The sequence below is a fragment of the Bacillus sp. B19-2 genome (assembly GCF_022832475.1).
Lineage (GTDB): Bacteria > Bacillota > Bacilli > Bacillales > Bacillaceae > Bacillus > Bacillus paralicheniformis.
In genome coordinates this window covers 1-230,686 of sequence record NZ_JALHKQ010000005.1, presented here as the reverse complement: position 1 = coordinate 230,686, position 230,686 = coordinate 1, and the positions used below count along the sequence as shown (strand labels likewise).

212 protein-coding genes, 1 rRNA gene, 3 pseudogenes and 2 riboswitches (1 of these 218 cut by a window edge) are annotated in these 230,686 nt (G+C 47.6%); of the genes and pseudogenes, 151 read left to right on the top strand and 65 right to left on the bottom strand.

Features of this window, described 5'->3' with window-relative positions; all coding sequences use genetic code 11:
• The 4 genes from MST20_RS18840 to guaA form a co-directional block, all read left to right on the top strand.
• Positions 1-956 carry the 3' portion of an AAA family ATPase gene (locus MST20_RS18840; protein ID WP_243944160.1) on the top strand. It extends 7 nt beyond the left edge of the window, so the window shows 956 of its 963 coding nt (coding positions 8-963); its start codon lies off the left edge, out of view; it ends in the stop codon at positions 954-956.
• A complete protein-coding gene (locus tag MST20_RS18835; protein ID WP_243944158.1) occupies positions 956-2,167 on the top strand; it encodes a DUF58 domain-containing protein in 1,212 nt (403 codons plus the stop codon). Before MST20_RS18840 ends, MST20_RS18835 begins: the two co-directional genes overlap by 1 nt.
• A gap of 4 nt (positions 2,168-2,171) precedes the next feature.
• Positions 2,172-4,397 carry a DUF4129 domain-containing transglutaminase family protein gene (locus MST20_RS18830; RefSeq protein ID WP_243944156.1) on the top strand — a complete coding sequence of 742 codons (2,226 nt, stop codon included), beginning with the start codon at positions 2,172-2,174 and terminating at the stop codon, positions 4,395-4,397.
• Between the two features lie 188 nt (positions 4,398-4,585).
• Positions 4,586-6,127, top strand: a complete 1,542-nt coding sequence (gene guaA, locus MST20_RS18825; RefSeq protein ID WP_243944155.1) for a glutamine-hydrolyzing GMP synthase — start codon at positions 4,586-4,588, stop codon at positions 6,125-6,127.
• A gap of 67 nt (positions 6,128-6,194) precedes the next feature.
• Here the strand turns inward: guaA and MST20_RS21450 are convergent, their stop codons facing one another.
• From MST20_RS21450 to MST20_RS18810, 4 genes and pseudogenes are all read right to left on the bottom strand, one after another.
• Positions 6,195-6,323 carry a response regulator gene (locus MST20_RS21450; RefSeq protein WP_411801785.1) on the bottom strand — a complete coding sequence of 43 codons (129 nt, stop codon included), beginning with the start codon at positions 6,321-6,323 and terminating at the stop codon, positions 6,195-6,197.
• Positions 6,324-6,743: 420 nt separating this feature from the next.
• Positions 6,744-7,562, bottom strand: a complete 819-nt coding sequence (locus MST20_RS18820; protein WP_243944153.1) for an SDR family oxidoreductase — start codon at positions 7,560-7,562, stop codon at positions 6,744-6,746.
• Between the two features lie 23 nt (positions 7,563-7,585).
• Positions 7,586-7,939 carry a MerR family transcriptional regulator gene (locus MST20_RS18815; protein WP_243944151.1) on the bottom strand — a complete coding sequence of 118 codons (354 nt, stop codon included), beginning with the start codon at positions 7,937-7,939 and terminating at the stop codon, positions 7,586-7,588.
• 322 nt (positions 7,940-8,261) lie between these two features.
• A pseudogene (locus MST20_RS18810) lies at positions 8,262-8,498 on the bottom strand (ATP-binding protein); the annotation flags it as partial.
• 141 nt (positions 8,499-8,639) lie between these two features.
• Positions 8,640-8,741: riboswitch (purine riboswitch) on the top strand.
• 133 nt (positions 8,742-8,874) lie between these two features.
• On the opposite strand from MST20_RS18810, the gene MST20_RS18805 reads away from it, so the two are divergent.
• The 17 genes from MST20_RS18805 to purD all read left to right on the top strand — a co-directional run bounded on the left by MST20_RS18805 (position 8,875) and on the right by purD (position 25,549).
• Complete coding sequence (locus MST20_RS18805) at positions 8,875-10,197, top strand: NCS2 family permease (RefSeq protein ID WP_243944149.1); 1,323 nt, start codon at positions 8,875-8,877, stop codon at positions 10,195-10,197.
• 217 nt (positions 10,198-10,414) lie between these two features.
• Positions 10,415-11,170 (top strand): BAR domain-containing protein, encoded by a 756-nt coding sequence (locus tag MST20_RS18800; protein WP_243944147.1) that lies wholly within the window; start codon positions 10,415-10,417, stop codon positions 11,168-11,170.
• 108 nt (positions 11,171-11,278) lie between these two features.
• Positions 11,279-11,467, top strand: a complete 189-nt coding sequence (locus MST20_RS18795) for a hypothetical protein (RefSeq protein WP_243944145.1) — start codon at positions 11,279-11,281, stop codon at positions 11,465-11,467.
• Positions 11,468-11,686: 219 nt separating this feature from the next.
• Complete coding sequence (locus MST20_RS18790) at positions 11,687-12,208, top strand: DUF2179 domain-containing protein (protein WP_369878949.1); 522 nt, start codon at positions 11,687-11,689, stop codon at positions 12,206-12,208.
• Entirely contained in the window at positions 12,208-12,405 is a 198-nt protein-coding gene (locus MST20_RS18785) for an NETI motif-containing protein (RefSeq protein ID WP_243944143.1), read from the top strand. Before MST20_RS18790 ends, MST20_RS18785 begins: the two co-directional genes overlap by 1 nt.
• Positions 12,406-12,483: 78 nt before the next feature.
• A riboswitch (purine riboswitch) is annotated at positions 12,484-12,586 on the top strand.
• A gap of 136 nt (positions 12,587-12,722) precedes the next feature.
• Positions 12,723-13,211, top strand: coding sequence for a 5-(carboxyamino)imidazole ribonucleotide mutase (gene purE, locus MST20_RS18780; RefSeq protein ID WP_243944141.1), 489 nt, complete (start codon positions 12,723-12,725; stop codon positions 13,209-13,211).
• Positions 13,204-14,346 (top strand): 5-(carboxyamino)imidazole ribonucleotide synthase, encoded by a 1,143-nt coding sequence (purK, locus tag MST20_RS18775; RefSeq protein WP_243944140.1) that lies wholly within the window; start codon positions 13,204-13,206, stop codon positions 14,344-14,346. The genes purE and purK overlap by 8 nt, the downstream gene beginning before the upstream one ends.
• The gene (gene purB / locus MST20_RS18770) at positions 14,343-15,638 is read left to right on the top strand and encodes an adenylosuccinate lyase (RefSeq protein ID WP_243944138.1); all 1,296 of its coding nucleotides are present in this window, start codon (positions 14,343-14,345) and stop codon (positions 15,636-15,638) included. The genes purK and purB overlap by 4 nt, the downstream gene beginning before the upstream one ends.
• A 74-nt stretch (positions 15,639-15,712) precedes the next feature.
• A complete protein-coding gene (gene purC, locus MST20_RS18765; RefSeq protein ID WP_243944136.1) occupies positions 15,713-16,429 on the top strand; it encodes a phosphoribosylaminoimidazolesuccinocarboxamide synthase in 717 nt (238 codons plus the stop codon).
• A 1-nt stretch (position 16,430) separates the two neighbouring features.
• Positions 16,431-16,685, top strand: a complete 255-nt coding sequence (purS, locus tag MST20_RS18760) for a phosphoribosylformylglycinamidine synthase subunit PurS (RefSeq protein ID WP_003179532.1) — start codon at positions 16,431-16,433, stop codon at positions 16,683-16,685.
• The gene (purQ, locus tag MST20_RS18755; RefSeq protein WP_243944134.1) at positions 16,682-17,365 is read left to right on the top strand and encodes a phosphoribosylformylglycinamidine synthase subunit PurQ; all 684 of its coding nucleotides are present in this window, start codon (positions 16,682-16,684) and stop codon (positions 17,363-17,365) included. The genes purS and purQ overlap by 4 nt, the downstream gene beginning before the upstream one ends.
• Positions 17,349-19,577 (top strand): phosphoribosylformylglycinamidine synthase subunit PurL, encoded by a 2,229-nt coding sequence (purL, locus tag MST20_RS18750; RefSeq protein WP_243944132.1) that lies wholly within the window; start codon positions 17,349-17,351, stop codon positions 19,575-19,577. Before purQ ends, purL begins: the two co-directional genes overlap by 17 nt.
• Positions 19,553-20,983: an amidophosphoribosyltransferase gene (gene purF / locus MST20_RS18745; protein WP_243944130.1), complete on the top strand. Its 1,431-nt coding sequence runs from the start codon at positions 19,553-19,555 to the stop codon at positions 20,981-20,983. The genes purL and purF overlap by 25 nt, the downstream gene beginning before the upstream one ends.
• 124 nt (positions 20,984-21,107) lie before the next feature.
• A complete protein-coding gene (purM, locus tag MST20_RS18740; RefSeq protein WP_165426244.1) occupies positions 21,108-22,148 on the top strand; it encodes a phosphoribosylformylglycinamidine cyclo-ligase in 1,041 nt (346 codons plus the stop codon).
• A complete protein-coding gene (gene purN / locus MST20_RS18735) occupies positions 22,145-22,732 on the top strand; it encodes a phosphoribosylglycinamide formyltransferase (protein WP_243944128.1) in 588 nt (195 codons plus the stop codon). Before purM ends, purN begins: the two co-directional genes overlap by 4 nt.
• The gene (purH, locus tag MST20_RS18730) at positions 22,729-24,267 is read left to right on the top strand and encodes a bifunctional phosphoribosylaminoimidazolecarboxamide formyltransferase/IMP cyclohydrolase (protein ID WP_243944126.1); all 1,539 of its coding nucleotides are present in this window, start codon (positions 22,729-22,731) and stop codon (positions 24,265-24,267) included. Before purN ends, purH begins: the two co-directional genes overlap by 4 nt.
• A gap of 13 nt (positions 24,268-24,280) precedes the next feature.
• Positions 24,281-25,549, top strand: coding sequence for a phosphoribosylamine--glycine ligase (purD, locus tag MST20_RS18725; RefSeq protein WP_243944124.1), 1,269 nt, complete (start codon positions 24,281-24,283; stop codon positions 25,547-25,549).
• Between the two features lie 49 nt (positions 25,550-25,598).
• On the opposite strand, the gene MST20_RS18720 is transcribed toward purD, so the two are convergent.
• Positions 25,599-26,207, bottom strand: coding sequence for a TetR/AcrR family transcriptional regulator (locus MST20_RS18720; RefSeq protein ID WP_243944123.1), 609 nt, complete (start codon positions 26,205-26,207; stop codon positions 25,599-25,601).
• Positions 26,208-26,311: 104 nt separating this feature from the next.
• Between MST20_RS18720 and MST20_RS18715 the strand changes: the two genes are divergently transcribed.
• Positions 26,312-27,535, top strand: coding sequence for a cytochrome P450 (locus MST20_RS18715; protein WP_243944121.1), 1,224 nt, complete (start codon positions 26,312-26,314; stop codon positions 27,533-27,535).
• A 27-nt stretch (positions 27,536-27,562) separates the two neighbouring features.
• On the opposite strand, the gene MST20_RS18710 is transcribed toward MST20_RS18715, so the two are convergent.
• Positions 27,563-27,793 carry a YgaP family membrane protein gene (locus MST20_RS18710; RefSeq protein WP_020450448.1) on the bottom strand — a complete coding sequence of 77 codons (231 nt, stop codon included), beginning with the start codon at positions 27,791-27,793 and terminating at the stop codon, positions 27,563-27,565.
• Between the two features lie 125 nt (positions 27,794-27,918).
• Between MST20_RS18710 and MST20_RS18705 the strand changes: the two genes are divergently transcribed.
• The 7 genes from MST20_RS18705 (at position 27,919) to MST20_RS18675 (ending at position 37,346) form a co-directional block, all read left to right on the top strand.
• A complete protein-coding gene (locus MST20_RS18705) occupies positions 27,919-29,658 on the top strand; it encodes an adenine deaminase C-terminal domain-containing protein (RefSeq protein WP_243944119.1) in 1,740 nt (579 codons plus the stop codon).
• Positions 29,659-29,686: 28 nt separating this feature from the next.
• Entirely contained in the window at positions 29,687-30,673 is a 987-nt protein-coding gene (locus tag MST20_RS18700; protein ID WP_243944117.1) for a DUF3048 domain-containing protein, read from the top strand.
• Between the two features lie 2 nt (positions 30,674-30,675).
• Positions 30,676-30,987, top strand: coding sequence for a YerC/YecD family TrpR-related protein (locus MST20_RS18695; RefSeq protein WP_075755310.1), 312 nt, complete (start codon positions 30,676-30,678; stop codon positions 30,985-30,987).
• A 149-nt stretch (positions 30,988-31,136) separates the two neighbouring features.
• Positions 31,137-31,823 carry a heptaprenylglyceryl phosphate synthase gene (gene pcrB, locus MST20_RS18690; protein ID WP_243944115.1) on the top strand — a complete coding sequence of 229 codons (687 nt, stop codon included), beginning with the start codon at positions 31,137-31,139 and terminating at the stop codon, positions 31,821-31,823.
• A gap of 59 nt (positions 31,824-31,882) precedes the next feature.
• Positions 31,883-34,102, top strand: coding sequence for a DNA helicase PcrA (gene pcrA / locus MST20_RS18685; protein ID WP_243944113.1), 2,220 nt, complete (start codon positions 31,883-31,885; stop codon positions 34,100-34,102).
• Between the two features lie 34 nt (positions 34,103-34,136).
• Complete coding sequence (gene ligA, locus MST20_RS18680; protein ID WP_243944111.1) at positions 34,137-36,140, top strand: NAD-dependent DNA ligase LigA; 2,004 nt, start codon at positions 34,137-34,139, stop codon at positions 36,138-36,140.
• A 15-nt stretch (positions 36,141-36,155) separates the two neighbouring features.
• Positions 36,156-37,346, top strand: a complete 1,191-nt coding sequence (locus tag MST20_RS18675) for a CamS family sex pheromone protein (RefSeq protein ID WP_243944109.1) — start codon at positions 36,156-36,158, stop codon at positions 37,344-37,346.
• A gap of 30 nt (positions 37,347-37,376) precedes the next feature.
• Here MST20_RS18675 and MST20_RS18670 read toward each other — a convergent pair whose 3' ends face one another.
• Both MST20_RS18670 and putP read right to left on the bottom strand, forming a co-directional pair.
• A complete protein-coding gene (locus MST20_RS18670) occupies positions 37,377-38,069 on the bottom strand; it encodes an MgtC/SapB family protein (protein WP_377904729.1) in 693 nt (230 codons plus the stop codon).
• Between the two features lie 218 nt (positions 38,070-38,287).
• Positions 38,288-39,769: a sodium/proline symporter PutP gene (putP, locus tag MST20_RS18665; RefSeq protein WP_243944105.1), complete on the bottom strand. Its 1,482-nt coding sequence runs from the start codon at positions 39,767-39,769 to the stop codon at positions 38,288-38,290.
• 441 nt (positions 39,770-40,210) lie between these two features.
• On the opposite strand from putP, the gene gatC reads away from it, so the two are divergent.
• The 5 genes from gatC (at position 40,211) to MST20_RS18640 (ending at position 44,179) form a co-directional block, all read left to right on the top strand.
• Positions 40,211-40,501, top strand: coding sequence for an Asp-tRNA(Asn)/Glu-tRNA(Gln) amidotransferase subunit GatC (gene gatC, locus MST20_RS18660; protein WP_003179590.1), 291 nt, complete (start codon positions 40,211-40,213; stop codon positions 40,499-40,501).
• A 22-nt stretch (positions 40,502-40,523) separates the two neighbouring features.
• A complete protein-coding gene (gene gatA, locus MST20_RS18655; RefSeq protein WP_243944104.1) occupies positions 40,524-41,981 on the top strand; it encodes an Asp-tRNA(Asn)/Glu-tRNA(Gln) amidotransferase subunit GatA in 1,458 nt (485 codons plus the stop codon).
• Between the two features lie 13 nt (positions 41,982-41,994).
• Positions 41,995-43,425, top strand: coding sequence for an Asp-tRNA(Asn)/Glu-tRNA(Gln) amidotransferase subunit GatB (gene gatB, locus MST20_RS18650; RefSeq protein WP_243944102.1), 1,431 nt, complete (start codon positions 41,995-41,997; stop codon positions 43,423-43,425).
• Positions 43,426-43,598: 173 nt separating this feature from the next.
• Positions 43,599-43,901, top strand: a complete 303-nt coding sequence (locus MST20_RS18645; protein WP_025810340.1) for a DUF2089 family protein — start codon at positions 43,599-43,601, stop codon at positions 43,899-43,901.
• Entirely contained in the window at positions 43,898-44,179 is a 282-nt protein-coding gene (locus tag MST20_RS18640) for a hypothetical protein (RefSeq protein ID WP_075755326.1), read from the top strand. Before MST20_RS18645 ends, MST20_RS18640 begins: the two co-directional genes overlap by 4 nt.
• A 72-nt stretch (positions 44,180-44,251) precedes the next feature.
• Here MST20_RS18640 and MST20_RS18635 read toward each other — a convergent pair whose 3' ends face one another.
• Positions 44,252-45,334 carry a glycoside hydrolase family 26 protein gene (locus MST20_RS18635; protein WP_243944100.1) on the bottom strand — a complete coding sequence of 361 codons (1,083 nt, stop codon included), beginning with the start codon at positions 45,332-45,334 and terminating at the stop codon, positions 44,252-44,254.
• 125 nt (positions 45,335-45,459) lie between these two features.
• Positions 45,460-46,308: a TetR/AcrR family transcriptional regulator gene (locus tag MST20_RS18630; RefSeq protein WP_243944098.1), complete on the bottom strand. Its 849-nt coding sequence runs from the start codon at positions 46,306-46,308 to the stop codon at positions 45,460-45,462.
• Positions 46,309-46,455: 147 nt separating this feature from the next.
• Between MST20_RS18630 and MST20_RS18625 the strand changes: the two genes are divergently transcribed.
• Positions 46,456-49,614: an efflux RND transporter permease subunit gene (locus tag MST20_RS18625; RefSeq protein ID WP_243944096.1), complete on the top strand. Its 3,159-nt coding sequence runs from the start codon at positions 46,456-46,458 to the stop codon at positions 49,612-49,614.
• A 131-nt stretch (positions 49,615-49,745) separates the two neighbouring features.
• Complete coding sequence (locus MST20_RS18620) at positions 49,746-49,946, top strand: hypothetical protein (protein WP_243944094.1); 201 nt, start codon at positions 49,746-49,748, stop codon at positions 49,944-49,946.
• Between the two features lie 102 nt (positions 49,947-50,048).
• On the opposite strand, the gene MST20_RS18615 is transcribed toward MST20_RS18620, so the two are convergent.
• Entirely contained in the window at positions 50,049-50,588 is a 540-nt protein-coding gene (locus tag MST20_RS18615; protein WP_243944092.1) for a GNAT family N-acetyltransferase, read from the bottom strand.
• 19 nt (positions 50,589-50,607) lie between these two features.
• Positions 50,608-51,558, bottom strand: a complete 951-nt coding sequence (locus MST20_RS18610) for a nucleoside hydrolase (protein WP_243944091.1) — start codon at positions 51,556-51,558, stop codon at positions 50,608-50,610.
• Between the two features lie 199 nt (positions 51,559-51,757).
• On the opposite strand from MST20_RS18610, the gene MST20_RS18605 reads away from it, so the two are divergent.
• Positions 51,758-52,672 carry a diacylglycerol kinase gene (locus MST20_RS18605; protein WP_243944089.1) on the top strand — a complete coding sequence of 305 codons (915 nt, stop codon included), beginning with the start codon at positions 51,758-51,760 and terminating at the stop codon, positions 52,670-52,672.
• Between the two features lie 48 nt (positions 52,673-52,720).
• The gene (gene rlmD / locus MST20_RS18600) at positions 52,721-54,106 is read left to right on the top strand and encodes a 23S rRNA (uracil(1939)-C(5))-methyltransferase RlmD (RefSeq protein ID WP_243944087.1); all 1,386 of its coding nucleotides are present in this window, start codon (positions 52,721-52,723) and stop codon (positions 54,104-54,106) included.
• Positions 54,107-54,727: 621 nt separating this feature from the next.
• Here rlmD (MST20_RS18600) and MST20_RS18595 read toward each other — a convergent pair.
• A complete protein-coding gene (locus MST20_RS18595; protein WP_243944085.1) occupies positions 54,728-55,513 on the bottom strand; it encodes a TdeIII family type II restriction endonuclease in 786 nt (261 codons plus the stop codon).
• Positions 55,514-56,153: 640 nt separating this feature from the next.
• On the opposite strand from MST20_RS18595, the gene MST20_RS18590 reads away from it, so the two are divergent.
• The 7 genes from MST20_RS18590 to MST20_RS18560 all read left to right on the top strand — a co-directional run bounded on the left by MST20_RS18590 (position 56,154) and on the right by MST20_RS18560 (position 64,595).
• Positions 56,154-57,290 carry a DNA cytosine methyltransferase gene (locus MST20_RS18590; protein ID WP_243944082.1) on the top strand — a complete coding sequence of 379 codons (1,137 nt, stop codon included), beginning with the start codon at positions 56,154-56,156 and terminating at the stop codon, positions 57,288-57,290.
• Between the two features lie 666 nt (positions 57,291-57,956).
• A complete protein-coding gene (locus MST20_RS18585; RefSeq protein WP_243944080.1) occupies positions 57,957-59,828 on the top strand; it encodes a beta-glucoside-specific PTS transporter subunit IIABC in 1,872 nt (623 codons plus the stop codon).
• On the top strand, positions 59,828-61,294 hold the full coding sequence (locus tag MST20_RS18580) for a glycoside hydrolase family 1 protein (RefSeq protein WP_279600197.1): 1,467 nt from the start codon (positions 59,828-59,830) through the stop codon (positions 61,292-61,294). The genes MST20_RS18585 and MST20_RS18580 overlap by 1 nt, the downstream gene beginning before the upstream one ends.
• A 29-nt stretch (positions 61,295-61,323) precedes the next feature.
• Positions 61,324-62,172 carry a PRD domain-containing protein gene (locus MST20_RS18575; RefSeq protein WP_243944076.1) on the top strand — a complete coding sequence of 283 codons (849 nt, stop codon included), beginning with the start codon at positions 61,324-61,326 and terminating at the stop codon, positions 62,170-62,172.
• 269 nt (positions 62,173-62,441) lie between these two features.
• The gene (locus MST20_RS18570) at positions 62,442-63,554 is read left to right on the top strand and encodes a Rap family tetratricopeptide repeat protein (protein ID WP_243944074.1); all 1,113 of its coding nucleotides are present in this window, start codon (positions 62,442-62,444) and stop codon (positions 63,552-63,554) included.
• A complete protein-coding gene (locus MST20_RS18565) occupies positions 63,551-63,673 on the top strand; it encodes a PhrK family phosphatase-inhibitory pheromone (protein ID WP_176277552.1) in 123 nt (40 codons plus the stop codon). The genes MST20_RS18570 and MST20_RS18565 overlap by 4 nt, the downstream gene beginning before the upstream one ends.
• 163 nt (positions 63,674-63,836) lie before the next feature.
• The gene (locus tag MST20_RS18560; protein WP_243944073.1) at positions 63,837-64,595 is read left to right on the top strand and encodes a class I SAM-dependent methyltransferase; all 759 of its coding nucleotides are present in this window, start codon (positions 63,837-63,839) and stop codon (positions 64,593-64,595) included.
• A 137-nt stretch (positions 64,596-64,732) separates the two neighbouring features.
• Here MST20_RS18560 and MST20_RS18555 read toward each other — a convergent pair whose 3' ends face one another.
• The 3 genes from MST20_RS18555 to MST20_RS18545 all read right to left on the bottom strand — a co-directional run bounded on the left by MST20_RS18555 (position 64,733) and on the right by MST20_RS18545 (position 68,747).
• A complete protein-coding gene (locus MST20_RS18555) occupies positions 64,733-65,713 on the bottom strand; it encodes a P1 family peptidase (protein ID WP_243944071.1) in 981 nt (326 codons plus the stop codon).
• A gap of 19 nt (positions 65,714-65,732) precedes the next feature.
• The gene (locus MST20_RS18550) at positions 65,733-67,229 is read right to left on the bottom strand and encodes an arylsulfotransferase family protein (RefSeq protein ID WP_243944069.1); all 1,497 of its coding nucleotides are present in this window, start codon (positions 67,227-67,229) and stop codon (positions 65,733-65,735) included.
• A 630-nt stretch (positions 67,230-67,859) separates the two neighbouring features.
• Positions 67,860-68,747 (bottom strand): DMT family transporter, encoded by an 888-nt coding sequence (locus MST20_RS18545; RefSeq protein WP_243944196.1) that lies wholly within the window; start codon positions 68,745-68,747, stop codon positions 67,860-67,862.
• 137 nt (positions 68,748-68,884) lie between these two features.
• Here MST20_RS18545 and pdxR point away from each other — a divergent pair, with 137 nt between their 5' ends.
• From pdxR to MST20_RS18500, 9 genes are all read left to right on the top strand, one after another.
• Positions 68,885-70,306 carry a MocR-like pyridoxine biosynthesis transcription factor PdxR gene (pdxR, locus tag MST20_RS18540; RefSeq protein WP_243944068.1) on the top strand — a complete coding sequence of 474 codons (1,422 nt, stop codon included), beginning with the start codon at positions 68,885-68,887 and terminating at the stop codon, positions 70,304-70,306.
• A gap of 101 nt (positions 70,307-70,407) precedes the next feature.
• Positions 70,408-71,325, top strand: a complete 918-nt coding sequence (locus tag MST20_RS18535) for a DMT family transporter (protein ID WP_481747922.1) — start codon at positions 70,408-70,410, stop codon at positions 71,323-71,325.
• A 119-nt stretch (positions 71,326-71,444) separates the two neighbouring features.
• Positions 71,445-72,164: a YebC/PmpR family DNA-binding transcriptional regulator gene (locus MST20_RS18530; protein ID WP_243944067.1), complete on the top strand. Its 720-nt coding sequence runs from the start codon at positions 71,445-71,447 to the stop codon at positions 72,162-72,164.
• A 144-nt stretch (positions 72,165-72,308) separates the two neighbouring features.
• Positions 72,309-72,518 carry a helix-turn-helix transcriptional regulator gene (locus MST20_RS18525; protein ID WP_003179660.1) on the top strand — a complete coding sequence of 70 codons (210 nt, stop codon included), beginning with the start codon at positions 72,309-72,311 and terminating at the stop codon, positions 72,516-72,518.
• On the top strand, positions 72,511-72,825 hold the full coding sequence (locus MST20_RS18520; RefSeq protein ID WP_243944066.1) for a DUF2178 domain-containing protein: 315 nt from the start codon (positions 72,511-72,513) through the stop codon (positions 72,823-72,825). Before MST20_RS18525 ends, MST20_RS18520 begins: the two co-directional genes overlap by 8 nt.
• Before the next feature lie 159 nt (positions 72,826-72,984).
• Entirely contained in the window at positions 72,985-74,442 is a 1,458-nt protein-coding gene (gene yfmT / locus MST20_RS18515; protein ID WP_243944065.1) for a benzaldehyde dehydrogenase, read from the top strand.
• Positions 74,443-74,458: 16 nt separating this feature from the next.
• On the top strand, positions 74,459-75,310 hold the full coding sequence (locus tag MST20_RS18510) for a methyl-accepting chemotaxis protein (RefSeq protein ID WP_243944064.1): 852 nt from the start codon (positions 74,459-74,461) through the stop codon (positions 75,308-75,310).
• Positions 75,311-75,456: 146 nt separating this feature from the next.
• On the top strand, positions 75,457-76,881 hold the full coding sequence (locus tag MST20_RS18505; protein WP_243944063.1) for an SLC13 family permease: 1,425 nt from the start codon (positions 75,457-75,459) through the stop codon (positions 76,879-76,881).
• A gap of 84 nt (positions 76,882-76,965) precedes the next feature.
• Positions 76,966-78,855: an ABC-F family ATP-binding cassette domain-containing protein gene (locus MST20_RS18500; protein ID WP_243944061.1), complete on the top strand. Its 1,890-nt coding sequence runs from the start codon at positions 76,966-76,968 to the stop codon at positions 78,853-78,855.
• A 29-nt stretch (positions 78,856-78,884) separates the two neighbouring features.
• Here MST20_RS18500 and MST20_RS18495 read toward each other — a convergent pair whose 3' ends face one another.
• The gene (locus MST20_RS18495; RefSeq protein ID WP_243944059.1) at positions 78,885-79,799 is read right to left on the bottom strand and encodes a LysR family transcriptional regulator; all 915 of its coding nucleotides are present in this window, start codon (positions 79,797-79,799) and stop codon (positions 78,885-78,887) included.
• 125 nt (positions 79,800-79,924) lie between these two features.
• On the opposite strand from MST20_RS18495, the gene MST20_RS18490 reads away from it, so the two are divergent.
• Complete coding sequence (locus MST20_RS18490; protein ID WP_243944058.1) at positions 79,925-80,590, top strand: DJ-1/PfpI family protein; 666 nt, start codon at positions 79,925-79,927, stop codon at positions 80,588-80,590.
• Between the two features lie 29 nt (positions 80,591-80,619).
• Here the strand turns inward: MST20_RS18490 and MST20_RS18485 are convergent, their stop codons facing one another.
• Entirely contained in the window at positions 80,620-80,928 is a 309-nt protein-coding gene (locus tag MST20_RS18485) for an ArsR/SmtB family transcription factor (protein WP_096747950.1), read from the bottom strand.
• A gap of 150 nt (positions 80,929-81,078) precedes the next feature.
• Here MST20_RS18485 and MST20_RS18480 point away from each other — a divergent pair, with 150 nt between their 5' ends.
• A complete protein-coding gene (locus MST20_RS18480; RefSeq protein ID WP_243944056.1) occupies positions 81,079-82,242 on the top strand; it encodes an MFS transporter in 1,164 nt (387 codons plus the stop codon).
• 39 nt (positions 82,243-82,281) lie between these two features.
• On the opposite strand, the gene folE2 is transcribed toward MST20_RS18480, so the two are convergent.
• Positions 82,282-83,184 carry a GTP cyclohydrolase FolE2 gene (folE2, locus tag MST20_RS18475; protein ID WP_243944054.1) on the bottom strand — a complete coding sequence of 301 codons (903 nt, stop codon included), beginning with the start codon at positions 83,182-83,184 and terminating at the stop codon, positions 82,282-82,284.
• Between the two features lie 132 nt (positions 83,185-83,316).
• Here folE2 and MST20_RS18470 point away from each other — a divergent pair, with 132 nt between their 5' ends.
• The 9 genes from MST20_RS18470 to MST20_RS18430 all read left to right on the top strand — a co-directional run bounded on the left by MST20_RS18470 (position 83,317) and on the right by MST20_RS18430 (position 93,717).
• Positions 83,317-84,429, top strand: a complete 1,113-nt coding sequence (locus tag MST20_RS18470) for an NAD(P)/FAD-dependent oxidoreductase (RefSeq protein WP_243944052.1) — start codon at positions 83,317-83,319, stop codon at positions 84,427-84,429.
• On the top strand, positions 84,423-86,096 hold the full coding sequence (locus MST20_RS18465; RefSeq protein WP_243944050.1) for a nucleoside recognition domain-containing protein: 1,674 nt from the start codon (positions 84,423-84,425) through the stop codon (positions 86,094-86,096). Before MST20_RS18470 ends, MST20_RS18465 begins: the two co-directional genes overlap by 7 nt.
• A 65-nt stretch (positions 86,097-86,161) precedes the next feature.
• Complete coding sequence (locus tag MST20_RS18460) at positions 86,162-87,364, top strand: GTP-binding protein (protein ID WP_243944048.1); 1,203 nt, start codon at positions 86,162-86,164, stop codon at positions 87,362-87,364.
• Positions 87,365-87,546: 182 nt separating this feature from the next.
• The gene (gene bioW, locus MST20_RS18455) at positions 87,547-88,317 is read left to right on the top strand and encodes a 6-carboxyhexanoate--CoA ligase (RefSeq protein ID WP_243944046.1); all 771 of its coding nucleotides are present in this window, start codon (positions 87,547-87,549) and stop codon (positions 88,315-88,317) included.
• Positions 88,314-89,660: an adenosylmethionine--8-amino-7-oxononanoate transaminase gene (bioA, locus tag MST20_RS18450; protein WP_243944044.1), complete on the top strand. Its 1,347-nt coding sequence runs from the start codon at positions 88,314-88,316 to the stop codon at positions 89,658-89,660. Before bioW ends, bioA begins: the two co-directional genes overlap by 4 nt.
• Entirely contained in the window at positions 89,650-90,801 is a 1,152-nt protein-coding gene (gene bioF / locus MST20_RS18445) for an 8-amino-7-oxononanoate synthase (protein ID WP_243944042.1), read from the top strand. The genes bioA and bioF overlap by 11 nt, the downstream gene beginning before the upstream one ends.
• Positions 90,798-91,505, top strand: coding sequence for a dethiobiotin synthase (gene bioD, locus MST20_RS18440; protein WP_243944040.1), 708 nt, complete (start codon positions 90,798-90,800; stop codon positions 91,503-91,505). Before bioF ends, bioD begins: the two co-directional genes overlap by 4 nt.
• A complete protein-coding gene (bioB, locus tag MST20_RS18435; RefSeq protein WP_243944038.1) occupies positions 91,502-92,503 on the top strand; it encodes a biotin synthase BioB in 1,002 nt (333 codons plus the stop codon). The genes bioD and bioB overlap by 4 nt, the downstream gene beginning before the upstream one ends.
• A 17-nt stretch (positions 92,504-92,520) precedes the next feature.
• Complete coding sequence (locus MST20_RS18430) at positions 92,521-93,717, top strand: cytochrome P450 (RefSeq protein ID WP_243944036.1); 1,197 nt, start codon at positions 92,521-92,523, stop codon at positions 93,715-93,717.
• 19 nt (positions 93,718-93,736) lie between these two features.
• Here MST20_RS18430 and MST20_RS18425 read toward each other — a convergent pair whose 3' ends face one another.
• A complete protein-coding gene (locus MST20_RS18425) occupies positions 93,737-94,585 on the bottom strand; it encodes an ion transporter (RefSeq protein ID WP_243944035.1) in 849 nt (282 codons plus the stop codon).
• A gap of 166 nt (positions 94,586-94,751) precedes the next feature.
• On the opposite strand from MST20_RS18425, the gene MST20_RS18420 reads away from it, so the two are divergent.
• Positions 94,752-95,174, top strand: a complete 423-nt coding sequence (locus MST20_RS18420; protein WP_003179703.1) for a MerR family transcriptional regulator — start codon at positions 94,752-94,754, stop codon at positions 95,172-95,174.
• A gap of 59 nt (positions 95,175-95,233) precedes the next feature.
• A complete protein-coding gene (locus tag MST20_RS18415; RefSeq protein WP_243944034.1) occupies positions 95,234-96,400 on the top strand; it encodes an MFS transporter in 1,167 nt (388 codons plus the stop codon).
• Positions 96,401-96,442: 42 nt separating this feature from the next.
• On the opposite strand, the gene MST20_RS18410 is transcribed toward MST20_RS18415, so the two are convergent.
• Positions 96,443-97,999, bottom strand: a complete 1,557-nt coding sequence (locus MST20_RS18410; protein ID WP_020450520.1) for an ABC-F family ATP-binding cassette domain-containing protein — start codon at positions 97,997-97,999, stop codon at positions 96,443-96,445.
• 135 nt (positions 98,000-98,134) lie between these two features.
• Here MST20_RS18410 and MST20_RS18405 point away from each other — a divergent pair, with 135 nt between their 5' ends.
• On the top strand, positions 98,135-99,265 hold the full coding sequence (locus tag MST20_RS18405; protein WP_243944033.1) for a DEAD/DEAH box helicase: 1,131 nt from the start codon (positions 98,135-98,137) through the stop codon (positions 99,263-99,265).
• A 42-nt stretch (positions 99,266-99,307) separates the two neighbouring features.
• On the opposite strand, the gene MST20_RS18400 is transcribed toward MST20_RS18405, so the two are convergent.
• Both MST20_RS18400 and MST20_RS18395 read right to left on the bottom strand, forming a co-directional pair.
• The gene (locus MST20_RS18400) at positions 99,308-100,330 is read right to left on the bottom strand and encodes an NADP-dependent oxidoreductase (protein WP_279600189.1); all 1,023 of its coding nucleotides are present in this window, start codon (positions 100,328-100,330) and stop codon (positions 99,308-99,310) included.
• A 56-nt stretch (positions 100,331-100,386) separates the two neighbouring features.
• Complete coding sequence (locus tag MST20_RS18395) at positions 100,387-100,770, bottom strand: YfmB family protein (protein WP_243944032.1); 384 nt, start codon at positions 100,768-100,770, stop codon at positions 100,387-100,389.
• A gap of 197 nt (positions 100,771-100,967) precedes the next feature.
• On the opposite strand from MST20_RS18395, the gene MST20_RS18390 reads away from it, so the two are divergent.
• The 3 genes from MST20_RS18390 (at position 100,968) to MST20_RS18380 (ending at position 103,566) form a co-directional block, all read left to right on the top strand.
• Positions 100,968-101,315: a YflT domain-containing protein gene (locus tag MST20_RS18390; RefSeq protein ID WP_165426297.1), complete on the top strand. Its 348-nt coding sequence runs from the start codon at positions 100,968-100,970 to the stop codon at positions 101,313-101,315.
• A 110-nt stretch (positions 101,316-101,425) separates the two neighbouring features.
• A complete protein-coding gene (locus MST20_RS18385; RefSeq protein WP_243944031.1) occupies positions 101,426-102,862 on the top strand; it encodes an anion permease in 1,437 nt (478 codons plus the stop codon).
• A 125-nt stretch (positions 102,863-102,987) separates the two neighbouring features.
• Entirely contained in the window at positions 102,988-103,566 is a 579-nt protein-coding gene (locus tag MST20_RS18380) for a VanZ family protein (protein WP_243944030.1), read from the top strand.
• Between the two features lie 46 nt (positions 103,567-103,612).
• Here MST20_RS18380 and MST20_RS18375 read toward each other — a convergent pair whose 3' ends face one another.
• On the bottom strand, positions 103,613-104,395 hold the full coding sequence (locus MST20_RS18375) for an MBL fold metallo-hydrolase (protein ID WP_165426300.1): 783 nt from the start codon (positions 104,393-104,395) through the stop codon (positions 103,613-103,615).
• A gap of 104 nt (positions 104,396-104,499) precedes the next feature.
• On the opposite strand from MST20_RS18375, the gene MST20_RS18370 reads away from it, so the two are divergent.
• From MST20_RS18370 to MST20_RS18360, 3 genes are all read left to right on the top strand, one after another.
• The gene (locus MST20_RS18370) at positions 104,500-105,294 is read left to right on the top strand and encodes an MBL fold metallo-hydrolase (protein ID WP_243944028.1); all 795 of its coding nucleotides are present in this window, start codon (positions 104,500-104,502) and stop codon (positions 105,292-105,294) included.
• Between the two features lie 206 nt (positions 105,295-105,500).
• The gene (locus MST20_RS18365) at positions 105,501-107,144 is read left to right on the top strand and encodes a M14 family metallopeptidase (protein WP_243944026.1); all 1,644 of its coding nucleotides are present in this window, start codon (positions 105,501-105,503) and stop codon (positions 107,142-107,144) included.
• 388 nt (positions 107,145-107,532) lie between these two features.
• Positions 107,533-108,630 carry a nitric oxide synthase oxygenase gene (locus MST20_RS18360; RefSeq protein ID WP_243944023.1) on the top strand — a complete coding sequence of 366 codons (1,098 nt, stop codon included), beginning with the start codon at positions 107,533-107,535 and terminating at the stop codon, positions 108,628-108,630.
• Between the two features lie 314 nt (positions 108,631-108,944).
• On the opposite strand, the gene MST20_RS18355 is transcribed toward MST20_RS18360, so the two are convergent.
• The 3 genes from MST20_RS18355 to MST20_RS18345 all read right to left on the bottom strand — a co-directional run bounded on the left by MST20_RS18355 (position 108,945) and on the right by MST20_RS18345 (position 110,244).
• The gene (locus MST20_RS18355) at positions 108,945-109,583 is read right to left on the bottom strand and encodes an SdpI family protein (RefSeq protein WP_243944022.1); all 639 of its coding nucleotides are present in this window, start codon (positions 109,581-109,583) and stop codon (positions 108,945-108,947) included.
• A complete protein-coding gene (locus MST20_RS18350) occupies positions 109,580-109,864 on the bottom strand; it encodes an autorepressor SdpR family transcription factor (protein ID WP_009329070.1) in 285 nt (94 codons plus the stop codon). The genes MST20_RS18355 and MST20_RS18350 overlap by 4 nt, the downstream gene beginning before the upstream one ends.
• 107 nt (positions 109,865-109,971) lie before the next feature.
• Positions 109,972-110,244 carry an acylphosphatase gene (locus MST20_RS18345; RefSeq protein ID WP_065644561.1) on the bottom strand — a complete coding sequence of 91 codons (273 nt, stop codon included), beginning with the start codon at positions 110,242-110,244 and terminating at the stop codon, positions 109,972-109,974.
• Between the two features lie 111 nt (positions 110,245-110,355).
• Between MST20_RS18345 and MST20_RS18340 the strand changes: the two genes are divergently transcribed.
• Complete coding sequence (locus tag MST20_RS18340) at positions 110,356-111,006, top strand: MOSC domain-containing protein (RefSeq protein WP_081303655.1); 651 nt, start codon at positions 110,356-110,358, stop codon at positions 111,004-111,006.
• 40 nt (positions 111,007-111,046) lie between these two features.
• Here the strand turns inward: MST20_RS18340 and MST20_RS18335 are convergent, their stop codons facing one another.
• The 4 genes from MST20_RS18335 to ltaS form a co-directional block, all read right to left on the bottom strand.
• A complete protein-coding gene (locus tag MST20_RS18335; protein ID WP_065644563.1) occupies positions 111,047-111,178 on the bottom strand; it encodes a DUF2639 domain-containing protein in 132 nt (43 codons plus the stop codon).
• A 131-nt stretch (positions 111,179-111,309) separates the two neighbouring features.
• Positions 111,310-111,465: a hypothetical protein gene (locus MST20_RS18330; protein WP_020450539.1), complete on the bottom strand. Its 156-nt coding sequence runs from the start codon at positions 111,463-111,465 to the stop codon at positions 111,310-111,312.
• A gap of 84 nt (positions 111,466-111,549) precedes the next feature.
• Positions 111,550-112,302, bottom strand: coding sequence for a type I methionyl aminopeptidase (map, locus tag MST20_RS18325; RefSeq protein ID WP_243944020.1), 753 nt, complete (start codon positions 112,300-112,302; stop codon positions 111,550-111,552).
• 124 nt (positions 112,303-112,426) lie between these two features.
• Complete coding sequence (gene ltaS / locus MST20_RS18320; protein WP_065644565.1) at positions 112,427-114,388, bottom strand: lipoteichoic acid synthase; 1,962 nt, start codon at positions 114,386-114,388, stop codon at positions 112,427-112,429.
• A gap of 260 nt (positions 114,389-114,648) precedes the next feature.
• Here ltaS and MST20_RS18315 point away from each other — a divergent pair, with 260 nt between their 5' ends.
• From MST20_RS18315 to MST20_RS18275, 10 genes and pseudogenes are all read left to right on the top strand, one after another.
• Positions 114,649-115,026 (top strand): DnaJ family domain-containing protein, encoded by a 378-nt coding sequence (locus MST20_RS18315; protein WP_065644566.1) that lies wholly within the window; start codon positions 114,649-114,651, stop codon positions 115,024-115,026.
• 70 nt (positions 115,027-115,096) lie between these two features.
• Entirely contained in the window at positions 115,097-116,509 is a 1,413-nt protein-coding gene (locus MST20_RS18310; protein ID WP_243944018.1) for an alanine/glycine:cation symporter family protein, read from the top strand.
• 187 nt (positions 116,510-116,696) lie between these two features.
• Positions 116,697-118,109: a PTS system trehalose-specific EIIBC component gene (gene treP / locus MST20_RS18305; protein WP_065644568.1), complete on the top strand. Its 1,413-nt coding sequence runs from the start codon at positions 116,697-116,699 to the stop codon at positions 118,107-118,109.
• Positions 118,110-118,182: 73 nt separating this feature from the next.
• Positions 118,183-119,871 (top strand): alpha,alpha-phosphotrehalase, encoded by a 1,689-nt coding sequence (gene treC, locus MST20_RS18300; RefSeq protein WP_243944017.1) that lies wholly within the window; start codon positions 118,183-118,185, stop codon positions 119,869-119,871.
• A gap of 21 nt (positions 119,872-119,892) precedes the next feature.
• Entirely contained in the window at positions 119,893-120,609 is a 717-nt protein-coding gene (gene treR, locus MST20_RS18295) for a trehalose operon repressor (RefSeq protein ID WP_243944015.1), read from the top strand.
• Positions 120,610-120,715: 106 nt separating this feature from the next.
• Positions 120,716-121,408, top strand: a complete 693-nt coding sequence (locus MST20_RS18290) for an N-acetyltransferase (protein ID WP_243944013.1) — start codon at positions 120,716-120,718, stop codon at positions 121,406-121,408.
• Positions 121,409-121,534: 126 nt separating this feature from the next.
• Positions 121,535-123,679 (top strand): NTTRR-F1 domain, encoded by a 2,145-nt coding sequence (locus MST20_RS18285; RefSeq protein WP_243944011.1) that lies wholly within the window; start codon positions 121,535-121,537, stop codon positions 123,677-123,679.
• A gap of 249 nt (positions 123,680-123,928) precedes the next feature.
• Positions 123,929-124,372, top strand: a pseudogene (locus MST20_RS21445) (NTTRR-F1 domain); the annotation flags it as partial.
• A 3-nt stretch (positions 124,373-124,375) separates the two neighbouring features.
• Positions 124,376-130,639 (top strand): hypothetical protein, encoded by a 6,264-nt coding sequence (locus tag MST20_RS18280; protein WP_481747923.1) that lies wholly within the window; start codon positions 124,376-124,378, stop codon positions 130,637-130,639.
• Between the two features lie 233 nt (positions 130,640-130,872).
• Positions 130,873-131,934 (top strand): NTTRR-F1 domain, encoded by a 1,062-nt coding sequence (locus MST20_RS18275; RefSeq protein WP_279600187.1) that lies wholly within the window; start codon positions 130,873-130,875, stop codon positions 131,932-131,934.
• A 183-nt stretch (positions 131,935-132,117) separates the two neighbouring features.
• Here the strand turns inward: MST20_RS18275 and MST20_RS18270 are convergent, their stop codons facing one another.
• The 5 genes from MST20_RS18270 to MST20_RS18250 form a co-directional block, all read right to left on the bottom strand.
• Complete coding sequence (locus MST20_RS18270; RefSeq protein WP_243944008.1) at positions 132,118-133,209, bottom strand: DegT/DnrJ/EryC1/StrS family aminotransferase; 1,092 nt, start codon at positions 133,207-133,209, stop codon at positions 132,118-132,120.
• Positions 133,206-133,748, bottom strand: a complete 543-nt coding sequence (locus MST20_RS18265; protein ID WP_243944006.1) for an acyltransferase — start codon at positions 133,746-133,748, stop codon at positions 133,206-133,208. Before MST20_RS18265 ends, MST20_RS18270 begins: the two co-directional genes overlap by 4 nt.
• A gap of 17 nt (positions 133,749-133,765) precedes the next feature.
• Positions 133,766-134,740 carry an NAD-dependent epimerase/dehydratase family protein gene (locus MST20_RS18260; protein ID WP_243944005.1) on the bottom strand — a complete coding sequence of 325 codons (975 nt, stop codon included), beginning with the start codon at positions 134,738-134,740 and terminating at the stop codon, positions 133,766-133,768.
• 64 nt (positions 134,741-134,804) lie between these two features.
• Complete coding sequence (locus MST20_RS18255) at positions 134,805-136,178, bottom strand: glycosyltransferase (protein WP_243944004.1); 1,374 nt, start codon at positions 136,176-136,178, stop codon at positions 134,805-134,807.
• A gap of 153 nt (positions 136,179-136,331) precedes the next feature.
• The gene (locus MST20_RS18250; RefSeq protein ID WP_243944003.1) at positions 136,332-138,575 is read right to left on the bottom strand and encodes a glycosyltransferase; all 2,244 of its coding nucleotides are present in this window, start codon (positions 138,573-138,575) and stop codon (positions 136,332-136,334) included.
• 194 nt (positions 138,576-138,769) lie between these two features.
• On the opposite strand from MST20_RS18250, the gene MST20_RS18245 reads away from it, so the two are divergent.
• The 5 genes from MST20_RS18245 (at position 138,770) to MST20_RS18225 (ending at position 144,517) form a co-directional block, all read left to right on the top strand.
• Positions 138,770-139,852 carry a glycosyltransferase gene (locus MST20_RS18245; protein WP_065644632.1) on the top strand — a complete coding sequence of 361 codons (1,083 nt, stop codon included), beginning with the start codon at positions 138,770-138,772 and terminating at the stop codon, positions 139,850-139,852.
• A 121-nt stretch (positions 139,853-139,973) separates the two neighbouring features.
• Positions 139,974-141,083 (top strand): DegT/DnrJ/EryC1/StrS family aminotransferase, encoded by a 1,110-nt coding sequence (locus MST20_RS18240; RefSeq protein WP_243944002.1) that lies wholly within the window; start codon positions 139,974-139,976, stop codon positions 141,081-141,083.
• Positions 141,080-142,144, top strand: a complete 1,065-nt coding sequence (locus tag MST20_RS21290) for a Gfo/Idh/MocA family protein (protein WP_243944001.1) — start codon at positions 141,080-141,082, stop codon at positions 142,142-142,144. Before MST20_RS18240 ends, MST20_RS21290 begins: the two co-directional genes overlap by 4 nt.
• Positions 142,145-142,229: 85 nt before the next feature.
• Entirely contained in the window at positions 142,230-143,525 is a 1,296-nt protein-coding gene (locus MST20_RS18230; protein WP_212109879.1) for a nucleotide sugar dehydrogenase, read from the top strand.
• Positions 143,526-143,605: 80 nt separating this feature from the next.
• Positions 143,606-144,517 (top strand): alpha/beta hydrolase, encoded by a 912-nt coding sequence (locus MST20_RS18225; protein WP_212109881.1) that lies wholly within the window; start codon positions 143,606-143,608, stop codon positions 144,515-144,517.
• Here the strand turns inward: MST20_RS18225 and MST20_RS18220 are convergent.
• Positions 144,514-144,906, bottom strand: coding sequence for a winged helix-turn-helix transcriptional regulator (locus MST20_RS18220; protein WP_212109883.1), 393 nt, complete (start codon positions 144,904-144,906; stop codon positions 144,514-144,516). The genes MST20_RS18225 and MST20_RS18220 overlap by 4 nt on opposite strands.
• A gap of 130 nt (positions 144,907-145,036) precedes the next feature.
• Between MST20_RS18220 and MST20_RS18215 the strand changes: the two genes are divergently transcribed.
• The gene (locus MST20_RS18215) at positions 145,037-145,720 is read left to right on the top strand and encodes an NAD(P)H-dependent oxidoreductase (RefSeq protein ID WP_020450562.1); all 684 of its coding nucleotides are present in this window, start codon (positions 145,037-145,039) and stop codon (positions 145,718-145,720) included.
• A 43-nt stretch (positions 145,721-145,763) separates the two neighbouring features.
• Here MST20_RS18215 and MST20_RS18210 read toward each other — a convergent pair whose 3' ends face one another.
• Positions 145,764-150,101: a multifunctional 2',3'-cyclic-nucleotide 2'-phosphodiesterase/3'-nucleotidase/5'-nucleotidase gene (locus MST20_RS18210; RefSeq protein WP_243944000.1), complete on the bottom strand. Its 4,338-nt coding sequence runs from the start codon at positions 150,099-150,101 to the stop codon at positions 145,764-145,766.
• 229 nt (positions 150,102-150,330) lie between these two features.
• Between MST20_RS18210 and MST20_RS18205 the strand changes: the two genes are divergently transcribed.
• Complete coding sequence (locus MST20_RS18205) at positions 150,331-150,846, top strand: type 1 glutamine amidotransferase domain-containing protein (RefSeq protein ID WP_065644583.1); 516 nt, start codon at positions 150,331-150,333, stop codon at positions 150,844-150,846.
• A 247-nt stretch (positions 150,847-151,093) separates the two neighbouring features.
• Here the strand turns inward: MST20_RS18205 and MST20_RS18200 are convergent, their stop codons facing one another.
• Together MST20_RS18200 and MST20_RS18195 are read right to left on the bottom strand one after the other, a co-directional pair.
• The gene (locus MST20_RS18200; RefSeq protein WP_065644584.1) at positions 151,094-151,309 is read right to left on the bottom strand and encodes a DUF1128 domain-containing protein; all 216 of its coding nucleotides are present in this window, start codon (positions 151,307-151,309) and stop codon (positions 151,094-151,096) included.
• Positions 151,310-151,400: 91 nt separating this feature from the next.
• On the bottom strand, positions 151,401-152,759 hold the full coding sequence (locus tag MST20_RS18195) for an alanine/glycine:cation symporter family protein (protein WP_243943999.1): 1,359 nt from the start codon (positions 152,757-152,759) through the stop codon (positions 151,401-151,403).
• A gap of 183 nt (positions 152,760-152,942) precedes the next feature.
• On the opposite strand from MST20_RS18195, the gene MST20_RS18190 reads away from it, so the two are divergent.
• Genes MST20_RS18190 through MST20_RS18180 form a run of 3 tightly spaced genes read left to right on the top strand, consistent with a single transcriptional unit; the run spans position 152,943 to position 154,598 of the window.
• A complete protein-coding gene (locus MST20_RS18190) occupies positions 152,943-153,413 on the top strand; it encodes a low molecular weight protein-tyrosine-phosphatase (RefSeq protein WP_243943998.1) in 471 nt (156 codons plus the stop codon).
• Between the two features lie 22 nt (positions 153,414-153,435).
• Positions 153,436-153,786, top strand: a complete 351-nt coding sequence (locus MST20_RS18185) for a hypothetical protein (RefSeq protein WP_020450568.1) — start codon at positions 153,436-153,438, stop codon at positions 153,784-153,786.
• Positions 153,783-154,598: a YihY/virulence factor BrkB family protein gene (locus MST20_RS18180; RefSeq protein WP_020450569.1), complete on the top strand. Its 816-nt coding sequence runs from the start codon at positions 153,783-153,785 to the stop codon at positions 154,596-154,598. The genes MST20_RS18185 and MST20_RS18180 overlap by 4 nt, the downstream gene beginning before the upstream one ends.
• Before the next feature lie 206 nt (positions 154,599-154,804).
• Here MST20_RS18180 and MST20_RS18175 read toward each other — a convergent pair whose 3' ends face one another.
• A complete protein-coding gene (locus tag MST20_RS18175) occupies positions 154,805-155,983 on the bottom strand; it encodes an MFS transporter (protein WP_243943996.1) in 1,179 nt (392 codons plus the stop codon).
• Positions 155,984-156,083: 100 nt separating this feature from the next.
• Between MST20_RS18175 and MST20_RS18170 the strand changes: the two genes are divergently transcribed.
• The 3 genes from MST20_RS18170 to MST20_RS18160 all read left to right on the top strand — a co-directional run bounded on the left by MST20_RS18170 (position 156,084) and on the right by MST20_RS18160 (position 158,482).
• The gene (locus tag MST20_RS18170) at positions 156,084-156,464 is read left to right on the top strand and encodes an OsmC family protein (RefSeq protein ID WP_243943994.1); all 381 of its coding nucleotides are present in this window, start codon (positions 156,084-156,086) and stop codon (positions 156,462-156,464) included.
• Positions 156,465-156,568: 104 nt separating this feature from the next.
• Positions 156,569-157,624 (top strand): calcium/proton exchanger, encoded by a 1,056-nt coding sequence (gene cax / locus MST20_RS18165; RefSeq protein WP_243943992.1) that lies wholly within the window; start codon positions 156,569-156,571, stop codon positions 157,622-157,624.
• A 66-nt stretch (positions 157,625-157,690) separates the two neighbouring features.
• Positions 157,691-158,482: a YfkD famly protein gene (locus MST20_RS18160; RefSeq protein ID WP_020450573.1), complete on the top strand. Its 792-nt coding sequence runs from the start codon at positions 157,691-157,693 to the stop codon at positions 158,480-158,482.
• Positions 158,483-158,769: 287 nt separating this feature from the next.
• Here MST20_RS18160 and yfkAB read toward each other — a convergent pair whose 3' ends face one another.
• Positions 158,770-159,891: a radical SAM/CxCxxxxC motif protein YfkAB gene (gene yfkAB / locus MST20_RS18155; protein WP_243943990.1), complete on the bottom strand. Its 1,122-nt coding sequence runs from the start codon at positions 159,889-159,891 to the stop codon at positions 158,770-158,772.
• A gap of 143 nt (positions 159,892-160,034) precedes the next feature.
• Between yfkAB and MST20_RS18150 the strand changes: the two genes are divergently transcribed.
• From MST20_RS18150 to MST20_RS18140, 3 genes are all read left to right on the top strand, one after another.
• Positions 160,035-160,220, top strand: coding sequence for an SE1561 family protein (locus MST20_RS18150; RefSeq protein WP_003179806.1), 186 nt, complete (start codon positions 160,035-160,037; stop codon positions 160,218-160,220).
• A gap of 109 nt (positions 160,221-160,329) precedes the next feature.
• Positions 160,330-161,121, top strand: coding sequence for a delta-lactam-biosynthetic de-N-acetylase (gene pdaA, locus MST20_RS18145; RefSeq protein ID WP_243944194.1), 792 nt, complete (start codon positions 160,330-160,332; stop codon positions 161,119-161,121).
• 172 nt (positions 161,122-161,293) lie between these two features.
• Entirely contained in the window at positions 161,294-162,397 is a 1,104-nt protein-coding gene (locus MST20_RS18140; RefSeq protein WP_243943988.1) for a glycerol dehydrogenase, read from the top strand.
• 178 nt (positions 162,398-162,575) lie between these two features.
• On the opposite strand, the gene MST20_RS18135 is transcribed toward MST20_RS18140, so the two are convergent.
• On the bottom strand, positions 162,576-163,172 hold the full coding sequence (locus MST20_RS18135) for a hypothetical protein (RefSeq protein ID WP_243943986.1): 597 nt from the start codon (positions 163,170-163,172) through the stop codon (positions 162,576-162,578).
• A gap of 57 nt (positions 163,173-163,229) precedes the next feature.
• A complete protein-coding gene (gene corA / locus MST20_RS18130) occupies positions 163,230-164,192 on the bottom strand; it encodes a magnesium/cobalt transporter CorA (RefSeq protein WP_243943984.1) in 963 nt (320 codons plus the stop codon).
• A gap of 133 nt (positions 164,193-164,325) precedes the next feature.
• Between corA and MST20_RS18125 the strand changes: the two genes are divergently transcribed.
• From MST20_RS18125 to MST20_RS18100, 6 genes are all read left to right on the top strand, one after another.
• Positions 164,326-165,189 (top strand): DNA-3-methyladenine glycosylase family protein, encoded by an 864-nt coding sequence (locus MST20_RS18125; RefSeq protein ID WP_243943982.1) that lies wholly within the window; start codon positions 164,326-164,328, stop codon positions 165,187-165,189.
• Between the two features lie 2 nt (positions 165,190-165,191).
• Entirely contained in the window at positions 165,192-166,598 is a 1,407-nt protein-coding gene (gene rlmD, locus MST20_RS18120; RefSeq protein ID WP_279600181.1) for a 23S rRNA (uracil(1939)-C(5))-methyltransferase RlmD, read from the top strand.
• 49 nt (positions 166,599-166,647) lie between these two features.
• A complete protein-coding gene (locus MST20_RS18115) occupies positions 166,648-167,118 on the top strand; it encodes a DUF6884 domain-containing protein (protein WP_243943979.1) in 471 nt (156 codons plus the stop codon).
• A gap of 217 nt (positions 167,119-167,335) precedes the next feature.
• On the top strand, positions 167,336-167,827 hold the full coding sequence (locus MST20_RS18110) for an RNA polymerase sigma factor (protein ID WP_243943977.1): 492 nt from the start codon (positions 167,336-167,338) through the stop codon (positions 167,825-167,827).
• The gene (locus MST20_RS18105; protein WP_243943975.1) at positions 167,817-168,380 is read left to right on the top strand and encodes a hypothetical protein; all 564 of its coding nucleotides are present in this window, start codon (positions 167,817-167,819) and stop codon (positions 168,378-168,380) included. The genes MST20_RS18110 and MST20_RS18105 overlap by 11 nt, the downstream gene beginning before the upstream one ends.
• Before the next feature lies 1 nt (position 168,381).
• Positions 168,382-169,107, top strand: a complete 726-nt coding sequence (locus MST20_RS18100) for a YfjL-like protein (protein WP_243943972.1) — start codon at positions 168,382-168,384, stop codon at positions 169,105-169,107.
• Between the two features lie 28 nt (positions 169,108-169,135).
• Here MST20_RS18100 and MST20_RS18095 read toward each other — a convergent pair whose 3' ends face one another.
• The gene (locus MST20_RS18095; protein ID WP_243943970.1) at positions 169,136-169,711 is read right to left on the bottom strand and encodes a TetR/AcrR family transcriptional regulator; all 576 of its coding nucleotides are present in this window, start codon (positions 169,709-169,711) and stop codon (positions 169,136-169,138) included.
• A 107-nt stretch (positions 169,712-169,818) separates the two neighbouring features.
• Here MST20_RS18095 and MST20_RS18090 point away from each other — a divergent pair, with 107 nt between their 5' ends.
• The 6 genes from MST20_RS18090 (at position 169,819) to MST20_RS18065 (ending at position 176,053) form a co-directional block, all read left to right on the top strand.
• The gene (locus MST20_RS18090) at positions 169,819-171,012 is read left to right on the top strand and encodes a macrolide family glycosyltransferase (RefSeq protein WP_243943968.1); all 1,194 of its coding nucleotides are present in this window, start codon (positions 169,819-169,821) and stop codon (positions 171,010-171,012) included.
• 100 nt (positions 171,013-171,112) lie between these two features.
• Positions 171,113-171,433, top strand: a complete 321-nt coding sequence (locus tag MST20_RS18085; protein ID WP_243943966.1) for a YckD family protein — start codon at positions 171,113-171,115, stop codon at positions 171,431-171,433.
• 103 nt (positions 171,434-171,536) lie between these two features.
• On the top strand, positions 171,537-172,742 hold the full coding sequence (locus MST20_RS18080) for an MFS transporter (protein WP_243943964.1): 1,206 nt from the start codon (positions 171,537-171,539) through the stop codon (positions 172,740-172,742).
• A complete protein-coding gene (locus MST20_RS18075) occupies positions 172,735-173,475 on the top strand; it encodes a YfjL-like protein (protein WP_243943962.1) in 741 nt (246 codons plus the stop codon). Before MST20_RS18080 ends, MST20_RS18075 begins: the two co-directional genes overlap by 8 nt.
• A gap of 316 nt (positions 173,476-173,791) precedes the next feature.
• Entirely contained in the window at positions 173,792-175,168 is a 1,377-nt protein-coding gene (locus MST20_RS18070) for a sucrose-specific PTS transporter subunit IIBC (RefSeq protein ID WP_347880875.1), read from the top strand.
• A 42-nt stretch (positions 175,169-175,210) separates the two neighbouring features.
• Positions 175,211-176,053 (top strand): PRD domain-containing protein, encoded by an 843-nt coding sequence (locus MST20_RS18065; RefSeq protein ID WP_065644602.1) that lies wholly within the window; start codon positions 175,211-175,213, stop codon positions 176,051-176,053.
• Positions 176,054-176,084: 31 nt separating this feature from the next.
• Here the strand turns inward: MST20_RS18065 and MST20_RS18060 are convergent, their stop codons facing one another.
• The 5 genes from MST20_RS18060 to MST20_RS18040 form a co-directional block, all read right to left on the bottom strand.
• Positions 176,085-176,591: a carbonic anhydrase gene (locus MST20_RS18060; protein ID WP_243943960.1), complete on the bottom strand. Its 507-nt coding sequence runs from the start codon at positions 176,589-176,591 to the stop codon at positions 176,085-176,087.
• Positions 176,592-176,602: 11 nt separating this feature from the next.
• Positions 176,603-179,224: a DUF2309 domain-containing protein gene (locus MST20_RS18055; RefSeq protein ID WP_243943959.1), complete on the bottom strand. Its 2,622-nt coding sequence runs from the start codon at positions 179,222-179,224 to the stop codon at positions 176,603-176,605.
• Positions 179,221-180,753: an NADH dehydrogenase subunit 5 gene (locus tag MST20_RS18050; RefSeq protein ID WP_243943957.1), complete on the bottom strand. Its 1,533-nt coding sequence runs from the start codon at positions 180,751-180,753 to the stop codon at positions 179,221-179,223. The genes MST20_RS18055 and MST20_RS18050 overlap by 4 nt, the downstream gene beginning before the upstream one ends.
• A 173-nt stretch (positions 180,754-180,926) precedes the next feature.
• Positions 180,927-181,301, bottom strand: a complete 375-nt coding sequence (locus MST20_RS18045; protein WP_016886253.1) for a Na-translocating system protein MpsC family protein — start codon at positions 181,299-181,301, stop codon at positions 180,927-180,929.
• Positions 181,302-181,571: 270 nt separating this feature from the next.
• Positions 181,572-182,123, bottom strand: coding sequence for a DJ-1 family glyoxalase III (locus tag MST20_RS18040; protein WP_243943955.1), 552 nt, complete (start codon positions 182,121-182,123; stop codon positions 181,572-181,574).
• 211 nt (positions 182,124-182,334) lie between these two features.
• Between MST20_RS18040 and MST20_RS18035 the strand changes: the two genes are divergently transcribed.
• The 5 genes from MST20_RS18035 to MST20_RS18015 all read left to right on the top strand — a co-directional run bounded on the left by MST20_RS18035 (position 182,335) and on the right by MST20_RS18015 (position 188,847).
• Positions 182,335-183,309 carry a thiamine pyrophosphate-dependent dehydrogenase E1 component subunit alpha gene (locus MST20_RS18035; RefSeq protein WP_025810207.1) on the top strand — a complete coding sequence of 325 codons (975 nt, stop codon included), beginning with the start codon at positions 182,335-182,337 and terminating at the stop codon, positions 183,307-183,309.
• A gap of 21 nt (positions 183,310-183,330) precedes the next feature.
• On the top strand, positions 183,331-184,365 hold the full coding sequence (locus tag MST20_RS18030) for an alpha-ketoacid dehydrogenase subunit beta (protein WP_243943953.1): 1,035 nt from the start codon (positions 183,331-183,333) through the stop codon (positions 184,363-184,365).
• Between the two features lie 22 nt (positions 184,366-184,387).
• Positions 184,388-185,515: a dihydrolipoamide acetyltransferase family protein gene (locus tag MST20_RS18025; protein ID WP_243943952.1), complete on the top strand. Its 1,128-nt coding sequence runs from the start codon at positions 184,388-184,390 to the stop codon at positions 185,513-185,515.
• Between the two features lie 18 nt (positions 185,516-185,533).
• Entirely contained in the window at positions 185,534-186,910 is a 1,377-nt protein-coding gene (gene lpdA, locus MST20_RS18020) for a dihydrolipoyl dehydrogenase (RefSeq protein WP_243943950.1), read from the top strand.
• A 101-nt stretch (positions 186,911-187,011) separates the two neighbouring features.
• The gene (locus MST20_RS18015; RefSeq protein ID WP_243943948.1) at positions 187,012-188,847 is read left to right on the top strand and encodes a sigma-54-dependent Fis family transcriptional regulator; all 1,836 of its coding nucleotides are present in this window, start codon (positions 187,012-187,014) and stop codon (positions 188,845-188,847) included.
• Here MST20_RS18015 and MST20_RS18010 read toward each other — a convergent pair.
• The gene (locus MST20_RS18010) at positions 188,844-189,173 is read right to left on the bottom strand and encodes a YnfA family protein (RefSeq protein WP_243943946.1); all 330 of its coding nucleotides are present in this window, start codon (positions 189,171-189,173) and stop codon (positions 188,844-188,846) included. The genes MST20_RS18015 and MST20_RS18010 overlap by 4 nt on opposite strands.
• A 182-nt stretch (positions 189,174-189,355) precedes the next feature.
• On the opposite strand from MST20_RS18010, the gene glvA reads away from it, so the two are divergent.
• The 3 genes from glvA to MST20_RS17995 all read left to right on the top strand — a co-directional run bounded on the left by glvA (position 189,356) and on the right by MST20_RS17995 (position 193,192).
• The gene (gene glvA / locus MST20_RS18005; RefSeq protein WP_020450600.1) at positions 189,356-190,705 is read left to right on the top strand and encodes a maltose-6'-phosphate glucosidase; all 1,350 of its coding nucleotides are present in this window, start codon (positions 189,356-189,358) and stop codon (positions 190,703-190,705) included.
• A 107-nt stretch (positions 190,706-190,812) separates the two neighbouring features.
• Positions 190,813-191,583 carry a MurR/RpiR family transcriptional regulator gene (locus MST20_RS18000; protein ID WP_065644606.1) on the top strand — a complete coding sequence of 257 codons (771 nt, stop codon included), beginning with the start codon at positions 190,813-190,815 and terminating at the stop codon, positions 191,581-191,583.
• A 16-nt stretch (positions 191,584-191,599) separates the two neighbouring features.
• Positions 191,600-193,192, top strand: coding sequence for an alpha-glucoside-specific PTS transporter subunit IIBC (locus MST20_RS17995; protein WP_243943944.1), 1,593 nt, complete (start codon positions 191,600-191,602; stop codon positions 193,190-193,192).
• A gap of 149 nt (positions 193,193-193,341) precedes the next feature.
• Here the strand turns inward: MST20_RS17995 and MST20_RS17990 are convergent, their stop codons facing one another.
• The 3 genes from MST20_RS17990 to MST20_RS17980 all read right to left on the bottom strand — a co-directional run bounded on the left by MST20_RS17990 (position 193,342) and on the right by MST20_RS17980 (position 195,496).
• Positions 193,342-193,920, bottom strand: coding sequence for a class I SAM-dependent methyltransferase (locus MST20_RS17990; RefSeq protein WP_026580631.1), 579 nt, complete (start codon positions 193,918-193,920; stop codon positions 193,342-193,344).
• A gap of 106 nt (positions 193,921-194,026) precedes the next feature.
• Positions 194,027-195,004 carry a glycosyltransferase family protein gene (locus MST20_RS17985; protein WP_243943943.1) on the bottom strand — a complete coding sequence of 326 codons (978 nt, stop codon included), beginning with the start codon at positions 195,002-195,004 and terminating at the stop codon, positions 194,027-194,029.
• Between the two features lie 153 nt (positions 195,005-195,157).
• The gene (locus MST20_RS17980) at positions 195,158-195,496 is read right to left on the bottom strand and encodes a winged helix-turn-helix transcriptional regulator (RefSeq protein ID WP_145652948.1); all 339 of its coding nucleotides are present in this window, start codon (positions 195,494-195,496) and stop codon (positions 195,158-195,160) included.
• Positions 195,497-195,726: 230 nt separating this feature from the next.
• On the opposite strand from MST20_RS17980, the gene MST20_RS17975 reads away from it, so the two are divergent.
• The 8 genes from MST20_RS17975 (at position 195,727) to MST20_RS17940 (ending at position 203,641) form a co-directional block, all read left to right on the top strand.
• A complete protein-coding gene (locus MST20_RS17975; protein WP_243943941.1) occupies positions 195,727-196,170 on the top strand; it encodes a DoxX family protein in 444 nt (147 codons plus the stop codon).
• The gene (locus MST20_RS17970; RefSeq protein ID WP_243943939.1) at positions 196,142-197,002 is read left to right on the top strand and encodes a VOC family protein; all 861 of its coding nucleotides are present in this window, start codon (positions 196,142-196,144) and stop codon (positions 197,000-197,002) included. The genes MST20_RS17975 and MST20_RS17970 overlap by 29 nt, the downstream gene beginning before the upstream one ends.
• 330 nt (positions 197,003-197,332) lie before the next feature.
• Positions 197,333-197,905 carry an NAD(P)H-dependent oxidoreductase gene (locus MST20_RS17965; protein WP_243943937.1) on the top strand — a complete coding sequence of 191 codons (573 nt, stop codon included), beginning with the start codon at positions 197,333-197,335 and terminating at the stop codon, positions 197,903-197,905.
• Entirely contained in the window at positions 197,902-198,513 is a 612-nt protein-coding gene (locus tag MST20_RS17960) for an NUDIX hydrolase (protein WP_065644613.1), read from the top strand. The genes MST20_RS17965 and MST20_RS17960 overlap by 4 nt, the downstream gene beginning before the upstream one ends.
• Before the next feature lie 14 nt (positions 198,514-198,527).
• On the top strand, positions 198,528-199,058 hold the full coding sequence (locus MST20_RS17955; protein ID WP_212109956.1) for a YfiT family bacillithiol transferase: 531 nt from the start codon (positions 198,528-198,530) through the stop codon (positions 199,056-199,058).
• A 342-nt stretch (positions 199,059-199,400) separates the two neighbouring features.
• The gene (gene mprF / locus MST20_RS17950; RefSeq protein ID WP_243943935.1) at positions 199,401-201,953 is read left to right on the top strand and encodes a bifunctional lysylphosphatidylglycerol flippase/synthetase MprF; all 2,553 of its coding nucleotides are present in this window, start codon (positions 199,401-199,403) and stop codon (positions 201,951-201,953) included.
• Positions 201,954-202,064: 111 nt separating this feature from the next.
• Positions 202,065-202,961 (top strand): PhzF family phenazine biosynthesis isomerase, encoded by an 897-nt coding sequence (locus MST20_RS17945; protein ID WP_243943933.1) that lies wholly within the window; start codon positions 202,065-202,067, stop codon positions 202,959-202,961.
• A gap of 101 nt (positions 202,962-203,062) precedes the next feature.
• On the top strand, positions 203,063-203,641 hold the full coding sequence (locus MST20_RS17940) for a nitroreductase family protein (protein ID WP_243943931.1): 579 nt from the start codon (positions 203,063-203,065) through the stop codon (positions 203,639-203,641).
• Positions 203,642-203,674: 33 nt separating this feature from the next.
• Here MST20_RS17940 and MST20_RS17935 read toward each other — a convergent pair whose 3' ends face one another.
• The 4 genes from MST20_RS17935 to MST20_RS17920 all read right to left on the bottom strand — a co-directional run bounded on the left by MST20_RS17935 (position 203,675) and on the right by MST20_RS17920 (position 205,816).
• Positions 203,675-203,869, bottom strand: a complete 195-nt coding sequence (locus MST20_RS17935; protein ID WP_020450618.1) for a YfhD family protein — start codon at positions 203,867-203,869, stop codon at positions 203,675-203,677.
• Between the two features lie 68 nt (positions 203,870-203,937).
• Positions 203,938-204,051: a YfhE family protein gene (locus MST20_RS17930; RefSeq protein ID WP_023856002.1), complete on the bottom strand. Its 114-nt coding sequence runs from the start codon at positions 204,049-204,051 to the stop codon at positions 203,938-203,940.
• 67 nt (positions 204,052-204,118) lie between these two features.
• Positions 204,119-204,649 carry a GNAT family N-acetyltransferase gene (locus MST20_RS17925; RefSeq protein ID WP_243943929.1) on the bottom strand — a complete coding sequence of 177 codons (531 nt, stop codon included), beginning with the start codon at positions 204,647-204,649 and terminating at the stop codon, positions 204,119-204,121.
• Positions 204,650-204,916: 267 nt separating this feature from the next.
• Positions 204,917-205,816: a TIGR01777 family oxidoreductase gene (locus tag MST20_RS17920; RefSeq protein ID WP_243943927.1), complete on the bottom strand. Its 900-nt coding sequence runs from the start codon at positions 205,814-205,816 to the stop codon at positions 204,917-204,919.
• A 68-nt stretch (positions 205,817-205,884) separates the two neighbouring features.
• On the opposite strand from MST20_RS17920, the gene recX reads away from it, so the two are divergent.
• Positions 205,885-206,676, top strand: a complete 792-nt coding sequence (gene recX, locus MST20_RS17915; RefSeq protein ID WP_243943925.1) for a recombination regulator RecX — start codon at positions 205,885-205,887, stop codon at positions 206,674-206,676.
• A gap of 4 nt (positions 206,677-206,680) precedes the next feature.
• Entirely contained in the window at positions 206,681-206,995 is a 315-nt protein-coding gene (locus MST20_RS17910; RefSeq protein WP_003179919.1) for a YfhH family protein, read from the top strand.
• Between the two features lie 29 nt (positions 206,996-207,024).
• Here MST20_RS17910 and MST20_RS17905 read toward each other — a convergent pair whose 3' ends face one another.
• Together MST20_RS17905 and MST20_RS17900 are read right to left on the bottom strand one after the other, a co-directional pair.
• Complete coding sequence (locus tag MST20_RS17905; protein WP_003179922.1) at positions 207,025-207,195, bottom strand: YpzG family protein; 171 nt, start codon at positions 207,193-207,195, stop codon at positions 207,025-207,027.
• 26 nt (positions 207,196-207,221) lie between these two features.
• Entirely contained in the window at positions 207,222-207,371 is a 150-nt protein-coding gene (locus MST20_RS17900; RefSeq protein WP_003179924.1) for a small, acid-soluble spore protein K, read from the bottom strand.
• Between the two features lie 130 nt (positions 207,372-207,501).
• Between MST20_RS17900 and MST20_RS17895 the strand changes: the two genes are divergently transcribed.
• The 5 genes from MST20_RS17895 to MST20_RS17875 all read left to right on the top strand — a co-directional run bounded on the left by MST20_RS17895 (position 207,502) and on the right by MST20_RS17875 (position 212,448).
• Positions 207,502-207,771, top strand: a complete 270-nt coding sequence (locus MST20_RS17895; RefSeq protein ID WP_145652976.1) for a YfhJ family protein — start codon at positions 207,502-207,504, stop codon at positions 207,769-207,771.
• 303 nt (positions 207,772-208,074) lie between these two features.
• Positions 208,075-208,296 (top strand): hypothetical protein, encoded by a 222-nt coding sequence (locus MST20_RS17890; protein WP_243943923.1) that lies wholly within the window; start codon positions 208,075-208,077, stop codon positions 208,294-208,296.
• A 240-nt stretch (positions 208,297-208,536) separates the two neighbouring features.
• Positions 208,537-209,496 carry a glycosyltransferase family 2 protein gene (locus tag MST20_RS17885; RefSeq protein WP_020450623.1) on the top strand — a complete coding sequence of 320 codons (960 nt, stop codon included), beginning with the start codon at positions 208,537-208,539 and terminating at the stop codon, positions 209,494-209,496.
• Positions 209,465-209,866 (top strand): GtrA family protein, encoded by a 402-nt coding sequence (locus tag MST20_RS17880; RefSeq protein WP_065644619.1) that lies wholly within the window; start codon positions 209,465-209,467, stop codon positions 209,864-209,866. The genes MST20_RS17885 and MST20_RS17880 overlap by 32 nt, the downstream gene beginning before the upstream one ends.
• On the top strand, positions 209,863-212,448 hold the full coding sequence (locus MST20_RS17875) for a YfhO family protein (RefSeq protein ID WP_243943921.1): 2,586 nt from the start codon (positions 209,863-209,865) through the stop codon (positions 212,446-212,448). The genes MST20_RS17880 and MST20_RS17875 overlap by 4 nt, the downstream gene beginning before the upstream one ends.
• Positions 212,449-212,710: 262 nt before the next feature.
• On the opposite strand, the gene MST20_RS17870 is transcribed toward MST20_RS17875, so the two are convergent.
• Positions 212,711-213,694, bottom strand: coding sequence for a metal-dependent hydrolase (locus MST20_RS17870; protein WP_065644621.1), 984 nt, complete (start codon positions 213,692-213,694; stop codon positions 212,711-212,713).
• 207 nt (positions 213,695-213,901) lie between these two features.
• Here MST20_RS17870 and mutY point away from each other — a divergent pair, with 207 nt between their 5' ends.
• Positions 213,902-214,987 carry an A/G-specific adenine glycosylase gene (mutY, locus tag MST20_RS17865; RefSeq protein WP_243943919.1) on the top strand — a complete coding sequence of 362 codons (1,086 nt, stop codon included), beginning with the start codon at positions 213,902-213,904 and terminating at the stop codon, positions 214,985-214,987.
• 25 nt (positions 214,988-215,012) lie between these two features.
• Here mutY and MST20_RS17860 read toward each other — a convergent pair whose 3' ends face one another.
• Entirely contained in the window at positions 215,013-215,237 is a 225-nt protein-coding gene (locus MST20_RS17860) for a hypothetical protein (protein ID WP_020450628.1), read from the bottom strand.
• An 83-nt stretch (positions 215,238-215,320) separates the two neighbouring features.
• Here MST20_RS17860 and fabL point away from each other — a divergent pair, with 83 nt between their 5' ends.
• The 10 genes and pseudogenes from fabL (at position 215,321) to MST20_RS17810 (ending at position 224,816) form a co-directional block, all read left to right on the top strand.
• Positions 215,321-216,073 (top strand): enoyl-[acyl-carrier-protein] reductase FabL, encoded by a 753-nt coding sequence (gene fabL, locus MST20_RS17855; protein ID WP_020450629.1) that lies wholly within the window; start codon positions 215,321-215,323, stop codon positions 216,071-216,073.
• A gap of 83 nt (positions 216,074-216,156) precedes the next feature.
• Positions 216,157-216,306, top strand: a pseudogene (locus tag MST20_RS17850) (gamma-type small acid-soluble spore protein); the annotation flags it as partial.
• A gap of 174 nt (positions 216,307-216,480) precedes the next feature.
• Positions 216,481-216,726: a YgaB family protein gene (locus MST20_RS17845; protein WP_243943914.1), complete on the top strand. Its 246-nt coding sequence runs from the start codon at positions 216,481-216,483 to the stop codon at positions 216,724-216,726.
• 164 nt (positions 216,727-216,890) lie between these two features.
• Positions 216,891-217,421 carry a nucleoside tri-diphosphate phosphatase gene (gene ntdP, locus MST20_RS17840; RefSeq protein ID WP_003179942.1) on the top strand — a complete coding sequence of 177 codons (531 nt, stop codon included), beginning with the start codon at positions 216,891-216,893 and terminating at the stop codon, positions 217,419-217,421.
• Between the two features lie 75 nt (positions 217,422-217,496).
• Positions 217,497-219,239: an ABC transporter ATP-binding protein gene (locus MST20_RS17835; RefSeq protein WP_243943913.1), complete on the top strand. Its 1,743-nt coding sequence runs from the start codon at positions 217,497-217,499 to the stop codon at positions 219,237-219,239.
• Between the two features lie 130 nt (positions 219,240-219,369).
• Positions 219,370-220,350, top strand: coding sequence for an ABC transporter ATP-binding protein (locus MST20_RS17830; protein ID WP_243943911.1), 981 nt, complete (start codon positions 219,370-219,372; stop codon positions 220,348-220,350).
• Complete coding sequence (locus MST20_RS17825) at positions 220,347-221,303, top strand: ABC transporter ATP-binding protein (protein WP_243943909.1); 957 nt, start codon at positions 220,347-220,349, stop codon at positions 221,301-221,303. Before MST20_RS17830 ends, MST20_RS17825 begins: the two co-directional genes overlap by 4 nt.
• A complete protein-coding gene (locus MST20_RS17820) occupies positions 221,300-222,898 on the top strand; it encodes an ABC transporter substrate-binding protein (RefSeq protein WP_212930544.1) in 1,599 nt (532 codons plus the stop codon). The genes MST20_RS17825 and MST20_RS17820 overlap by 4 nt, the downstream gene beginning before the upstream one ends.
• 13 nt (positions 222,899-222,911) lie before the next feature.
• Positions 222,912-223,913 carry an ABC transporter permease gene (locus tag MST20_RS17815; protein WP_212930543.1) on the top strand — a complete coding sequence of 334 codons (1,002 nt, stop codon included), beginning with the start codon at positions 222,912-222,914 and terminating at the stop codon, positions 223,911-223,913.
• Between the two features lie 12 nt (positions 223,914-223,925).
• Positions 223,926-224,816, top strand: a complete 891-nt coding sequence (locus tag MST20_RS17810) for an ABC transporter permease (protein ID WP_243943907.1) — start codon at positions 223,926-223,928, stop codon at positions 224,814-224,816.
• 30 nt (positions 224,817-224,846) lie between these two features.
• Here the strand turns inward: MST20_RS17810 and MST20_RS17805 are convergent, their stop codons facing one another.
• Positions 224,847-225,917 carry an FUSC family protein gene (locus MST20_RS17805; protein WP_020450637.1) on the bottom strand — a complete coding sequence of 357 codons (1,071 nt, stop codon included), beginning with the start codon at positions 225,915-225,917 and terminating at the stop codon, positions 224,847-224,849.
• Between the two features lie 252 nt (positions 225,918-226,169).
• Positions 226,170-227,468: a glutamate-1-semialdehyde 2,1-aminomutase gene (locus MST20_RS17800; protein WP_243943905.1), complete on the bottom strand. Its 1,299-nt coding sequence runs from the start codon at positions 227,466-227,468 to the stop codon at positions 226,170-226,172.
• 155 nt (positions 227,469-227,623) lie between these two features.
• Here MST20_RS17800 and bcp point away from each other — a divergent pair, with 155 nt between their 5' ends.
• Together bcp and perR are read left to right on the top strand one after the other, a co-directional pair.
• The gene (gene bcp / locus MST20_RS17795) at positions 227,624-228,097 is read left to right on the top strand and encodes a thioredoxin-dependent thiol peroxidase (protein WP_243943903.1); all 474 of its coding nucleotides are present in this window, start codon (positions 227,624-227,626) and stop codon (positions 228,095-228,097) included.
• Positions 228,098-228,308: 211 nt separating this feature from the next.
• Entirely contained in the window at positions 228,309-228,746 is a 438-nt protein-coding gene (perR, locus tag MST20_RS17790; protein WP_003179961.1) for a peroxide-responsive transcriptional repressor PerR, read from the top strand.
• Between the two features lie 48 nt (positions 228,747-228,794).
• Here perR and MST20_RS17785 read toward each other — a convergent pair whose 3' ends face one another.
• Complete coding sequence (locus MST20_RS17785) at positions 228,795-229,142, bottom strand: YgzB family protein (protein ID WP_020450640.1); 348 nt, start codon at positions 229,140-229,142, stop codon at positions 228,795-228,797.
• A 218-nt stretch (positions 229,143-229,360) separates the two neighbouring features.
• On the opposite strand from MST20_RS17785, the gene MST20_RS17780 reads away from it, so the two are divergent.
• Both MST20_RS17780 and MST20_RS17775 read left to right on the top strand, forming a co-directional pair.
• Positions 229,361-230,245 carry a nucleotidyltransferase-like protein gene (locus MST20_RS17780; protein WP_243943902.1) on the top strand — a complete coding sequence of 295 codons (885 nt, stop codon included), beginning with the start codon at positions 229,361-229,363 and terminating at the stop codon, positions 230,243-230,245.
• Positions 230,246-230,469: 224 nt separating this feature from the next.
• Positions 230,470-230,686 (top strand): 16S ribosomal RNA (locus MST20_RS17775); the annotation flags it as partial.

The window sequence follows — 230,686 nt, the reverse complement described above, 5'->3', positions numbered from 1 at the left end:
ACGAAGAAACGCTGCATCCCGTTTTGGGAAAAGTAGCTGATAATATTGACAAAGTAATGGTAGGAAAGAAAGATATTGCCGTTTTAAGCCTGACTGCCATTCTTGCAAACGGACACGTCCTGCTGGAAGACGTTCCAGGCGTCGGGAAGACGATGATGGTTCGCGCCCTGGCAAAGTCAACCGGCGCTGAATTTAAGAGAATCCAGTTTACGCCAGATTTACTGCCTTCAGATGTAACAGGCGTTTCCATATATAATCCGAAAACACTGGAATTTGAATACCGTTCAGGCCCGATTATGGGAGATATCATTCTCGCAGATGAAATCAACAGAACATCGCCGAAAACGCAGTCGGCGCTTCTGGAAGCGATGGAAGAAGGAAGTGTGACAGTAGACGGCGTGACAATGCCGCTTTCAAAACCTTTTTTTGTGATGGCTACGCAAAACCCCGTCGAGTATGAAGGGACATATCCGCTGCCGGAAGCTCAGCTTGACCGCTTTTTATTCAAGCTGAGAATGGGGTATCCGACAGTGCGCGAAGAGCTTCAAGTGCTCGATCTTCAGGAAAACCGCAGCCCGATTGAGGAAGTTGAGCCTGTCATAGAGAAAGAAGAGCTTGCCGCATTTCAAAAAGAGGCTGATAAGGTATATGTAGACGCTGCGATTAAAGAATACATTGTTGAGATCGCCCAAAAAACGAGGAGTCATTCCGCAGTTTATCTCGGCGTGAGTCCGCGCGGCTCAATCGCCTTGATGAAGGCTGCTCAGGCGTTTGCATTTTTATATAACCGTGATTATGTCATTCCTGATGATATTCAGTATTTGGCGCCTTTTACCCTTGCACACAGAATGATTCTGCGGTCAGAGGCGAAATTTGAAGGAAAGCGGCCTGAAGCTGTTCTTCAGGACATTATGTCAAAAACGGAAGTTCCGGTCGGAAGGCCGATGAGCAACTGATGAGAGAGCGCATCGGTCTTGTGAAGTACGGATGGAAGCTGTTTATCGTGTTTCTTCTGTTTGCTTCAACGTTTTGCTATGCAATGTTTCAAGGGGGATTTGTCAGCTGGTTTTTGTTCTACTCATTTCTTCCCTTTGTGCTTTATGCTTTCCTGTTTGCCTTTTATCCGCTGAAGAATATGACAGCGGAGCGGAGGCTGAGCCGCGGGCAGTATAAAGCCGGTGATCAATTGGAAGCTTTCGTCGTGCTAAAGAGAAAATGGCCCTTTCCGATTATGTTTATGATCGTGGAAGACTGTCTGCCTGATTCGCTGGGGAGAAATGGGGGTTCGGCAGAAGCCAAACAGTTTCTCTTTCCTTGGTTTAAAAAAGTAATTAAGATGACGTACACGATCAATTCGGTTCCGAGAGGAGACCACCGTTTAGCAAAAATCAGGGTCCGCACAGGTGATCCGCTCGGACTGCTGGAAAGAGAATGCGAGATTCAATTGGAAGACTCCTTTCTCGTTCTGCCTTCCTATCAGGAGATCACTTACCGCGCCAGCGGAGGCGCTTATGATGAACATGCAGGCCGCGTTTCAGAGCTTCGCCGAAAGGACAGCACACTGGCATCAGGTATCAGGGAATACCAACCGGGCGACCGGTTTGCATGGGTCGACTGGAAGACGTCAGCACGGCGCAGCCAGCTGATGACGAAGGAATTTGAGCAGACGAAAGGGGATGACCTGCTCGTCTTTATGGATCAGTCTCCCTCTGATGCTTTTGAAGAGATCGTCGCGTTTACCGCTTCAATCATTCGTTCGGCCATGCGGAGCGGGACGAATGCAGGGCTTGTTTCCACAGGAAAGGAGCGGAATGTCTTCCCGGTTCGGCAAGGGGAGGAGCACCTGAGAAAGCTGTTTTACTACTTGGCGCTTGCGGATTGCGATGCAGTTCTGCCGTTTCACGGTCTGCTGGAGGGTGAATTCGGCCATCCCGATATGAGAAAAGCCGTTAAGTATATTGTGACAAGCCGCATCACCAACGAATTGGTTCAGGTTTTGAAGAAACCGCTCTCCGGCGGACTGCCCGTCATTTGTTTGGTGAAGAAAAAAGGCGGAGCCCTCTCAAGTGAGGAAAGCGCCGCTGTCCAACAATTAAAAGCGCGGGGGATTGAAGTGAACGTCATTTACGGGGAACATTTTTCCCGGGGTTTTGCTGAAGCGAGGTGAGAAAATGTTGTCCGGGGGAAAAAGAAACAGTTTCGGTTTATTGCTTTTTTATGTGCTAACCTTTTTGCTGCTGTGGGAATGGCTGCGTCCTTTGCAGTATTTTACCGATACGGGGCACACCGTCTTTTTTATTTTGTTTATTGCCTTAGTATTTTTGCTTACATTTTTTAAGGTCCCTTGGTTTATCAGATTTCCGGTCAGCCTTGGCTTCGTTCTGTTTGCGCTTCATACGATTTTTTACGAAGGATCGGTGTTTTCACCTTCATGGATTGCCCTGCTTTTTCAGGATTTAAATCAAAATTTCTCCTATATTTTCTCCGGCATGTGGCGGGATATGTCGCCGTTGTTTCGGACGCTGCTCTTTTACGTCCTTCTTTGGCTGCTTGTATACTTGCTGCACTACTGGGTGATCTATCAGCGCAGAATTTTATTCTTTTTTATCATGACCGTTGTTTATATCGCGGTGATCGATACATTTACGCCGTTTGACGCATCATATGCGATCGTCCGGATCGTGCTGATCGGCTTTTTGCTTCTCGGCCTGCTGTATTTGGAACGGATCAGGGAATCAGAAGCGTTAAAATCCTCAAGATCGCGGTTTGCCAAATGGTTTGCACCGCTCTTATTGATGACTGCCGCCGCCGTTTGCATCGGCGCGGTCTCGCCGAAAGCCGATCCCGTCTGGCCTGATCCGGTGCCGTTTCTGCAGACGGCTGCGACCGGCGATTTTGCTTCCTCAGGCAAAAGCAAAGTCGGCTATGGAACGAATGATGAGGCATTGGGCGGGCCGTTTTCAAAAGACGATACATGGGTATTTACATGGCAGGGAAATGAACGAAGCTATTTCAGAGTGGAAACGAAAAGCCGCTACACAGGTAAAGGCTGGATTGAAGACGAAAAAGCGGGCGCGTCCATCCAGCTTGACGAGGGTGAGCTGGATTATCAGTGGTACGACGAAGGCGTGAAGACCGAAACGCGCAAAGCGATCGTCGATATCGATCCGGCTTATCGGTACGATCATGTCCTGTATCCGATCGGGACGACTGAAATCAAGCTCAACAATTTCTTTGTGCCGCTCCGCATGAACTTAAACACGGAGAAAATAAAACCGGCCGGCAAGACAGGCGCGGACATTCGGAACCTGGAAAGCTATTCGGCCACCTATAAATCACCCGTCTTTGATGTTAATCAGCTGAGGAAGGTCAGCTTGGAGTCGGAGGGAAAATGGAGCAGAAGCCATGAGAAGTATCTGCAGCTCCCCGCTTCCCTTCCCGACCGCGTGAAAACATTGGCGCACGATTTAACGAAAGACGAAGATAATATATATGACAAAGCGAAAGCGATTGAGAAGTATCTCGGTTCTTCGGAGTTTTCTTATGAAACGGAAGATGTGGCTGTGCCTAAAGGAAACCAGGATTATGTCGATCAGTTCTTATTTGAGACGAAAATCGGCTACTGCGACAATTTCTCCACAGCTATGATCGTGCTGCTGCGGTCGGCCGGAATACCGGCGCGCTGGGTGAAAGGCTATACATCCGGTGAATATGCAGGAACGACGGCAGACCGGAAACGGACGATTTACGAGGTGACAAACAACAATGCCCACTCCTGGGTTGAAGTGTACTTTGAAGGACAAGGCTGGGTTACGTTTGAACCGACGAAAGGCTTTTTAAATCCGGAGCAGCTCGTTGAAGAGTCCAGCGGCCGGCAAGCCGGCGCGGCTTCTGATAAAAAAGAAGATGAAAAGAAAAACGACGGAGGCCAGCGGCCGAAGGATGCAAAAGAACAAGACAACAAAGAGAAGCCAGAATCTCAGACAAAGCGTGATGCCAAAGGCGGTCCTCATGCCGGCAGCGGAGATGCAGACCGCACCCTTTTGACTGGTGCGGCCGTACTCGGTCTGTTGCTGGCATTGACAGCGGTGCTTTACTTTACAAGGGCAAAATGGATGCCGCACATCATCATCAACAGGCTGAAAAAACGGCGTGATGGCGCGGTTTTCTTCAAAGCTTACGAAGAGCTGCTCCGCCAGCTGAAGCGCCAAGGTATGCAAAAAGAAGAAGGCCAGACGCTGCGCGAGTTTGCGAAGACGGTTGATGAACGCTTTCAAAGCGGGGAAATGACAGCTTTGACCCGGCAATATGAACGGGCTCTGTATCGAAAGGAAGACGCCGCAAAGCTTTGGAATGATTCGGCGGAGTTATGGGAAAATTTAATTAAAAAGAGATAGTCTTGACCGCTTTCAGTCGTATTGTTAGAATAAGTGAATATTAAAAACCCTTATATATTCTTGCTGGCAGGCTCGGCGGCTTATCTATCGGACAAGCCGGGCCTTGTCCCGTGAATGGGGGCAGGACGGCCGTGTGTCTGCCGCCATTTTTTCTGTGCAAAAAGACAATTTGATAAAGAGGTGACACCATGACGAAGTTAGTAAATGAAATGATTCTTGTGTTGGATTTTGGAAGTCAGTACAATCAGCTGATTACCCGTCGCATTCGTGAGTTTGGTGTATACAGTGAATTGCATCCTCATACGTTGACGGCAGAGGAAATTAAAGAAATGAATCCGAAAGGAATTATTTTGTCCGGCGGTCCGAACAGCGTTTATGATGAAGAATCTTTCCGCTGCGACGAAAAGATTTTCGAACTGGATATTCCTGTTCTTGGTATTTGCTACGGCATGCAGTTGATGACGCATTACCTTGGCGGAAAAGTAGAAGCGGCGAGCCAGCGCGAATACGGAAAAGCGAACATTCATATCGAGGGTGAACCGGATCTGTTTAAAGATCTTCCAAACGAACAGGTCGTCTGGATGAGTCATGGTGATCTAGTCGTTGAAGTTCCAGAAGGCTTTACCGTTGATGCGACAAGCCATCATTGCCCGAATTCAGCAATGAGCAAGAAGGATAAGAAATGGTACGGTGTTCAATTCCATCCTGAAGTCCGTCATTCAGAATATGGAAACGACCTTTTGAAAAACTTCGTTTTCGGTGTTTGTGAATGCGCCGGCGAATGGTCGATGGAAAACTTTATTGAGATTGAAATGCAGAAAATCCGCGAAACAGTCGGCGACAAGCAAGTGCTGTGCGCGCTAAGCGGCGGGGTTGACTCCTCTGTTGTTGCGGTCTTGATTCATAAAGCGATCGGCGACCAGCTCACTTGTATTTTCGTAGACCACGGGCTCCTTCGAAAAGGCGAAGCGGAAGGCGTGATGAAGACGTTCAGCGAAGGCTTCAACATGAACGTGATCAAAGTTGATGCGAAAGACCGCTTCCTGAACAAGCTTAAAGGCGTCTCAGACCCTGAGCAAAAACGGAAAATCATCGGTAATGAGTTTATCTATGTGTTTGACGATGAAGCGGAAAAACTGAAAGGTATTGACTACCTTGCACAGGGAACGCTTTACACCGACATTATCGAGAGCGGAACAGCGACAGCTCAGACGATCAAGTCGCATCACAATGTCGGCGGACTACCGGAAGACATGCAGTTTGAACTGATCGAACCGCTGAATACGCTCTTCAAAGACGAAGTGCGTGCGCTCGGTACCGAGCTCGGCATCCCTGACGAAATCGTTTGGCGCCAGCCGTTCCCTGGTCCAGGCCTCGGCATCCGTGTTCTTGGAGAAGTGACGGAGGAAAAGCTTGAAATCGTCCGCGAATCAGATGCGATTCTCCGCGAAGAAATCGCCAAAGCTGATCTTGAAAAAGATATTTGGCAATACTTCACTGTTCTTCCTGACATCCGCAGCGTCGGCGTCATGGGAGACGCAAGAACTTATGACTATACGATCGGCATTCGCGCCGTGACATCGATTGACGGCATGACATCCGACTGGGCGAGAATTCCTTGGGATGTCCTTGAGACAATCTCGACACGGATCGTCAATGAAGTGAAGCACATTAACCGTGTGGTTTACGACATTACGAGCAAGCCGCCTGCAACAATCGAGTGGGAGTAGTAACAGGTGCCCTAAAAACCCTTGGTAATACTGGGTTTTTAGGGCTTTTATATTTTTTATGGGACAGTTATGGCATTCTTTCGTCAATTTTTGCTCTTGCAGACAGAATTAAAATCTTTGTATCTGTATCCTTTTTGCGAATTGTCGGCAATACATCAAGCCCGTCTATTTTGGGGATATTCAAGTCTAAAACGATAATATCGTACTCATTAACTTAGTAATATTCTAAAGTTTCTTCACCATTAAAACTGTATCAACCGCATAACTTGCCTTGCGAAGTCCCTTTGCAACGATAGCTGAAAGCATTTCTTCATCTTCAACATGCATTATTTTTATATACGCACATCTTTACAATTCAACAGTTATCTCATATCAAATGAATTGTTAGTTTTTCGTTAGCTTTTTTCGCCGAGCGCCGGGTTTTGAGTATCGTCAAATTCTATCACATCGAAGACGTTTTTCTTTTTTCTTTACCCTCCAATGACTATTTAACCACTTGACTGTGTGGGGTGATGGACGGGAAGAGCAAAGACAAAGACGAACAGCCTGCCCATTTACCAGAAGGCTGTTCGTCTCTGTCTTTGCACAATAGGAGATGCACATGGAATGCTGAAAATTATTCGATATCAATACCAAATCTTTGAGCCATTTTGCCGATAAATTCATTATCGTTTAGTTCTTCGCGTTCAATCATCAAGTCAGAGCCGATATGATATCTCAGTTGGCGGGAAGGATCGATTGCCGCCTTGTAGATAACTTCAGCAACAAGTTCCGGAGAAGCGATTTGTTCAGGGTCGAACAGCCTTTGATACATTAAATTGATTTTTTGCTCGAATTCACTATAATCTGTCAACCGAGTATCCTGAATAGCATCCCTAGATCTGCCCGTGAACTCGGTTTTGGTGGGCCCCGGCTCCACAATCTTTACCCGTATATTAAATGGAGACAGTTCATAAAGTAGAGACTCAGTGAATCCGTTTACGGCATATTTGGAAGCATGATAAAGCGAAAACAACGGATAGGTGACTCTGCCTCCCTCAGAGGTAACGTTGATAATAACTCCCTTACGATTCTTTCTGAAATGAGGCAGGATCGCTTTGGTTACCCGCATCAGGCCAAAAACATTGACATCAAACTGTCTTTGAATTTGTTCTTCCGTTGCAGCCTCAAAGATACCAAATGCACCGTAACCTGCATTGTTTACAACGACGTCGATTTCCCCGAATTTTGATATCCCTTGCTCGATTACAGTTTGGATAGATTCCTTGTTTTCAACGTCAAGATGGGTAACCCACACGTTCTGAACCTTGGTCAACTCCGTTTCTTTTTCAGGACAACGCATAGTAGCAATAACGTTCCATCCCTTATTTGCGAAATGTAAGGCTGTAGCTCTTCCGATTCCTGCTGATGTACCGGTGATCATGATTGTTTTCATGGGCTGGCGCCTCCTTTAAACTCCTACTGAGAGGAATATAAATCGATTTTGTATTGAATGTTTTCCTTGAAGTGGGTTAATTGTTCGAATTGGGCTTCGATACGTTTAATTTGTAATTGAAGCATTTGGATACGTTCAGTTTTCGTTTCATCTCCCTTTATGACCAGTTGCACAAACTGCTTCATTTCGGCAATACTCATTCCTGAATCACGAAGGCAGCAGGCGAATTTGATCCATTCAATGTCTTCCGAATCAAATATGCGAATACCGTTTTCATTACGTTTGGCGGGTGGAAGAATCCCTTCCTTTTCATAGTAACGAAGAGTGTGAATAGACAATCCGGTCTCTCTCGCAAGCTGACTAATTTGAAGGGCCATAGAAGATTTCGTCCGTTCTTTTGAACATTGGACATTCCTCCTTTCATCATGAAATTAATAATAGCTTATCACCTAGAGTGCGCTCTAGGTCAAGGCTTTCATCACGATCAAGCTCGATGGAAGAACTGTACCGCGAAGCCAAGTGCGCAGAACCACACCGAAAAACCCGCTCCAGGTATTATTTATTCCCGGGGCGGGTTTTGCCGCTCATCTTTTTTGCATTTTGTTGTCGAGACTCCAAACGAGAGGAACCGTATCATCCACCAAGCCAGCAGCCTGTGTAACGGTAAACAGGGAAAGAAACAATAAAAAAATGACCGCACTAATGAGTACTGTCATCCATACCATCTTTCTGCCTTTCTGCGACAGGTGGTCTGGTGTCAAAGGCTGCAAATAAATCTTCAAAAACAGGATGAACTTGAATAATCTCAACCGTCCATATAAATCCTGCACAAGGCATTGCCCATTTTCCAATTCTCTAAGTCGTCATTGATTGGCTTCATCTCGGAATCGAAACCAAAAATTGAAGGGTTTTCTTAATTTCTGTACTGTCACTGGAATACGATATCATGATAAATCGTGTTTTATTCAAAAACGATTCACGGTCAGAATCTGGAAAAACAACGAACGAAGCGAACATTAAAATCATTAATGTTCGTTTTTTTATTGTGTTCAGCGTTAGATATTGCTACAATAGTATAGTAATTCAAAAAAGACTTGTCGTATAATCATGGGGATATGGCCCATAAGTTTCTACCAAGCTACCGTAAATAGCTTGACTACGCTTGTATACAATATTTTGTCCATGAAAAAAACATTTTTTCAGTATGAAATATGCCGTAGTCAAGCGTCCCGCCAATTGGGGCGTTTTTTGTTTAAAAGCAAAGGTTTATGAAACAATAAAAGCGACAGACAAACGAGAGGAGTATACCATTTTGAAGCGTTACTTTCAGTTTGAAGAATTGGGTACAAACTATCGGAGAGAAATGATCGGCGGACTCACCACATTTTTGTCCATGGCATATATTTTGATCGTCAACCCGCTTACCCTTTCTCTGGCGTCGGTGGAAAATTTCCCGGATGCATTGAGAATGGATCAAAGCGCGGTCTTTACAGCAACAGCGGTTTCAGCAGCGGTCGGCTGTTTTATCATGGGGCTGCTTGCGAAGTATCCGATCGCCCTTGCGCCCGGAATGGGGCTTAACGCATTCTTTGCATTCTCCGTTATTCTGAACATGCAGATTCCATGGCAGACGGCCCTTTCCGGCGTTATGGTTTCCGGACTTATTTTTATCGCTCTTTCGCTGTCCGGTTTGAGGGAAAAAATTATCAATTCGATTCCTTATGAGCTGAAAATGGCTGTCGGTGCGGGAATTGGTCTGTTTATCGCTTTCGTCGGTTTGCAGGGCTCCAAAATCGTCGTATCCAACCCGGATACCATTGTGTCGTTTGGAAATATTCATTCAGGTCCCGTTCTTTTGACTGTTTTCGGACTGATCATCACTGTCATTTTAATGGTATTGCGCGTGAATGGCGGCATTTTCTTCGGTATGCTGCTCACGGCGATTGTCGGCATGATCTTCGGTCAGATTGACGTTCCTGACAAAATTGTCGGTGCTGTTCCTAGCCTAGAGCCGACATTTGGACAAGCCTTTATCCACCTTCATGATATCTTTTCGGTGCAGATGCTTGTCGTCATTTTAACGTTTTTATTCGTCGACTTTTTTGATACGGCCGGTACATTGGTGGGTGTTGCATCACAAGCCGGTTTGATGAAGGATAACAAACTGCCGCGTGCTGGCAGGGCTTTGCTTGCCGATTCTTCCGCAACTGTTGCCGGAGCGATCCTTGGTACATCGACTACGACCGCTTATGTTGAGTCAAGTGCCGGGGTAGCGGCCGGAGCGAGAAGCGGTTTTGCGGCGATCGTAACAGGCGTTTTGTTCTTGCTGTCGCTGTTCTTCTCGCCTGTCCTCAGCGTTATCACTTCGCAAGTGACGGCGCCTGCTTTAATCATCGTCGGCGTGCTGATGGTGGCGAATCTCAACAAAATCGACTGGACGAAGTTTGAGATTGCGGTGCCCGCATTCTTAACGATGATCGCGATGCCGCTGACATACAGCATCGCCACCGGAATCGCGATCGGATTTATTTTCTACCCGATCACGATGATCTTTAAAGGCAAAGCAAAAGAGATCCATCCGATTATGTACGGATTGGCTGTTGTATTCATTCTTTATTTCATTTTCTTGAAATAAGGTGTGCTGTGCGAAAAAGGCTTGTTCATTTGGACAAGCCTTTTTTATTTTCCAATCATTAAAAACGGAACCTTCCCCCTTCGTTTTTCGTCATATATAAGGGCTGCCGCATCTATGATAAAAAGAGGTTTGTCTTGACTGTTTCACACAGCTTATGTAATTTATAAAAGTGCTTTTCATTTATGTAAAGCTTTTGAATAGAATAGGAGTTGCTTATATGATTGAAGAACATCACAAACGAAATGAAGATGATATAGAAGAACCTGCTTCGAGGATGTCGAGGAATTCCCGGAAAAAAGCGAAGAAAAGCAAGGAGACGAATCCGTCCGCGGCGAAAGTCAAATCGGTGATGGAGAGCGTGATTGCCGCTTTGTTCCGCTATTTCAGCTTTGTGCTCGATATTTTAAAATCCCCGGTGCGCAGCGCACTTGATTTTGACCGGTCTTATTTTAAGTATTCCGTTATTTCAATGACGCTTTTAGCCGTTTTCTTTTCGCTCGGCAACTTTTATCAGCTGCTTGCGGGCAGGGGGAGAATTCTCGGGTTCGGCGTGTCAGTGCCGTTCCTGGAAGTGTTTTTGGTTGTGTTTATCTATTGCATGGCTTTCATGTTTTGGATGGCTGCATCGAGCTGGGTTGTATCGAATTTTATGCTCAGGTATAAAGTTTCTTTTTTCGATATCACGGCAAAGTACGGTTCTCTATTGGTGCCGTTTATCGTCCCCGCCGCTTTGTGGATGATATTCGCGATTATCAACTTCACGGCCGCGACGGTGATTCTCTCAATCGTCATCTTTATGGGATTGACATTCGGGACTTTTACGCTGATTCAATCGATTTATGAAAAAAGCGAAAAAGCGCGGTTTGACCTGATGTACTGTGTGTTTACCGTCTTTTTGCTTGAATTGGTATTCGTTGCGGCAACATGGAAGCTGATAGGCGGTTACTTGTTGTCGTCGCTAATCCCGGTTTAAGGAGATATAGCCGGTTCTTCTTGAAGAACCGGTTTTTTCTCCGCATTAATTCTGAGTTGATTCATAAGAATAATATATATTTTAACCAATTAGATGGGGGAGTGATTGATGGCTAACTTTCTTCGAAAAGCCGTAAAGCAAAAAAAGGAGTATTTAATCAGGCAGCTTGCAAAATCAGGACGGCTGGACAATTTGAAAGACCTCTCGTCATACACGCTGAGCGATTTGGAAAAGGAGCACCGCAAGCTGCACGAATCCGAAGCAGATTGTCAGCGGGATCATAAGCACCGACTCTGAAAGACGTTCATTTGAACGTCTTTTTTAATTGCGTTTCAATGCTTTGAAACCGGCAGAAAAAGGGTAAACTGATGGAAGTGAGCAATGTCGAAAAATTTTGTGGTGAAGCAGGGCCATTACAGGATTGTGTATGGAGAATTTCTCTAGTAGAATATGATTGCTTTGCATCTAAAGGAGGGATTTCAATTGCTTCACTCAGCACTATTGAACGGTGTGATCATGGTTGGAATTATTCTGGTTATCAATATTATATACGTCACGTTTTTAACCCTTCGAATGATACTGACTCTTAAAGGCCAGCGGTATCTCGCCGCCTTTATCGGGACAATCGAAATGCTTGTTTACGTCGTCGGGCTGGGGCTCGTTCTAGATAATTTAAATCAAATCCAAAACGTGATCGCTTATGCGGTCGGATTTGGAATCGGCATCATCGTCGGCACGAAAATTGAAGAAAAGCTCGCTTTGGGCTATATTACCGTTAACGCCATTACGAAAGAGCTTGATTTGGATTTGCCGAAACAGCTCAGGGAAAAAGGCTACGGCGTCACCCACTGGGTCGTCGGCGGACTTGAGGGAGACAGAACGGCGATGCAGATTTTGACGCCGAGAAAATACGAACTCCAGCTGTACGAAACGATTAAATCAATCGATTCAAAAGCATTTATCATTTCCTATGAACCGAAGACGATACACGGCGGATTCTGGGTGAAAGCCGTAAAGAAAAGGAGAATTAAAGAATAATGACAAAGCCGAAAAAAAAGCGCTTTGAAGTAACGGAAGGCGAAACGATCGAATCCGTGTTGGCGAAGATGCAGGAAGAAGGCTATACACCGGTGCGCCGAATGGAGGAGCCGGTCTTCAAAGAAACAAAGGAAAATGGAACGATTCAGGTTGTTCCGTGCGGAAGAAAAATTATATTCGAAGGGAAATTACTCTAAACCCGAACATTAGAACAACAAAATATACTATCGTTCGATAATGTCGTTGACATTATCACAGTCCGTTGTTAAGATAAACATGACATGAAAACACATCCTCATATAATCTTGGGAATATGGCCCATAAGTCTCTACCCGATGACCGTAAATCATCGGACTATGCAGGAAAGTGGACAATAAACTGACATGGAGATCGCGAGAAGCGGACTAACTGACGATACACGCGCCATGCCCGGTTTGTGTTGCTTCCTACAAATGCAATACATGCCGGGTTTTTTATTTGCGAAGAATAACAGCTAAAGGTGGGACAAAAAGATATGCAGCCTCTTCTTGGTGTTATCATGGGAAGCACATCTGACTGGGAAACGATGAAACATGCCTGCGGCATACTCGATGAACTGGGAATTCCGTTCGAAAAAAAGGTCGTTTCCGCACATCGGACGCCTGATTTAATGTTTGAATATGCCGAAACGGCGCGGGAAAGAGGCTTGAAAGTCATCATTGCCGGAGCGGGCGGAGCCGCTCACCTGCCGGGAATGGTCGCAGCCAAAACGACGCTGCCCGTCATCGGTGTGCCGGTTCAGTCAAAAGCGCTGAACGGCCTCGATTCGTTGCTTTCAATCGTGCAAATGCCGGGCGGTGTACCCGTTGCGACCGTTGCTATCGGCAAAGCGGGAGCGGTTAACGCCGGACTGCTTGCGGCGCAGATTTTGTCAGCTTTTGACGAAAAGCTTGCCGGAAGATTGGATGAACGAAGGGAAAGCATCAGACAAACCGTGTTGGAAAGCAGTGATCAGCTTGAATAAACAAACGATTTTTCCGGGAGCGACAATCGGCATTATCGGAGGCGGACAGCTTGGCAAAATGATGGCGGTCGCGGCCAAACAAATGGGCTATAAAATCGCTGTGGTTGACCCTGTTCCTTCATCACCGTGCGGCCAGGTCGCAGACCTTGAGATCACGGCTGCCTATAATGACAGGGAAGCGATACGGAAGCTTGCCGAAGCGAGCGACGTGATCACTTACGAATTCGAGAACATCGATTATGATGCGCTGAACTGGCTGAAAGAGCACGCTTACCTTCCACAGGGGAGCGAGCTGTTGCTCCTTACGCAAAACAGGGAAACCGAGAAAAAAGCGATTGAATCAGCGGGCTGCAAAGTCGCCCCGTACCGAATCATTCACGACCGGGCGGAACTGGAAGCGTCCGTCGCGGATCTCGGTCTTCCGGCGGTGCTGAAAACTTGCCGCGGCGGGTATGACGGAAAAGGGCAGTACGTCCTGAAACAACAAGCACAAATTGGCGAAGCCGCAGCACTTTTACAGCACGGCACATGCATTTTGGAAAGCTGGGTTCCTTTCAAAATGGAATTGTCCGTGATCGTGACGAGATCGGTTCACGGAGAGACAACCGTTTTTCCGGCGGCAGAGAACATTCATAAACAAAATATTTTATTCCAGAGTATCGTCCCGGCACGGGTCGATGAAGCGGTTCAGGAACAAGCGGCAGCACTTGCCCTCAAGCTTGCCGAAAAGCTTCAGCTTGTCGGAACGCTGGCCGTTGAGCTTTTCCTGAAAGAAGACGGCGGACTTCTCGTCAATGAGCTGGCGCCGCGGCCGCATAATTCCGGCCATTACACCCTTGATCTTTGTGAAACGAGCCAGTTTGAACAGCATATCCGTGCTGTCTGCGGACTGCCGCTCGGCAAAACGGACCTTCTGAAGGAAGGCATGATGGTAAACCTTCTCGGAGACGAAGTGTATATGGCTGAAGAAGATCCCGAACTATTAAAAGAAGCGAAGCTTTATATATACGGAAAGCATGAAGTCAAACCAGGCCGCAAAATGGGGCACATCACATTTTTAAGAACACCCGACAATGAATGGATCGGGAAGATGACAGAAAAGTGGATTGAAAGAGATGGAGGACGAAAACAATGATCGAACGTTATTCAAGACCGGAAATGGCTGCGATTTGGACGGATGAAAACAGATTCCAAGCATGGCTGGAAGTTGAAATACTGGCTTGTGAAGCTTGGGCTGAGCTCGGCGTCATTCCGAAAGAAGATGTGAAGGTTTTGCGGGAAAAAGCGTCATTTGACATCAACCGCATCTTGGAAATCGAGCAGGACACGCGTCACGATGTCGTCGCATTTACCCGCGCCGTATCGGAAACGCTTGGCGAAGAGAAAAAATGGGTGCACTACGGACTGACATCAACAGATGTGGTCGATACCGCTCTTTCTTATCTATTAAAACAGGCGAACGATATTCTGCTCAAGGACATTGAGAGATTTGTTGACATCTTGAAAGAAAAAGCGAAGGAACATCAATATACGGTCATGATGGGACGCACACACGGCGTGCATGCAGAACCGACGACATTCGGCTTGAAGCTCGCCCTTTGGTATGAAGAAATGAAGCGCAACTTGGAACGCTTCAAGCAAGCGAAAGAAGGCATCGAAGTCGGCAAAATCTCAGGCGCCGTCGGAACGTATGCGAACATCGATCCATTCGTCGAGCAGTACGTATGTGAGAAGCTCGGCTTAAAACCGGCGCCGATTTCAACACAGACGCTGCAGCGCGACCGCCACGCCGATTACATGGCTGCACTGGCTCTAGTTGCGACAAGCATCGAGAAATTCGCCGTTGAGATCCGCGGCCTCCAAAAAAGCGAAACCCGCGAAGTCGAAGAATTTTTCGCAAAAGGCCAAAAAGGTTCATCTGCTATGCCGCATAAGCGCAATCCGATCGGTTCGGAAAACATGACGGGAATGGCGCGCGTCATCCGCGGCTACATGCTGACCGCTTATGAAAATGTACCGCTTTGGCATGAACGCGACATTTCGCATTCATCAGCAGAGCGCATCATCCTGCCTGATGCGACGATCGCGCTGAACTACATGCTGAACCGCTTCGGCAACATTGTGAAAAATTTGACCGTGTTCCCTGAAAACATGAAGCGCAACATGGACCGCACACTCGGATTGATCTACTCGCAGCGCGTCCTTCTCGCACTCATTGACACCGGCATGGCGCGCGAAGAAGCGTATGACACCGTTCAACCTAAAGCGATGGAAGCATGGGAGAAACAAGTACCGTTCCGCCAGCTTGTCGAGGCTGAGGAAAAAATAACGTCCCGGCTGTCTCCGGAACAAATTAACGACTGCTTTGATTACAATTACCACTTGAAAAACGTCGACTATATTTTTGAACGTTTAGGCTTAGCGTAGAATCGACCGCCCGCTTTAACAGGCGGGGGTCTAAATGCTGAAATATTTCCAACATTCGGGTTAGGAGGCCTTCTGTGAATATTGTGAAAAATGAACTTTTATATGAAGGAAAAGCGAAAAGGATTTACCTGACGGATGATGACAACACGTTGTTTGTCGAATACAAAGACTCGGCGACGGCTTTTAACGGAGAAAAAAAAGCCGAGATTGACGGAAAAGGCCGTTTAAATAACGAAATTTCCAGCCTGATTTTCACAAGGCTTCACGAGAAGGGAATCAACAACCACTTTGTTGAACGAATTTCTGAAACGGAGCAGCTCATTAAAAAAGTGACGATCATCCCGCTTGAAGTCGTTGTCCGCAATGTCGTTGCCGGAAGCATGTCCAAAAGGCTCGGCATTCCGGAAGGCACGGAGCTGGGGCAGCCGATTATCGAGTTTTACTACAAGGATGACGCGCTCGGCGATCCGCTGATCACAGAAGACCATATCCGGATTTTAAACGCGGCTGAGCCTGAACAGGTGGAGAAAATCAAATCGATTACGAGACAGGTAAATGATGAGCTGCAGACGATTTTCGCGGCTTGCGGTGTCAGATTGATAGATTTCAAGCTTGAGTTTGGACTCGATAAAGACGGCGAGGTCCTGCTGGCCGATGAGATTTCCCCGGATACGTGCCGGCTGTGGGATAAAGAAACGAATGAAAAGCTTGATAAAGATGTGTTCAGAAGAAACCTGGGCGGATTGATGGATGCATACGAAGAAATATTCAAAAGACTTGGAGGCATGTAATATGTACAAAGTGAAAGTGTATGTCAGCTTAAAAGAGAGTGTTTTAGATCCTCAGGGGAGCGCCGTTCAGCATGCTTTGCACAGCATGTCCTATAAAGAAGTTCAGGACGTCCGCATCGGCAAATACATGGAGCTCACCATCGAAAAATCGGACCGCGACCTTGACGTTCTCGTCAAAGAAATGTGCGAAAAACTTTTGGCCAACACGGTGATTGAAGATTACAGATACGAAGTCGAGGAGGTTGTCGCACAGTGAAATTTGCGGTGATTGTGCTGCCGGGCTCAAACTGCGATATCGATATGTTCCACGCGATCAAGGATGAGCTTGGCGAAGAAGCAGAATGCGTCTGGCATACAGAAACAAGTCTTGATGAATATGACGGCGTCCTCATTCCGGGAGGATTTTCATACGGTGATTATTTAAGATGCGGCGCGATCGCCCGCTTCGCAAACATTATGCCGGCCGTCAAAAAAGCGGCTCAAGAAGGAAAGCCGGTGCTCGGCGTCTGCAACGGCTTTCAAATTTTGCAGGAGCTCGGTCTTTTGCCGGGCGCGATGAGACGCAACAAAGATTTGAAATTTATCTGCCGTCCGGTTGAACTGGTCGTCCAAAACAATGAAACGATTTTTACATCTTCCTACGGCCAAGGCGAATCTATCACGATTCCGGTCGCTCACGGCGAAGGAAACTTCTACTGTGATGAAGAAACGCTTGCCGGATTACAAGAAAACAACCAAATCGCTTTCACATACGGAACGGATATCAACGGAAGCGTCGCCGATATTGCAGGCGTCGTCAATGAAAAAGGCAATGTATTAGGCATGATGCCTCACCCTGAACGCGCAGTCGATTCTCTGCTCGGAAGCGCCGACGGTCTTAAACTGTTTCAATCTATCGTGAAAAATTGGAGGGAAACTCATGTCGCTACTGCTTGAACCAAGTCAAGAACAAATTAAGGAAGAGAAACTCTATCAGCAAATGGGTGTCAGTGATGACGAGTTTGCCATGATTGAATCGATTCTCGGAAGACTTCCAAACTATACGGAAATCGGGATTTTTTCGGTCATGTGGTCAGAGCACTGCAGCTACAAAAACTCCAAGCCGATCCTGAAAAAGTTCCCGACAAAAGGCGAACGCGTCCTGCAGGGGCCGGGGGAAGGCGCTGGAATCGTCGATATCGGCGACAATCAGGCGGTTGTCTTCAAAATCGAATCGCATAACCATCCGTCAGCGATTGAGCCGTACCAGGGAGCTGCAACGGGTGTGGGCGGCATCATCCGCGACGTCTTTTCAATGGGCGCGCGTCCCATCGCTGTTTTGAACTCTCTCCGGTTTGGCGAACTCACTTCACCGCGTGTGAAGTACTTGTTTGAAGAAGTAGTCGCGGGCATTGCCGGATACGGAAACTGCATCGGCATTCCGACCGTTGGCGGGGAAGTTCAGTTTGACAGCTGCTATGAAGGCAATCCGCTTGTCAACGCGATGTGTGTCGGTTTAATCAATCATGAAGATATTAAAAAAGGGCAGGCGAAAGGCGTCGGCAATACGGTCATGTACGTCGGCGCGAAAACGGGGCGCGACGGTATCCACGGCGCCACGTTCGCCTCAGAAGAAATGTCTGACCAATCAGAAGAAAAGCGCTCGGCTGTGCAAGTCGGCGATCCGTTCATGGAGAAGCTGCTTCTTGAAGCGTGTCTGGAAGTCATCAAATCAGACGCCTTGGTCGGTATTCAGGACATGGGGGCGGCAGGACTGACAAGTTCAAGCGCGGAAATGGCGTCCAAAGCCGGATCGGGCATCGAGATGAACCTTGACTTGATTCCGCAGCGGGAAACAGGGATGACGCCGTATGAAATGATGCTTTCCGAATCCCAGGAGCGCATGCTTTTAGTCATCGAACGCGGCCGCGAACAGGAAATCATCGATATTTTTGACAAGTATGATCTTGAAGCTGTGGCTGTCGGTCATGTGACAGACGACAAGATGCTGCGCCTTTTCCACAACGGGGAAATGGTTGCCGATCTTCCGGTTGATGCGCTTGCAGAGGAAGCGCCGGTTTACCATAAGCCGTCAAAAGTTCCGGCTTATTATAAAGAATTCCTTGAAACAGACGTCCCTGCGCCAAAAGTCGAAAATGCGAAAGAAACGCTTCTCGAGCTCCTAAAGCAGCCGACCATTGCGAGCAAAGAATGGGTTTATGACCAATATGACTACATGGTCAGGACGAACACGGTTGTCGCACCGGGCTCTGATGCAGCCGTCCTGCGGATTCGCGGCACGAAAAAGGCGCTCGCCATGACAACGGACTGTAATGCCCGCTACTTGTACCTCGATCCGGAAAAAGGCGGGAAAATCGCTGTCGCGGAAGCGGCCCGCAATATCGTCTGCTCCGGAGCGGAACCGCTTGCCGTTACGGATAACCTCAACTTTGGAAATCCGGAAAAGCCGGAGATTTTCTGGCAGATCGAAAAAGCGGCAGACGGGATCAGCGAGGCGTGCAACGTGCTCAGCACACCGGTCATCGGCGGAAACGTCTCTCTTTACAACGAATCAAACGGAAGCGCGATTTACCCGACACCTGTCATCGGAATGGTCGGACTGATCGAAGATACGGACCATATTACGACTCAGCATTTTAAAGCAGCGGGCGATTTGATTTATGTCATCGGCGAAACATTCCCTGAGTTCGCCGGAAGCGAGCTGCAAAAACTGTCCGAAGGAAAGATTTACGGCAAAGCGCCTGCCATTGACTTGGAAGTCGAACAAGCGCGTCAAAAAGCGCTTCTGAAAGCGATCCGCACCGGACTCGTTCAGTCCGCGCATGACGTCTCAGAAGGCGGCATCGGCGTGGCACTGGCGGAAAGCGTCATATCTTCTCAAGGACTCGGCGCCAATGTGACGCTTGCAGGCGAACCTGCATGGTTATTCAGTGAAACACAATCACGGTTTATCGTCTCTGTGAAAAAAGAGCATCAAGAAGCGTTCGAAAAGCTTGTCAAAGACGCCGAGCTCATCGGTGAAGTAACGTCAGACAGCACGCTGGCTGTTCAAAGCCAAGAAGGACAACAATGGATTCATGCGCAGACAGAAGAGCTCGAAAGCGCATGGAAAGGAGCTATCCCATGCTTGCTGAAATCAAAGGCTTAAATGAAGAATGCGGGGTATTTGGGATTTGGGGGCATGAAGAAGCATCGCAAATTACGTACTACGGCCTTCACAGCCTTCAGCACAGAGGCCAGGAGGGCGCCGGCATCGTCGCGACAGACGGCGAAAAAATGTCCGCCCACAAAGGCCAGGGGCTGATTACCGAAGTTTTTCAAAACGGCGAGCTCAAAAAGGTGAAAGGAAAGGGAGCGATCGGCCATGTCCGTTATGCAACGGCGGGCGGCGGCGGCTTCGAAAACGTCCAGCCGTTCCTTTTCCATTCGCAAAACAACGGCAGCCTTGCGCTTGCGCACAACGGAAACTTAGTAAACGCCACTCAGCTGAAACAGCAGCTTGAAAACCAGGGCAGCATTTTTCAAACGTCTTCTGATACGGAAGTGCTCGCCCACTTAATTAAAAGAAGCGGCCACTTCGAGTTGAAAGATCAGATCAAAAACGCTCTTTCCATGCTGAAAGGCGCTTATGCTTTCCTGATCATGACGGAAAAGGAAATGATCGTGGCGCTTGATCCGAACGGACTCAGACCGCTGTCTGTCGCAATGCTCGGCGACGCGTACGTCGTCGCTTCTGAAACGTGTGCGTTTGATGTGGTCGGCGCGACATATTTGCGAGATGTAGAGCCGGGCGAGATGCTGATCATCAATGATGAAGGCATGAAGTCAGAGCGGTTCTCCATCAACATCAACCGCTCGATCTGCAGCATGGAGTACATTTATTTCTCAAGACCTGACAGCAATATTAACGGCATTAACGTTCACAGCGCGAGAAAGAATCTCGGCAAAAAGCTTGCTGAAGAATCAGGCATTGAAGCAGATGTGGTGACAGGGGTTCCGGATTCAAGCATTTCAGCGGCGATCGGCTATGCCGAAGCGACGGGAATTCCTTACGAACTCGGACTGATCAAAAACCGCTATGTCGGCAGAACGTTCATTCAGCCGTCACAGTCGCTCAGAGAGCAGGGCGTGAGAATGAAGCTGTCAGCCGTCCGCGGGGTCGTTGAAGGCAAGCGCGTCGTCATGGTGGACGATTCTATCGTGAGAGGGACGACGAGCCGCAGGATTGTGACGATGCTGCGCGAAGCCGGAGCGACGGAAGTGCACGTCAGAATCAGTTCCCCGCCTATTGCCCATCCGTGCTTTTACGGAATTGACACATCAACGCATGAAGAACTGATCGCGTCCTCCCATTCAGTGGAAGAAATCCGTCAGGAAATCGGCGCCGATACATTGTCATTCTTGAGCATTGATGGACTCCTTTCCGGTATCGGAAGACAATATGAAGACGAAAACTGCGGGCAGTGCATGGCCTGCTTTACAGGAAAATACCCGACCGAGATTTATCAGGATACGGTTCTTCCTCACGTGAAAGAAGCCGTTTTGACAAAATAAACCGGCCGGCGCTCTTGAAGCGCCGCGCCTCCTGAAATGAATAAAGGGCAGCAGAAGCGATGCGGCTGCTCTTTTGATTTTGAATATTACGAATGGACAAGCGCGGAATAAGGAGTGGATTGTGTTGTCTGAAAGCTATAAAAACGCCGGGGTTGATATTGAAGCCGGATATGAAGCCGTAAAACGAATGAAAAAACATGTGGAAAGAACGAAGCGAATTGGCGCAATGGGCGGTCTTGGCGGATTTGGCGGCATGTTTGACCTGTCAGAACTGCCGTACAAACAGCCGGTTCTGATTTCGGGAACGGACGGTGTCGGCACAAAGCTTAAGCTCGCTTTTGCGATGGACAAGCATGACACGATCGGCATCGATGCCGTCGCTATGTGTGTCAACGATGTGCTCGCTCAAGGAGCGGAGCCGCTGTTCTTTCTCGATTACCTTGCGGTCGGAAAAGCCGATCCCGTCAAAATTGAAGAGATTGTAAAAGGCGTCGCAGAAGGCTGTGTACAGTCAGGATCAGCGCTAGTCGGCGGAGAAACGGCGGAAATGCCGGGTCTTTATACAGAGGATGAATACGATATTGCCGGGTTCTCGGTCGGCGCCGCTGAAAAAGATGGCATCGTCACGGGCGAAAACATCGGCGAAGGGCACCTTTTAATCGGACTTTCTTCAAGCGGACTTCACAGCAACGGCTTCTCTCTCGTTCGGAAAGTTCTTCTTGAAGATGCCGGTCTGAACCTTGATGAGACGTATACACCTTTTGAACGGCCTCTTGGCGAAGAGCTTTTAGAGCCGACGAAAATTTATGTCAAGCCTGTCCTTGAAGCGGTGAAATCAGGCAAAATCGCCGGCATGGCGCACGTGACCGGCGGCGGTTTTATCGAAAACCTGCCGCGCATGATGCCCGATGGCCTCGGTGTTGAAATCGACATCGGATCATGGCCCGTCCCTCCTGTCTTTCCGTTCATTCAGGAGAAAGGCGGCCTGAAGTCCGAGGAAATGTTCAATGTTTTCAATATGGGAATCGGGTTTGTCCTTGCGGTGAAAGAAGAGGATATGACAGACGTGATTCAAACGCTCGAAAACAACGGTGAAAAAGCCTATCTCATCGGCAGAGTGAAAGCCGGAAGCGGCGTTGAGTTTGGCGGTGCCGGTCTTTCATGAGAAAATTCGCGGTATTTGCATCAGGAAGCGGAACGAATTTTGAAGCGATCGCAAGAAGAATGAGAGAAGAGAACTGGGATGCCGAAATCGTCCTTGTCGTCTCTGACAAGCCCGATGCGAAAGTGCTTGAAAGAGCGGAAAAAGCCGGAATTCCGTCGTTCGCATTCCAGCCGAAATCGTTCGAAAATAAAGCGGCTTTTGAACAAGTGATCGTTGAACAGCTCCGCCTCCACGGAGCAGAGTGGATTGTCCTGGCGGGGTATATGAGACTGATCGGCGATACGCTTCTGTCGGCTTACCGGAATAAAATCATCAACATCCATCCGTCGCTCCTGCCGGCGTTTCCCGGCATCGACGCGATCGGACAAGCGTACAGAGCGGGCGTGAAAGTGGCGGGCATCACAGTTCACTATGTAGACGAAGGCATGGACACCGGTCCGATTATCGCCCAGCGCGCCGTTGAACTTGAAAAAAGCGAAACACTCGCGTCTCTTGAAGAAAAGATCCACAAATTGGAGCATGAGCTTTATCCTGAAGTAATTAAAGAGCTTCTTGAACTAAATGGCAGAGGTGAAAAGAAATGACGATCAAACGCGCATTAATCAGCGTATCTGATAAAACGAACATTGTCCCTTTTGTAAAAGAATTGACAGAGCTTGGCGTTGAAGTGATTTCAACAGGCGGCACAAGCAAACTTCTTCAGGAAAACGGGGTTGACGTCATCGGCATTTCTGAAGTGACGGGCTTTCCCGAAATCATGGACGGCCGTCTGAAAACCCTTCATCCGAATATTCACGGCGGGCTTCTTGCCGTGCGCGGCAACGAAAAACACATGGCGCAGCTCAATGAACAGGGAATCCAGCCGATCGACCTTGTCGTTGTTAATTTATATCCGTTTAAAGAAACGGTTTCTAAAGAAGACGTCACATTCGAAGAAGCGATTGAGAATATCGACATCGGCGGTCCAGGCATGCTTCGCGCAGCAGCGAAAAACCATCAGGACGTGGCGGTCATCGTCGATCCCCGTGACTACAGCCCTGTACTGAACGACTTGAAAGAAAACGGCAGCGTCTCTCTTGAGAAAAAACGCGAGCTGGCAGCGAAAGTGTTCCGCCACACGGCAGCATATGACGCGTTGATCGCTGACTATTTAACAAACGTAACCGGTGAAAAAGAGCCTGAACAGTTCACCGTCACTTTTGAGAAAAAGCAATCGCTCCGCTACGGCGAAAATCCGCATCAGGAAGCAGTCTTTTATCAAAGCGCGCTCCCTGTCAAAGGGTCAATCGCTTCAGCTGAACAGCTGCATGGAAAAGAGCTTTCCTACAACAACATTAAAGACGCGGATGCAGCACTTCAAATCGTCCGCGAGTTCACCGAGCCGGCTGCGGTTGCCGTCAAGCATATGAACCCTTGCGGTGTCGGGACGGGCAATACGATCGAAGAGGCGTTTAACAAAGCATACGCCGCTGACGAAACGTCGATTTTCGGCGGCATCATCGCTTTGAACCGCGAAGTGGATAAAGCGACGGCTGAAATGCTTCACAAAATCTTTTTGGAAATCATTATCGCGCCGGCATTCAGCCAAGAAGCGCTTGATATTTTAACATCCAAGAAAAACCTTCGTCTCTTGACCCTCGATGTTAATCAGCCTATGAAAAACGAAAAGCAGCTGACATCTGTTCAAGGCGGGCTATTGATTCAGGATCTGGATATGCACGGCTTTGACGACGCCAACATCACAATTCCGACGAAAAGGGAGCCGACCGAACAAGAATGGGCTGACTTGAAGCTCGCTTGGAAAGTTGTGAAGCATGTCAAATCGAATGCGATTGTTCTGGCAAAAGACGATATGACGATCGGCGTCGGCGCCGGGCAAATGAACCGCGTCGGCTCCGCGAAAATCGCAATTGAGCAAGCGGGCGGGAAAGCGAAAGGAAGCGCGCTCGGATCAGATGCCTACTTCCCGATGCCTGATACGGTCGAAGAAGCGGCTAAAGCCGGTGTGACGGCGATTATTCAGCCGGGCGGCTCGATTCGTGATGAAGATTCGATTCAAAAAGCGGATGAATACGGGATCGCGATGGTGTTCACCGGAATCCGCCATTTCAAACATTAAGGGAGTGACCAGCGTGAACGTATTGATTATCGGCAGAGGCGGCAGGGAGCACACGCTCGCCTGGAAAGCGGCGCAAAGCCCTCTAGTCGGCACTGTATATGCGGCGCCCGGCAATGACGGAATGGCCGGGACCGCCGTACTCGTTGATCTTGACGAAGGCAATCACGAAGGGCTTCTCGCTTTCGCAAAGGAAAACAATATCGGACTGACGATTGTCGGTCCTGAGGTTCCTTTAATCGAAGGGCTTGTTGATGCATTTGAAGAAGCGGGCCTTCCGGTGTTCGGTCCGTCGAAAAAAGCAGCGGTGATTGAAGGAAGCAAGCAGTTTGCCAAAGATCTGATGAAAAAATATCAGATACCGACAGCGGAATACGAAACGTTTACATCTTTTGAAAAAGCAAAGGCGTATGTTGAGGAAAAAGGCGCTCCGATCGTCATCAAAGCCGACGGGCTTGCCGCCGGAAAAGGCGTCACAGTCGCGATGACAAAGGAAGATGCGGTTCAGTGTCTGCATGACTTTTTAGAAGATGAAAAGTTCGGCGATGCAAGCGCCTCTGTCGTGATCGAGGAATTTTTGAGCGGTGAAGAATTTTCGCTGATGGCTTTTGTCAAAGGGGAAAAAGTGTATCCGATGGTGATCGCGCAAGATCACAAGCGGGCATTTGACGGAGACAAAGGCCCGAATACAGGGGGAATGGGCGCATATTCCCCGGTGCCGCAGATTTCGGATGCGGTCGTTGAAGACGCCGTTAAAACGATTTTGGAGCCGGCGGCAGAAGCGATGATTAAAGAAGGCCGTTCGTTTACGGGAGTCTTGTATGCCGGCCTCATGCTGACCGAAAAAGGAACAAAAGTGATCGAATTCAACGCGAGATTCGGAGATCCGGAAACCCAGGTCGTACTGCCGCGTCTTGAATCAGACCTTGTTCAAGTCTTGCTTGACCTCCTCGCGGACAAAGAAGTGGAACTGAAATGGAAGGATACGGCGGCAGTCACCGTTGTTCTTGCATCTGACGGCTATCCGGAAAGCTATGAAAAAGGCGCGCCGATCGGCACGCTTGATCCTAGTTTGGAGCAGACTGTCGTCTTTCACGCAGGCACGAAAAAAAGCGGCGATCAGTTTGTGACGAACGGCGGCCGCGTCGCCAATGTCACGGCGTTTGCCGGGACGTTTGAAGCGGCGAGGGAAGCTGCCTATCAAGCGGTGGAACGAGTAAGAAAACCGGGGCTGTTTTACCGGACGGATATCGGCGCGCGTGCGCTCAAGGCAGCACAGAAATAACCGGTGAAGAGACAGAGCGGGAGCACCCGTTTTGTCTCTTTTTTTGCCGTCAATTTTTTTGGATCATTTTGATCAACGATTCAGCCATCAATTCGGGCGGATAAGGCATGCCGTTTTCAAGCCACCATGCGGCTGTGCCCGCAAAGGCGGAAATCACAAATCGCCGCTCGATATCAAGAGGCACTGAACGGTTAGTATCAGCAGCTGCTGTTTTTTTGATTCCCGTCAAAAAGCTGTCATTCCAAAAATCATTGAGCAGCTCCTTAATGTTCAGCTCATATCTTCTGTTGATGATAATCGCAAAATCAGCGCAGTTCTGTTGTAAATGCTGATAAAAACGCAGCACATACCAGTACGCTTCAGGCTTTTCCCCGCTGCAATCTATATCAAGCGGCGAAAAAATATCCTCTTTCATCGCTTCAAACATGTCTCTCAAATTTTGATGAAGCAAATCGTATTTATCTTGATAATGCTGATAAAATGTCGTTCGATTCAAATTTGCCCGTTGCGTAATATCCTGTACAGAGATTTTTCCCCATTCTTTTTCAGCCAGCAGTTCAAACAAGGCTTTTTTTAAACTTGTTTTCGATTTTGTAATCCGCTTGTCCCCGCGGTAGCTGTCAGCCACTTCAGCCGCCTCCTCAAACTTTTTCGACACTTCTTTTCCACTTGTTGGTTGAATGATCCGGTGGATTCTTTTAATTTTAAACTAACATATTGAACTTCATGAATCAGCTGACAAGAACCGAAGGAGTGAAGCGAATGAGTCAAACAAAACAGCAGAACCCCATTCAGAAAGCGCTGCTTAACGGAAAAAACAGACAAGACCCGTACGATCCGTTTCCATGGTATGAAAAAATGCGCACCGAATCACCGATTCACTATGATGAAGACAGCAAAGTGTGGAGCGTGTTCCGCTATGACGATGTCAAAAGAGTGATCAGCGACAAAGATTTTTTTTCAAATCAATTCCATCAGCTTGGGGCTAGCAATACCTTTGCGAAAACGTTGATTAGCATGGATCCGCCGAAACACACGAGAATCAGATCGATCGTCAACAAGGCTTTTACTCCGCGCGTTATGAAAGAGTGGGAGCCGCGCATTCGCGAACTGACGAATGAACTGCTCGCTCAAATCCGCGGCAAGGAAGAGATCGACCTTGTACAGGATTTTTCATATCCGTTGCCCGTCATCGTCATTTCGGAATTGCTCGGCGTTCCTTCAGTGTACAAGCATCATTTCAAAGAATGGTCCGACGTGTTGGTCAGCCTGCCGAAGAGCGATCGGCAAGAAGACGTGAACGAGTGGAAAAACATCAGAGATCAAGGTGAAGAAAAGCTGACCGCGTTTTTTGAAAAGATGATCGAAGAGAAAAGACAAAACCTCGGCAATGACTTGATTTCGCTCTTGATCAAAGCTGAACAAGAAGGGGACAAGCTTTCCCCTGATGAATTGGTTCCGTTTTGCAACCTGCTCTTGCTGGCGGGGAATGAAACGACGACGAATTTGATTTCAAATGCGGTCTACAGCATTCTCGAAACCCCGGGTGCGTATGACGAGCTTGCCAGGCATCCTGAACTGATTCCGCAGGCTGTCGAGGAAGCCGTCCGTTTCCGGGCGCCCGCGCCGATGATCGTGCGCTTCGTTAAACAGGATACCGAGATCAGAGGAGTGAGTTTGAAAAAAGGAGAAGGTGTCGTCGCTTTCCTTGCTTCTGCCAACCGTGATGAAGCGAAATTTGAGAGGGCGCACGAATTTGATATTCACCGTCATCCGAACCCGCATATCGGATTTGGCCACGGCATCCATTTCTGCTTAGGCGCTCCGCTCGCGAGGCTGGAAGCGGCGATAGCCCTTGAGGCGCTTCTGAAGCATTATTCCTCGATGGAAAAGCTTGCGATCGCGCCGATGGCCGACAGCAGCATGTACGGCTTGAAACAATTCCATCTGCGGGTGAAATCAGCAGGGGAAACAGCGCCTAACTAATTAAAAAAGCACCCGAAAAGGTGCTTTTTACGATTGTTCGCCAGCCTCTCCCTGTTGCTTCATATACGTTTGGCAAACATACGTCATGGGACAAAATCGCAAGATGCCGGAAGCGGCCTTCATCGCCCCCATAAACATGCAGAAAAGCGTCATTCTGCACCACGGTTTTCTCGTAAACTTTGCCGCTGCCGCCGACAGGATCGTCAGTCCGCAGGCAATGCGAAAAACGGCGTCAAACAGTCCGATGTTTTGCTTCATACTTCATTCCTCCTATTTAAATAATTAAATAAAGTGTTTTTTCGAAAAATTGTAACGGATTGGTAATGCGTGACGATAGTAAATGTGTTAACATAGGATCATTACATGTAAAGGAGAGTATGTGAATGTCCGAACGCACCTTAATTTGGAAAAACAAACACATCAGATCGCAAGTTGATGTTGTAAGTTCAAGGCTGCAGCCAACGCTCCTTTTACGAAATGCCTCTGTACTGAACCCGTATGTAAAGCAATGGATTCTGGCAAACGTATGGATTCATCATGACAGAATCGTTTACGTCGGCCGTGACTTGCCGAAGACGGCTGTTAAAACTACAATAGATTGTGAAGGAAAATACATTGTACCCGGGTATATTGAGCCGCATGTCCATCCTTTTCAAATTTATAATCCCCAAACTTTGGCTGAATATGTGTCACAGTTTGGAACGACGACATTCGTAAATGACAACTTGTTTCTGCTTTTGCATTGCGGAAAAAAGAAAGCGTTTTCTATATTGGAAGAACTGAAAAAACAGCCTGTCCACTACTATTGGTGGTCAAGGTATGACTTGCAGACTGAAGTGTTGAATGAAGATCAAATTTTATCGATCGATTACCGAAAACGTTGGGGAGAACACCCGGACGTCATCCAGGGAGGAGAAATGACAGGCTGGCCGCGCCTCTTGGACGGCGATGATCTGCTCCTTCATTGCATGCAGTGCACGAAAAGAAGGAGAAAGCGGATCGAGGGCCATTTCCCAGGGGCATCGGAAAAAACGCTGACGAAGATGAAGCTTTTCGGCGCTGACGCAGATCATGAAGCCATGACTGGAAAGGAAGTGCTGAAGCGGCTTACACTTGGATACCACGTCGGCTTGAGGCAGTCTTCCATTCGCCCTGATTTGCGAAAGATTTTGCGCGAGCTGCACGAAGAAGGCTTTCACCATTATGACCATATGTTTTATACAACGGACGGCGCAACACCGAACTTTTATAAAGAAGGTATGACAAACAAGCTGATTGAAATTGCCATCGAAGAGGGCGTGCCGCTGATCGACGCCTATAATATGGCATCGTTTAATATCGCTAAGTATTACCATATGGAGGATATCCTCGGTGTGGTGGCACCGGGCAGATACGCGACGCTCAACATTTTGAATAGCCCTGATGAACCGAATCCGGAGACAGTTTTGGCAAAAGGTCGGCTGATCAAATCAGGCGGTACAAACATGAATGCGTTTTCAGTTCCGGATTGGCAAAAAGGGGGTCTTGTCCCTCTGAACCTTTCATATGATCTAACGATGGATGACTTGCAGTTTTCCATGCCGCTCGGCTTAAAAATGAGGAATTCCGTCATTATGGAGCCTTATACGATTGAAATTGACAACTCTGTCAATCAGCTTTCATTTGATCATGATGAAAGCTATCTCTCGCTGTTCGACAAATATGGAAAATGGCGTGTCAATACGATGCTGAAAGGCTTTGCAACCCGCGTCCAAGGGTTCGTCAGCTCCTATTCGACAACGGGAGATATCATCATGGTCGGCAAAAACAAGGAAGACATGCTTTTGGCCTTTAAGCGGATGAAAGAAATCGGGGGAGGTATCGTATTAGCGGAAAACGGAAAAATCCTGCACGAAATTCCTCTTCATTTAAGCGGCGGCGCATCAAATGAGACGTATGAAAAGGTGCTTGAAAGGGAAAAGGCGTTAAAAGAGCTTTTGTTTGAAAGAGGCTATACGTTTGACGACCCGATCTACACCCTGCTCTTTTTGCAAAGCACTCATCTGCCTTATATCAGGGTGACGCCGAAAGGGATCTTTGATGTGATGAAAAAAACTGTACTCTTTCCATCGATAATGCGTTAAAATATAAAAGAGCGGGAGCTAATCTATGGTGAATCGATATGTAAGAGTACTGCTATGTTTTGCTTCTCTTTTACTGCTTGCATCGTGCCAGTCGCAGGAACAGCAGGAAAAGGAAAAGAACATTCATCCGCTGACAGGATTGAAGGCGGACGGAGATATTCGGCAGCGGCCCATTGCCGTTGTGGTGAACAATCATTCAAAAGCACGGCCGCAGTCGGGATTAAGCAAGGCTGACATTGTCATTGAAGCTCTCAGTGAAGGACCGATCACACGATTGTTGGCGATCTATCAAAGCGACATGCCTGAAGCGGTTGGCCCAGTCCGCAGCGCCCGGGAGTATTTCATTGATTTGGCTCTCGGTTTTGACAGCCTCTTGGTGCATCACGGCTGGAGTCCGGGTGCAAAAAGCCGCCTGTTGAACGGCGACGCCGATCATATCAATGGAATGGATTACGACGGTAGCCTGTTTTGGAGGGCCGATTTTCGGGAAGCGCCGCATAATTCGTACACGTCATATAAAAACGTAAAGCAAGCAGCAGATGACAAAGGATATGCCATCGAAACCCGCACAGAACCGCTCACTTTTAAAGCAAGCCCTGACAAACCTTCGGATGCGCTTTATTCTATACGGTTAGATTACGGAACAAAATCCGTTACAAACCGTGTCGAATATGGTTATGATAAAAAGGTTGAAGGCTATGTGAGAAAGTCAGACGGTGTTTTGACAACAGACCTTGAAACAGAAGAACCGGTTGTTCTTCAAAACATTCTAATAGCGGAAGCCGAACATCATATGAAAGATGCGTACGGGAGAAGGGATATTGACCTTCGTTCAGGCGGAAAAGGACTCCTTCTGCAAAACGGGGAAGTCCATCGGATCAGCTGGAAGAACGAAAACGGCCGGATCATACCGAAGACGGACGGCAAGACCGTTCCGCTTGTGCCGGGAAAAACGTGGATCAATATCGTTCCCGATCTCAGCAAGGTTTCTATTAGCAAAGGAGAAGGTGTGTAAAGATGCAGATCGATAAATTGCGCGGGAGAGAGCTGGACCAGCTTTTTCAATCCATACTATCACTAAAAGATCTCGAAGAATGCTATCGTTTTTTCGATGATTTATGCACAATAAATGAAATTCAATCATTGGCTCAGCGGCTCGAAGTAGCCAGAATGCTGCGCGACGGCAACACGTATCACAAAATTGAGACGGAAACCGGAGCGAGCACCGCGACCATTTCCAGGGTGAAGCGCTGCCTGAACTACGGAAATGACGCTTACATCATGACGCTGGACCGCGTCAAAGCAAATCAATCTGAATCATCTTCATGATGTCATGAAACCGCCTGGCTCAGGGCACTGAGCACCGGCGGTTTTTTTGTGCCTTCTGCCCGTTTATCGTTATTCGTTATCCGTTTTTCGAATGGGGCTGAATTTGTTATAATATTTAAATGGTAAGAACGAATGGAGGAGCTTTTTTCATGTACGATGTTACCGAGTGGAAGCACGTCTTTAAACTCGATCCGAATAAAGATATTACGGATGATCAGCTTGAACAGCTGTGCGAATCTGGAACAGACGCGGTTTTGATCGGCGGAAGCGACCATGTCACAGAAGATGACGTCCTTCGGCTGATGTCAAAGGTACGCCGCTTTTTAGTGCCGTGCGTCCTGGAAGTGTCGACGATTGACGCGATCGTCCCGGGGTTTGACCTCTATTTTATTCCGACTGTGCTCAACAGCAGGGATACCGACTGGATTGCCGGCTTACATAAAAAGGCGATGAAAGAATACGGCGAACTGATGTCGCCTGATGAGATTGTTGTTGAAGGATACTGTATTTTGAATCAGGACTGCAAGGCAGCCGCTTTGACAAACGCAGATACCGAGCTTGACATTGAGGATGTTAAAGCATACGCCCGCGTGGCTGAACATCTTTTCCGCCTTCCGGTCTTTTATCTTGAATACAGCGGCATGCTGGGTGATTCGGAGACCGTTAAGGAAACAAAAGCGGTGCTTCAGGAAACGACGCTGTTTTACGGCGGCGGAATCAAAGATTCGGAGACGGCGGTTAAAATGGCTGAACACGCCGATGTGATCGTCGTCGGAAATGCGATTTATGAGAACTTCGAAGAAGCGCTGAAAACGGTACAGGCCGTAAAAGGATGAACACAACGAACCGGATTGGTTTATAATAGAACTTATGTTTGAATAGGCGGTGAACGGAATTGAATTACATTAGCGACCAATTATTAAGCGGATTAAACAAGATGCAGCAGGAAGCGGTCAAAACGACGGACGGCCCGCTTTTGATCATGGCCGGAGCAGGAAGCGGAAAGACGCGGGTATTGACGCACCGCATTGCGTATTTAATGGCGGAGAAGCGCGTCGCCCCGTGGAACATTTTGGCGATTACATTTACGAACAAAGCGGCCAGAGAAATGAAAGAACGTGTGGAAAAAATTCTCGGACCGGGAGCGGACGACATCTGGATTTCGACGTTCCACAGCATGTGCGTGAGAATTTTGCGGAGAGACATCGACAGAATCGGCATCAACCGGAATTTCTCGATTCTTGATACGTCAGATCAGCTTTCCGTCATTAAAGGAATCTTGAAGGAAAGAAACATCGATCCGAAAAAATTCGATCCCAGAAGTATACTTGGATCGATCAGCAGTGCGAAAAACGAATTGATCGAACCGGAAGAGTACGAGAAAACAGCCGGCGGTTTTTTTGAACAAGTCGTCAGCGATGTCTACAAAGATTATCAGAAGAAACTGCGGAAAAACCAGTCGCTCGATTTTGACGATCTGATCATGACGACGATCATCCTGTTTGACCGTGTGCCGGAAGTGCTCGAATACTACCAGCGGAAATTCCAATACATTCATGTCGATGAGTATCAGGATACGAACAGGGCGCAGTATTTGCTCGTCAAAAAAATGGCGCAGCGCTTCGAAAACATCTGCGTCGTCGGGGACTCCGACCAGTCGATCTACAGATGGCGCGGAGCGGACATCGCCAACATTCTGTCGTTTGAAAAAGACTATCCGAATGCAAGCGTCATTCTGCTCGAACAAAACTACAGGTCGACACAGCGGATATTGAACGCGGCCAATGAAGTGATTCAGAATAACTCCAACAGAAAGCCGAAAAATCTCTGGACCGAAAATGACGAAGGGGCGAAAATTTCCTACTTCAGAGGCGACAACGAATTTGGCGAAGGCCAATTTGTCGCGGGCAAAATCAGGGAGCTTGTCGGCTCTGGAAAACGATCCTTCTCAGATATCGCGATTTTGTACCGGACGAACGCTCAATCGCGGGTCATTGAGGAAACGCTGATGAAAGCGAACATCAACTACAACATCGTCGGCGGCACGAAGTTCTATGACAGAAAAGAGATCAAAGACATCCTTGCGTATTTGCGCCTCGTCGCAAACCCTGACGACGATATCAGCTTTGCGCGGATCGTGAACGTGCCGAAGCGCGGCGTCGGTGCGACTTCAGTCGATAAAATCGCGGCTTATGCCGATATGAACGGAATGTCTTTATTTGAAGCGCTCGGACAGGTTGACTTTATCGGCCTCAGCGCAAGAGCGGCGAACGCGCTTGATGAGTTCAGACAGACGATCGAAAACTTGACGAATATGCAGGAATACTTATCCGTCACAGAGCTTACGGAAGAAATCCTTGAAAAAACCGAATACCGCGAAATGCTGAAAGCGGAAAAATCCTTGGAAGCGCAGAGCCGTCTTGAAAATATCGACGAGTTTCTCTCCGTAACGAAAAACTTTGAACAGCAAAGCGAAGATAAATCGCTCGTCGCCTTTTTGACGGATTTGGCGCTTATCGCCGATATCGATCAGCTTGATCAGAAGGAAGAAGAGACCGGAAGTAAAGACGCGGTCATCTTAATGACGCTTCATGCCGCAAAAGGACTCGAATTCCCGGTTGTGTTCCTGATGGGACTTGAAGAAGGGGTATTCCCGCACAGCCGCTCCCTGATGGAGGAAGCGGAGATGGAAGAAGAACGGAGACTCGCATATGTCGGCATCACGAGGGCTGAGGAAGAACTTTATTTAACAAACGCGCGGATGCGGACATTGTTCGGGAGAACGAATATGAACCCTGAATCAAGGTTCATTGCGGAAATACCGGAGGAATTATTGGACAATCTAAATGAGAAGAAAAAAGATCTGAAAACGCCGTTTGGAAGAAAGCCGGAGCGGAGAGGCCCGGTTACCCGGCCGGCTGCATCGTACAGCAAAACCGGCGGCGACGGTGTCAATTGGGCAGTCGGCGACAAAGCCTCCCATAAAAAGTGGGGCGTCGGAACCGTTGTCAGCGTTAAAGGATCCGGCGAATCGACTGAGCTTGACATCGCCTTCCCGAGCCCGACCGGAGTGAAGCGTCTTCTCGCGGCCTTTGCGCCTATTGAAAAGCAATAAATGGCAAAAGACCTGAAATGAAAGGACGAAACCAATGGAAAAAGAAGCAGCTAAACGCCGTGTGGAACAACTGCATGCATTGATTAATAAATACAACTACGAATATCACACCCTTGACGACCCAAGCGTGCCTGATTCCGAATATGACAAGCTGATGAAGGAGCTTATTGCTCTTGAAGAAGAGCACCCCGACCTGAAAACGCCGGACTCTCCTTCTCAGCGTGTCGGCGGAGCCGTTTTGGACGCCTTTCAAAAAGTGCAGCATAAAACGCCGATGCTGAGCCTCGGCAACGCGTTTAATGAAGAAGATCTGCGCGACTTTGACCGCCGCGTCCGCCAGGCGGTCGGAGATGTTGAATACAACGTCGAATTTAAAATAGACGGTCTTGCTGTTTCACTGCGCTATGAAAACGGCGTATTTGTCAGAGGTGCGACGAGAGGCGACGGAACAACGGGCGAGGATATTACGGAAAATTTGAAGACCATCAGAAACATTCCCCTCAGAATGAAGCGCGACCTTTCAATTGAAGTGCGCGGCGAGGCATTTATGCCGAAGCGCTCTTTTGAATTGCTGAACAAAGCGCGGCTCGAACGGGATGAAGAGCCGTTCGCCAACCCGCGGAACGCCGCTGCCGGCTCATTAAGGCAGCTTGATCCGAAAATCGCCGCGAAACGAAATCTCGACATCTTCGTCTACAGTATAGCGGAGCTTGACGAAATGGGCGTTGAAACGCAAAGCCAGGGACTTGATTTCCTCGACGAACTCGGCTTTAAAACCAATCATGAAAGAAAAAAATGCAGCACGATCGAAGAAGTCATTGAGATCGTCGAAGAGCTCAAGACAAAACGCGCCGACCTTCCGTATGAAATCGACGGGATCGTCATTAAAGTCAACTCCCTTGATCAGCAGGAAGAGCTCGGCTTTACGGCAAAAAGCCCGCGCTGGGCGATCGCCTACAAGTTTCCTGCCGAAGAGGTTGTCACAACGCTTTTGGACATTGAATTAAGCGTCGGCCGGACGGGCGCAGTAACCCCGACTGCGATTCTCGAACCTGTAAAAGTGGCGGGTACGACCGTCCAAAGAGCCTCTCTCCACAACGAAGATTTGATTAAAGAGAAGGATATCAGACTGCTGGACAAAGTTGTCATTAAAAAAGCAGGAGACATCATTCCGGAGGTCGTCAACGTCCTCGTCGAACAACGGACGGGCGAAGAAAAAGAATTCAACATGCCAAAGGAATGCCCGGAATGCGGAAGCGAGCTTGTCAGGATTGAAGGAGAAGTCGCGCTTCGCTGCATCAATCCGGAGTGCCCGGCCCAGATCAGGGAAGGCCTGATCCATTTCGTTTCCCGGAACGCGATGAATATAGATGGTCTTGGCGAGCGCGTCATCACCCAGCTGTTCCGCGAAGACCTCGTCCACAATGTCGCCGATCTGTATAAGCTGACGCGCGAGCAGCTGATCAATCTCGAGCGGATGGGAGAAAAATCGACTGACAATTTATTGAAGTCGATTGACAAATCGAAGGAGAATTCATTGGAACGGCTTCTTTTCGGACTCGGCATCCGCTTCATCGGCGCCAAAGCGGCCAAGACACTGGCGCTGCATTTTGAAACGCTCGACAGGCTCAAAAAAGCGACAAAAGAAGAATTGGTCGAAGTCGATGAAATCGGCGAGAAAATGGCGAACGCCCTCGTCACTTATTTTGAAAAAGAAGAGATTCTGAAGCTCTTGGAAGAACTCGAAGAACTCGGGGTGAACACCGTTTATAAAGGCCCGAAAAAAGCGGCAGCTGAAGCGAGCGATTCGTATTTTGCGGGGAAAACGATCGTCCTGACCGGGAAGCTAAGCGAATTGTCGCGGAACGACGCGAAAGCGGAAATCGAAGCGCTCGGCGGAAAAATCACAGGCAGTGTAAGCAAAAAAACCGATCTCGTCATTGCCGGCGAAGCGGCAGGCAGCAAACTGGCGAAAGCTGAAGAGCTGAACATTAAAGTATGGGATGAAGCAAGACTGATCAGTGAGCTAAAGAAATAAGAGGAGTGTTTTCTATTGAAAAAGATATTATGTTTGGCGGCTGCTGCGGGTATGCTCATGCTCTCAGCCTGTGCGCCGAATTTTGGGGGAGAAGAAGAGCAGGAGATGGTACAGAAAACGGATAAGTCGAAAGAAAAAGCCATCATTCCGAAATACAACATCTCCGATTCTTATTATAAAATGGTTCTTCCTTTCAAGGCGGGGAAAGCCCGCGGCTTGACGACCGAACGTCTGAATACGCGGCTGGATATCGATGAATTTGAGACAGGCATGATGCGCCTTGCGCAAGATTCATTTTCTACTGACGATTACCTTTTTCAAGAAGGACAATACTTGGATGAGGATACAGTCACGAGCTGGCTCGCCCGCAAAAAAACGGGGGAAGACCTGAAAAAAGCTGAGAAAGACGATAAAAACTTCAAAAACCTCGGACTGAACCCCGCCCTTTCCGGAAGCGGATCAACAGAGAAGCAAAACGAAGAAAGCCCGGTATACCTCGCCCATATGCTTGAGCACGACTACCTCGTCCGCAAAGACAAGGATACGATTGAGCTCGGCGGCGTCGTGATCGGCCTTGCGTTGAACTCTGTCTACTACTACCGCGAAAATGTCGGCGACCCGCAAAAAGAAGTGACCATCAGCGACAAAAAGCTGAGGCAGGAAGGCGAAAAAATCGCCGAGGAAGTGACGAAACGGATCAGAAACATGGATGATTTGAAAAACATTCCGCTGACCATCATGCTCTACAAGCAGGCGCCTAAGTCATCGATCGTCCCTGGAAACTTTATCGCCAAAACCGAGGTGAAAGCAGGGACAAGCGAGCTCGGCGGCTGGGATAAAATCAATGAAGAGTACACGTTCTTCCCTTCAACAGAAGGTTCGGAGAAACATCCGGATGACGCGGAGCTCTTCAAACGCTTTAAAAACAAGGTCGACACGTATTTTCCAAACTACACAGGGGTTGTCGGCACGGCTCTCTATAAAGACGACCAAATGCAGGACATGAAAATCAACATCCCGATGCAGTTTTACGGCAAAAGCGAAGTCATCGCCTTTACCCAGTTCTTGACCGGTGAAGTGATGGATTACTACGGCAAAAGCGGACTGAACGTTGAGATCAACATTACTTCGTCAGCCGGACAGGAAGCCGTTATCCTGAAAAAGCCGGGAGACAAGGAACCGACCGTCCATATTTATGATTCATAAAAAAGAAGCAGCCAAAGGGCTGCTTTTTTTTTAAAGCGTATCGCATTTTACGCCGACGACGCCGTCGATCGCTTTGATATCGTAATAGACATCGGTGACATACCGTTTCTTATGAACCATGATTTTCGTTTCCATGATCGGAAATTCATTATCGCGCATATCATCGATCCGGACGGAATGAATCCGGATTTTTTTCGCTTTCATTTCCTTGATGATATCCGTCATTTTATCCTTGTCATTCAGGGACATGCGGACGCGGATTTCTTTTTCCTGCAAGCGGTTCGGACCGATTTTGCCGACGATCCACGGCAAAAACTCGACGCTGATTAAAATGAAAATGAGACTGACAAATGCTTCTTTATAAAAGCCCGCTCCGATGGCGACGCCGAGGCCGGCTGCTCCCCAGATCATCGCTGAAGTGGTCAGGCCGGAAATGACGTCGTTGCTTTTGCGTAAAATCACGCCCGCTCCGATGAAGCCGATCCCTGATATGATTTGTGCGGGAAGCCGCAAAGGGTCCATCATGATTCTGTTCGACTTTGGAAAATGGTATGCCGCATCAATGCTGATCATTGTCAGAACACAGGAACTGATCGCAATCACGATGCACGTTTTTAAGCCGAGCGGCTTGTTTTTCAGCTCCCTTTCGAGACCGATGACCATTCCGATTAATGTTGCGATGCCAAGCTTCAACAGCGTTTCTGTTTCAATATGCCAATCCATGCCCATGATCTCCTTTCCGACAATATCTTATATGATTGATATGATTTTCTCACAGACGCTATGGATCGACAACTGTTTTTGAAGGGTGTGTCCAGGAACCATTCATCTGCAAGAAGCTCTATACTCTTACCATTATATTGCCGGCGTGGCATCAAAAGAATTCAGTCTGAGCAAAAAAGCCGCCGGATGTCACCCGGCGGCTTTCATTGCCTGATCATTTAAGAATGTTCTTCCTCATGCGTTTGTTCCATTTCTTCAAACATATCTCTTGCTTCTTTTGCCGGCTTGTTCGTGAACATGCTGACAGCGTAAACGACAATCAAGCTCAGGAAGAAACCAGGGATCATTTCATAGATTCCCGTCTTATCCTGCAGACCGGTCAGAATGCAAATCAGCACGGTCACGGCTCCTGTGATCATACCGGCCAATGCGCCCCACTGGTTCATCCGCTTCCAGTACAAGCTGAGAAGGATGGCGGGCCCGAATGCGGAACCAAAACCGGCCCACGCATAACCGACCAGATCAAGGATCGTGTTGTTCGGTGTCAGAGAAAGAAGGATCGCGATGACGGCGACAAGCAGAACGCTCAGACGTCCGACAAGAACGAGCTCTTTATCCGAAGCATCGCGCCGGAAAAACGTCCGGTAAAAGTCTTCCGTCATGGCGCTTGATGTGACAAGCAGCTGGGAAGACACCGTACTCATAATCGCCGCGAGCAAAGCGGAAAGCAAAAATCCGGTAATCAGCGGATGGAATAATACCTTTGAGAACACGATAAAAATCGTTTCCGGATCTTTAAGCGCTGTACCCGTCTCATGGACATACGCCACACCGATCAGTCCGACAAGCAGTGCGCCGATTACGGAGATTATCATCCAGCCCATTGCGATGCGGCGTGCAGGCTTCAGCTCTTTTACGGATGAAATCGCCATAAAGCGGACGATAATATGCGGCTGACCGAAATAGCCCAGTCCCCAGGCGAGAAATGAAATAATGCTAATGACGGTCGTTCCTTTGAAGAAATCGAGCAAGCTTGGATTGATTTCTTCGATCACATTGAAAGTCGGCGTAATTCCGCCTAATTGAGTAAAGGCAACGATCGGCACGAGCACTAAAGCGATAAACATAATCAAACCTTGCAGAAAGTCAGTCAGACTGACAGCCAAAAATCCTCCGAACAGCGTATAAGCAATCACGACTGCGGCTGTTAAGAAAAGACCGATTTTATAATCGAGGCCGAACGCCGTTTCAAACAGTCTTCCTCCGGACACCATACCCGCCGACGTGTACAGTGTGAAAAACACCATAATGACGATGGCTGATGCAAGGCGCAAGATTCTCGTCGTATCATTAAACCGATTTTCGAAAAAATCCGGAATTGTAATCGCATCGTTTGCTACTTCTGTATATGTGCGCAGCCGGGGAGCGACAACCAAGTAGTTCACATAGGCTCCGATTGTTAAACCGACGGCAAGCCAGGCGCTCGAAAGTCCTGTCACATACATGGCTCCGGGCAGTCCCATCAGCATCCAGCCGCTCATGTCCGACGCGCCGGCCGATAAAGCCGTAACAGCAGGCCCAAGACCTCTGCCGCCGAGCATGTAGTCATTCAAATTGGATGTCTTTCTGTAGGAATACCAGCCGATTAAGAGCATCGCGGCAAAATAAATCCCTAACGAAATAAATATTTCAACACTCACGTTTCATATCTCTCCTCTTTAAAAATAATGTGGCATCACCTCTTTAAAATTTTCAACAATACTGACTTGCGGTACGAAGAAAATTGCAGGGCCTCCTCTTTAAAAAATCAAGTATTGGAATTAAGGCGCTGCCGATTAGATCGTACTTAGTTACCTAACCTATCAAACTATTCCCCATCAATCAACCGTGAAAAACATCCGATTTTATTGAAAAAGGGCGTGATGGTTATGATAAGCATCACAATGAAAGCGCTTACAAATATTATAAAAAGTAAAAATATTCTGAATATTAGTACGTGCTATTTTACTGAATTTTTCATGTGCGATCAAATAAAAGCCGCCAAATGGGGCGAAGATCGCGGTTTTGTTGATTTAGAAGGCTGAAATTTGATATGATCAGTATTATGACTAAGCGAGAATAACCTTGGAGGTGTTTTTAGTATGTCGCGTATTTCTATAGAAGAAGTAAAGCATGTCGCCCATCTTGCCAGACTGGCGATTACGGACGAGGAAGCGGCGATGTTTACCGAACAGCTTGACAGCATTATTTCATTTGCAGAAGAGCTGAACGAAGTCGATACAGAGAATGTTAAACCAACAACGCACGTATTGCAAATGAAGAATATCATGAGGGAAGATGTCCCTGATAAAGGGCTTCCGGTTGAAGACGTCGTCAAAAATGCGCCTGATCATAAAGACGGCTACATCCGCGTGCCGTCAATCTTGGACTGAATAAAGGAGGGAGCGAGAAAACATGTCACTGTTTGACCATAAAATATCTGAATTAAAACGTCTCATACATAATAAAGAGATCAGCATATCAGATTTAGTCGATGAATCTTACAAACGGATTCACGAAGTTGACGGAAAGGTACAAGCCTTTTTGCAGCTTGATGAAGAAAAAGCCCGCGCATACGCCAAAGAATTGGACGAAGCGCTTGATACCCGTGATGAGCACGGCCTTCTTTTCGGGATGCCGATCGGCATTAAGGACAATATCGTAACAAAGGATCTGCGGACAACGTGCGCAAGCAAAATTCTCGAGAACTTTGATCCGATCTATGACGCAACCGTTGTTGATCGTCTTCACGAAGCTGAAGCGATCACCATCGGAAAGCTGAACATGGATGAATTCGCGATGGGCTCTTCCACAGAGAACTCAGGCTTTAAAAAGACAAAAAACCCGTGGAACCTCGAAACTGTTCCGGGCGGATCAAGCGGAGGCTCTGCGGCTGCGGTTGCGGCCGGGGAAGTGCCGTTTTCACTTGGATCTGACACGGGTGGATCGATTCGCCAGCCGGCATCTTTCTGCGGCGTCGTCGGCTTAAAGCCTACATACGGACGCGTTTCCAGATACGGCCTTGTCGCATTTGCTTCTTCATTGGATCAAATCGGCCCGATCACAAGATCTGTCGAAGACAACGCCTACCTTCTGCAGGCGATTTCAGGCGTCGACAAAATGGATTCGACGAGCGCCAATGTGGATGTGCCCGACTATTTGTCAGCGTTAACCGGCGACATTAAAGGACTTAAAATCGCCGTTCCGAAAGAATACCTTGGCGAAGGAGTGGGAGAAGAAGCGAGAAATTCCGTCCTTGAAGCGTTGAAAGTGCTCGAAAGCCTTGGCGCGACATGGGAAGAAGTATCGCTTCCGCACAGCAAATACGCGCTGGCGACTTACTACCTGCTTTCTTCATCTGAAGCGTCGGCAAACCTGGCGCGATTCGACGGCATCCGCTACGGCTACCGCACGGACAATGCCGACAACCTGATCGACCTGTACAAACAGACGCGTGCCGAAGGATTCGGAAACGAAGTCAAACGCCGCATCATGCTCGGCACGTTCGCGCTCAGCTCAGGCTATTACGACGCGTACTATAAAAAAGCGCAAAAAGTCAGAACGCTGATCAAAAAAGACTTTGAAGACGTATTTGCAAACTATGACGTCATCATCGGACCGACAACGCCGACGCCGGCATTTAAAATCGGCGAAAAAACGAGCGATCCGCTGACCATGTACGCCAATGATATCTTGACGATTCCTGTCAACCTTGCGGGCGTACCGGGAATCAGCGTACCGTGCGGCTTGGCGAACGGCTTGCCGCTCGGCCTGCAAATCATCGGCAAACACTTTGACGAAAGCACAGTATACCGCGTCGCCCACGCATTCGAACAGGCGACAGACCACCATAAAGCGAAACCTGAACTGTAAGGGGTGAAAAAACATGAACTTTGAAACGGTAATCGGACTTGAAGTCCACGTGGAGCTCAAAACAAAATCGAAAATTTTCTCCAGTTCTCCAACGCCATTCGGCGCGGCGGCCAACACGCAGACAAGCGTTATCGACTTAGGCTATCCGGGTGTACTGCCTGTGTTGAACAAAGAAGCCGTTAATTTCGCGATGAAAGCCGCGATGGCGCTCAACTGTGAAATTGCGACAGAAACGAAATTCGACCGGAAAAACTATTTTTATCCGGACAACCCGAAAGCTTATCAAATTTCACAATTTGATAAACCGATCGGCGAAAACGGCTGGATCGAAATCGAAGTCGGTGGAAAAACGAAGCGCATCGGCATCACCCGCCTTCATTTGGAAGAGGATGCGGGAAAACTGACACATACAGGCGACGGCTACTCCCTTGTCGACTATAACCGCCAGGGAACACCGCTCGTTGAAATTGTCTCCGAGCCCGATATCAGAACGCCTGAAGAAGCTTACGCCTACCTTGAAAAACTGAAATCGATCATTCAGTATACAGGTGTTTCCGATTGTAAGATGGAAGAGGGCTCGCTCCGCTGCGACGCCAACATCTCGCTCCGTCCGATCGGACAAGAGGAGTTCGGCACAAAGACAGAGCTGAAAAACCTGAACTCATTCGCCTTTGTTCAAAAAGGCCTTGAGCACGAAGAAAAACGCCAGGCGCAAGTTCTTTTGTCAGGCGGTGTCATTCAGCAGGAGACGCGCCGCTATGATGAAGCATCCAAAACGACGATTTTGATGAGGGTCAAAGAGGGATCTGACGACTACCGCTACTTCCCTGAGCCTGATCTAGTCGAGCTTTACATTGACGATGAGTGGAAACAGCGCGTGAAAGACAGCATTCCTGAGCTTCCGGACGAGCGCCGCAAGCGCTACATCGAAGAGCTTGGCCTGCCTGCCTATGACGCGAAAGTGCTCACTTTGACAAAAGAAATGTCCGACTTCTTCGAAGCGGCCGTCGAAAAAGGCGCAGACGCGAAGCTGGCGTCGAACTGGCTGATGGGTGAAGTGTCGGCTTACTTGAATGCTCAGCAAAAAGAGCTTGACGATGTCGCGCTCACACCTGAAGGCCTTGCTGGATTAGTCCAGCTGATCGAAAAAGGCACAATTTCATCGAAAATCGCGAAAAAGGTCTTCAAAGAATTGATCGAAAAAGGCGGAGACGCAGAAAAAATCGTCAAAGAAAAAGGCCTTGTGCAAATCTCTGACGAAGCGACGCTCAGAAAGCTTGTCACAGAAGCACTCGACAACAATCCGCAATCGATCGAAGACTTCAAAAACGGAAAAGACCGTGCGATCGGCTTCCTTGTCGGCCAAATCATGAAAGCCTCAAAAGGACAAGCGAACCCGCCGATGGTCAACAAGCTTCTTCTTGAAGAGATTAATAAACGATAAAAAACAGACTTATGCTACTTAAATGGAGGTCCTCATGTTGGGGACCTTTTTTTATTTGTGTAAAGATGCAAATAAAAAATAAATAAAATTAAATTTTATTTGAATTTTATTAAAAAATATATTATCATTAAATTGAATTTTGTTTTTAAATTTGTTGATAAGAGGGGCTGTCTATGGAAAGAAAAGATGTACCCGAGTGGATATTGGCTTTAGAAGAAGAGGATGTAGAATTTATTAAAAACTTTATGCTGAAATCTGGTTCGTTAAAAGAAATTGCAAAGAGTTATCAAGTGTCTTATCCGACAGTTAGAGTTAGATTGGATCGGTTAATACAAAAAATTCAACTCATTGATGAGTTGGAAAATGAGACTTTTGTTCATTTTATTAAACAGTTAGCTATCGATGATCAGATAAGTCTGGAAAATGCAAAGTTAATCATTGAGAAATATAAAAAAGAGCGGGGTGTTCATAAATGAATACTATATATATACTACTGATCGGATTTACAATACTAGGAATTCAATATTTTTTATCTACCAGAAATCGTACTTTTTGGGGAGCTATACTACCAACAGCTTATATCATTTTTCTCGTTGCATTATCCATTCATGAAGGAAAATCTTTCGCATCATTCTATCTTCCTCTTATTGGCGGACTAGCTTTATTGCTGGGGGAATGGATTAAAGGCAGAGAAGCTTTGAAAAAAAAGCAGGAAAGAGAAATGAGAGTAATGAAAGCCATGGATATTAAATAACAGGATCAGCCTCAAAAGGACAGAACAAGCTGCTTAAAAAACCTTGGAGAATAATTCTCCAAGGTTTTTTCATTATTCCACGACAGGCGTCAAAGAATCGCCGTCCCAAATCTCTCCTTTATTCAGCGCCCATGGATGAAGATAGAGGGTGTCCGCTCCCTTATTCACAGCAGGGCTCCACTCATCGTTCCACGCCAGGAAGTACGTCGTTTTCGGGTATTTTTCTTTGATTGCATGGATAAACCGCGCGTAATCCAGCCCGCCGTTTGTCGTCTGCGGTCCGACCTCTGTAAAGGCAAACGGTTTGTTCAGAGATGTGAGCTGATCGTAGCCATCAATGGCGTCCGGGTCATCAAAATAAGCGTCAAGCCCAACAATGTCAACATATGATGCGCCCGGATAAAAGTCTGTTTTAAAGTCTCTGTTGGCGTCCGGCGCATACACCCACAACAGATGATCCAAGCCTCTTGTCTTTGTCATATAGTCATAGATTTTCACATAGAGCTGTTTGTACAAGGAGATTCTCGCGCTGTCTTTATGATTATATTGCGTCAGCCCCCACCAGAACCATTCGCCGTTCATTTCGTGAAGGGGTCTGAATAGAACGGGCACACCTTCATTTTCAAGCTCCTGAAGGCCATCGGCGATTTTGCTCAGCATCGCCTCAAGCCGTTTTCCTTCGGGCGTGGAAGAATCTAAAATTCTCTCATACTGGCTGTTCGAAATCTGAGTTTTATAATGGCCCGAAGTATACGCGGGGTTTGCGAGGTGCAGGCTGATTTGCGGAATGCCTCCGCTTTTCCAATATGCGATCAAATCACGGTTGCAGCTGTAGTCAATCGTATCGGCAATCTCCGCCGGCTCCAGCCATCCTCTTGCATAATCGCAGCCGTATATGGCTGGCAGCTGTCCTGTTGCCTGTTTGATCCGGTCGGCTTCAGCCAGCGAAAATGTGTCGAGGCTGTATCCTCCGAATGCCCCGGACATCACCCGGCTCTCCGTCCGATTGGGCAGGTGGGCAAGCCAGTTCATCACCGCTTTCGTCGTCAGCTGGGCATTTGGATTCACCGGAGAAACGGTGTGTGCGTAGCTCGGCTGCGAAACGGTAAAAGCAAGAAGCAGCACGAAGATGGAACAAACGATGTTTTTTTTCACTAAGGTAAAACCTCCTAAAAATCTAGATTGTCTTAAGCGAAATCTTATTATACATGCCGCTTCCAAAATATACATGATCAGATCGTCGTATTGTAAGGGAATAAAAAAACAGCCATAAGGCTGCTTTATGAATGAAGGAAACGGGTGATCATTCCATATAGATGCTGAAGATTGTCCTGATGCTCCAAATTTGTCAGCATGCCTTGAAGCACGGGTGTGCGGGGCGAATCTTTTCTCAGCTCTTCCTCGATCACATCCAGTGTAATGAGAATGTCTTCCGGCAGGGCCGGCTGACGTTTGGCATCTTCAAGCTCCCGTAAAATCGTATGTTTATCGGCCGTATTGCCGGCGTTCCGGTAATAGCTGTACGTGCGGCCGGCCAGGATCGGCTGCTCCCCGTTTTGAACCATGCCATCAATCATGTCATCGATTCTTCTCATAATAAAATCCGCAAGTTCGTAAAAATCGATGTCCAGTTCATTAAAGATAAACAAATTTTGATAGGACTGCACGATGCCTTGAACGATCACGGACAAGTCTGACAGATAAGGCTTCACAATGTCACCGTAGGCGGCTGACAGCGCGTTTTGATACGTCTCATGGAATTTTTGGCTGACATTTTTAAAATATTCTTCGATTTTGCTGTTTTCCGGGATGCTGTGTTCGCTGATCATCACGAGAATAAAGTCGCGGTGCTCCTTGCTCTCACTGAATTGATAAGCAATCTGCTCCTTGAACGTTTCCTTGGGAGGAAAATTCTTTTGCTGAATGATCTTCATATTTTCCATCGTTCGATCGATATAATACTTAATGATCGCAAGCAAAAGCGCTTCTTTCGACTTGAAATGCAGGTAGAAAGCTCCTTTTGAGATGTTGCATTCATTGGCGATGTCCTGAATCGTTGTGGAAGCAAACCCGTTTTTCGCGAAGAGGTGCAGGCCTGCTTTAATGATTTTTTCTTCTTTTTCTGTCATGAATGTACCCCTTTAACACTTCTTTAAAATTGAATAAATTTTAACATATATAAGTTGACGCTGTTTACTTTTGAAGTTTATTATTGTATAGAATGACCAGTCAGTCAATCTGTATTCTGAAAAATGATATACACAATGGAGGTCGTAATGAATTCTATCATTAATTTTGTACTAAAGAACAAGTTCGCTGTGTGGCTGATGACGATTATTGTTACGGTTGCCGGCATTTATGCGGGTTTAAATATGAAGCAGGAATCGATTCCTGATGTAAACATGCCTTATTTGACCATCAGCACGACATACCCCGGAGCCACTCCGAACCAGGTAGCTGATGAAGTCACAAAGCCTGTTGAACAAGCCGTGCAAAACCTGGACGGCGTCAGCGTTGTGACGTCCACATCGTATGAAAATGCATCATCGGTGATGATTGAATACGATTATGAAAAGGATATGGACAAAGCGAAGACGGAAGCCGCTGAAGCATTGGCGAATCTCGATCTGCCGGACAATGCGAAAGAGCCGAGCATTTCGCGCTACAGCATGAATTCTTTCCCGATCCTCGCGCTCAGCGTGTCCAGTGATAAAGACGATCTTCAAAGCTTGACGAAAAAAGTGGAAGACAGCCTTCTGACGAAGCTTGAAGGTCTTGAAGGCGTAGCTTCCGTTCAGCTTTCCGGACAGCAGGTTGAAGAAGTCGAATTTTCATTTAAAAAAGACAAGTTGAAGCAATACGGGCTTGACGAGGATACAGTCCAGCAAGTGATTCAAGGATCTGATGTGACGACTCCGCTTGGGTTGTACACATTCGGCAAAGAAGAAAAATCGGTCGTCGTCAGCGGCGATATCGAAACAATTAAAGACTTGAAAAATATGAGAATTCCAGCGGTGTCTACCGGAGGCGCAAGCGCGCAAGCCGGAGCGCAAAGTGCACAAGCGGCCCAGGGGGCGCAGGCTCAAGCCGGAGTACCGAGCGCCGGACAAGCTCAGCAAAGCGCGGGAATCCCGACGGTAAAGCTGTCTGACATCGCAACGATTAAAGATGTCAAAAAAGCCGAATCCATTTCACGCACCAATGGTAAAGACAGCATCGGCATCAGCGTCATTAAAGCCAACGACGCCAATACCGTCGAGGTAGCCGACAATGTAAAAGCTGAACTCGAACAATTCAAAAAAGACCACAAAGGCTTCAAATACAGCTCGACATACGATCAAGCCGAACCGATCACTGAGTCGGTCGAGACGATGCTGAGCAAAGCGATTTTCGGAGCGATCTTTGCGGTTGTGATCATTCTCTTATTCCTAAGGGATATTAAATCAACATTAATCTCGGTCATTTCGATTCCATTGTCATTGTTAATCGCACTGCTCGTCTTGAACCAGCTTGATATCACGCTCAATATCATGACGCTCGGCGCCATGACGGTTGCTATCGGACGGGTTGTCGACGACTCGATCGTTGTCATTGAAAACATTTACCGCCGCATGAGGCTGAAAGATGAGCCGCTGCGCGGAAAGGCGCTCGTACGCGAAGCGACGAAGGAAATGTTCATGCCGATCATGTCATCAACGATCGTGACGATCGCGGTATTCTTGCCGCTCGCACTCGTCGGCGGTCAAATCGGCGAATTGTTCCTGCCGTTTGCCTTAACGATTGTATTCGCGCTTGCCGCATCCCTGCTGATCGCGATCACGCTCGTGCCGATGCTTGCGCACACCCTCTTCAAAAAGTCGTTGACAGGTGCGCCGGTGAAGGCGAAAGAACATAAGCCTGGGGTACTGGCCAACTTCTACAAAAAAGTGTTGAATTGGTCGCTCAGCCATAAATGGATCACATCGATCATCGCGGTTCTGATGCTGGTCGGAAGCTTGTTCCTCGTGCCGTTAATCGGAGCGAGCTACTTGCCTGCTACAAAAGATAAAATGGTGCAAATCACATACACTCCTGAACCGGGAGAAACGAAAAAAGAAGCGGAAAAAGAAGCGCAAAAAGCTGAAAAAGTCCTATTGGACCGCAAACACGTAGATACGGTTCAATATACGTTAGGAGCGGGAAATCCGCTGATGGGCGGAAGCTCAAACGGCGCGTTATTCTATATCAAATATGAGGAAGACACACCTGATTTTGATAAAGAAAAAGACAACGTCCTAAAAGACATTCAGAAGCAATCCAAACGCGGAGAATGGAAAACCCAGGATTTCAGCTCTTCAGGCAATAACAATCAGTTAACGTATTATGTGTACGGAGATTCAGAAAAAGAGATTAAAGGCACTGTAAAAGAGATCGAAAAGATTATGAAAGACCAAAAAGACCTGAAGAACGTAAACTCAGGCCTGTCCAGCACATATGACGAATTTACTTTTGTCGCTGACCAGGAGAAATTAAGCAAACTCGGGTTAACGGCATCACAGATTTCTCAGGCGCTCATGAAAGAAACATCGCAGGCGCCGCTTACAACCGTGAAAAAAGACGGAAAAGATCTTGATGTCACGATTAAAACAGAAGAAGAAACTTATAAGAGTGTCAAAGATTTAGAAAACAAGAAAATCACAACTCCGACCGGCCAGGAAGTAAAAATAGGCGATGTCGCGAAAGTGAAAGAAGGCACGACATCTGACACGATTTCAAAACGCGACGGCAAAATCTATGCCGATGTCACGGCGGAAGTCACATCTGACAACGTCACAGCCGTATCAGTCGACGTGCAGAAAAACATCGACAAGATCGAGCTGCCTGACAACGTCACAATCGATACAGGCGGCGTATCCGCTGATATCGAAGATTCCTTTACAAAACTCGGACTCGCGATGCTTGCGGCGGTCGCGATCGTTTACCTCGTGCTTGTGATTACATTCGGCGGAGCACTGGCGCCATTTGCGATCCTGTTCTCGCTGCCGTTTACGATTATCGGCGCCTTGGTGGGACTATACGTATCGGGAGAAACGATCAGCCTGAACGCAATGATCGGAATGCTGATGCTGATCGGTATCGTCGTTACAAACGCGATTGTCTTAATCGACCGCGTCATCCATAAGGAAGCGGAAGGGCTCTCAACGAGAGAAGCGCTCCTTGAAGCCGGCTCTACAAGGCTCCGTCCGATCCTGATGACGGCCATCGCCACAATCGGCGCCCTGATTCCATTGGCGCTCGGATTTGAAGGCGGCAGCCAGGTCATTTCAAAAGGACTCGGCGTCACCGTTATCGGCGGTTTGATCAGTTCGACGCTCCTTACCCTTCTGATCGTACCGATCGTATACGAAGTACTGGCGAAATTCCGCCGGAAAAAACCGGGTATGAAAGAAGAGTAAGTCGATAAAACATGAACCCCTTGGAACGGTCCTTTCCAAGGGGTTTTTTCTTTGATGAGACGATCGTCGGTGTTTAACAAAAATATCCTGTGTTATGCTTTGTCAAAGGCAACGTGATGAGGAGGCAGTGAATGGAATCGAAAGGAAACAGCGAACCAAGTCCCAAAATTGTAAAGTGGCTCACCTGGATCATACCGATCGTGTTAATCGGAGTCATATTTCTCTTGAAAAATATAAGAAATCCTGTGACTGATGTTTTATTTTATATTGTATGTGCAGGTGTTATCACCTTAGTGATTTTCAGCATCATGAAAGAGACAAAAAGCAGATGAAAGCATGTTTTGAACTTGTCGATAAAGGTTGGAATGATCTTTTTATCGACAAGCTTTTTTAATGCTGCTGATTTCTTTCTCCAGGCCCGCAAAGGAAACGGCTTAATCATGCGGATTGATCACAGCCAGCAACTGATGGTCTTCCCATTTTCCGTTGATCTTAACGTTTTTCCGGGCGATGCCTTCTTTGTGAAAGCCCGCCTTCTCCAGCACCCGGATTGAGGCAAGATTACGGGGCATGACGCCGGCTTCAATGCGATGGAGCTTGAGATCGTGAAAGGCGAACTCGACCATCAGCTTGACGGCTTCAGTCGTGTAGCCTTTGCCGTTGTGCTTCTGATCCAAAAAATAGCCGATGAAGGCGCTTTGCAAGGAACCGCGCAGCACTTGGAAAAGGTTGATCGTTCCGATCAGCGCATCGTTTGCCAGATCAAAGATGCCAAAATAATAATCTTCATCATTCTGCATATTTTCATATAATCTTTGAAGCCTCGTCTTTTGTCCTTCAATTGTATAAAACGCTTCGTTCCGCTCCATTGAAAACTGTTCAAAAAACGGGCGGTTTGTGTTCTGCAATTCGAGGCAAGACTCGGCGTCTTCAGCCGTGAGCGGCCTGACATAAATGTTTGTCCCTTTTTTCATCATGGAAAGTCTCCTTTTATCAAGATGGAATGCGGTCGGCTTTTTTCATCAACGCTTCAAAATACGCAAAAAATTGCTCCCTGTCGACTTGATCGACGACTTTGACCATTCTGCCGTGAGGATGCTCTTCTGTCGTTCCTTGGCGCGGGCTTTTCGTATGGACAACCGCCTTGACGGTGCGTGAGCGTGTCATATCGACTGTACCGAGCGTCAGTGTCGTCAGCACATCCCAAAGGTAGTATGTCGAATTCGTCTCGTTATGGACAAGCGGCGGACACATCGCATAGCACTGGCCGATAAAATCGATCCCGATATGCTTTCTGAGGCTCGCCCAATGGGAGCGGATATCGTTTGTCAATGGCACCTTGTTCGTGCTTTCAAGCGCGACCATTTCGATCTGAATATCGCGTTCGAACACCGTCTTGACGCTGTAAGGGTCCCAAAAGGCGTTCCATTCCGCCGTCCCGTCGTGCTCAGGCTCTTCCACATTTCCTTTCTCAAGGAAGGTGCCGCCCATCCAGACAAGCTTTGCAATGTGCTTTATGATCGCCGGTTCTTCCTCAAGCGCCCTTGCCAAGTCTGTCAGCGGGCCGGTGAACAGCAGCGTCACCGGTTCCGGGCTCTGTTTGACGCATTCAATGAGATGGAGGTGAGCGGGCAGGTCTGACACCGGTGTCCGGACTTCGCCTTTTTCATTTAAAATCGGCAGGGCGTCGACATAAAAGGCGTGCATGCGCCACTCCTTCGGGAACGGATGCACCCCTCTCGAATCGGATGCCGCAGTCTCGACCTGGTACGAACCGAAGCGGTCAATGATTTTTCGGCTGGCACTGAGAGCCGGCTCCAAATAGCAATCCGCCGGTATGACGGATGCTCCGATCAATTTGACATCTTCCATCTGCAATAGCAGAAATAAAGAGACGAGATCATCGACGCCTCCGTCATGGTTAAAATAAACGGGCTTTTTCACAGCAACAGCTCCTTTTTTCTTAATATTAATTATTTTACATCAATTAGATCCAGAAGTCTTTTTTACCATGAATTAGGGCATTTTATCTAAAATTAAACAAATAATAAAACCCATTTTGTTGCGATTTTTTCAACAACTAGTATAATTAAAGGTTGTTGGTAAAGAAATGATACGGATACTCTAATAGGATGATGAAAACATGAAACGTGCACGAATCATATACAATCCGACTTCCGGACGCGAAATTTTCAAAAAAAACCTTGCCCAAGTTCTGCAGAAGTTCGAGCAGGCAGGCTATGAAACGTCTTGCCATGCGACAACAGGGGAAGGGGATGCCGTACAGGCCGCCAGAAACGCCGCTGAGCGGGAATTTGACATAATTGTTGCGGCCGGAGGAGACGGCACATTAAATGAAGTCATCAACGGACTGGCGCCGTTGGAACACCGCCCCAAGCTCGGAGTCATTCCGGTCGGAACGACGAATGACTTTGCGAGAGCGCTCGGCATTCCGCGCGAGGATATTTTAAAGGCGGTAAACACAATACTAGAGGGAGAAGCCCGTCCGATTGACATCGGCCGCGTCAACGGCCAATATTTCATCAATATTGCCGGCGGCGGACGCCTCACAGAACTGACATATGACGTACCAAGCAAATTGAAGACGATGCTCGGTCACCTCGCCTATTATTTGAAAGGAATGGAAATGCTCCTTCCTTCACTGAGGCCGACCGAGGTTGAAATCGAATACGACGGCAAGCTGTTTGAAGGAGAAGTGATGCTGTTTCTCGTCATGCTGACGAACTCCGTCGGCGGCTTTGAGAAGCTCGCTCCCGACTCAAGCTTGAATGACGGCATGTTTGACCTCGTCATTTTAAAACGGGCAAACCTCGCCGAATTCATCAGACTTGTCGGACTTGCCCTCCGCGGCGAACACATCAATGACGAGCATGTCATCTACACGAAAGCGAATCGCGTCAAAGTGACGGTCAAAGACAAAATGCTCCTCAACCTTGACGGCGAATACGGCGGCGAACTGCCGGGCGAATTCGAAAACCTCTACCGCCATATCGAAGTCGTCATGTCAAAAGAAAAAGCGAGAAAATTGGATGATTGAACTTGGTCTAAAGAGCTGGCCAAGTTTTTCTTATAGCAGGTGAAAAAGATGAAACAAAAAGCCCCCGTTCAAAAAAATGAATATTACAATGTCGTATTTGAAGATTTAACACACGAAGGAGCCGGCGTCGCCAAAGTCGACGGCTTCCCGATTTTCGTGCCGAACGCGCTCCCTGACGAAAAGGCGCAAATCAAAGTGACCCGTGTCAAAAAAGGCTTCGCCTTCGGCCGCCTCATCGACTTGAAAGAAGAAAGCCGCTTTCGAACGAACGCGCCGTGCCCGATCTACAAGCAGTGCGGCGGCTGCCAGCTTCAGCACATCAACTACGAAGGCCAGCTTCTCTACAAGCAGAAGCAAGTCAAAGACGTGCTTGAGCGAATCGGCAAGCTCGATTTAAGCCGAATCACCGTCCACCCGACCCTCGGCATGGAAGACCCGTGGAACTACCGAAACAAAGCGCAGGTCCCTGTCGGAGAAAGAGAAGGCGGCCTGATCGCAGGCTTCTACCAGCAGCGCAGCCATGAAATCATCGACATGAACGAATGCCTGATCCAGCAGTCGGAAAACGACCGCGTCGTTCAAGCGATTAAAGAGATTTGCGGCAAATACGGCATCAAAGCGTACAACGAAGAACGCCACAAAGGCTGGCTCAGACACATCATGGTCAGATACGGCGCCGTCACAGGCGAAATGATGGTCGTCTTCATCACAAGGACAAACGACTTCCCGCACAAAGCGAAAATCGTCGAGGAGATCACCGCGGCATTCCCGCACGTCAAATCGATCGTCCAAAACATCAACCCGAAAAAAACAAACGTCATCTTCGGCGACGAAACAACCGTTATCTGGGGAGAAGAATACATTTACGACACCATCGGCGGCATCAAATTCGCCATCTCCGCCAGATCGTTCTACCAAGTCAACCCCGAGCAAACAAAAGTGCTCTACGACAAAGCGCTTGAATACGCCGAACTGAACGGCGAAGAAACCGTCATCGACGCGTATTGTGGCATCGGCACGATTTCGCTGTTTCTGGCGAAGCAGGCGAAAAAAGTATACGGCGTTGAGATTGTGCCGGAAGCGATCGAGGACGCGAAGCGGAATGCTGAGTTGAACGGCATTGAGAACGCTGAGTTTGAAGTTGGCGAAGCTGAGGTCGTGATTCCGAAGTGGTATAAGGAAGGCATTACGGCTGACACGCTAGTGGTCGACCCGCCGCGCAAAGGCTGTGACGAGGCGTTGCTGCGGACGATTATTGAAATGAAGCCGAAGCGTGTAGTGTATGTGTCATGCAACCCGGGAACCCTGGCGCGCGATTTGCGGGTGCTGGAGGATGGCGGGTATGTGACGCTTGAAGTGCAGCCTGTTGATATGTTTCCACATACGAGCCATGTGGAGTGTGTGGCGAAGTTGGTTTTTGAAAAGAACAGTTGATTGAGCTTTACCTAATTAAGAGGAAAGATTGTAATGCATATTGATCTTTCCTTCCTTTTGTCGCACTTTCCATTATGAGTTGGTAAAAAGATAGACAGGGATTATAGAATTGACTCTATCAATGGTTTACGTCAAAGTTTGTCCAAATTGTCAATCATGTTGCATAAGAAACCAGCTTTCACAATAGAAAACCTAATTTGTTATTAATTATAAACGATCAAAAATCAAATATCATGGAATTACAGAAAACTTTAGAATAAGAATATAATTATTAAACACTATTGATAAAGATGAACTGATATGGTAAAATTAGTTAAAGTGTACTATAGATCCTGTAGAGGTTCAAGTCCTCTTGGCCACAACATAGGACAAGAGGGACTTGAAAGAGATCATCGGTAATTATTTACACTTTGTACCCACGTACATTAAAAATACGTTATCTAAATTGTTGACTGTTGTATTTTACATCAGCCATTGCTTAACGAAACTCTCTTAAAAAACTATCTTTAAATTGGTTTCGAGGTTATTAAGAGAAGAATAGCATGAGATCAGATAACTAATAAAGAAAAAACAAAGTAGGAATAAATTTATTCCTACTTTGTTTGATGGTATTAACACATGTCATATACCAAAGTACTCTTTGCGAATAATGTCAGTGAACTTTTTTCCCTCTTGTTGAAAAATTTCAATCAATTCGTTATAAGTATTATCATCTTGGCCAATATGATTCCATAATTTTGAACCGATTAATACACAAGGATCACTATCCATATCAAATAACTTAAAAGGGACAGTATGCGCAGTTCTATATAAATTTCCTTCACCCGCAGGGTTAGATGGTAAAGCAAAATAAGGGTGATAATTAGAATCTTTAGCCATTAATCTTAACATATCTCTTTTAGCTTTTTCAGTTTGATCTAAATTAGGTTTTACCGTTTTAAAGGAATAAAATTCTTCTATACCATCTGGTCGTTTTATATACAGATCAGAAATTACTCTAACTTCTTCATACCGCTTTGTATCTAATGCTTGTATTTCTTCAACTTCCATTTGCCAGTTTGGTTTTGTTTCATTGTTACGCTGACTTGTTAATATACTTTCTATTTTTTCCACTTTCCAAGCGTTTAATTCAAATTCATTTTTATGTTGAAGTTCTGCATAGGCGCCAGTTCCTTCAGCTATAATCTTCCCTAATTGTTCAACAGTTTTTTGTCCGAAAGTTGTTACAAATGATCTTTCAAATTTAGAACCTTTCCAAACTTCAATAGGTACTAAATAATATCCAAATGGATTATTTAATTTGATTGATTCTTCATTAAAAGGTTCACCGACAGTTCTTTTTCTAATCACTTTATTCATTGTTAACTCAATTAACTCTATTACTTGTTTCTTTGTAGCACTATTCAATTCTTAATCCCCGCCCTTATAATTCACTAAAATAAGCAATCAAATATATAATTTTCGTTATCGATAATTATATCTCTTTTTCTATTTATTATATTCATGCAAAAAACTTTTTGTTCAATGAGGTGTGTCAAGTCTTTAAACTGAATTACCCATACTCCTGAAAGTGAGTAACTTTAATATTAAGTAAGAAACATTTTGAAAATTGATATGCAATATCTTTAATAAAAAGGCCTTTAAGTTTTTCTCCCTCATCCAACCCTTTAGGACTGAATTTTGATAAAGAACGATTAACAACAGTTCATTATTATTTAAATTAAAAACATTTTTTGAAATTTTTCCGATAAGATTTTCGAAAATAAATCTTATCTAAATTAATCTTTTTACCATTAAGAAATCCTAACCATCTATATTGATATATGTTACTATGCTTCTTTACCGTTCCAAGTATGAATACCATTGATTTAAATTCAGGAATTTTTCCTTCCTTTAAGTTTAATATTAATTAACCGAATATACAATATCTGCGAATCTCTTTAGTCGTTGATATTAATAGAACTCTCTACTAAAAAACATAATAGAACTGGACCAAGAATTTCTTTAATGTTATAATGATCTAGAGAAATTTCAAGGTGGTGATTTTATGAGAACTGCAATCTCAATTTTTTCAGGGGCCGGGGGATTAGACATTGGATTGAAAAAAGCTGGATTCGATGTGAAACTTGCTCTTGAAATTGAAAATGCATATTGTGAAACATTAAGATTGAACCATCCTGAATTAAATGTAGTTCAGGGTGATATTATGAAATATGATAGAGATGAAATTTATAAAGCAGCAGGGTTAGACAGTGAGGATGAACTTGACTTGTTGTTTGGTGGAAGTCCCTGTCAGTCTTTTTCAACTGCTGGAAATAGAATGGCTTTTGAAGACCCAAGAGGGAAAGCAATGCTAAAGTTCGCAGAACTAATTTCAGAAATACAGCCTAAAGTTTTTTTGTTAGAAAACGTAAAAGGTTTTTTGTCAGTTCCACTTAAACATCGCCCTCATAATCAGAGAGGAGAAGGTTTTCCGCCATTATCTGAAGAAGAGAGACAAGGAAGTGCATTAGAATTTCTTCTCAAGCAGATTGAAGGTTATAATATAAAGTATAGGCTCCTTAATGCTGCAGATTATGGAGTTCCCCAAACTCGTGAACGTGTGTTTTTTGTGGGAGTACGTAAAGATTTGAATACAGATTATGAATTCCCAGAACCAACCCATAGTAAAACAGGGGTTAATGGAAAAGAACGATGGGTTACTTTTGGGGATCTTCTAAACACGACAAATTTCTCTGAACATAATTTTGTTAAATATACTCCTGAGCGCTTGAAGTATATGAAACTTATTCCACAAGGCGGAGGGAATTGGAGAGATCTTCCCGAATCTATAGTAAAAGAAGCTATGGGTGGAGCTTATAAAAGTGGAGGAGGGAAGGTAGGTTTTTTTCGTCGACTTTGGACAGATAGACCTGCTCCAACAGTTCTTACAAGTCCCAATCAAAAAAGTACTAATTTAGGTCATCCCTTTGAAGACCGTCCACTGAGTGTCGAAGAATATTTAGCAATTCAAGGATTTCCATTAGATTATAAAGTTTCAGGGTCTATTGCTAAACAATATATACAAATCGGAAATGCAGTCCCTACTCACCTTGCTAAAGTACTTGGCGACTCTATACTCAAATTATTAGTCAAGGGTGAAGAAAACAGGGAAAAACAATATCAACTCTCCTTAGTTTTTTAATTAAGAGCGAAAAAAGCACTTTTTTTAAGGTGGCTATAGTGGCTCTAATAGGCAGTTACATTGGGTTTGCATTTGCTTTTGAAAATTCTTTATGAAGGTTTAGAGAACGAAGGCTTCATTATTGATTATGATGAATGAAGTATATTAACTACACTAAGCTGGGGGGAAATTACCCTCAGCTGTTCTTTTTATTGCTGAAAGACCTAAAATATTCTCGATGAAGAAATCTACTCACTAAATTGACAAAAGATCATTACAAAAATTCACACATGTGATAAGATCGTTCTAAATATAGATAGCATCTTAAAGGGAAAGAGGGGGTTCAGCATGAGCAGGTCGGTTCAGAAGTGGTTGCGGGGGGTGTTGAACAATTCCATTTACCTTGGCGCGCAATTTGCGGGTGCTTAAAGATCTTCATGATCGCTATTAGAAATAAACCGTAGGCCATTCGACCAAGAAATTTCCTTCTTTCCAAAAAACCAAAATAAATGTTGACGCTTTCATAAAACCGATATATACTTTAATCAAATCCAATATTGATAAATTAGACATGTGACTGGTCATGCAGGCAGGATCTAAAACCGATAAATTTTTTAATTTGTCGGTTTAGGTCCTTTTTTTATTGCCTAAATATAGGTCTCATGTTTCAGAAAAGGGGGAGAAACAATGAATTACACACAAACTGCAAAAGACGTATTGCAGCATGTAGGCGGTAAAGAGAATATTGCCCACTTGGAGCATTGTTCGACACGACTCCGTTTTACATTGATTGATCAAAACAAGACGAATGTACCGGCACTTGAGAAAACACCAGGTGTCATCGCTGTCCGTATGTCGGGCCAATGCCAGGTTGTGATTGGAAACGATGTCATTGAAGTCTATGAGAAATTGACCGGCCTTCTCGGCGGGGCGCTTTCTGGACAAAATGGGTCTTCCCATCAGCCGAAGGAAAAGCGAAAAGCGGGGACTGTACTATTAGACTTCATTGTTGGTGTTTTTCAACCGCTTGTTCCCGCCATTGCGGGTGGAGGGATTTTAAAATCGTTTCTCCTCCTCTTCTCGTTATTCGGATTAATGGATGCCAAAGGGCAAACGTATCAGATTTTAAATATGGTTGGCGATGCGCCGCTTTACTTCCTGCCATTGCTAGTAGCCGTGACGACAGCCAATAAATTAAAAGTGAATCCGCTTGTTGCATTATCGGCAGTCGGCGCTCTTATTCTGCCAAACATGACGGCGATGCTGACAGAAGGCGCTCAATTGTTTTCATTCGATGTGAAAAATATTGCGTATGCCTATCAGGTGTTTCCGGCGATTTTATCTGTCCTGTTGTATGCACAGATGGAAAAATGGTTTACTCGTATTTCGCCAAAACCGATTCGTATTTTCTTCGTACCGATGATGTCTTTGGTTATGACAGTTCCGATCACTCTCCTGTTGCTAGGACCAATCGGTTTTACAGCAGGGCAAGGCTTCACAGCAATCATCCTTGCTATGTTTGACAAAGTGGGCTGGGTTGCGGTTGCGATTCTGGCAGCAGTCCTTCCATTTATGGTCGCATCAGGGATGCACAAAGCGATGGTGCCATACGCTGTAACAACAATGGGTAATCTCGGAAAAGAAGCACTCTACTTGCCTGCGTCACTTGCACACAATCTCGCCGAAAGCGGGGCGTGTTTCGCAATTGCCCTTCGTACAAAAGATAAAGTGCTCCGTTCAACTGCCATTTCTGCAGGGATTTCAGCATTCTTTGGGATTACCGAACCGGCATTATACGGGGTGACACTGCAAAATAAACGTGTGCTTAGCAGTGTCATGATCGGTTCTTTCATCGGCGGCATCTTCATTGGACTTGTCGGACTTCAAGCGTTTGTTCTTGTTGGACCTGGTCTTGCAAGTATGTCGATGTTCATATCTGACGAGCTTCCACGCAACTTTATGTTTGCAGTGATCGGTTTTGCCATCTCATTTGTTGTTGCTTTTGCTGCTGCCTTTATTTTAGGAAAAGATCGAAAGACAGAAGAAACGGAAAAAGAAGCAGAGCAAGGCGCTTTCGCCGAAAAACTTGACGCAGATGAGACATTCAAAAGTCCAGTCATCGGTCAAATGATTTCACTGTCTGATGTAGAAGATGACATATTTTCTTCAAAGGTAATGGGAGAGGGAATTGCCATTATTCCTTCAAAGGGTGAACTATATGCACCGGTAGATGGCGAGATTTCCCTTCTCTTTGAAACAAACCATGCGCTCGGCATGAAAACAGCAAACGGAGTTGAGGTTCTTTTCCATATTGGGATCGACACCGTTCAGCTAGAGGGCAAGTTCTTTAAACCATTGGTAAAAGTGGGGGATCAAGTCAAAGCAGGTGATCTGCTCATTCAATTTGACCTGGAAAAAATTAAAGAAGCAGGTTATGATCCAGTTACACTAGCAGTTATTACGAATACCAATCAATATGATATAAAAGTCACGCAATTAAAAGAGGTCAATCGTCAAGATACGTTGATGGTTGTTACACAATTAGGAGGGGAATCATGATGACAAAGACAAAAGGATTTCCGAAAGGTTTTTTATGGGGCGGTGCGATTGCCGCAAACCAGGCAGAAGGCGCTTGGAATGTTGATGGAAAAGGACCGTCTGTTGCAGATATTGCCATGTACCGTTCGAATTTGAGTGTAGAAGATTACGAAGGGCACCTTGCTGTTACTTCTGAAAACATTGAACGCGCAATGAAAGACCCGGACGTAAAAAAATATCCGAAGCGCAGAGGGATTGACTTTTATCATCACTATAAAGAAGATTTGGCTCTCTTTGCAGAAATGGGCTTTAAAACATTGCGTATATCGATTGCATGGAGCCGAATTTTCCCGACAGGGGAAGAAGCTGAGCCGAACGAGAAAGGCCTTCAGTTTTATGATCGTCTGTTTCAAGAAATGAAAAAACATAACATTGAACCGATCGTGACTCTATCACATTATGAAATGCCATTAGCACTTAGTGTGAAATACAACGGATGGGTTGAAAGAAAAGTGATCGACCTCTTTGTGAAATTCGCCAATGTGTGTTTTGAACGGTATAAAGATGTTGTGAAATATTGGCTTACCTTTAATGAAATAGACAGTATACACCGCCATTCTTTCATTACAGCGGGAATCATTCCTGACCGCTGTCCTGAAGGGAAAATAGAGGAAACGGTTTATCAAGCATTGCACCATCAATTTGTGGCATCCGCTCTTGTGACTGCAGATTGTCATCGCATCATTCCCGGCAGTCAGGTGGGATGTATGCTAACGAAACTCACGACTTACCCGCACACTTGTCATCCGAATGATGTTGAACGCGCACTGAAGCAAAACCTTGATAACTATTTCTATGCAGATGTTCAAGTGTTTGGCGAATATCCGCCATTAATCAAACGCATGCTGGAACGAAAAAATATCAATATTAAGATGGAAGCGGACGATCTTGCCATTTTGAAAGAACATACGGTAGACTTCGTTTCATTTAGTTACTATATGTCCCTGACAGAATCTGCACAGGAAGGGCTGGAAAAAACAGATGGCAATACGATTCGCGGTGTGAAAAATCCATATTTGCCTGCAACAGATTGGGGTTGGCAAATCGATCCGGTCGGTTTAAAAATTTCGCTCATTGAATTGTATGATCGCTATCAAAAACCTCTCATGATTGTGGAGAACGGTATGGGTGCTAAAGATGTCGTCGAAAGCGATGGATCGATCCATGACGATTATCGTATGAACTATTTCAGAGAACATTTCCGTCAGATGAAAGAAGCCATTGAAGAAGGTGTTGATCTCTTTGGATATACCAGCTGGGGATCGATTGACATTATTAGTGCGGGCACATCTCAAATGTCCAAACGATATGGGTTTATCTATGTTGATCAAGATGACGATGGCGACGGGTCATTGAAGCGCCTACGTAAAGATTCATTCTACTGGTATAAGAAAGTGATCGAGTCAAATGGAGAAGTATTAGACTAAAAAACCGCATTCATGAAAAGGTGATGGCGATGTTTAAAATAAAAAAGGTTTTAAACTCGAGTGTGGTACTGGCTGTAGATCAGAACCGCCAGGAGCTGGTTTTATGCGGCAGAGGCATCGGTTATGGGCAAAAGCCGGGGAATATGATTGAAGAAAAACAGGCTGATCAAGTATTTATGCCAGTAGACAATATAAAGGCAAAGGAATTTCTCCAACTGTTGGATTCAATACCGCAAGAATTTATTGAATTGACACAGCAAATTGTTCATTATGCAGAAGAAAAATTAAAAACAAAGCTAAATTCCGGCGTATACTTCACACTAATGGATCACTTGAATTTTGCAGTAGAGCGTTATAAAAAGAACATCAATATTACGAATCGCGTCTACTGGGAAATTAAAAACTACTATACGGAAGAGTTTGAGGCAGGGAATTATGCACTGCAGCTCATCAATGAAACACTGGGGATCCAATTGCCGAAAGAGGAAGCGGCAAATATTGCGTTCCACTTAATTAATGCATTAGGTGAAGAAACAGAATCAAAAAATGGAATGAAGTATGCAAAAATGATCGGGAGCATTGTCAATCTTGTCCGTTACACATTAAACATGAAATTAGATCAAGAAAATATTCATTACAGCCGATTTATCACACATGTTAAATTTTTCGTTGAAAGATTTTACGCTGATAATTTGCTAACAAATCAGGAGAATGAATTATTTGAGCAAATTGCTAATTTATATCCGCAAGCAATGGATGTCGCTTTCAAAATTAAGGATTATATCAAGCAGGTACACGGAAACGTCATTCCGAATGATGAACTGACATACTTGGCAGTCCATATTCATCGCTTGATTTCTTATCAGCAATTAAAATAAGTGAAGAACCACTTGCCTTTGTGGAAGGCGAGTGGTTTCTTGTTTTTGAAAAAAGAAGGAGCGCTTTCTGTTTATAGGCCAGATGTGTTGATTGATCTATACCAACAGTTAAAATTGATAGCAAAAAGCTTTTTCCTCATAAGGTCTCATATCGAATTGTTGACAAAAACAGAACACTAATTGACAAAAGGTCATTACAAAAATTTACACGTGTGATAAGATCATGTTACAGATAGAGAACAATCTTAAAGAGAAAGAGGGGGTTCGGCATGAGCAAGGTCGCTTCAGAGGTGGTTGCGGGGGTGTTGAACGAATTCCACTTGACCATTAAAAAGCACGATATTGAGCAGGCAAAGCATCTTTTTGATGAGGCGAAGTCGATGTTTTCCGAGATGGAAGAGGATCAGAATGTGCTGGCTTATTTTTCGCTTCTTGAGGAGCGGTACCGGATGATGCTTTATGATGCGAGGGGAGAGCGGCTGCCGCGGGAGTCTTACTTTAATGATTCGCAGATCGAGTGTATCGAGCAGACGGATCATATGATCGATTATTATTTCTATTTTTTTGAGGCGATGCATGAAGCGTACAACAAGAATGTTGAGCGGGCGATCAGCCTGTACAAGGTTGCCGAGAAAAAACTGGCGAAGGTGCCCGATCAGATCGAAGCGGCCGAGTTTTATTTTAAAGTGTCCTGGCTGTATATGTCTCTCCGGCAAAATGCGGTTTCTCTCAATTATGCGAGAGACGCGATGAATATTTACAAAATGCATGACGGGTACGAAAAAAAGCTGGCGATTTCCCAGGTTGTGATGGGGACAAATTACATGCAGATGCAGCGCTTTAAAGATGCGGAGAAGTACTTTGAAGAATCGATTGAAATTTCCAAAAAGATCGACGATTCGTTTTTAGAGGCGATGCTTCATCACAATATCAGCATTCTGTATTCCAATTCCGGCCGGTCTCAGGAATGCATTCTCGCCGTCCAGCATGCTTTGAGCAACGCCGAATGGTGCGAGTCAAGCTACTATATCAACTCGCTTTACATGCTGATCAGAGAGTTTTTCAAAATCGGCGAAACAGAAGCGGCCCTGTTCTATTATAAAAAAGGACAGGAGGAATTAAAGAAAAACGGGAATAAGCATTATGAAAAGAAAATAAATATTATTTATGAGCTGTATTGCCATGAAAACGTAAAAAGCATCAAAGACGACATCGATTCCTTGGACGAGATGAATGATTTAGACGGGGTTTGCGACCTTTCTTTGCTCATCTCAAGCTATTTTGAGAAAAAAGGAGATTTCAAGGAAGCGCTGGAATTTGTTAAAATATTCATGAAAGCCGAAAACAAAATGAGATCATTAGGGAGTGAGGTATTGTCATGAAAAAATTGATTCTTTGCTTGTCGTTAACTGCTATGGTCTTAGGCGGAGCAGCTTTATCCGAAAGCCACAATCAGGCGTCGGGCGGCGTTCAAACAGCTGAGCTGCCGGTTGGAGGTTAATATTTGCTGAAGTCCTTTTACAGGGCTTCTTTTTTAAAGCCATGAAATGGGGTGCGATTAGAGTGACTCTAAAAGAGCATGAAATATAAAAACCCTTCATATTCGCGAGAGGCCCTCCAATTGTTTAAAACATATATAAACATTAAAATTGGAGGGGAATATCATGAATGACAAAACATTTCTTTCATTTTTAAAACATGCAGACGAGCCTTTCAGCGGCTGGGATTTTTCTTTCATTGATGATACGGGAAGAATGAAAAGCGACCTGCTTTCATGGTCATACGGAAGCATGGCTCTATCTCTTATTCAAGATTCCAAATCCATGCTCGATATGGGGACAGGCGGCGGAGAGTTTTTATCGAAATTGGGGCCGTTTCCTTCGTCAGCATACGCTACGGAATGCTATTTGCCCAATGTGCCAGTCGCAACGAAACGATTGACGCCTTTAGGGGTTCAGGTCGTTCAAATTGATGATGATGAAGATCTTCCATTTGAATCCGGGCAATTTGACCTGGTCATCAATAAACACGAATCATATTCAGCACAAGAGGTGAGAAGAATCCTTTCAAAAGGAGGACTGTTCTTCACTCAGCAAGTCGGCGGGCATGATTGCGAAGAAATCAATGAAAAACTTGGTGTGCCGCTAAATGAAGAATTTAAGGACTGGAACTTGGAAAAAGCATTAAAAGAAATAGAAAAGCATGATTTTAAGATTTTAAAAAGCAGGGAAGAGTGTCCGATTCAAAGGTTTTATGATATTGGGGCACTGGTCTATTACTTAAAAGCCATTCCTTGGCAGGCGCCCGGTTTTGAAGTGAATCAATACACGGATGAATTGTACGAGATTCATAAAATGATTGAAGAAAAGGGTTATTTTGACGTTACACAGTACAGGTTTATGATTTTAGCGGAAGCGATTTAAGATGCAAAAGAGCCTTTTGACTTTCGAAAAGGCTCTTTCTAATTTTAAAGAAGGAGTATCAGGAATAAAGTCGAATATTCATTTGAACTGTCACAAGCTGTATGATAAAACCGTCGGAATTGATCAACACAGGTCTTTTATTGGTGTGAATATTCGCTGCAAGCTGCCTTTACTCCTCGAATGATAGCCTTTTCCAAGACTACAGCAGCAGCGGTGCCCACTGCAGAAACGGCAAAGTCGCCAGACAGTCCGCTCGTGTCTGAGCCGGTGGCCAGACAGAAGACTGTATCACCGTCATCTTGGATATGAACCGGGGATATGGCGCGTGCCATTCCGTCGTGCGCGAGAGTGGCTACACGGCTTGCTTCAGCTTTGTTCAGTTTTGCCGTTGTGGCGATCACGGCGATGGTAGTGCTCCCTGACAGTGTGGCAAGGGGAACCTCTCCGTCAAGTATTGCTCTCGTCTGATTGACAAAAGTATGATCTGGCCGCAGCGCTCCGGCGATGATGCGTCCACTGTCCCAAATGTCTCCGAGAGCGTTGACGACGGCTATGGCTGCCACCGTCGGACCGCCTGGTATCGTCCAAGAGGCGGTGCCCAGTCCGCCTTTCATCGGCCGCCCATATATTTTCCCGACTGTTGCCCCTGCTCCGGCGCCCACGCTTCCTTCTGCGATAAGTCCGGGGCTTGCTGCCTGACAGGCAGCGTATCCCATTTTTGCATCGGGCCTGCGTGCACCTTTAGCGTAAATGATGTCATAGATGACCGCCGCCGGTACAGCCGGTAGAGGCCCCGCTTCGGTCATCGTGCCAATTCCCTTCTCGGCAAGCCAGCGCATCACCCCGTCTGAGGCAGCCAATCCAAAATAACTGCCGCCCGTGAGAAGACACGCTTGCACAACCTCTGTAGATGTTCCGGGGCGTATGGCGTCTGTAAGTTGGGTTCCCGGGGCGCCTCCTCTTACGTCGACTCCGGGGACGGCTCCTTTTGGACAGAGGATTACCGTACAGCCCGAACGGCCGCTTTCATCAGCTGCGTTCCCCACAAGGATGCCGGGAACGTCAGTAAGTCCCCCTCTAAAGCTTGATTTCCTTTTATGGTTCTTTTTCGGTTTCATTCTTTCACCTTCCGGCTTTTTATTTCTTCTGCGCATGGACGATTCGCGACTTGCCGATCACGCGACCAGATGAATTCAATGCTTTAACCTGAAAATAAGGCCCTGCGGAGTCAACTTTAATGTTTGTCTCGAATCCGATGCGAGGGGTACCGTCAACAATGACTGCTAAATTATCGTATGAAGGTCCGGCCAGTACCTGCCATGCGACAGTTTCGGTAGAACCATTCCATGATGCATAAACAACCGTGCTGTTATTCAATCGAACAGCAGCAATACTTGGCGGATAAAGAGGCAAACCGACCCAAAGATTTTTAAACGCTCGATATGAAAGATTTTGATTAGGGAACTGCATATCATATATCAAATTGACTGAAGGGTTTTCTACAGTATTGCCGGCATTTTTAAATTCAGAAAGGTACGGTTCCTGTCCCCAGCCAACGAATTGATTTCCGTTCGGCAGTTGTTGGACATTTCCTTGACTTGGCACAAACAGCGGCGGATCATGATAATATGTTCGATCCACTTCTGCGGTTCTATTTTGAAAATTAAGCCGCAGGATTAAACCGCGTGCCGGTCCTTGAGGCGGAGAGGTTGGCGTGGCACAGCAGGCATCATCAAACAAACTGATCCTGTTTCCGGGCCTGTGGCGCGCATCATGCTGCCATGAAAATTGTGCATTTTGTCCAAAAGAAAAATCGCTTTGTCTTCCCCCAAGCTGCCAAAGTATATTTCCCGTTTTTTTATCGACATTATAGATAGCCCACATATTTCGCATGCTGATCAGAAGCGTATCGTTTGGTCCTTCTTCGACTGAGTTGACATGAAAGCAATCCCAAATATTATTTGAATTTGCTGCTGATGACGCGGGAACCATTGAATCGGCGGGATTAACATGGGCAAGCACATCCCAAAAGAAAAGAAGCTCGCCTGTAACAAGATCGACTTCTTGAATAGAGTAATTGTCAAAATATCCGTCTGCCGGCCCGCCATACGGCGTTAAATCCGCCGGTACTTGCTTAATCGCTGTAAACAATGCGGTATTTCGCTTTGTGATGGTAAATTCATGAACATCTGCGGTAAATCCTTTCCGGGCTCTAAGTTTTTTGATCACGATGTAATTTTGGTTGAGAATTTGAAAAAAAGCGCCGGGTTCAGGATCACCTGCGGGGAGATTGGGATTTGCAGTCTGAGTTCCTGATATCGTACCTTGCCACATCGTAAGAACAGGGCGCCCGAAAAGGGATTGCATCCTAAAGTCTGTATTTTGCGTATACCTGCTTTCAAGCGGTCTGAACCAGACCGGATTGCCAGCCTGATCCATAATCAGCGCGCCTGTTTGTCCAATCATTGTTGCCTCAAACGTCGTATATGGAGCAACAAATATTAAGCCTGGAGCTGTTCCGGATTTCCTTGCATTGATGGTCACTTTCATCGGGTGCAAGGCGGGAGCAGAAACAAAGTTCCAGACATCCGAACTTGAATTTGCGGAGGCTTGCAATGATTTAGCATGATCCATTTTCTCAATTTCATCTCCTATTTACGAAATAAATGACGCCACTCTAAAAAAGATTCTTTGAAAATAATATATAGAGTTCACCCAAGAATCGTTCCACTATGGGAACAAATTGACTGATTCCCGGATATTGCTGGTTAACGGAGATTGAAGGAGTACTGCGGGGCCATTTTTGGTCTTAAAGCAGGAGACCTTAGTATGAGTCTGATCGAAGAAAGCCCAATCAAACTGAAGAGGCAAGGGGCCCGTTGGTGGAGAACGACAGCGAAATTCACCGTTTTCAGGAAAAACACTTTTGATAAAGAGCGGACTTGAATAGTAAACATTCAGTGTTCTTTTATATATTGAAATCATTAATATTGACTCAAGGCGGGTGCTGGTGACGGCAGATCGCTGATGGGGAAGGATTGTCTACATAATTTGCTTACATTATTAGTTGGCAATAAGCTTATTACAGAATAAATTACGCTTTTTACAGGTTTCAAATCGGAATATAAGAAACCGAAAAGAGACATCGGGATGAAGCAGCTTTTGATGAACTTTTTTTCACCAAGCAACGCCCATTCGATTGAAAAAAGATGCCCCCGGGTTCGGACATCCTTTCTAGTTTTCTGGGAGATAAGCAGAATTAAATTATTCGAGTTTGCAAATGGTATTTTTCGTTTTTCTGTATGTAAACAGTACGCCGCCTATCGTTATGATTCCCCCGGCAAGTGATAGAAAAGCGGGAACTTCGCCTATCCATATCCATGATATGAAAAGTGTTGCCGCTGGCGTTAAATAAAGCGAAACCGCGGCTTCTGAAGATCCTCTGTGCGAGGTGATATAAGCAAGCGCGAAATATGGGACAACTGTAGGGAGCAATCCTAAATAAACGACACTTGCAGTAGATTGAATAGAAGCATGACAAAGCTCTTCGAATAGCCCGGGTAAAAAGAACAGCATTGGGATGGTTCCTCCCCAAATCGCGTATGAAACAAAAGGGATAAAACCGTATTTTTGAATGTAGCGCTCTTGAAAAACGAAATAGATGCTTTCACATATCGCGGCCAGTAAAATGAACAACACCCCAGCCGCTGTGTTTTCAAAGTTTCCGACGCCGAGTGAAATGAGCATGACGCCTAAAAAGCTGATCCCTGATCCGAGCCATTTCGCTGCACCAAATCGTTCTGCGAAAAACAGCCTTGCTAACAATGCTGAAAAAATAGGCGTTGTCGAGACCAGGAGGCTTGCCATTCCGGCGCTGACCGTTTCCTCGCCTTGATTGAGCAATGTGTGATAAGCGGAAAATCCTAAAAAACCGAGCAGCAAAATGATGGGGATGTCCTTTGCTTCCGGCAGGCGCATCCGAACCGCAGCGGCCAGCAATATTAGAGCCGAAGAACCTGACAGCAGCCGAAGCAATGTGAGGTGCTGAGGCGTATAGTCTTCCAGCCCGACTCGGATCCCCGGAAAAGCCGAAGCCCAAAAGCCGATCATCAGGCAGTATGACAACATGATGTACATCCTCTGTTTCTTCATCATTTTTCAATCTCCTTTGTTAAAAAAACCAACCGGTTTAAATGTGTGTATCCATCTTAATGGACGTTTGGTAAAATGGCTTCAACCAGTTTTGAGAATATAAACCCAACCACTTATCGATAGAAGGAGATCCATTTATGCCCCGCGTGCCAAAATACAAACAAATCATTCAATTTATAAAAGAGAAGATTGCAAATGGAGAATGGCCGATCGGCACCAAAATTCCGAGTCAGCGTTCATTGGCCAAACATTTCGCTGTGAACAGAAGCACGGTGATTACAGCTTTGGAAGAATTAATTGCCGACGGATTAATAGAAGGGAGAATGGGGAAAGGCACGATTGTTATAAACAATACTTGGACATTGTTGGCCAAACATTCGGCGCCTGATTGGGATAAATACGTGGCAGCCGGATTCCAGCAGCCCAGCCGGAAAACGGTTCAGGAGATTAATCAATCTGAATCGAATTCAACATTGATACAGCTCAGCAAAGGCGAGCTTTCAAATGAATTGTTTCCGCTGGACATCATGAAGGAGATGATGGAGAAGGTTGCTCATAACATGGATGCTTTTGGATATGAGGAGCCGAAAGGCTATCTTCCTTTAAGAGAGGCGTTGAGCAGCTATTTGCAAACGGTCGGCATTCACGCTTCCCCGTCTTCTATCTTAATTGTTTCCGGCGCGCTGCAAGCATTACAGTTAATCGCAATGGGGCTTTTGCAAAGCGGATCAACCGTTTTTCTTGATCAGCCGTCTTACCTTTATTCTCTGCATGTCTTTCAATCTGCGGGAATGAGGATGGCCGGATTGCAAATGGATGAAGAAGGCCTGATGCCAGAAAGCATCAAGATGACGCCAAATATGAGGACGAGAGCCATTTTGTACACCAATCCTTGTTTTCAAAATCCGACCGGAGTGTTAATGTCCAAAAAGCGGAGGGAAGAGATTCTGGCTTTCAGCGAACAACAGCACCTGCCTATCATTGAAGATGATATATACCGCGAATTATGGATTGATGCCCCGCCGCCTGCTCCAATGAAAGCGATGGATAAAAACGGCCGTGTCTTATACATTGGCAGTTTTTCGAAAACGTTGAGCCCGGGGTTAAGAATCGGCTGGATCGTCGGCCCGGAGCCGGTCATTGAACGTTTATCAGATATTAAAATGCAGACGGACTACGGCTCAAGTTCACTGTCTCAGAGAGTCGCAGCTGAATGGCTGACATCTGGGCATTATCAGAAACATTTGGAAAACGTGAGAGAACAGCTGAAAATAAGAAGAAACTTTGTGGTGCATCTGTTAGAAACAGAGTTGGAAGGATTCGCAAAATGGAGCGTTCCGGCAGGCGGCTTCTTTATTTGGCTGAAGATATTGCCGCCGGTATCGATGAAAACTCTTTATGCCAAAGCACTTTCAAAAGGAATTCTCTTTAATTCCGGGGCCATATACGGGCAGGAAAGGGGCGATTACATGAGGCTGTCATATGCATTTGCTTCCTGTGAAGACATGAAGAAAGGGATTGGGCAATTAAGCGGACTGATAAAAATGCTGTCTGGATGATATGAATGTTTTGAAAATATTTATTCCAGAAGAAATAAATTTTACCTTATTTTTGTTAAACTTAAAAAGAATTTTAAATACATCATGACAGGAGAAAACTCATGCGGAACCAAATGTCGGTTTATTTTTCTCTGGCTCTCGCCATGGCGATCGTCGGGAGCTCGGTTGTTGTCGGCAAGCTGATGGTGAAGACGATTCCGGTGTTTTTGTCGTCCGGCATTCGTTTTTTTATTGCGGCTGCCGTTTTAATGATCTTGCTTTTTTGGATTGAGAAAGGCATTCCCGCTCTATCGAAAAAAGATGTCTTTGTTCTTTTGCTGCAGTCTTTTACGGGTGTTTTTCTGTTCAGCATCTGCATGCTTTACGGGGTCAAGCTGACGACGGGGATGGAGAGCGGCATTATTACGAGCACAACGCCGATGGCTGTCGGTGTTTTGGCTTTCTTTTTATTAAAAGAAAAAATAGAAAAGAGAATGGCCGCCGGCATCGTGCTCGCCGTTATCGGCGTGATGGCGATCAACCTGTTCGGGGCCGGCGGCGAAGCGGGGAGCCCTTATGCCTTGATGGGAAATCTGTTAATCGCAGCCGCGGTGATCGGTGAAGCGATGTTTACGCTAATGGCGAAATTGCTGTCGCCTCATATTTCCGCATTGGCGATTTCGGCGTTTGTTTCGTTGTTCGGTTTTTTATTTTTTCTGCCGTTTGCGGTCATTGAGGCTGTCTCGTTTGATTTTAGCGGGCCCGGGCTTCTTGATTGGTCATATGTCCTTTATTACGCGCTGATTGTTACAGTGCTTGCTTTTTACTTATGGTACAACGGCGTGACAAAAGTGCCGGCGAGCGTTTCCGGGATTTTCACTTCGGTTCTCCCCGTATCGGCTGTTGTGCTCTCAGGCGTCATTTTGAAGGAGCAATTCACACTGATTCATTTGACCGGGATCTTGTTTGTGATTGCAGGAATTTTTGTTACTGTTGTGAAAAAAGAGCAGAAGAAAGGCAGCGGAAAACTCGCGTCTTAAGACGGATTTCCAAAAAAATGTCGTAAATTCGATGCATCAATTTGATGAAATCGCCTGGCCCTGCGGTATAATAGATTTTGTGAATGAAAGATTCAATGTTGAAAGAGAGTGGTTACATCATGGGCCGTAAATGGAACAATATAAAAGAGAAGAAAGCGTCCAAGGATGCGAATACGAGCCGAATCTACGCCAAGTTCGGCCGCGAAATCTATGTGGCGGCAAAGCAGGGAGAGCCCGACCCCGAACTGAACCAGAACCTGAAATTCGTGCTAGAGCGCGCCAAAACATACAATGTCCCGAAAGCGATTATTGAGCGGGCGATTGAAAAAGCGAAGGGCGGTTCTGAGGAAAACTATGACGAGCTGCGCTATGAAGGCTTCGGCCCGAACGGAGCGATGGTGATCGTTGACGCGTTGACAAACAACGTCAACCGCACGGCTGCCGATGTGCGCTCCACATTTGGCAAAAACGGCGGAAACATGGGTGTGAGCGGATCTGTCGCTTACATGTTTGATCCGACGGCCGTCATCGGCTTTGAAGGCAAAACGGCTGATGAGACGCTCGAATTATTGATGGAAGCGGATATTGATGTCCGTGATATTTTAGAAGAAGACGATGCGGTGATCGTCTATGCCGAGCCCGATCAGTTCCACGCCGTACAGGAGGCGCTGCAAAACGCCGGCATCACAGAGTTCAAGGTGGCCGAGCTGACCATGCTCGCGCAAAATGACGTCGCCCTTCCAGAGGATGCGCGCGCACAGTTTGAAAAGCTGATTGACGCGCTGGAAGATTTGGAAGACGTTCAGCAAGTTTACCATAATGTCGATTTAGGGGCGTAAAAAGAAATTGGGAAGTAAAAAGATAGATGAACAGGCGAAAGTCTGTTTTGTCTATCTTTTTTTATTTGTAAAGTTAACTTGACATCCAATTTTTTGTTAAGTATACTTTACGTATAGTAAACTTTACATCCCGATGGAGGAAAGATGAAAACGTTAATAAAGGAAAAGCGCACTTCGCTGAACATGACACAGGAAGAGCTGGCTAAAAGGCTCAATGTGTCAAGGCAAACAGTGATCTCCCTTGAAAAAGGGAAGTATAAACCTTCACTCGTTCTGGCGCATAAACTGGCTCAAATTTTTGAATGTCTGATTGAAGATTTATTTATTTTTGAGGGGGATGAAAATATTGACTGAAACGATGACAAACATACTGATCGCTTTAGCATGTTTAGGAATAGGCGTGCTCGGGATCGCAATGATTTACAGTGTGAACAGACGGATTGGCAAAAAAGAGAGGCTGTTCGATGAACGCCAGCAGAAAATTAATTATCAGGCTAAGGCGTTTTCCTGGAATATTACAATGGCGGCTATTTTAATTGCCTGGACATTGGTGATCATTTTCCAAGGGATTTCTTTTTCGTTTTTTTTATTAACCGCTTTATATATTCTACAATGTTTATCAATGCTGATTACAACCGTTTATCTTGCGCAGAAAAACTAAAATGGTTCTGTTCCCCTTTGTATCCGGATTTTACCGATTTATCGGTAAAATCTTTTTTTATATCCAAAAGACTCATGAGATTGAATTTTCTTGAAAGACTGCCGATACATAAGATGTAGTCTAACTTTTCCCAAAACTGTTTGATAGGAGATGGACTGAATGATTCAAATGACTGACCTCAACCGTCAATACATAGGAGGGGAATGGAGAGACGGCCAAAGTGAAAGCATCTTGGACGATCTGAATCCTTTTACCCATAAAACGATTACCTCTTTTCGGAAAGCGACGCGGGAGGATGTCGATGCGGCGTACAAAGCTGCGCTTGAGGCGAAAAAGAAATGGGATAACGTCAATCCCTATGAAAAAAGGGCGATTTTAGAAAAAGCCGCGGCTTATATTGAAGACAATAAAGAAGCGATCGTGTACCTCATTATGGAGGAACTTGGCGGAACACGGCTGAAAGCGGCTTTTGAAATCGATCTTGTCGTCAATATGATCAAAGAAGCAGCAGGTTTCCCGCTCAAAATGGAAGGCAAAATTCTCCCTTCACCGGTTGATGGGAAAGAAAATCGGATATACCGCATTCCGGCGGGTGTGGTCGGCGTCATCAGTCCGTTCAACTTTCCGTTCTTTTTATCTGTAAAATCGGTTGCGCCTGCGCTTGGCGCCGGGAACGGCGTTGTCTTAAAGCCGCATGAAGAAACACCGATTTGCGGCGGCACGCTGATTGCAAAGATTTTTGAAGAAGCCGGTCTTCCGGGGGGACTTCTGAATGTCGTCGTTACGGATATCGGGGAAATCGGCGACAGTTTCGTTGAACACCCGATTCCGAGAATCATCTCGTTTACCGGATCAACGAAGGTTGGCAGCTATATCGGGCAGCTGGCGATCAAACATTTCAAAAAACCGCTGCTTGAACTCGGCGGAAACAGCGCACTGATCGTTCTTGAGGATGCCGATTTGGAATACGCCGTCAATGCCGCGGCTTTCAGCCGCTTCACACATCAGGGGCAAATTTGCATGTCGGCCAACCGGATTCTCGTTCAAAAAGAAGTGTATCCGGAATTTTTAAAGCGGTTCAGCCAAAAAATCTCCGGGCTTAAAACGGGTGATCCGCTGGATCCTGAAACTGTGATCGGCCCTGTCATCAATGAACGCCAAGCTGAACATTTAAGAAAATCGATTGAAAAAGGCATCGAAGAAGGCGCCACACCGCTTCTGAGAGGCGATATTAAAGGCAATCTCGTCGAGCCGACGATTCTTGCGGATGTCACGACTGACATGTCTGTTGCCAAGGAAGAGCTGTTTGGCCCGGTTGTATGCGTCATGCCGTTTGAGACTGAAGCAGAAGCGGTTGAGATAGCAAATGACACTTCGTTCGGACTGAGCGGAGCCGTACACACGGGAAATGTGGAGCGCGGCGTTGCCATCGCGAAGCAAATTGAGACGGGCATGATCCATGTCAATGACACAACGATCAACGACGAGCCGCATGTCGCTTTCGGCGGTGAAAAGCAATCGGGGATCGGCAGGCTGAACGGCGAGTGGAGTCTTGACGAATTTACGACATTAAAATGGATTTCCGTTCAGCACCAGAAAAGGATTTTTCCATATTAAAAGGAGGATTTGATACATGAATGAAGCAGTAAAAACGGACATCCACCCGCTGCTGGATGCTTTTGTGAAAGTGGCGCCGTTTCTGAATCAGCTGATTCAGGACGATGTGACAGTGGGGATTTACGATACTGAAAAGCTGATCATCAACATTCCGGGAAAGACATTTTCCCTTGATGTCAAAGCGGGTGATCCTTTGCAGGAAGGCGATATTATTACAGACGCCATCCGCCAAAACAAAAAGAAAGTGAGCATGGTGCCTAAGGAGCTGTTCGGCTTCCCTCTTGCGGCGAGAGCGATCCCGCTCCATGACGAGAACGGAAGGGTTATCGGCGGAGTCGGACTCGGCACGAGTCTTGAAAAATCGGATCAGCTTCACCGCGTCGCGGAAAGCCTGTCGGTCATCGTCGAGCAGACGGCCTCAGCCATTCAGGATATCGCCGAATCTGTCAGCGGATTTTCCGGACAAATGTCCGATATTTCTAAGCAGGCGAAAGAAGTCAGTGAAAGCGCCGGAGAAATTGAGAAAATTTCAGTTACCGTAAAAGGCATTTCAGATCAAAGCAACCTGCTCGGACTGAACGCGGCGATTGAAGCGGCGAGAGCCGGAGAGTCAGGAAAAGGGTTCTCCGTCGTCGCCGACGAAATCCGCAAGCTTGCGACACACTCAAAAGAAAACGTCGGGCAGATTGACCAAATCACGAAAAAAATCCACGCGTTATTGAAAGACCTTGAGCATTCGATCGAAGTCATCAATGAACATACGAGCGGCCAGGCCGCCGGCGTTGAACAAATTTCCGCCACCATGCAGGAGATCAGCAGCAACGCGCAAAACCTCGCCAAGATGGCGGAACATCATTTTGAAGACTAGAACATTGACAAGCCCGTCGGCAAAACCGGCGGGCTTTTCTCATATTTTCAATTATTAAAATTTTATTTTAAATTTTTTAGAGGAATTTTCCCCGGGCGAAGCGAAAGTGATGAATGGGAAATCGCTTTCAAAGGGGGAAGGGGTAAATGAGAGTATATACACCGACTAAACTGACCGGATTGTTATTGGGGCCGATCAGTTTTTTGCTGATTCTCGGCTTGATACCGGAAGCTGAGCTGGCTTACGCGCCGCGGATCGTTCTTGCGGTTACAGCTTGGACGGCCGTCTGGTGGATTACGGAAGCCGTGCCGATTCCGGCGGCATCGCTCTTGCCAGTCATTTTGCTGCCGACATTGGGCGGTTTAGATATGGAAACGACGGCCAAAGCATACGGCGATCCGATTGTGTTTATGTATATGGGGGGATTTATCATTGCGATCGCCATCGAAAAATGGAACCTTCATAAACGGATGGCCTTGCATATTTTGAAGCGGATCGGAGCTGAAAGCCATCGAATCGTGCTCGGCGTGATGGCGGCGACGGCGTTTTTATCGATGTGGATTTCGAATGCTGCAACCGCTTTGATGATGCTTCCCGTAGCGCTTGCAGTTATTAAAGAAGTGCAGGAAAAAGAAATTTTAAAAGGCGAATCGCTGCAGAAGTTCAGCAAAAGCATTTTGCTGGCAGTCGCATATGCGGCTTCGATCGGCGGACTTGCCACATTGGTCGGTTCCGTGCCGAATGCGGTCTTTGCCGCGATGTCCAGACAGATGCTCAATCACGAAATTATGTTTTTTGAGTGGTTTTTATTTGGGTTCCCGGTTTCCGTTCTGTTTCTTGCCATTTTATATGTTTATTTAACGAAAATAAAATTTAAAGTGAGCGCTTTTCAAGGAAAAAAGCCTGATTTTATCGATCATGATTTAAAGGCGCTTGGCGCAATGACGAGGGAGGAAAAATCGGTTTTTGCCGTTTTTTTGTTAACCGCGTGTTTGTGGATGTTCAAATTCATCCTGCCGTTTCAAATTTCAGATACGTCGATCGCGATTTTCGGAGCGGTTTTGCTGTTTTTAATTCCGAGTACAAAGGATGAACGGATTTTGGAATGGAAGGATATGCAGACGCTGCCATGGGGGCTGCTTTTGTTGTTTGGAGGCGGCTTGTCGCTTGCGGCCGGTTTTTCGGCGACCAATCTGACGGCGTGGATCGGCGGCAAGCTCAAGCTGTTGGAAGGCCACCCTTACTTATTGGTGGTGATCATTTTGACGGCTGCGATTTTATTTATGACCGAAATCATGTCTAATACGGCTGTCGCCAATATGGTGATTCCGATGACGGTAGGCCTTGGCGCCGCGCTTCAGGTCGAGCCGTACGGGCTGATGGCGGCAGCTGCGCTTGCTTCATCATGCGCCTTTATGCTCCCGATCTCCACCCCGCCGAATGCCGCCGTTTTCAGCTCCAATCTGCTGACGATGAAGGATATGGTCAGGGCGGGCTTTTGGCTCAATATCGCAGGTGTCGTCTTGATCGTGATCAGCGTATATTTCTGGCTTCCGGCCGTCTTCCTGTAATGTCCGTGAAAAAGCTCTCACTAGTTTTCTTGCATCATCTGCATTAAAATAAGGTTATGACATTACGTTAGGATTGGTAGACAGATGAGCATTTTTAAAGCGGAAGGTTTATATAAAACTTACGGAGATAAAACATTATTTGATCATATATCGTTCCATATCGAAGAAAACGAACGGATCGGCTTGATCGGACCGAACGGAACGGGAAAAAGCAGTTTACTGAAAGTGATCGCCGGCCATGAATCGACTGAAAAAGGAGACATCACCAAGCCCGGCAGCCTCCATATCGAGTACTTGGATCAGGATCCTGATTTGGACGGCTCGGAAACCGTGCTTGAGCACATTTATTCGGGAGATTCCGTGATGATGCGGACGATGAGGGCGTATGAGCAGGCGCTTCAGGAGCTGAATGCTTCGCCTGATGATCCGAAGAAGCAGGAAAACCTGCTGGCGGCACAGGGGAAAATGGACGAACACGGCGCCTGGGACGCGAATACAGCGGCAAAAACGATTTTAACGAAGCTTGGCGTCGCGGATGTGGCAAAAGAAGTAAGCTCGCTATCAGGAGGGCAAAAAAAGCGGGTTGCGATTGCGAAAACATTGATTCAGCCTGCTGACCTCCTCATTTTAGATGAGCCGACAAACCACTTGGACAATGAAACGATCGAATGGCTTGAAGGCTATTTGAGCGGGTATTCGGGCTCCGTCGTCCTTGTCACCCATGACCGCTATTTTTTAAACCGGGTGACCAACAGGATCTATGAACTGGATCGCGGGCGCCTCTACACATACAAAGGGAACTACGAAGTGTTTTTGGAAAAGCGGGCTGAAAGAGAAGCGCTCGCCGAACAAAGCGAAACGAAGCGGCAAAACCTTCTCCGAAGGGAGCTTGCCTGGCTGAGAAGGGGAGCCAAAGCCCGTTCGACAAAACAAAAAGCAAGAATTCAGCGGGTGGAGGAACTAAAGGAACAGGATGCACCTGAAACCGGTTCTTCCCTTGATTTCGCCATCGGCTCCCACCGTCTCGGCAAGCAGGTGATTGAAGCGGAAGGTGTTGACATCAGCCGCGGCGGCAATCAGCTTGTCTGTTCATTCGATGAACTGATTGTGCCGGGGGACCGGATCGGCATCATCGGACCGAACGGGATCGGCAAAACAACGCTTTTAAACGCGCTTGCCGGCCGCGTCAAGCCTGACGGAGGGCAGATCACGATCGGCCAGACTGTAAGAATCGGCTATTATACACAGGACCACAGTGAAATGAACGATGCGCTGCAGGTCGTCGAATACATTAAGGAGACGGCTGAGGTCGTCAAAACGGCCGACGGACAAGTGGTCACAGCTGAGCAGATGCTGGAAAGGTTCCTTTTTCCGCGGAGCGTGCAGCGCAACTTGATCCGCAAGCTGTCAGGCGGGGAAAAGAGGCGCCTTTATCTCTTGAAAGTGCTGATGGAGGAGCCGAACGTCCTGTTCCTCGATGAGCCGACAAACGACCTTGATACCGAGACGCTCGGGGTGCTGGAAGATTATTTGGAGCAGTTTCCCGGCGTTGTCGTGACCGTATCCCATGACCGCTATTTCCTTGACCGTGTCGTCGACCGCCTGCTTGTGTTTGAAGGAGGCGGAAACGTTTCGCGTTTTCAAGGTTCATACAGCGAATATATGGAGAAGCAAAAGGAGACCAGCCGTCAAAAGCCGGCGCCTGAAGCCGCAGAGCCTGTCAAACCTGAGAAAAAGAAAAGAAAGAAGCTGTCTTATAAAGATCAGCTCGAATGGGACGGCATCGAAGACAAAATCGCCGCTCTGGAAGAAAAGCATAAACGGCTTGAAGAGGAAATCGCCGCCGCCGGCAGCGACTTCGCCAAGATTCAGACATTGATGGAAGAGCAGGCGCAAACAGCCGCAGAACTCGATGCGGCAATGGAGCGCTGGACTGAGCTGTCGCTGATGATCGAAGAGCTTGAACAATCGTAATGGAAGCTGCCGGGAAATCCCGGCAGTTTTTAATTTGCCGGGCTTTTTTCAGCTTTGTTACAAAAATCGCCGGTTACTTTTTCCTTTAATAAAGACGCCGCCAGACTCAGCTCTCTGTCTTGATGGACGATGAGCCCGTGGGTGGAGACAATCGGGGCAGTCACAGGCAGCAGTTTGAATTGCTTGGCTTCAAGTTCTTGTTTGACGGCGATTTCAGGAATGAAGGCAAAGCCGATGCCGCATTTTACCGCCTCTTTGATCATGGCGATGCTTGGGTATTCCAGGGCGCTGTTTCCTTCAATCCCGGCATCTTGCAATAATCTGCCCGCTTTTGTGTGGTAGACGCAGCTTGTGCCGAAGCTGATGAATGTTTCACGGCTAAGAGCGCCAAGGCTCTCAGATTCAATCTTTTCAGCGAGATCATTGGAAGCGATGAACACCAGCTTTTCTTCGAGCAAAGGGGTAAAAAGGATGTCGGGCCTATTCGGATTTTGCGGTACGATTCCGAAATCGACGGCATGGTTCAGCACCTGCTGAACGATATCGTGCTGGAACCCGCTTTCCAATTGTAATCTGATCTTTGGATATTCTTTAAGAAAATCCTGGATCAGGGGAGCCGTGCGCGTCAGAAAAAACGATTCCTGCATGCGGATGCGGACGGTTCCTTGCGGCTGATCCAGTTCATTCATCGCTTCTTCCAAGGTGCTGCCTAAATGAATAAATTGATAGGCATATTTGCTTAGCTTCAAACCGGCCGGTGTCGGCTTCACACCTCTTGACAGCCGGTGAAACAAACGCTGTCCACAAGCCTGCTCCAAAAGCTGAATATGGCTGGTGACTGTCGACTGTACATATCCCAGCCGATCAGCGGCGCGGCTGAAGTTTTTTTCTTCCATGACGGCGATGAAGGTTTTAAAAAATTTACCCTCTAAAAGCTCAATCATAGATTGTCATCTCCTTGCTATCGGAAATCAAAATGATTTCTATCGTAATCATTCATAAGTAAAATGGCTCTCTCCATGATATCGTAGGTTTTGCAAGAATAAAAGAAAAATTGAGGAGGAAAACAATGAAAAGAACGAGAGGATTCAGACTTGGTGTGTACATTTTCAAGGATGCTGAAATTATCGACTATGCTGCCCCGTACGGGGTGTTTTCAGTGGCGAGGAGGCTCGATCCTGAACTGGACGCCTTTCTTGTGGCGGATGCGATGAAACCGGTTCAGACGCAAGCCGGGCTTACCGTTCATCCGAATTACAGTTTCAATGACCAGCCTGATATGGATGCTTTCCTAATTCCGGGCGGTTTCGGCACACGACAGGAGACCAACAACAAACGGCTGCATCAGTTCATCCGCTCTCTGCCTGAGTCGACGATTTTGGTGAGCGTATGTACAGGTTCATGGATTTACGGACGGATGGGGCTCTTAGACGGGCTTTCTGCCACAAGCCGGAAAGAGCCGGATCGGCTTGAGGCGTCAGAGATGGGGCAAGTTCCGATCGACCGCTTGGCGGACATCGCGCCGGCCTGCCGCGTCAGCCGGGCGAGAATCGTCGACAGCGGACGGATCATCACAGCCGGGGGAATTGCATCAGGCATGGAAATGGGCTTTCACTTATTGAGAAGAGCGGGGTATGATGAAAGCTTCATAGAAGAAACGGCGCGGGTTATGGAGTATCAAGAGGGGTACAGCCAGTATCGGGAGGATATTGAATACGTGCGGAAAGAGAAATAAATCGAAGCTGCCGGGAAGAACCCGGCAGCTTACAACGGTTCGTCTGCCTGTAAAACGATTTGAAGCAACCCCGGAAAACGGCTGTCCAAGTCCTCTTGGCGAAGCGAAATAAACCGTTGTGTTCCTTCTATTCTTGTATGAATGACTCCCGATTCCCTAAGGACTTTAAAGTGATGAGACAGGGTTGATTTCGGAATGGGGACGTTGACAGCGCTGCACGATTGTTCGCCGGCTTCTGCGAGATTTTTTATAATTTGAAGTCTGATTTGATCACTGAGGGCGTAAAGAACAGCGGATAAACTGATGTCAGGGCGGTTTGGATGGTAAAGTGTCCTCAATGTGATTCACCTTCCTTGTTCTAAATATACTTATGATTTGTATTATACCATATCGCATGCTATTATTCTATTGTTCGAATATATTCGAACAATAGAATAAAGGTTTCAGGATACGATGCTTTCCTAAAAACCGCGAAAGGATGACAATCATTGAAAAAGGTGCTTCCACTTTTTTTTGGGATGATGTTTATGATTGGAACGGATACATTTTTAATCTCTCCCTTACTGCCGACATTAAGGGAACTTTACGGCATTCCTTTGGAAATGTCCGGCTGGCTTGTGAGTGCATATGCATTGGGCTATGCTTTGTTTGCTTTAATTGCCGGCCCTGTTTCTGACGGGTTAAATCGGAAAACGGTGATGACTTGGGGGATGACCGCTTTCGGAGCGAGCACTTTTTTATGCGGGCTTGCCCCTGATTTTTGGGTCATGATTTTCCTGCGTTTTATGGCAGGAGTCAGCGCTGCTTTTGTCACTCCGCAAATTTGGGCATCTATTCCAAATCTCGTTCCTAAAGAGAGAATGGTGAAAAGTATGGGGGTCGCAGCGGCGGGCTTATCTGTTTCCCAGATGCTAGGCTTGCCGATTGGCGGTTATTTAGCATCGATTCATTGGTCGGTTCCATTTTTTATTCTCGGTATTTGTTCATTTTTCTTTGTATGGTTAATTCGTCTGTTTTTGCCGGATTTGAATCCGAGTCAGAAGTCGCAGGGGAATATTTCGATTACTGCACGTTACAGGATGCTGTTAAAGGAACCTAAGGTGTTTAAAACATTTTTTGCTTATTTTATCTTTCAAACGGGGAACTTTGCGGCATTCTCTTTCCTGGGTACATGGCTAGCGGACGATTTTCAATTAAATGTCAGTCAAATCGGAACGGCGATGCTCATTCTGGGGTTGGGGAATTTGCTTGGGAGTACATTGGGCGTACACTTTACAACAAGGTTGGGAAGAGCTTATTCCTTGTATGCAGGAATTGCGTTTTTGGCATTTTTGTATGTCATTCTTTCACAGACGAAACAGCTTTCGTTTGCTGAGGCCAGCTTTTTTATCATGTTCTTTATTACAGGCATCGTTTTCACATTAATGATGAGCCTTCTGCAAAACCTATCGTCTCAGGCGAGAGGGACGATCGCTTCATTGGCGAACTCCTGTATGTACATAGGACAAACGGCCGGAGCTTCGACAGCCGGGCTGTTATATTCCCAATTCGGAGGGTTTTTCGCGGTTTGTCTGTTTACATCGGTATTATACCTTTTTTCAATGCTCCTGTTTAAAAACAGCCAGGCCCTGAATCAATCGAAAGCTGCATAAGGATCGAGGCTGCCGGAAAAACCGGCAGCTCTTTTTAATTTATATTTTGGAAAACGACAGCCGTGCCACGGCATCATGCATGTGAATCGATTCTTCGTTCCGGCATTCGATCTCAAAGGCGGAGATCCAGTCCATTTCGTATAAGTCAGCAGCCGTTAAGCGGATGACGTCTTCTACAAATCTTGGATTCTCATAAGCCTGTTCAGTTACTCTCTTTTCATCGGGCCTTTTTAAGACGGGATGGAGCTTTGCGCTTGCGTTCGTTTCCGCTGCGGCAAGAAGCTCGGTTTTGAAATCGTCCGGCATCTCCGCCTGTTCATTGATATGCGCGGTGATCTTGATCATGCCGCGCTGGTTATGGGCGCTGTATTCGCTGATTTCTTTTGAACACGGGCAGAGCGTCGTCACATGGGCGGTGATGCCGGCGGTTTGTGAAAAGCCTTTATTTTCATGATAAGAGACTGTCATATGAATATCGGCGTGCATCAGTCCGGACAATTTGGTTTCCGGGCTGATGCGTTCGAAATACCATGGAAAACTGACGGAGACGGATGCGCTTTGCTGTTCCATCTTGTCGGCTAAATCCTTTGCAAAATCTTTCAGTGTATGGACGTCAACCGTCCAGTTTGCTTCGTAATAGCGCTGCAGCTGTTCTGTCAGGCGGCTCATATTGATTCCTTTGCGGCCGCGCGCAAGGCTCGTCGTAAAGGAAAAAGCGCCGATCGTCGTTTGTGTGAGCGGCTTGAGCGAGGAGGCAATCAAAATCGGATGCGAGACGTTTGAGACACCGACATGGTCAATGTCAAAAAAATAGTCGTCCGGTGTGTTTTGAATATCCTTCATCTGTTCTTTAGCGGTCGGTTTTATTCCTTTCACGGCTTCGACAGATCCGAAGCGGCGGTGGCGTTCGGGTTTTGCGGGCAAATGCAGTTTGCGTTCCATTGATGAGACCCCTTTCTGTAGTAAATCGAAATAGTTCCTATTTATTTTGAGGGAATGCTGTGATAAAATCAAGTGGTCATGTCTAAAGCATGCAATTTAAATCGAAATGATTTCGTTTAGGGAGTGGTTGTTTTGCAGCATAGCGAAATCGTCATTGTTGGAGCGGGACCCGCAGGTATTGGAATGGGGATCGTTCTGAAAAAACTCGGTTTTCAATCGTTTACGATTTTGGAAAAGGACCGTGCAGGAGCTTCATTCCGAAGCTGGCCTGAAGAAATGAAACTGATCACACCGTCCTTTACCGGGCAGGGATTCGGGGCTTTGGATTTAAATGCTGTTGCTCCGGGAACATCCCCTGCCTTTACTTTTCACCGCGAGCACTTAAGCGGGCGGGAGTATGGAGATTATTTGACGCTTTTGGCCGATCATTTTCAGCTTCCAATTCAAGAAGGCACATCGGTTCGCAGCGTTCATAAAGACGACGGCGGTTTTTCAGTTGAAACTAATAAAGGCACGATGAAGGCTAAAGACGTTATTTGGGGAGCCGGTGAATTCCAATTTCCGAAATATTCGTTTCATGGTGCAGAGATTGGCATCCACAACAGCAAGGTCGCCAGATGGAGCCAATTTGAAAAAGCCCATTATTACGTGGTAGGCGGCTATGAAAGCGCAATGGATGCGGCCGTTGCACTGGCGTCCTATGGCAGCGATGTGACGGTTGTGATGCCGAATTCGCTCAGCGAAAACGCTGAAGCCGATCCGAGCAGATCGCTTTCACCTTACACTTGGGAGCGTCTTGAAGATGCGTATGAAAAAGGAAAGGTTCAGTTTTTGGAAAAAGCCCTGGTAGAAAAACTGGCGAAAAACGGACCAGCCTATGATTTATATTTGTCAGACGGGAGGAAAATCCGCTCGGAAACACGGCCGATTATCGCGACAGGCTTTCATTCCGGGGCAAAACAAATCGAGCATTTGTTTGAATGGGGCGAGAACGGCAAACCGCTTTTAACGAATGAAGATATGTCGACCGTGACGGACGGTCTTTATTTAATCGGGCCGAGCGTTCAGCACCAAAACGCCGTCTTTTGTTTCATTTATAAATTCAGGCAGCGATTCGCCGTCATCGCCGAGCATTTGCTGAACAAACGAAAGTTTTCGATCGATGAAAAGGTGCTGACAGAATACAGGGAAAATCAAATGTTTCTCACGGATTTGAGCTGCTGTGAGGTGCAGTGTGAATGCTGAAAGAGCCAACGCGGCGGCAGCGCATGCTCTTCATCGGACTCGAATCGGTCGGAAAAACAACGCTTTTTTCCGCGATCACCGATCAGAGAGCAGGCGAAGCAGCCAATGTGAAAGGATCGACGATATTTGCGGCTGAACGGGAGATCAAAAGCCTTCCGGGCTGGCAAGCCATTGATACACCGGGCATTCGCGAGGATGATAGCGTGTCGAAAAGAGCGCTGAAAAAAGAGATCGAAAAGGCTGATGAGGTGGTTGCCGTCTTGCGCGGCACCCATTTTTCGGAAGAGCTGAACGCGGTCTTGGAGCTGATTCCGCCGGATGCCAGGCGCGTCTGCTTTATCGTTACGTTTCAGGATAAAATGACGGACGCCATGCGCCGGACGCTTTCTGAGCAGGTCGCGAAGAACAGTCTCCCGGTCCTGCTGGTTGATACGAGAACTGTGACAGACGATAAAAAAGAGCGGATCATCGCTTTTTTAAGAAAAGAGGCTGAATTTCATCCGCTGAAACGGAGGCGGATGAAACAGATTGAACTTGAAAGTGTGGCTGTTCAGCAGTTTGTGTTTCATCGTCCCGTAGTTGGGCCTGTTTTGAGCACTGCATTTTTATGTTTGTTATTTATGGCGCCGATCGTATTGGCTTATCATACATCAGAGTGGATGCAGCAATACGCGGACAAATGGGCGGTTGAACCGCTCCAAAATGCGGTCGGCGGCTTGCCGTCATGGCTGAGCGCGGCATTGGCGGGGAATTATGGCCTGTTATCCCTTGGCATTTACTCGTTTGTTTGGGCGTTTCCTGTCGTTTTGTTTATGTCTATAGCAAATGCGGCAGCAGATGATTCGGGTTTAAAGGACCGGATCGTCGATTCATTGGACCCGCTGATGCGGAAGATTGGTCTGAACGGCCGTGATTTAGTTCCGCTTTTGACCGGATTTGGCTGCAATGTCGTTGCCGTTCAGCAGACGCGGTCGTGCAGCATGTGTACGAGAAAGCGTTGTGTATCATTTATTTCTTTCGGATCAGCGTGCAGCTATCAAATCGGTGCGACTCTGTCGATTTTCCATGCTGCGGGAAGGGAGTGGCTGTTTATCCCTTACCTCGCTGTTCTTGTTGCCGCAGCAGCCGCTCATAACCGGATATGGTATCCGATCGATCCGAAATGGGCCGCTTACTTCGAGCACCGGCAAACGTTTTTGCAGATGCCGTCCTGGAAAGGGATCGTCTTTCGAGTAAAAGAAGTGCTTCAGCAATTTATCTTTCAGGCGATGCCGATTTTTCTCATCATTTGCCTGGCGGCGACAGTATTGAATGAACTCGGTGTCATCCGTCTTGTGACATTGCTTGTCTCGCCTGTTTTAAGCCTGTTCGGCGCTCCAGAGGATGCGGCGCCGGGCCTTGTTTTTTCTCTGATCAGGAAAGACGGCATTCTCTTGTTCAATGAAGGGAATGGAGCGCTTCTTGATGTGCTGCCGGGGGCAACGCTCTTTCTGCTCATTTACTTGGCATCGACTTTTACTCCATGCATGGTGACGGTTTGGACAATTGCCAAGGAATTGGGGATGAAAACGGCGGCAGCCATTATGGGAAAACAGATGGCCACTTCAGTCGTTTCAGTTTTGATCATCATGATCATCTGGAAGCTGACGCTTTGCATTTTTAAATGAATTGTGGTGAAATAAAATATAAATCGTAATAATTACGATTTGATAAGAGGAAGGAGAATGAAAAAATGAGTAAAAAGATTCCTGTAACAGTATTAAGCGGATACCTGGGGGCGGGTAAAACGACGCTGCTAAATCACATATTGCAAAACCGCCAAGGGCTGAAAGTCGCTGTTATCGTTAATGACATGAGCGAAGTCAACATTGACGCAGGGCTTGTCAAGCAAGGCGGCGGCTTGTCGAGGACGGATGAAAAGCTGGTCGAAATGTCAAACGGCTGCATTTGCTGCACACTCAGAGAGGACTTGCTTGTTGAAGTCGAACAACTGGCGAAGCAAGGAAATATCGATTATATCGTGATCGAATCGACCGGTATCAGCGAACCGATCCCGGTCGCTCAGACGTTCTCTTACATCGACGAAGAATTGGGTATTGATTTGACGCGGTTCTGCCGCTTAGACACAATGGTCACGGTTGTCGATGCCAATCGTTTTTGGCACGATTTTCAGTCGGGGGACAGCCTGCTGGACAGGAAAGAGGCTGTCGGTGAAGAGGATGAACGCGACATCGCCGATCTGCTCATCGATCAAATCGAGTTTTGTGATGTGCTGATTTTGAATAAATGCGACCTTGTCTCTGAGGAAGATCTGGAAAAGCTTGAGAAAGTACTGAAAACGTTGCAGCCTAAAGCAAACATCATCAGAGCGGTCAAAGGAGAAGTCGATCCGAAGGCTATCTTAAACACTGGTCTCTTCAATTTTGACGAAGCAAGCGGTTCAGCAGGCTGGATCAAGGAATTAAACGAAGGACACCACCAGCATACGCCTGAGACTGAAGAATACGGAATATCTTCGTTTGTATACGAAGCGCGCCGTCCTTTTCATACCGAGCGGTTTTATAACTGGATTCATTCGCTGCCGGAAAACGTCGTCAGGGCGAAAGGAATCGCCTGGTGTGCGACGCGCAACAGCCTTGCCCTTTTGATGTCGCAGGCGGGTCCTTCCGTGTCGCTGGAACCGATCTCTTATTGGGTGGCCGCGCTGTCCAAGCCGGAACAGGAACAAATCCTCAGTCAGAACCCAGAGCTATTAAAAGAATGGAATGAAGAATTCGGAGACCGTCACACAAAGCTCGTCTTTATCGGATTGGATCTGTCCCCGTCAGAAATTACCGCCGAAGCGGATCGATGCCTTTTGACAGATTCGGAGATGGCGGACGACTGGTCGCTTTTATCTGACCCGTTCGATTGGCAGATTGAAAGAGCGAAATAAGTGAACTTCCATATTAAGACAAAAGAGAGATCTCTTTTGTCTTTTTTTTATGTCAAACAAACCGGTGTTTTGTACACCGTGTTGACATATCAGGAAAGGAATACTAATATTTTATTGTAGTGTTAACTTAAAACATTTATAGGTTAACATATGAGTGCGGTGTTTAGAGGGGGGATGAAATTATGAAAGGGGAAGCGTATTACAGTGTGAGAATGAGAGCCTCCGAGAACGGTCCCCATGAAGAGGGGGGAAAACACATATCCGGAGGAGAGCGGCTTGCGCCTTTCATCGGTTTAAAGGATGCCGTCAGCGATTTATTGGAAAAAGCATTGTCTCATTCGCGGGGCAAGCCGGACTTTATGCAAATTCGCTTCGATCTTGTAAACGAACCGATAAAGTTTGTTCAGCCATTGCGCATTGAAACGAATGAAACAAAATCAGCGGAAGAAGGACAAGCGCTTGCCCGTGAGCTGATCAGCCGCTCCGGCGTACCGGAAAACGCGATTGACAAAGCGTTTCAAGGCATTGCCGAATACTCGGACGTAAGGGGCGCCGTTTTATTTGACATTCATTCAGGCCGGAGGATTGACGGAAGAAAACAAAAAGGAGTGCGCGTCTCACGGCTCGATTGGCCGGAAGCCGATTTTCAAAGATGGGCGGCTTCGTGCGGAATGCCGCCAAATCCGCGGTTGAAAGAGGCGCTTGCCATCGCTTCAAAGGTATGTGAGCACCCGGCCGTCGTCGCCGAATTATGCTGGTCAGATGACCCTGATTACATAACGGGCTATGTTGCCGCTAAAAAACTGGGTTATCAGCGGGTGACAAAGATGAAAGAGCATGGAGACGAGAGCGGTTGCCGGATTTTTTTTGTTGATGGATTAGCAGATATCAAGAGCTGTATAGACGGTTTGGAAAAACAGCCTGTATTCATTAGGTCGGGAGGTAAATCATGAATCAATCATTCGTTGAAAAAAGCAAACAATATCTTTGGCTGCCTTTTACCCAAATGAAAGACTATGACGAAAACCCGCTGATCATCGAAAGCGGGGAGGGCATCAAACTGAAAGATATCGACGGCAGGGAGTACTATGACGGATTTTCTTCAGTATGGCTCAATGTCCACGGCCATCGCAAGAAGGAACTGGATGAAGCCATTAAAAAACAGCTCGGCAAAATCGCTCATTCGACATTGCTGGGGATGACAAATGTTCCGGCGACAGAGCTTGCCGAGGTGTTAATCAAGATCACGCCGGAAAAGCTGACGCGTGTTTTTTATTCGGACAGCGGCGCTGCAGCAATGGAAATCGCGCTGAAAATGGCCTTTCAATATTGGAAAAACATCGGCAAGCCTGAGAAACAAAAATTCATTTCGATGAAAAACGGCTATCACGGCGATACGATCGGCGCTGTCAGCGTCGGTGCGATCGAGCTCTTCCACCATGTATACGGACCGCTTATGTTTGAAAGCTTTAAGGTAAACGTTCCTTACGTATACCGCTCGAAAAGCGGCAACCCGGAAGAGTGCCGCGATGAATGCCTCGCAGAACTCGAACGGCTCCTGAGCGAGCGGCACGGTGAGATCGCCGCGCTGTCGGTCGAATCGATGGTCCAAGGGGCATCGGGGATGATCGTGATGCCTGAAGGATATTTGGCAGGTGTCCGGGAGCTTTGCACGAAGTATGACGTTTTAATGATTGTCGATGAAGTGGCGACAGGATTCGGACGAACCGGGAAAATGTTTGCTTGTGAGCATGAACGTGTTCAGCCTGACTTGATGGCGGCTGGAAAGGCCATTACCGGAGGCTATTTGCCGATCGCCGTAACGTTTGCGACAGAGGAAATTTATCAGGCGTTTTATGATGACTATGACAAACTGAAAACGTTTTTCCACGGTCATTCGTATACGGGGAACCAGCTTGGTTGTGCCGTTGCGCTGGAAAATTTGCGCCTGTTCGAATCGGAAAAAATCGTCGCTCAAGTTGCGGAAAAGTCGAAAATACTGGAATCGCTTTTTCATGATCTGGCAGCGCTCCCTCATGTCGGTGACATCCGCCAGCTCGGTTTAATGAGCGGGATCGAGCTCGTTCAGTCGAAAGAAACGAGGCAGCCTTATCCGCCTGAAGAGCGAATTGGATACCGGGTGTCTTTGAAAATGAGAGAGCTTGGCATGCTGACGAGGCCGCTCGGGGATGTTATCGCATTTCTTCCTCCGCACGCCAGCACCGCCGATGACCTGCGCGCCATGGTGTCGATTATGAAAGAAGCGATTCAAGAGGTTACAGGCCGTGCACATTGACGATTGGCTCAGCAGCCGGCTCACAAAGACGAAGGCAGCCGGGCTTTACCGCTCGCTTAAACCGCCTCAAGCTGACGCGGAAGCAAAACGTGCGAATTGGGCGTCAAACGATTATTTGAGTCTTGCGAACGACAAACGGCTGATTCACGCCGCAGAAACGGCGCTCCTCCGCTTTGGAGCCGGAAGCACAGGATCAAGGCTGACGTCCGGCAATACCGAATGGCATGAAAAACTGGAGCTGAAAATCGCCGCTTTTAAGCAGACAGAAGCGGCCCTCTTGTTTTCAAGCGGATATTTGGCCAATATCGGTGTGCTTTCGTCTTTGCCTGAAAAAGGAGACGTCATATTAAGCGATCAATTGAACCACGCGAGCATCATCGACGGCTGCCGGCTTTCAAAAGCTGATCCGGTTGTTTACCGCCACACGGATATGAATGATCTTGAAGAAAAACTTCGCGCCGCACAGAGCCGTGCACGCCGCTTTATTGTGACAGACGGCGTGTTCAGCATGGACGGTACGATTGCACCGCTTGACGAAATCATGCTCCTTGCCAAGCGGTACCGTGCCTTTGTCATCGTTGATGATGCCCACGCAACAGGGGTTTTGGGAGAAGCCGGCAGGGGAACGAGCGAGTATTTCGGCGTCTCCCCAGATGTTGTGATCGGCACGTTAAGTAAAGCTGTAGGCGCGGAAGGCGGCTTCGTCGCGGGCTCTAAACCATTGATCGATTTTTTGCTGAATCATGCGAGAACGTTTATCTTTCAAACGGCTGTCCCGCCCGCAAGCTGTGCGGCAGCATGCAAAGCTTTAGACATCATCGAAGACAGCCGCGATAAACGCCGGCTTTTGCAATCATCGGTGAACACGATCAAACGGGGTCTCGAGGATATCGGGTTTACGGTCAAAGGAGAAGATACGCCGATCATACCCGTTATGATCGGAGACCCTCTAAAAGCCGTTCGATTTGCAAACGGCCTCAAGGAGAAAGGGATTGATGCCCCGGCCATCCGCCCGCCGACTGTTGCGGAAGGAGAGAGCCGGATCAGGCTGACTGTCACCGCAGACCGCAGGTTAAGAGATATTGAAGCTCTATTAGAGGGGTTTAAATTAGTGGGAAGAGAGTTGAACTTGGTGAAATGAAGGGTTTTTTTGTAACGGGAACTGATACGGGAGTCGGGAAGACATTTATCGCTTGCGGCCTTGCCGCTTTGTTGAAAGAGCAGCATGTTGATGTCGGCGTGTTCAAGCCGTTTTTGAGCGGTGAGCTCACTAGCGATCCGCAGAGTGATACAGCACTTTTGAAGAACAGCTCTGAAACATCTCTCGCTGATGAGGAGATCACGCCTTTTGTGTTTAAAGAACCGCTTGCGCCATACACAGCTGCGAAGCTCGAAGGGAGGACCGTCGGGCTGGAAGATGCCGTGAACCATTGGAAAAAGATAAAGGATCGGCACGATTGCTTTATCGTCGAAGGGGCAGGCGGGATTGCGGTGCCGCTCGGAGAGGATTATTTCGTCAGCGACTTGATCAAAGCGCTCGATTTGCCGGCTGTCATTGTGGCGCGCCCCAATCTCGGAACGATCAACCATACGTATTTAACCGTCCAATACGCAAAACAAATGGGGATCCATGTGATCGGCATCGTGATCAACGGCATCAGCAGCCGGTCCGGACTTGACGAACAGACGAACCCGGACATGATTGAAAGATTTTGCGGTGTGCCGCTCCTCGGCGTTACACCGAAGCTTGAAGACGCTTCATCAACACAAATTCATCACATGATCAAGGAGCATGTCGATGTTTCCTTCATCATGAATCAAATGCAAATGGGGGCAGAAACATGAATCAGTGGATGGAACTTGCAGAACGTGTGCTGGATGGCGGGGAAGTAACTGAAAAAGAGGCACTTTCCATCTTGGAATGTCCGGATGACGACGTTCTCCTGCTTATGCATGCCGCATTTCAAATCAGAAAACGCTACTACGGAAAAAAAGTAAAGCTCAATATGATTATGAATGCAAAATCCGGCCTTTGTCCGGAAAACTGCGGCTACTGCTCGCAGTCTTCAATATCAAAAGCGCCGATCGACAGCTACCGGATGGTCGACAAAACGACCCTGCTTGAAGGTGCAAAGCGTGCGCACGATTTAAATATCGGAACGTACTGCATCGTGGCGAGCGGCAGGGGCCCGTCCAACAGAGAAGTCGATCAAGTGGTCGGCGCCGTTAAAGAAATTAAAGAAACGTACGGCTTAAAAGTCTGCGCATGCCTCGGACTGCTAAAGCCCGAACAGGCCGAGCGGCTGAAGGAAGCCGGAGTGGACCGGTACAATCACAACATCAATACATCAAAAAGCAACCATTCAAACATTACAACGTCCCACACGTATGATGACAGGGTGAACACTGTGGAAACAGCCAAAAAATCCGGAATGTCCCCATGCTCGGGCGTCATTGTCGGGATGAAAGAGACGAAGCAGGACGTCGTCGATATGGCGAAAAGCTTAAAGGCGCTTGATGCCGACTCGATTCCGGTTAATTTTTTGCATGCGATCGACGGGACTCCGCTGGAAGGGGTCAATGAATTGAATCCGCTGTATTGTTTAAAGGTTTTGGCTTTGTTCCGCTTTATCAACCCGACAAAGGAAATCCGCATTTCAGGGGGGCGCGAAGTCAACCTCCGCTCCTTGCAGCCGTTGGGGCTGTATGCCGCCAATTCGATCTTCGTCGGAGACTATTTAACAACGGCAGGGCAGAATGAAACAGAGGACCATAAGATGCTCCATGATTTAGGATTTGAAGTCGAATCAGTGGAAGAAATGAAAGCCAGTTTACAGCAGTAGCACGGGGGAGATATAACATGACGACAGAACTGTACGAGGCAGGGCCGCGTCTGAAACCGGATTCGGATTTTTGGAGAGATCCATATCTGTTTTACGATAAACTCCGGTCCGTTCATCCTGTATATAAAGGAACCGTTTTAAAGCATCCGGGCTGGTATGTCACCGGATATGAAGAAGCGGCGGCGATTTTGAGGGACGCGGCATTTAAAAATCGCGTTCCTCTCCCTGAAGCCTCTACAAAATATGAACAACTTCACGAATTGCAGCGGAATATGATGCTGTTTCAAAATGAGTCCGGCCATAAGCGGATGCGGACGATTGTCGGCAAAGAATTCATGCCGCAGAAGGCGGCATCTTTCCGTCCTGTTATAGAAGGAACCGTCCATGAATTGCTCGATCAGCTTGAAAACAAGAAGACGGCGGACATGGTGTCCGAATTCGCCTTTCCTTTGGCAAGTCTTATCATTGCCGGGATGCTTGGCGTTCCCGCAGAGGAAAGATATCAATTCAGGCAATGGACGGCGGATCTCATTCAAACGATCGATTTGACCCGCACACGAAAGGTGCTGGCAAAAGGCGGGGATACCGTTGCCAAGCTGACGGCGTATTTTAAAGATTTGATTGAAAAGCGAAAAGCTCATCCTTCTCAAGACTTGATCAGCACATTCGCCGGTCATGAGCAGCTCGCCGAAGATGAAGTGCTTGCGACGTGCATTCTGCTTGTGATTGCCGGGCACGAGACGACGGTCAACCTTTTGACGAACGGATTGTTTTTGCTCATGAACCATCCCGGCCAGCTTAGCGCGCTGAAAGAAAATCCGCTGCTGATTGAGTCAGCCGTCGAAGAATGCCTGCGCTATGAAAGTCCGACACAGCTGACAGCGCGCACCGCGTCAGAGGACTGCGAAATCAACGGGAAAATCATCAAAAAAGGAGAGCACGTATACATCCTTTTAGGCGCCGCCAACCGCGATCCGAAGATATTTCAAAATCCGCATGTATTTGACATCACGAGAAAACCGAATCCGCACCTTGCCTTTGGAGCCGGTGCACACATATGTTTAGGCTCGGCATTAGCGCGGCTCGAAGCGCAAATTGCCATTCCCGCATTGTTGGAGCGGCTGCCTAAGTTGCAGCTTGCTTCAACAGACGTTCCATTTCGCAGGTTAATCGGCTTTAGATCGCTGGCCGAGCTGCCTGTCATCCTCAATTAAAGACGAAAAAAGGGCTGGCTTACAGGTGCCGGCCCTTTTCATCTTTCTTTTCATTTTGCGTGATATAGGTTTCCAGAAGCGCTTTTAATTCTTTAACCTCCGCGCGCAGTTCTTTGATTTCTTTTGTATCCTCTTTCAGCTCGCCTGTCTCATCTTCTATTTCCTGAGAAATTTTTTGCGCATTATTTACGATTTCCCCGACGATCAAGTTGATCATAATGAAAGTCGCAATGACGATAAATGAAACGAAATAGAGCCATGACCAGCCGCTCTCGGCAAAAATCGGCCTGAATATGCCGCTTGCCCACGATTCGAGCGTAAAGGTTTGAAACAGTGTCAGAAGGCTGAGCTGCAGGTTGCCGAAGTATTCCGGCGCGATGGCGGAGAAGAACATCGTACCGATGACGGCGTACACGTAAAAAATGATGCTCATCAGGATAATGACGCTGCTGATGGTCGGAATCGCCATAAACAGCGCGTTGACGATCCGTCTTAATGAGGGAACGGAAGTGATCGTCCGCAGCACCCGCAGCACCCGGAAAATACGGAGAACGCTAACGAAATTCGTATTGTAAAGAATCAAACTGCCGGCGACGATTACAAAATCAAAAACGTTCCAGTTGTTTTTAAAAAAGTGCTGTTTTTGAACGAATAGTTTAAGAGAAAGTTCGATTACAAATATCGTTAAAAACAAGCAATCCACAATAAAAAATACTTTTTGATAAGGTTTAAAGAAAGCGTAAGTTTCCAAACCGATCGAGATGGCATTCAACACAATGACCGTCGTGATGAATGACTGAAACAGCCGGCTTTCAATTACTGCCGAAACTTTGCTTTGAACAGAAAATCGATTTTGATGAGTATTCACTCTGATTATTTGTCCTCCTGTTTTGATGTCCATTTCTATGATACGTTACAGCAGCAGGATGATGTCAAGTCAGTTCTTTTTTTTGCATCGAAAAAAACTTAACGTTTACGTAAAAGTATAATAGTAGTATAATAGTAAAGAAGAAAAATCTCGGGGGGATATGGACGTGGAGTGGATGAAGATTGATCAAATGGCCAAGCGAAGCGGTCTGACGAAAAGAACGATCCGCTTTTACGAAGAAATCGGTCTGCTTTCTTCACCGAAGCGGACGGAAGGCGGTGTCCGTCTTTACTCTGAAGACGATCTTGAAGAGCTTGAAAGAGTGATCAGCGCGAAGGAAGTGCTGGGATTTTCGCTGCAGGAGCTTCAGCAATTCATGGAAACGGGCAAACACCTAGAGATGAATAAAGAAGGATACCTATTATCGCTGGACAAACGGGAACGAAAAGAAAAGCTCGAAGACATTCAGAGGATGCTGAATGAACAGATGAGAATGATTGATGAAAAGATTGAAAAATTTCAATCATTCAAGAAGCGCTTGGAGGGTATGCAGGCAAAAGCCGAGAATGCGCTTCAATCAATTGATTAAACAAGACAAACGCTATTTTTATAGCGTTTCTTTATTTGTAAAGAAAGGTTTGATAGATAATGAACTCAAGTATGTTTAAACAGCCAAAAGCGGTCTGGGCAGTGGCCTTTGCCTGCGTGATCTCGTTTATGGGGATCGGGCTTGTCGATCCGATTCTGCCGGCGATCGCACGGCAGCTGCATGCTTCCCCCAGCCAGGTTTCGCTTTTATTTACAAGCTATCTGCTAGTCACAGGTTTCGCCATGCTTTTATCAGGCGCCGTATCGAGCCGGATTGGAGCGAAGCTGACGTTAATCAGCGGCTTGATCCTGATCATCGTCTTTGCAGGCCTGGGCGGGCTTTCGCATTCCATCTCTCAGCTCGTCGGCTTCCGCGGCGGCTGGGGCCTCGGAAACGCCATGTTTATCTCAACTGCGCTTGCCGTCATTGTCAGCGTGGCATCTGGCGGAAGCGCAAAAGCCATTATTTTGTATGAGGCGGCTTTGGGATTGGGCATTTCGGTTGGACCGCTAGCCGGCGGAGAGCTTGGCACAATATCGTGGAGAGCGCCGTTTTTCGGCGTATCGGTTTTAATGGCGGCTGCGCTTTTGGCCATCTTTTTTCTTTTGCCGCCTGTCCAAAAACCGCAGAAGAAAATTTCCGTCAGCGCGCCGATCAAAGCGCTTCGTTATAAAGGGCTATTGACGCTTTCAGGGGCCGCATTCTTATATAACTTCGGTTTCTTCACCCTACTTGCATATTCGCCGTTTGTTCTTGACTTAAATGAACGGGGCCTCGGCTATGTCTTTTTCGGCTGGGGACTGTTTCTTGCGATCACTTCCGTTTTCATCGCTCCGGCCGTACAGCGGATCTTTGGAACCGTCCGCTCGCTGATCTTTCTGTTTATGCTGTTTGCAGCTGATTTGCTCGCGATCGGGATTTGGACAGAGCACATGGCGCTCGTTATCGGGGCGATCATCATAGCCGGAGGGATTCTGGGCATGATCAATACGATTTTGACAACAGCGGTGATGGAAGCTGCGCCTGTCGAACGGTCTGTCGCTTCATCTGCCTACAGCTCCATCCGGTTCATCGGCGGGGCCATTGCGCCTTGGATCGCCGGTGTGTTAGCCGATCATTTTACTGCGCATACTCCCTATTTTGCAGGATGCATCGCCGTGCTTGCCGGCATCGCCGTTTTGACTGGAGGCCGCCGTTATTTGGCAGGCATCAAAGCCGGTCATTAATGAAAAAAGCTTGTTTCCTTTTAGGGAAACAAGCTTTTTTGTTTATAAAACTTTCGTTGTCCATGACTCGCAATTCCATGTTTCTGTCGCGATGTCCATATAGAATTCAGGTTCGTGAGAGATGAGCAGAACGGAGCCTTTGTATTCTTTCAAAGCTCTTTTTAATTCTTCTTTTGCTTCAACATCAAGGTGGTTTGTCGGTTCATCGAGGACAAGCAGGTTCGTTTCCGAATTGATGAGCTTGCACAGTCTGACTTTTGCTTTTTCCCCGCCGCTTAATACGGAAACCCTGCTTTCGATATGCTTTGTCGTCAGTCCGCACTTCGCCAGGGCCGCGCGGATTTCGTACTGTGTAAAGGACGGAAAGTCGTTCCATACTTCTTCTATGCATGTGTTGTTGTTGGTCTCTTTGACTTCCTGCTCGAAATAGCCGATATGAAGGTGCTCGCCGCGTTCGACTTCTCCCGACAGCGGTGATATTTCACCCAGGAGGCTTTTCAGCAATGTCGTTTTTCCGATGCCGTTGGCTCCGTACAGAGCGATCTTTTGTCCCCGCTCCATTCTCAAGTTCAGCGGGCGGGACAGCGGCTCATCATAGCCGATGACAAGCTCTTTCGTTTCAAAAATCAGCTTTCCGGATGTTCTTGCTTGTTTAAAGTGAAATTCAGGCTTCGGTTTTTCCGAAGGGAGCTCGATCATATCCATTTTATCGAGCTTTTTTTGCCGGGACATCGCCATATTTCTTGTGCTGACGCGCGCTTTGTTGCGGGCGACGAAGTCTTTCAGCTCTGAAATCTCCTGCTGCTGTTTTTTGTAGGCTGCTTCAAGCTGCTGTTTTTTCACTTCATATACTTCGCGGAATTGGTTGTAGTCGCCGACATAGCGGGTCAGCTCCTGGTTTTCCACATGGTAGATCAGATTGATGACGCTGTTTAAAAACGGAATGTCGTGTGAAATCAAAATAAAGGCGTTCTCGTACTCCTGCAAATAGCGTTTCAGCCATTCGATATGCTGTTCGTCCAGATAGTTTGTCGGCTCATCGAGCAGCAGGATGTCGGGCTTTTCCAAGAGCAGTTTGGCAAGCAGCACCTTTGTCCGCTGGCCGCCGCTCAAATCCGCGACATCTCTGTCAAGGCCGAGATCGTTGAGCCCGAGGCCGCGGGCGATTTCTTCAACTTTTGCGTCAATCGCGTAAAAGTCGTTGTTGGTCAGGGCGTCCTGAATCGTTCCGACTTCTTCGAGAAGCTTTTCAAGCTCGTCGGGGTCGGCCTCGCCCATTTTTGTATAGATGGCATTCATTTCTTCTTCCATCGCAAATAAATAATGGAAAGCGTTTCTCAGCACATCGCGGATCGTTTGTCCGCGCTCAAGTGATGTATGCTGGTCAAGATAGCCGACCCGGACTTTTTTGGACCATTCCACTTTTCCTTCGTCAGGCTCAAGTTTGCCTGTAATGATATTCATGAAAGTCGATTTTCCTTCACCGTTTGCTCCGATGAGACCGACATGTTCGCCTTTCAGCAAGCGAAAGGATATATCATGAAAGATCGCCCGGTCGCCAAAACCGTGGCTCAGCTTTGTTACTGTAAGTAAACTCATGTTTTGCACCTCAAAATATAATCTGTATTCTATAAGATTATATCGAACTCAGAGGGAACAATAAAAGAAAAATTGCGCAGCCGCTTTTGTTTTGAGATACTAGGAGCAGAATCAACCTGATAAAAGGAGAAAAACATGACAGAAAGATGGCCATTTTTAAATAAAGCAAAACCGTTTATTCAAGAGAACTGGAAGGCATCGGGCTTTCAAGAGCCGACGAGTGTCCAAAAAAACGCAGTCGATCTGATTTTGGACGGGCGTGACGTGATCGCCGAGTCGCCGACTGGAACGGGCAAAACGCTCGCATACGTCCTGCCGATCCTGGAAAAGCTGAAGGCGGATCAAAAGAACGTGCAAGCTGTGATTCTGGCTCCGTCCCGCGAGCTTGTTATGCAGATTTTTGATGTGATCGTCGAATGGAAAAAAGGCTCGGATATCAGAGCCGCTTCCCTAATCGGCGGCGCCAATGTCAAAAAGCAGCAGGAAAAGCTGAAAAAACACCCGCACATCATTGCGGGCACACCTGGACGCGTATTTGAGCTGATTAAAATGAAAAAACTGAAAATGCATGAAGTGAAAACGATCGTCCTTGACGAAACAGATCATCTGCTTACGCCGGAGCATCGCGGGACGATACAAAGCGTCATCAAATCGACGCTCCGCGACAGACAGCTTCTCTGTTTTTCGGCGACTTTAAAAGACGACGCCGAACGCGAGCTCCGCGGCTTGACGTCAGAAGCGGAAGTTCTCAGGATCAAGAGGTCGAAAGAAGAATCTGCCAAAATCAAACACCAATTTCTCGTATGCGACCAGCGGGATAAGGTGAAGATCTTGCAGAAATTCTCGCGGCTTCCAGGCATGCAGGCGCTCGTCTTTGTCAAAGACATCGGCAATTTAAACGTGTATGCCGAAAAGCTTAAGTTTCATCATGTCGACATCGGCGTCCTTCACAGCGAGGCGAAAAAAATCGAGCGCGCCAACATATTGCAGGCATTTGAAGCAGGCGAGTTCACGCTGCTTCTTGCGACCGATATCGCAGCACGCGGGATCGACATCGAAGATCTCCCTTATGTCATCCATGCCGATTTGCCAAACGTTGAAGGCTATATCCACAGATCGGGGAGGACGGGAAGAGCGGGGAATGAAGGAACCGTGATCAGCCTTGTCAACCGCATTGAAGAGGAAAGGCTGAAAAAGCTGGCGAAGAAGCTTGAAATCCCGCTTCAGCGGATCGTGTATGAAAGAGGACGGATTATTGAAAGATAAGAAAGGGGCCTGCTGCTGGCAGGCCTCCTTTTATATGAATGCTCAGGCATTGTCGGAATCGGCGACTTTGATCAGCTGTTTGCCGAGGTTTTTTCCTTCAAACAAGCCTAAAAATGCCTCCGGTATCCGCTCGAAACCTTCTGTTATCGTTTCCTCATATTGAAGCTGCCCGCTTTTTACCCATTCGGCAAGCTGTTTGGTTCCTTCAGGAAAGCGGTCCCTGTAATCGTTGACGACAAATCCTTTCATCAAGGCGCTTGTTTTAATTAAGGCCGTCTGTACGCGCGGCCCCATATCATCTTCTGCGCTTTTGACGTTATAAGAAGAAATCGCCCCGCAAACCGGAATTCGTGCAAACTTATTGAGCAGGGTGAAGACGGCATCTGAAATCGTGCCTCCAACGTTGTCAAAGTAAACATCGACACCGTCCGGACAAGCTTGTTCAAGCGCTGAAGCCATATTTTCCGTTGTTTTATAATTGATTGCTTCATCAAAACCGAGTTTTTCTTTTAAGTATGCCGTTTTTTCGTCAGAGCCCGCAATACCGACGACTCTCGCCCCTTTAATTTTGGCAATTTGTCCGACAGCGGAGCCGACTGCTCCGGCGGCCCCGGAGACAACAACCGTTTCACCGGCTTTTGGCTGTCCGATGTCCAGAAGCCCGAAATAAGCCGTCAAACCGGTCATGCCGAGAATCCCAAGAAAAGCGGTAACAGGCGCGAGGGACGGATCGATTTTCTGCAGATTGTCTTCGCGAACCGCTGAATACTCCTGCCAGCCCAAGTTGCCCAAAACAATATCCCCTTTTTTGAGCTTGTCTCCTTTTGCAGATATCACTTCGCCGATCACGCCTCCAGTGATCACTTTATCAAGCGGAAATGGCTCGACATAGGATTTCGTGTCCTGCATTCTTCCTCTCATATAAGGGTCCACTGAGACATAAAGCGTTTTTACAAGCGCTTCATCGTTTTTTGCTTCCGGAATTTCCGTTTCTTTTATGCGGAAATCGTCCATAACAGGTATGCCCTGCGGACGTCTTGCGAGTTCAATTTGCTTTTGTGGCATAATGATTCCTCCTTTTACTTATAACTTACCACGTAAAAAAGAGGTTTAGCAAAAGATCAGCTGGTTGCATGAAAGGTTTTCTTCAGCACAGAATCGGGTAGAAAAAGATGAAAAACATCAGCATTTCTTTCATTTAAAAGATATTGATTGGCATTTTCTCTCGAAAATTGAAACATGTCTTTTGTGATAAAAGGAAGCAATGACAGGAGATAAGAAGAGAGGAGGTCTTCGGTGCTGCTTGCCGTTCTCCTTTCTTCCGGATCGCCGATGTTCATGATGATTGAAAAGACGTAATCGATATTGATGCCGAATCGTCTGGCGGCAAAAGATTCAAATCGATGAGTATCAGCTTCTTGATGACCTTCTCTTGAAAAAATCTGCTTGACCAAATCGCTAATGATCCATGCGTTATACTGCTGTTCCGGTGAAAAATAATACACGCTTCAATCACCCCATCTAAAAAGCCTTGTCTATTTGTTAATGTACCTGAATTGGCAATCCTTTCAAACGTTTTGTCTGAAAATTTATAACAATTGTAACATTGAAATGAAAATGTCATGACAGAGCATTCATCCGTTTAGCCGCGTGAACAAAGGGTAAGTCTTAAATACAACATGAAAAAAGGGAGGAGATTCATATGAAACCGGTAGTAAGACAATATACTAATGATGAAAAACTGATGAAGGCTGTTGAGGAACTCAGGGAAATCGGAGTTGCAAGAGAAGATATTTACGTTCTGTCACATGATGACGACCGTACTGAAAGACTCGCGGACAACGCGGATGCCAATACGATCGGAGCCGAAGAAACAGGCATTAAAAATGCCGTCGGCAATATCTTCAACAAAAAAGGGGACGAGCTCCGCAATAAAATTCATGAGATCGGCTTTTCAAAACAGGAAGCAGAACAATTCGAGAAACAGCTTGATGAAGGAAAAGTCCTTCTCTTCGTCACGGATCATGAAAAAGTGAAATCCTGGGTATAAATTGAGACTGCCGACAAGGTCGGCAGTTTTTTTAATAAAATAAAATTTGAATGATAGCAGGAAAGGAGTAGAATAATAAACGAAAACGATATGAATAGGAGGAAAAGGTAGTGGCTAAAGAAAAAGGTGCAGAACAAAAATCGGCACTGAACATCATTCCTCTTGCGGTCACGATTTTAGTCGGAGCGGTTATTTGGTTTATTCCGTCGCCCGCCGGATTGGATCCGAAAGCATGGCACTTATTTGCAATCTTTGTGGCAACGATTATCGGCTTTATATCAAAACCGCTGCCGATGGGGGCAATCGCCGTATTCGCATTGGCGGTCACGGCGCTCACCGGAACGCTGTCGATTGAAGAAACGCTCAGCGGTTTTGGAAACAAGACAATTTGGCTGATCGTCATTGCCTTTTTTATTTCACGGGGATTCATTAAAACCGGTTTAGGTGCGCGAATCGCCTATTTATTTGTGCGGATATTTGGCAAAAAAACACTCGGACTCTCGTATTCCCTTCTTGTCAGCGATTTGATTTTGTCGCCGGCGATCCCGAGTAATACCGCGCGGGCCGGGGGAATTATTTTTCCGATTATCCGTTCGTTATCCGAAACTTTTCAGTCGACGCCCAAGGACGGCACGGAACGGCGCATCGGCGCTTTCTTGCTGAAGGTGGGCTTTCAGGGGAACTTGATCACTTCAGCGATGTTTTTAACGGCTATGGCGGCAAACCCGCTGATTGCCAAACTTGCCCATGATGTGGCAGGTGTGAATCTGACCTGGACAAGCTGGGCTGTGGCGGCCATCGTCCCGGGACTTGTCAGCTTGATCATCACCCCGCTTGTCATTTATAAACTGTATCCGCCTGAGGTGAAGGAAACGCCTGATGCAGCAAAAATCGCAACAGAGAAGCTGAAAGAAATGGGGCCGTTCAAAAAATCGGAACTCTCGATGGTCGCGGTCTTTTTGCTCGTCCTTTTTTTATGGATTTTCGGCGGAAACCTGAAAATTGACGCGACGACAACGGCATTGATCGGTTTAGCCGTCCTGCTTTTGACACAGGTTCTGACGTGGGACGATATTAAGAAAGAGCAAGGCGCATGGGATACGCTGACATGGTTTGCAGCGCTCGTCATGCTGGCGAGCTTCTTGAATGAACTCGGCATGGTCGGCTGGTTCAGCGATGCGATGAAATCGTATGTTTCAGGATTTTCCTGGTTCAGCGCATTTCTCATTTTAATTGCGGTTTACTATTATTCGCATTATTTCTTTGCGAGTGCAACCGCTCATATCAGCGCGATGTATTCGGCCTTTCTCGCCGTGATTATCGCTGCAGGCGCTCCGCCGCTCCTCGCAGCATTAAGCCTTGCGTTTTTCAGCAACCTTTTTGCTTCGACGACACACTACGGAGCTGGAGCGGCTCCCGTCTTTTTCGGGGCCGGTTATATTCCGCAAAGCAAATGGTGGTCAATCGGCTTTATCCTGTCGATTGTTCATATTGTGACATGGATTGTTGTCGGAGGATTGTGGTGGAAATTACTGGGTATATGGTAAAATGAAGGGCAGGAGAGATCCTGTCCTTTTTTTATGTTCGTATCGACGCTGTTAATTTGAATTCCACGATTTATGGTCGAGAAAAGGTTGATTTAAATACACCGAATGTAAGGAGGTGAACGTTAATGTTTTGGTCAGTTGATTTCATGCTGCTCGGTTTCTTGTATGCAATCGTCTACTTTTTGTATGACATTGTGAAAAACCGAAAAAAGACAAGTTTGTTTAGAAAAATGGTGTTTGCCAGTTTTATTGTTTATTTGAGCGTCGTTTATCACTATACGATAGGCGGAATCAACATTCCGCCGCAGCCGGCATACGCTCAAATGAACATTCAGCTCATTCCGTTTTATTTTGTCGCTGAATGGGTGCAAATGCATCAGCAGAGCGGATTTGATTGGTTTTTTTGGAACTCTGTCAAGCTTACATTTTTTAATGTTTTATTGCTCATTCCTTTAGGTGTGTATCTTTCCGTTCTATGGAGAAAAACTTCGCTGAAAAAAGCGGCAGTTTTTGTTTTTTTGACAAGCTTTTTGATTGAGAGTCTCCAGCTTGTGCTGTCTGTGACAGGATTCATAATGACGAGAACTTTTAATGTAGATGATTTAATTTTAAATACGGCCGGCGGTGTAATCGGTTTCTGCCTGACGTCTTTCATGTTCGGAGCTAAAGGATCAGATTCCCGCAGGAAAGGTCTGCATTTTTGAAGAAAGCGCGAAAGATGATTCCCGGCTGGGCAATCATCTTTTTTAGTTAAAATTGAAAGCTCAGGCTCTTAAATCGGTGCGTGCCGGTGCCGTGCTTTGCCAGCCCGTGCTTCTTCAAATGCTGGGCCGCATGCCCGGCTTCCTGCAAAATGTCAGGCGCAAGGCCGAGCTGATGATGCCCGCCGAAAACTTTTTTCACGCACTCGATAGCCGAGATTTTTTCAAGCGACTGAATCAATTGGGCCGGATCAGTCGTCGGGTAGAATGCATAGATGGGGGCTCCGGTATACAGCAGATCGCCGGTAAACAAGTAGCCTGATGCTGGATCAAAGATACAGATATGCCCCGGGGAGTGTCCAGGCGTGTGATAAATAACGAGCGGCCTTGAATCGCAGCCGACTGTATCGCCGTCTTGCAGCGTTCCCGACGGTTCGCCTCTGAACGGGGTGTATGTTTCAGCGGAAAAGCCGGCCGGTACAGGTTTGGTGATATCTCGCGAGACATCGCGGCGAATGTGCTCAAGCGGAAGCCCTTTGATTCCGTCCGTCAGCCAGTCTTTCTCAGCTTCATGGACGTAAATGCGCTGATACTCACCGTGGCTTCCAATGTGATCCCAATGGACATGGGTTGTGATGACGCTGACCGGCAGATCGGTCAGACTATCCGTTACCGTCTTCATGCTGCCGATGCCAAGACCTGTATCAATTAAAACGGCTTCCTTTGCCCCAACAAGCAAATAAGAGTGTACATTCTCCCAATGCCCGTATTCGCTGATCGCATATGTGGATTCATCAAGCTCTGTCACAGTAAACCACTGACCATCTCCCATTGCTTTGTCCCTCCTTCATTTTTTCAAAGGTGCTCATCCGTGCATATCCTCAAGTCAAATGTGCAAAGTAATAAAATATATGATAAGTGAGTGTGGTGAACATAATGAGTGATCCTTACATGCCTTTGACGTCCATCAACAGCGGGGTCCTGGAAGAGTATGCCGAAGGTGTATTCGGTTTGACGGTGCAAATCGTCAATGTGTATGTTATTTTCGATCCCGATTCGCGGGAAGCCGTTTTAATCGATGCCGGAATGCCCAAGTCCGCTCCATTTATTTTAAGAGAGGCGAAGGAGCGGTTCGGCGATTTTCAGCTGAAAGCAATCGTTTTGACGCATGGACATTTCGACCATATCGGCGCTTTGGAAGGTCTTCTCGAAACATGGCCGGTTCCAGTTTACGCCCATGAGAAGGAAATGCCTTATTTAACGGGAAAAGCCGATTATCCGCCTGCCAAACCGCAAGTGAAAAGCGGGTTGGTTGCAAAGATGTCTCCGTTGTTTCCAAGGCACTCAATCAACATTTCGTCCCGTGTAAAGCAGCTTAATGAAGATGGTTCGCTTCCGTTTCTTAAAGGGTGGAAATGGATTGAGACGCCGGGTCATACACCAGGTCATATTTCGCTTTTCCGGCAGTCGGACAGAACCTTGATCGCAGGCGACGCCGTTACAACTGTAGAGCAGGAGTCTCTGTTTGAAGTGGCGATTCAAAAGCAGGAGCTGAACGGACCCCCGGCTTATTTCACAATGGACTGGACAAAAGCGGCGGACTCGGTAAAGAAGCTGGCGGAATTAAAACCGGCTGCTTTGTTGACGGGACATGGTGTACCGATGAGAGGAAGCGATTTTTCCAAAGAGCTTCTTGATCTGTCAGGCCGCCTTCCCGCTTCTGATTCGTAAAATGCCATATGCTGCCCTTAAAACATTCAGCCAGCTGAATGTTTTTTTATAGGGAAAAACGAACCATTTACATGTGATGATGGCCATCCATCGTGCTATATTCCGGATGTTGTTGTATACCAAAGGAATCATTTTCTGAAATTTTAGACAAAATAGGCTGATATTTCATTTATAATGCAGGTATGCCTGAAAGGAGCTGAGAAAAGATGAACATTCAAAAAAGGGTCCAAGCTTTGCTGGCAGCTGCGGCAATGTTTGCAGGACTGTTGGTGTCTGATGCGGTTCACGCTGCGGAAATCCCTTACTATGGAAAGAACTATACTCAGCCAGAGCAAGTGTCATCATTATATCCGGAGCCGGAAGAAACTTTCTCAACCCCTGCTTTTGTGAAAGAAGGGGAAGCCTTTACGACACAAGAAGAAATGATGAAGTTTATAACCAGTCTGACAAAGAAAAGCCCGAATGTCAAAATTGGGAATATCGGTTTTTCAATTGAAAAAAGAAATATTCCCGCGCTCTACTTCACAAAGGACAAGCAAATAATTCCTATATCAAAAAAACCGACCGTCTGGCTGCAAGGACAGATACACGGAAATGAGCCGGCAGCGGGAGAATCGGCCCTGGCGATGGCTGAAAAACTGGCCGGACCGTATGGCGACAAAGTGTTGGACAAGATCAATGTCATCGTCGTTCCGCGGGTCAATCCTGACGGCTCGTATCAGTTTAACAGACGGCTGGCGAGCGGAATCGACGGAAACAGGGATCATGTCAAGCTCGAATCTCCGGAAGTCCGTGCCATTCACCAGGAGTTCAATAAATATTCGCCTGAAGTCGTTATTGATGCCCATGAATACGGTGTCGGCCAAAATGAATTTCAAAGCGTAGGCGAAAAGGGGTCATTAAAATACCATGATATTTTAATTTTATCAGGAAAAAATGTAAACATTCCCGAATCGATCAGGTATGCGTCTGACAGCCTTTATGTGAACGGCGTCAGAGCTAAACTTGATGAAAAAGGTTTTTCTAATGATGCATATTATACGACGGGAAAAAGCAAGGACGGAAAAATCGAAATCTATGAAGGCGGTACAGAAGCGAGAATCGGGCGTAATGCATTCGCCCTCCAGCCTGCCCTTTCCTTCCTGGTGGAAAGCAGGGGGATAGACATCGGACGCGAAAATTTTGCAAGAAGAGTCGCGGCTCAGGTTGCTACGCATGAGACGATCATCGACACGACAGTGAAGCATGCAGCCGAGATCAAGCGCCTTGTCGCCAAAGAAAAATTAAAGCTGATAAAAAACGGCGCAAAAGTGAGCGATAAAGACAAAGTGGTCATCAAAAGTGAGTTTGCAGGGCCGTATAAAGACACGCTGAAAGTCGCTGATATCGCTTCTGGACAAGCAGTTGACGTTCCTGTCCAATATTACAGCGCCTCGGAAGCCGTTCCTGTGCTGTCAAGAACACGGCCGACCGCTTATCTTGTCCTTCCGGGCCATCAAGATATCGAACAGAAGTTGAAAGATCAAGGTTTAAAGAGCGTGACACTGCCTTTCAAGCAAAAGCTCACCGCTGAAGCGTATGAGGTTTTATCGAAAGAAACAGCGGGAGAATCTGAGGGCCGGCCTGTGATCAAGGTGGAAACGAAGCTTAAAAAACAGAAAAAAGAGTTTCCAAAAGGAACAAAAGTCTATTTTACAGCTCAACCGCAAAGCAATCTACTGTCGATTGCGCTTGAGCCGGAATCGGTTGACAGTTATGTGAGCACGGGTTACATCCCTTCTCAAACAGGCAAAGAGCTGCCGGTTTACCGTTTCATGCTGAACACCAAAACGCTTAATATTAAGGAATAATCATCAGGCATCCGTCTTTGACAGATGCTCAGCGTGTCGACAAACCCTCGCATTCGTTGTCAGGCCTGCGCGTCGGTGCTCACGAAAATAGGAGAAGGGTCGGCGGCTAATCGCCCAGGCGTCCTGCCTGAACGCCGCCGTCATCACCTCCTGTGAAAGTCCGCTCCGATGCTCGGCCTTCCTAGACTGCAAGGGTTGCGGGTCACGCTGAAAGGATGACAAAATCCTAAAACTGAAAACCGTTTTAGGAATTTGTCAACAATCTGGGCATCCGTCTTTGACGGATGCTTTTTAGCGGTTTTTTGTCTTTTCATACATAAAGGTTTTAAACTGAGATCGAAACCTATACAATAAATATCAGTCTGAAATCTGGAAGGAGAGAATCCGGTTGGAATCATATGAAGAATTATGGAGGGAAGCCAAGACCTTCATCGAGCTCTGCTACGGGGAACTGTCGAAGTCCGAAGAAGAAATAAGGATGCGCTTACATAAAATAGACGAAGAAATCAGAGAAACCGGAAGCTATACACATACATTAGAAGAAATCGAACATGGCGCCAGAATGGCGTGGAGAAACAGCAGCCGCTGCATCGGCCGGCTGTTTTGGCACTCTCTTACTGTCATCGATCAAAGAGGCGTTCAAACCGAGGCAGAGGTGCGGGATGCGCTTTTTCACCATATAGAGCTTGCGACAAACGGAGGGAAAATCAGACCGTTTATTACGATTTTTCCCCCGGAACAAAGCGGGCAAAAAAAAGTGTCCATTTGGAACCATCAGCTGATCAGGTATGCGGGGTATGAAACGGAGCAAGGTGTCATCGGCGATCCTGCATCATTGGAACTGACAAAAGCGTGTGAAGCGCTCGGCTGGAAAGGCGAAGGTACGCCTTTTGACGTTTTGCCGCTCGTTTTTCAAATAGATGGCCGTCCCCCTGTGTGGTATGAGCTGCCTCGTGAAATCGTCAAAGAGGTCAGGATTGAACATCCGGAGATTGAAGGCTTTAAAAGTCTGGGGCTGAAGTGGTACGGTGTGCCGATTATAGCCGATATGAAGCTGGAGGTCGGAGGAATTCATTATAATGCCGCCCCGTTTAACGGCTGGTATATGGGAACGGAAATCGGAGCGCGCAACCTCGCGGATACAGACCGCTATAATGTGCTCGAAAAAGTGGCAGCCATTATGGGACTTGATACGGAACGGAATACTTCGCTGTGGAAAGACAAGGCGCTTGTTGAATTAAATACCGCGGTGCTTCACTCCTATAAAAAAGCCGGCGTCAGCATTGTTGACCATCATACCGCGGCAAGCCAATTCAAGCGGTTTGAGGAGCAGGAAGCTGAAGCTGGAAGGGAGCTTTCAGCAAGCTGGACGTGGCTGATTCCGCCGATATCTCCGGCAGCGACCCATATCTTTCACAGCTATTATGAAAATAAAACGCTTAAACCGAATTACTTTTATCAGGAAAAGCCTTACCTTAACAATTGAGAGTTCGGCTTTTATCCAGAAGGAAAAGCGGCAAAATTTCATGCTCCTATGCCGTCTCTCCTGAGGAGAAGATAAAAGGCTCCATATCGGAGCCTTCAGCGTGTCGACAAACCCTCGCATTCGTCGTCAGGCCTGCGCGTCGGTGCTCACGAATTCCAACATTCGCTCCGCTCCGATGCTCGGCCTTCCTAGACTGCAAGGGTTTTCAATCACGCTGAAAGGATGACAAAATCCCAAAACTAAGAGCAGTTTTGGGATTTTGTCAACAATCTGAAGGCTCCATATCGGAGCCTTCTTTTTCATTTATCCTCTTGTCAGCTTTTCATATTGATTTCTTTCCGGTACAGGACATAAGAATAAATATAGGGCGCGAAAACCGTTGCCAAAATAACCGGAAGCATGATTTCTGGGCTGATCGATAACAATCCGTCCGCAATGATCAGCAGTCCTGCTAAAGTAAATACTTTCGCCGCAAATCTGTGGGTTTTTTTCCAGATTGAATCACTGCTCAATGTCCAAGGGTTTTTGATTCCGAAAAAAAAGTTTGAGCGGACTCTCGGGAGGTAATTGCCTATGACAATGAGTAGAGCGCCTACTAGAACCGGTACAATGCTGCCCGCCGGCAGATCATACCCGAGCCCTGTCATGATAACAAGCACGTTGATCAGGGAAAATAGAATCAGCATGGCATTGATGAGAAGGTAATAAGTCTTCGAAAAAAGCTGATAGTTTTTTCTGCGCGGATCGATTTTTGGCGTTAAGAACATTAAGATATACATAAAAACGAGCAGCCCAATCATGGCAAGCATCGCTTCCATTTTTGAAGCATACCTGTCGACTTCTCCCGAAAATGACCAATGGATTGGAACTTGAGTTGAAATATGCGGATAAGCGATTGCCCACATGATTAGATTGACGGCAATTACTGCGAGTGAAAAGATGTGTTTTCTCATTTGGCATCCCCTTTATCTTTGCCGGCTTGCTCAGTAAAACTGAAAGCCCAGCCGATGATTTCTTGAAACATTGTGGTGTTCAGCGAGTAAATGATGTATTGGCCTTTTTTTTCATCTTGAATTAATTCAGCCTGTTTTAAAATTTTTAAATGCTGAGATATACTTGGTTTAGACATTTGAAACTGGTCGGAAATTTCACCGGCGGTCATGTCCCGATCCTTCAGCAGATTTAAAATTTTTCTTCTCGTCGGGTCGGCTAGAGCTTTAAAGGTTTGATTCATATTCAGCATCCTTGAAATTAAGTATTTAGCTATTTAACTAAATACTAAAATAAAAGAGGAATTTAGTCAAGATCCGTTTAAAAAATCCGCCATCTCCGGCGGATTTTTCAATAGCTGATATTAAACTTGTGGAATCCGTCAATCTCTTTTGTTTCTTCGACATTCACGTCCGTTACTTTTGAGAAGGGACTTCCTTTTTGAATCGCTTTTAAAAATTGCTTCAGGCTTTCCTCGGGTCCTTCGGCACGGATTTCAACTGTGCCGTTGTCGCGGTTCCGGACCCAGCCGGTCAATTTGTGCTTATCTGCTTCCATTTGAACAAAATAGCGAAATCCCACGCCCTGAACGCGTCCGTCTACAATGATTCTGTATTGAAGCATCGAGAACACTCCTTTTCTTTTATGCTACCATATTTCTCATTTTGAAATCATGGGATAGACATGCTTCGGATAAATCGTTAAAATATGAAAATAAAGGAAGGGCGTGAGGTTTTGGAACATCAGGAGTATGACATTTTATCTATTCATGTAGGCCGTCCGCGTACATACGAATTCGACGGAAAACAGGTGGAAACGGCAATCGTGAAGGAGCCTGTCGGCGGACCCGTATATTTGAGCCGTACGAATTTTGAAGGGGACGGGCAGGCGGATCTGATTCACCACGGAGGAGAGGATAAAGCAGTTTGCGTCTATCCGGCGGATCACTACATGTATTGGGAAAGCGTCTTGAAGCGGAAACTGCCCGAGGCGGCATTTGGAGAAAACGTGACGGTTAAAGGGCTTACCGAAAAAGATGTATGCATCGGTGATATCTTCAAGCTGGGGGAGGCTCTTGTTCAAGTCAGCCAGCCGCGCCAGCCTTGTTTCAAGCTTGCCAAACGGCTGAATCAAAAAGATATGGTGTTAAAGGTGAGGGACACCGGGTTCAGCGGATTTTATTTCAGGGTTCTCGAAGAAGGAATCGTTGCGCCCGATTCCGGGCTGCAGCTCGTTTCAAGAGATGCGCACGAAGCCACAGTTTCGTACGCCAATCATTTGATGTACCATGACAGAGGCAATCACCCCGCCATTCGGAAGATCCTTGAGGTTGAAGCGCTGTCGGAAAGCTGGAGAAGCTCATTTTTAAAGCAGTTGGGCGCATAAAAACAAGCCGTGTCCGAACAGGAGCACGGCTTTAACATGTTTATTTTTTGGCGCTTTCAAGCAGGTTGGCCAAAAAGTGTTTTTTATAGCTTTGAAGCTTTCTTCCTTCATACTTCGTCATTCCCAGCTTTTTCAGTTCTTCTACATACCAGCCTTTGCTTCCGTAATGCATGGCAGAAAACTCCCTTCTATAATTCGATGCAATTGGCATTCTAACATCTATAGAAAAACGCTGAAAAGGGATAGGCGGCAATTTTTAAAAACTGAGTCTTTCGTCGTGGTTTGGAAGTTTGAGGGCAGGCTTCAGCCGTGTGTCAAACTGGTGACGATCATCACAATGATCGAGATGCTGAGGACGATTCCGATATATTTTAAAAAGCCGTTCTTTTTTTTATGAGCATATACGATTAACAGGATGCTCTCGATGAAAAAGATCAGCCCGATGATGGCAAACAGCATTGCGGTAAAGCTCCTTTCGGCACAGTTTGTCTTTTATTTTAGCATAAAAGCCCGGACTTCTATGAGCCGGGCTTTTTCACGTAATCAGTCAAGCTGTGTTAAAATGATCGGTTCGTTTTTCGTGATGACGATCGTATGCTCGATTTGCGCCACAAAGCTGCCGTCAGGCGTTTTGAATGTCCAGCCGTCTCCGGCTTCGATGGTATGCTCGGCTCTTGTGGAAACAAACGGTTCAAGGGCAATGACCGTTCCGTTTTTAAAGAGCGCATTATCAAACGGGTCATAGTAATTTAAGATATGGTTGGGCGCTTCATGGAGGTTCTTTCCAATCCCGTGGCCCGTCAGGTTTTTAATGACGGTGAACCCGTTTGCTTTTGCTTCATTGTATACGGCTCTGCCGATTTGGTTTTGTTTCTTGCCGGCGCGCGCCTGCAAAAGCCCTTTTTGAAAAGCGCTTTCTGCAGTTTGGCAAAGCTTATGGAGCGTTTCATCGCCTTTTCCGAGGACAAAAGAAATGCCCGTATCAGAATAGTAGCCGCCAAATTCAGCGGAGATGTCGATGTTGATCAAATCCCCTTCTTTTAAAATTCTGGATTCGCTTGGGATGCCGTGGGCGACTTCGTCGTTGACACTGATGCACGTCGTGCCCGGGAAATCGTATTCTTTTTCCGGAGCCGATGCGGCGCCATGAGCTTCAAGCACTTCTTTACCGAGGAGGTCCAGCTCTTTTGTGCTCATGCCGGGTGCTGCTTTTGCCTTCATTTCCTCCCTGGCTAAAGCGACGATTCTGCCGATTTTCTTGAGCCCTTCCAGCTCTTGGTCATTTGTTACAATCACAATTCATTCCCGCTTTCTTTTTTTATATTCTATTTCAAGCTTACCATATCTGCTCGCGAAAAAGGAACAGCGCGGTTTCAAGACAAAAAAAGCACCCGCTTATTTAGAAGCGGGTGCTGTCTGTTTATTGTCCGGAATCTGATTTCGTTGTTTGCGCCGCATCAGATTCTGATGTTTTCGGATTGTGATTGGTGTAGTCGTAGTCGCTCGGGTTGATCGCTTTAAAGCCTTTCGGTTTATAGAAGCGCAGCAAATCTCCGTCGACGATTTTATCGGACATTTCGAGTTCTTTTTTCACGGACTCATCGATGTTCGGATCAATGTCTTTTTCGTTCAGAAGCTCTCCTGTTTTCGTGTCGTAGTAGTTTCCGTTCGTTTTCGTATATTCCGGAGAAACGAAATCGCCGTTGCGGAACGGAATAACTTCACGGTGTTCCGGTGACAGAAGGTCTGAACCGCTCATCAGGTAATCTTTCGTATTCACGCCCATCAAATGAAGCAGGGTAGGGGCTACATCGACTTCACCGCCGTATTTATTGGATTTGATTCCCTTGACCCCAGGCGCGTGGATGAACAGCGGAACCCTTTGCAATTGAGCGTTTTCATATGGTGTGATGTCTTTGCCCAATACTTTGGCCATCGCTTTGTTGTGATTTTCCGAAATACCGTAGTGGTCTCCGTACATGACGACAATCGTATTATCATACAGTCCGGATTTTTTCAGATCGTTGAAAAATTGTTCAATGGCCTGATCCATGTAGTTGGCCGACTGGAAATAATGGTCAACGACGCTGTCGCCGGTATCGCCGGCAGGGAAGTCTGTATCGCCTTCATCCATCTCGAACGGAAAATGGTTCGAAAGGGTGATAAACTTCGTATAGAACGGCTGTTTCAGGCTTTTCAACAGCGGCATTGATTCTTCAAAGAACGGTTTATCTTTCAACCCGTAGTTTTTCGTTTTATCTTCGCTCATATCGTAATACGTAGCGTCAAAGAATTTGTCATACCCGATGGCTTTATACATTTCATTGCGGTTCCAGAACGTTTTGTAGTTGCCGTGGAACGCCGCTGATGTATAGCCTTGAGACTTCAAAATGGCCGGAGCCGACTGCAGCGTGTTTTGCGCTTTATTAATGAACACTGATCCTTGTGATAAAGGATACAGCGAGTTGTCCATCATAAATTCCGCGTCGGACGTTTTACCTTGTCCTGTTTGGTGGAAAAAGTTATCAAAATAAAACGTTTCATTGTCGTGCGCCAGTGAATTTAAGAACGGCGTGACTTCCTTGCCGTCGATCTTATAGTCGATCGCGAACGTCTGAAGTGATTCCAGTGAAATGTAAACCACGTTCATGCCTTTCGCTTTTCCGAAGTATTCGGCATTCGGCTTATCATGATTGGCTTTAATATAGTTTTCTACTTCCGTCACGTCGCTGGAGCTTGCCAGTGCGCGCTGGCTGTTTGACTTGATATTCTGCACCGCATCGTAGATTGTGAAATTGTAGGTTCCCAAATATTTCACAAGGTAGTTGCGGTCAAAAGAACGGGTCAGAAGCTCCGGACGATCAATCTCGGCAACGGCCAGGTTGACGAGGAAGACGAGGATGCTTGTTCCCATCACAATTTTAAACGGGCGCTTCGTTGTTGTTTCAGAAGGTTTGTTATAGAAAACAGCCAGCCCGATTAAAATAAAGGTATCGATGAAATACAGAACATCAAGCGGGTGCATGAGTGAGAAGATGCTGTCCCCGAGCTGTCCCCCGTTTGTTTTTGCCTGCATGATCGTAGGCAGTGTGATAAAGTCGCTGAAAAATCTGTAGTATACGACGTTTGCATATAGCAAAAAAGACATTAAAAAATGAATCACTATAATCGCTGTCTGCTGTATTTTTTTCTTGAACAAGAGTCCCAATCCAAGAAAGAACAAGCTTGAGCTAATCGGATTCACAAAAAGCAAAATCTGTTGTACTGTGTTGGTTATTCCTAAATTAAATTCAATTACATACGCAGCATAAGTTTTCAGCCATAGCAATATGGCGGCTATCAGGAAGAAGGCAAGACCTCTTTCCTTAATAAATCTTTTCAATTGTTACACTCCTTTTTTCCGGATCAGTAAAAAACCATCGGAACGAAAGAAAAAACGAATGTATAAAATATACCATGAAATACCGATTTAGAAAAGCGGAAACCAACTTTGTGAAAAGAAGCGCAAAACCCCCGGTAAATCAAGGTTTTACAGTTTTCTAAAAAACATTTGGGAATATTTTACGCTTGTCTTGCATTGGCGGGAACGCATCTTTATGGCAGACTGTTGTTAGTATATGAACGAAGGGGAGGATGTAGACCATGGATTTTTCGAACATCGTTTCTGAAGACAAGATTAAGCGGGCTATTAAAGACGGCGAATTCGAAGGGCTTCCGGGAATGGGGAAACCTTTGAAAAAAGACGATGCCGCCCATGTTCCAGAGCATCTCCGCATGGCTTACAGGGTGATGAAAAACGCCGGAATGACGGGGGATGAAGGGGCTTTGAAGAAAGAGCTGATGACAATTGACGACTTAATCGCAAAGTGCGCGGACGAAGACGAGCGCGAGCGTTTAATTGAGAGAAAAACAGAAACGCGGCTCAGGCTCGACAGGCTCGCCGACAAAAAAGGCATGTTTTCCAAGCCTGCCTCAGCGTTTTATAAAGAAAAAGTGTACCGGAGGATCGGCGGGAAATAAAAAATGCTGAAGCAGGTTTATTTCTGTCCTGTAGTGGTATTGACCCATAAACGAATAAAAGGGTGATAGGATGGAACGATTGTTGAACTGGGTTGAATACATATCAGATTGGCTGTGGGGGCCTCCGCTCATCATACTGCTGACAGGGACAGGAGTCTATTTAACGATCCTGCTGAAATTTTTTCAATTTCGCTATCCTCTCTATATCTTTAAGCAGACGATCGGAAGCGTCGGCAAAAAGCCGAAAGGAGAAGGGACGGTTACACCGCTGCAGGCTTTGACATCGGCTCTCAGCTCAACAGTCGGCGCCGCCAATATCGTCGGTGTGCCTGCGGCGATCATGTTCGGCGGTCCGGGAGCCGTGTTTTGGATGTGGCTGGTCGCGCTGTTTGCCATGGCGATCAAGTTTTCGGAAAGCGTCCTCGCCGTCCACTACAGAGAAAAAAACGAAGAAGGCGAATATGTCGGGGGGCCGATGTATTACATTACAAAAGGGCTCTCTATGAAATGGCTCGGCGTCTTTTTTTCGGTGGCGCTGATGATCGAGCTCGTTCCGAGCATCATGGTGCAGGGAAATTCGGTTTCCGCATCATTAGCTGAGACGTTCTCGTTCAATCGTTTATACACCGGAATCGGTATTGCTATTTTGATCGGTTTAGTGGTGCTCGGAGGGATTAAACGGATTGGAAAAGTGACAGAGCTCGCGGTTCCGCTTATGGCAGGGGCGTACATCGGGGCCGGTTTCCTGATTGTCGTCATGAACCTTTCTTCTGTACCCGCATTTTTCTCTCTCATCTTTTCGAATGCGTTTACATCTTCTTCGGCATTCGGCGGCTTTGCAGGTGCGGCAGTTGCCGAAACCGTTCGCTGGGGGTTTGCCCGGGGACTTTATTCCAACGAAGCCGGGATGGGGACGGCGCCGATCGCCCACGCGGCGGCGATGACCGACCACCCCGTGAGACAGGGATTCTGGGCGGTGATCGGCATCGTGGTCGATACGCTGCTGATATGCACGACCACAGCCTTCGTCGTGCTCGCATCAGGCGTCTGGACCGGTGAAAATGCGGCGAGCAATCCAGGGGCACTAGCGGCAGCCGGATTCCGCAGCTATTTCGGCCCTGTGGGCGGATACTTCGTCTCCGTCGCGCTCGTCTTCTTTGTTTTATCAACGATCACAGTGGTCATTTTTTACGGGGTAAAACAAGCTGAATTTCTGTTCGGACGGTTCGCAGGGCATATGATTAAATTCGTCTATCTGGCCGCCGTCATCATCGGGGCTGCCGGAGGAGCAAAGGCGATATGGGGATTCCTTGATCTTGCGCTCGTTTTCATTCTTCTTCCGAATATTTTGGCGGTGCTGCTTTTGAGCAGAAAAGTAAGGTCTTTATATGATGAGTTTTTTACATCAGAAAAGTATTATTTGAAAGACATCGGTCAGCAGGACGACGCTTATGAACGTGATGAAAAAGTGAACAATTTATGATCACAGCCGGTTGTTCCCGGCGCATAAATCGGAGGAAGCCTTACTGCCCTTCGTTTTATGAAGGGAACAGCGGGCTTTTTTTATTTTTGAAAGCGCTATAAAAATATGTTGACTACTTGTATATACAGGAATACAATATAGGTATAACATGTATATACAAGTTATAAAAGGAGAAGGAGGGATTGAAATGACTGATTTACATCAATCAGCGCGACGGATTGTCGATGCTGTCGGCGGTGCAGACAACATTGCAGCTGTAACCCATTGTGTGACGCGGCTGCGATTTGCACTGCTCGATGAAAGCAAAGTCAATCAAGAGGTGCTGGAGCAAATAGATGTTGTCAAAGGATCGTTTTCAACGAACGGCCAATTTCAAGTGGTGATCGGCCAAGGAACGGTCAACAATGTATATGCGGAGCTGGTGAAGGCCACAGGAATCGGCGAATCGTCAAAAGATGACGTCAAGAAAGCCTCAGAGAAAAATATGAATCCTTTACAGCGTGCTGTGAAAACGCTTGCAGATATTTTTATTCCAATATTGCCGGCGATTGTCACCGCCGGACTGCTGATGGGAATCAACAATATCCTGACGGCTCAAGACATTTTCTTCAGTGGAAAATCGATCGTTGAAGTCTATCCGCAATGGGCGGATCTCGCCAATATGATTAACTTGATTGCGGGCACGGCTTTCGCATTTCTCCCGGCATTAATCGGCTGGTCGGCCGTCAAGCGGTTTGGCGGAAATCCGCTGCTCGGCATTGTGCTGGGCGTCATGCTTGTGCACCCTGATTTGTTAAACGCATGGGGATACGGGGCTGCCGAGCAAAGCGGAGAGATTCCTGTCTGGAATTTATTCGGTCTGGAAGTGCAGAAGGTCGGCTATCAGGGGCAGGTGCTTCCCATTTTGCTCGCATCTTATTTGCTGGCAAAAATTGAGCGCTTTTTGACAAAGCGGACGCCTGAGAGCATTCAGCTCCTTGTCGTGGCACCGATTACGCTGCTTGTCACAGGCTTTGCTTCATTTATTGTCATTGGACCGATTACGTTTGCCATCGGAAATGTCTTAACATCAGGCCTTATTGCTGTCTTTGAACAATTCGCCGTACTGGGCGGACTGTTATATGGCGGACTTTACGCCGCTCTCGTCATTACCGGAATGCATCATACATTCCTTGCCGTTGACCTTCAGCTGATCGGCTCAAAGCTCGGCGGAACATTTTTATGGCCGATGCTGGCGCTGTCCAATATCGCACAAGGTTCAGCCGCGCTTGCGATGATGTTTATTGTCAAAGATGAGAAGCAGAAAGGCCTGTCTCTGACATCCGGCATTTCAGCTTATCTCGGAATTACCGAACCGGCGCTGTTCGGGGTGAATCTCAGATACAGATTTCCGTTCGTGATCGCGATGATCAGCTCGGGGATTGCCGGAATGTTCATTTCCTCGCAAGGGGTTTTGGCAAGCTCGGTCGGCGTCGGCGGTGTACCCGGCATTTTCTCTATCATGAGCCAATACTGGGGAGCGTTTGCAATCGGAATGGCGATCGTGCTGATCGCGCCGTTCGCCGGAACATATCTCTATGCAAAATTAAAAATGAAATAAGAGAGGGAGAGGGGCGCGCATATTTGTCAGCCCTTTTCCCATTTCATAAAGAAGAAAACGGTGGTGTTGAAAAGTGGAAACGAAAGAAAATCCATGGTGGAAAAAAGCAGTCGTCTATCAGATTTATCCGAAAAGCTTTAAAGATACAACAGGAAACGGTGTCGGTGACATTCGCGGCATCATCGAAAAGCTCGACTACATCAAGGAGCTCGCCTGTGATGTCATTTGGCTGACGCCGATTTATCAATCGCCGCAAAACGACAACGGCTATGACATCAGCGACTATTACAACGTTCATGAAGAATATGGAACAATGGCCGACTTTGAAGAGCTTCTAGAAGAGGCCCACAAGCGCGGCATAAAGGTGATCATGGATCTTGTCGTTAACCATACATCAACAGAGCACAAATGGTTTAAAGAAGCAGCGTCCGGAAAAGAAAACCCGTATCGTGACTTTTATATTTGGAAGGACATGAAGCCGGACGGTGCTCCGCCGACAAACTGGGAATCGAAGTTCGGCGGCTCGGCGTGGGAGTTTCATGAAGAGAGCGGACAGTATTATCTCCATCTCTATGATGTCACACAGGCGGATTTGAATTGGGAGAACGATGAAGTCAGAAAAAAAGTGTACGAGATGATGCATTTCTGGTTTGAAAAAGGAATCGACGGCTTCAGACTTGATGTCATCAATGTCATCTCAAAAGACCAGCGTTTCCCTGATGATGATCAAGGGGACGGGCGCAGATTTTATACGGACGGGCCGAGGGTTCACGAGTTTTTGAATGAAATGAACAGGGAGGTCTTTTCAAAATACGACAGCATGACGGTCGGGGAAATGTCATCGACCACAATCGCAGATTGCATCCGGTATACAAACCCCGAAAGCCGGGAGCTCGATATGGTGTTTAACTTTCACCATTTAAAGGCCGACTATCCAAACGGGGAAAAATGGGCGCTTGCGGATTTTGATTTTCTAAAGCTGAAGAAGATTCTTTCTGAATGGCAGACTGAAATGCATAAAGGGGGCGGGTGGAACGCATTGTTCTGGTGCAACCACGACCAGCCGCGGATCGTCTCACGCTATGGCGACGACGGAACATACCGCAAAAAGTCTGCGAAAATGCTGGCAACCGCGATTCATATGCTTCAGGGGACGCCATACATTTATCAGGGAGAAGAGCTCGGGATGACCAACCCGAAATTCGAGGACATCTCTCTTTACCGGGATGTCGAATCTCTCAATATGTACCGTCTGCTGAAAGAAGCAGGAAAGCCGGAAGCCGAAATCATCGAAATCCTGAAATCGAAGTCCCGCGATAATTCGCGGACGCCGGTGCAGTGGAACGGAGAAGAAAATGCCGGGTTTACGACGGGGACACCGTGGATTCCGGTGCCTGAAAACTACAAAGAAATCAACGCAGAAACAGCGCTCAGCGATCCTGATTCGATTTTCTACCATTATAAAAAGCTGAATGAGCTCCGCAAGGAATTCGATATCATCACAACCGGAGATTATCAGCTGATTCTGGAAGACGATCAAGCGCTCTATGCGTATTTGAGAAACGGAGCGGATGAAAAACTGCTGGTGATCAATAATTTTTATGGAAAAGAGACCGAGTTTCAGCTCCCTGATGATATTGATATTGAAGGCTATGATGCCAAGGTTCTCATTTCCAATGACACCGATCTTCCCGAGTCATTTACACGCTTTAAAGTGAAACCGTATCAATCGATTGTTTATCATCTCGCCAAACCATGCTAAACTAAGCGTGGTGGTAAAAAAATGAAGATCAACAAGTATATGATGATTTACAAACAAATTGCAGAACAAATCGATCAAAGCATACTGAATGCCGGAGATATCCTGCCGTCTGAAAACGACCTTGCCGAACAGCACGACACCTCGAGGGAAACCGTTCGGAAAGCGCTGAATGTGCTTGCCCAGAACGGATATATTCAAAAGATCAAAGGAAAGGGGTCAGTCGTGCTGCACAGGGAGAAAATGCAGTTCCCGGTTTCCGGTTTGGTCAGCTTTAAGGAGCTTTCAGAAACGCTTGGCAAAGAGACAAGCACGACGGTTCACGAGTTCGGCTTGACGCATCCGGATGCATATATTCAAAAGCAGCTTCGCACTTCCGGAGATGAAGAGGTATGGCGCGTCGTCAGATCGCGGAATATTAACGGAGAGCGTATCATCCTGGATAAAGACTATTTTATCCGCAAGCATGTGCCGCTCTTAACGAAAGAAATATGCGAGGACTCGATCTACCAATACCTTGAAGATGAATGCGGGCTCGTCATCAGCTATGCTCATAAGGAAATTGTAGTCGAGCCATGTACGGTAGAGGATCAAGAATATTTAGATCTGAACGGATACGAGCACATTGTGGTCGTGAAAAATTTTGTTTTCCTTGATGATACGACCTTGTTTCAATATACGGAAAGCAGACACCGCCTGGATAAATTCCGGTTTGTCGATTTTGCAAGAAGAGAAAAGTAGCACGGTGCGCCTGACGGCGGCCGTGTTTTTTTATGCAGCCGTTTCTCATCACGTCCGCATTGAATATGCTACAGCAGGTGTAAATGAGAAATGGAGGATGTAAGCAATGATTCATGAAACCGTAAAGATCGGAAAGAACGTGGTATTGGGAGAGCATGCTGTCATTGAAGAAAATGTGGTCATCGGGGATAACGTAACAATCGGTCATCATGCCATTATTAAAAAGGATACTCAGATCGGCAGCGGGGTAAAAATCGGCGATTTGGCCGTCCTTGGCAAAGCGGCTTCTTCAAATAAAAAAATGGCCCGCCAGCCGAAGCAGACAGGAGCGCTTTTGCGGATAGAAGATGATGTCGTAGTCGGAGCGAGCGCTGTTATTTATCGGGACGTGCTGTTGGAACAAGGTGTTTTCGTGGGAGACATGGCGAGCATTCGCGAAAATGTCGCGATCGGAAGAGAAAGCATTATAGGACGAAACGCGATGGTTGAAAACAATACCAGAATTGGAAAGAGAGTGACGATTCAAACGGGCTGCTATATCACCGCTGATATGACGATCGAAGATGAAGTGTTTATCGGCCCTTGCTGTTCCACATCAAATGATAAATATATGGGAATGGGAAACTACCCGTATCAAGGTCCAACTATTAAAAGAGGAGCGAAAATCGGAAACAACGCAACATTGCTGCCGGCGGTCATCATCGGGGAGCATGCGGTCATCGGAGCGGGCGCCGTCATCACAAAGGATGTTCCCGCAGGTAAAACGGCTGTGGGCAATCCAGGCCGATTGCTGAAATAAACGGTTTTTCAATCTTATCTGTGTTATATAACGTGTCTGCAAAAAAGAGAGATCATAGGATATAGAGCTTCAATATCTTTTAAAGATCATTGCAGCCAGAAAATGAAAAGAACTGGGGGTGGAAAAATGTCCATTCAAAACGCGGTGATGAACGGGGGATTTGAGACGGGAACCTTCTCGCCTTGGGTAGGCGTAAACGCATCTGTTACAAGCCAGTTTTCGCACTCAGGATTTTTCTCTGCAAGATTTTTGGGCGGACCAGTCACATCATATATTGCTCAATTTGTTCCGGCCAGGGCTGGGGAAGGAAGCGAATTTCTCGTTTCTCTTGCGAGAGCGGGATTTCTCCCGGCACCTTCTGTCACGATACAAGTTACTTATTTTAACAGTCAATTTAATTTTCTCGGATACGGGTTATTTGCCACTGTGCCGTCAAGCAGAATACCGGCAGCCGAAAATGGGACATGGCTTGAAGTCTATCAAACAACTTCACCTGCTCCCCCTGGCACCACCCAGGCATTCATTTTGATCAACAACATTCCGCAGGCGGGAACTGCAAGCGTGCTTGTGGATGATGTTGCTCTATTGAGTGTTGAGGGTGGAGGAGGTCCGACGGGAGCGACGGGTCCAACAGGAGCGACGGGTCCAACAGGAGCGACAGGTCCGACAGGAGCGACGGGTCCAACGGGAGCAACCGGTCCAACAGGAGCAACCGGAGCGACGGGTCCAACAGGAGCCACCGGAGCGACAGGACCAACAGGAGCAACCGGAGCGACGGGTCCAACAGGAGCAACCGGTCCGACAGGAGCGACGGGTCCCACGGGAGCAACCGGTCCGACGGGAGCGACGGGTCCAACAGGAGCGACAGGTCCGACAGGAGCGACGGGTCCCACGGGAGCAACCGGTCCAACAGGAGCAACTGGTCCAACAGGAGCGACAGGTCCGACAGGAGCGACGGGTCCCACGGGAGCAACCGGTCCGACGGGAGCGACGGGTCCAACAGGAGCAACTGGTCCAACGGGAGCAACCGGTCCAACAGGAGCAACCGGTCCGACGGGAGCGACGGGTCCAACAGGAGCAACTGGTCCAACAGGAGCGACAGGTCCGACAGGAGCGACGGGTCCGACAGGAGCGACGGGTCCAACGGGAGCAACCGGTCCAACAGGAGCGACAGGTCCGACAGGATCGATGGGACCAACAGGAGCAACCGGAGCGACAGGAGCAACCGGAGCAACCGGAGCGACAGGAGCAACCGGAGCAACCGGAGCGACAGGAGCAACCGGAGCAACCGGAGCGACAGGACCAACCGGAGCAACCGGAGCGACAGGACCAACCGGAGCAACCGGAGCGACAGGACCAACCGGAGCAACCGGAGCGACAGGACCAACAGGAGCAACCGGAGCGACCGGCCCAACCGGAGCAACCGGTCCAACAGGAGCGACAGGTCCGACAGGATCGACGGGTCTAACGGGAGCGACGGGTCCAACGGGAGCAACCGGTCCGACGGGAGCGACGGGTCCAACGGGAGCAACCGGTCCGACGGGTCCAACAGGAGCAACCGGTCCGACGGGTCCAACAGGAGCAACTGGTCCAACAGGAGCGACAGGTCCGACAGGATCGACGGGTCCAACAGGAGCAACTGGTCCAACGGGAGCAACCGGTCCAACAGGAGCAACCGGTCCGACGGGAGCGACGGGTCCAACAGGAGCGACCGGCCCAACCGGAGCAACAGGGGCAACTGGAGCGACCGGCCCAACAGGCGCAACGGGTCCGACAGGAGCCGCGGGTCCAACGGGAGCGACGGGTCCAACAGGAGCGACAGGTCCGACCGGAGCAACAGGGGCAACTGGCCCAACCGGACCAGGAAGTCTGTTGGGAACACCGGCGCAGTCAACTGACCCTGTTTCACTTACAGTTGGAACCGAAACACCAATTCTAACGACGACTGTTACCTCTTCAGCCGGACAGAATATAAAACTCGATTCTATGGCTGAAGTTGATATTATCATAGGGCCAGCTACTACTTTTGAATACAGTATAATTTTCACATTATATAGAAATAATGGCGCTATTGCACAAGTGTCTGTTGATTCTCAGGATGAAAAATCGGCAGGTTCGGTTCGTGTATATGGTGATATTCCTAACCTTACATGGGTTGATTCACCAGGTTCAGGAACACAAACTTATGAGGTTAGAATTAATGTAACAGGGACTAACCTCTTGGCAGCCAACGTTAATACGAGAGCGCTAAATGCTGTAATATTTGATTGATTGTAAAATGAAGAGTCCCCTTTAAGTTTTCATAAAGCTTAAAGGGGGTTTTTGTTTAAATTGATAGAAAAGATTCTAAGGAAATACGGATTTTATCGATTAGATGATTATAAATTTATCATTCATAGCGATTGGGGTTATAAAAATTCAGAGAAATAGAGTTCTATCCAAACGGTATTCATAGATATTTCATATTTTGTTTGAGGGATATTATTATCTCAATTTTTGAGAAAGGGTGGTGAAACGTGATTGACCATTGAAAATCGAATAATAAATGGAGGGTTCGAAACCGGTTCTCTGCCACCTTGGACAGGATTTAATGCCGTAGTTACTTCTAATTTCAGCCATTCAGGGATTTATAGTGTTAACTTAGTAACTTCATCGATTGGTATCTTAGCCCAGAGCTTTCTGGTTAACCCGGGAGAGAATTTTGAATTTGTTATATCTATTTCAAAAGCTAGCAGCGCTCCTAATCCTGCGATTGTAATAACCGTAGATTATTATAACTCCTCTTTTAACTTTTTGTCGCAGGGATTAAGTTTAACAATTCCAGTAAACCGTCTATCTGCAGTAAATGTTTGGAATGAAATATATGCCACAACGAATATTGCTCCTCTTGGTACTGCTATAGGGGTGTTAACTATTCAAAAACTTCCTCTTAGTGGAGGGGCACCAATACTAATTGATGATGTTGCAATGATAACAATTGATCAACCAGGAGCAACAGGTCCAACCGGAGCCACCGGAGCGACGGGTCCAACAGGAGCAACAGGTCCAACAGGAGTGACTGGTGCCACAGGAGCGACAGGTCCAACCGGAGCAACGGGACCAATGGGAGCGACAGGTCCAACCGGCCCGACAGGCGCAACCGGAGCCACGGGTCCAACGGGAGCAACCGGCCCAACGGGAGCAACCGGCCCAACCGGAGCCACAGGTCCAACAGGAGCGACCGGCACGACAGGAGCCACCGGTCCAACAGGAGCCACCGGAGCGACAGGAGCAACCGGAGCCACAGGTCCAACGGGAGCAACCGGTCCGACGGGAGCAACGGGAGCGACGGGTCCAACTGGAGCAACGGGAGCGACGGGTCCAACAGGAGCAACCGGCCCGACAGGAGCAACAGGTGCCACCGGAGCCACGGGAGCGACAGGAGCAACAGGTCCGACGGGAGCAACCGGAGCGACGGGTCCAACTGGAGTAACCGGCCCAACGGGAGCAACCGGCCCAACAGGAGTGACTGGTGCCACAGGAGCGACAGGTCCAACCGGAGCCACGGGAGCAACAGGGGCCACGGGAGCAACAGGTGCCACAGGAGCGACAGGTCCAACTGGAATAACCGGCCCAACAGGTCCGATAGGAGCAACCGGAGCGACGGGTCCAACGGGAGCGACAGGTCCAACCGGAGCCACGGGAGCAACAGGGGCCACGGGAGCAACAGGTGCCACAGGAGCGACAGGTCCAACTGGAGTCACGGGCCCAACAGGAGCAACCGGAGCGACAGGAGCAACCGGGGCAACAGGTCCGACAGGAGCAACAGGTCCAACGGGAGCCACAGGTCCAACAGGAGCGACAGGCCCGACAGGAGCAACAGGTCCGACAGGAGCAACCGGAGCGACAGGTCCGACAGGAGCAACCGGAGCGACAGGTCCGACAGGAGCAACCGGAGCGACAGGTCCGACAGGAGCAACCGGAGCGACAGGTCCGACAGGAGCGACAGGCCCGACAGGAGCAACGGGAGCGACGGGTCCAACCGGAGCCACAGGTCCGACGGGAGCAACGGGAGCGACGGGTCCAACCGGAGCCACAGGTCCGACGGGAGCAACCGGCCCGACAGGAGCAACGGGGGCAACGGGAGCAACAGGTCCAACCGGAGCGACAGGTCCGACAGGAGCGACGGGTCCAACAGGAGCAACCGGTCCAACAGGAGCAACCGGTCCGACGGGAGCGACGGGTCCAACAGGAGCCACAGGTCCGACGGGAGCAACCGGAGCGACAGGAGCAACAGGCCCGACAGGTCCAACCGGCCCGACAGGAGCAACAGGCCCAACAGGAGCAACCGGAGCGACGGGTCCAACAGGAGCCACAGGTGCCACGGGACCAACAGGTCCGACAGGAGCCACAGGTGCCACGGGACCAACAGGTCCGACAGGAGCAACAGGTGCCACGGGACCAACAGGTCCGACAGGAGCGACAGGTCCAACGGGAGCGACAGGTCCGACAGGAGCGACAGGTCCGACAGGTCCAACGGGAGCCACAGGTCCAACAGGAGTGACTGGTGCCACCGGAGCGACGGGTCCAACGGGAGCCACAGGTCCAACAGGTCCAACAGGAGTGACTGGTGCCACCGGAGCGACGGGTCCAACGGGAGCCACAGGTCCAACAGGAGCCACTGGTGCCACCGGAGCGACAGGTCCAACGGGAGCAACAGGTGCCACGGGAGCAACAGGTCCGACAGGAGCGACAGGTCCAACGGGAGCGACAGGTCCAACAGGAGCCACTGGTGCAACGGGTCCAACCGGAGCAACGGGTCCAACTGGAGTAACCGGCCCAACCGGAGCCACGGGCCCAACAGGTCCGACGGGAGCCACGGGAGCGACAGGTCCAACAGGAGCCACAGGTGCCACGGGACCAACAGGTCCGACAGGAGCAACCGGGGCAACCGGTCCGACGGGAGCAACAGGAGCAACCGGGGCAACCGGAGCGACAGGAGCAACGGGAGCAACCGGTCCGACAGGAGCGACAGGTCCAACAGGAGCCACAGGTGCAACGGGTCCAACCGGAGCAACGGGTCCAACTGGAGTAACCGGCCCAACAGGAGCCACGGGCCCAACAGGTCCGACGGGAGCCACGGGAGCGACAGGTCCGACAGGAGCCACTGGTGCCACGGGCCCAACAGGTCCGACAGGAGCGACAGGTCCAACTGGAGCGACAGGTCCGACAGGAGCGACAGGTCCAACCGGAGCCACGGGCCCAACAGGAGCGACAGGTCCAACGGGAGCGACAGGTCCGACAGGAGCGACAGGTCCAACCGGAGCCACGGGCCCAACAGGAGCGACAGGTCCGACAGGAGCGACAGGAGCAACCGGAGCGACAGGTCCGACAGGAGCCACTGGTGCCACGGGACCAACAGGTCCGACAGGAGCCACAGGTCCAACAGGAGCGACAGGTCCAACTGGAGCGACCGGTCCGACAGGAGCGACAGGTCCGACGGGAGCAACGGGTCCAACAGGAGCCACCGGCCCGACAGGAGCCACTGGTGCCACGGGCCCAACAGGTCCGACAGGAGCAACCGGGGCAACAGGTCCGACAGGAGCCACCGGCCCGACAGGAGCAACAGGTCCAACCGGAGCGACAGGTCCGACAGGTCCAACGGGAGCCACCGGCCCAACAGGTCCGACAGGCGCAACGGGTCCAACGGGAGCGACAGGTCCGACGGGAGCGACAGGTCCAACCGGAGCCACGGGAGCAACCGGCCCAACAGGTCCGACAGGCGCAACGGGTCCAACGGGAGCGACCGGCCCGACCGGAGCCACGGGGGCCACGGGAGCCACAGGTCCAACCGGAGCCACAGGAGCAACAGGTCCAACGGGAGCAACCGGAGCGACGGGTCCAACGGGAGCGACAGGTCCGACGGGAGCGATAGGTCCAACCGGAGCCACGGGAGCAACCGGCCCAACAGGTCCGACAGGCGCAACGGGTCCAACGGGAGCGACCGGCCCGACCGGAGCCACGGGGGCCACGGGAGCGACAGGTCCAACAGGAGCAACCGGTCCGACGGGTCCAACTGGAGCAACAGGTCCAACAGGAGTGACTGGTGCCACAGGACCAACAGGTCCGACAGGCGCAACGGGTCCAACGGGAGCGACCGGCCCGACAGGCGCAACAGGTGCAACGGGAGCAACAGGTCCGACGGGAGCGACGGGTCCAACAGGAGCCACAGGTGCAACGGGAGCAACAGGTCCGACAGGAGCCACAGGTGCAACGGGAGCAACAGGTCCAACAGGAGCCACAGGTGCAACGGGAGCAACAGGTCCGACAGGAGCGACAGGTCCAACGGGAGCGACAGGTCCGACAGGAGCGACAGGTCCGACAGGTCCGACGGGAGCAACGGGAGCGACGGGAGCAACGGGTCCAACAGGAGCAACCGGCCCGACAGGAGCAACGGGTCCAACGGGGGCGACAGGTCCAACCGGAGCAACCGGGGCAACCGGTCCAACCGGGGCAACCGGAGCAACCGGTCCGACAGGAGCAACGGGTCCAACAGGAGCGACGGGTCCAACGGGAGCCACAGGTCCAACAGGAGTGACTGGTGCCACCGGAGCGACGGGTCCAACGGGAGCCACAGGTCCAACAGGTCCAACAGGAGTGACTGGTGCCACCGGAGCGACGGGTCCAACGGGAGCCACAGGTCCAACAGGAGCCACAGGTCCGACGGGAGCAACCGGAGCGACAGGCCCGACAGGAGCAACAGGCCCAACAGGAGCAACCGGAGCCACAGGTCCAACGGGAGCGACAGGCCCAACGGGAGCGACAGGTCCAACAGGAGCAACCGGCCCGACAGGAGCAACCGGAGCCACAGGTCCAACGGGAGCCACAGGTCCGACGGGAGCGACGGGTCCAACAGGAGCCACAGGCGCAACCGGAGCCACAGGCCCAACGGGAGCGACAGGTCCAACGGGAGCAACTGGTGCAACAGGAGCGACAGGCCCAACGGGAGCGACAGGTCCAACTGGAGTAACCGGCCCAACAGGGGCAACAGGAGCGACAGGTCCAACCGGAGCCACGGGCCCAACAGGTCCGACAGGTCCAACGGGAGCGACCGGTCCGACAGGAGCAACCGGAGCAACAGGTCCAACGGGAGCCACAGGTCCAACGGGAGCAACCGGCCCAACCGGAGCCACAGGTCCGACGGGAGCAACAGGAGCGACAGGCCCGACAGGAGCAACAGGGGCCACGGGAGCAACAGGTCCGACAGGAGCAACAGGTCCGACAGGAGCAACAGGTGCCACGGGAGCAACAGGTCCGACAGGAGCGACAGGTCCAACAGGAGCGACAGGTCCGACGGGAGCAACGGGAGCGACGGGTCCAACAGGAGCAACCGGCCCGACAGGAGCAACAGGTGCCACCGGAGCCACAGGTGCCACCGGAGCAACCGGGGCAACAGGTCCGACAGGAGCAACGGGTCCAACGGGAGCAACAGGTCCAACAGGAGTGACTGGTGCCACAGGAGCGACAGGTCCAACGGGAGCAACTGGTGCAACGGGAGCGACAGGTCCAACTGGAGTAACCGGCCCAACAGGGGCAACAGGAGCGACAGGTCCAACCGGAGCCACGGGCCCAACAGGGGCAACAGGTCCGACAGGTCCAACGGGAGCGACAGGTCCGACAGGAGCGACAGGAGCGACAGGAGCAACCGGAGCAACAGGTTCGACAGGAGCAACAGGTCCAACAGGAGCGACCGGCCCGACAGGAGCCACAGGTCCAACGGGAGCAACCGGCCCAACCGGAGCCACGGGAGCGACAGGTCCAACCGGAGCCAGGGGAGCGACAGGTCCAACCGGAGCCACGGGTCCAACTGGAGTAACCGGCCCAACGGGAGCAACAGGTCCGACAGGAGCCACAGGTGCCACGGGAGCAACAGGTCCGACAGGAGCGACAGGTCCGACGGGAGCAACGGGAGCGACAGGTCCGACAGGAGCAACGGGAGCCACAGGAGCGACAGGAGCAACTGGTGCAACGGGTCCAACGGGAGCCACAGGAGCGACAGGTCCGACGGGAGCAACCGGAGCAACCGGGGCAACAGGTCCGACAGGAGCAACGGGTCCAACGGGAGCAACAGGCCCAACGGGAGCGACAGGTCCAACGGGAGCAACTGGTGCAACCGGAGCGACAGGCCCAACTGGAGCGACCGGTCCGACAGGAGCAACCGGAGCCACGGGAGCGACCGGTCCGACAGGAGCAACCGGAGCCACGGGAGCGACCGGTCCGACAGGAGCAACCGGAGCCACGGGAGCGACAGGTCCAACCGGAGCAACCGGAGCAACCGGGGCCACAGGTCCGACGGGAGCAACTGGTGCAACGGGAGCAACGGGTCCAACTGGAGTAACCGGCCCAACCGGCCCAACAGGTCCGACAGGAGCGACAGGAGCAACCGGAGCCACGGGAGCGACAGGTCCAACCGGAGCCACAGGTGCCACGGGCCCAACCGGAGCAACAGGTCCGACCGGAGCCACTGGTGCAACGGGAGCAACAGGTCCAACGGGAGCAACAGGTCCGACGGGAGCCACCGGAGCCACGGGTCCAACAGGAGCCACCGGAGCGACAGGTCCAACGGGAGCAACTGGTGCAACCGGAGCCACCGGAGCCACTGGTGCAACGGGAGCGACCGGCCCAACAGGTCCGACCGGAGCCACTGGTGCAACGGGAGCGACCGGCCCAACCGGAGCCACTGGTGCAACGGGATCAACTGGAGCGACAGGAGCAACAGGAGCAACCGGAGCCACGGGTCCAACAGGAGCAACCGGCCCAACAGGACCAGCCAGCCCACAAACTGCTATATTCTTTAACAATCTATTTGGGTCTACTGCTGTTTACAATCCACCAACGATTCCGTTAAATACAGAAGTAACTGTTGTGTCGGTTCCTAATGTATCGGTCACTAGTGGGCAAAATATTAAGGTGGATTATGCATTGGCGATAGAAGCCGTAAATACTGCAAACAGTAATATAATTTTTGAAATAAGGCTTTATAGAGGCGGAACTTTAGTTCAAACTAGAATATTTAATAGAAGTCTCGCGGCTGCTGGTACGCAAAGATTTCCATTAGCCAGCACAATTGTTGATACAGTTCCTGCCACCGCAACAGTTGATTATTCAGTTAGGGTAGCGGTAACAACGGCTTCAAATGTTACTTCCGCTGCAGCATTTAATAGAGATTTAAATCTCATTCGGTTCCCTTAAAGGGAGGGGGGAAAGCTAAATGGAGCTTTCCCCTTTTGAAGTTTCATATTAAGTGAAAGAACATTGCTTTAAAGTTAATATAGTTTGATTCACTTGGATTTAGCTTCTATAAATGTGTTTTAATCGTATGGAAAATAACGTGACCGAGCTTAGTAAGGAAACATAGTATATGTTAGCTTCATTCTTGAAAAGAGAATTGAAGCTAATCTAGTGAAAGGGAGGTAAAATCCTAGATGTCGATCCAAAATTTGGTTGTAAACGGCAGCTTTGAAAACGGGGCACTTCCACCCTGGGTAGGCCAAAATGCAACCGTCACAACTCAGTTTTCTCATTCTGGTTTTTGGTCGGCAAGATTACTGGGCGGGGCTGTTACTTCTTTTATTGCACAATTTGTTCCGGTAGATGCAGGGGAAGGTTTGGAGTTTTTAGTTTCTCTTGCTAAAGAAGGTTTTCCTGCTCCATCGCCTCAGGTGCAAATTCAAGTGTCTTATTTTGATAGTTCATTTAATTTTCTAGGCCAAGGTCTCTTTTTAAATATCCCGTTCAACAGACTACCGATTGTTCAAAATAATACATGGCTTGAAGTCTATCAAACGACGACCCCAGCTCCAGCTGGCTCTACTATGGCTTTCATTTTGATTAATACTTTGCCGCAGGCAGGTACAGCGAATGTCATTGTGGATGATGTAGCACTATTAGATGTAGAAGGCGGAGGAACAGGTCCAACAGGTCCAACCGGCCCAACAGGTCCGACGGGAGCGACTGGTGCAACTGGAGCAACAGGTCCGACCGGAGCAACTGGAGCGACAGGTCCAACAGGAGCAACTGGTGCAACTGGAGCAACAGGTCCGACGGGAGCAACTGGTGCAACAGGAGCAACAGGTCCGACGGGAGCGACAGGTCCAACAGGAGCAACTGGTGCAACAGGAGCAACAGGTCCGACGGGAGCGACCGGAGCAACCGGAGCGACAGGCGCAACAGGTCCAACCGGCCCGACAGGTCCAACAGGAGCAACCGGAGCAACTGGAGCGACAGGTCCAACAGGAGCAACGGGAGCAACCGGAGCAACCGGAGCGACAGGCGCAACAGGTCCAACGGGAGCAACCGGCCCAACCGGAGCAACAGGTCCAACGGGAGCAACCGGCCCAACGGGCCCAACAGGTCCGACCGGCCCAACCGGCCCGACAGGTCCAACAGGTCCGACCGGCCCAACCGGCCCGACAGGTCCAACAGGTCCGACCGGCCCAACCGGCCCAACCGGCCCGACAGGTCCAACAGGTCCGACCGGCCCTTAATATCAATCGGGTATTAGCAAAGTTTCCAATTTAATTGTTTGTTTTCCCGAAAGTTCGCTGTAACGCTACGCGAATGATTCAGGGGGCAGTAAACCGTAGGTTTACTGCCTTTTTTCTTTCTTTATTTCTAAGAATAAAAAAACATCCCTGTCACTATTTTGTGAAAGGGATGTTTTTGATTGATTAGCCTTTACGTTGGCTAAATGATTGAATGGCTGAGACTACCTGATCCACATTGACTTGATCATGACAGGGGAGGGTGATCGTATTTTGTTCAAGAAAAATGGAATTGGGTTTAATCTGCCTGTATTTGCGGCGGTAATAGGTAGTGCCGCTTAAGCAATAGGTGCCGAAAGTCGACTCTATATGGCAGTCGCTCAAATATTGAATCAATTCGTCGCGAACGATGTTTTTTGGAACTTTGAAAACGGCGGATTGTATGTTGTGTACAACGTCAGGACCGATTTTTTGACTTTGGAATCCGAGGGGTTCAAGTCGTTCACTATATGCTTTCTGCTGAAGGTTTCTGCGGTGAATGATGTCATCTAGTTTTTGGAGCTGTTTAATTCCAAGAGCGGCTTGGATATCAGATAATCTATAGTTATAGCCGAAATCCATAAAATCCATTTGACCGTCAGAGATGGCGGCGCCGTGGTTTAATTTGACAGAAAGCCATTCTTTCAACGCTTCCCGGTCGGTTGTAATTGCCCCGCCTTCACCTGTCGTAAGCAGCTTTCTGGGGTGAAAGCTGAAACAGGTAAGATCTGCAATTTTTCCGGATTTACAGCCGTATTCACTGCTGCCGATCGCACAAGCGGCATCATCCACAAGCGGTAAGCCGTACGCTTCACAAATGTGCTTGATGTTGGTGATGCCTGTCGGGTTTCCCAAAGCATCCACAAAAAGGACGGCTTTTGTCCGGGATGTGATTTGATTTTCCAGCTCTTCTGGAAGCATGTTAAATGTTTCAAGGTCAACATCGGCAAAAACAGGCTTGGCGCCTAAATCTTCTATTACATTGACAGTGGCGGGAAACGAAAAATCTGAGACGATCACTTCATCTCCGGGTTGCACGTTCAGGCTTTTAAGGCACATCGATAAAGCCGTTGTAGCCGATGTTGTTAAAAAAGCATGCTTTGCATTGACATACTGACTAATATCATCTGCAAATGTTTTGACGAAAGGCCCTTTTGTCAGCATGCCGGAAGAAAATATTTCTTTTAATTCTGCTTCCACTTCTTCAAACGTAATATACGGCTCGATCAATTTAATCATGAGAGCTCCTCATCTTTCACCCTTCGGTTTTTGATCACCTTTGCCGGCACGCCTACCGCTATGCTGTAAGGGGGAATATGACGATTGACGACGGCGTTTGCTCCGATTTTGGAGTGGGCGCCGATCGTAACGCCTGCTAAGATAGACGCACCGATCCCGATGTTGCAGTTTTCTTCAATATGAATAGGAGCGAATGTAAGCGGGGAAAACAAAATTATACTGTCAGGTTTATCAGGGTCGGTATGGTAGGCGGCGTGTATCCGGACATTCGGTCCGATTCCGGCAAATTCTCCGATTGTAACTCCTCCGGCACCGTGTATAAAACATTGCTGTCCGATCCAGCTGTTTGAACCGATGATGAGGTCATGCTTATAATAGCCTTTTAAAATCGTGTCATGGCCGATATAAACGTTATCTCCGATATAGATGTTTTCCGGATGAAAAATGCGGACCCCGTCTTCAATAACGACATTTTCGCCGCATCCTCCGAGCTGGGAAAGGGTGAATTCACCTTTTCCTTCGCTTTTCCATTGTTTCAACAAAAGCGCCTCCTTTCTTATTGAGCCAAATTTTTTTGAATGCTTTCAGCTGTTCTTTTGATACCTTCTTCCAGATCCACTTTTGCGCTGAAACCGAGCATTTCTTTTGCTTTATTGACTTGAGGGATGCGAAGTTCAATATCGGCTTCTTTTTTCTCCCCAAAGAAGATTTGTGATTTTGATCCGAGAACTCTGATAATCGTGCTTGCCAATCCGTATACGGTGATCACAGTGCGTTCGTTGCCGATGTTGAAAGACTCTCCGATGGCTTCTTTCATCGTCAAACAGCGCAATATTCCGTCGATCATGTCATCTACATAACACCAGGCCCGGATTTGCGTTCCATCGCCGTGAATATAGATCGGTTCATCTAACAGGGCTCTGTGAACCATCGTTTTGATGGCGCCTTCCCCTACTTGTTCCGGTCCATAAACATTAAAAGGGCGGACGGTGACGGTCGGGAGCCCCAGTTGTTTAAAATAGGCATATGCCATATGTTCCTCGGCGAGTTTGCTGACAGCATATGTCCAGCGAGCTTCTCCCACCGCTCCTAAAACAGTATGACTGGTCTCGCGCGCTCTGAAAGCGATTTGGCCGAACACTTCACTCGTACTGAAACAGACGACCCTTTTGCATTCGGTTAAACCGGCAGCCGCTTCAAGCAGATTGGCTGAACCGATCATGTTGACCTGCATCGTTTTAACCGGATTTTGAATGACCGTGTCAATCCCTGCGATGCCGGCGGCGTGGACAATGTGGCTGGCCCCTTGGATCGCCTTTTTAAGCGCGTTCACATCCAAAATGTCTCCCTGCACCACTTTCAAGTGAGGATGGTCTCGGTAAGATTTATACCGGAGGGAGTCTCTTGAAAAATTGTCGTATACGGTGACGCTGTTGCGCTCTATTAGCTTTCCTATTAAAGAGGATCCGATAAAGCCTGCTCCGCCAGTTATGAAAATATGCTGGCCGGATAACTCTGTCATATCGCTCATCTTGTTCACCTGCTTGTTTCGTTTTTTTGAAATACAAATCTCACGACGCGAAAGTTGTTCAACATCATCCCGAAAGTAGCGCCTGATAAACAGTCAGCGCTCTTTTGCTGTTTTTCACCATATCATGATGAACTTCTGCATACTTTCTTCCTTTCTGGCCGATTTCCGGCAGCATATCCCGGTTTTTCAGTACATTTTCAATCACTTCTGTAATGTTGTCGGGATTTGCTCTTATGAGAGGCAGTTCGGAAGGATAGTGATCCTTCATAAAATCACTGACCCAGCAGATAACGGGTTTTCCCATTGCCATCGATTCGACAGCAAATAATCCATAGCTGCCGATATGAAGCTGATCAATGATCAAATCCGCCTTTTGATAGATTTTCTTTGCCTGTTCATGAGAAACCCCTCGTACTAGGTGAAAATGAAAATCGTATTTTTCTTTTAAAGACTCCACCGCCTTAAGGATGTGGCGGGTTCCTTTTATTTCTGGAGAGGTGGGGGCATGAACGATGAGCGGCTTTTCATTTGACCTGTAGTCAGGAATATAGCGGTCAAGCTGGATCATGGTTGGAATCATGTGGATATGCTCATAATAGTCTTTTACATACTCGTAAAGTTCCATATCGGCGACGATGCAGTGCTGGACATATTGTGAAATTCGTTTGAGATGATATCGAATGCGCGCTTCGTTTTTCGTTTTTACAACGGCGTATGGATTTGTTTTAGCCAATGTTGAATAAAGCCTCACATCGCTGCCCCAATGATGCATGATCATTGGTTTCCCCGCCTGTTTTAAAATGGGATAATCCGACATGTCCAGCGTAAAGCTCGTGCCAAAATGAAAATGGAACAAATCATAGGATGGCAAGAGATCATTGGCAAGCCTTCTCAGCTTCGCATTCATGGCGGGCGTATTGCGTTCTTTCAGCAATGACCAGGTGTAGTCGGCAGCGTAATTTAAATAATAAGGATAGTAATTTAAAGTGTGGGCAAGCTCGCCATGCTGTGAGAGCCCTTTAGCCAATGTGTTCATTTGATTTGCGATTTCCATTGTGCCTTGCAAAACGCGGATTTGCCCAGCCGGAGGCACGGTTTTTTCATGAACAGGAAGATCAAGTTTCGGCCCGCTTTCGGTTTCTGCTCCATCTCCTTTTTGAAGATAGGCCGCGCTCTCTTTTTCCCTTCCGGTGCGCAGGCACACTTTTCCCATCAGCAGATTTAAAGATTTGTTATCAGGAAAAAGGTCAAGCCCCCTCCAGAGCCACAGCCAGGCGTTATGGTCATGGCCGAGATAAACAGAAAGAGAGGCTTGAAGAAAATAAAAATCAGGCTCGTTATGCGAACCGTCGGCTTCCCACTCTTTTAGGCGCTCCATGGCTTTGTTCCAATCTTTTTGTTCCAGACAATGAATGATGTCTGATTTGAAATCTTTCATGATGACCTCCCATCGATCATGCCGCTTTCAATTTCTCCTTTATATGGCAGAATAAAAACGCTTTGTGCGCTCTATCATACGTATAAATGAATCTATATGACTGTGTATTTGTGCGAGAGTATATGAGAAAAACCTTCCACAGAGCGGAAGGCTTTATATCAGCTGGATTTTTTTTATATTTTTCATATATCGTTCATACTGATTGTCTGAAGCGAGGCTTAATTGGAAGTATTCATCCATTTTATTAAGGAGCGGCTGAATGCATTCTTTTTTGGCGTCTTGGTCCAGATGCCGGGTATATCCGTCTTGTGTGTATCTCCGGGCCATTCTCCAAAAGGTTTTCCCGATGCTGAAATATTTCAAAGACTGTCGTTGATTTTCCTCAAGCTCTTTCCATTTGATATGGGGAAAATAGATGCTTTCGTCAAATTCTTTCACAATATAGTCGATGACGTACACAAGCGATTGAATCCTTTTATGCAATTGGTAGGAAATATTGTTTTGATGGCGGCGGTAGCACAATACAGGTTTTTTTAAATAGCGGCGCTTCCAGCCGCGCTTCGTGTTGGCTAAACAATTCAGCACATCCCCTGCAAGCGGCTTTTGCGGATCAACGAGCCAAGTGAAGCCTGTTTGCTGATAATAAGATGTTTTAAACATGCCCACCATCGGGACAATGCCTGAGCCGCCTCTTTGAAAAATAGTCCTTACCAGCTCCTCATCGCTATATTCTTGATACGTCCACAGACCCGCATTTTTCCCGTGTTGATCAACGAGCAAAAGGTCGCCGTAAACATAATCAAATCCTTCTTCTTCAAAAAAGCACTGCATAAAGTCATGGATCACCAAATTGTGCGGGAGGAAATCATCTGCGCTTAAAAGCAAAACATATTCGCCTTTTGCCTCTTGGAAGATTTCCTTAAAAGCGAGATCAGGAAGTTTTGTATTTTCGCTGTGGCATATCGTTCGAATGTGCGGATGCGTTTTTTGATAGCTGCTGATTTTTTGCATCGAGTCGTCAGTTGAATGGTCGTCAACGATCAGAATGTCGATATTGGGGTAGAGTTGATTTAAAACGGATTGAAGGCATTCATCTATGAAATGGCTGTAATTATAGTTGATGATGCCCACTGTAATCAGCGGCGGATTTGGCATAACCGTCAACTCGGACTGCTTTGCAAAGCCTGAAATCATCTCTTCAATTTTGCGCATGCTGAGGTCATATGAATAATGCTCTTCAATAAATGACCGATATTGGAGAGGTGTATAATCACCGTTTGTCATCATGGACACGAATTCATCTATCGTATTCCAAACAACCGACTCATCGTATATTGTCTTTGCTCCGTAAAAATTGTGGATCAGCGGTTTAATGCCTTTAGCCATCGCTTCCATTGCCGACATATGCTGACTTTCAAGAAGGCTTGTGCAAATCAGGTAATGCTTATCTTCCAAGTATTGATTCATGTCATCCTGCCATCCGTCAAATTGGACGCTGTCAGTCAGCCGGAGTTCATCAATCATTTGCTTGAAGTACAACTGATAGCGGGCGTCCTGAAACGTCCCGGCGATGAACAGTTTGTATCTTGGGTCTTTGTCAATCAGTGCCTTGAAAGCCTGCAGCAAAAGCATCGGACCTTTTTTATAGTTGATATAGCCGACATATGCGATATGAAAGCCTTTTTGCCTTTGCTGAAAGGTGTATTGGTCTAATTTGATTCCGTTGGGAACGACGGCCGTTTTCTCTTTTTTCAACGCCTTGACTTGATCCAATACGTATTCTCGTAAATGCTCTCCGTCAAAAATCACTTGGTCCACCGCTTGCCAATATACCTTTTTAATATAAAAAGTAAATGCTTCATAGCTGTGGAGCCTGCATATTAATGTTTTGGCCGCTGCAGAAGGGACTTTGCTCCCGTGGATCAATAAATCATCGCACCATTCAAACCAGCAGATATCCGCCCAGTGCATGCCAGCGTCGATTTGGGTCAGATCATGAACCGCGATTTTTTTGGTCCGGTAAGTTCCGGAAAGGTGCTCAACGACAGAATTCAAAAAACGGTCTAAATCCGGTTTAACGAAAAAAATGATTTTTGGGCGCCTGACCATTTTTTTTAATAGGTCTTCTTTCTCCTTCATGAGTCGATGTTGATGTTCGCGCCTGACAAACAGGAGGGCATCATCATATAATTCAGACGCTCTCTGAGCCTGCTGCTTTTTTTCATAGACAAAAGCAGCGCTTATCAGCAAGCCGGGATCGAAGGGAGCGGCTTCCAGCCTCTCTTCCAGCTTCTGAGCAGCATCGTGCCATTTGTGTTGAACAATCAGTTGGGATATTTCGGTTTCTCTCCAGCTAAGTCCAACAGAGTCTAGCAGATATTCCAATTCATTATCCATTTGAAACCTCCTGGTTAAACACATTTTCGCTAGTAGTATCTATATTCAAGCGAGAAAAGAAAGTTCTATGAAAAATACTTTGGAAATGGCGCAGCCTTGAAAATATAAAACAGTGACAGCGGCACAAACGCGATCAGCTGCTGTTTCATATTTTATGGGTAGATTTTAAAAAAGAGTCTCAGGGAGTGAAGGCTTTGGTTACAATCAGTCTATGTATGATTGTCAAAAATGAAGAAGAAGTATTGGCGAGATGCCTTGATACAGTGAAAGACATTGTAGATGAAATTAACATTGTGGATACGGGGTCGACGGATCAAACCGTAGAGATTGCGAAGCGATACACGGACCGCGTCTTTTTCTTTGAATGGATCGGCGATTTTGCGGCTGCCCGCAATGAATCGTTCAAACACGCCACGAAGGATTATATTCTCTATCTGGATGCGGATGATGTGTTGCTTGAGAAAGATCAGAAAAAATTAAAAGAGTTGAAGGAAACGCTTGATCCTTCCGTTGATTCCGTGTCCATGTACTATGATGCGGGAACTGACGAATTCGGAAATGTGACCTTAAGGTACCGCCGCAACCGCCTGGTGAAAAGGGAGAAAAACTTTAAATGGAAAGGCGACTGCCATCAATATTTGGAGGTATTCGGGAACATCATCAATGCCGATATCTCGGTGACGCATAAAAAAATCCGCCACTCTGTCGGACGAAACCTCAATATTTACCAAAAGAAGATCGACCGCGGCGACACGTTTACCCCGCGCGATTATTTTTACTACGGAAATGAATTAAGAGAAAACAGGCACTACGAAAAAGCAATTGAAAGCTACAATAAAAACATTGAAATGAAAGAAGGATGGATTGAAGACAAAGTATACGCCTGTATCAACAAAGCCGACTGCCACCGCTTTCTCGGCGACTTGGACAATGAGCTGAGATCGCTCTTCCAGTCATTTGAATTTTCCAAAACGCCTCGTGCCGAAACATGCTCAAGAATCGGCTATAACTTTCAGCGGCGGCGGGAATACAATGCCGCTATCTACTGGTATGAGCTGGCGACAACACTGGTGCCTGATTCAAATAAATGGAGCTTCACCTATCCGGCATACTACACTTGGTACCCTCACTTGCAAATGTGCGTGTGCTACTACAATTTAGGAGACTTTGAAAAGTCGTATCAGCACAATGAAGAGGCGAGAAAATACCGTCCCGATGACAAATCCGTCCTTCATAACAAACAGCTGCTTGAAGGGAAATTAGGCATGAACAAATAGCATGGTCAAGACTTACTGAACAAGTAGGTCTTTTTTTTATGAAAAAAATCAAGCCGTGCCAAATTACCGGCAGGCATCATAACTTATGTTGGAACTTTTTGATTTTGGAGGAGGAACAGAGATGATCCCGTTAATCAATTTAAAACGTCAGTTTCAAACGGTAAAACAAGATATTTTACAAGAGTTTGAGCATGTGTTGGACAGCGGCCAATATATATTGGGGCCCAAGGTTGAAGAGCTGGAGAAAAGAACAGCCGAAAAGCTTGGTGTAAAAGAAGCGGTCGCGGTCGCTAACGGAACGGATGCATTAGTGCTGACGCTTGAAGCTTTCGGCATCGGCAAAGGGGATGAAGTGATTACGACGCCGTTCACTTTTTTCGCGACCGCCGAAGCTGTCTCAAGGGTGGGGGCTAAGCCTGTGTTTGCTGATGTCGATCGTGAAACCTATAACCTTGATCCGAAAAAAATAGAAGAAAAAATCACCCCTGCTACTAAAGCGATCATGCCCGTCCACATCTTCGGACAGCCGGCTGATATGGACGAGATCATGGCGATTGCCAAAAAACACGGATTGCTTGTGATTGAGGATGCCTGCCAAGCGTTCGGCGCCTCGTATAAAGGGCGGCCTGTCGGCAGCATCGGGGATGCCGCCTGTTTTTCATTTTTCCCGACAAAAAACTTGGGAACGTTGGGAGACGGGGGAATGGTGACGATTTCAGATCCGGATGCGGCCCGGCAATTAAGAACACTCCGAACCCATGGCACAAGCAAAAAATACTTCCATGACAAAATCGGTTTCAACAGCCGTCTTGATGAATTACATGCCGCCGCTTTGCTCATTCTTCTTGAGAAAATCGACGGCTGGAATGAACAAAGAAGAAAAGTGGCCAGCCGCTACAGGGAAGGTTTGAAAACAGCGGAGCATCTCACGCTGCCGGCTGAGAAAGAAGACCGCACACATATCTATCATCTCTATTGTATCGGCGCGAAAGACCGCGACGAATTCATTCAATCGCTGAAAGAGCAGCATATTCATTCAGGCGTGTATTATCCTTGCTGCCTTCATCTGCAAGCGGTCTATTCTTCATTGCAGTACAAAAAAGGCGATTTCCCTATAGCCGAGTCCTTGTCCGAAACCCTTTTCGCGATTCCGATGGATCCTTTTCTAGCCGCTGAGGAACAAGAGCAGATTATTTCCGCGCTGCTGAAAAAAGGGGGAGGGGAAAAGTGACGGTTCATTTCGGTTTAATCGGCTGCGGCTATATGTCAAGAAAACATCTTCAAGCATTGGCCGGGTGCGGCGATGCAAAGTTGTCGGCCATAAGTGATTTGCAGGAAGAACGAATGAAGGAAGCGGAAGAATACTATGCTTCCCTCGCCGGTGAGGAAAGCCGAATGACCCGCTATCCACAGTATCAAGCGCTGCTTTCAGATTCCAAAATAGAAGCGGTCATTATTGCGGCGGTTTCGGGACTGCACGCCGAAATGGCCAAAGCCGCACTGCTGGCAGGCAAGCATGTCATCGTCGAAAAACCGATCACCTTGTCATTACAGGATGCCGATGAGCTTATTGAACTGGCGGAACAGAACGGGCTGAAGCTCATGGTCTGCCACCAGATGCGCCACCGGCCGATCATGAAAAAACTAAAGGAAACGATTGAGGAAGGAAAGCTGGGAAAGATCTACTTAGGCACAGTATCGCTTCGCTTAAACAGGTCACCCGCTTATTATGAAGCGGCATCTTGGCGGGGTAGCTGGGAAAAAGACGGCGGGATGCTCGTCAATCAAGGGATACATCTGATCGATCTGCTGCAATGGTTTTTAGGTGATGTAAAAGGCGTTTACGGAGATATACTGGGCGGTTCCGGAGCAAAAGAAACGGAAGATGTTGCTGTCGGTGTTCTGACGTTTGCCAGTCAGGCGAAAGGAGTAGTAGAAGCGAATATCGTCACACAGCCAAACAATATCGGAAGCTCTCTCTCGATTTTTGGAGAACATGGAACGATTTCATTGGAAGGCCCGGCCTTAAACAAGATCAGCCGCTGGTATATCCAAGGGGAGAAGGCGGATGCTGAAGAAGCGGCGCAGCTGATTGATCTCGGCGGCGAACAAACCGCCATGTATCAAAACTTTATAGGCGCCGTCGAGCGCCAAGACACACTATTGGTTGACGGCTATGAAGGGAAAAAGGCGATTGAAACGATTTTTGGAATCTACCAGTCTGTGCTGCAGAAGCAGCCGGTGCAGCTGCCTCTTTCTTCATTTCAAACTTCTGATATGAAAAATAAATAGGTTTTGATTTGGTAGATCGTCCCTTTCAAAAAAAGATTTAAAACATAGTTTATTAAAGGAATGTACAGAAGGGGCGATTTGATAAATGAGCAAACAGGAAATGCATAACGAAACGATAGCGGTCATCGGCTTGGGGTTTGTCGGTCTGCCCTTGGCCATGTTGTTGATTTCAAAAGGAATTCGGGTTATCGGTGTTGATTTGGACAAAAAGAAGGTCGAGGCATTACGGAAAGGAAACAGCTATATTTCAGATATCAACGATCAAGCGGTGCAGGACGGAATAGGCACCGGTTTCTTTCGTCCTGTTTCGGACTACGGTTTAATCGGCGAAGCGGATGCCGTCATCATCTGCGTACCGACGCCGCTGAATGATGATGCGGGCCCTGATTTGACTTATGTGAAAAGAGCGGCGCAATCGATTGGAGGGCAATTGAAAAAAGGACAGCTCGTCGTGTTGGAAAGCTCGACATATCCGGGTACGACAAGGGACATCGTCAAGCCGATCCTCGAAGAAAGCGGCCTTGTATGCGGAAAGGATTTTTATTTGGCTTATTCTCCAGAACGCGTTGATCCGGGCAATCAATTCCCGATTGAAGTCGTGCCGAAGGTAGTGGGAGGAGCGACGGATGCATGCCTTGAAAAGGTGCATCAATTATACAGCGGCATTTATGAAGAGGTTGTGCCTGTTACATCGCCGGAAACAGCGGAACTGACAAAGCTGCTCGAAAATACGTACAGGTTTATTAATATTTCATTCATTAATGAATTCGCGATGATCTGCGACAAGCTTGGGGTGAATGTGTGGGAAGTCATCGAGGCGGCAAGCACGAAGCCGTACGGCTTTGCGGCGTTTTATCCAGGTCCCGGCATCGGCGGCCATTGCATCCCCGTCGATCCGCTGTATTTGCAGTTTGTCATGAAACAAAGCGGTTTATCGAGCGACTTTATCGAGCTGTCGGAAGCGACAAATGAAAGAATCGTCCGCTATATCGCAGAGCGTTCCTTGCAACTGGCAGGGAAAGATAAGGCGACAGACGCCCGCATTTTAATCTACGGCGTCACCTATAAACGTAATATAGCGGATGTCCGCGAATCAAAATCGCTTGATATTATAGAGAAGCTGATCGGTATGGGGGCTGATGTTTCCTACCATGATCCGCACGTTCCGGAACTCGACCTCAGCGGCAAAAAACTGGCAAGCATGCCGATAGATTCAGAGATGCTGAAAGAGTACGACTGTGTTGTCGTTTTGACCGATCATGACGCACTTCCGAAAGAGCTGCTATTAAACCATGCAACCGTGATATTTGATACAAGAGGCGTATTGAGAGAAGCAGCCGGAAAAGCGAAAGTCATCCAGCTCGGAAACGGGTGCTCTTGACGTCAATTTTTTGCCGCGACTCACGCCCAGACGCGTTCGGAATACAATAAGTTAAAACAAGAACGTAAAGGGTGAGGGCCGTGTGGATCGGAATTTTGTTGATGGTCTTTGGAATTGGGATCAGTATTTTTGCCGTCAGTCTGATTGTCAGCTATTTGTTTGTTATGCCGAACCGGAGCACATATGAAGAAACCTTTTGCAGCGGACTCAAACACGGCGAGATCATCGATGATGTGTTTGAGTCACACGACAAAGAAGAGCTGTTTTTGACGGCGGGGGATGGATGCCGGCTGCATGCGCTGCTTTTTCCCGTTCAAAAGAGCAGGAAAGCCGTTATCGTCTCCCACGGGATCAAGTGGTCGCTGTTTGGAGGGTATAAATACGTCGAGCTGTTCCAGTCCATCGGCTACAATGTCCTGCTTTGCGACAGCAGGTGCCACGGATTGAGCGGCGGTTCACACGTTTCTTACGGATTTTACGAAAAGGACGATTTGGCGAGGTGGGCTGACGAGCTTGAGAACAGGTTCGGCAAAGACCTCTGGATCGGGGTGCTTGGCGAATCGCTCGGAGCCGCGGCTGCCATCGAGCTGATGAAACAGGACCGGAGAATCAAGTTTTGTGTTGCCGATTCCTGCTTCAGCGATTTAACAGAGCTATGCCGCTTTCAGCTGAAAGCCGCCGTCAAATTGTCCGTGCCGTTTCTCATCCCGTTGGCAAGCGGGCTGATCAAACGGCGCCACGGCTGGAGCCTTGCCGACATATCGCCGGTCAGCAATCTTGAGCAGTCAGACACGCCGCTGTTTATCATCCACGGCACAAATGATCAGCTTGTTCCGCTGGAAATGGCCAAAAGCCTGTATGAGCGGAAAAAAGGATTCAAGAAACTGTATTTGATTGACGGCGCGGGACATGTCGGCGGATTTCGCCACGATCCTGAAGAATACTTAAGCAGAATCAAAGACTTTCTCTTGAAAATCGAGCCGGCCAATTAGCCTTGCGATTCCAGCATTTCAGCGGCAGCCGATCTTTGACGCGCTTCCTTAATTTTGCCGGCATAGGAAGTTCCCCAATTCATCATTTGACTGATGATCGGAATCAGCGTCTTGCCGAACTCAGTTAAACTGTACTCGACTTTCGGGGGAACCTGTTTATAAATCGTGCGGCAGACGATGCCGTCGCGCTCAAGTTCGCGAAGCTGGAGGGTCAGCATCCGCTGTGTTACGGCGGGAATTAAACGCCGCAGCTCATTAAAGCGTTTTTTATCATCGATCAAATGATACAGAATGACGCTTTTCCATTTGCCCCCGATGATATCGATCGTTGCTTCCACCGGGCATGAATAACCGTCCGGTGCTTCGCATGCCTTCGGATTCTGTTTCATTTTTCTCTCTCCTTAGTATAAAAAATGATACTATGCCACAAAAATGTGCGTACTTTCTTATTGCTATTATAATGCTTAGAATGAAATTGAGAAAGGAATATAAACTATATTCAAAAGGAGAGAACAGAACATGACACAGCAATCCAAGAAGCAGGAGATTCTTGACGCATTCCAATTTAGACACGCAACTAAAGAGTTTGATCCGGACAGAAAGATATCAGACGAGGATTTTCAGTTCATTTTAGAAGCTGGCAGACTGTCACCAAGCTCGGTTGGCCTCGAGCCGTGGAAGTTCGTCGTCGTCCAAAATAAAGAGCTGCGGGAAAAACTGCGCCAGGTCTCGTGGGGCGCACAGGGACAGCTTCCGACGGCCAGCCATTTCGTTTTGCTGCTCGGACGCACGGCAAAGGAAATGCGACATGATTCCGGATATGTTGCAGATCAGTTAAAGCATGTGAAAAAAATGCCGGAGGACATCATTGAAAATATGCTGAAAGAAGACGGCGTTCTGAAAAGTTTCCAAGACGGCGATTTTCATTTGTACGAAAGCGACAGAGCGATGTTTGACTGGGTATCAAAGCAAACGTACATCGCGCTTGCCAACATGATGACGGCGGCCGCCTTGATCGGTATTGACTCCTGCCCGATTGAAGGCTTTAACTACGACAAAGTCCACGACATCCTTGAAAAAGAAGGATTGTTGGAGGACGGCCGCTTTGACATCTCGGTCATGGCTGCTTTCGGATACCGCGTGAAAGAGCCGCGTCCGAAGACGAGGCGGGCGCTTGATCAAATTGTGAAATGGGTTGAATAAAAAAAGTGCGGTTCTGCCTTTAGCAGACCGCACTTTTTTATATTTAGATTTGGAGCTTGCGCCGCTTTCTTTGGTAAAGGTACAGGCCGCTTCCGGCTATAAGCAGCAGCAGGCCGAGCATCAGCCAATGATAGGCGTTTGAAGCGGTGTCAGGCAAAATTCCGCCGTTTGAACCATCTGAAGGTTCATTTCCGTCATCTGACCCGCCGCTGTCATGACCGCCTGATCCGTCTCCGCCGCTTCCGGCGCCGGGCGAAGCAGGGGGTTCACCGCCGCTGCCGCCATCCGGGCCGTCATCATCGCCTGAACCCGGCGGAAGCGAAGGAGACCCGGCATCATTGTCATTCATCACAGTATACTCGCTGAAATGGTCGACATAGCCTGCAACGGTACGGCCTTTCGTATAGCCGTTTGTCACTTTTGTGAAGCTGTTGTTTTTGCGGTCGACATAATAGACGCTCAAATGTTTGTCAGGAGCATCGACTTGGAAAAACAGTCCGACAGGCTCTTTAAATGTGCTGACCGTTTTTCCATTCTGCTGTATGTTGAAATCATATACTTTTGTGACCGCCTGTTTGATATTCTTGGCGATTTTGATGCTGATTTTAGTCTTTTCGCTTGCCAGATTAACGGCTGGAAGCTGCATCGCAATGCGATCGTTTTTCAGGGTGATATTTGGATCGTCAGTTCTTTCTTTGACAAGGTCAGTCTGTGCTTTTGTCATATTCAGCTTGATGTGGTCTTTTTCCGTGTCAGGGAAATAAGCAATCACCTGATTCGCGTTTTTCGCGTATGTTTCGAACGGCTTTTCCGCAAGCGTCCAAGTGCCGTCTGTCTGACGGTCAGGAAGGAACACTTCCGTGATTCTGTTTTCAATGTTCGGTGAAACAGAATCGTACGAGGCAAGCTGTTCTGTAAAAATGTCGTAATCGGTAAAGCCGAGATCGACACCGTTTTTCGCTTCTTTAAAAACGGAATAGCCGTCTCCGCCGCCGCCCATGAAGTTATTTGTAGCGACACGGTAGGTTTTGTCCAAATCGAGCGGAACAGCGTCCCCTTTGTCATTGACAAGGTTCACATCAAGGATGCGTTCACCTTTTGGCTTGCTCAGTGTAAAGGTGAAGGATAAACCCGCGACATGCGGAAACGCGCCTCCGCCTTCTTCGACTTGGCTCACCCCGTGCTCAAGCGCTTCTTTAATTTGCGCCCCCGTCAGATCAGCGGCATAAAGGGTGTTGCCGAACGGCATGACTGTCAGCACATCGCCGAGTGTGATGTCGCCTTTGGCAATACCGCTTCTGATTCCGCCGCCGTTTGTGATGGCGATGTCAGCGCCTCCGGCTTGTTTGGCTTTCTTCAGCATGCCGTCCGCGATAAAATTGCCGAGGTTTGTTTCTTTTGAGCGGACGTGCTCGCGTTTTCCGTCAAGCGGGACATCGGCATAGCCTACTTTTTTCTTTTTCAGTTCGTCAATATCTTCTTTAAAGCCGTCAAGCACTTCTTTCGCTGGAGGATCTTCGTCCACTTTGCCGTCAATCGCGATCAAATTGAACCTTGATTGATCCGTTTGAACGACGCCTTTCTCATCAAACACAACATCGACCCGTCCTAAAAACTGCCCGTAGTCTTTCACTTGGGCGACGATTGTCGGTTCTTCGCTCTCCACTACTTTCAAGTGATCGACGAGTGTGTGCGTATGCCCGCCGATAATCAAATCGATGCCCTTCACTTTTTTGGCCAGTTCCAGATCCCGGTTGTAGCCGAGGTGGGTAAGGGCGATGATTTTGTTGACCTTTTCTTTTTCTTTCAGTTCCTTGACCGTTTTCTCCGCTGACAAATAAGCGTCATGAAACGCAATGTTCGGACCTGGGCTTGACGTATATGACGTATCTTCCGTCGTAAGGCCGAATACGCCGACTTGTTCGCCGTTTACATCAAGCAGAATATAAGGATAGATGCCGCTTTCTTTCTTTTCTCCCGCTGTTAAGAGTGCAGGCTCTTTTTGAAAGCTTCGCAGCTGAGGCTCCTTTGATACATCGACATTGGAGCTGACGATTGGAAAATCGGGCTTTTCCAGCTGGTGTCTGTTTAACGGATCGACGGCCGCATTGTTTCCGCTGAGAAAGTCTGCGAGCACTTTCGGCCCTTTATCAAATTCATGGTTGCCGAAGGTCATGGCGTCATAGCCCATCATGTTCATCAGCTTCAAATCGGCGAGTCCGTTCCATTTTGTAAAGTACAAGTCACCGGAAAAGACGTCGCCGGCATCGAGCAGCACATTGTTTTCTGCTTCACTGCGGATTTCTTTCACTTTGGCAGCGCGCCTTGCCGCTTCATCAAGGTGAGCGTGCGTGTCGTTCGTGTGCATGACTGTTAACGTCCAGTTTCCATCATCAACCGGAGGCTCTGAACCTTCAAAGTTCAGCTTATAGACGCCATATCCGCTGTTTTCGGATTCCCTGACAAAATCAATGTCCTTCGCTTTTTCAGCAAACGGTTTGGCGAGGAGAGAAGATTCGAATGTCACATCGGCTCCTTTAATCGGAGCGATCGACCAGTTGTTGTCGGCGGCAGGATTGACCGTTTTCTTTTCCATGATGTAGTTCATGAGCACCTGCCTGTTTTCATCAGCCGCCGCATAAACGACTTTGTCCTGAGTCAGATGCGGGAATCCGCCGCCCCCGGACGCGCGGTAATTATTTGTGACCACAAGAAATTCCTGATCGTCGCGGACGGGTTTTCCGTTGTAAGACAACTGTTTGACGCGGTTCGTCTGCGGATTTTTCACCCCGCCTGACGCATTGTATTTTGCCGGTTGTGTGACATCGATCTGGTAGGTCACACCGTCAATGACATCGAAATTATACGATCTGAAATCGGGATTGAGGAGCGCCTGTTCACCCGATTTTGAAGGGTCGATCTGGTTGAACTGCCCGGCCGACATTTCGATCCAGTCCTTCACTTCGCTTCCCGTCAGCTTGACGATATAGAGCGTATTGTCGTACAAATACAAATCGCCGATGTTTTTGATCGCAAGATTTCCTGCTTTAATGTTTGTATAATAATCAGCACCGTTGCGTCCTCCTGCTTTAAACGGCGCGCCCGCTGATAAAATCGGCAGGTTTTCGTATTCCGTTCCCTTCATGACATCTTCCGCATACCATTTTTGTGCGTCTGTGACAATCTGAATCGAAGGGTCGTCTTTTACCTGCGCGAAAAAGCTGTTAATATCGGCTTCCGTTTGGCCAACCGGCGCGCGGACGTATTCAAGCGTTTTTTCGTGTGTGTCTTTAATCGCGGAAACGACGGTTTCGTGTCGCGACGTCACATTTCCGGCAATCGCTTCCGTTTTTGCGCTCGCATCTTTCACCGTCCATTTGCCGCCGTCCTGTTCAAGCTGCATATCGATGATTCCTAAATGGCTGCCCCAGTTTTTTGGCATGACGACAGGGATGCCGTTGATCGTTCCTTTTTGATTGTCGATCACGCCGTTTCCGGGATAGTCTGTGCCCGGGAACAGGCCGTGCTGGTGTCCGGAGATGATCGCATCTATTCCTTCCGTCTTGAGAGCCAGATCATATACGGCGTTTTCTGCTCCTGCTGCCTGTTCGCCATTTTCAATTCCGGAGTGGGCGATCGCAATGATCACGTCGGCGCCTTCCTGTTTCATTTTCGGAATCGTCTCTTTCGCTGATTCGGTGATGTCCTGCACCGTGATTTTGCCGTCCAAGTGCTTTTTATCCCATGTTAAAATCTGCGGCGGAACAAAGCCGATATAGCCGACTTTAAGCTGGTGCTTTTGGCCGCTTTCATCTGTCAGCGTCCGCTCTTCAATATGATATGGCGTATATTTGTTCTTTCCGTCCGGTGTTTTAATATTGGCATTGACGATGGGAAATTCGGCGCCTTTTATCGTGCCGTCAAGGAATTCAAGGCCGTAGTTGAATTCGTGGTTTCCGAGCGTGCCGGCGTCATAGTGCAGTTTGTTCATGACATCAATGATCGGGTGTGTTTTCGTTCCGGAGATAATCGCTTCACGTTCATGTTTGAAGATGTATTCCCCTAGGGGGTTCCCTTGAATTAAGTCGCCGTTGTCGACAAGAATCGTGTTCGGATTCCGGCTCCGGTGCTTTTCGATCAGCTGAGCCGTGCGGGCCAGCCCGAATTCTGCCGTTTCTTTGTCGGCATAGTAGTCATAGTCCATGATATGGGCGTGGATATCTGTCGTACCCAGGATGCTGAGGTTGATCAGCGGGTGTTCATTTGGTTCTTCTGCATATGTCTTGGTGTTTGGAATAAGTAAACTGAGTATCATCACTGAGGTTAGCAGAATACGGAGAATGTTTTTCCTTGAAAACCGTCTTTTCTGTATTCCCACCATTTCTCCACCTTTCAGATTAGAGTAACAATTTCTATTGTAAGAACTTTTTGTAAAGTTTTGTAGAACTTTCGTTGCGAATATTGTAAACACTCAGAAAATGATTCCAAAGTCTGTCTCTGTCTGCCGGGTGATTTAGGTACTTGGTCGTGAGGGGCGTGCGGATGTTTTATTTAGTGTGGCAGGGGTAAATAGATTTATGTAGACAGAAGCTTCTGGGAGGGTGATCAATATGAGCAAAAAAATTGCAGTTGTTCTGACAGATTACTTTGAGGATTCGGAGTATACCGAGCCTGCGAAAGCGTTCAAAGACGCCGGACACGAGCTTACGGTTATTGAAAAAGAGAAAGGCAAAACGCTGAAAGGCAAGCAAGGCGAGGCGCAAGTGGAAACAGACGCGTCCATTGATGAAGCCAGTCCGGCCGATTTTGACGCGCTGTTGATTCCGGGCGGATTTTCACCGGATATTCTCAGAGCCGACCAGCGTTTCGTATCTTTTGCGAAATCCTTTATGGATGACAAAAAACCGGTGTTTGCGATCTGCCACGGCCCGCAGCTTTTAATTACCGCCAAGGCTCTGGACGGACGCAGCGCAACAGGCTACACATCGATTCAAGTCGATTTGGAAAACGCCGGGGTTCAATTTAAAGACGAGGAAGTGGTCGTCTGCCAGAATCAGCTTGTCACAAGCCGGACGCCTGACGACATTCCCGCGTTTACACGCGAATCTTTGAAGCTGCTCGGCTGATGAAAAAAGACCGGAAATCTATTCCGGTCTTTCAGCGTGTCGACAAACCCTCGCATTCGTTGTCAGGCCTGCGCGTCGGTGCTCACGAATTCCAACATTCGCTCCGCTCCGATGCTCGGCCTTCCTAGACTGCAAGGGTTTTCAATCACGCTGAGCTTAAAGGATACAAAATCCCAAAACTAAAAGCCGTTTTGGGATTTTGTCAACAATCTAAAAGACCGGAAATCTATTCCGGTCTTTTTTATGTTTATTTTCGGAGTGCAGCCAGTTCCTCTGCGATTGCCTGCATTTCGCTCGGACTGAAAGATTTCTTTTTCATCACCATTTGGTGCAGGTATTCAAGATCTTCAAGCTTTTCATTGCTGAAGGCTTCAGCTTTGATGACGCCGATGTTCAGCATGTTTAGTTTTTGCGAGATCTCTTCGATCATTTTGTTCAGCTCGGCTGTTTTCTGCTCTGACAAGAAGGCACATCCTTTCTCACTGATTTCGTAGTCTTTATTGTAACAGAATTAAGCGAGAAGAAAAGGACGGCTGTCAAAAAGCATCTCCGGCTTAAACGGATACGCTGTTTTGCTTTTCCGCTTTTTCGGCTTTGATTTTGGCGAGGATCTGTTTGGACTCATAGATGACAATCCCTGTCAAACCGAGCAGGCCGATCAGGTTCGGTATCGCCATCAGACCGTTCAGCATATCGGCGAGCGCCCAGACAAAGTCATTTTTAAAGACCGCTCCGAAAAAGACGGCGATCACAAAGATGACACGGTAGATGATCGCATATTTTTCATTCAGCAGGTAGGTGAAGCATTTTTCTCCGTAGTACGACCAGCCCAAAATCGTCGAATAGGCGAACAGCAGCAGTCCGATCGCGACGATTGTCGATCCCGCAGGGCCGAGAAAATGTGCGAATGTCATCGATGTCAGCGCATCGTTTTTTTCTGTCAGATACATGTTTCCCATGACAATCGATATCCCCGTAATCGAGCAGACGATCAATGTGTCGATGAAAACCTGGGTCATAGAGACAAGCGCTTGGCGAGCCGGCATATCGGTTTTTGCCGCGGCCGCCGCGATCGGCGCCGAGCCGAGACCTGCTTCATTTGAAAATACGCCCCGCGCCACGCCCCAGCGGATCACGGTTCCGATCGCGCCTCCTGCCACGGCCTGGCCGGTAAACGCGTCAGAGAAAATTAAACCGACCGCACCGGGGACAAGTTCAAAGTTTGTGACAAGAATGATCAATCCGGCGATGACATAAAATAAAGCCATGATCGGTACGAACAGCGAGGTGACTTTGCCGATGCTTTTAATTCCCCCGAGAATGACAAGGGCTGTAAAAATCGTGACAATGATGCCGGTTACCCAGGCAGGCACGGAAAATGTGGAGCTCATGACTCCGGATACAGAATTCGACTGAACCATATTGCCTATTCCGAAAGCGGCAAGCGCCCCGAATATGGCAAATAACACACCTAGCCACTTTTGCTTGAGGCCGTGTTCCAAATAATACATCGGACCGCCTGACATTTCGCCGTTTTTGTCTTTCACGCGGAATCTGACGGCAAGCACCGCTTCGGCATATTTCGTCGCCATTCCGAAGAAGGCGGCGAGCCACATCCAAAACACGGCGCCCGGCCCCCCGGCAATGACAGCTGAGGCGACACCGACGATATTCCCTGTACCGACCGTAGCGGCAAGGGCAGTCATCAGCGCCTGAAAGTGGGAAATATCGCCTTCAGAGAATTTATCCTGACGTCTTGAAAAGGCAAGCTTTAATGAGTAAGGCAAAAGTCTGACCTGCAAAAAAGCCAGCCTGAAAGTCAAATAAATACCCGTTCCAACGATGAGGATCAAAAGCGGAGGTCCCCATAAAAAACCGTTCATTGTATCTACAATATGTGAAATAAAATCCATAGGCGAAATATCCCCCTTTAATTTTGTGTCTAACTAGAATATTCTGAAAGTTTGTTAGATTTGTCAATAGCATTGTCATCTTTTCTTCCCAAAGTTGAAAAAAACAAAAAAATCTTTAGTATAAAAGCAAAAGTGTTTTTTCTTTCTGAAATGTGGGGAAAGAATAGAGGAGGCTCTTGATTGATGATCAAAGTGTTATTTGTCTGCCTCGGCAATATTTGCCGCTCTCCGATGGCAGAAGCTGTATTTAACGACATGCTCAAAAAAAGCGGACTGGAGGACCGGATCGAAGCCGATTCGGCGGGAACAGGGAGCTGGCATCTCGGCAAACCGCCTCATGAAGGCACACGGTCGCTGCTGTCTGCAAAAAAGATCAACTGCGAGGGCCTTTACGCGAGGCAGATTACCGACAAGGACCCGGAAGCGTTCGATTATATCATCGCGATGGATGCCGAAAACGCCGGGCATGTGAGAAGCCTTGCCGGCTGCGGGAGCAAAGCCGTCATCCGGAGGCTGCTCGACTATGTCGAGGACTGTGAGACGGAAGATGTTCCTGATCCATACTACACCGGGAACTTTGAAGAGGTGTACGAACTCGTCGCGAAAGGGTGCAGCGAATTGCTGAAGGACATTCGAAAAGAACACAATCTATAAAAAACGAAGGGAGAGATTTTTTATGAAAAACGACCGCGTTTTCATCAGAAATATCCTCCTCGGCGCTTCGGTCGGGGCGGTTATGTCACTGCTGCACAAACCGACTAGAGAAGCGTGCGGCGCAAAGCTTGACGCATGCAAAAACAAAGTCCGCCTTTACCGTGCAAATCCCGGAATGTTCACCGAATGCGTAAAAGAAAAAATGGACGAAGCCAAAAAGCTGACCGCTTCCATATCGGACGATTTAAGCTTCTTAAATCAACAGATGAAAGAACTGAAAGAGACGACGCCAAAAGTGATCGGTCTGATCGAAGAAACGAGGGATCACTTCACTGCCAAATCCAAAGGGCGTACGGAGCCGGAAAAAGAATGAGTTTTTTGAAAGAGCTGGCTTGGCGTTTTTTCCTTCATGAAGGGCCGAGCAAATCGGCGGAACTTGCCTACTTTTTCCTGCTGTCCTTGTTTCCGTTTATGATTTTCCTATTGACTTTGATCGGCTACCTGCCTGTTAAAACGGGCGATGTCATCGGGCTGATTGAACAGTATGCCCCAGAAGACACGATGTCCGTTATTGAAGAGACGCTCAATACAGGAAACAGGGGCCTGCTTTCTTTCGGGATCATCGCGGCGCTCTGGTCTGCGTCAAACGGATTGAACGCGATTGTCAGGGCCTTTAACCATGCTTATGAAGTGGAGGAAAACCGCTCATTCATCATGGTTCGGCTGACATCGCTCCTCCTGACCGCCGCGATGGTTTTCACCATATTGGTCGCGCTGCTTCTTCCGGTATTCGGGAGGGCCATCGGCCATTTCATCGCCAATCTGGACGGTACGCCGGAAATGTTTCTAGCGGCATGGTCAGCGCTCCGCTGGGGAATCAGCCCGCTTGTGCTGCTGATCGTCTTTACGGCTTTATACTTTTTCGCCCCGAATAAGCGGCTGTCATTTAAATTCGTGCTTCCGGGAGCCGTTGCAGCGACAGCCGGCTGGATTCTCGTCAGCATGCTGTTCTCATACTACGTCAGCGAATTTGCAAACTACAGCGCGACATACGGAAGCCTCGGCGGCATCATCGTCCTGATGATCTGGTTTTATTTAAGCGGAATGATGATTATTCTTGGAGGGGAGATCAACGCCCTTTTACATAAACGTAAAATCATTCCTGAAGAAAATCCGCGGAAATGAGCAATCTATAAAAGAACGTTTCATAAATTCGAAAGCGGAGGGATCATCATGACAAAACACACGAAAAAAGGCGGCAGCCATAATAAACAAAATTCAAAGCAAAGTCCGAAAAACAAAACGAGCGGAAGCGCCAACGGACAAAACGGATATCATTAAAACTGCCTGACATTTAAGGCTGGCTGCTTACAATAGGCAGCCGGCCTTTTTTACATTGACGCCGCCTCAGATTGTTCGAGAGCGCTTTTCTTCTTCGTTTTGCCAAAGAGCACCACGATCCAGATCAACACCATCACGCATGTAATCAAATAAAACAGGTTGCTGTTATGAAATGTCTGCATATACCAGCCGCCGGCAACCGGGCCGAAAATGCTTCCGAAGCTGAAGGTGATCCCGCACATCAAATTTCCGGCCGGAAGAAGGCGTTTTGGAAGCAGGTCGGCCATAAAGCTGATGCCGAGTGAAAAAGTTGAGCCCACAGCCATTCCGGCTATGAAAAAACATACTGCAAGCAGGGGGACGGAATCGGAGAAGCCCGCCGCAAAGAAGCAGCCTGCCCCGACAGCCAATATGACAAGGAGCACATTTCGTCTTCCATACTTGTCGCTCAACACGCCGAGCGGATATTGAAAGACGATGCTTCCGATCGCAAAAGCCGGAAGAATAATTGATACGCCTTCGACGGAAATGCCCGAGCGAAGCGCGTAGACGGGAAAATTTCCGTTCAGGGCGGTTTCCAAAAAGCCGTAGCCGAACGTCGGCAAAAACGCGACCCACCCAAGAAGAAAGGCTTGGATGAAGCGCTTCAAGGTGTTATCGCTGCGGCTTTCAGAGCCGCTTTGCTCAGGAAAATCGTTTTGAAGGCAAAAAATAAACAGCCACGCCAACATGCTGAATGCACCTGAGACGATAAACGGCAATGACGGGGCGATGTTGACAAGCGGCGTTAAAAAAGGACCGGCAGCAAATCCCAAACCAAATGAAAGGCCGTACAAAGAAATATTGCGGCCGCGGTTTTTTTCAGACGATAATGTGGTCACCCAAGTTTGCGTTGAAAAGTGCAGCATATGATCGCCGATTCCGATCAGGAGCCGTAAAAAGAACCAGACGATAAACGACTGAATAAAAACAAAGGCGAACAAACTCGCGCACACCATGATCCCGCCGATGACAATCAGCGGTTTAAAACCGAGCCTGCGAAGCGGCGCTTCCATGAACGGCGAAGCGATCAGAACGCCGATGTAGAGGCCTGTCGCATGAAGCCCGTTCAGTGCAGCCGAATGGCCTTCCTGTTCAAAAATAACAGAGATGACCGGAAGGAGCATCCCTTGCGAAAAACCTGATATACTGACAATCAAAACGAGAATGAAAAAGTGAAATCTAGTCATCGGCCGATTCTCCTTATCCGTAATCCTTCTTTGATCGTACAACTTTCAGAAGTTTTTAGGCAAGGCGATTTTTCTTTTTCTGTCAAAAGAGGTGTAAATCATGGAAATCGTGTGGAATCAGAACGGCTTTGTGGCTGATCTGGAATATGGAAAGCTTAAGATATCAGGCAATGAAGAAGCAGGATTCAGGCCTTATCAATTGCTGGCCGCTTCGATTGCGGCATGCAGCGGAACCGTTCTTCATAACATATTGGAAAAGAAAAGGATACAGCTGAAAGATATGACCATCAAGACAAAAGAAGAACGCATTTCCGAAGAGGCGGGCCGCATCAAAAGCATCCATCTTCACTTCATATTGAAGGGAGAAAACCTCGGTGCAGAACAAATTCAAAAGGCGCTGAAAGTAGCGCTGAAAAACTGTGCCATGGTGAAGTCTGTTGAAAAGAGCATCGAGATCATCGAAACATTTCAAATTCGCTGATGTTTAAAAACCTGTGCCAATGCGGAATAGATCAGTATGCCGTATATAAACTGAAAAGTACGCACAAAAATAACCTACACCAAAAAAGAAAAGAGGAATGAATAATGGGCCGTTTTTTCTTTTGGATGATGGCTGCGGGAGTTCCCCTTTCTGTCGCAGGGAGCATTTTGCATTGGCCGCAGGTTTTATTGTTCATCATATACTGCCTGACGATCATCGCGCTTGCAAGCTATATGGGAAGAGCCACCGAAAGCCTTGCGATTATTGCTGGCCCGAGGATCGGGGGCCTTTTAAATGCGACGTTCGGAAACGCCGTTGAGCTGATCATTTCGATTTTCGCGTTGCGGGAAGGACTGATCGGCATTGTGCTCGCATCGCTGACAGGCTCTGTCCTCGGCAACCTTCTTCTGGTCGCCGGCCTGTCGTTTTTCATCGGGGGCCTGAAATATAAGCGCCAGGAATTCAACGTGTATGATGCGAGACACAATTCAGGTTTGCTCATGTTCGCGGTGATTGTCGCTTTCGTCATCCCTGAAGTATTTTCAGCCGAAATGACAGAGCCGAGGAAGCTGTCGATGAGCATCGGCATCAGCATCATCATGATTTTGCTTTACCTGGCGGCGCTTTATTTCAAGCTTGTCAGCCACCGCGGGGTTTACCAGACGAATCAAAATGAGCGGGAAGAATCGCATGAAGAGCCGGAATGGTCGGGAAAGAGGGCAACATTGATTTTATTTTTGGCAACCGTTGCCGTTGCCTACATTTCTGAGCACCTCGTCCATACATTTGATACGGTGGCCGAACAATTCGGCTGGTCGGAGCTTTTCATCGGGGTCATCATTGTCGCGATCGTCGGAAACGCGGCAGAGCATGCTTCCGCCGTCATAATGGCCTATAAGGACAAAATGGATGTCGCAGTTGAAATTGCGATCGGATCAACGCTGCAGATCGCGATGTTTGTCGCACCCGTTCTTGTGATCAGCTCTTTGTTTTTTCCAGCGAGCATGCCGCTCGTCTTTACCTTGCCGGAGCTCGTCGCCATGGCTTCCGCCGTCCTTTTGATGATCGTCATTTCAAACGACGGGGATACGAACTGGTTTGAAGGCGCGACATTGCTTGCCGCTTATATCATCATGGGAATCGGTTTTTTCCTTCTTTAAAAAAATTGGGATAAACGGAGAGCATCCGGAAAACAATAAGGGAAAAGAAACAGAAAGAGTGATAGTATGAAAAAGCTTTTGTGTTTTACGCTGACTGCGTTTTTATCCTTTAGTTTTTTCGCTGTACAGGAAGCTGATGCAGCCAAGCCGATCAAGATTCCAAGCTCTGTCACGAATATTTCCAAAGAGAACACATACCCTAACGCCTCTCAGGATCAGCCGAGGCTGCAGCCGAGCGAACTGGCCGAAGAGCTGCTGAAAACAACCGATATCGCGATTGAAAATCCGCATCTCATCAAAATGCTGAATGAGTCAAGCATTTCCGGCACACCGCTGGCAATCGGCTACAGAGCGACGATTTATTTGGGCAGATGGGCGCTCGGGTATACCTCGAATGAAACCGTTGCGAACTGGGAATACCGCAAAATCAACACAAACCGCTTTGATAACCGGGGCGGGAAAGCACCTGCCGAACTCACGTATTCCCAGGAACAGACAAGCAAAATCAAAGGCGGCTTAACAGCGAAAGTCCCGAAAGCGGACGATGTCAAAAACATGATGATGCTTGAAGCCATGGAAAAAACAAAGCTGCCGCTCGCCTTTGAAACAGTCGTCGGCGCCGGCACAAAACGCGATCAGATTTATAAAGTGCAGCCGAAAAAACTGGGGAATTTACACGCCTATGCACCTGCCGTCAATGAAAAAGGGAAGGTCACTTACGGTGAAGTGTACATCGTATTAAAAGGCAACAAAAGAAAGCTTGTCGTCAAAAACATCACCTCGCAAGGAATCGGCGCCTGGATTCCTGTACAGGATCACCTCACATTCGGCTTTCAGCTCAGCCATCAGCCGAAATAAAAAGCAAGCCTTTCCCGGCTTGCTTTCAGCGTGTCGACAAACCCTCGCATTCGTTGTCAGGTCTGCGCGTCGGTGCTCACGAAAAGGAGAAGGATCGGCGGCTAACCGTCCAGGCGTCCTGCCTGAACGCCGCCGTCATCACCTCCTGTGAAAGTCAGCTCCGATGCTCGGCCTTCCTAGACTGCAAGGGTTTTCAATCACGCTGAAGGGATGACAAAATCCCAAAACAAAAACCGTTTTGGGATTTTGTCAACAATCTGAAAGCAAGCCTTTGCGGCTTGCTTTTTTCATACTCTTGCTGTTCTGGAAGTAAAATCAACATCTTGATAATAGCTGTTTTTGACGAGCACATTCGGCCCGAGGCATCGGACGTGCGGGCAGTGGCAGTTGAGCTCCTTGGCAAGCTCTGTGTTTCTCCACTTCGCATAAGCGCTTGGCAGGCTGTCGGTTTGAATGTTGCCGAGCGGCGGAGTGTCTCCGAAATCGGTCACGATGATATTGCCGTCAAAAATATTGACGTTCAGGCGCGATCTGCCGTCAGGGTCGTTTCTGACCGTGACATTTTTCGCTTCGCGCAGCCGCTGTAAAAGAGCGTGATCTTCAGGATCAGGGCTGCACGCGTAAAACGGCAGGGTGCCGAACAGCATCCACGTATTTTCGTCGCGAATGTCAAGAAGGCGGTGGATCGCTTTTCTCATGTCTTGTAAGCTTAAAGATTCAAGCGCGCTTGCAAAGTCACTCGGATACATCGGATGAACCTCATGGCGCTGGCATTTCATGTCTTCGACAATTTGCCGGTGAATATGCTCGATGTGAGGGAGCGTCCGTTTATTGAGCATCGTCTCGGCGGATACCATAACCCCTTCATCAACAAGCGTCCGGCTGTTTTCGATCATTTTTTCGAAATAGCGCGCCCGTTGGGCAAATGTCGGCTTTTTATCCATCATGGCGAAGCCGATTTCTGCAAAGTCTTCGACCGTTCCCCAGTTGTGGGAAATATGAAGCACATCAAGGTAGGGGATGATCAGCTCGTAGCGGCCGATATCGAGCGTCAAGTTTGAGTTGATCTGCGTCCGCACACCGCGTTCATGAGCGTATTTTAATAAAGGAACGACATATTCCTTTACGGATTTTAATGAAAGCATCGGCTCGCCGCCCGTAATGCTTAAAGAACGAAGGCGGGGAATCTCATCAAGCCGTTTCAACAGAAGGCTGACGGGCAGCGCGTCCGGGTCCTTCGTCTGGAGCGTATACCCGACGGCGCAGTGCTCGCAGCGCATATTGCAAAGAGTCGTCGTCGTAAATTCAACGTTCGTCAGCTGTATATCTCCATATTGGTCAACGTCCATGTAGGCTTCCCACGGATCATATTCCGGGGTAATCGGACGAACCTGCGTTTTTTCTGTCATGACATATCTAACTCCTTTATGATAGGACATACTAATATAGCCCAACTATTCATTTTAGACCTGATCCTTGAGGCGTGCAAGTCATGGATGATTGAAAAAAGGCCGTTTATAGGCTACGATAAAGGAACAAAAGGAGGAGAATCATGGGTAACGCAGTACATGACAAAGAACAGCAAGTCAATTATTTAAAAAACAGATTGGATATGTTTATGTCAGTCATCGATTCTTTAGACCCGGAATCGACCGACCTTGAAGATATTGACAGACTGATCAGCATGCTCGACGACTTGGAAGCCAAATACGAGCGCTTTAAAAAAGACTGGAAATAAAACCGCGGCATTCTCTGCCGCGGTTTTATTGTTTTCCAAGTGTTGCTTGGTATGAAAAGCTAAGCCCTTCTGCACAATAAGAAAAAATAAAACTGGGAGCGAGAAAATGATGAAACGAATCTGTGCCATATGCTGCGGATTCCTGCTGATGCTGGCCTTCAGCGGCAGCGCTGAAGCGATTTCCAACAAGGCGATCCATTGGGGCTTTTCAAAAAGCAAAAACCATCAGCCGGCAGATGCGGGACAAGAGCTGAACAGCCTTTTACAGCAGTACGACGCCTTTTATTTGGGCAACACAAAGGAAAAAACGATTTATCTGACCTTTGATAACGGCTATGAAAACGGCTACACCCCTAAGGTGCTCGATGTTCTGAAAAAACAAAACGTCAAAGCTGCCTTTTTTGTGACGGGCCATTTTGTCAAAGATCAGCCGGAGCTGATCAAACGAATGGCCGAGGAGGGGCATGTCATCGGGAATCATTCCTATCACCATCCGGATCTCACGACGAAAACAAGCCGTGTGATACAAGAGGAATTGGAATCGGTCGATGAGGAGGTTTACAAAATCACAGGCGAAAAAAACAACCTCTACCTGAGACCGCCTCGGGGCGTTTTCAGCGAGCGGGTGCTTGAAGAAACGAAAAAGCTCGGTTATCAAACGGTATTCTGGTCTGTTGCTTTTGTCGATTGGAAAATCAATGCCCAAAAAGGGTGGCGCTATGCGTACGACAATATGATGAAACAGGCCCATCCCGGCGCTATCTATTTGCTTCACACCGTCTCGAAAGACAATGCCGAAGCGCTTGATCAGGCGATCACCGACTTGAAAAAAGAAGGCTATACATTTAAAACTCTTGATGACCTGATGTTTGAAAAATCTATGATGCTAAAGCCCTTTTGAAAGACAAATGCCCCGGTCGCTGAGCCGGGGTTTTTGCTTTGATCGGAAAAGTTGATGTTCAGGCTCTATTTCCCCTAGTCAATTCCATAGAATAAAAATCCATTCTATATACATATATTACTAGATTTAAAAAGAAAATAGGTATATCATTGATATTGAAGGGGGAATTACCATGTCAAAATTAGTAAAATCAGTCACGTCACCTAAAAAATTCATTACAGGAAAACGACTCCTTGAGAACTTGAACGATTACATTGAAGATTATGGCGATCACGCATATATTATTTGCGATGAATTCATTTTGGAACGCGCTCAAAAAGAAGCGGGGAATTCGATTCAGAAAGCCGGCAATCAAGCTGTTTTTGAAAAATTCAATTATGAATGCACACAGGAAGAAATCGATCGTAACCGGGAGCTTGCACGCAATGCAGGCGCTAATATCATCGTTGGGATCGGCGGGGGAAAAACGCTTGATACAGCAAAAGCCACCGCTTATTACGAGAAGCTGCCGGTTGTGATTTTCCCGACAATTGCTTCAACAGATGCTCCATGTACGGCCCTTGCCGTCATATATAAACATGACGGATCGTTTGACCGCTATCTGTTTTTGCCGACGAACCCTGATGTCGTTCTCGCCGATTCTGACATTTTGGCATCCGCGCCGCCGCGCTTTTTCGCAGCCGGTATCGGAGACGCCTTGGCGACGTATTTTGAAGCGCGCGCCTGCTTTAAAGCAAACGGCGACAACCTCGTGCTGATGAAGCCTTCAACAACAGGATTGGGACTTGCCCGTCTTTGCTATGATACGCTATTGGAAAACGGCGTAAAAGCGATGCAGGCGGTCAAGCATGGCGTTTCTACACGAGCGGTCGAGGATACAATCGAAGCGACCATTTATTTAAGCGGCGTCGGCGCCGAATCAGGCGGTCTTGCCGCCGCACATGCGATTCACAATGGTATGACAGCCGTTCCTTCCCTGCACAGGGCTCAGCACGGCGAAAAAGTTACGTTCGGCCTTTTGGCTCAGCTTGTTCTTGAAAACGCGCCGGCCGAAGAATTAGAGACCGTCATTAACTTTATTAAAGGCGTCGGTCTTCCGTTGACATTAAAAGACCTCGGAGTCGACGAATTTGTTGAAGAAGAATGGCGCCAAGTCGCTCAAAGCGCTTGCGCGGAAGGCGACACTATGGGCAACATGCCGTTCCCGGTCACCCCTGACGATGTCTACAATGCGATCGTCGCCGCCAACGCGATTGCAGAATCTTATCGCGATTAATAGACGAAAAGCCGCTTCGGTGAAGGAGCGGCTTTTTTTTTGAGGGTTGTCTATTAGTTTGTGAATCGGCTGTTTGCCGTTCGTTTTTTCTGTATACCTTTTCATTCTAAACTTTCTCTTCCGTGTAATCTATTTAAAAGTTCCCGAAAACGTGCTGTTTAACTCGAGTGACAGCCGCTCATTTCAATACTTTAATTTTGATCCTCGGTTCTTCTTCCATCCCTGACTCATCCACATCCTCATTTCCCGGAGCCGTAAAAGTGATGCTGTACGTTTCCTGTGAATGCGGAGACAGTTCCAGCTCTTCCGGCTGAAAGTCAAATTCACTCGTTATATCAGGGGTGAGTTGGATGCGTTCGGTCTTTTTCCCGTAGTTGTTCACTTTCACCTCACAGTCCATGCTTCCTTCCTCCATATCGTTCTGATAGCTGCAGGAGCTTCCCCTTGTCATATATTCCACGGCATCATCGCCTTGTGCATTCCATTTTTGAAAGAGCATCAGCTGTTCTGTGACCAGCGGGTAAAATACTGAAATGCCGATAATAAACAAAAACAGCTTAAAGCGGATCCACGGTACTCCATCATAATGTCGCCACGCCATAATGAAGCCAATGATGAGCATCAACATGCAGATCAGAACCACTAAATTCCGGACAGGCAGTCCTAAAAAGTCCGAAAGCGCGTCCGCTGCAGACACGCTTTGATGATTCTCGGCGCTCATCAACAAGCCGAGAACGGTCAGGATGATGCCGACAAGCCCTGTATGTACCTTCATGCCTTTCCCCCCTCAGTTATAGAAGTAGTCGTAAAGAGAGGAAAAAGGTTTCCGGTTTTACTTGAAAATGTCAAACCATCCTTTGTGCCGGAACCAGAAGATCATGCCGGCGACAACGGCTCCCATCATGACGAGGATGAAAAAATAGCCGTAGCGCCAATGCAGTTCAGGCATGTTGTCAAAGTTCATGCCGTACACTCCGGCAATGAAGGTGAGCGGAATAAAAATCGTTGAGACGATTGTCAGCGTCATCATAATGGCGTTCATCCGATTGGAGTTGAGCGTCTGGTAGCTGTCCCTCAAATCGGCGGTCATGTCGCGGTTGTTTTCGACGATTTCGGTCAGCTTCAAGAGGTGGTCGTAAATGTCGCTGTAGTACGCTTTTCGTTCGCGGTTTTCTTTTGAAATTTCAATGTTTAAAATCCGGTAAAGCAAATCCCGCATCGGAATAATTGTTTTCCTCAGCTTTAAAAGGTCGTTTCGGATATCAAACACCTCATTCATCAGCGTTCCATACGTTTTTCTGCTGTCGCTTTCAGCAATTTCATTGAGGCGGTCTTCTATTTTGTAAAGAATCGGGAAATATTCGTCCACAAGCTGATCCATGACCATATAGGCGATATGGCTCGGTCCTTTTTTCCACAACTCGCTGTTTTCCGAAAGCTGTCTTCTTACTTTTTCAATGCCGTCTGAACGATGAAAGTGAAATGTGACGATAAAATCTTTTCCAACGAATAGGTCAACTTCTTCAGACGCCAAAGTCCTTTGATTCAACTCGTGTATGACGAAAAAAAGATATTCTTCGTATTGATCAAGCTTCGGACGCTGCAAATGATGAACACAGTCCTCAACTGCTAAAGGGTGAAAGTGAAAATGGCTTTTGAGTAAGGAGACTTCTTCATCCGAAGGCTGATCGAAATCGGTCCAGCACCACTCAATATCTTGACCTGTCAGCCTTTCTGCTTTGGTGTCGGTGGATAAAAGCTTTCCGTCTTTTGTCATCGCAAAATGTTTAATCATCGGCACCCCTCCGCTTCCATAGGATGCTGCGGTGCGCTGTGATTCATTCGGCGAAAAATAAAATGTTGTTCTTTTTTAAGAGAATTTGAAACATGGTATACTGTGGACAAAGAAGAAAAAGGGATGGGAAGCGATGTGGAAGGAAACTGTAAGCGTATCACCGCCGTATCATTTTGACCGCGTCTTGGACAGGCTTTCGCTTGATCCGCTCAATGCGGTCAACCTCGACAAAAGGGAGGTCAAGCTGCCGCTCCGCAATCAAAACAAAGAGCCTCGGATTGTCGCTGTGCAGGCGACGGGAACTGTCGAAGCCCCGGCGTTTGCCGTCAGCGGTACAGACGATCGAGACGACATGATGAAAGAAGTGAAACGGATCTTCAGATGGGAGGAAAATCTTCAGCCTGTACTGGATCACTTTTCACAATCGAGCTTATCATCAATTTTTGCAGAGCATGCCGGAACGCCGCTGGTGCTCGATTTTCATTTGTATCATTGCTTGATGAAATGCATAATCCACCAGCAGCTGAATCTGTCTTTTGCTTATACGCTCACAGAGCGGTTCGTTCACACTTTTGGAGAGCAAAAGGACGGGGTCTGGTTTTATCCGCTTCCCGAAACGGTTGCACAGCTCGACTATAACGACTTGCGCGAACTTCAATTCAGCATGCGGAAGGCTGAATATGTCATCGATACATCAAGGATGATCGCAGACGGCCGTTTAAATCTTGATGAGCTTGCTCAATTATCAGATGAAGACATGATGGAAAAGCTGGTGAAAATCAGAGGCATCGGCCCGTGGACCGTCCAAAACGTTCTGCTGTTCGGACTGGGCCGCCCCAATCTGTTTCCGGCCGCCGATATCGGCATCCAAAACGCCATCAAACGCCATTTTGGCTTAAACGATAAACCGACAAAAGAACAAATGCTTGAAATGAGCAAAGAATGGCACCCTTATTTAAGCTATGCTTCCTTGTATTTATGGAGGAGCATTGAGTAGAAATGGAGAGAACATCAGTGAAACGTGATAAAAAAGGATCATCAGCAGAATTAAAAGTCGGACAGCAATTTCCGCTGACGATCAAGCGCCTCGGCATCAATGGCGAAGGCGTCGGCTACTTCAAGAAAAAAGTCGTCTTCGTCCCCGGCGCACTGCCGGGTGAAGAAGTCGTCGTCGAGGCGACAAAGGTTCATCCGAAATTTTCCGAAGGGCGGGTCAAAAAGGTGCGCAAGCGTTCAGAGCACCGCGTCAAGCCGCCCTGCATCATCTATGAGCAATGCGGGGGCTGCCAGCTCCAGCATCTGGCTTATGAGGAGCAGCTGCAAGGAAAACGGGACATCGTCATTCAATCGCTCGAACGGCACACCCGTTTTGACATCGGCAAAATGGACATCAGGCCGACGATCGGCATGGAAAACCCGTGGCACTACCGGAATAAAAGCCAGTTTCAGCTCGGGCTTTCGAAAAACGGCAAGATGGTGGCCGGGCTGTACGGCCTTGACTCGCACCGGCTTGTCCCGATTACGGAATGCATTGTTCAGCATCCGGCGACGAACAAAACGACGCAAACCGTCAAGCAGATTCTTGAAGACTTCGGCATTTCCGTCTACAACGAACGGAAGCGCACGGGCGACGTCCGCACGATCGTGACGAGGGTCGGCTTTGAGACGGGGGAAGTGCAGGTTGTCCTTGTCACGTCAAAAGAAGATCTGCCGCGCAAGGAGCTCATTGCAGAAGAAATCAAAAAGCGTCTGCCTGAAGTGACCTCCGTGATTCAAAACGTCAACAAAGCCAAGACATCGGTTGTCTTCGGCGAGGATACAAGGCTCTTAGCCGGCAATATGGTCATTCAGGAATTTCTCGGCGAGGTTTCATTTGAGCTGAGCGCCCGCGCTTTTTTTCAGCTTAATCCGATCCAGACGGTCAAGCTGTATGACGAAGTGAAAAAAGCGGCGAAACTGAGCGGGCGCGAAAAAGTCGTCGACGCCTACTGCGGCGTCGGCACGATCGGAATGTGGATCGCCGGCGGTGCAAAAGAAATCCGCGGCATGGACGTCATTAAAGAATCGATCGATGACGCCAACCAAAACGCCAAAAAGCACGGAATCGAAAATGCGCGCTATGTCGCAGGGACGGCGGAGCACTGGCTGCCGAAATGGACAAAAGAAGGCTTCAGGCCGGATGTCGTCATCGTCGATCCGCCGAGAACAGGCTGTGACCGCACCTTCCTTGATACGATCAGGCAGGTTAAGCCGAAACGGTTCGTTTATGTCTCATGCAATCCGTCAACACTTGCGAAAGATTTGCAGTACTTGGCGAAGGATTACCATGTCGAATACATTCAGCCTGTCGATATGTTTCCGCAGACGGCGCACGTCGAATCGGTCGTATCGCTGAAGCTGAAATAAAACGCCTTTTCAAAGGCGTTTTTTAGCGGAACCAAAAGGGGGATACATGATGAAAAGACTCTGCATCATCCCGTGCGGGGCGAAGAAAATCTGGGATGTCGATCCGGGCAGCGGCCCGTCCGCCGCAAAGGATGTCTATCTGAGCCCGTTTCATCGGGCGTGCCGCACATATGCGCAAACGTTTTTTGCGGATTGGGTGATTCTTTCAGCAAAACACGGGTTTTTAAAACCGGAAGATATCGTTCCTGAAAACTATGACGTCACATTCGGGATGCGCCACCCGGAGATTATGGCGGATGATGAACTGAAGGTTCAAGGTGAACGGAAAAACCTGATGGATTATGACGAAATCGTCATGCTCGGCGGAAAAAAATACAGGCCTGTTTTGAGGAACGTGTTTGGCAGCCGCCAGCAGATCACTTACCCGCTGGCGGGATACCGGGGAATCGGCTATATGCTGCAGGCGCTGAAAGCGGCTGTCGATGAAGGCCGGGAGCTTAGGGAACCTGAAAACAGCTGAAGAGAAAGTGAGTTTTTAAAATCGCTGTGCGGGTTTGTCTAAATAAGGGCAGGGCATGATCTGGAAGACATTTGTTTGGCGGATGGGATATACGGAGGCAAAATGAAATATTCATTTTTGCCTCTTTTTTTATGCGATTTTTTGTAACAAAAAGAAGTTCAACGGTACTAATAAGTGAATGGAAAAATAGCGGCATGCCCAGCCGGGGAGGGGCTTTATGAAGCTTGAGGAAGTCTACAAGAGTATTCAGCCTTCCGTTTATGCCTTTTTCTACATCAAGACATTCCATAAAGAAACGGCGGAAGATTTAACACAGGAAGTATTTTATCAGGCTGTGAAAGGCTATCATACATTTTCGGGAAAGTCGACAATCAAAACATGGGTGTTTGCGATTGCTAAAAATGTGTTGAAAAAACACTTTCGTTCAGGAGCATCAAAAGCCGGGACAAACACGATTCAGCATGAGGAATCGGCTTGCTTATCTCCTGAAGAACACCTCCTGAAAACCGAGAAAGAGCGGCGGCTTCTCGAGGAAATCAACCGGCTTGATGAGACTTCAAAGGAAATTGTCACCCTCCGTATCTACGGAGAATTGTCATTTAAAGAAATCGGCATGCTCACAGGCAAAACCGAAAACGGTGCCAGGGTCGGGTTTCACAGAGCGAAGCTCAAGCTACAGCAAGAAATGGAGGGGTATGATGAAGGATAAGGAACGCAGTGTATTCAAAGATTTGCTTCCTTTATATCATGAGGGGCTGTTAAGCAAAGAGTCGGCTGAATGGATTGAGGAAGCGGCCGAAAACGATGAAGAGCTTCAGAGGCTTTTGAAGATGACGGAGGCCGAGCTTCCGAAGGAACATATTGAATCGTCTGTTCATGAAAGTCAAATGTTTAAAAAAATCAATCGGAAGCTCTCCTTGTACCAATTAATGTTTACAGCCATTTCGTTTTTTCTCGCGATTCACACATCCCTTTTAAATGAGAGCTTCGGCTTTATTTTGTGGTACGCCGTGCTTGGGCTTGCGGTGTACTTGTTTTACCGGGATATGAAACTCGTGATACTCCTCTCCTTTGCGCCGATTTTCATTTGGGGGATCGGGGATATTTTGGCCGGATGGGATGCAGCCGACGGTACAGGGGTTGTGGAGCACCTGCTGTATGCTGTCTTTGGCGCTTTCATGCTTGCAGTTATTCACTGTTTTTTCGCCGCGGCAGGGATGATGATCGGATGGCTGTTCTTAAAGCTGAAAGAAAGTAGCTGATATGATGAAAAAGAAAATCTTGTATAGCGTATTGATCGTGGTGCTCGTTTCCTTTGTGCTTGCCGCATACAACGCCTTCAACGGAAATCCCGTAAGCAAGAAATTGTCTCAAACGGCGCTTGAGCATTATTTGACTGACCGCTATCCTGAAAAAGACTTGCGGATCGACAGCGGGCTTTATAGCTTCAAGTTCGCCGAATATGTATTTGAAGTCACTGATACCGGCGATCAAAAGCGCAAAGACCCCTATCTGTTTTCTTTGAGAGGGTTTGTTCAACCTGAAGTGTACACTGACGGGATCTATGAAGAGAACCTCAACGAACCGCTGATGGAGCGGCTTGGAGAAGAAGCCGGAAAAGAAATCAAAACGTTTTTATCGAAAAGCATAAACGATCTGAAAGACGTTGACGTGCAAGTCGAAGTATTAAAAGGAAAGCTGAATAATGACGCAAAATGGGAGAAAAGCCTCCGCTTAGAGCGGCCGATGGAGATTCATATTTTACTTGATGCCGCAAATGCCGACCGAAAAGACGTCTACAAAACGGCGCAAAAGATTCAGCGCCTGTTGAATAAGGAAGGGTACGACTACGAAAGCGTGACGATTAATGCCAACATTTTTGAGGGGGAAGATATCAAAGACGAGGAGATCGGCTATGTCAAATACAGCACTTCCTTTGAAAAAAATGCGGATATCAAGCTGAAGGATGTTGAAGAGCTGAATGAATAGCGATCCATCCTTCAGTTGAAGGGTGATATCATATTTGCAAACCGTCGCAGAAAGCGGCGGTTATCTGTTTAATATAAGTGTCTTTAGCGGTTTTTCGAAACCGGCCGTCAGCCAATGCGCCAGAAGAGAAGTATCCGTATAAAGAGGACAGAAACGCGAAGGCCTGTGAACCTGGATCTCCCTTTTTCATCAGGCTTTTGTCCTGCATCGTCTGAAAGTAGTCTGTTAAATAACGAAGGAGTTCTTCCATATGCTTTAACAGAGAACCGAAAAGATCAGTCATCCTTCCGCCGTCTTGAACAGCGATAAGGTAGAGCGGTTTGTTATTTTCCATATGGAGCAAATACGATTCTGCAATCAATGTTAAATCTTTTTCCAGGTTCCAAGTGATATCGTTTTCAAATACGCGCTGAAAGGCTGGGATATAAGAAAATTGCTGAACAGCCGCTTCCAAAAGTCCGAGCTTTGTTTTGAAGTGCCGATAGACGGTCATTTCGCTGACGCCTGAATGAAGCGCGATATCCTTTATTGTCACCGACTTGAATCCGTATTTTTGCATTAAGTCTAAAGCAGCAGATATGATCCGTTCGTTCGTCTCTTGCAAAGGTGTTGACCCCCATTTTATGATAGTTAGTAGTAACTAACATCAGTCTAATCAGGCGCTGAATTGATGTCAACCCGTTTCAAAAAGGATAAAAAGGAGTTTTAATCATGAAAAATATTTTAATCGTCAATTTTCCGGCGGAAGGGCATGTCAATCCTACATTAGGGATCACCAAAGCATTTGCTGACAGAGGCGACAATGTGCACTATCTTTCAACAGAAAAGTATAAAGACAGGCTGGAGGGCGTCGGAGCTACCGTCCATTTATACAAAGATCTGGTGAGAAACGCGCATATTGATCCGAATTCACCGTCCGGCCTTCTTGAATTTTTAAAAATTCATCTCAAAACCTCGCTGTATATTCTAAACATTGTAAAAGAGCTGTCCAAAAGCATTTCGTTCGATGCCGTGTATTATGACACATTCGGTGCGGGTGAATTGGTCAGGGATTATTTGAACATTCCGGGAATCGCTTCATCGGCTTCATTTCTCTTTGGACAAGAACATATGAAGATTCTGCCGCTGCATCCGGATTCAGGCGCGGAGCTGCATTTGGATAAAGAATGCGAAGACCTCCTTGCGGATCTGAAAGAAAAGTACGGCGTCTCACCCCGGCATACAGGACAGTTTATGAGCAATCAGGCGGAGCTGACCGTTGTGTATACAAGCCGGTATTTTCAGCCTGAGAGCGACCGTTTTGGGGATGATGTGCTGTTTATCGGCCCGCGTTTTCCGAAGCGCCTCGACAAGACCGATTTTCCGGTAGAATCGTTAAAGAATGAGAAAGTCATTTATATTTCAATGGGAACCGTACTTGGTAAAACCGCTGACTTTTTCAATATGTGCATTGATGCTTTCCGTGATTTCGACGGCAAGGTTGTCATCGCCGCCGGCGAAAAGTCGGACTACGCGGATGTAAAAGAAGTGCCGGAGCATTTTATCATTGCGCCGTATGTGCCGCAATTAGAAGTGCTTAAAGAAGCCGATGTGTTCATCACACACGGCGGCATGAACAGTGTCAATGAGGGCATCCATTACCGCGTCCCGATGGTCGTGCTTCCGCATGATAAAGATCAGCCGATGATCGCCCAGCGCCTGAAAGAACTGAATGCTGGATATCCGCTGTTTGCAGAAGAGGTCAATGCTGAAAGATTAAGAGATGCAGCAGAACAAGTACTCACTGACGAAAAATATCAGGAAGGCATTCAAAAAATTGATGAAAGCTTCAGCAACTGCATGGACATGAAAGACGCATTGGCGCGCATTGATGAATATACGGCGCGGAAATCGCTGCAGTCTTAATAGAAAGCCAAGCCGCTTTACCAAGCGGCTTTTTTTATGCATAAACTCCGCAAAAAAGAAAAAAATAGAATAAATCATAGATCAGAAAGGATGTTGCATGATGCGCAAACTGTGCGTTTGCCTGCTTCTCGTCATTCCGCTGTCATGTACGGCTGTCATGTCTTCTGCCTACGGAGAAACACATGTTTATCAAGAGTTGACGGACAAGCAAAAAAATGAACTGGCTTCTTTGCAAAAGGACATTATGGAAAAGAAAAAACAGCTGATCAATAAGTATGTGGAGTACGGAATTCTTGATCAGGAAAGGGGAAAAGAAATCAAATCTCATATTGAAAAGCGCTATGAAAAAGAGCGAGAAAACGGGTTTCTGCCAAAATTGAAGCACCAAAAAGAAAAGTTTCACAAGCATCATATTCATTAAACTGAAAAAGACGGCGTCTCATTTTCTTCGTGACAAAAGTGTAAAGACAGGTGTAAACTAATACTCATGTAAACTGCTAAGAGAGTAAAGAGGTGTTGTGAGTATGAAGAAGAACCGTCCTGTTTCAGAGCGCAGACTGCTTGGCATCGCCGGGCTCGGCTGGCTTTTTGATGCCATGGACGTTGGCATATTATCGTTTATTATCGCCGCTTTGCACGCGGAATGGAAGTTGACGCCGCAGGAGATGAGCTGGATCGGCAGCGTCAACTCAATCGGCATGGCAGTCGGGGCGTTCGTCTTTGGCCTTTTGGCTGACCGTGTCGGAAGAAAATACGTTTTTATGATTACGCTGCTGTTTTTCTCGATCGGCAGCGGGTTGTCCGCTTTGACGACGACATTGTGGGCATTTTTAGTGCTGCGCTTTTTCGTCGGTATGGGGCTTGGGGGAGAGCTTCCAGTCGCATCTACGCTCGTATCCGAAACGGTTGCGCCTGAGCGGAGGGGAAGAGTCGTCGTCCTGCTCGAAAGTTTCTGGGCATTCGGCTGGCTGGCCGCAGCGCTCATCTCGTATTTTATTATTCCGGCCTACGGCTGGCAGATTGCTTTATTAATAACCGCGATACCGGCTATTTACGCCTTATATTTGCGGATCGCCCTGCCGGATTCTCCGAAATATGAGAAGCTTGCGCAGGAAAGGAAGCCGACCGTCATGGAAAATGTGAAGAGCGTCTGGTCCCGCAACTATGCCCGGCCTACGGCTATGCTGTGGATCGTCTGGTTTTGCGTCGTTTTTTCCTACTACGGCATGTTTCTTTGGCTGCCGAGCGTCATGGTGATGAAAGGATTCAGCATGATCAAGAGCTTTGAGTACGTCCTGATTATGACGCTGGCTCAGCTGCCCGGCTATTTCTCCGCGGCATGGCTGATTGAAAAAGCCGGCCGGAAAATGGTGCTTACCGTCTACTTGTTAGGGACGGCTGTCAGCGCCTACTTCTTCGGTTCGGCTGATTCGCTGGCGCTTCTGCTTGCGTCAGGCATGTTTTTATCGTTTTTCAACCTTGGTGCCTGGGGCGCGCTTTACGCTTATACGCCTGAACAATACCCGACGTCAATCAGGGGGACCGGCGCAGGAATGGCAGCCGGCTTTGGCCGAATCGGCGGCATTCTCGGCCCGCTTCTTGTCGGCTATCTCGTCGCCCGTGGAACAGAGATTTCCATGATCTTTTTGATCTTCTGCGTCGCCGTTGTTGCGGCCGTCGCGGCCATCTTCTTTTTGGGAACGGAGACGAAGCAGAAAGAGCTTGCCTAATGTCCGAATTCTCCTTCATAATGGACGGGACGCGAGAATTTGGAAAGAGTTGATTGAATTGAAAAAGAAAGCCATTATTACAGGTCTCTCGTTGTTAATTCTTGTGACGGGCTGTTATGTGTATAACGCCTTTTACGGAAATCCGGTCAGCCGCGCGCTGGCTGAACAAAAGCTTTCGGCATACTTGCAGGAAGCCCACGCCGGCGAAACCTTAAATATGAAAGGGAGCTCCTATAATTTCAAGTTCGCTGAATACCTTTTTCGCGTATCAGATGAGCGGAATGATGAGTACATTTTCAGCGTGAAAGGCGGCTTGCAGCCGGCTGTCACAAACGATGGCATCAAAGAAGTCAGACAGGAAAAGACGAGAGCCAGAATAAGCAAAGAAGCCTCAAATGAGATCAAGGCAAAGCTTGAAAAAAAGCTGAAAAACGTAATCGACGTCCAAGTTTCTCTATCTGGAAGCTATGATGTCAATACAGATTGGAAAAAACTGAAGCAAACAGAACCGATCGCTGTTACAGTTACCTTGAATTCAGGCCGTGACGGCCAGAGACAGGTCTATGACCAGGCAAAAGCGGTGAAAAAGTTATTGAGCGGCTACCATTATGAAAACATTGAGATTGACAGTATGGGTTTAGACGGGGAAGACCGGCCCGGTTATGTGAAGTACATTGTGCATGTTTTAAAGGACCGCGCGATAGCCATTGAAGATGTAGAGAAGGCGCTGTAACGCCTTCTCTTTTTTTATATGCGGGATATATAGGCGATTTGCACTATTGATGTCCATGCCCGTAGCGAATAGAATCATATTAAGAACAAATAAATATCGATGGGATTGTTACTGGTAAGGCAGGCAAGACCTAAAATGTGCTAAAGGAATCACAGACCTTAGTGCGCTTTTTTGCGCCTATCGGCTGATGCTTTCGCATGTTTTAGGTCTTTTTTTGTTCCTTTCGCCGGGGTCTTTAGATGTGATGGCACATTTTTCATTTTGATCGTCTTCTGTTGATTTGATAGGATAGAAAAATTGGAGGAGGTAGATCCGGGTGCTGCAAAAAGAGATTGCAAGAGAACTCTTGCCCCTCATTGGAGGCGCGGAGAATATCATCAGCATCAGCCATTGTACGACAAGGCTGCGCTTCAATGTCAGAGATGAAGAAAAAATCGATATAGCTGCTATTGAAAAGATGGAGTCTGTGCAGGGGACTTTTTTCAGATACGGTTTGTTCCAGATCATTTTCGGTACAGGTGTGGTCAATAAGATTTATAAAGAAATGATCCAATACAGCAATCCGGCTCCTTTTGAAGAAGCCCGGCGGGAGGCGCGGCCAAACATGAACGTATTGACGCGATTTGCCAAAACGCTGTCAGACATCTTTGTGCCGATCATTCCTGCAATCGTTGCGAGCGGATTGCTCATGGGTCTCATCAGTGTGCTTAAAGAATTCAGCCTCGGCGCTTATGGCGGCCCGATGATGAAAATGCTCGACATTTTTTCAAGCTCAGCGTTTGTCATTTTGCCTGTGCTGATCGGGTTCAGTGCGGCTAAACAGTTTGGAGCGAATCCGTTTTTAGGCGCTGTTATCGGCGGAATTCTGACCCATCCCGATTTGCTTGATCCTTCATTGCTCGGCAGCCAAAAGCCGGAATCCGTCGAAGTATTCGGCCTTGAAGTCCCTTTGATCGGATACCAGGGGACAGTCATTCCGATTCTCTTATCCGTCTACATAATGAGCAAAATCGAAAAATTCTTAAAAAGAATCATCCCCCGTTCTTTAGATTTGCTTGTCACACCGTTTATTACAGTCATGGCTTCCGGATTTGCCGCGCTGTTTATCATGGGGCCGCTCTCACTGATCATCGCCCATTTCGTAAGCGGCTGTCTCGGGTTTGTCTATCATTTTGCGGGGGCTTGCGCCGGATTTTTATTTGGCGGGCTTTACTCCTTACTCGTTTTGAGCGGCCTGCATCACAGTTTTTATGTGATTGAAGCGTCGCTGCTCGCAGATCCCGCATACGGGGTCAATTTTCTGCTTCCAATATGGTCGATGGCCAATGTCGCACAGGGAGGAGCGGGACTCGCCGTATTTTTGAAAACAAAGAATGCCGGCATCAGAAAGATTGCGATTCCGGCTTCTCTCACCGCTTTTTTGGGAATCGTCGAACCTGTCATGTTTGGCGTCAACCTGAAGCTCGTCAGGCCGTTTATCGGCGCATCGATCGGAGGCGCCATCGGAGGTGCATACGCCGTCTTCACACACGTTGCGGCAAACTCTTACGGATTGTCCGGCATCCCGATGATTTCAATCATTCTTCCTCTCGGCACCGCCAATCTCATTCATTATTTAATCGCTTTTGCGATTGCGGTGATTTCAGCATTCATTGCGACTTTGTGTCTTGGCTTTAAAGATGAAAAAGAATAATTCCGTTTTCATTCATTAAAACAGGATGAAAGGAAGGCAGCTATGAAAGTAAAAAAAATCTTAAATAACAATGCGCTCGTCGTCAAGGATCGCGGCGAGGAAAAGATCGTATTAGGTTCCGGAATCGCATTTCAAAAAAAGAAGAATGATATTGTCGATAGATCTAAAATTGAAAAAATATTCGTAATGAAAGATTCATCAGAATACCGCCAATTCGAGGAGATCTTAAAAACGTTGCCTGAAGATCATATTCAGGTGGCGGAGGATATTATTTCTCATGCGGAAAAAGAGCTCGGAATCAAAATCAATGAGCGAATCCATGTTGCTTTTTCAGATCATTTATCATTCGCGATAGAACGGTTAAGCAAGGGAATGGTCATTAAAAATCCGCTGCTTCAAGAAGTCAAAGTCCTCTACACGAAAGAATTTCAAATCGGCCGCTGGGCAAAGGCCCTCATTAAAGAAAAGCTGAAGATCGATATTCCGGAGGATGAAGTCGCCAATATTGCGCTTCATATTCATACAGCCAAAACAAACGCGGGAGATATGACAAAAACGCTCGATCTCACAACGATGATCAAAGATATTATCGAGATCATCGAAAACAAACTCAACATTAAAATAAAGGATGAGACGATTTCGTATGAGCGGCTTGTCAACCATCTCCGTTTCGCCATTCAGCATATCGAATCGGGAGAGACATTTTACGAAATGGATGGTGAAATGATCAGCCTCATTAAAAAGAAGTTTGGACAAGCGTTTATGTGCGCAGAAGAAATCGGGGCATTTGTGAAGCGGGAGTATGGTTTTGAATTTCCGGAAAAAGAGCTGTGCTACATTACCATGCATATTCAGAGATTTTATCAGCGGTCTGCTGTCGTGTAAAGAATGGTGTGTTTAAGAAAACGGAGCCCTGTTATCGGGCTCCGTTTTTGTTTAAGGCTTCAATTTCCGTTAAAACCGAATTTTCGATTAGAAATCCTTTCACTTTGACGTGCAAAGGGATTAGCGGGTGCCGGCGGATGGCGGCGACGCTTTTTTGGACGCCTTCAGCCACGGTTCCGCTCGGTGACAGCCATTCATCGATGCTGCCCTGCGTAAACTCCGGACTGCAGTTTTGGAAAAGGTACTCTAAAGTTTGCATTCTATCACTTAAATCTTTGTTTCTATTTAAAAGGTCAGAAATATCTTCATCTGCCGTTTGCTCGTGCTTATCGCGGACAATCCAGATTTCTTCCGTTTTGTTCCGGTGGACAAGGGTGATGATATCCCTCATCAAATCACCATAGGGCTGTGAAATATCAGGGAAGACGCTTTTTAAAACGAGGGCGTTTTCAGGCTGAATATTCGCTGCCCGGCAGATGGTCTGTTCAAGCTGTTTCTCCATTCCGATAATCATCAGTATTTTTTTGTTTTCTTCCATGACATTTCACCTCATTTATTTATCGTATTTGTCCAGTTCTTCCATTTTCCCTCCGGGTTAATAGATGCCAGGTGGATCCATCCGTTCTCGGCTTTTTGCCGGAAGCTGTGATCGCGGTCAAGAAGACGTTCGATAGCATCATCCGGCGCTTCGATCACGATCAGAAGCCTGAGAGGCGCATGATATATTTCGTCATCCGACCGCATGACGGACTGCCACGGGAGGCCGGCCAAAAGATCGCTTGCATTTCCTTGCATGACGCCGAGGCCTGAAGTGACGGTTTGAGTTGCTTTATTTCCGCTTCCATAATAATGCGGTGCAACGGTAGACGCGTAATATTGCAGATTGATCCATTGGGCTACTGTTCCAGGCCCTGAAATGATGCCGCTGAGGATGGAGCCGTCTTCATCATTCCGCCAGTCATAGCTGTGCAGAAAAGCCCTTCCTTCAAGATCGGCTCCGCGTGTAAGCCGGCGTGTGCCGATGATGAAGGAAGCATTTCGGGCCAGCCCCCATTCGGGGCGGACTTCGCTCCAATCTTCGGCGAAGCGCTCAACTTCATTCCGCGGATTTTGGTAGCCGAGCTGCGGCAGCTCTTCTAAGCGTTCGGCTCCGACGGTACGGCTCACATCGGGAAGTACCGAGTTGATGCGGTCGAACGCTTGTTGAGCTTTAGACGGAAGCTCAGGTACATAGAGCCATTGCAGTTCATCCAATGTTGTAATATGCTCTGCGGCGGCGAATACCGTATCATCCGGAATAAAAATGCCGTCGGAGCGGAGTCTCTGTCTGACGCTCGGAAGGTTGCATAAAGCGGCTAGGACGCGTGCGTTGAAAGCGCCTGATGCGCCTCCGCAGGCGCCGCAGTCCAGTGCCGATGCATAAGGGTTATTCGTGCTTCTGCTGCCGTGCCCGCAAATGACAACCAGCGGAGCGAACCGGTCAGTGATCCCCATCATCTTTAATGCCTGTCTGGCATAGGCGGCTTTTTCTTCTTCTGTAAATCCGACCGGAATGCCGGTTTCAGATGTTTCCATGCGATCAAGCGAGAGCTTTGCCTGAGGCTTCTTCAGCCATGTTTTCCGCGCATTCCGGAAAGCTTGCCCGGCTGCGCGGGGGACCAGGCTGCGCGCGGCCATTTGCACGCTCAGCCACGGCCCGCTCACTTCGGGAAGCAGCATACCCGCCAATAGATTCTGTTTCATCGTTTTAAAGGCGGAGCTCAGCGAGGATGCTGCTTTTTTATGTTCTTGATACGATTTGAAACTTGATTCATCTGCCGTTTCATTTACTCGATGCTGAGGTTTAAGGATGACAGGCAGAGAGCTGTGAGTGTGCTTAGTGCCAAGCTCGCACGTTTCGATTGCCAGATTGAAAAAGCCCGCTGTTCCATACGTTTCAAAAGGGCCTGACTTTTCCAATGCCCGTCGGAACGGCTCTGAACGGACATCAATACAAAATGCAAGCTGGGCCAGCGCCGCTTCACTTTTGGCGGCAGCGGCAGGTTTGTTTGCCGTGATGAGATTCCTTACCTCAGCGGCGTATGAGTGTTCCCACGCTTCCAGCCAGATGCGCCTGCGCATTAGATCATCAAAGCGGCGGGCGAGTGTTAATCTCGCTTTTTGCTCTGCTGCTGAAAGTTTGAGCCATTCGTCAGGCGTCAGGCCGCCCCAATGCAGCCAGGCCGCAATCAAAGGAACGACCAGCATCTCTTTTTCAGGTTTTGGCTTAGACAGCGGCAAATAAGGTTCAATAAGCATCCATTCCATTGAAAGCCGGATGGCCAAATACTCGAGCAACAGCCCTTGTTCGTCCTGCGATTGCTGGGAACGCCAAAGCATCATCCCGGCCCATCCCGGAAGAGAGAGCAAATGAGCTTCAAGATATGCCTGAACGTCTCCATCAGAAATATCAAGCGCTCGGAGTGCTCTTTCCATCGCGTCCCGCGGCTCTTCCGGCCACCCTTTCAGTCGTTGGCGTTCCGCTCGCGCCAGGGCGGGATCATGTTCAATCAGCTGCCGCCAAGCGCTGTAAAACCCTTTCTCGCGATGCGGAAGCCGCCATGCCGATTGTGATTCATCGAGAAACAGCTTGCACCATTTAATCACATGATGATCAAGAAGGTGAGCGGTTTTCTGTCCGGCAAAAACGCTGAGCGGTTTGATCAAGCGTGTTTTTTGATCATCGATTGCCCCGCGCGCCACTTGTTTGGCAAGCTTTTCGACTTGCCGGGATCTCAAGAGCTGTTCAGGGATTTCGTCCAGCTTGAGCGCGGCTTTGCAAAACGCTTCCGCTGTTTCCCTCTGCATGCCGGGCTGATGTGAATCGAGCCAATGCGTCAGTTTTTTTTCAAGAATGGCCTCATCGATTTCTCCCCGTTGTTTTGCGGAGCGGAAAATGGAGGACTTTGGGTATATATCAACATGAAGCTGCTGTTTAAGCTGCCGGGCCGTCTGTTCAAATGTCTGTTCTTCAAGACCCATCCACGGATGGCGCGCGGCAAAAGTTTCAATCGGCCAAAGCGGCGCAATGACCCGTGCTGCTGATTGAACCGATTCATCAATATTAAAGTCCGCTGTCTGATGTTCATATTTGAAGATCAATTGTTTAGACAATGTCGGTGCTGCTTTCATGATTGACGACCTCCTTGAGTAAGATATTGGTCAAGATAATTCGGCCGTTCTTCGACCGATTCAAAATGAGGCTCACCCGTTTTTACAAGACGCAGATAGAGTGCGCCGGACCATGCAAAGCGCTGCCGAACGATCAAGGCGCCGGCCGCACTGCCGGCTAACAAAACGACTGCCGTTAAAACGGCCGCCATTGCAGGCGGCTGCGCCCCTTGTACAACAGCTTCCTTCAGGAGCCCGTGTAAACCGGAATGAATGATGGCAAACGCGAGTGAAGCCCCCGTTAAAATGAAAAGCCCGGCTATTCGTGTGACGCGTCCGTAATTGGCTGTGACAAGCTGTCTCCAAGCAATGAACAGTGCCCAGCCTAAAACAAGGGCGCTGATCAATTGATAGCCATCGTCTGGAGCTGAAACCCAGATTCCGATGACGACAGTAAGAGCAAAGACGCCGCCTATCATGTTCCAGAAAAGAGCCGGTCTGCCCCGTTTAGATGTGAACGATTCATAACGGCGCACTGCTGATCCGGCTTGCAGGAAAAGGGCGGCTTTGAACAGGCCGTGTAACATGAGGTGAATAACAGCCGCAATATAGGCCCCTAATGCGCATTGGACGAGCATAAAACCCATCTGCGCGACCGTTGAAGCTGCGAGCTGCCGCTTGTAGTCCGTCTGGACGATCATCATGCCCGTTCCGAGCAAGACGGAAAAAACGGCGGGAACAAGCAGAATAAGCTGCAGCCCATCACCATTGAACATCGGTGCGAAACGGGTCAGCATGACGCCGCCTACATTTACGAGTCCGGCGTGCATGACCGCGGAAACGGGAGTCGGGGCGATTGCAGAATCGAGCAGCCAGCGATGAAACGGCCACTGTGCCGCAGGAATCATCACCGTTAAAATGATAAGGAGGCCGATCCCGGTTTTCTCCCATGAGCTGAGCTGTGCTAGGCTTTCCTCCGCTATGGCGGAGGAAAGCTGCCAGTGACCTGTCGCGAGAGACAGCCAAAGAGCGGCGGCTGCTATCGCCAGCCAGCTGAGCGCAAAGATCCGGCCCGCATATAAAGCGGCATTTTTGGCCGCTTGCCACGCGCTGTTTAAGCCGATTAGCGCGGTCAAGCCGAAAAGCGTGATGCCCCAGCATAAGAGGAGCCAGCGAAGATCATCGTTCAGCCAGGCGCATGAAGCGCCTCCTGTCGTAAGCGTCAGCAACACAAAAAATTTACGGTAGGAGCGGTCACCGAACAAATACCGGACAGAGTAGCGCTGGACGATGAAGCCGATGGTCAAGACAAAAAAGGCGATTAACCAAGCAAGCGAATCCAAGCGCCACGGAGCTCCAGCTTGCCCGGGATTCACCGTTATCAATGCTGCCAGCGCGGCAAACGGCGGCAGGGCGATGATCTTGGCGTGAATCCGTACATATGCCAATGGAACCTTTCGATTCAGGACGAGCAGTGCGCTGAACAAACAAAGCGCAAGCGACGCGAAAAATATTTTCAGCCAAAATAAAGAATCTAGCAGATCAAACATCCGGCATCCCTCCGTCGGGATGATGGAAAAGAACATACTGTTTCATGTCTTGCCTTCCTTTCTGAAAACGTAAAAAAGCCGGTATATTCAGGATCGGCCCATTTAGCCAATCTTTCTGAATAATACCGGCTTATCTTTAACTCATGTTCATGCTTTAAAGATCTTCCGTTTTGCTATGCCAATTTTTTTTGCAGGTCGTTTGCCAATTTAAATACCATGATCCGTTCGCCAGTGCGGGTGCTGATATCCGTGTGAAAGCTGATCGTCTCTTCACCGGTCAGCTCCTTCATTATGCGGCTCAGTTGTTCTATACCCGATTCCACCAAACCGGAGCGGGTTCTTTTAATTGACAGCAGGCCTTCTTTTGTACTGCAAAGTTCGTATTCGGCGGGTGTCAAAATACCGTTCAGGGAAATGATGACCATGTTTCTGAGAATATCTGTTTTAACAGACACGGACCCGCGGCCCAAATAGTCTTTTTCCCATTGGGTTAAGGTTTTGCTGATCTCCGCCTCCAAAGACCCCTTCGTCACTTTCTGTTTTTTCAATGTTATATCCTCCTGAAAAACGGTATATTTCTTTTCCTTATACACGGCAGGTAGGGAAAATGAAATATACCGTCCTATCAAAATGTTAATGTCATGCATGGTAAGGTTGCTTTTTCACGCGACCATAATGGGATTATAGCCGAATGCTAAAGCTCTTTTGCATGAGATTACAATTATTGATTTTACGGAATTACTTTTTAAATATCATATCTTTTAAGATTTATGATGTCAATACCGTTCTTTTATTGGATAAAAAAGAGGAATGCCGTCTTAGCAGACTAGCATTCCCTTGGCAACTGCATCGGCTTTTTCTTTGCCGTTCAGCAATTCGGCAAGCTTGAGGGCAAATGGAATCGTGGTCGCCGGGCCTCTGGACGTAATGATGTTTCCATCCACGACAACATTTTCATTTGCAGTGACCTCCGCTCCTGTCAAATGTTCTTCAACTCCGGGATAGCAGGTCGCTTTTTTTCCGCTGACAAGCCCCGTTTTTCCGAGCGTCATCGTTGCGGCGCAGATGGCGGCGACATATTTTCCTGCATCCGCCGCTTCTGTCAGCGTCTTGTGCAAAGCTTGGTGTTCCAGCATTTTTTTGCTGCCTACATTTCCGCCCGGAAGAATCAGCATATCCGCTTTTTGAAAATCAGCATCCTCAAACATGACGTCTGCCTCGACGACAATGTCATGCCCGCCTTTCACGCTGCGGGATGGATCAAGCGAGACGGTGACGGTCTCGACTTCAGCCCTCCGTAAAATATCAATCGTTGCTATCGCTTCGATTTCTTCAAATCCGCCGATTAAAAAAACATACGCTTTCTTCATGAGAATAACCTCCTTCGTCTCTACCGTTCATTCTAACTGCGGCAAAGACATTTCCGCAACTGATGAAGTAGACAAATTGAGACACCTGTCTCGTTTTGTCTCTTATTTTGGAAGGATGTCCGCTTGAAAAGAGCTTCATGTTTGCGTCGGAGAGTTGGCACGATTTTTGCATCATAACGTGTGAGTAAAAAAAGACAGGAGGTTTTTTCATATGGAAGAGGCACTGACAAAGGAAAAGGCGGTGTGGATGTATCAAAAAATGCTGGAAATCCGCCATTTCGAAGATCGGGTTCATCAGCTGTTTGCTAAAGGAATACTGCCGGGTTTTGTCCATCTTTACGCCGGAGAAGAAGCGGTTGCTGCGGGCGTCTGCGCTCATCTGAATGATGAAGACACCATCACGAGCACACACCGCGGCCATGGGCACTGCATTGCAAAAGGGTGCGACTTGAAAGGGATGATGGCCGAGATATACGGAAAATCTGCAGGACTTTGCAAAGGAAAAGGCGGATCAATGCATATCGCAGACTTTGACAAAGGGATGCTAGGCGCAAATGGAATCGTCGGCGGGGGATTTCCCTTGGCCTGCGGAGCTGCCCTCACTGCAAAGTATAAAAAGACTAAAAATGTAAGCGTTTGCTTTTTTGGTGACGGCGCCAACAACCAAGGGACGTTTCACGAAGGGATCAATCTTGCCGCCATTTGGAAGCTGCCTGTCATATTTGTCGCCGAAAACAACGGGTATGGCGAAGCGACGCCGTTTTCCTATGCGTCAAGCTGCGAATCGATCGCAGATCGTGCGGCCGCCTATGGGATTCCGGGCATTCGCGTGGATGGAAAAGATGCGGCCGCGGTTTTCCAGGCTGCGGGCCGGGCGATAGAGCGTGCCAAAAACGGAGAAGGACCGACGCTCATTGAGTGTATGACATACCGGAACTACGGTCATTTTGAAGGAGATGCCCAGCGCTACAAAACAAATGAAGAAAAGGCGGTACATCAGGAAGAAAAAGATGCCATTGCCGCGTTCAAAAGCGAATTGCTGGCAAAAGGGCTGATGAGTGAAGAAGAGCAGTCGCGGATTGAAAAAGAAGTTGAAGAAGCGGTCGAGGAAGCGGTCGCATTCAGCGAAAAAAGCGCTTATCCGGAAGAAACCGAACTGCTGACAGATGTATATGTATCCTATTAATTCATGAAGGGGGAAGGAAACATGACGAGGGAAATCAGCATGTCAGCCGCATTGAATGAAGCGATCAAACTTGCGATGAGAAAGGACGATCACGTCATTTTAATGGGAGAAGATGTCGCAGGAGGAGCGAATGTCGATCATCTGCAGGATGATGAAGCATGGGGCGGTGTGCTCGGCGTCACAAAAGGGATTGTTCAGGAATTTGGACGGGAGCGCGTCCTTGATACGCCGATCAGTGAAGCGGGGTACATCGGCGCAGCCATGGCGGCGGCTTCAACAGGTTTAAGGCCGATCGCGGAATTGATGTTTAACGATTTTATCGGAACATGTTTGGACCAGGTGCTGAACCAGGGAGCGAAGTTCCGCTACATGTTTGGCGGCAAAGCGGAAGTTCCGATTACGATCCGGACGACCCACGGCGCCGGCTTTAGGGCAGCCGCCCAGCATTCGCAAAGCTTGTATGCCCTATTTACAAGCATTCCCGGCCTGAAAGTGATTGTGCCGTCGACCCCGTACGATGCGAAAGGCTTATTGCTTGCTGCGATTGAGGATCAGGACCCGGTTATCTTTTTTGAAGACAAAACGCTGTACAACATGACAGGCGATGTGCCGGAAGAATATTACACGCTGCCGATCGGAAAAGCCGATATCAAGCGGAAAGGCGCTGATGTAACGATTATCGCAGTCGGCAAACAGGTTCATACGGCGCTTCAAGCGGCGGAACAGCTCTCAGCGCGGGGAATTGAAGCCGAAGTCCTTGATCCGAGGAGTCTTTCGCCGCTTGATGAAGAGGCTGTCCTTTCATCTGTAGAAAAAACAAACAGGCTTGTGATCGTTGATGAAGCCAATCCGAGATGCAGTATCGCCGCGGATATCGCATCATTGGCGGCAGATAAAGGATTTGATTCGCTTGACGCACCGGTTAAAAAGGTGACGGCTCCACATACGCCGGTGCCATTTTCACCGCCTCTTGAAGACCTGTATTTGCCGACACCGGAAAAAGTGGTGAACACCGTGCTTGAGATGCTAGGAGAAACCTCAGCACATACGGTGTAAAGATTGGAAAGGAGAGGAGAACATGGCTGTCGAGGTTGTCATGCCGAAATTGGGAATGTCGATGAAAGAAGGTACGGTTTCCGTCTGGAATAAAAAAGTCGGTGAAGCCGTTGAAAAAGGAGAAAGCATTGCCAGCATCAATTCCGAAAAAATCGAAATGGAAATCGAATCTCCGGCAAACGGAACCGTGTTGGACATCAAAGTGTCCGAAGGAGAGGGAGTGCCGCCGGGAACGGTCATCTGCCAGATCGGGAATGAAAACGAACAAACGCCGGAAAGTCAAACAAAACAGCCGGATCCCCCGAAAGAACGGATTAAAATTTCTCCGGCTGCACGCAAAATCGCGGAAAGCGCAAATATAGACGTCAAAACGCTGAAAGGCACAGGGCCCGGGGGGAGAATTACGAAAGCGGATGTGCTGCAGGCGCTTCCCGACAGGCCGAACAAGCAGGCGGATCAGGCGGAAGATCGTCCCCCGGCAAGCCCGATGAGGAAAACGATTGCCGCAAGAATGACGGAAAGCCTGCAAAACAGCGCCCAGCTGACGATTACGATGAAGGCGGACATCACGAAATTAACAGCCCTGCAAAAACAGCTTAATGAAACAGCCCAATCCAGGTATGATACAAAGCTGACGATCACTGATTTTGCCGCAAGGGCAGCTGTTTTTTCGCTTTTGGATCATCCGGCCATGAACAGCGTTTATCAAGACGGAAGGCTTACGATCTTTGAGCATGTTCATTTAGGAATGGCGGCCGCTTTGGACGAAGGCCTGGCTGTTCCCGTCATCCGCCATGCCGAGCGGCTCCCGCTGATCGATCTGGCCAAAAAAATCAAATGGTATGCCAAAAAAGCGCGGGAAGGCCGGCTTCTGCACGACGAAATAGAAGGATCGACATTTACGATTACAAATCTCGGCGCATATGGTGTCGAGCACTTTACGCCGATCTTAAATCCGCCGGAAACCGGGATACTCGGAATCGGCCAAATGTATTCGGCCCCCGTCTATCAAGACGGAGAACTGACAAAGGGCGCCATTCTGCCGCTCAGTCTGACTTTTGATCACCGCGCGCTTGATGGTGCGCCTGCTGCAGCATTCCTTTCAGATGTAAAAAAATATTTGGAAGATCCTGCATCGATTCTTTTATAGAGAGAAGGTGGATAGACTGTGACACTCGCGATTATAGGAGGGGGACCTGCGGGTTACGTGGCGGCGATAACAGCCGCCAAGAATAGCAGAGAAGTCATCCTGATTGAAGATGGCCCCCTCGGAGGGACATGTTTAAATGAAGGGTGCATACCGACAAAAGCGCTTCTTGAGAGCGCCGATATGTTCGAGAAAGTAAAGTCCGCAGGCGCATTCGGCATCGGGCTGTCAGGCGAAAGCCCGACGGTTCAGTGGGAGGCCGTCCAAAGCCGTAAAAGAGAGATCATTCAGCGGCTCGCCGGGGGTATTAAATATTTGATGAATAAAAATAAAATCAAGGTGCTGCAAGGAAAAGCATCGTTCTTGTCGGAACACGACATACTTGTTGAAAAGGACGGAAAACAGGAGGTCATCAATGCCAGGCATGTGATTATAGCGGCAGGAGCGGAACCTGCCGCACTGCCTTTTGCGTCTTTTGACGGGAACTGGATCATCCACAGCGGAGATGCCATGTCATTGCCGTCCATCCCTGAAACGATTTTTATTATCGGCGGAGGAATCATCGGTTGTGAATTTGCAAGTATATACAGCAGGCTGGGGGCGAACGTAATTATAGCCGAGCAAGCGGAACAGATTTTGCCTGAAGAAGATCCGGATATTGCCGCTTTTCTCCATACAAGACTCGAAGAGTCCGGCGTCCGTGTTTTCACATCTGTACAAGTGGAGCGTCTTGATCCTGCCCGGCAGCGCGTCTTTCTGAAAAATGGCGATGACAGCTTTAATATCCAAGCGGATCGATGTCTGGTCGCCGTCGGCCGAAAACCGAGAACGGCTGATCTGAAGCTTGAGCATATCGGAGTCCAATATGACAGGAAAGGGATTCAAGTCAACCAACATATGCAGACAAACATTCCGCATATTTATGCGTGCGGGGATATCACAGGCGGGATTCAGCTGGCGCATGCCGCTTTTCACGAAGGAATCGTCGCCGCATCCCATGCTTCAGGCCGAGACATGAAGGTCAACAGTGAAATCATTCCGCGCTGCATCTATACCTCGCCTGAGATCGCAAGCGTCGGCTTAAATGAAAAAAAGGCGAGGGAGCGCTACGGGGATGTTCGTATCGGTGAATTTCCGTTTTCTTCAAACGGAAAAGCGCTTATTTTAAATGAGGCTGCCGGTAAGGTCAAGATCATCATAGAGCCGGAGTATCAGGAAATTGTCGGGGTTTCGATCGTAGGTCCGGGAGCAACCGAACTGATCGGCCAGGCAGCCGTGATGATGCACGCTGAGCTGACGGCAGACACAATGGAGCACTTCATCGCGGCTCATCCGACTCTTTCGGAAACGATTCACGAAGCTTTGCTGCAAGCCACAGGTCAGGCGGTTCACTGCTGAATAATGGAAAACTTCGCACAGCAGGTAAGTGCGGAGTTTTTTTATCGATATTGAAAGCGCTTTTATAATATAATGAGGAAAAAGCATTAGGAGAGGATGGAATGAATCCGACGCCCTGCTATTTAAATACGTGGAAACGCTTTGTTCAGGAGGGGCTCCTTGACCAGGCCCGCTTGAACAAAAGAGTCATGGAATCATGGTACCGCTGCAAAAGCCGAAATGTAAATCCGTATTTAGATAAAGGACAGTCAATTTTAAAAAAGGATTTATTCAACGCTCAAAAAAAGAAACACTCGTTATTCCTCGATATCGCCCTGCCTTATTTACACAATATCAGCCGTGAATTAAAAGAGTCGGAAATGATGGCGCTCCTGATCGATGCCGACGGGTACGTATTGAGCTTGGCCGGATGCCTGAGGACGCTTGAAGAGGCGAAAAAAATCAATTTTGTTGAGGGGGTGCGCTGGACGGAAACAGAAGTCGGCACGAACGCCATCGGAACCGCACTTGAAATCGGCGAAGCTGTCACCATTCACGGGACCGAGCATTTTTCGGTGGCATCCCATCATTGGAGTTGTTCTGCTGCACCGATTCGCGATGAAGACGGCACTGTTATGGGTTTGATCGATATTTCCTGTCTCACGGATAGAAGGCATCCCTTTATGCTTGGGATGGCTGCTACTGCCGCACACGCCATCGAGCGCGAGGTCAGCGTACACACGAAAAAAAACGAAGCCGAGCTCATCAGCCATTGCCTTGAAAAAATCGATTCGGATCAGCCGTTTATCGTCTGCAATGAAAAAGACAAAATCGTAGCTGCGAGCAGACCGGTGCGGGAACGTTTTTCCGACTGGAGGAGAATGGATGTCAATGATCTGTATGAGCGCGGGTTTACGGGCGTGCACAAGCAGCCGATTTTCTCCGCCAAAGACGGGAGGCCCCTCGGAAAGTCGATGGCACTGGCTGAAGTGTCCCGCAAAAAAACAGCTCCATCACTCGTATCCCGTTTCATCTATCCGGGAGAAACAGGAACAAGCCGGGCGTTTCAGCAGGCGCTTAACGACATGAGGCTTGCGGCTCAGACGGATGCGAATGTATACATATGGGGGGAGACGGGCTCCGGAAAGGAACTTGCCGCACGGGCGATTCATCAGGCAAGCGCCCGGAGAAACGGGCCTTTTATCGCCGTCAACTGCGGCGCCATTCCTGAAAGCTTGATGGAGAGCGAATTGTTCGGATATGCCGAAGGCGCATTTACAGGAGCAAAGCGCCGCGGTTCAAAAGGGAAGTTTGAACAGGCTCACCGCGGTACGATTTTTCTCGATGAAATCGGTGAAATCCCTTATCAGATGCAAGTGGCGCTTTTAAGGATCATCGAAGAGCGGAAGGTCACTCCGATCGGCGGAACCCGTGAAGTTAACCTCGACATCAGAATCATCACAGCAACACACCGTGATCTGAAAGATCTTCTCCAAAAAGGAATGATACGTGAAGATCTGTATTACCGCCTTCATGTTTATCCGGTAAAAATACCGCCGCTCAGAGAGCGCAAAGAGGACATACCTGATTTGTTCCGCCACTATCAACAGCAACACGGGTGGAAGGCCGAGTTTCCGCCGGTTTTTTTCAAGCGGCTTCAAGAATATCACTGGCCGGGAAACGTCCGTGAGCTCTTTAATACGTTTGAAAGGCTCAGGGTTTTATTTCCGGACGGCGGGCTGATCGATCCGTCCCAATACAGCGCGGTGCTGGACGGACTCCATTGGAAATGCGGCGCACCTTCTGAAGAAGACCGGCTCACATTCAGAGAACGTGTTCAAAAACAAACGATGATGGAAGCTTTGCAAAAAACGAAAGGAAATGTGTCCGAAGCGGCCAAGCTGGCCGGAATTCCAAGAAGTACATTTTACAAGCGGCTTCGAAAGTATAACCTTTAACCTCTCGGCGCCCAAAGCATGACGCTGACACCGGCTAAACAGATCACAGCCCCGGCCCAATCATAGAGGTCCGGGGTTTTTTTGTCCACCAGCCAACCCCAAAGCACAGCCAGAATAATAAATACGCCCCCGTATGCGGCATAGACGCGCCCGAACGATGGAAACGCCTGAAAAGCCGGGATTATGCCGTAAATGATTAAAGTCAGCCCTCCGGCTATCCCGTACCACAGCGGTTTGGCTTCCCTCAGCCACAGCCATACGAGATAGCCCCCGCCGATTTCAGCCAAGCCCGCCAGCAAAAATAAACCGATTGCGATCAGCATCAACAACACACTCCAATTCAGTTAATTGCCTTTATTCTACACGACATGAAACGGCCGGGAAAGTTCCCGTTTTTCGGGAAAATAAACAGAACGCGAGTATAGGAACTGTCTTTGCCGAACCAGTTGGAACCGCTCCTTCAGCATGATATAAGTAAATTGTAAACGCTTATAAGGGGGCTTTAAAAATGGATAAAACGTATTCGATTGTCATTGCAGGCGGAGGAAGCACATTTACCCCGGGGATTGTATTGATGCTCTTGGACAATTTGGATGATTTCCCGATCCGACAGCTGAAATTGTATGACAATGATGGGGAGCGGCAAGACAAGATAGCCGGCGCCTGTGAAGTGTTGGTTCGAGAAAGGGCTCCGCACATTCAATTTTTAGCGACAACCGATCCGGAAGAGGCGTTTTCCGATGTTGATTTTGTCATGGCTCATATCAGAGTCGGCAAATATGCAATGCGCGAGCTCGATGAAAAGATCCCTCTGAAATACGGAGTCGTCGGCCAGGAGACGTGCGGACCCGGAGGGATTGCGTACGGAATGAGGTCGATTGGCGGCGTCCTTGAGCTCATTGATTATATGGAAACTTATTCACCTGATGCGTGGATGCTGAACTATTCAAACCCGGCTGCAATCGTTGCCGAAGCGACGAGAAGGCTGCGGCCGACATCAAAAGTGCTGAACATTTGCGATATGCCGATCGGTATCGAAGACAGGATGGCTCAAATTCTCGGGCTGTCATCACGGAAAGAGATGGTCGTCCGTTATTACGGTCTTAATCATTTTGGCTGGTGGACGTCAATTTGTGATAAAAACGGCAATGATCTGATGCCGGCGATCAAGGAGCACGTCGGGAAGTTCGGCTATATTCCTGAACATGAACATGAAAAGGCTGAGGCCAGCTGGAACGACACGTTCAAAAAAGCGCGGGAAGTATATGAACTCGATCCTGAGACGCTTCCAAATACGTATTTGCAATATTATTTTTATCCCGATGACATGGTGAAAAAATCAAACCCTGAATTCACGCGGGCGAATGAAGTAATGGAAGGGCGGGAAAAATTCATTTTCGGCGAGTGTGAAAAAATCGCAAAAGCCCAATCCAGCGCCGGCAGCAAAATCAAAATTGATGATCATGCTTCATATATTGTCGACCTTGCGCGCGCCCTTGCTTTTAATACCGGTGAACGGATGCTTTTAATCGTTGAAAATAACGGAGCGATCCAAAACTTCGATTCATCGGCGATGGTTGAGGTGCCTTGCATTGTCGGCAAAAATGGTCCGGAGCCGATCACAATCGGCAAGATACCGCAGTTCCAAAAAGGGCTGATGGAACAGCAGGTGTCTGTTGAAAAGCTTGTCGTTGAAGCCTGGATTGAAAAATCGTATCAAAAGCTTTGGCAGGCACTGATTTTGTCGCGAACCGTGCCGAATGCAAGAACAGCCAAACTGATTCTCGATGATCTGATTGAAGCGAACAAAGCATATTGGCCGGAGCTCTCCGCGGAACATCTTCAGCCGTCGCTTTAAGGATGAAAGCGCCTGGGCTCCTGAGCCATACCGTCAGCCCAGGCATATCCCCCCATTTATTCTCGTATTTTATATAATAGAGACAGAGAATAAATGGGGTGAAAATGATGCAGTTGGAAGAATTAATGAACAAGCATTATAAAAAATTGAACGAAAACGACTTTCATGTTTTGAAATATATTTTGAACCATCAAGATACTTGCTACAAGCTGGGCATCAACGAATTAGCAAAGAAATGCAACGTGTCCCGCACATCGATTTTAAGACTTTCTCAAAAATTGGATTTCAGCGGGTACAGCGAGTTCAGGGTGTTTCTGAAATGGGAGGCTGAGAAACGGGAAGAAGAGCGGGAAGATTGCCGTTCCTTTGAAAGCCTCATGAGGGATATGGAAGCGAGCATGAAGTATTTGAAAAATACGGATTTGCGCAAGATGTGTCAGCTCATTGACGAAGCAGACCGCATTTTTGTCTATGGTTCAGGTACGGCTCAGACGACGTGCGCTTATGAGCTGCAGCGAATGTTTGTTTCTCAGCACCGTTATTTGACGGTGATCAAAGATCAAATCGATTTCGACCTCATGTTTCCTGATTTTAGCCCGGCCGATCTGATCATCATCATTTCGCTGTCAGGAGAAACCCCGTCGCTGATTCCGCAGGCACAGTCTCTGTCGGCAAAAGGCATTCCTTTTATCTCTTTGACGAATTTGAAAAATAATCTGCTCGCCCAGCTCACTCCTTACAATCTCTATGCGCCGAGCCAGACGGTGACGGTTTATCCAAAAACAGAGCTGACTGCTTTTGCGCCCTTTTTTCTCGTTGGGGAAGCGCTGTTTCGCAGCTATGTCGACTATGCTGAAGAAAAGAAAAATCAGGAATAACAGGAGGGGATTCACATTGATGCAAAAAGTACAGCGATTCGGAAGCGCCATGTTTGTGCCGGTTTTGCTATTTGCCTTTGCCGGGATCGTCGTGGGCCTCAGCACATTATTTAAAAATGAGCAGCTGATGGGAGCGCTTGCCCGTCAGGACACCTTTTGGTATCAATTCTGGTATATCCTTGAGGAAGGAGGCTGGACTGTCTTCAGGCAAATGCCGCTCTTGTTTGCGGTCGGAATTCCGATCGCACTGGCGAAAAAAGCGCAGGCGCGGGCATGTTTGGAAGCGCTTACTACCTATCTGACCTTCAATTATTTTGTCAGTGCCATTTTGACTGTATGGGGAGATGTTTTCGGTGTTGATATGACTCAGGAAGCCGGAGGAACAAGCGGGCTTGCGGAAATCGCCGGCATCAAAACCCTTGATACGAACATTATCGGGGCGATTCTGATTTCATCGATTGTCGTGTATATCCACAACCGCTACTTTGATAAGAAGCTGCCCGATTTTTTAGGAATATTTCAAGGCTCTTCATTCGTCGTTATCATTTCATTCGCGATCATGCTTCCGGTAGCGCTTGCGACCGCGTGGATTTGGCCGATGGTGCAGGGCGGCATTGCGTCGCTGCAAAGCTTCCTTGTCGCCTCAGGAGCCTTCGGTGTATGGGTTTACACATTTTTGGAAAGAATTTTGATCCCTACAGGCCTGCATCACTTCATCTACACGCCATTTGTTTTCGGTCCGGCCGTAGTTGAAGGCGGAATTGTCACCTATTGGGCGCAGCATCTCAGCGAGTTCTCGGCAAGCTCTGAGCCGTTGAAAGAGCTCTTTCCTCAAGGGGGATTCGCGCTCCACGGAAACTCTAAAATCTTCGGAATTCTGGGGATCGCGCTCGCAATCTATGTAACAGCCAAAAAAGAAAAGAAGAAAATCGTTGCCGGTCTGCTGATTCCGATCACGCTGACAGCGGTGATTGCGGGGATCACGGAACCGATCGAATTTACGTTTTTGTTCATTTCGCCGCTGCTGTTTTTCGTACACAGTCTATTGGCCGCGACGATGGCAACCTTGATGTATGCTGCAGGGGTGGTCGGAAATATGGGCGGCGGTTTAATCGAGATTTTAACGCTCAACTGGATCCCTCTGTTTCATCAGCATGGCAGCACTTATATTTTTCAAATTTTGATCGGCTTGTCTTTCACCGCCATTTACTTCTTCGTATTCAGGTACTTGATTGTAAAATTGGATATTGCCACACCGGGGCGTGAAAAAGACCAGCAGCAGGAGACTAAATTTTATTCGAAAAAAGATTACAAGGCGAAAAAAGAGTCCGAAAAAGAGGTTTCAGCGGCGCAAGAAATGGATGAAACCGATCAGGCGGTTCTTTGCATCAAAGCGCTCGGCGGAAAAGAAAACATAGCTGAAGTGACGAATTGTGCGACAAGACTGAGAGTCAGCGTGTATGACGAATCGAAAGTGGAGCCGGACAGTACGTTTAAGACCTTTGGCGTTCACGGTGTCGTCAGAAACGGAAAAGCCTTGCAAATTATCATCGGTCTTTCTGTTCCGCAAGTACGTGAAAGGGTTGAGAAGCTACTGGATCAATCATAATTGTGCCGGGGAAAATAGCATCTCCTGAAACGACAAATGCAAGTTGCGGAGACTTGCATGTACGATTGGGGGGTGCTCTTTTGATGCAGAGACAAGCTAACGCTTCACAGGTTATCCGCATTAGCTCGCTGCATGCCAATTCCCGTTTATTATCTTTTTTTGCAGTTCAGCACGTAAATTTCATTCTTCAGCTGTTCAGATGTTTTAATGACGACTTTTTCGCTGCCCTGAAAATCCAGTATGCCGTCGTATCTTTCGATGACTTCGTCAATATGTTTGAAGTGGCGGACATGGGCGCGAGAATCATAGTTAGGCACAGAAATCACCATATCGCTCCCTTGAGGAAGACTTGATAAAAACGCCTTGTCTTTCTCGATATGCTCTAATACTTCCAGCAAAACAAAAACATTGTATTTTTGCAGCATCCGGACGATCGCCTCGTCATATACATTCCCTTCGATGAAAGTAAACGAGGGATTATACCTTTTGGCTTCTTCAAGCATTCCTTTGGAAAAATCGATGCCTAAATATTTTCTGTATCCTTTGTCATATAAAAGCTTTGCGAATCTCCCTGTGCCGCAGCCAATATCAACAATCGTTTCATCTTTGGACTCCGGCAATAGACGTGCAGCTTCTTCATACACCTTTTTCCAAGGGCTTTTTTCAAGCGGAATCAGATGTCGGTCAATAAATTGATCATAAAACTCAGCGGGCATTTCCGTTCCCATGTTTTTCACCTCGAAATCTTTTAAATCATCAGTAATAGAAATATATGTCCGAAAAGAAAATGCGTGCGGGAACAATCCCGCCGGATAAGAAAAATGGATCCATTCATCACCGTTTCCGCTGCTCTAAAAAATCTATTATCGCGTCTGCTATTTCTTGTGCGCGCGCACGATAGGTATGCCGCGAATGAACGAGACGGTAGCCGTTGTCTGTGATACGCTGCCTTTCTTTTTCGTTTTGAAGATAGTATTTTGCTTTGTCATAAAAGTCTTCAACTTCACAAGCAATGAAATGGGTGCCGTCTTTAAAACCAAGATCGTAAATATCTTGATTTGGTTCCGCCAGCAACAGCGTTCTGCAGGCAGGAGCTTCAAAAAATTTTAACAACGGGTAGCGAAGGGTGCTTCCGCACGTGAAAAATATCTTGGCCCTGTTCAGTTCCTGGGCATACTTTTCATTCAAAAAAGCCTGCTTGATTTCTTCTTCATCAGTTATGACATTGCCGGGATGGGGGTGGTGAACAAACCCTTCTTCATGCTTCATGGTCTGCAGTACAGCTTCCCTAAAATGGTACTTTCCTTTTGGAGGGTATCTTTTGTTTCCTTCATGCACGAGCCCCATGAGCAAATAGTCTATCGTTTTTTTCAACTTCCAGTCCTTGAATATTTCTGGATCAACTGCCCACGGGACCCATCTGAATTTTTCTTCGTACTGGGGATATTCATTTAAAAAATGCTCTTTTGTCACTGAAAAAATTAAATCAATTTGGTTTTCTTCGAAATAACTGCTTCTGATATGTTTATTAAAATGAGAATCGATCACAAACGCGCCGGTGGGGATGTTTGTATCCTTGAGCCCCCTTATGTTTGGGGATAGTGAGAAGCCGTAGGCAATGTCGTAGTGGAAAATGAAATCAGGGCGAAATTGGATTTTGTCCAATATATCCGGAAGATAGCCGTCTGTATGCCAGTACATGACTTCGGCAAACTCCTCCATCGATTTCATCATTTTATACTTTACTTCATGTTTGGGCATGGTCTTCCAAAACGTTTTAATCAGAACTAATATTTTCAAGCATCTCCGCATTTCTTTCTCCTCTCAGGATGTAATCTTTCCCTATTTAATATATGAGGATTAAAAATTGATGTTCAGGAAAGCATTAAAAAGGCGGGGAACTGAAAAATATGCGGAATAAAACGGCAAAACAAAAAGGCGATGCACCTGAGATGCACGCCTTTTTTAATGATTTTCCCGTTCATTGGCGTCGTCCAGATCGATCCATTCCTGCGACCATTTTTCCATTCCTTTAAGGACCGATTCGAGCGCCTGTCCTTTTTCAGTCAGGGAGTACTCGATCCGCACCGGAGTTTCCGGATACACGTGCCGGTGGATGATGCCCTCGTGTTCGAGTTCTTTTAATCTTTCGGATAAAAGCCTTCCGCTGATGGGAAGGGAAGATTCTATATGGCAAAACCGCTGCGGGCCGTTAAGAAGCTGGTGAATGATGAATCCGTTCCAGCGCTGACTTATCATTTTCATTCCTTTTTCGAATTTCGGACATAAAGATGATAGGCTCATATTCCTCACCTCTCTAGGTCTATTATAACGGTATATTAATGAATGAGCAAAGCTCATAAAATGTCTTGACGTAAGTTCGTTATTTATATATACTAACTTACACAAAGTAAGTAACGAACGAAAAAAGGAGGACACTGCAGACTTCTGATGCGGATGATATGTTGATAGATGGGTAAAGTTGGCGTACGTCATTGGTCTCTTAAATAAAAAATAAACAAGAGGAGAAAATAATGAACAACAAATACGAATTAGGTGCATTTATTTTACGTTTGGTTACCGGTCTTACATTTTTGCTTCACGGGCTTTCAAAATTTCAAGGCGGGATTGAAAACACTGTCGGATTTTTCAGCAGTGTCGGAATTCCAGGCTTTCTCGCCTATATCGTAGCGATCATCGAATTGGCCGGAGGGGCTTTAATGATTCTCGGGCTCGGTACGCGTGTGATTGGCCTTTTATTTGCGATTGTCATGCTGGGGGCCATTTTCACTGTTAAGCTCTCCGCCGGTTTCATGGGAACGGATGGAGGCGCAGGCTATGAATTTGATGTAGCGCTTCTTGCCATGTCTGTATACTTGGCCTTGAGTGGAAGCAGCATGCTGTCCCTTGGGGAAGTGATCCTGAAATCAAGGAAAGAAGGAAAAACAGATGACGCAGCAAATTTACCCGGGCACTGAGCTCGGATATGTCAAGCTGAAGGTGAGCCGTCTTGAAAGATCGGTTTCTTTTTACAGGGATGTGATCGGTTTTCAAGTATTAAAACGGGACGGCAAAACGGTGGAGTTCACAGTTGACGGGAAAAATCCGCTTCTGATCATTGAAGAGATTCCAAATGCTGTTGTGCTGCCTGAAAGATCGGCAGCAGGCCTTTATCATTTTGCCATTTTGCTTCCAAATCGAAAGCAGCTCGGCATGGCTATAAAGCATTTGCTCCGCTCAGGTATCGAACTCGGCCAGGGAGATCACCTTGTCAGCGAGGCGCTTTACTTGTCAGATCCTGATCAAAACGGAATTGAAATCTACCGGGACCGCCCGCGCGAGGGATGGAAGCGTGATGAACAGGGGAACTACGTGATGGGCACGGAACCGGTTGATGTCCAAGGTCTTCTTGAAGAAGCCGATGGCCACGAATGGCAAGGTCTTCCCCCTGAAACAAAAATCGGACACGTCCATTTTCACGTCAGAGATTTGAAGCAGGCGAAAGAATTTTACCACGCTGTGCTGGGATTTGATATCACGGGAGATTATCAGCACATGTCAGCGCTTTTCGTCTCTGCCGGAGGCTACCATCACCATATCGGCTTAAACATCTGGGCCGGACAACATGCGCCATTTGCTCCACGTGATGCGGCAGGCATGGCGTATTACACGGTTCTTCTCCCGAGTCAGGCGGAACTGGACCGAATCGTAAAAAAACTGAAAAGCTCAGGTTATGCCGTTGAGCATCAAGAAAACGCATGGTTTGTTCAAGACCCGGCTTCAGGCATTGATATCAGGTTGACTGCTTGAAAAGGCGAAACTAAGGTGAAACTTTAGTTTCGCCTTTTTTTTATGCCATTCAATCAAAGGACAACAACAGCAAAGAATGAGAATAAGCAGACATCAATAACAAAGATTCAGGGGCAGCAGCTGTGCTAACATGAATTTGAAAAATTGGAAATGAAACAGGGGTGAAGGTTGATGGCAAAAAGCCTGACTGGCAAGGCGAAACATCCGCCTGTCTCCGTTTTTTTACAAAAGGAAAGGGTTTTTCTATCATATGTGCTCCAAGTTCATTTTCTTTAAATTCTGCAAAATAAACAATATAATTCCATCAAAGGACGAAAAGGAGGAAGCGATATGCAGACTGCCGTTCTATATGCACACCCAAATCCAAACAGTTTCAACGGGGCCATTTTAAATCAAGTCATAAAGGCGCTTGAGGACATCGATTTGTACAAAGACCGGTTTGATCCCGTTCTTTTATTTGATGAAAAGAAAAGGCGTTCTGATATGAAGCGCGACCCGGAAACCGCCGAATATCGAAGAAGTGTCAAAAACGCCGACCATCTGATTTTCATTTATCCGCTTTGGTGGGGCGGGATGCCGGCGATCATGAAAGGATTTATTGACCGCGTTTTTGCCGCCGGAGAAGCTTATACATATCAAGGAAAGCTGCCAAAAGGCCTGCTGAAGGCGCGCACGGCAACGGTTTACTACACGGCTGACGCTCCGTCGTGGTATTTGCGGTTTTGGCGGCGGGATGCCGACTGGGTGACGGTTAAAGATGTGATGTTGAAGTTTTTCGGCGTACGGCGGGTAAAGCGCCTGCTGTTTGCCGGTGTAAAAGACAGCTCTGAAGAAAAACGAACGCAATGGCTTGACCGTGTCTACCGGTCTATTGCTCCTGCAGATCGGGGGATCAGCGAATGACAAAGGATCTGAAATGGCTGGATTGGGCAAAGGAAATTCAAGCCATCGCCCAGGCGGGGCTGGCCTATACAAAAGATGACTTTGATCGTGAACGTTTTGAGCGGCTTCGCGAGCTGAGCTGCGAAATCATCGCCGATTATGCGGAAGCCGATTTCTCAAAAGTGAAAGAGCTTTTTGCCGGAGAATCGGGCTATCAAACGCCTAAAGTCGATGTAAGAGCCGTGATTTTTAAAGATCATAAACTCCTCCTTGTCCAGGAAAAAGCAGACGGTAAATGGGCGCTGCCAGGCGGATGGGCAGACATCGGCTTTACGCCGAAAGAAATCGCGGTTAAAGAAACGCTTGAAGAGACAGGTTTGAAAGTCAAGGCGCACAAACTTTTGGCGGTCATGGATAAAATGCGCCACAACCACCCTCCTTCCGCCTTCCACATCTATAAGCTGTTTATCGCCTGTCAGATTGTCGGAGGCAAGGCGGAAGCGGGGATGGAAACGCAAAACCTGGGGTTTTTCCCATTGGAGAATCTTCCTGAATTATCGGAAGCAAGGAATACGTATGAACAGATCGAATACCTTTTTGGAAAGCATGAGGAAGTGTATTGCGACTAAGGGAGGAACAGACAATGGATCAGTTGAAATATCCGATCGGCGCCTTTTCCAAACCGCTTGAAGCGGACGAAAAGGAACGGGAGAAATGGATCGGGGATCTGAAGCAAGCGCCGCATCTCCTGAGAAGCGCGGTGGCGGGACTAAATGAAGAACAGCTTGATACGCCGTACCGAACCGGAGGCTGGACTGTCCGGCAAGTCGTTCACCATCTCGCCGACAGCCATATGAACGGCTATATTCGAAGCAAATTGGCGATGACAGAGGAGTCGCCTTTGATCCGCACGTTTGACGAACAGAATTGGGCCGGACTTACCGATGCCAGAACGCTCGATCCGGATTTGTCGCTCGCGCTTTTGAACACGCTGCATCTGCGCTGGACCGCTTTTTTTGAATCTTTAACAGAGGAGGATTTTGAAAAAGCGTACGTTTATCCGGACACAGGAGAGAAAATGAAGCTGTATCAAGCGCTCGCTCTCTATGTGTGGCACTCACATCATCATATTGCCCATATTACAGAGCTTCGAAAAAGAATGGGTTGGAACTGAAAAAAACGCGCCGCTGCGCGTTTTTTCAGCGTGTCGCCAAACCCTCGCATTCGTTGTCAGGCCTGCGCGTCGGTGCTCACGAATTCCAACATTCGCTGCGCTCCGATGCTCGGCCTTCCTAGACTGCAAGGGTTTTCAACTACGCTGAAGGGATGACAAAATCCCAAAACAAAAAGCTGTTTTGCGATTTTGTTTACCGTTTGTTTTCAGAGGGGATGGTTAACACTAACATAACAGCAGAATCGTTGGTTTTTGCTTTTTCTAGCCGGTAAATTAAGGTAAGATATATGAGTTATCAAAATGTGATGGATTTATCCTGTGATTAGAGAGAAGTGGTTTTTCATGAAAAAAAATGCGCTGGCGATTTTAAGGATTGTAATTCCGGCGGCTGTTCTTTTGTTTGTCTTTTTTCAAGCGAAAAAAGAACTGGCCGGGCTGTCTTTTAAAGCAACATTTTTGATTATCGATCAAATTAATCGGATTGACCTGTTTATCCTTGTTTTTCTCGGACTTGCCGCCATTTTGGCGATGACATTATACGATTTTGTTCTGGTTCGCTCCCTCGGAATGAAGGTTTCGAAATGGAAGACGATCAAGGTGTCCTGGATCGCCAACTCGCTTAACAATGTTCTCGGATTCGGCGGATTGTCCGGTGCAGGATTGAGAACGATCCTTTACAAAGAGCATGTTGATGATGTGAAGAAGCTGATCAGGGGGATCGCTTGGCTTGCGTCTTCGATTCTTCTCGGACTGTCTGTCCTCAGCCTTCTCGTCCTTGCCGGGATTCTGCCTGCCGGGGATCTGTTTACAGAAAAAACGTGGGTGCTGCTGGCTGTTACCGGTACGGCGATAATCGCTCCCGGCGCGGCCGTCATTTTAATGATCAAAAAGAAGAGAAGCGCAGGAGCCGAAAAAGGCATGCGGCTTTCGGTCTTCTTTTCTTATTTGGGTGCATCTGTGATCGAGTGGTTTGCCGCTGCAGCGGTCATGTATTATTCCCTTGTAACGATGGGTGTCGAATTAGACGCGAAAACCGTTCTCGGCGTTTTTACAATTGCATCTGTAGCCGGAATGATCAGTCTCGTTCCCGGCGGATTCGGTTCGTTCGATCTGCTTTTTTTGGTGGGGATGAGCAAGCTTGGGGTTGATCAGGAAATCACTCTGACGGCGATTGTGCTTTACAGGATTGCTTATTCGTTTATCCCTTTTGTGTTCGGCCTTATTTTTGCAGCAGCTGATTTGACTGGGAATACGATGAAGAAGCTCGAAGAAAAGCCGATTATTGCCCCGGCAATAGAAACGACCAATATTCTGTTGATTTTACACAGAGCGCTGTTATTCAGACTGCTGAACGGTTCGCTTTCAGTCATCGCGTTTTGCAGCGGAGCGATTGTGATTGCATCTGTGGCGCTGCCGATTGACAGAATTACATTAATACCGAATATTCCGAAGTACATGCTCGTGTTTTTTAACGGCTTGTCCCTCAGTTTCGGCTTGATTTTGCTGATCTTGCCGCTGGAACTTTATCGGAGGACAAAGAGATCTTATTATATGACGCTGACCGCTTTGGCGCTTGCCTTTCTGTTCACGCTTTTTAAAGGTTTTAATATTAGCGCGGTCTTCATGATTCCTGTGGTGTTTGCCCTGTTTGTCCTGTTGAGGGGGCAGTTTACAAGGGAGCGGGCTGTCTACACATTCGGGCAAATCGCATGGGGAGCTTTTATCTTTCTCTTTACTTTGCTGAATTACAATATTATCGCTTCAAACATTTGGGAGGCGCTCGGCCATATCCTTGTAAAAGATTATTTCATTCACAGTGAACGCCATGTCGATTTCGCGACGTTTTTTGCGTTATTTTTCGTTCCCCTGTATTTCGTTGTTTTCATCTGGACGTTTAACAGGAAAACAAAAGAGGTCGGTGAAGCTCCTGACCCGGAGAAACTGGAGGCATTCTTAAAAGAAAAAGGCGGAAACGCTTTGAGCCATTTGGGCTTTTTAGGTGACAAACGGTTTTTTTATTCAAGCGACGGGAATGCACTGATTCAATTCGCCAAAGTCGGCCAGCGTCTCGTTGTGCTCGGCGACCCGTCCGGCCTGGAAGGCTCGTTTCCGCTCGTAATCAAAGAATTTCTTCATACGGCTGACCAAAAAGGGTATCTTGTCATTTTCTATCAGATCGAACGAGAAGACATGGGGCTCTATCATGATTTCGGATACCGTTTTTTTAAGCTTGGAGAAGAGGCGATTGTCGACCTTGACACCTTTACAATCAGCGGAAAAAAGCGGGCCGGATTAAGGGCGATTCACAACCGTTTTGAACGGGAAGGGTATACATTTCATGTCGAACAGCCTCCGTTTTCGGCAGAATTCCTCAACGAGTTGAGGCAGGTATCTGATGAATGGCTCGGCCGAAAAAAAGAAAAAGGCTTTTCACTCGGGTTTTTTCATGAAGGTTATTTGCAGAAAGCGCCGATTGCCGTTTTAAAAAGCGAAGAAGACGAGATCGTCGCGTTTATGAATATCATGCCGATGTACCGCGAAGGGGAAATATCCATCGATCTGATGCGCTATTCGAAGAAAGCGCCGAAAGGAATCATGGATGCGCTGTTCATCTATTTATTTCAATGGGGAAAAGAACAGGGCTACACGGCCTTCAATATGGGAATGGCCCCTTTATCGAATGTAGGGACATCGTTTCAGTCGTTCTGGACGGAGCGATTAGCCGCCGTGATTTTCAACAATGTCAGCTACATGTACAGTTTCAGCGGACTGCGGTCTTTTAAAGAAAAATATAAACCGGTTTGGCGGGGAAAATATTTAGCCTATCGGAAAAATCGATCTCTCCCGGTGACGATGATCCTTGTGACGAGGCTGATCGGAAGGAGAACGAAGTGAGGCCGTTTTTTAAAACGGTCTTTTTTAGATTGCCATTGTAAGAAGCACTGAAAGGCGGTATACTGCAAATGATTGGAAGGGAAGGATCGAATCGACAAATGGGGGATCACAATGAAGCAAATTGAAGTATTAAGATATGACGCATTTTCAAAGACGGCGGGTCAGGGAAACCCGGCGGGCATCGTGCTTGAAGCAGACGGGTTGACCGATCTTGAAATGCAGAAGATCGCTGAACAGGCAGGCTATAACGAAACGTCTTTCCTGCTGCCGAGCGAGTCAGCCGACATAAGGATCCGCTACTTTACGCCGGGCCATGAAATGAATCTATGCGGACATGCGACTGTTGCTTCTCTTTATGCGCTTCTGGAAAAAGGCGCGATCGAAGCCGGGGCGCAGCTGAAGGTCGAAACAAAAGCGGGCGTTCTTTCCGTGTATACCGCCTCTGACGGCAATCAGCGGTTTTTTGTGACGTTGGAGCAGGCGCCTCCGTGTTTTCAGTCTTTCACAGGAAGCAGAAGCCAACTGGCGGAAGCGCTGGGGATCAGCGAAGCGGACTTTCATGAAGCATTGCCCGTTGTTTACGGAAGCACAGGGATATGGACATTGCTTGTGCCGGTGAGAGATTTGGCCGCAATCCGCAGGATGAAGCCCGTTCAAGCTGAATTCCCCAACATTTTAACCGAGATGCCGCGGGCGTCTGTCCACCCGTTTTGCCTGGAGACGATCCATCGGGATTGCCAGCTTCACGGCAGGCATTTTTCATCGCCTTACTCCGGAACAAGTGAAGATCCTGTCACAGGAACGGCATCAGGAGTGATGGGCGCTTATATGAAAACGTACGGAAAGGAATTCTGTGAAGAGAGCCGGACTGATTTTCTGATCGAACAGGGCCAGGAAATCGGGAAAGACGGAAAAGTGAAAATCGAAGTTGCGGAACAAAACGGCATCATGAAAGTGCGTATGACAGGAACCGCTGTATTTGCTGAAAAGCAGAGCTTTGAGGTGTAAAACAGACACCGCCTTTTTTAACGAGTGATGATCATTGCAAACGCCAGCGGTAAACATTATAATCAACAATGATAATCATTTTCATTTAAGGGGGCGGCCACATGAAAGACACGCTGGAAATTCAAAGTATTCGCGATTGCGTCAGAAATAGAAGAACGATTCGAAAGTTTAAACAGGATCCGGTGCCGAAAGAAGTGGTGCTGGAACTTTTGGAAGATGCCGTTTATGCGCCGAACCACAAGCTGACAGAACCGTGGCGGTTCATTTATATCGGGACGGAAAGCGGGAAAAAGAAGCATGCCGACAATTTAAAAGCGGCGTTTAAAGAGCTCAAGCCGAATATGCAGGAAGAACAAATCAATAAGTTCAGAGAGCATATTCTCAGCGTTCCGGCTTTTCTCTTCGTAATTATGAAAGAAGACGAAAATGAACGGGTCAGACGGGATGACTTTGCAGCCGTCAGCTGTTTGATCCAGAATCTTCAGCTTCTCGCTTGGGAAAAAGGCATCGGCATGGTATGGAAAAGCGGGGAAGTTCTCTCTCATGAAGCGTTGCACAGGTTAATGGGACTGGAGCGCGATGAGCGGGTAGCGGCTCTCTTGCAGCTCGGATATCCTGCGGAAATTCCTGAAGCGAAGCACAGAACCCCGGCCGCAAAGCTTTTTACTGAATTAACTTAAAGAATGAGGCCCGGGAATCCCGGGCCTCGATTATTATTTTGACTGCCGCTTTTCCGCGCGCTTATCAGCCGCCTGCATGCGGGCTTGTGCTTCGCGGTCATCCTGATCGGCGAGTTCTGCAGAATATTCTTCGTACACTCCGTCAGCTTCTCTTTTATACTGATCAGGAACTTGAGGGAGTTTTTGCTTGTTTTTGTCACGGTTTTTGTGGATTGCATTTCTGCCCATATGATCACTCCTCATCAATAATCGGCCGGTCAAGCTTTATTGTTCGCTGATCAGGCTCCCGCTATGCATTACGATTTTTCCCTTGCGGCGCGCTCAGCCCTTTTAAATTCGCGCGAATATCTGACTTCCTGCGTCTTGTTCAGAGAGGATTTAAAATGCTCCCGTTTTTTCTTGTCAGCCATCTTTTCAAGCCTCCTCAAAACCTCAGTTATTCACAGGCTGTCCGTTTCAACGGCATTTATACAAGTTTTAAGCTTCTTTTAACTGGCGGTTTTCCTCTTCGAATGTTCTCATGCTGTACAGCGTGTACATATCTTTCGGAATTTCATACAGGTGAAATGTATCGCTGCCGGCCCAGTCAAGATCAGCCTTGACGGCATATGGGAGCTTTTCCGCTGCTTTGAGGGAGCGCATATTTGTTTTTCTGATTTTCATAAAAACGGCTTCGATTTGCTTTTCATAAAAAAGCTCGCAAAAAAACGCGTCTTTCGCCCGTTGATTCAAGCCTTTTCCATGATAAGGTTTGCCGAGCCATGTGCCAAGGAAGCCTTTTTGATCTTCGATTTCATACAAGCTGATGCAGCCGACCGGGTTTTCCCATTCATCAAGTATCGTTCGCGATATCAGCTTTCCCTGTTCTTCCTCTTCGATCATGTTTTTGACATGAAACATATACTCTTCAATCGTCTCCGCTTTATTTCTGACAAAAGGGAAGACATCCGGATGAATCATCAGCTCAAAAAGTGCATAGCAGTCGGTCAGTTCCCGTTTCTTCAGCATGGCAGCCCCTCCTTAGTTCGAGGGCGGCTTTTCCAGCAAGAACGGGACGCGTGAATCCACCCTCGGAATTTTTTAATTTGCGGAAACCGTTGTCCGCGTATCTTGCACATCCATTAAAAAATTCGGGGTGGGAATCGAACCCACTAAAACCAGAGACCTGGTGGCGCACCATTTGCCTTCCCTGTACGTGTATGCTGCTAAAAAGATACTTACATTTTACGCAGCTGGGAAAGGAAAAGCTACAAGGCGTTCGCTGGAAAACGCCTTTTATGTCAAAAGGTGTTGCAGGGCATCTTCCAGTTCGGGATATATGAAACGATAGCCGTTCTGAAGCGCTTTTTTCGGGAGGACTCGCTGCCCTTTCAGCACGAGCATGCTCATTTCTCCGAGGACGCCTTTTATTACAAATTCGGGAACCGGGAGCCAGTGAGGGCGCTTTTCTACTTTTGCGACGGTTTGTCCGAATGTTTCCATCTGAACGGGATTCGGTGCCGTAACATTGACAGGGCCGGACAGCCGCGGCTGCTCAATCGCTGATAAAATCATGCCGACGGCGTCTTCGATATGAATCCACGGAACCCATTGCCGCCCTGAGCCGATGCGTCCTCCTGCAAACAATTGATAAGGGAGCGCTATTTTTGGGAGCGCCCCTCCGTCTTTTCCAAGCACCATGCCAAAACGCATCCAGACGGTGCGGATGCCCAGCGCTTCGATTGGTTCGGCTGCCTTCTCCCACGAAGCTGTCGTTCGGCTTAAAAAATCTTCAGCTGAGACGGGGGATTCCTCTGTGAATGTCTGTTCAAGACTCGTTCCGTAAATGCCGACTGCGCTCGCCTGAATGAGGGTGTTCGGCTTCTTCCGAAGACTTTGTATGATGCGGGCCGCCTCCTGCACGGAGCGGAGGCGGCTTGCCGCGATCTCCGCCTTCGTTTTTTCATTCCAACGGCCGAAAAGCGATTTTCCGGCTAAATTGATCCAAACATCGATATCGGTCAGCTCTGTTTCAGGGCGGGCGCCGTTTTTTTGCCAGAGAACGTAAGAAGTGTTTTTTTGTTCGGTTTCCGCCGGTTTTCTTGTTAAAATATAGACGTGATGTCCCCGGGCGGTTAAGGCGTTTGTCAAATGCCTGCCGATAAAACCCGTCCCGCCGGCAATCGCAATCTTCATCATGATTCCTCCCTTTCATGATCATTAACCTTATTGTAAAAGAAGAAAACAAAAGAAGGGAGTTATTTATGCCATATATTACAAAGATTTCTGCCCAGAAAAACAATGAAGAGCGGGTCAATATTTTTCTGGATGAAAAGTATGCGTTCAGCGTCGACCTGGACGTGCTCGTCAAATTTGACCTGCGAAAAGGCAAAGAACTTGATGAGCTTGATATCATTGAGATTCAGTACGGAGACGACGTAAAAAAAGGGTTCAAAAAAGCGCTCGATTATTTGTCATACCGGATGCGCTCGACAAAGGAAGTCAAAGACCATCTCAAGAAAAAAGGCGTCGCAGATTCTGCGATCACAGAAATCCTGCATATGCTTAAAGGTTATAAATATTTGGACGACCGTGAATTTGCAGCTGCATATGTCAGCACCCACAGAAAAACGAGCGGCAAAGGCCCCGATGTCTTATTCAGAGAGCTTAAACTGAAAGGGATCGATGATGAACTGATTCAGGAAGCGCTCAGTTCGTTTTCGTTTTCCGACCAGGTCGAGGCCGCGCTCAAGCATGCGGAAAAAGTGCTCAAAAAAGAAAAAAAGCTGTCCTCCAAAGAGACGAAACAGGCCATCGAACAGCACCTTGTCAGAAAGGGATTCTCCTTCGATGTCATCTCGGCCGCGCTTCAGGAAACGGATTACGAAAACAACGACAGCGCTGAAAGGGAAGCGCTTGAGAAGCAAGGGGAAAAAGCGATGAAGAGGTGCGGTTATGACGGATCGTACGAAACGAAAATGAAGGTCAAACAGCATCTGTTCAGAAAAGGCTTTTCAATCGACATGATTGATCAATTTTTAGATGAAAAGGGATGAGAATATGGAGAAAAGATACAGTGAAATGACTGCACACGAACTGCACCAGGAAATCGCGGGTCTGACCGAAAAGGCAAGAAAAGCGGAACAAATGGGGATTGTGAATGAACTGGCCGTTCACGAACGAAAAATCGCGATGGCGAAAGCTTACCTTCTTGATCCGGCAGATTTTAAAGCCGGCAACGTATACGAAATCGAAGATGGGGGCGATGATTTTCATATCCGCTATTTAAACGGCGTCTTCGCCTGGGGATACCGTCTTTCGTCACCTGATCATGAAGAGGCTCTGCCGATTTCTTTATTAAAAGAAAAGGGCTAAGCCAAAAGCTTAAACCCTTTTCGCAAATGTTATCTTGTCCGGATGCGCGTGTTGCGCTGGAGAATGATGAGGTCCTGGGTCTGCTGCGTTTCTCCGTTTACCTGCGCGCGCGCATGCTTTGTGTTTGCCCATGGCTGCGGATAGTTTTGCGTTTTCATCTGGTTAAAATCGTTTGTATACGGTTTGCGATTTGCACACAAAAGAAATCACTCCATCCCAGAAAAGTTTAGCGTTTGCCGGAAGCCCTCATTCTTTCTTGCGGATGAGTATTTGTGCTTCCGTCAGGGCGCTTTGAAGCAAAATCATCTTTGGCCCGGGGCTCGCCTTCAAATTTATTGTTGTTCATGTTCGGAAAGCCTCTTGATTTATTTCGCATCTCTTTTAGGCTCCTCCAATCAAGTCCATAATGTTTGCGTCTTCGGTTCGGAAGACGTAAGGTTAGTATATGAAAAGGACGACGTTTTCAAAAAGAAAGTTTTTTCCTTAGGGAAAGGGGGAAAAGCCAAGTGGAAGAGTACTTTGAAAAGCTGACAAATGCGCTTCTTGAAAAAAATCATATGCTGAGTTACGCACAAGCCAGAACATGGGTTGAACTGCTGTGGGGGGATTTCGAGGCGACATTTGCAAAGGCCGGCCACCCGTACAGAGGAAAAGAGCTGACAGAGCGTGTCGTCAAAGAGTGGATTGAGCACTATGGCAGCAAGTTGCATTTATTTCAAAATGATAAGCCTTCTTACAAGGATCTGTTCTCCGGAGACCGTGGGCTGCTTCATTAAGCATTTCTTTCGAAAAGAATGATTGGCATGCAAGCGATTGTCATTGGTTTCGGAATGTCGGCGTTAGCGCCGCATATCAAAAGGAGCCCGAATGGCGTATGAAGGGCGTGAAGGCCAGGCGAGGCCGGAGCGGGGGCCGTCTGTCCGTTGAAGCGAAGACTGGTGCCGCCGGGTGTTAAACTTGCCTGATCCATGACCGTTACATTGTGTCATTCGCCGATTCCCGGGTTGTCGAGAGGAGCCGAAGAGGAACGGACTCACGGTCCACCTGCAGAATAACCGCGGGAGGCTTGGCCTGAAGTCATGCAAAAAGCTCTTTCTGCAACGCCCGTTTTTCCATCATGGATCAGTCGGAGAAGACAGAGCCGGTTTCCGCCCGGTGGAAAAGGACATATTAAGGGAACGGATTTGATTGCGGCGGCGGGCTGTGGACCCTCCGGTTTAACAATCGGTCCTTACGAGGTTTTCCCTGCGGCTTCATTGGCTTTTGGTGAAGAGCAATGGGTTGAATTTGGAAAAATATGATCCGCGCGAAAAATGTCATAAAATAGGAAAACCATTAGGCTATCGTGTTTGATGCTAAAGGAATATCATTTTTTTACCACTTGTTCATAGATGTCTGATATAATGACAAAATAATCTTGTAGAAAATAGTACAGCATGCCCACAGTTTTCCTTTTGTTGTGTGGGAAGCGGCTAGATGTAAGTATCCTGCCAAACGGATGCCGGATGCAATTTTATTATGTCCAAAAGAGGTGCCTTTAAGTGAAGAGAGGATTCGTTTCAATCATTATTCCTTCATACAATGAAGCAAGCAATATTAAATTGATTTATGAATCGTTAAGGAACGAATTTCAATCCATTGATTATGATTATGAAATTTATTACATAAATGATGGAAGCACTGATCAAACATTGGAGGAAATTAAAAAACTAGCCGAAAAAAGCGAGCGTGTGAAATATATTTCGTTTTCACGGAATTTCGGCAAGGAGGCAGCCATCCTTGCCGGTTTTCAGCATGCCCGCGGCGATGCCGTTGTGGTGATGGATGCGGATTTGCAGCACCCGACATACCTCCTGCACGATTTTATTAAAGGATATGAGGAAGGCTATGATCAAGTGGTCGCCCAGCGCAACAGAAAGGGAGACAACCCTGTGCGCTCCTACTTGTCGTCCCTTTATTACCGCTTTATCAATAATGCGGTGGAAGTCGATTTAAGGGACGGCGTCGGCGATTTTCGTCTTTTAAGCAGAAAAGCCGTCAATGCGATGTTGAAGCTGAGCGAAGGCAACAGGTTCTCAAAAGGGCTGTTTTGCTGGATCGGTTTTGACCAAAAGATTGTTTATTACGAGAACGTCGAAAGGAAAAACGGAAAATCCAAGTGGTCGTTCCGCCACTTGCTGAACTATGGTATCGACGGGGTTGTGTCGTTCAACAACAGACCGCTGAGAATTTGTTTTTACGCCGGTATTTTTATCCTTTTTCTATCGCTTATTTATATCGCGGCGACATTCATCAGAATCTTAAAATACGGTGTGATCGTTCCCGGCTATTTTACGATTATTTCCGCCGTCCTGTTTCTCGGCGGCATCCAGCTTCTCAGCCTCGGAATCATCGGCGAATACATCGGGCGCATTTATTATGAGACGAAAAAGCGGCCTCATTACTTAATACAGGAGGCAAACATCGCTCATGGAGAAACTCATGAAAATCGTGAATCCTGAATTTATTCGCTTTGCCGTCGTCGGTGCAGTGAATACTTTGAATTACTATGCGGTGTATTTGCTGCTGCATGTTTTGCTTCAGTTGAATTATATGGTTTCACATATTGCCGCTTTTTTCGTCAGTCTTGTGATTTCTTTTTTCTTGAATTGCTACTTTACATTTAAAATCAAGCCGACGCTGGCAAAGTTTTTGCAATTTCCGCTGACACAGCTGTTTAATTTGACGGTATCTTCTTTGTTCGTCTACACGTTTGTGAATTTTTTTAAGATGAACAGTGAGGCAGCTCCGCTTGTCTCCATGTTTTTAACCGTTCCTCTGACATTTTTAGTGACAGGGAAGATTTTGAAAAAAGACAGGGGAAGAGTATGAAGAAAACAGTTTTTTTATTTGTGATCGCAAGCGTTGCAGTTTCCTTGGCCGCCCATTCTTTTTTTCTGTATGAATGGGCGCATGACCGCTATATGACGGGGAACGGCGACGGACTTGCACAAATGATCATTTTTAAGTCGTTTCTTTTTGAACAATACAAACAAGGGAACTTCTTTTATTCGTATTCTTTCGGTCTCGGAGGCGGGATCTACAGCCAGCTTGGCTATTATTTCACGACTTCTTTTGTCTTCATCGCTTCATCCGCGGCCTTTTTTCTGATGCAGCTTTTGCATTTGGCCGGGGATGCGGACCCTTTGTTTTGGGCCCAGGCCTCCGTATTCATCAGTGTCATCAAGCTCAGCCTGATCATTTTAGCGGGAGCATATGCGTTAAACGGTATGGTGAAAAACAAACTTGCCGCTTTTACGGGTGCGGTCTTGTACGGCACGTCGGTCATCTATTTCAGGCACACGGTGTTCTGGGAATTTTTCAGCGACGCCATGCTGTGGCTGCCGCTGCTTGTTGCCGGAGCCGAGAAAGTCATCAGGGAAAAGCGGACAGGACTGTTTATTACGGCTTGTTCTTTAACGCTGATCAATAACTTTTATTTTGCTTATATCAACTTGATTTTCATTGCGATCTACATCATCTTCCGCTGGCTGATCCGGCTTGACCCGGAAAAGGAAGCGCCGAGGTGGAAACAATTCAGGATGTTCGCCGCTTCATGCCTGATTTCTTTCGGAATCAGCGCGGTTTCCTTTGTGCCTGCGGTTTACGGATTTTTAAACAATTTACGGCCGCCGTATGAACAGGCTGTCGCTGTATACGATCTGACGGACAACATTCTGTTTTCCAGCCGCATTGTTTTGCTGCCGGCTGTCTTTATGCTGTTCTTGTTCGCGTTTTCGTTCTATAAAAATAAAACGTTCAGGCTGTTTGCCTCAATCAGTGTGCTGCTTGTGCTTCTGCATTACAGTCCGCTTGCGGCAAGCGCGTTCAACGGTTTCTCCGCTCCGCAGAACCGCTTTGAATACCTGCTCGCTTTTACGATCGGGGGAGCGGCGGCCGCAGGAATGACCGAATTGAAAAACATCAGGCGGAAAGAGATGATATGGTCCATCCTGCTCGCCCTTCTGGTTTATATCGCGGTCATTTGGCAGAAAGACGTGGATTTATCACTGATGCAAAATTGGAGCATAATTGTGCTTCTGTTCCTGACAATCGCCATCTTTACGGCGGCGGGGTTTCAATATAAGAAATCGCAGCTTTTTTTGCACGCCTGCATTTTATTATCGTCCGTTCTCGTGGCGAACACGTATCAAAAGTATGTTCTGTCTGAGTCAAGCGGCATTAAAAACGTCACAAAAAGCTATTTGACCAGCAATGAGTACAATGGCGAAGAACAGCGCCGCCTCTTGAACAACATTCGAAAAGACGATGACGGTGACCCGTATACAAGAATCGACTGGATGAACGGCGTGCGCAACAATACTCCGCTGATGCAGGATTTTAACGGCTTCAGCGCCTACTCAAGCATTCTCAATCGCGATCTTCTTCTGTTTTATTGGGAAGACCTGCAAATCGATATGGGAAGGGAAAGCGTCAGCCGCTACGCATCGATGGGCGACCGGGCCAACTTGTACAGCCTGCTGTACGGCAAGTATTACATGACGGAAAAAGAGAATGCCGCCAATGTTCCGTACGGGTTTATCAAAACGGATGAATCAGAGCACTACGCGGTCTATAAAAACAGATACACCATGCCGTTTATCCGGACCGCGCGAACGGTATTTACGGAAAAAGATTTAGCAGATGCGCCTGTTTTGGCGCGGGAGCATGCAATGCTTGAAGGAATCGTGCTTGAGAATGGCGATGATGGAAAAGTGCAGCCGCCGGACGTTCCTGATTTGATGAAGCGGACGAAGCTGAAAACCGAAGGGGCAAGCTATCATAACGGCGTCCTCGACATCACCGCCGAAAACGGCGGCATCGATCTCATTCCCGAAGGCGGGCTTCCGAAAGAAGGCGACTATTATGTCGGATTTTATTTGAAAAGCCTTGCAAAAGACCAATTCTTCAACTTGCGGGTTAATGATTATGTAACATCAAGAAAGTCGAACGAGTCGATTTACAAAACGGGTGTTTACGATTTAACGATCAGGGTGCCGAAAACAGATAAAATATCAATCAGGCTGCCAAAAGGGAAATATCAATTGGACCATTTGAGCCTGCACCAGGAAGACTATCAATTGCTGAAAAAAGCGGCCGCCCAAAAAGCGCCGGCCGCCGACTTGGACTGGCGGAACAATCAAGTGTCCATCAGCTTTGACAATCAAAATGGAGACCGTTACATGGTCCTGCCGGTTCCGTACGAAAAAGGCTGGGAAGTCACTGTAAACGGAAAACCGCAAACCGTCCATAAGGCAAATTACGCGTTTATCGGATTTTCAATCGAAAAAGGGAAAAACGACATCCGGCTCGTTTATTACCCGCCGTACTTCAAAGCTGCCTTAGCCGTAACAGTCATCAGCCTCATCATCGGAATCTGGTACGGCAGAAGGAGAAAAAAGCTTGGCTCTTAAACAGAGCCAAGCTTCAGCGTGTCGAGAAACCCTCGCATTCGTTGTCAGGCCTGCGCGTCGGTGCTCACGAATAGGAGGAGGATCGGCGGCTAACCGCCCAGGCGTCCTGCCTGAACACCGCCGTCATCACATCCTGTGAAAGTCAGCTTCCGATGCTCGGCCTTCCTAGACTGCAAGGGTTGCGGGTCACGCTGAAAGGATGACAAAATCTTAAAACTGAAAACCGTTATAAGATTTTGTCAACAATTTAAAAGCTTGGCTCTTAAACAGAGCCAAGCTTTAATTTTTTCTGAAGTTTTTCCTCGCTGAAAATCCATCCCGTATAGGAGGTGATTAATTCGAGCGTGTCCCTGTCGATGTGCGCGATCGCCACGAAAGGGTAGTGTCCTTTGCTGCGGTATCGCAGATCGATAAAGCGGACTTCGTAGTGATCCTTATACGTATCGATCTCCCATTTGTAAACCGGTGAGAACGAAAGAAACGCCGAAATGTTCTTATCCTGTTTCGCCGCTTTCATCACGTCCGTATCCGGCACAGGCACCCTGTTGAAGGTGTCGACGATGACGACGTTACCGTCCATGCTTCGTCCGACGTAAAAAGCCGATTTTGCTTTGACGGCGATTCGCCACTGCCTGAATTTCATCGTCGGCGAAATAATGATTTCTTCAATATCTTCGATTTTTTCACGGAGCTCATGCTTGATGTTCCTCTGCATGAAATATCTCAGCACATAATAACCGGTCAAGACGATGTAAAGAGCCAAAAATGTATAGCCCTGATGCGCGCCTGCCAGCCAAAAGGCGATGGCTATGAGATGGCTGACGAAAATAAACGGATCAAATGTATTAATCAAGCCGAGCGCTACCCATTTCCTTGAAAAAGGTCTGATCGCCTGTGTTCCGTATGCATTAAAAATATCCACGAACACATGAAGCGCGACCGCGGCAAAGGTCCAAAGCCACAGGTGAAGCAGATTGGCTTCTGGATAAAAGAGCATGAGAATGCCCGGAATCATCAGCGACCAGGCGAGAACAGCGGGGATGGAATGGGTGAATCCCCTGTGGTGCCTAATATAAACAGCGTTATTTTTCAATTTCAAAACGGTATCGATATCCGGAGCCTGAGATCCGGCGATTGTCGCAATCATCACGGCTTGAGCCATTGATGGGTCCATTCCGACAACTGGATCAAGCGTCGCGATGCCTCCGAGTGCAACGCCCATGACAACATGTGTGCCAGTATCCATTGGTGACCTCCCCTAATGGTGCTAGAAAATCATTTTTATTTTCCAAAAACAGAACGAACGATGGACCTTGCCTGAAATATTTAACGCTTTTGCTTTCTTCACTTTTAATGTAACATGTTATCGTATATGCATATAGTTTACAACAAAAAGCCGAAGTAACAAAAGATCGGTATGCAAATGTGACGTGCACAGGCAAGGAGAAGTTTCATGATGGATCTGCAAAAGAAATTAGAGCAAAAAAACATCAAACAATTTCAAGAAGATTTAATTTCTTGGTATGAGCAAGAAAAACGGGATCTGCCATGGCGCTCAGACAGCGATCCTTATAAGGTATGGGTGTCAGAAGTGATGCTTCAGCAGACGAGAGTGGACACGGTGATTCCTTACTTTAACAACTTTATCGAAAAGTTCCCGACCGTTGAAGCGCTCGCTGAAGCCGACGAAGAAAAAGTGCTTAAAGCTTGGGAAGGACTGGGATACTATTCAAGAGTTCGGAACTTGCAGAGCGCTGTCAGGGAAGTTCACGAACGATACGGAGGAATGGTTCCTCCTTCAAAAGAGGAATTCGGAAGCTTAAAAGGTGTCGGCCCTTATACAAGAGGCGCGGTGTTGAGCATCGCCTACAATCAGCCGGTCCCCGCGGTGGACGGAAATGTCATGCGGGTGATGTCACGGATTCTTTCCGTATGGGATGATATCGCAAAGCCTAAAACCAAAACCCTGTTTGAAAAAATTGTCGAAGCGTTTATTTCTGAAGAAAAACCGTCCGAATTTAACCAGGGGCTGATGGAGCTTGGCGCTGTCATCTGTACGCCGAAATCGCCGTCCTGCCTTCTCTGTCCCGTCCGAGAGCACTGTTCCGCTTTTGCAGAAGGCTGTGAAAAAGAGCTTCCGGTTAAAAGCAAAAAGAAAAAACCCTCGGTAAAAACTCTTGCAGCTGTTGTCCTGACTGATGAAGAAGGATACATTTATATCCATAAAAGACCGGCATCAGGCCTTTTGGCAAACCTTTGGGAATTCCCGAACACAGAAACGCAGAAAGGGCTGAAGCACGAGCGCGAGCAGCTTGCGGCTTTTTTGAAAGAAGCAGCCGGAATAGAAGCCGAAATCGGTCCGCTTGAAGGAATCGTAGAACACGTGTTTACACACCTTGTCTGGAACATTTCTGTCTTTTTCGGGAAAACGCTCGATCAACCGGATGATTCTTACTTTAAAAAGGTCACGAAAGAAGAGCTCGCTGAATATGCCTTCCCGGTTTCGCATCAGAAAATATGGAATATGTATATGAAATAGGCAGCTTGACTGTGCATGCTGCCCGTTAGTCGTACTGGATGGTGGTGCCGTGCGTGTAATCGGCTTCCTGGCGGCGCAGTCCGCCTCTTGCTTGGATTTCTTTCACAACCTCCAGGTACTCGGCATGCCCTTCTTCATTGAGGAATGGCATGATTTGCTGGAAGGCGCGGTGAAAATAGAGAAGCTCCGCATCTTTCCACTCGTTTTTCGGCGTGTGGTCGAGCTCGCTCATATCGCGTCCTACGTACATAAGGCGAATGCCTCCTTTTTTGATCGTGTTATAAGCTATTTTTTATCAGATTTTCAATCACTATACTAGGAGATGAATGACAGATGGAACAAAGAAAATGTGCCCTTATTACAGGAAGCAGCCGCGGCGTCGGCAAAGCAGCCGCTTTGAGGCTTGCCGAAAACGGCTACAATATCGTCATCAACTATGCGAGAAGCAAAAAAGCGGCCCTTGAGACGGCTGAAGAAATCGAAAAACTCGGTGTTAAAGCATTGGTCGTCAAGGCGAATGTCGGGCAGCCGGCGAAAATAAAAGATATGTTTCAGCAAATCGAGGAAGCGTTCGGCAGACTGGACGTTTTCGTCAACAACGCTGCATCCGGCGTATTGCGCCCCGTCATGGAGCTTGAGGAAAGCCATTGGGACTGGACGATGAACATCAATGCGAAAGCTCTGCTATTCTGCGCGCAGGAAGCGGCAAAGCTGATGGAGAAAACGGGAGGCGGCCACATTGTCAGCATCAGTTCGCTCGGTTCGATCCGTTATTTGGAAAACTATACGACAGTCGGCGTTTCAAAAGCTGCGCTTGAATCATTGACGAGATATCTCGCTGTTGAGCTTGCGGCGAAAAACATCATCGTCAATGCGGTTTCGGGAGGCGCGATCGATACAGACGCCCTGAAGCATTTTCCGAACCGCGAAGAACTTTTGGAAGATGCCCGGCAAAATACGCCTGCCGGCCGCATGGTTGAGATTAGCGACATGGTCGATGCGGTGGAGTTTTTAACGTCAGGGAAAGCGGACATGATCCGCGGACAGACGATCATTATTGACGGCGGCCGTTCACTGCTCGTATAAATTTTTCGCGTTCAATGAATAGGATATCATCCTCCTGCACAATCTAATGGTCGTGGAGGTGATATACAATGGCTAACCAACAATCCAAAACAAACGCACAAAAAGTAAGACAACAAAACCAAGCTTCTGCACAAGGTGGTCAGTTCGGCACTGAATTTGCCAGCGAAACTGACGCGCAGCAAGTAAAACAACATAACCAACAAGCTGAGCAAAAAAAACAGCAAAACAGCTAATCACTGAAACAGGAAAAAGCACTTCACCATCGGATGAGGTGCTTTTTTCTTTTCGTTTTTTGATCCGACAAAACATCCGAATCTTAGCCAGAATCAGTCAAAGGACATCCGGCATGTATAGAGAAATGTTAGTTAGGAAATAAATGGAGTAGAGCATAGAATGGAGGATCCCGAATGCCGGAATTTGAAAACTTGGTTCAGGGGCAGATGGAGATTATGGACAAGCTGCTGTATCTGCAAGCGGAGATTGAAAGATGCCAGAAAATCGAAAAAGAACTGGCTGCCCTTGAAAAGAAAGCCCAGCTTTTATCGATCCGCGAAGATATATCCCAGAAGCGGAAAGATCTTGCTCAAATTCAGGATTTATTCCAAAAGCAGACGGAGCAGGTGATTCAGGCTTATCAAAAAATCGAAGCATGAGCCTCTCTTTATCGTTTTTTAGAAAAGAGCCATTCCTGTTCGGGAGTGGCTGTTTTATTTTCATTTTTTATTTTCAAACGTTATAATAAATAAAAGAACTGTCGGACAGGCGATGTGACACACTGACTTGTAAGGCTTTTGCAAAGAAAGTAGGGGAGAAAAACATGGGCTTTCCCAAGGAAGGAGAAACCATTCAAATTCATAGCTATAAGCACAATGGACAGATTCATCGGATTTGGAATGAAACAACGATTTTAAAAGCAACGGAATTGTGCATCATCGGCGCCAATGACCGGACAATGGTCACGGAATCTGACGGCCGGACATGGGTGACGCGAGAGCCCGCGATTTGTTATTTCCATGCAAAGCAGTGGTTTAACGTCATCGGCATGCTTCGCGAAGACGGGATTTATTACTATTGCAACATCAGCTCGCCGTTTGCTTTGGACGATGAAGCCATCAAATACATCGACTATGATTTAGACGTGAAAGTCTTCCCGGATATGACGTATCATATTCTTGATGAAGATGAGTACGCGGATCATAAAAAGGCGATGAATTATCCGAAGGAAATCGACGGCATTTTAAGGTACCACTTAAATACGTTGCTGCATTGGATACACCAAAGAAAAGGCCCGTTTGCATCTGAATTTATTGATATTTGGTATGAACGGTATTTGCATTATACAAAATAAACCTGAAAAACCTGTTGAGACCAACAGGTTTTTTGCGGTGTACTCACACATCAAGATATAGAGGGGGGAAGACGTGTGGGGGTAATCAAAAGGTACATGGAATTTGTGAAGCCGTATAAATGGAAAATCGTTTTGACGGTTTTAATCGGTATTATTAAATTTTCTATTCCGCTGGTCATCCCGCTTCTGCTGAAATACGTCGTGGACGACATCATCCAGGGGAGCGGGACAACTGAAGAAAAAACATCCACATTATTCATGGTAATGGCGGTTATGTTCGCCATTTTTTTGGTGCTTCGGCCGCCTGTCGAATATTATCGGCAGTATTTCGCGCAGTGGACGGCAAGCAAGGTGCTTTATGATATCAGGGACAAGCTGTTTGCACACATTCAAAAGCTGAGCCTCAGGTATTATGCGAACACCCGCGCAGGAGAAATCATTTCAAGGGTCATCAACGATGTCGAACAGACGAAGGAATTTGTCATCATCGGGTTGATGAATGTATGGCTTGACGTGATGACGATTTTTATCGCCATCGCCATCATGCTGACGATGGACGTGAAGCTGACGCTTATTTCGATCGTGCTGTTTCCGCTTTACGGACTGTCTGTTAAATTCTTCTATGGCAAGCTTAGAAAGCTGACGAGAGAACGTTCCCAGGCACTGGCCGAAGTGCAGGGCCACCTTCATGAAAGGGTGCAGGGGATGCCTGTCATCAGGAGTTTTGCGATCGAGGATTATGAACAGAAGCAATTTGACCACGAGAACGGGAATTTTCTCGGCAAAGCAATCCGCCATACGGCCTGGAATGCCAAAACGTTTGCTGTCGTCAATACGGTTACAGACCTCGCTCCGCTGATCATCATTACGGTTGCGGGTTACCATGTGATTCACGGGTCCCTTACTGTAGGAACGATGGTGGCGTTTTTCGGATATATCGAACGCCTTTACAACCCGCTGCGCCGCCTGATCAATTCATCGACAACATTGACTCAGTCGATCGCATCGATGGACAGGCTGTTTGAATTTATTGATGAACCTTATGAATTAAAAGACAAACCCAATGCTGTGAAAGCAGAGCGATTAAAAGGAATTGTTGAATTTAAAAACGTTTCCTTCCAATACGAAAAATCGGAAGAAATGATTTTGCAGAATCTTTCTTTGAAAGCCGAACGGGGCGAAACGGTCGCGCTCGTCGGAATGAGCGGAGGCGGCAAATCGACGCTCGTCAGCCTCATTCCGAGATTCTACGATGTCTCAGCCGGAAGCCTGGAGATCGACGGCATCGATGTGCGCGATTATCAGGCGCAGAGCCTTAGAAACCAAATCGGCATGGTGCTTCAGGATACATTTTTATTCAGCGAATCGGTACGTGAAAACATATCGATCGGAAATCCCGAAGCTTCGATGGAAGACATCATTGAAGCGGCAAAAGCCGCAAATGCCCATGATTTTATTATGGAACTGCCGCAAGGCTATGATACAAAGGTCGGAGAAAGGGGCGTCAAGCTGTCCGGAGGCCAAAAACAGCGGATATCAATCGCCAGGGTGTTCCTCAAGAATCCGCCTCTCTTAATTTTGGATGAAGCGACATCAGCGCTTGACCTTGAAAGCGAGCACTATATTCAGGAAGCGATGGAAAAGCTCGCGAAAGACCGGACGACCTTTATCGTTGCCCACAGATTGTCGACGATCACCCACGCTGACAAAATCGTCGTCATCGAAAACGGACGTGTCGCGGAAGCCGGCACACATGACGAATTAATGAGCCGTGACGGCCACTATAAGCATTTGTTCACCATTCAAAAATTAAACTAAAACCGCCAAAAGCCTGACTTTCGTTTGAAGCCGAACGATTGTCAGGCTTTTTCTTTCCCTGCAAATTTCGTACATATTTCCTATCTCGTCTCAATACAATTTAAAAAATACAAGCTCCGGAGGTGTATAAGTGACAAAAGAAAAATTGCTTGAAGTATCGGATTTATCGATTTCGTTTCACCAGAAAAAGTCTGAAACCCCGATTGTGCAAGGCGTTTCTTTCGATCTCCATCCCGGAGAAATCATGGGAGTCGTCGGAGAGTCCGGCTGCGGCAAGAGCGTCACCTCTTTGGCTTTAATGGGGCTGAACGCAAACACCCGGACAACGGGCCGGATCAAGTTTCAAAACAAAGATCTTCTCATGCAGTCTGAAAAAGAATGGAGACAGATGCGCGGCAATGACATCGCAATGGTTTTTCAAGAGCCGATGACCTCCCTCAACCCCCTTTTCACAATTGGCGCTCAGCTAACAGAAGCACTCTCCAGCCATACCAATATTCATAAAAAAGAAGCAAGAAGAAAAGCCGTTCAAATGCTGGATACCGTCGGCCTGCCGAGGGCGGACCAGCTGATAAAGCAGTATCCCCACGAACTGTCGGGAGGCATGAGGCAGCGGGTCATGATCGCAATGGCATTAATTTGCGAACCGAAGCTGCTGATCGCCGATGAACCGACAACAGCTCTCGACGTCACCATCCAGGCCCAGATTTTGTCCCTGCTGAAAAAGCTCAATGCCGAATTTAACACAGCCATTCTCCTCATTACCCACGACCTTGGCGTCGTTCACAATACATGTGAACGCGTAATGATCATGTATGCCGGCCGGATCGTTGAAGAGGGCGGTGTCACCGCTGTTTTTGACAGCCCGAAACACCCTTATACAAAAGGTTTGTTCGCCTCTATTCCGGCATTCACAGGCAAATCCGAGCGGCTGTCTTCGATTGAGGGGCAGGTGCCGAAGCCGGGATCGATTAAAAAAGGCTGTATGTTTGCGCCGCGATGCCCCCATAAACACGAACGCTGCATTGAAGAGGCGCCCGGATTGAATAGGCTGGCGGATGATCATGCCGTAAGCTGCTTTCTCTACGAAGAGGAAGGTGCTTTCACATGAATCACGAACTGCTGAGCGTCCAAGAGCTGAAAACGTATTACCGCGTGTCCCGTAAGAAAATCGTGAAAGCGGTCGATGATGTTACTCTGTCAGTTAAAAAAGGCGAAATCTTAGGGATCGTCGGTGAATCAGGCTGTGGAAAATCAACCTTGGGAAAATCGATATTGCGGCTGACCGAGCCGACTGCGGGAAAGGTGACATTTCTCGGGCAAGAGATGACCGGCCTTAATGCAAAAGAGCTTCGCAACATGAGAAGGCATATACAAATGATTTTTCAAGATCCGTACGCTTCGTTAAATCCGCGCATGAAAATAAAGGATATTTTGGAAGAACCGCTGATCGTTCATCAACTCGGAACGAAGGCGGAAAGGAGAGAAGTCGTGCGCTCGATGCTTGAAATTGTCGGCCTTGATGCTTCATACGGCGACCGCTACGCACACCAATTCAGCGGCGGTCAGAGGCAAAGGATCGGCATTGCAAAAGCGCTGATCACAAAGCCAAAACTGATCATTGCCGATGAACCTGTTTCCGCGCTTGATGTATCCGTTCAGGCGCAGATCTTAAATCTGCTGAATGATCTGCAGGAGGCATTTAATTTAACGTTTCTGTTTATTTCTCACGATCTCGCAGTCGTTCGCTATATCAGCGACAGGGTGGCCGTGATGTATTTCGGAAAGATCGTCGAGATGGCGGACGCCGAATCGTTATTTAGAGAACCGAAACACCCGTATACAGAAACGCTGTTAGCGGCAGTACCGGTCATCGGCAAAGGCGAAGCGGTTCATACGGCACCGGATATTGCCGCGCCCCGCATGAGTGAAAAGGGCTGTCCTTTTTACAGCAGATGCATGAAGCGGGCAGCGGTTTGTCTGGAAGCGGAGCCGCCGCTTGAAGAGACTGCGGACGGGCATTATGCCGCATGTCATTTTACCAATAAGGAGGCTGTAAGATGAAAAAGAAAAGCTGGCTGATCTGTTTGGGAATGATTCTGTCTATTTCCGCTTTTTTAATGGGATGCTCCGGTAACGAAAGCGGAAAAAACGACGGAGGGACGAACGGCGGAAAAGATACGCTGATCATCGGCAGAGGCGGTGATTCAACATCGCTTGATCCGATCACAACGACAGAAGGCGAAGCATTTAAAGTGACGATCAATATGTTTGAAACCTTGCTGAATTACGGAGAACAAGACACTACGCTGAAGGAAGGCCTCGCGGTGAAATGGGACGCTTCAGATGACGGTTTGACCTACACACTGGAGCTGAGGCAAGGCGTGAAATTCCATGACGGAACGGATTTTAATGCAGAAGCCGTCAAATACAATTTTGAGCGGTGGATGAACGGGGATGAAGAAAAATTTCCTTACTACGGCATGTTCGGAGGCTATAAGAAAGATGATGGGCATGTCATCAAAGATATAAAAGTGCTCGGCGACCATAAGATTCAGTTCATTTTAAAACGCCCGCAAGCGCCGTTTTTAAAGAACCTTGCCATGACTTCATTCGGGATTGCAAGTCCTGCCGCGATCGAAAAATACGGCGAAAAATTCAGGGAGCACCCCGTCGGCACGGGCCCTTACAAATTTGTCGAATGGAAGCCGAACGACCGGATCGTCCTTGAAAAAAATGAAGACTATTGGGATCAAGGCAAGCCGAAATTGCAGAAGATCATTTTCAGAGCCATTCCTGAAAACTCAGCCCGCTTAAATGCATTGAAGACGGGCGAAATCGACCTAATGGACGGCGTCAATCCGTCTGATATCGAAAGCATCAAAGCAGACGCCAATCTGAAAATATTTGAAAGGCCTTCAATGAACGTCGGGTATCTCGGAATGACGACGACAAGAAAGCCTTTTGACAATAAGCTGGTCCGCCAGGCGCTGAACCATGCTGTTGATAAACAGGCGATTATCGATTCCTTCTACGGAGGCCTCGCCGAATCTGCCAAAAACCCGCTCCCTCCTTCGCTTGAAGGGTACAACGATCAGATAAAGGAATATCCGTATGATTTAAAAAAGGCAAAAGAACTCTTAAAAGAAGCCGGATTCCCGGACGGGTTTAAAATGAAGCTTTGGGCAATGCCTGTCCCGCGGCCGTATATGCCGGACGGTATGAAAATAGCCGAAGTGATTCAATCAAGCTTCGAAAAAATCGGCGTCAAAACGGAAATCGTCACTTACGACTGGGCGACGTATTTGGATAAAGTGAGTAAAGGGGAAGCCGATGCGTTTTTGATGGGCTGGACCGGAGACAATGGAGATCCGGACAACTTCATTTATACGCTGCTTGATAAAGATAATATCGGCGGTAACAACTATACGTACTTCAGCAATGACGAGCTTCATGACATCTTAATCGAAGCGCAGTCAGATCCTGACCAAAAGAAGAGAAATAAACTGTATCAAGATGCGCAGGAGCTCCTCCATGAAGAATCGCCTTGGGTTCCGCTTGTCCATTCCACGCCGATTTTGGCCGGTTCAAAAGATATCGAAGGATATGCTCCGCATCCGACAGGGAGTGAAGTATTGTCCGGCGTAGAGTTTAAATAGGTGGTGACAGCCATTGCTTGCTTACTGTTTTAAACGGACGGCTATGCTGATCCCCGTTCTCATCGGCATGACACTGGTCGTTTTTTCGATCATCCGCTTTATTCCCGGCAACCCCGCCCAGGTTATTCTCGGTCAGAGGGCGACAAAGGAAGCGGTGCAGCAGCTGACCGTCCAGCTCGGCCTTGATCAGCCGTGGTATGTGCAATACGCCAGATATATCGGGGATTTGCTGAAAGGGGATCTCGGGACATCAATCCGCACGGGAGCGGCGATTACGCAAGAAATAAAGCCGTATTTGTTCGCCACTCTCGAGCTTGCTTTTTTCGCGATGCTGATCGCGGTGTTTGTCGGCGTGAATGCCGGAATCATCAGCGCGTGGTTTAAGAATTCGGTATTCGACTATGTTGCGATGCTGGTTGCTTTAATCGGCGTGTCGATGCCGATTTTTTGGCTCGGTCTGATGGGCCAGTGGTTCTTTTCGATCGAGCTCGGCTGGCTGCCGACAACGGGAAGGGAGAATGTCAGAAATCCGGTCGAAGCCTTTACCTACATTCATACACTGGACACCCTTTTGCACGGAAGGTTTGATCAGTTTGCAGATACCATCCGCCATTTAATTTTGCCGGGAACCGCTCTTGCGACCATTCCCGCCGCGATCATTGCGAGAATTACGAGGGCCAGCATGATAGAGGTGCTGCAGTCCGATTATATCCGCACGGCAAAAGCAAAAGGCGTGCATATGTTTTTCGTTATCTATAAGCACGGTTTAAAAAATGCATTCATTCCGGTGCTGACCGTCATCGGCCTGCAAACCGGACTTTTACTGGGCGGCGCGATTTTAACGGAGACGATTTTTGCCTGGCCCGGCATCGGCCGGTACATTTATGATGCGATCAGCTACCGCGACTACCCGGTTATCCAATCGGGCATTCTCGTGATCGCCTTCATCTTCGTCATGATTAACTTCATTGTTGATCTGCTGTACGCCGTCATCGATCCGAGAATTAAATATTAGGAGGCGGGAAATGTGGTTGTGCTTCAAAATAAACAGCAGAGGGAGGACGTGAAGGTGCGTTCGCCTTTGGCGGAACATATTCGGCAGTTCTTTGAGCATAAACTGGCTGCCGCCGGCACGATTTTAGTCGCGCTGTTTATCCTGCTGGCCATCTTCGCGCCGCTCATCGCACCCTACGGAATAAACGACCAGTCACTGTCAGACAGGCTCGCCGCTCCGTCTGCTGAACACCTTTTTGGCACGGACGATTTTGGCAGGGATATTTTTTCAAGGGTGCTGTACGGCGCGAGGCTGTCTTTATGGGTCGGCTTTTTCTCCTGTCTGGCATCGGCCTTGGCGGGGACGCTGTTAGGGCTGATCGCCGGTTTTTACGGCAGATGGGCTGATGCGTTGATTTCGCGGCTGTTTGATATCATGCTCGCGTTTCCCAGCATTCTGCTGGCGATCGCCATTGTGGCGATTCTCGGGCCTTCCCTTGAAAATGCCCTGATTGCCATCGCCATCATCAACGTTCCGACGTTTGGCAGGCTCGTTCGTTCAAAAGTGCTCAGCATCAGGCAGGAGGAATATGTCTTATCAGCGCGTGCTGTCGGGATGTCCAATATAAGGATGATGTTTAAACACATTCTTCCCAACAGCATGGCCCCGGTTATCGTTCAAGCGACACTGAATATTGGAACGGCGATTATAGAAGCGGCGGCGCTCGGATTTTTAGGGTTGGGGGCGCAGGCACCGAACCCCGAGTGGGGAAAAATGCTTGCGGATGCCAGGCCTTATTTGGCGCAGGCCCCGTGGACATTATTTTTTCCGGGATTTGCGATCATGCTGACCGTGCTCGGCTTTAATCTGATGGGAGACGGCCTGCGCGACACCCTTGATCCGAAAATGAAGGAAGGAAAATAAAAAAACCGGTTAACGTATTCGTTAACCGGTTTACTCTTCCTCAACTTCAAGCTCGCTGTCTTTTTTGTGGTACGTCTGAAAGCTTGTGAGCAAGGTTTCCAAATGTTCAAGCTGTTCTCGGTATTCTACGGTGCTCGCCATAATGGTCAGCATATTGTAGTCCAACAGTTCTTCTTTCAATTTGTCCTGGTTTTTCAGGAATGATTCGGTCAAATGCTGTTTGTACACGTCTCCTTCTTCGTGAAGGTCGACGTGATCCTGCGTTTTAATCCTGCCGACGAATCTCATTAAAATTCGCTCGTGCCAATGGAGAAGATAATCAAGCTCTTCGACCAGCGTTTCTTGAAATTCTTCAGGCATATGACAAAACTCGTTTTCAAGCCGGTGCAGTTTTTTCAGAGCATCAAGCGCTCGGTTCGATGCAATGATCGCCTGTCTGAACAGCACGAGCTTTCGCTGTTTTACATATGTGGAACGTTTTAAATAGCTTCTTTCTTCTTTGTAAAGCAAGTAAAGGTGATCGACCTTCATCATTTTTTCTTTCAGCTTTTCAATGTCTTCTTTCAGCATGGAGTGTTCCGTTGTCTTCCGCGTCAACAATCTGATCCATTTAATGACTTCATCTGTATTTTCAACAACATGGCTGACGAGCTTCGTTTCATATTTAGGCGGCAGAAAAATCAGGTTGACCAGGAACGCAGACAATACGCCCAATATAACCGTTCCGGTTCTCACCAAGGCAAACCATAAAAAGTTGTCGCCTGAGCTCTCCAATATGGCAATAACGGTGACGAGAGCGATCGAAATTGTATTCTCGATCTTCAGCTTCAGGTTGATCGTGATGACGATTACCGCTGTCAATCCGATGATGATCGGACTGGGTTCAAAAATAAGTCCAAAAATAATGGCTGTGGCAGCTCCGATTATGTTCGCCTGCACTTGATCGACAATCGTCAAAAATGAACGATAGATCGAAGGCTGTATCGCGAAGATAGCCGCGATTCCTGCGAAGACAGGAGTCGGAAGGCCGAGCCAAGACGCGAGGTAAAGCGCAAGCGTAATGGCAATGCCTGTTTTGAAAATACGGGCACCAAGTTTCATTAGGCTGTACTTGCATCCCTTTCTATAATAAAATTCGTTCTTTACAGAAAATGAATTGTATTGAACATTCCCTCTCTGTTAATTTGCCAAACAATAAAGTAATATACAGCGATCTTCCGAAATATTCAACCCATTTTTAAGAAAAAACAAATCATTGACAAAAAAGAAAAACAAGCTGGTGAAAAGTGCCTGTTCACCGCGTTCACAAAGTGCTCCGCATTTGATAAAAAAGAGAGCGGACCCGCTCTCTTTTTACATGTGCTGTTTCAATTGTTTAAATGAGTCATCCACGGCTTTAAGCGTCGCTTTAATGTCCTCTTCCGTGTGCGCTGTGGTGATAAACCATGCTTCATATTTTGAAGGCGCAAGATTGATTCCGCGCTCAAGCATCAGTTTGAAAAAGGCCGCGAACATTTCTCCGTCCGTATTTTCGGCTTGCTCATAGTTTTCGACTTTTTCGTTCGTAAAGTATACGGTGAGCGCGCCTTTAAGACGGTTGACAGTGATGTTGATGCCGTGGGTTTCGGCGTGTCCCAGGATACCTTCTTCAAGCATAGCGCCGAGGCGGTCAAGTTTTTCGTATGTGCCTTTTTCTTTCAGCACTTCAAGACAGGCGATACCTGAGAGGATAGAAGCCGGATTCCCCGCCATCGTGCCCGCTTGATAAGCAGGTCCGAGCGGTGCGACTTGTTCCATAATCTCTTTTTTGCCTCCGTATGCGCCGATCGGCAGGCCGCCGCCGATGATTTTGCCGAGCGCCGTCAAATCAGGTTTGACGCCAAGAAGATCCTGGGCGCCGCCGTACATAAAGCGGAAGGCGGTGATAACTTCATCATAGATGACAAGCGCTCCTGCATTATGTGTCAGTTCATTGACCTGTTCGAGAAATCCACTTTTCGGTTCGACGATCCCGAAGTTTCCGACAATCGGTTCAACGAGAACTGCCGCAATATCGTCCCCCCATTTATCGAGCGCTTCTTTATAGCTGTCGATATCATTGAAAGGAACGGTAATCACCTCGTTGGCGATGCTTTTTGGAACCCCCGCTGAATCAGGTGTGCCGAGCGTTGACGGACCTGAACCGGCCGCCACCAGCACAAGATCGGAATGGCCGTGGTAGCAGCCGGCGAACTTGATGATTTTCGTTCTGCCTGTATAGGCCCGGGCGACGCGAATCGTCGTCATCACAGCTTCCGTTCCCGAATTGACGAATCTGACTTTATCCAAGGCAGGAATCGCTTCTTTAAGCATCTTGGCAAATGTCACTTCATGCTTTGTCGGCGTGCCGTAAAGAACTCCGTTTTCAGCAGCTGTTTGAATCGCTTTCGTGATATGCGGGTGAGCGTGGCCCGTAATAATCGGTCCGTATGCGGCAAGGTAGTCTATGTATTTGTTGCCGTCCACATCCCAAAAATAAGCGCCGCTTCCCCTTTCCATCGCGACTGGAGAACCGCCGCCGACCGCTTTGTAAGACCTTGAGGGGCTGTTGACGCCTCCGACTATATGGTGAAGAGCTTCTTCATGAAGCTTTTCAGATTGAGTATGCTGCATAATATCCTCCTCATTTCTGCACCTTTTATCTATTTCTATATTGTAACACGAGGCGGACAGAGCGCAAAAAAGAAGCCGCCGAACATTTGAACAAGCGGGCGCTGTTTTTTATAATGGGGGAAAGCAAGCGATTAAACATAACAGGAGGCAAAACAATGACTGTTGAAATTGGACAAAAGGTGCCTGATATTGAACTGCTGGGCGATCACGGAGAAAAAGTAAAGCTGTCGGATTTTGAAGGAAAGTATGTCGTGCTCTATTTTTACCCGAAAGATATGACGCCGGGATGCACAACGGAAGCGTGCGATTTCAGAGACCGACATGAAAGCTTTGCCGAACTTGATGCCGTCATCATCGGAGTCAGTCCTGACAACCAGACAAGACATGAAAAATTCAAGCAGAAACACGATCTGCCGTTTCTGCTGCTCGTCGATGATGAACATAAGCTCGCTGAAAGCTTTGACGTATGGAAGCTGAAGAAGAATTTCGGCAAGGAATACATGGGTGTCGAACGGTCGACATTCCTGATTGATAAAGAAGGCCGCCTTGTGAAAGAGTGGCGGAAAGTAAAGGTAAAAGACCATGTCGCAGAAGCGCTTCAAGCAGTAAAAGAAATCGCCGAAGCGTAAAGCTCTGGGGGAGGCCGGACTGTATTTAAGTTTGGTCTCTTTTTACGCTCATATTCGTCTGTCTGACCGGACATGCTGATCATATCGGCCTTTTTCGCCTTAAAAATAGCTTTTTCGCAGGGATTGGAATTGACAAAGATTCTGATCAGGAGTTACACTAATTATAAACGTTATAATGTAAGAATTTTTTTTAGAAGAGAGGTGCATGACGATGGCTGAACATAACCTGAAAGAAGCGTTGGAAGCGTTGAAGGAAACCGGGGTTCGAATTACTCCTCAACGTCATGCCATTCTGGAATTTCTCGTGAATTCTATGTCTCATCCAACTGCAGATGATATATATAAAGCTCTGGAAGGGAAATTTCCAAACATGAGCGTAGCAACGGTTTACAACAATTTGCGGGTTTTTAAGGAATCAGGACTCGTTAAGGAATTAACGTACGGAGATTCCTCCAGCCGGTTTGACTTCGTGACATCCGAGCATTATCACGCAATTTGCGAACGCTGCGGGAAAATCGTCGACTTTCATTATCCCGGCCTCGACGAAGTGGAGCAGCTGGCTTCACATGTGACAGGATTCAAAGTCAGTCACCATAGACTGGAGATATACGGTTTATGTCAGGAATGCGACAAAAAAGAAAGCCATTAAAAAGAGCTGGCCGCTTTTTTAACGGTCAGCTTATTTTTGTTGCAGCATTTACTGAGACTTTCGATTATACGATTCGTTAAACTCTTTTCCTTCGAGGTTTTTATCCAGTGTCAGAGGCTCCCTGCAATGCATGCACATATCGACCCGGCCTAAAATCTTGGTCGGTTTTTCACAGTTTGGACAGACGACTTGAACCGCTTTCGTTGAAAGCATGCCGATCCAAAAATAAACCGCTGTGCTCAACAAGATAGACAATACCCCCAAGATCATAAACACCGACATCAAGAGGATCGAGGACCTAAAAAAGATCCCGACATACATAATAATGAAGCCTATAAATACAAGGCTTAACGCAAACGTTCTGATTTTGTTGATTTTGCTAGAGTATTTTGCCATATCCATCCCCCTGTCTCTAATATAGCATATCGAAGATGTGTTATTCTTTAATTAAAACGAATCAATTGGAAAATTTCTATAGAGAGTTTTGGGGAAATTGATTATAATAATTCAATGTGTTTTCAAAATAAAGGAGTTTTTATTGGCTCGTAGAAATAGGTAGAAACAAGAGAGAAGCATTTAGAGCAACGCATTTACATCGTATTGGAGGAATGGTGATGGAAAATCTTCTCCGTCCGATTTACCAAGAAAGAGCAAGCCGCCCTGACACACTCGCTGTCATGCTGATTGAGAGGAGAAATCAAACCTCATCTGCGACAGATAATTTTGATGCGGCCTTGTTGATTATCGTTAATAAGGCTGAAGACCCTGTATTCGTGAAGCATTATGAGTTCGACGGAAAAACGGCTTCTCTTCATATTATTTCTGTTGAACAGCTTCAGGAATGGATTTTGCTCGGAACAAATAGAAGAATCATAGACTGGGTCCTCAATGGAAAGGTGCTTTTCGACCGAAACGAATTTATCGCCAAGCTGATTGAGCAGCTCAATACGTTTCCGTTTTCAGAAAGAAAACTAAAAATCGGACTTGAATACGGAAAATTAATCAGAAGATATATAGAAGGAAAATCGTTTTTTGAAGATGGTCAATTTTTGGACGCCTACAATTCTATCGTACACGCCCTCCATCATTTGGCCAGAATCGAAGTGATCGATAAAGGTTTTCACCCTGAAGTTACGGTATGGAACCAAGTCCGCCACATGGAGCCTCAGGTTTATAAATTGTATAAGGAATTAATTGAGAGCAATGAAAGCTTGCAAAAACGGCTGGAGTTATTATTCCTCGCAAGCGATTTTCTCATTCATTCAAAAGCCGAAATCGGGGCCGCACATATTCTCAATGTCATGGATGAAAAAGCGGTTTGGCAATTTGCCGATCTTCTCAAGCATCCGGATCTCAAGTATTTCACGGCAGACCTGGGAGTCATACTGGAGTTCTTGGCTGAAAAGGACTTAGTCGGAGTCAAGCCGATGGAGACGAAAGGCCAAAAGATTTTTCACCGAGGATATTTTATTAAAAAAAGTGTTGACACTAATTCATAACGGTGATATATTATTAAGCGTCGCTGTTAGCGGAACGGTTTTTGAACTGAAAGCAGCAGCGACGAAAAAACAAAAAAACATTTGACACACCTTGTTGAAAATGTTATACTAATAAAGTCGCTTCGGACAGGAGCGGAAATGATCTTTGAAAACTAAACAAGACAAACGTACCTGTTAATTCATTAAATAAATCGCACATTTGTTGTGCGTAGTCATTATCAAACTTCATGGAGAGTTTGATCCTGGCTCAGGACGAACGCTGGCGGCGTGCCTAATACATGCAAGTCGAGCGGACAGATGGGAGCTTGCTCCCTGATGTTAGCGGCGGACGGGTGAGTAACACGTGGGTAACCTGCCTGTAAGACTGGGATAACTCCGGGAAACCGGGGCTAATACCGGATGCTTGATTGAACCGCATGGTTCAATTATAAAAGGTGGCTT

Excerpts from the sequence above, each read along its gene's own strand:
- gatC (WP_003179590.1), top strand. The coding sequence starts at position 40,211 with ATGTCGCGTATTTCTATAGAAGAAGTAAAGCATGTCGCCCATCTTGCC.
- MST20_RS18015 (WP_243943948.1), top strand. The coding sequence starts at position 187,012 with ATGAATCCGACGCCCTGCTATTTAAATACGTGGAAACGCTTTGTTCAG.
- MST20_RS17800 (WP_243943905.1), bottom strand. The coding sequence starts at position 227,468 with ATGCAGCATACTCAATCTGAAAAGCTTCATGAAGAAGCTCTTCACCAT.
- MST20_RS18785 (WP_243944143.1), top strand. The coding sequence starts at position 12,208 with ATGACAAAGCCGAAAAAAAAGCGCTTTGAAGTAACGGAAGGCGAAACG.
- MST20_RS18355 (WP_243944022.1), bottom strand. The coding sequence starts at position 109,583 with ATGAGAAAACACATCTTTTCACTCGCAGTAATTGCCGTCAATCTAATC.
- MST20_RS18380 (WP_243944030.1), top strand. The coding sequence starts at position 102,988 with ATGTTTTGGTCAGTTGATTTCATGCTGCTCGGTTTCTTGTATGCAATC.
- MST20_RS18790 (WP_369878949.1), top strand. The coding sequence starts at position 11,687 with ATGGTTGGAATTATTCTGGTTATCAATATTATATACGTCACGTTTTTA.
- MST20_RS18465 (WP_243944050.1), top strand. The coding sequence starts at position 84,423 with ATGCTGAAAGAGCCAACGCGGCGGCAGCGCATGCTCTTCATCGGACTC.
- MST20_RS18695 (WP_075755310.1), top strand. The coding sequence starts at position 30,676 with ATGCAGATCGATAAATTGCGCGGGAGAGAGCTGGACCAGCTTTTTCAA.
- MST20_RS18090 (WP_243943968.1), top strand. The coding sequence starts at position 169,819 with ATGAAAAATATTTTAATCGTCAATTTTCCGGCGGAAGGGCATGTCAAT.
- MST20_RS18315 (WP_065644566.1), top strand. The coding sequence starts at position 114,649 with ATGGATTTTTCGAACATCGTTTCTGAAGACAAGATTAAGCGGGCTATT.
- MST20_RS17930 (WP_023856002.1), bottom strand. The coding sequence starts at position 204,051 with ATGGCTGACAAGAAAAAACGGGAGCATTTTAAATCCTCTCTGAACAAG.
- MST20_RS18285 (WP_243944011.1), top strand. The coding sequence starts at position 121,535 with ATGTCCATTCAAAACGCGGTGATGAACGGGGGATTTGAGACGGGAACC.
- MST20_RS18405 (WP_243944033.1), top strand. The coding sequence starts at position 98,135 with ATGACAGAAAGATGGCCATTTTTAAATAAAGCAAAACCGTTTATTCAA.
- rlmD (WP_279600181.1), top strand. The coding sequence starts at position 165,192 with ATGGAGAGAACATCAGTGAAACGTGATAAAAAAGGATCATCAGCAGAA.
- MST20_RS18105 (WP_243943975.1), top strand. The coding sequence starts at position 167,817 with ATGAAGGATAAGGAACGCAGTGTATTCAAAGATTTGCTTCCTTTATAT.
- MST20_RS17845 (WP_243943914.1), top strand. The coding sequence starts at position 216,481 with ATGCCGGAATTTGAAAACTTGGTTCAGGGGCAGATGGAGATTATGGAC.
- MST20_RS18180 (WP_020450569.1), top strand. The coding sequence starts at position 153,783 with ATGAGTTTTTTGAAAGAGCTGGCTTGGCGTTTTTTCCTTCATGAAGGG.
- MST20_RS17900 (WP_003179924.1), bottom strand. The coding sequence starts at position 207,371 with ATGCGAAATAAATCAAGAGGCTTTCCGAACATGAACAACAATAAATTT.
- MST20_RS18085 (WP_243943966.1), top strand. The coding sequence starts at position 171,113 with ATGCGCAAACTGTGCGTTTGCCTGCTTCTCGTCATTCCGCTGTCATGT.
- purB (WP_243944138.1), top strand. The coding sequence starts at position 14,343 with ATGATCGAACGTTATTCAAGACCGGAAATGGCTGCGATTTGGACGGAT.
- purH (WP_243944126.1), top strand. The coding sequence starts at position 22,729 with ATGACGATCAAACGCGCATTAATCAGCGTATCTGATAAAACGAACATT.
- MST20_RS18140 (WP_243943988.1), top strand. The coding sequence starts at position 161,294 with ATGTCAAAATTAGTAAAATCAGTCACGTCACCTAAAAAATTCATTACA.
- MST20_RS18220 (WP_212109883.1), bottom strand. The coding sequence starts at position 144,906 with ATGAAACAGAATCCGAAGGCATGCGAAGCACCGGACGGTTATTCATGC.
- MST20_RS18430 (WP_243944036.1), top strand. The coding sequence starts at position 92,521 with ATGACGACAGAACTGTACGAGGCAGGGCCGCGTCTGAAACCGGATTCG.
- MST20_RS18350 (WP_009329070.1), bottom strand. The coding sequence starts at position 109,864 with ATGAATCAAACCTTTAAAGCTCTAGCCGACCCGACGAGAAGAAAAATT.
- MST20_RS18565 (WP_176277552.1), top strand. The coding sequence starts at position 63,551 with ATGAAAAAATTGATTCTTTGCTTGTCGTTAACTGCTATGGTCTTAGGC.
- MST20_RS18460 (WP_243944048.1), top strand. The coding sequence starts at position 86,162 with ATGAGTAAAAAGATTCCTGTAACAGTATTAAGCGGATACCTGGGGGCG.
- MST20_RS18260 (WP_243944005.1), bottom strand. The coding sequence starts at position 134,740 with ATGAGCGATATGACAGAGTTATCCGGCCAGCATATTTTCATAACTGGC.
- MST20_RS17780 (WP_243943902.1), top strand. The coding sequence starts at position 229,361 with ATGGAAAATCTTCTCCGTCCGATTTACCAAGAAAGAGCAAGCCGCCCT.
- MST20_RS18190 (WP_243943998.1), top strand. The coding sequence starts at position 152,943 with ATGATCAAAGTGTTATTTGTCTGCCTCGGCAATATTTGCCGCTCTCCG.
- MST20_RS18065 (WP_065644602.1), top strand. The coding sequence starts at position 175,211 with ATGAAAGTAAAAAAAATCTTAAATAACAATGCGCTCGTCGTCAAGGAT.
- MST20_RS18640 (WP_075755326.1), top strand. The coding sequence starts at position 43,898 with ATGAATACTATATATATACTACTGATCGGATTTACAATACTAGGAATT.
- pdaA (WP_243944194.1), top strand. The coding sequence starts at position 160,330 with ATGAAACGAATCTGTGCCATATGCTGCGGATTCCTGCTGATGCTGGCC.
- MST20_RS18560 (WP_243944073.1), top strand. The coding sequence starts at position 63,837 with ATGAATGACAAAACATTTCTTTCATTTTTAAAACATGCAGACGAGCCT.
- MST20_RS17925 (WP_243943929.1), bottom strand. The coding sequence starts at position 204,649 with ATGCTGAAGAAACGGGAACTGACCGACTGCTATGCACTTTTTGAGCTG.
- MST20_RS18820 (WP_243944153.1), bottom strand. The coding sequence starts at position 7,562 with ATGAAAACAATCATGATCACCGGTACATCAGCAGGAATCGGAAGAGCT.
- MST20_RS17965 (WP_243943937.1), top strand. The coding sequence starts at position 197,333 with ATGCAGACTGCCGTTCTATATGCACACCCAAATCCAAACAGTTTCAAC.
- MST20_RS18185 (WP_020450568.1), top strand. The coding sequence starts at position 153,436 with ATGAAAAACGACCGCGTTTTCATCAGAAATATCCTCCTCGGCGCTTCG.
- MST20_RS18490 (WP_243944058.1), top strand. The coding sequence starts at position 79,925 with ATGAAAAGAACGAGAGGATTCAGACTTGGTGTGTACATTTTCAAGGAT.
- MST20_RS18545 (WP_243944196.1), bottom strand. The coding sequence starts at position 68,747 with ATGAAGAAACAGAGGATGTACATCATGTTGTCATACTGCCTGATGATC.
- MST20_RS18505 (WP_243944063.1), top strand. The coding sequence starts at position 75,457 with ATGAGAGTATATACACCGACTAAACTGACCGGATTGTTATTGGGGCCG.
- MST20_RS17985 (WP_243943943.1), bottom strand. The coding sequence starts at position 195,004 with ATGCGGAGATGCTTGAAAATATTAGTTCTGATTAAAACGTTTTGGAAG.
- MST20_RS18580 (WP_279600197.1), top strand. The coding sequence starts at position 59,828 with ATGACAAAGACAAAAGGATTTCCGAAAGGTTTTTTATGGGGCGGTGCG.
- MST20_RS18345 (WP_065644561.1), bottom strand. The coding sequence starts at position 110,244 with ATGCTTCAATACAGAATCATTGTAGACGGACGCGTTCAGGGCGTGGGA.
- MST20_RS18270 (WP_243944008.1), bottom strand. The coding sequence starts at position 133,209 with ATGATTAAATTGATCGAGCCGTATATTACGTTTGAAGAAGTGGAAGCA.
- MST20_RS18535 (WP_481747922.1), top strand. The coding sequence starts at position 70,408 with ATGCGGAACCAAATGTCGGTTTATTTTTCTCTGGCTCTCGCCATGGCG.
- MST20_RS18025 (WP_243943952.1), top strand. The coding sequence starts at position 184,388 with ATGGCTGTCGAGGTTGTCATGCCGAAATTGGGAATGTCGATGAAAGAA.
- corA (WP_243943984.1), bottom strand. The coding sequence starts at position 164,192 with ATGATTAAACATTTTGCGATGACAAAAGACGGAAAGCTTTTATCCACC.
- MST20_RS17825 (WP_243943909.1), top strand. The coding sequence starts at position 220,347 with ATGAATCACGAACTGCTGAGCGTCCAAGAGCTGAAAACGTATTACCGC.
- MST20_RS18390 (WP_165426297.1), top strand. The coding sequence starts at position 100,968 with ATGAAACCGGTAGTAAGACAATATACTAATGATGAAAAACTGATGAAG.
- cax (WP_243943992.1), top strand. The coding sequence starts at position 156,569 with ATGGGCCGTTTTTTCTTTTGGATGATGGCTGCGGGAGTTCCCCTTTCT.
- MST20_RS17920 (WP_243943927.1), bottom strand. The coding sequence starts at position 205,816 with ATGAAGATTGCGATTGCCGGCGGGACGGGTTTTATCGGCAGGCATTTG.
- MST20_RS17990 (WP_026580631.1), bottom strand. The coding sequence starts at position 193,920 with ATGGGAACGGAAATGCCCGCTGAGTTTTATGATCAATTTATTGACCGA.
- MST20_RS17870 (WP_065644621.1), bottom strand. The coding sequence starts at position 213,694 with ATGGATACTGGCACACATGTTGTCATGGGCGTTGCACTCGGAGGCATC.
- purN (WP_243944128.1), top strand. The coding sequence starts at position 22,145 with ATGAGAAAATTCGCGGTATTTGCATCAGGAAGCGGAACGAATTTTGAA.
- fabL (WP_020450629.1), top strand. The coding sequence starts at position 215,321 with ATGGAACAAAGAAAATGTGCCCTTATTACAGGAAGCAGCCGCGGCGTC.
- perR (WP_003179961.1), top strand. The coding sequence starts at position 228,309 with ATGGCTGAACATAACCTGAAAGAAGCGTTGGAAGCGTTGAAGGAAACC.
- MST20_RS18055 (WP_243943959.1), bottom strand. The coding sequence starts at position 179,224 with ATGAAAGCAGCACCGACATTGTCTAAACAATTGATCTTCAAATATGAA.
- MST20_RS18370 (WP_243944028.1), top strand. The coding sequence starts at position 104,500 with ATGAGTGATCCTTACATGCCTTTGACGTCCATCAACAGCGGGGTCCTG.
- MST20_RS18615 (WP_243944092.1), bottom strand. The coding sequence starts at position 50,588 with ATGAAAAAAGGGACAAACATTTATGTCAGGCCGCTCACGGCTGAAGAC.
- MST20_RS18110 (WP_243943977.1), top strand. The coding sequence starts at position 167,336 with ATGAAGCTTGAGGAAGTCTACAAGAGTATTCAGCCTTCCGTTTATGCC.
- MST20_RS17805 (WP_020450637.1), bottom strand. The coding sequence starts at position 225,917 with ATGAAACTTGGTGCCCGTATTTTCAAAACAGGCATTGCCATTACGCTT.
- MST20_RS18310 (WP_243944018.1), top strand. The coding sequence starts at position 115,097 with ATGGAACGATTGTTGAACTGGGTTGAATACATATCAGATTGGCTGTGG.
- MST20_RS18040 (WP_243943955.1), bottom strand. The coding sequence starts at position 182,123 with ATGAAGAAAGCGTATGTTTTTTTAATCGGCGGATTTGAAGAAATCGAA.
- MST20_RS18570 (WP_243944074.1), top strand. The coding sequence starts at position 62,442 with ATGAGCAAGGTCGCTTCAGAGGTGGTTGCGGGGGTGTTGAACGAATTC.
- purL (WP_243944132.1), top strand. The coding sequence starts at position 17,349 with ATGTCGCTACTGCTTGAACCAAGTCAAGAACAAATTAAGGAAGAGAAA.
- purF (WP_243944130.1), top strand. The coding sequence starts at position 19,553 with ATGCTTGCTGAAATCAAAGGCTTAAATGAAGAATGCGGGGTATTTGGG.
- MST20_RS17910 (WP_003179919.1), top strand. The coding sequence starts at position 206,681 with ATGGAGAAAAGATACAGTGAAATGACTGCACACGAACTGCACCAGGAA.
- MST20_RS18335 (WP_065644563.1), bottom strand. The coding sequence starts at position 111,178 with ATGCATTACGGAAGCAAAGGCTGGTATGTAGAAGAACTGAAAAAGCTG.
- MST20_RS18160 (WP_020450573.1), top strand. The coding sequence starts at position 157,691 with ATGAAAAAGCTTTTGTGTTTTACGCTGACTGCGTTTTTATCCTTTAGT.
- MST20_RS18115 (WP_243943979.1), top strand. The coding sequence starts at position 166,648 with ATGAAAAGACTCTGCATCATCCCGTGCGGGGCGAAGAAAATCTGGGAT.
- MST20_RS18710 (WP_020450448.1), bottom strand. The coding sequence starts at position 27,793 with ATGAAGCAAAACATCGGACTGTTTGACGCCGTTTTTCGCATTGCCTGC.
- MST20_RS18030 (WP_243943953.1), top strand. The coding sequence starts at position 183,331 with ATGACGAGGGAAATCAGCATGTCAGCCGCATTGAATGAAGCGATCAAA.
- MST20_RS17970 (WP_243943939.1), top strand. The coding sequence starts at position 196,142 with ATGACGCAGCAAATTTACCCGGGCACTGAGCTCGGATATGTCAAGCTG.
- MST20_RS18375 (WP_165426300.1), bottom strand. The coding sequence starts at position 104,395 with ATGGGAGATGGTCAGTGGTTTACTGTGACAGAGCTTGATGAATCCACA.
- MST20_RS18705 (WP_243944119.1), top strand. The coding sequence starts at position 27,919 with ATGTCCGAACGCACCTTAATTTGGAAAAACAAACACATCAGATCGCAA.
- MST20_RS18330 (WP_020450539.1), bottom strand. The coding sequence starts at position 111,465 with ATGCTGTTTGCCATCATCGGGCTGATCTTTTTCATCGAGAGCATCCTG.
- pdxR (WP_243944068.1), top strand. The coding sequence starts at position 68,885 with ATGCCCCGCGTGCCAAAATACAAACAAATCATTCAATTTATAAAAGAG.
- bioA (WP_243944044.1), top strand. The coding sequence starts at position 88,314 with ATGAATCAATCATTCGTTGAAAAAAGCAAACAATATCTTTGGCTGCCT.
- MST20_RS18255 (WP_243944004.1), bottom strand. The coding sequence starts at position 136,178 with ATGAAAGATTTCAAATCAGACATCATTCATTGTCTGGAACAAAAAGAT.
- MST20_RS18135 (WP_243943986.1), bottom strand. The coding sequence starts at position 163,172 with ATGAAGGTACATACAGGGCTTGTCGGCATCATCCTGACCGTTCTCGGC.
- MST20_RS18170 (WP_243943994.1), top strand. The coding sequence starts at position 156,084 with ATGGAAATCGTGTGGAATCAGAACGGCTTTGTGGCTGATCTGGAATAT.
- MST20_RS17875 (WP_243943921.1), top strand. The coding sequence starts at position 209,863 with ATGAAGAAAACAGTTTTTTTATTTGTGATCGCAAGCGTTGCAGTTTCC.
- MST20_RS18215 (WP_020450562.1), top strand. The coding sequence starts at position 145,037 with ATGACACAGCAATCCAAGAAGCAGGAGATTCTTGACGCATTCCAATTT.
- MST20_RS17945 (WP_243943933.1), top strand. The coding sequence starts at position 202,065 with ATGAAGCAAATTGAAGTATTAAGATATGACGCATTTTCAAAGACGGCG.
- purS (WP_003179532.1), top strand. The coding sequence starts at position 16,431 with ATGTACAAAGTGAAAGTGTATGTCAGCTTAAAAGAGAGTGTTTTAGAT.
- MST20_RS18240 (WP_243944002.1), top strand. The coding sequence starts at position 139,974 with ATGATCCCGTTAATCAATTTAAAACGTCAGTTTCAAACGGTAAAACAA.
- folE2 (WP_243944054.1), bottom strand. The coding sequence starts at position 83,184 with ATGGAACGCAAACTGCATTTGCCCGCAAAACCCGAACGCCACCGCCGC.
- MST20_RS17940 (WP_243943931.1), top strand. The coding sequence starts at position 203,063 with ATGAAAGACACGCTGGAAATTCAAAGTATTCGCGATTGCGTCAGAAAT.
- MST20_RS18050 (WP_243943957.1), bottom strand. The coding sequence starts at position 180,753 with ATGTTTGATCTGCTAGATTCTTTATTTTGGCTGAAAATATTTTTCGCG.
- MST20_RS18275 (WP_279600187.1), top strand. The coding sequence starts at position 130,873 with ATGTCGATCCAAAATTTGGTTGTAAACGGCAGCTTTGAAAACGGGGCA.
- MST20_RS18150 (WP_003179806.1), top strand. The coding sequence starts at position 160,035 with ATGGGTAACGCAGTACATGACAAAGAACAGCAAGTCAATTATTTAAAA.
- MST20_RS17880 (WP_065644619.1), top strand. The coding sequence starts at position 209,465 with ATGGAGAAACTCATGAAAATCGTGAATCCTGAATTTATTCGCTTTGCC.
- MST20_RS18795 (WP_243944145.1), top strand. The coding sequence starts at position 11,279 with ATGGCTAACTTTCTTCGAAAAGCCGTAAAGCAAAAAAAGGAGTATTTA.
- MST20_RS18625 (WP_243944096.1), top strand. The coding sequence starts at position 46,456 with ATGAATTCTATCATTAATTTTGTACTAAAGAACAAGTTCGCTGTGTGG.
- MST20_RS17820 (WP_212930544.1), top strand. The coding sequence starts at position 221,300 with ATGAAAAAGAAAAGCTGGCTGATCTGTTTGGGAATGATTCTGTCTATT.
- MST20_RS18555 (WP_243944071.1), bottom strand. The coding sequence starts at position 65,713 with ATGAAACCGAAAAAGAACCATAAAAGGAAATCAAGCTTTAGAGGGGGA.
- MST20_RS18230 (WP_212109879.1), top strand. The coding sequence starts at position 142,230 with ATGAGCAAACAGGAAATGCATAACGAAACGATAGCGGTCATCGGCTTG.
- MST20_RS18175 (WP_243943996.1), bottom strand. The coding sequence starts at position 155,983 with ATGACTAGATTTCACTTTTTCATTCTCGTTTTGATTGTCAGTATATCA.
- MST20_RS18125 (WP_243943982.1), top strand. The coding sequence starts at position 164,326 with ATGTGGAAGGAAACTGTAAGCGTATCACCGCCGTATCATTTTGACCGC.
- MST20_RS18060 (WP_243943960.1), bottom strand. The coding sequence starts at position 176,591 with ATGGAAGAAAACAAAAAAATACTGATGATTATCGGAATGGAGAAACAG.
- MST20_RS18510 (WP_243944064.1), top strand. The coding sequence starts at position 74,459 with ATGAATGAAGCAGTAAAAACGGACATCCACCCGCTGCTGGATGCTTTT.
- MST20_RS18290 (WP_243944013.1), top strand. The coding sequence starts at position 120,716 with ATGATTCATGAAACCGTAAAGATCGGAAAGAACGTGGTATTGGGAGAG.
- MST20_RS18585 (WP_243944080.1), top strand. The coding sequence starts at position 57,957 with ATGAATTACACACAAACTGCAAAAGACGTATTGCAGCATGTAGGCGGT.
- MST20_RS17975 (WP_243943941.1), top strand. The coding sequence starts at position 195,727 with ATGAACAACAAATACGAATTAGGTGCATTTATTTTACGTTTGGTTACC.
- MST20_RS18400 (WP_279600189.1), bottom strand. The coding sequence starts at position 100,330 with ATGCCACAAAAGCAAATTGAACTCGCAAGACGTCCGCAGGGCATACCT.
- MST20_RS18800 (WP_243944147.1), top strand. The coding sequence starts at position 10,415 with ATGATTGAAGAACATCACAAACGAAATGAAGATGATATAGAAGAACCT.
- ligA (WP_243944111.1), top strand. The coding sequence starts at position 34,137 with ATGGAAAAAGAAGCAGCTAAACGCCGTGTGGAACAACTGCATGCATTG.
- MST20_RS18815 (WP_243944151.1), bottom strand. The coding sequence starts at position 7,939 with ATGGCCCTTCAAATTAGTCAGCTTGCGAGAGAGACCGGATTGTCTATT.
- MST20_RS18280 (WP_481747923.1), top strand. The coding sequence starts at position 124,376 with ATGATAACAATTGATCAACCAGGAGCAACAGGTCCAACCGGAGCCACC.
- MST20_RS18000 (WP_065644606.1), top strand. The coding sequence starts at position 190,813 with ATGCAGTTGGAAGAATTAATGAACAAGCATTATAAAAAATTGAACGAA.
- MST20_RS18210 (WP_243944000.1), bottom strand. The coding sequence starts at position 150,101 with ATGGTGGGAATACAGAAAAGACGGTTTTCAAGGAAAAACATTCTCCGT.
- MST20_RS18620 (WP_243944094.1), top strand. The coding sequence starts at position 49,746 with ATGGAATCGAAAGGAAACAGCGAACCAAGTCCCAAAATTGTAAAGTGG.
- MST20_RS18415 (WP_243944034.1), top strand. The coding sequence starts at position 95,234 with ATGAACTCAAGTATGTTTAAACAGCCAAAAGCGGTCTGGGCAGTGGCC.
- MST20_RS18575 (WP_243944076.1), top strand. The coding sequence starts at position 61,324 with ATGTTTAAAATAAAAAAGGTTTTAAACTCGAGTGTGGTACTGGCTGTA.
- MST20_RS18100 (WP_243943972.1), top strand. The coding sequence starts at position 168,382 with ATGATGAAAAAGAAAATCTTGTATAGCGTATTGATCGTGGTGCTCGTT.
- MST20_RS18500 (WP_243944061.1), top strand. The coding sequence starts at position 76,966 with ATGAGCATTTTTAAAGCGGAAGGTTTATATAAAACTTACGGAGATAAA.
- MST20_RS17860 (WP_020450628.1), bottom strand. The coding sequence starts at position 215,237 with ATGTACGTAGGACGCGATATGAGCGAGCTCGACCACACGCCGAAAAAC.
- glvA (WP_020450600.1), top strand. The coding sequence starts at position 189,356 with ATGGATAAAACGTATTCGATTGTCATTGCAGGCGGAGGAAGCACATTT.
- recX (WP_243943925.1), top strand. The coding sequence starts at position 205,885 with ATGCCATATATTACAAAGATTTCTGCCCAGAAAAACAATGAAGAGCGG.
- pcrB (WP_243944115.1), top strand. The coding sequence starts at position 31,137 with ATGTACGATGTTACCGAGTGGAAGCACGTCTTTAAACTCGATCCGAAT.
- bioD (WP_243944040.1), top strand. The coding sequence starts at position 90,798 with ATGAAGGGTTTTTTTGTAACGGGAACTGATACGGGAGTCGGGAAGACA.
- MST20_RS18715 (WP_243944121.1), top strand. The coding sequence starts at position 26,312 with ATGAGTCAAACAAAACAGCAGAACCCCATTCAGAAAGCGCTGCTTAAC.
- rlmD (WP_243944087.1), top strand. The coding sequence starts at position 52,721 with ATGAAACAAAAAGCCCCCGTTCAAAAAAATGAATATTACAATGTCGTA.
- mprF (WP_243943935.1), top strand. The coding sequence starts at position 199,401 with ATGAAAAAAAATGCGCTGGCGATTTTAAGGATTGTAATTCCGGCGGCT.
- MST20_RS18410 (WP_020450520.1), bottom strand. The coding sequence starts at position 97,999 with ATGAGTTTACTTACAGTAACAAAGCTGAGCCACGGTTTTGGCGACCGG.
- MST20_RS17890 (WP_243943923.1), top strand. The coding sequence starts at position 208,075 with ATGCAAAAAGCTCTTTCTGCAACGCCCGTTTTTCCATCATGGATCAGT.
- MST20_RS18670 (WP_377904729.1), bottom strand. The coding sequence starts at position 38,069 with ATGGATTGGCATATTGAAACAGAAACGCTGTTGAAGCTTGGCATCGCA.
- MST20_RS18530 (WP_243944067.1), top strand. The coding sequence starts at position 71,445 with ATGGGCCGTAAATGGAACAATATAAAAGAGAAGAAAGCGTCCAAGGAT.
- gatA (WP_243944104.1), top strand. The coding sequence starts at position 40,524 with ATGTCACTGTTTGACCATAAAATATCTGAATTAAAACGTCTCATACAT.
- MST20_RS18835 (WP_243944158.1), top strand. The coding sequence starts at position 956 with ATGAGAGAGCGCATCGGTCTTGTGAAGTACGGATGGAAGCTGTTTATC.
- MST20_RS17960 (WP_065644613.1), top strand. The coding sequence starts at position 197,902 with ATGACAAAGGATCTGAAATGGCTGGATTGGGCAAAGGAAATTCAAGCC.
- MST20_RS18525 (WP_003179660.1), top strand. The coding sequence starts at position 72,309 with ATGAAAACGTTAATAAAGGAAAAGCGCACTTCGCTGAACATGACACAG.
- MST20_RS18250 (WP_243944003.1), bottom strand. The coding sequence starts at position 138,575 with ATGGATAATGAATTGGAATATCTGCTAGACTCTGTTGGACTTAGCTGG.
- MST20_RS18195 (WP_243943999.1), bottom strand. The coding sequence starts at position 152,759 with ATGGATTTTATTTCACATATTGTAGATACAATGAACGGTTTTTTATGG.
- MST20_RS17935 (WP_020450618.1), bottom strand. The coding sequence starts at position 203,869 with ATGGGCAGAAATGCAATCCACAAAAACCGTGACAAAAACAAGCAAAAA.
- MST20_RS18365 (WP_243944026.1), top strand. The coding sequence starts at position 105,501 with ATGAACATTCAAAAAAGGGTCCAAGCTTTGCTGGCAGCTGCGGCAATG.
- MST20_RS18590 (WP_243944082.1), top strand. The coding sequence starts at position 56,154 with ATGAGAACTGCAATCTCAATTTTTTCAGGGGCCGGGGGATTAGACATT.
- MST20_RS18645 (WP_025810340.1), top strand. The coding sequence starts at position 43,599 with ATGGAAAGAAAAGATGTACCCGAGTGGATATTGGCTTTAGAAGAAGAG.
- MST20_RS17785 (WP_020450640.1), bottom strand. The coding sequence starts at position 229,142 with ATGGCAAAATACTCTAGCAAAATCAACAAAATCAGAACGTTTGCGTTA.
- ntdP (WP_003179942.1), top strand. The coding sequence starts at position 216,891 with ATGGGCTTTCCCAAGGAAGGAGAAACCATTCAAATTCATAGCTATAAG.
- MST20_RS18630 (WP_243944098.1), bottom strand. The coding sequence starts at position 46,308 with ATGACAGAAAAAGAAGAAAAAATCATTAAAGCAGGCCTGCACCTCTTC.
- bioW (WP_243944046.1), top strand. The coding sequence starts at position 87,547 with ATGAAAGGGGAAGCGTATTACAGTGTGAGAATGAGAGCCTCCGAGAAC.
- bioB (WP_243944038.1), top strand. The coding sequence starts at position 91,502 with ATGAATCAGTGGATGGAACTTGCAGAACGTGTGCTGGATGGCGGGGAA.
- yfmT (WP_243944065.1), top strand. The coding sequence starts at position 72,985 with ATGATTCAAATGACTGACCTCAACCGTCAATACATAGGAGGGGAATGG.
- treR (WP_243944015.1), top strand. The coding sequence starts at position 119,893 with ATGAAGATCAACAAGTATATGATGATTTACAAACAAATTGCAGAACAA.
- MST20_RS18605 (WP_243944089.1), top strand. The coding sequence starts at position 51,758 with ATGAAACGTGCACGAATCATATACAATCCGACTTCCGGACGCGAAATT.
- yfkAB (WP_243943990.1), bottom strand. The coding sequence starts at position 159,891 with ATGACAGAAAAAACGCAGGTTCGTCCGATTACCCCGGAATATGATCCG.
- gatB (WP_243944102.1), top strand. The coding sequence starts at position 41,995 with ATGAACTTTGAAACGGTAATCGGACTTGAAGTCCACGTGGAGCTCAAA.
- MST20_RS18550 (WP_243944069.1), bottom strand. The coding sequence starts at position 67,229 with ATGGATCATGCTAAATCATTGCAAGCCTCCGCAAATTCAAGTTCGGAT.
- bcp (WP_243943903.1), top strand. The coding sequence starts at position 227,624 with ATGACTGTTGAAATTGGACAAAAGGTGCCTGATATTGAACTGCTGGGC.
- MST20_RS18035 (WP_025810207.1), top strand. The coding sequence starts at position 182,335 with ATGGAAGAGGCACTGACAAAGGAAAAGGCGGTGTGGATGTATCAAAAA.
- guaA (WP_243944155.1), top strand. The coding sequence starts at position 4,586 with ATGACGAAGTTAGTAAATGAAATGATTCTTGTGTTGGATTTTGGAAGT.
- MST20_RS18080 (WP_243943964.1), top strand. The coding sequence starts at position 171,537 with ATGAAGAAGAACCGTCCTGTTTCAGAGCGCAGACTGCTTGGCATCGCC.
- MST20_RS18830 (WP_243944156.1), top strand. The coding sequence starts at position 2,172 with ATGTTGTCCGGGGGAAAAAGAAACAGTTTCGGTTTATTGCTTTTTTAT.
- treP (WP_065644568.1), top strand. The coding sequence starts at position 116,697 with ATGACTGATTTACATCAATCAGCGCGACGGATTGTCGATGCTGTCGGC.
- MST20_RS18495 (WP_243944059.1), bottom strand. The coding sequence starts at position 79,799 with ATGATTGAGCTTTTAGAGGGTAAATTTTTTAAAACCTTCATCGCCGTC.
- MST20_RS17955 (WP_212109956.1), top strand. The coding sequence starts at position 198,528 with ATGGATCAGTTGAAATATCCGATCGGCGCCTTTTCCAAACCGCTTGAA.
- purE (WP_243944141.1), top strand. The coding sequence starts at position 12,723 with ATGCAGCCTCTTCTTGGTGTTATCATGGGAAGCACATCTGACTGGGAA.
- MST20_RS17980 (WP_145652948.1), bottom strand. The coding sequence starts at position 195,496 with ATGAGCCTATCATCTTTATGTCCGAAATTCGAAAAAGGAATGAAAATG.
- MST20_RS18205 (WP_065644583.1), top strand. The coding sequence starts at position 150,331 with ATGAGCAAAAAAATTGCAGTTGTTCTGACAGATTACTTTGAGGATTCG.
- mutY (WP_243943919.1), top strand. The coding sequence starts at position 213,902 with ATGATGGATCTGCAAAAGAAATTAGAGCAAAAAAACATCAAACAATTT.